A 224,176-nucleotide genomic window follows, 5' to 3' on the forward strand; every position below is an offset into this window, starting at 1 on the left:
GGCGCGCATCCCGCTATTGGCGCTCCACAGGGCCAGCAGAACGCCCCCGGCGAAGCTCAGCCCCAGGGTGCTGGTGCGGTTGCTCGTCAGCCGCTGGAGTTCCGCGCCGATGAGGTCGAGAACGGCTGCAGGAACATAGCCTCGCATATCGGCAAGATGCTCGCCGATCGCGATAGGATCGGCGATCAGTCCATAGAGCGAGACGAGAGCTGCGAGGGCCGGGAAAAGCGAGAGAAGGATGAAGAAGGCGGTAGCGCCTGCCACCGTGCCGACCTTGTCCTCCAGGATCTCGTCCCACAAGCGGAGGAAGATGTCCTTCCATCCCAGCCAGGGAATATGGAAGGGCTTCCAGGCCTCTCGGCCGCGGCCGTGCTCCCGGGCTCTGAGATGGTTCACCCGGTTGGAAACCGCGTCGTTCATGCCGTCCTCTGCTGCAAACTTGTCCGTATGGATGAACGCCGGCGCCGGGCAAAGTGTTGCGGGTCTCCCGTGCGCCGTTCCCGGACGCGCGGCCCCTGTGCGTGTCCGGCGCAGGCGCGCGGAACCTGCTGCGCTTCAAGGGGTTACCTTCTCGCGACCGGATAGAGGATACCATGAGCGTGGGACAGCAAGGCAGCGACACCAATCGCCAGAAGCAGGGTGAGAATGAAAACTGGGATGCGCTGAAGAGCGATGTCGGCGAGATGGCCGATGCGGCCGTCGAGCACGGCTGGCACTTCATCGATGCGGCCCGCGAGCAGGCGACCGATTATGCCGACCGTCGCAAGAGCGATGTGGCGCAGTCGGTGGCGGATTTCGCCAGTTCCCTGCGCGGCTCGACCCAATCCTTCCAGGATCGTCCCAACATCCAGGCGGTCGTAGACAGTGCGGCAGAAGGGCTCGACCATCTGGCCGAGACCATCCGCGAGCGTAGCTTCGCCGACATCTTCAACGACGTTGAGAATGTCGCCCGCAGGCGGCCCGCGACCGTGGCAGCCGTGTCGATGGCCATTGGCTTCCTGGCGGCGCGGTTCATCAAGAGCACGGCCGAGGACTTGCGCGAGGATGCCTATATCGCACCGCGGTCGCAGGGACGGCGCGGCGCCAACCGTCGCGGACAATCGGCGCAGACCCGCAACGGCCAGGCCCGCAGCGGCAATGCGTCCAGCTGACGGAGCCTGATCATGCCGGACCGTGAGTACCAGACCATACAAGGCCTCGTCGTCGAGGCGATACGCGACAGCAGCGATCTGGCCCAGAAGGAATTTGCGCTGTTCCGCACGGAGATCTCGACCAACCTTCGCACTCTGTTCATGGGGCTTGCGATGGTGGTCGTTGCGGCGGTCTTTGCCATTGCGGCCTTGATACTGTTCACCGATGCGCTCGTGAAATGGCTCGCCACGGTGGTGAATTCCGAGGCGCTCGCGGCGCTCATAGTGGGTGGCGTTCTGGCGATCATTGCCATCGGCCTTCTCCTCTATGCGCGTCACGCCATGTCCCTCTCGGCGCTCGCGCCGCAGCGGACCGTGCGCTCGATCAAGCGCGACGCCGAAGTTCTGTCCGAAAGGGTCGCCGGATGACGCAGGAAATCGATGAACTTGAACGCGACATCGAGCGCAGCAGAGCCAAGCTCGATCTGACGATCGATCAGCTTCAGAGCAAGCTATCCGTTTCGGGCGTCGTGGACGACATGCTCGGAACGGCGCGGAATGGGCGCTACGGCCCGGCCTTCGATCACATGCTGACGACGATTCGGCGCAATCCCGTGCCCGTCATGCTTATCGCGGCCGGCATGGGCCTTCTCTTCTATAGGCTCGGACGCAAGCCGCGCGTCCGTACCCATGTGCGCATCACGGCCGACGAGGACCTCGCGCTCTATCCGGAAGAGCCGCGCCTCTACGAAACCGGCGCATCCCCGCTGCAATCCCCACAGGACGTCATGGAACGCCGCCGCGGCGTCAACATGCGCATCTGAATTCAACAGGAGATCTTTATGGCTGACCCGAAGAACGAACCAGGCAAGTCGCAGAACCAGCAGAAGGGCGGCTCGGACAGCGGCTCCGGCGGGAAGATCTCCGCCGGTACGTCTGTCGGCCATGTGGGCGAGTCACCCATGCCTCATGCTCAGGGCGGCGGTAAACCCGCCCAAAGCTCGACTCTTGCGTCCCACACCTCTCAACCCCTGGGCGGGCAGAGCTCCGGCGGTGGCCGTTCTCAGGACCAGTCCTCGGGCGGTCTCGCCGATAAGGCGCAGCAGACGGCCCAGCAGGCTGGTGAGAAGGTCCGGGATGCGGCCGAACAGGCGCGCAGCAAGGCCAATGAGGCTTACGAGGCAGCCTCGGACTGGGCGCAGGATACCTATGAGCGGGCTTCCGACTGGGCATCCGACCGCTACCAGCACCAACAGGAGCGGCTCGGTGACGTGCGCGAGCGCTCGATGAGGCAGTTCGGCCGGGCCCGTAACGGCGTGCAGAACTATGTCGCCGAAAATCCAATGGTGGTCGGCCTTGTCGGCTTGGCGGCCGGCCTGCTCCTGGGAGCCCTGCTGCCGCGCACGCGTCGCGAGGACGCCATGTTCGGCGAATGGGCGGACGATGTCCGCAACCAGGGCATGCGCTACGCGCGGACGGCTGCGGAGCGCGGGCGGGAATACGTGGAGGAGACGTTCGCGGGCGACGAGGAACGCTTCAGCCGCCACGAGAGCGAATTCCGACCCGATCGGCCAGGTGCAAACACCCACTGATCAATCCGACAGAACGAAAAAGCGCCGGCATCGACCGGCGCTTTTTTCATGGGCGATTGCCGAAAACGTCCGACAGGCGGCCGAAAAAGCAACGGCCACGGCGAAATCATGCGCGTACATCCGGCGTCATGACCTCGGCATCGTGACCGTCTCCGGCATCTTCCGCCGGTTGGTCATAAGATAAGGATCGGGCGTGACGGTTTAAAGACGCCTTCCGGCGAACTCTGGGGGTGCTGCGCCCAACTGGCACTTACGCGTGTTTACCATAATCCTTCTAAGCCTTTTTCCGTCTATTCCGCTGCGGAACCCGACGGCTGTCCGGCCGTTCTCTCTGTGTTCACCTGATAAAGTTGCGCTGATGCGTTCATGGAGTCGATTGCGCAGGTCCGAGATCATTCATCTGAGGGAGTCGGTGTGTGCGTATTCTCATTGTGGAGGACGATCCATGCATTGCGATGGATATCCAGACGATCCTTGAGGAAGAGTCCCACGAGATCGTCGGAGTTTACGAATCCGTCCGTGAAGCCATGCGGCACTTAGGCGACGGATTTGACTATGCTTTGCTGGACATTGATCTGGTTGACGGCAAAAGCTTCGGCATAGCCTCGGAACTGATGCAGAGGGGGATCCCATTTGCATTCGTGTCCGCGTCGTCGCCCCAGGAGCTTCCAGCCGATCTGAAGAGAGCCTCCTTCATCCCCAAGCCCTTTGAAGAGAGAACGCTTCTGCGCTCCATCGGGCAGGGTGCCCCGGCGGCCGCCTTGCAGCAAAGACGGGCGGAGGCCTGAGTATCCGTTGACCTGTCCGGCTTCGAGCGATAAGGCGCAGGCCTCTCGTTTCGGAAGGGCCGGAACAACTTTGGGTGCTGCGCGTTAAAGATCGTCGAGTCACGAGTTTCAGTATGATGGTCGAGGAACAGTCCACAGTTCTTTTGGTCGAGGACGAGCCCCTCATCCGCCTATTCATCTCGGATCTGTTGGAAGACGCAGGGTTCAAAGTCGTCGAGGCGGCAAATTCTGCCGAGGCTCTGACGATTCTTGAGGCCGGGATGCAGGTCGACGTCCTTTTGACGGATGTGGACATGCCCTATGGCTGTAACGGCTTTGAGCTGGCCCATAAGGTTCATGCCAAGTGGCACCGGACCGAAATCCTCATCATGTCGGGGCGGCAATGGCCATCGAACGGGGATCTGCCCCCCGGCGCCGCATTCTTGGCGAAGCCCTGCCCGAACGAAGCCATCGTCTCGCACGTGCATTCCGCGGCCGAACGGACGCGACGGATCTGGGCGGATACAAGAAAGCCGAGCGTTTCCAGGGATTTGGTCGCCAATGTCGTTCCGTTCCCGAAAACCGCTTAATCCTCCCCAAAACGGTCTTGCTGACCGCGCGGAGCACACATAAGCTCTGCCACCATTGGCCATCTGACCGGCGAACCGCTTCAGGCCAGGCCGATGGACCTTCACAGACCCTTCGACGGCTGCGAGGGGTCTCTTCTCATCCATCCTCGGAGGAATCCATGCCGACCAAGACGACAGACGGAAAAGCCGGTGCGAAGAAGCCTGCGGCCACGAAAGCAGCCGGATCCAAGCCCAACGCTCTTCAGCAGCCCTTGCAGCCGTCCAAGGAATTGGCGGCGGTCGTCGGCTCGAACCCGCTGCCCCGCGGCGAGGTCGTGAGCAAGATGTGGGACTACATCAAGAAGAACAACCTTCAGAATCCCGAAAACCGGCGCGAAATTCTCGCGGACGACAAGCTGAAGCCCATCTTCGGCAAGCCCAAAGTGACCATGTTCGAGATGAACAAGCACATCGCCCAGCATCTTAAGTAAGGGGCGGGCTCTTCTTCAGGAATCCTGCCGCCATCGTGAGAGCGGCAGGATCTCCGGCTTTTCCCCGGGCGCCCTGGCCCAGGGATCGACCGCCCATTCGAGGCGGTTTCCTTTTTCGGTGATGACGGCTGTCGTGTGCGGATAGCGCCCGTCGATGAAAAGGCCCCGCGATGCGGGGCGTTCCACCTCATGATAGGCCAGAAGTCCGTGGTCCTGGAGCACCAGGAGCAGGCTCGTCGTATTCGCCGTCTCATCCACACAGTCCATTTGCCCGCCGACGCCCGACATGGACGGAGGCGAGCGCGGCATGTCCGGAGGGCTCCCGAGCTGACGTGCAAGGTAGGACGTGTAGAGCCTCACGACTTCCTCCAGAGCCTTGCGCTCCTGGGCGGGTGATCCCCGACCGGCCCGCAGAAGGGCACTTGCCCGGCCAATCAACGGCGTATCCAGGGCCAGGGCCGCCCGCCGCACGCAGCCATAGCCGTGACAGGCGACGATCCGGTCTCCCGCGGGAGGGGCGTAACCCTGCTCCAGGAACCATGCGCGGGGTTCCTCGGCCTTGCCGCTCGTCGGGGCCATGGCCAGGAGGAAGGGCAGGAATACCGAAATCAGGTGTGGCATCCGCTTCATAATCTGAGTACCTATCTCTCGGTCGCTCGGGGCTGTCGGTTGTCCAACGGGAATTAGGTGTTCCGGCCGGCTCTGCCAGGGGCGACCTGTCCCGCACTGTCGAGGTTCTCCCGAGGTTTTTCCGATGTCCCGCACCGTCTTCCTGAATGGCTCGTTTCTTCCGCCCGAAGAGGCCAAGGTCCCGATCATGGACCGGGGTTTCCTCTTCTCGGACGGCGTCTACGAAGGTGTGGGCGTCCTCGACGGTCGACTGGTCGACAACGAGGCGCATCTGGAGCGCCTTGAGCGCTCCCTGAAGGAAATCAGGATCGACAATCCCTATTCGCGGGCCGAATGGACCCGGCTCGAGGAAGAGCTGGTGCGCCGGAACGGTATGAAGGAGGGCTTCCTCTACCTCCAGGTCACCCGCGGCGTGGCGGAGCGGGACTTCTTTTTCCCGCAGGACGTCGCCCCGACCGTCATGATGTTCACTCAGACCAAGTCCATCGCCGATGCTCCGGCGGCCCGGAACGGGATCGCGGTCGTCACAGTCCCTGACCGGCGCTGGGAGCGGCGGGACATCAAGTCGATCTCCCTCCTGGCCCAGGTGCTCGCCAAGCAGGCCGCCAAAGAGGCGGGCGCTCAGGAGGCCTGGATGGTCGAGGACGGTTATGTGACGGAGGGCGGCTCATCGAGCGGCTTCATCGTCACGAAGGCCGGCAGCATCGTCGTGCGGCCCCTGTCCAATGCCATCCTGCCGGGCATTACCCGGAAGTCGCTCCTGCGCCTGTCGAAAGAGGACGGTATTCCGCTGGAGGAGCGCCGCTTCACGGTCGAGGAGGCCTATGACGCCGCCGAGGCCTTCCTGACCAGCGCATCGAACTTCGTGGTGCCCATCGTGTCCATCGACGGCCGCCAGATCGGTGACGGAAAGCCCGGCCCGATCACCCAGAGGCTGCGCGATCTCTACCTTCAGATGGCCCGGGAGCCTGCCTTGGCGGCCGAGTAACTGGGCAGGAACCTCTCCTCCGGCGGTCCGTTTCCTCTCAAAGGAGCGGATCCATGAAGAGATGGTTCATTCTCGCGGTCATGACCGTGGCCGGACCGGCAGGGGCATTCGCCCAGGCGCCGGTCCTGCCGCAGCAGGCGCCGAACATGCCTGCCCCGAACCAAGTGCCCGCCGAGAAGATCAAGCCCCATGACCCGTCCGAAACGGGCTCGACCGGAACCTTGAGCGACAAGCTCGAGAAGAGCGACGGCGTCATCAAGCCGCCTGCGACCGCGACCCCGGACATGACGGTTCCGGCCCCGGTCCCCAATCCGGGCACGACCCCCGTCATCCCGCCCCCGGGAAGCCCGGGCGGCAATCAGACGGTGGTTCCGAAATAGGAAACTCAGCCGGCGCGCTTGCGCCGGCCGGTTTTGGAAGCCGGGCCCTTGCGGCCCGGCTTTTTGTCGTTCGGCTTTGCGTCGCCGCCGACGATCAGGTCGGCGAGGTCCGTGATCTGCCGACGAAGCTCTTCGTCGGAGCTGCCCGTTGCGGGAAGAGCCGCCTGTCCGAGCTCGGCCTCTGCCGCTTCGGCTCCTACCTTTGCGTCCAAGGGGGCGACCGCGACCTTCTCGCTCAGGTCGGTCTCGAGCTCCCGAATGCGCTGTTCGAGAATGAGGCCTCGTTCCTGTTCGGCCGTCAGGCTCTTGGCGAGCTCCGTGAGGCGCTTGCGCTCGTCAGTGAGCTCGCTGTGCCGTTCGTTGAGCGCTCGCTCGAAATCGTCGCCGCGTGCGGTCTGCGTCATGAGCCGTGTTTCAAGGTTGGAAATCGTGATCCGCTTGACATCGAGCTCGCTCAGGGCGGCCCTTAACCGCTCCTCGGCATCCTTGTGAGCGCCATCGCGCTCGGTTGCCCGCTCTTCGGTTCTCTCAAGGGCGGCTTTCGTGCGGATCAGGTCCGACTGGGCATTATCCAGTTCCCTCCGCGTGTTCGAGAGCTCGTCCAGGGTGGCGCGGTGCGCATTTTCCAGGGCCGCAAGGGTTTCGCGGGCGCCCGACAGGGATGTGCGGGTCTGCGCCAGCTCCTCCTCGGTCGACGCCAGCTTGTCCTGGGTCGCCTTGAGCTCCGCATCCCGTGCCGCGATCACGGCGTCGCGTTCCGTAAGCGTATCCTCCAGCGCCTGGATGCGCAGAGCGCGGCGGCCCAGCTCCTCCATGCTCTCGTGCTTGACCGCCTGGGCCTCCTCGGCCTTACGCTCGATGCGCCGCTGCAGAACGGCGAATTCCGCGCGCAGATGGTCCTTCTCGGCGGTCAGCTCCGCGATGGACATGGGGAACAGGGCCTCGACCCGGCGGCGCGCCAGGCGCTCCGCACGTGTGTTGATGGCCGGAATGATAAGGAGCGCAATCAGGGTTGCCGCCAGGAACCCCAGCGCGAAGATCATGATGGTTTCGACCACGCGGACTCAAACTCCCAGGTGCACGATCGGAAACGCTCAAGCACCAATCTTGTGCCCGCGCCGCTCACCAGGGCCCGACTGAGCCCTGGACAGCCCTTTTTAGCGCAGATCAGAAGGGATTCCAGGTCGGCTCGGGGGTGAACTTCAGATATCCCATATTGACGCCGAGGCGCGCACCCACGCCGGTGCGGATCGGCACGACGACCATTTCGTCGGCGGCCGCAGCCGAGATCCCGAAGCCGCCGACCAGATAGGCGGACCCATCGACGCCGACGAAACGGCGGTAGAGGGCATTGATGGCCGGGAGGTTGTAGACCAGCATCATCGTGCGCGCGCCTTCGCCGCCCACGTCGAAGCCGAGGGACGGCCCCTGCCAGAAGACGCGCTGCTGGCCCGCATTGCGGGTGAACAGCTTGCCCTCGCCGTAGCGCAGGCCGCCGAAGAAGGCGCCGGAGGCTTCCTGGCCAAGAATGTAGCCGTTCGGCTCACCCCAGCGGCGGACCGCCTCCTCGACGGCTAGGGCCAAGCCCCGGGACGCGGAGCCGAAGAACTGGTGCCCGGACTGGACGAGGTCGTTCGAATTGTAGGAATTCGGCGCCGCGGGGGCGGCGTAGTTGGAGCGGGATACCTGCGCCGAGGCCCCTGTGGCGGAGGCCCCGAAGAGAGCAGCCGTGACGGCTGCCGCCAGAAGGATCGTTCGCGAGCTCATGAGCCATCTCCTCGCTTGAGACGCCGGCGCCGAGACGCCGGCAGGAAGTGCCAGATCGGGCCTTCCGCCCGGACGAAGCCGGCCTGGAGCACCGTCGACGGAGTGTTTTAATGCCGTCAACCCTAACAAACTCTGTACGAAGCGGCCGGAATGCTAGCAGGAGACAGGAAGAGCAAGGCGAGGCGCGAGGGCGATGTCGCCGAGAGCCGCGAAGGGCCCGTTGCGGTAGTCGCGATCCTTATGACCATAGGTCAATGGCGCGCCGCCAGGACCGATGACCCGACCGCCCGCGCGGGAGAGGATATGGTCCCCCGCCGCCGTGTCCCACTCCATGGTCGGCCCGCACCGCACGTAGATGTCGGCTTCCCCTGAGGCGATAAGGCAGAATTTCAGGGCCGAGGAGGCCATGCGCCGGGTGCCGATCGAGAGGGTGGACAGGCAGGCCTCGGTGGCGTGGTCCCCATGGCGGCGGCTCACGAGAGCCACCAGGCCATTGTCCGGCGCGGCCCTTGTCCCGATGGGCTGCCATGCGATGGCCTCGCCCGGGTCGCCCGGGATGGTGCCCATTTCAGCCCGGGTCCCGGCGATCCAGACGCTTCCAAGGGCCGGCGCCGCTACCACGGCCGAGATGGGCCGGTCGCCCTTCACCAGGGCGATGTTGACGCTGTATTCGCCCGTCCCGCGGATGAAGTCGCCGGTTCCGTCGAGGGGATCGACCAGGAAGAAATACGAATCCGTATCGGCGCGGCTTGCCGTCTCCTCGGCGACGACAGGGATGTCGGGCCAGGCGAGGTTGAGGCGTCGGATGATAATTTCTTCGGCCGCAAGATCTGCGGCCGTGCAGGGCGTCCCATCGTCCTTGAGGCGCTTGTCGATGGCGGCGTGCTCCATCCGCCGCAGAATTTGTCCGGCCTCGATGGCGATCTTTGCCAGTTGCCGCGCCAGGGCATCGGTGTCGCTGTCGTCGAGACTCGTCATGGTCGTGCCGCTCGGCCGGGCATAAGGGTTCCTTTGCCTGCTTTTCAAAGAACTCGGAGGCGGGTATCCCGGTTCACGTTCTCTTTCCTGTTCTCGCCTAAGCTTCGCAGATCGCAACCCGATTGTGCAAGCATTGGACCGAGCCGACGGTCATTCCGGAGCCCTTATGGCCACGATTTCTCTCGATTCTCTCGATCTCGCCGCTCTCCTGTGTTCCCGCGTGTGCCATGACGTGATCTCCCCGGTCGGGGCCATCGTGAACGGCCTCGAAGTGCTGGAGGACGACAACGACGCCTCCATGCGGGAATTCGCCCTTGAGCTGATTGAGAAAAGCGCCAAGCAGGCCTCGGCCCGCCTTCAGTTCGCGCGCCTCGCCTTCGGGGCCGCGGGATCGGCCGGGGCGGCTATCGACCTGGGGGATGCGGAGCAGGTCGCGCGTGGGCTGTTCCAGGACGACAAGATCTCCTTCGCCTGGTCGGCGCCGCGGCTGCTCTTCCCGAAGAACCGGGTCAAGCTGCTGCTCAACCTGATCATGATCGCGATCAACGCCATTCCGCGCGGCGGCTCCATCTCGGCGAGCGTATCGGGAGACGCGGAGACCTGCGAGTTCATCATCCGCTCGAAGGGAATGAATGCGCGCATCCCGGTCCATGCGGAGGCGCTGCTTGCGGGCGAATCCGAGAGCGGCACCGTCGATGCCCATGGGATCCAGATCTACTATGCCGGTATGGTGGCTCGCGCAGCCGGCATGACGACTGCCTTCAGCATCGAGGGCGACGAGGTCACGTTGCGGGCGACATCCGCATAGGCATCGGCAAGGGCAGGGGCGTCTTCCCGGCCTCCTGCGCCAGCCAGGTGCAGAAGGCCTGCGCCTTGCGGCTCCGCCGCGGTCGGCGCACGGCCACATAATCCATCCCGCTCCCGACGAAGCCGAACGGGGCCACGAGGCGGCCCGCCCTGATATCGTCGATCACCAGCTGCCAGGGTGCGATCCCGACCCCGAGGCCGCCCACCGCCGCTTCGAGCATGTAGTAGAAATGCTCGTATTCCGTTCCGGCGAGCGCGAAGGCACTGCTTGCGGCCCTGTCGATCCAGTCGGACCAGGCATAGGGGCGGGTAACCGTATGGAGGAGGGGCGCCTGCGCCAGATCGCGGGGTTCCGCCAGATGCAGGCGCGCCGCAAGGGCCGGGGAGAGGACCGGCCCCACCGATTCCGCGAAGAGGGTCGTTGACGGCGCCTCGGGCGGCAGAAGATGCTCGGTGAGCCGGATCGCCACCTCGTAGCGGTGGCGCGTGAAGTCCACCGGCGCATGGGAGGCCGAGAGCCTTACCTCAATCCCCGGATAAAGCTCCTGGAACCGATACAGACGCGGGATCAGCCAGCGCATGCTGAACGTGCCCGTGCAGGACACGTCGAGGGCTCCTTCCTCCTCGTCCGCCACGGCGCGGATCCCGGTCTCGATGTGATCGAACCCGGTGGTCAGGTGGGACAGAAGGGTGCGCCCGGCCTCTGTAAGCCTCAGCGCGTTCTTCGGCCCCTCGAAGAGCCGGATGCCCAGCACGGTCTCCAGGTGGCGCACTTGGCGGCTGATGGCGCCATGCGTCACGGAAAGCTCCTCCGCCGCCAGGGTCATGCGGCCGAGACGGGCCGCCGCCTCGAAGGCCACGAGAGCATTTAGGGAAGGAAGGCGACGCTGGGCCATGGAATGAAAGCCATGTGAGAAAAGCGCACATCGTTCGTCAGATCATATCGATTATCGAGCCCTCTGGCGCGTGAGACAAGGGCACATTCTCGGGAGGCCGCAGCCCCGCGGTCCTAGCCGGGAAGTCACCTTGAAGGGAAACGACGTGGAGCCGATGGTCTTCGGAGCCGTGCTGCTGGCGGCCTCCATGCATGCGGGATGGAACGTGGTCGTGAAGGTCGGGCTCGACCGCTTCTCGTCCATCGTGCTGCTGGCCTTGTTCTCGGCCCTGATCTGCCTTGTCCTGCTTCCGTTTTTCCCTCTTCCGGCCGCCGCATCCTGGCCCTGGCTCCTGGCCTCCGCCATGGTCCATGTGGTCTACAAGCTTACCCTGGTCCGCGCCTACGAGCATGGCGACCTGTCCCAGGTCTATCCCCTGGCCCGCGGCACGGCGCCCCTCGTCGTCGCCCTCGTGAGCGCCGGCTTCCTCGGGGAGGCGATGACCGGCGCGAAGCTGTTGTCGATCCTGCTGATCGGAGGCGGCGTCTGCCTCATGTCCCTGCGTGGAGGAGCCGTCGGGCGAATGCCCCCGAAGGCCTTCGTCTTCGCTCTCGCGACGGCAGGATGCACGGCGAGCTACACGCTGCTCGACGGAGTCGGCGCACGATTGTCCGGCTCCGCATCCGGCTTCATCATCCTGCTCAGCATTTTCGACGGTCTCTTCACCTGTGCCTACGCAGTTTCGCGGCGCGGCCTGCGGATGCTGGTGCAACTGGCACCGGCCTGGCGCATGGGCTTTGCGGCCGGAGCCATGTCCCTTGCGTCCTATTGGATCGCAATCTGGGCCTTCACGAAGGCACCCATCGCGCTCGTGGCGGCACTCCGGGAAACGAGCGTTCTCTTCGCGGTGCTGTTCGCAGTTTTCTTCCTGAAGGAACGGGTCGGAGCAGGACGGATCGCGGCTGCCGTCGCGATTGCGGCCGGTGTCATCCTGATGCGTCTTTAAGAGCGCATCATCCCCTGTAGGCGACGAGCACGGCTCCAGCAGCGATCAGCGCGACGCCGGCCCAGTTCCACTCGGACAGGCGCTCTCCAAGGAAGAGCACGCCGAACAGTGCGACGAGGACCACGCTCAGCTTGTCGATGGGTGCAACCCGCGCCGCATCGCCGATTTTGAGCGCGCGGAAATAGCAAAGCCAGGACGCGCCTGTGGCAAGGCCCGACAGGATGAGGAACGTGAACGTTCGCGTCGAGATTGCGCCCCAACCCTGCCATTGCTCACGTGCGGTCAGAATTGCGCCGATCACGAGCAGGATCGTGACCGTGCGGATGAAGGTGGCGAGATCCGAGTCGACATTCTCGACTCCGACCTTTGCGAAGATCGCCGTCAGTGCCGCGAAGACGGCGGAAAGCAGAGCCCAGAATTGCCACGATACAAGAAGCGATCGCATCGGAGGTGCTCCGTTCGGGGTGCAACCTTTGTATCCTAACAAAAAGCCCGGCTTGTGGCCGGGCTTTTTTGAGGGATGGAGAGAGGAGAGAAGATCAGACGGCGATCCGCTCTTCCGACTCGCTCGGCTCGCGTAGCACATAGCCGCGGCCCCATACGGTCTCGATGTAGTTCTTGCCCTGGGAGGCATTGGCGAGCTTCTTGCGCAGCTTGCAGATGAAGACGTCGATGATCTTCAGCTCCGGCTCGTCCATGCCGCCATAGAGATGGTTGAGGAACATCTCCTTCGTCAGGGTCGTGCCCTTCCGTAGGGAGAGGAGTTCCAGCATCTGGTATTCCTTGCCCGTGAGATGCACGCGGGCGCCGCCCACCTCGACGGTCTTGGTGTCGAGGTTGACCACCAGATCGCCCGTCGTGATGACCGACTGCGCGTGGCCCTTGGAGCGACGCACGATCGCATGGATGCGGGCGACAAGCTCGTCCTTGTGGAAGGGCTTCGTCAGATAGTCGTCGGCGCCGAAGCCGAGGCCCTTCACCTTGTCGTCGGTGCCGGCCATGCCGGAGAGAATCAGGATCGGCGTCTTGACCTTCGCGACGCGCAGGGTGCGCAGGACCTCGTAACCCGACATGTCGGGAAGGTTCAGATCGAGAAGGATGATGTCGTAGTCGTAGAGCTTGCCGAGGTCGACGCCTTCCTCGCCGAGATCCGTCGCATAGACGTTGAAATTCTCGGACTTCAGCATCAGCTCGATGCTCTGCGCAGTTGCGCTGTCGTCTTCGATGAGAAGTACGCGCATGTTTATTCCCCAGCCCTTGCCCTTGGGCCACCGAACAGCGGATGGCTGTCCATCTGCCACAGGGCCTGTGGCGGATGCCCTCTTGAACTGATTCGAAACGCTAGTTCAGAATGGTTAACAAACCCTGATTCAGACATGCAAGCGCTTAACGACTTCGGCGTGCCCGCCCGTCGTCCCAGACCTCCGTCCTGTGGATTATGCCCTGCCATTCTGACCCGCGTTGCAAATTGAAACTCTTTGCTTTCCGGGATTTTTCATCCCGGCCCAACGACATCCGCAAGGAATGCCGCCGTGACGGATCCAGTGTTAACGCGTTCGGTAAACGAAAGGTTGATGGTCCCCGCCTGTGGATAGGTCTCTGCAAAGGTGACGTATGGCACCGCAACCTTTCGCGGGGATTTCCTCGGCGGCGGTAAGGAAAGCTCAACTTCCGTGCTCGATGGTAAACGTGTCCGGCGGATAACTGAGCGATCCACCCGGGCACGTGAAACAGCGACGTGTGGAGTTGAATCAAGATGAAGTCGCGGGATACGCTCATCCGCCTCAAGCGCTTTCAGGTCGACGAGAAACGTCGGAAGGTTGCGCAGATCGAGATGATGATCGCAGAGTTCGACCGCATGGCGGCCGATCTCGATCGTGAGATCGCGGTGGAGGAGCAGAAGGCCGGGATCTCCGATCCGAACCACTTCGCCTATCCGACCTATGCCCGCGCAGCGGCGCAGCGGCGCGATAATCTCCGCCAGTCGGTTGAAAACCTGCATGCCCAGCTCGACGACGCCAAGGCGGAGCTCGGGGAGGCTTTCGAGAGCCTGAAGCGCGCCGAGAGCCTCGAGGATCGCGAGCGCGGCGATCCGTCCCGCGAGGCCGTCGTGGTCCAGGCCACGCAGTCGCGGGCCATGCGTGCCTCTGCGTAAGCCGGGGCCGCGTTAAACGTTTCGCAAAGGCGCGCTGAGAGGCGCGCCTTTCGCATTTCAATCAGCGTGAGCCCAGAAGCGGTACGTGCGGGCCCGCCTCGAGCGGAAGATGGCCTGCGAGCCGCGGGTCATCCACCACCTCGATCGCTCTCTTGTAGGGCTCGAACCCAGCCCGCCGGTAGAAGCCCAGGGCATCCGGGTGGTCGAGCGAGCAGGTATGGACGAAGAACCATCCGATGGGCTTCTCGAAGGCCCGGCGGATCGCCTCCTGGATGAGGAAGCGCCCCGCGCCCCGGCCGATGGTCCCGGGCACCAGGCCCAGAAAGGCAAGCTCGGCTTCTCCTTCCGGGCGGAAATCCAGTTCGAGCAGGCCGATATCGGTCGAGCCGTCCCGCAGGACATAAATCTCAACCCGCGGGTCGGTGAGGATCGCCTCCAGCTCCGTATCGGGCATGGCGGCGCGGCTGAACCAGAGCCAGGGCTCTCCGATGCGCCGGAAGAGGTCGCGGTAGCGCGCGGTTTCGCCCCTCGATCTCTCAAGGGACAGGCCGTCCGGGATCGCGGGGGCGAGGGCAGGAGAGGGCCGGCCCATGTGCAGATAAGTCACGATGGCCGCGATCTTCCCTTCAGGAAGATCGGTATATCCGTTGAGATTCAGCGCGGCCGAAGGGGTGCTGGCCATCGAGGACGGTCTCCTGGCACGGGGGCTATGGACGCCTGATGTCTCACGGGAATGGCCGGAGAGCAACGGGCGGGAGGGCGCCCGCAGGACGACGGGTTACCGGCTCATTACGTAGGGGAAGGCGGGTGCGGAAAACCTATCCCGATCGGCTTGCGAAAATTGCTCCGATCCCGCTTGCCCGCGACCGACTTCCCCCTTGCGGTGCAAGGGCTTGTAGGGCACACAGGGGCAAGTGCTGAGGAGCCGCCCGCGTCGATGAAAAATGTGCGTGAGTTCATCTGGCCCGTGATCGGGCTGCTGGCGGTCTGCGTTTCCGGATGGCTTCTCTATCGTGAACTCCGCGGCCTTTCCCTCGACGACGTGTGGGAAAGCCTCAAGGCGGTGCCGTCCCATCGCTACCTGCTGGCCGGCCTGTCCACTCTCGTGGCCTATGGCGCGCTGGCTTGGTACGACCGGATCGCGCTTCTGCATCTCGGTGTCCGGCACATTTCCTGGCTGTTCGTGTCCGTCACGTCGTTCACAACCTATGCCCTGTCCCACAATATCGGCGCCTCCGTCTTCTCCGGGGCGGTCGTTCGCTACCGGGCCTATTCGTCGAAGGGGCTGAGCGCCTCCCAGATCGCCGTTCTGGTGGCGTTGTGCTCCTTCACGTTCGGGCTGGGCACCATTCTGCTCGGCGGGGTGGTGCTGACCCTCGATCCCACCCTCCTGCATCGCCTTGAGAACGTGCTTCCTAGCGTCCTGACCAATCCGGCCACGGCGCGGATCGTCGGCTTTATCCTGCTTGGCCTGGTCGTCCTCTATGTCGCCGGGTCCATTCTTCACCTCCCGCCTATGGTCATCCGTAAGGCCAAGTTCGAATATCCTCGCCCGGCGATCCTGTGGCGTCAGCTGATGGCAGCGCCATTGGAGCTGCTCGGCGCGGCCGGCATCATCTATTTCGTGCTTCCGTCCCATCTCGAGCCCAGCTTCGTCATCGTCCTGGCGGTTTTCCTTGCGTCCTTCTCGGCGGCCCTCATCAGCCATGCTCCAGGGGGCCTCGGGGTCTTCGAGATCGTCTTCGTGACGGCCATGCCGGACATTCCCAAGCCCGACGTTCTGGCGGCGCTGATCGTGTTTCGGGTCTTTTACCTCCTGATCCCGTTTGCGCTCTCGCTGATCGTCGTCCTCATGTTCGAGCGCGCCCGCCTGGCCCAGGCTTGGCGTGGGCGCGGCAGGTCCGACGACCGGCCCCCGCTACCCCCTTCGCCCTTGGTCTGATGCCCAGGCCGGTCTCCTGGCGCCGCCTCGGCTTTGGCCTCTCGACCCTGCTCGGGGGCAGGGCGCGTGGTTTCTTCATTCCCTACCGCTATGCCGAGAGCGTCGAGGCCGCCGGGTATCCGGCCCTCCTTCCGCTCTTCGATGAGGCGAGGCCCCGGTTCTCGACGCTTCTCGATGCGATGGAGGCCTGCTCGGCGAATCTGCGCCTGATTGCCCGTGGCCAGGGCCCGGCCCGTTTCGATCAGGACTGGTTCCCTCGTCTCGATGCCGCGGCCGCTTATGCGATGGTGCGGACCCACGCTCCGAAACGGATCGTCGAGATCGGATCCGGGCACTCCACCCGGTTCATGGCGCAGGCCGTTCGGGACGGCGGCCTGCCGACGCGGATCACATGCATCGATCCCGCCCCGCGGGCTTCCCTGGCCCAGCTCGACGTTGCCCACAATGCGGTGCTGCTGCGCGATGCGGATCCACGCCTGTTCGAGTCCCTGGCGGCCGGCGATGTCCTGTTCGTCGATTCCAGCCATATCGCGATGCCCGGAACCGACGTGGACCGGCTTTTCCTGGACGTGCTGCCGCGCCTCGCCGGCGGAACCTTGATCCATGTCCACGACATCGTCCTGCCGGATGCCTACCCGCAGGTCTGGGAATGGCGAGGATATAACGAGCAGATGCTCGTGGGGGCCCTCGTGCAGGGAGGCGCTTATGAGCTTCTCTTCGCGAGCCACTTCGTCGCGCAGGCCATGCTGGGCGAGCGCCCCAAGGGTATTCTCGCGGAGCTCCCGCTGCCGCCGGGCGCCCACGAGACCAGCCTCTGGCTGCGCAAGCGCTGACGCGGCCGAACCTCAGCAGGCCATGCCGCCCCGTGCCTGACCCGGCTCGGGCACCGAGAAACCGGCCTCGGCATATTCGTTCAGCTTGTTGCGCAGGGTCCGGATGGAGATTCCCAGGATCTTCGCCGCATGGGTACGGTTGCCCCGGCAATAATCAAGCGTGTCGAGGATGAGGTGCCGCTCCACGTCCGCGACGGTCTGGCCGATCCGAATGACCCGCGTGGCCCCAGGATCCCCGTTGCGCAGGGCCGGATCCGTATAGGCGGCCGAGGAAGGGGCGGGCGGGTGCGGGAAGTCGTAGGCTTGCGACACGTAGCGGACCTGTCCATGCAAGGGGGCTGCAGGACAATTGTCCGAGGATGGTTAGCAATGTCTTAACGGCAAAGCTTCATGCTCCCAGCAGGCGCGGGAAGGGCGCGGTCCTGCGGGAGCCGCGCCCTTGAAAGGGAGATCTGCCGGGACTTACTGGCGGTAATGCTGGATACGCGTCGTGCGCAGGCCCGCGAGACCGTGCTGGTCGATGGAGAGTTGCCAGCTGAGGAACTCCTCGGTCGTCAGGGTATACCGCTGGCAGGCCTCCTCGAGGCTGAGGAGGCCGCCGCGAACGGCGGCGACGACTTCCGCCTTGCGGCGGATGACCCAGCGGCGGGTGCTGGAGGGCGGAAGGTCGGCAATCGTCAGGGGACTGCCGTCGGGCCCGATGACATACTTGACCCTCGGGCGGTGGGGTTCGGTCATGATACGCTCACACAAAAATATTCAACGACCTTGATGAGCGTGACGTTATGCGACGCCGATTAATGTTTTCCTAAGCGCGCACAGGGGCATGAGGGCGCCGGGATGCCCTCCTTCGAAGGTAGGGGCGTGACGTTTGGAGCCCGCAGGCGCTCTGGAAGATCGGCCCTGCAATCGCTATAGAGGAGCTTTGGCCCCTCCGTGCGCCGCCTTGAACGGCGCCTCGGGATGGAACGATGCTCAATTCTCTCGATCTTCCCCGCGAGCCGTCGAAGACGCGCGTCGTGGTCGCCATGTCCGGAGGCGTGGATTCCTCCGTCGTCGCTGCCCTCCTCAAGCGGGAGGGCTACGATGTGCTGGGCATCACGCTCCAGCTCTACGACCATGGGGCGGCCGCCCACCGTAAGGGAGCGTGCTGCGCGGGCCAGGACATCTATGATGCCCGCCGTGTGGCCGAGGCCATCGGCATTCCCCACTACGTGCTGGATTACGAGGCCCGCTTCCGCGAGGCGGTGATCGACCGTTTCACCCAGAGCTATCTGGCGGGCGAAACCCCGATCCCCTGTGTGGAATGCAACCGCTCGATCAAGTTCCGCGACCTCCTGGAGACCGCCCGGGAACTCGGGGCGGACATCCTGGCGACCGGGCATTACGTGGCGAGCCGGGCCCTTCCGGACGGGCGCCGCGCCCTTCACCGTGCGGCCGACCCGGAGCGTGACCAGAGTTATTTCCTCTATGCCACGACGCCAGAACAGCTGAGCATGCTGCGCTTTCCCTTAGGCGAACTGCCCAAGGATCAGACCCGGGCGCTGGCCCGAGAGTTCGGTCTTGCAGTCGCCGCGAAGGCGGACAGCCAGGACATCTGCTTCGTGACCCAGGGGCGCTACAGCGACGTGATCGAGCGGCTGAAGCCCGGCGCCGTGCAGGGCGGTGAGATCGTCCATGTGGACGGGCGCGTCCTCGGCCGGCACGACGGGATCATCCATTACACCGTGGGGCAGCGCAAAGGCCTCGGCATCTCGACCGGCGAGCCCCTCTATGTGGTGCGCCTCGAGGCCAAGGAAGCCCGGGTGGTGGTGGGCCCGCGGGAGGCCCTGGCGACCCGCCTGATCCGCATCGCGGATGTGAACTGGCTCGGGGACGGGCCCCTGGACGGCCTGGGCGAGAAGGGCATGGACGTGGCCGTGCGCGTGCGTTCCACCCGCGAGCCGCGCCCCGCCATCCTGCGGACCGACGGAACCGGGGCTATTGTCGAGCTGTTATCGGCGGAAGATGGGGTGTCTCCCGGTCAAGCTTGTGTCATCTATGAGAGCGATGCTCCCCGGGCACGTGTGCTGGGCGGGGGCACCATCGCTCGCACGACAGCCGAGGTCGCGTCCGCCGCGGCCTGAAGGCTTCCACTGAAGGACGCTCCATGACGGATGGACCCACCACGGCCCTGATGCGCAAGGCTTATGCGCGTTGGGCCCCGATCTACGACATTGTCTACGACAAGCTGACCGAGCCGGCCGCAAGGGCGGCCGTGAATGCGGCGGTGGCCTGCGGACCGCGAGTGCTCGAGGCCGGGGTCGGGACGGGGTTGTCCCTGGGCTATTATCCGGCCCGCGCGGAGGTCTATGGAGTCGATCTGTCCGAGGACATGCTGCGCCGGGCCCAGGACAAGGTGGAGAAGCGCGGGCTGACCCACGTGAAGAGCCTCCAGGTCATGGACGTGACGCGGCTCGGCTTTCCGGACGGGATGTTCGATGCCGTGACGGCGCAGTTCATCATCACCCTCGTGCCGGAGCCCGAGGTCGCGCTGTCCGAATTCGCCCGCGTGCTGAGGCCCGGCGGGGAGATCATCCTGGCCAATCACTTCGGCCAGCCCTCCGGACCCATCGCGGCTCTGGAGGAACTGGCCTCGCCCGTGGCCAAGGCCATCGGCTGGAGCTCGGCCTTCAAGGCCTCCCGCGTGGAGACCTGGGCCCGCAGGACCGGCTGCATGGAGGTGGTGGAGCTCAAGCCTCTTTTCCCGGCGGGCTTTTTCAAGCTGATGCGGATCCGCAAACAGGCCTGAAGAACAGGCCCGGACACCGCTCAAATCCAAGCAAAGGCAGCCACCTTGAGTATTTCCAGGGGCTCCACTTGCTATTTGGGCGGTTAATCTCTATATCTTTTCTATCGTTGTTTGGCCGGATCCCTGGGCCCCGTCGCGTTTCTCTTGAAATGCGCGTTCAGTCTTCATCCAAAAATCGAAAAAACCGGACGGGTTGCGCTCTCTGGCGCAGCCTACGTGTCCCTATGTCAGGAGAAAACTGAAATGCTCACAGGAACAGTCAAATTCTATAACGACCACAAAGGCTACGGCTTCATTCAGCCGGACAGCGGCGGAAAGGACGTCTTCGTCCACGCCACGGCGCTCGAGCGCGCCGGCATGCGCGGCCTCGTCGAGGGCCAGAAGGTCAGCTTCGAGATCGAGACCGACCGCCGCTCCGGCAAGCAATCCGCCGGAAACCTCCAGGCCGCGTAACATCCGCGGCGGGAGGAAAACTTCAACTATGCGCAGGAGAACTTCAAGGTCTCCCGCGCCTCAACGAATACAAGAAGAACACTATGCAATTTCACTTCATTCCCACACCCGTCGGCCGGGACCATTGGACGGCCGGCTTCACCCTGTCCCGGATCTGGGCCAAGGACGCAGGAGACAAGCGGGAGGTCAGCCACCTGCTCGACCGTCGCTATGCCTATCAGTCGTCGCGCGAGCTGCAGTGGCACCTTGCCTACCGTTTCGGGCTCCCTGCGCAGGCGATTGAGCTGACTTCCGAAGTCTGAGCCCTAGTTTACAGGGCACATCGACCGTTTCAGAAGAGAAAGCCTGATCCCATGCGTATCTTCATGTTCGCTTCCCAGAGCCGGGACGACCTTCACGCCTTCGCGGGCGACGAGAGCGGCAGCAAGCTGCCGGCCAAGTTCGGCCCCTGGGGGCTGACCGGTACCCTGCAGGCCCGCCAGTCTCCGCCGCACAATTTCTCGCGCCGTGCGATTGAGCAGGCGATCTCGGCAGAAGGCTTCCAGCTCTGGCGCGTCAAGTCGCGCGCGTAAGGGCATGCCGCCGGGGCTCCGGTCCCGGCAACCCCTTTGCCCAAGGCTTGGCCGGGGCATGCGCAGGCTGAAGAAAACGTAAGCCGGAAAGGCCTCGGCCTGCATTCTCTTTCTTGACAGGCGCGCCAAACCCTCCCTATATCGCGCCTGTCCGAGACGGGTTCTCCCGTCCCTGGGGCGGAGTAGCTCAGTTGGTCAGAGCAGAGGAATCATAATCCTTGTGTCGGGGGTTCAAATCCCTCCTCCGCTACCAATCAAATCAAAGGCTTAATCCTCTTGCGAGATTCTGGCCGAAGCGTTGAGTACCCACTGAGTACCCAGCGCAGTTGTTGCGCAGGCCTCGCCTCGTGATTGGGCGGCTCCCCCGTTTAGGGACGAACGTGTTCTCACTTGTTGAGCAATGTGAACCACTTGTTACTTTTCATGCAGCAGTTATCGTGACGATATAACGAAACAATGTATTTGGCTTCATTGTTCTTAAGGCACCAGAGGCGAGCTGACATGGGCAGGTCGTTCCAGCACGAGATCACAGGTTCGAGCCTTGCTCAGGATATCCGATTACATCGGGTTTAGCGCTCTTCTAGCTTTGTGGCGACCTGATATAGGTAGCGAAAAAGCAGCGCTATAAGGAGAGCGAGCAGATATGGCTCTGACAAAAATCAGAACGCTCGGAAGTGGCGGCTTTGGCGTCGTTGACTTAGTTGAGGACGATGCCGGAGCGCACTTTGCTCGTAAAACGTTTCACGTCCTTCAGAACCTTCCGCCTCAGATCATCGAAAATGTACGCCGTCGTTTTGCGCGTGAAGCCCGTACCCAGATGGGTATCCGGCATCGCAACATTGTTCCCGTGGTGGATGGAGATTTAGATCATGATCCACCTTATTATCTTATGCCGGTAGCCGTCAGCAGCCTTCAGGACGATCTTGCACGTGATGGCACCTTAGGCGGGGCGTGGATCGCGGCTATAGCTGATATTGTGGCAGCATTGGATGAGCTTCATTCAATGCACATCTATCACAGAGATCTTAAGACGCAGAACGTGCTGCGCTTTGAAGAGGGTTCAGAGCAATTCTACGCAGTGAGTGACTTCGGACTCATCGCGATGAATGAAACCCGCATTTCTGCTCTCACAATGACAGGCATGGCGAAGGGCAGCGACTATTACACCGCGCCAGAAATTACGTCTGATCTCAGACGTGCCTCACCTCAGTCCGACATCTATTCGCTAGGATGTATCATCCATGATATCGTCGGAACTCAGCCAAGGATTCCTTGCCATGAGATAAGAGAGGATGGGCCTTATGGTGCGATCCTGCGGAATTGCACACGAACTGATGCCTCGCGGCGCTTCAAATCGGCGAAGGCTGTCCTTGATGCTCTTATCAGTGTTAGCGTAACTCTCCCGCCTCTTACCAACGAGCGAACCTCTGGGTTTGTCGAACAACTCAATCAGCACGAACCCTTAAGCGAAGCCGCTTGGCGTGGCTTGGTGGAGCTTGTGGAGGATGAGTTCGGGTCTAACGACGCTAGAGCTATCCTTGTGAGTGTTGGGTTGGATCAAGCCTCTGACCTATGCACCAGACATCCTGAACTCGGAGATCGATTGGGGCAAATTTACGCTCGTTGGGTTCACGGCTCGTCGTTTGCTTTTGAGAGATGTGACGCTCTCGCTAACGTTCTGGAAGTCTTTGTTGACGCTGGATCGTTCGAGACGAAGGTAGATTGCCTAATGGCCATGCTTGAACTCGGCACTTCCCACAACAGGTGGTACGTAGAGAGGAAATTTTTCCAGCTATGTGGTCCTAGTATGGACGATAACCTTGCGCGCCGCCTTGGCGTTGAGTTTCGGGCTGCGGGCTCAGATTTGTGCCGCACCATTGGGCGTGCAGAGTTGTCGATTCAAGTCAGCCGTGGACAGCTTCATCCTGTTCTGGCTCAGATTCTGGAAGAAGTCTGCACATGAGATTCTCATATGCATCCTTCTCCGAACGAGGGCCAAGGGCAGAGAACGAGGACGCTATAGGCGTTTGGCATCTAAGCGACGATTGGATGGCTGTAGCGATTGCGGACGGCCTGGGTGGGCACATGGGTGGGCGTAGAGCATCGGCTCTAGCAATCGAACACTTTGGATCGCTCCTGCAAGAACCTACGATCCCTGATCTTCTCCTCATTGCCCAGCAGATCCACGCGGTCCTCAGAGCTGAACAGAATCAATCGCCTGAAGTTCGAGGAATGGCGACAACATTCTCCGCAGCTCTGATGGTTGAGGATCGTATGCGGTTCGTCCACGTAGGGGATACAAGAATATCGATTCAACGTGCCGCCGGAATAAAGCGTATCACCCAAGACCATACCGAAGCATACCAACTGCTGGTGGCTGGAAAGCTCACGCGTGAGGAGTATGAGAACTATTCAAGAAAAAATATCCTCGTGAGTGCGCTCGGAATTCATAGCCTTCCAAAGATCGATGTTGGCGAAATAGTTCTCCAAGAGGGAGACAAAGTATTTTTTACGTCTGATGGCGTGCATAATAATATTCCAATCCAAGAAATGAAATCTATATCAGATCGATCTGAGGGTCCCGAAGAGATGTGCTTTGAAGTTCGGAGAATTGTGGAACAAAGAAAGCCGGAAGATAACTATTCATTCGTTGCGATTTATATAGATTAGTGCATAAAACGGTTGTCGCTATTAGACTTCTAGGTTGAGAAGGGGCGATCTTAGTCCGAGATAATAGGTTGATGCCTCAACCCCCCCCTCATATCCCCCCGCTTTCCCAAAGGCACTGGTTGGGCAGCGCTCACTCCGCAGATAGTTAGATCGAGCATCAACACATCGGGGATCAACGAATGTTTGGTCAATCGATGCTGTCGGAAGCCTATGCTGCCTAAATGCGAAGATTTCTGGGACCAAGACTTAGACCAAACGTCAAGGATGACACAAACGGAGCACGGTCGTTCGCGAAGAAGCTCAAATCAAGCTGGTGATAGGTGTCTATGCTGTGTCAAATACGAAACGCTCTCCAAATTTCGCATACCACAGCATAGGTAGGGAAATTGACCCAATTGCTATCTAGTCACGCCAGGTCTTAGCATTAACATCTGCTTAGGATCCGCGCGCATTTGGAAATACGATGACAAATACAGAGAGCTTCGAGCAACGGCCCTTTGGTGATGCTGTCTTTGCCGAAAATCCAGAAAATAGATGCCCCGTTCTGTTGTTGCTGGACAATTCTGGCTCAATGGGTGGCGCTCCTATCAATGAGCTAAACAAAGGTCTTCAGGTATTTCGTGATGAACTGTTCGCCGACTCGCTTGCTGCAAAGCGAGTCGAAGTTGGAATAGTCACGTTTGGACCTGTGAAGGTCGAAATGGATTTCACTGGTATCCAGCACTTCTATCCGCCAACACTCTCGCCTGACGCTGACACTCCAATGGGCGCTGCGATCGAGAAGGGACTGGAGCTTCTTCGCCAGCGTAAGGATACGTACAAGGCGAATGGGATTTCGTATTATCGTCCATGGGTATTCCTCATTACCGATGGTGGCCCAACCGACAGTGTCAGTCGCGCTGCGGAGCTGATTCGTGAGGGCGAAAACTCAAAGAATTTCATGTTTTTCGCAGTTGGAGTGGAAGGCGCAAATTTCGAGGCTCTTAAAAAACTAAGTGTCCGTGAACCGCTCAAGCTGCAAGGTCTGCAATTCCGTAGCCTATTCCAGTGGCTGTCTGCCTCCCTGTCTACTGTATCTAAATCTCAGATTGACGAACTTCCTCCGCTTTCCAATCCGACTGCCCCAAACGGGTGGGCAGTTGCTGGATGAAAGACCGGAAGTGGAGTTGGGTTGGGGCGTGTTCAACGGGCACGTCCCACCTAAGGGCAGGCCTTGGCTGTGACGATGCAGGGGGCTGTATCGAGTTTCAGGCGACAGAGGGACCAACGCTGGTCGCAATCGCATCTGACGGAGCAGGCAGTGCGGAGTTTTCGCGCATTGGTGCTGGTATCGTAACCAGAACCTTTTCCCGTTGCGCTTTTGATTTCCTTTCGAGCGGCGGTCGAGTCTCCGAGGTAAACTCGGAACGTGCTAGCGAGTGGCTTGATGCTATTCGCGACCGCATAAACCAAGCGGCGTCTAGAGAAAACGCGCAACCTCGGGCATTCGCAGCGACATTGGTTGGCTGTATCGTCCAAAGAGAACATTCAGTTGTCATCCATGTTGGAGACGGAGCCTGTGTTTACCGTCTTCACGGAAGTGGAACTTGGGAAGTTCCTAGTTGGCCAACCCAAGGTGAGTACGCTTCAACAACATACTTCGTAACGGATGACCCGCAGCCTCGTGCAACCATCAAACATATAGATGGAGGCGTAGAGGAGATTGCAGTCTTCACTGACGGTCTTGAACGGTTAGCTCTTGATTTTGGTTCATCGACTGCTTTCCGGCCTTTCTTTGAATCAATGTTCGGAGCGTTACGGGGTTTACCGGCGGGGCGTCAACGTCGCCTCTCAATGGATCTGCGCACGTTTCTAGATAGCTCCGCTGTGACGGAACGCTCGGACGACGATAAGACATTGATCATGGCGAGAAGGTCAGGAGCTTAGTTCATGGTCGGGCCTTTTCAGTCCTCCATGGGCCGTACGATTAGGATTAGCTCAGTTCTCGGACGTGGCGGCGAAGGAATTGTTTACTCAGTAGACGGCGACCCTGACAAAGCGGCCAAAATCTATCTTCCTGGATTGGCCGACGAGCGGAAAGAAAAGATTTTAGCTATGGTTGCTGCTGGCTGGCACAAGTCCGCTGGCTTTGTAGCGTTTCCAACTGACGCACTCTTCTCTGCATCGGGATCGTTTGTCGGCTTCACGATGCGAAAGGTTGGGGGAAACAAGGCTGTCCACGAACTCTATTCCCCGACAGGACGAAAGACAGCTTTTCCAACTGCCGGGTTTCCCTTTCTTGTCAGAACAGCCGCAAACGTTGCACGAGCCGTCGCGGCTGTTCACGCAACGGGTTGCGTAATTGGGGATGTGAATCACTCAGGCGTTCTAATCGGTCAGAACGCCACTGTAACCCTTATCGACAGTGACTCGTTCCAGGTAATCAGTAACGGGCACATTTATCCCTGTAAGGTTGGTGTGCCTGAATTCACGCCACCTGAGCTCCAAGGCAAGCGCTTAGATCAAGTTCATAGATCTGTAAATCACGACGCGTTCGGACTCGCAACGCTCATCTTCAACTTACTATTTATGGGCAGGCATCCCTTCTCAGGGCGTTACTTAGGCGCTGGAGACATGCCCATGCCACGCGCGATTGAGGAATTTCGCTTTGCGTACTCGGCACGACGCTCAGCAACACAGATGGAGCCACCTCCGAACGTTCCTACTCTTGCAGATCTACCTCTCAGTTTAAGCGATGCATTCGAGCAGGCGTTCGGACCAGTTGGAGTAAGCAAAGCCCGGCGGAGCGCGGCCGAGTGGGTAAGTCTTCTCGACCAAGCGGAAAGGGAACTAGCCCAGTGCTCAAAAAACTCAGGGCACCATTATTTCCGTGTGGCAAAGTCATGCCCATGGTGCCGCATGGAGAAAGCATTTCCTGGCTTCATCGCATTTTCCCCAACGAGAATGCCACAACAAGGTGGAAAGCCTTTCGACATTGGTCAGCTTATCAGTGCCATTCGTAGTGTCCCTGATCCGGGTCCTATACCAGACCTACAATCTCTCGTTACATCCCCTTCAGCCTTGCAGCCTAGTGCTACTGCGATAGCTGCCCGAAAGGAGCAGGTTGTTCGTTGGGCTGTGAGCGCAGTTGGCGCAATCATTGGACTTGTAATCCTCGCGACTAACTGGATCCCCTCCATTCTCGGTCTCCTGGTGATGGGCGGTAGTGCAGCATGGGGACTTGCACAGCCTTCAGCACGGAAGAACCTGAACGCTGCTGCAGCAAATGCAAGATCCAACTGGCTCAACAACGTGGAGAAATATGAGAGTGTCGGAGGTAACGAACGTTTTCTTAAGCTGAGGCAGGATGCAGAGGCGCTTATAACCCAAGCTCAAGGCCTATCGGGAGAAGAGGCGCGGAGGATTGCTGGGCTGGACTCAAAGCGTAGATCCACGCAGATGCGACGACACTTGGAAAAGTATCCAATCGCGAAATCCGGAGCTAAAGGAATCGGTGCATCACGGCTGCTCACGCTAAGGTCATACGGAATCGAGACCGCCGCCGACGTTGATAGACGGCGGATCGAAAGCATTCCGACGTTTGGTCCATCCTTAGCAAACGGACTTATAGTTTGGCGTCAAAAAGTCGAGGCGAGGTTTGTCTTCGATCCGAGCCAACCGCTAGACCCGGCAGATGTTCTTGCAATCAAGTCTGACATTGCAAAGCGCGGCGCGGACTTGGAGAAACGTGTACACCAAGCTTATCTCGATCTTCAAAATGCACACACTGCTATTCTGTCAGCTAGGACGGGACATGCTAATCTAGCAAAGGCTGCATGGGAAAGTTGGAAGCAGGCTGAAGCAGATGTGCAAGAGGTTGAACAATCTGGTCACGCGTTCAAGAAAGTGATGGGGTTGGCGCTAATTGCTGTTGTCACTGGAATATTCGTGTGGGCAGTCATTGCAAGTCAGCGAACAAAAACTCAGCAAAATACAACTACTGCTGCATCTGTAGTACCGTCCGAGACGAAGGACCCTGCAAAGGCATTCGACGTTCCTCCAGATCCCACACCAGCTCCCGTGCCACCAATCAGCCCGCCAAGCGCTTCAGCTGTCGTGCCGGAGCCATCTGGGCCTGCAATCATCCATACTGTTCCGAGCGACGATGCGGCTCAGACTGGAAAGGAAGCTTCAAGTCTCTCGGAAGAGGCGAGTCTCGCCGTAGAAGAAGCGGCGCCAAGTGCTCCTGCCGATCGGCCTACGCCACCTGTAGCTGTGCCGCCACTCCCAGACCCGGTTGAGATTAGAGCAACTCCCACGATCGCGGCCTCTGAGAATGTAGAATTAGCAGCCGTTCCTTCCTTGATGAACCTATTGTCTCGCGAGGACGCGATGCAGATTCAAAGTCAATTGGCATGGCTTGGATACTTCGACGGCGTTGTGGATGGTATCTGGGGGCCGCGCTCACGTCATGCTCTACGGCAATTCCGCCAAAGAAATAAGCTCGGAGCCGACGATCAATGGAACGTGGAGACTCAAAGCACGCTTATGGGAAATGCTGCGTTGCGTGCTCCCTCCAACAGCATCAGCGGTGGAGGACCTTGGAACGGGCCAGAGGCGACGTTAGCGCCTCCAGTGGGTGCCACGCGTAATCCACTGAATCGGGCTGACGCAGTATGGGTTCAAGAACGCTTGAGGCAGCTTGGATTCTACAGAACCATCAACGGTGAAGGTGTATGGGGAATAGCCTCACGCGATGCTTTAAGAGATTTTAAGACGGTAAGTAATTTGCCTCCCGACGATACTTGGGACGCTGTAACTGAAAGCAGCCTCAAATCAGCATTCGCAATAAAGGCCGAGCAGACCTTTGTCGGAACATGGGCAATCAGTCCAAATAGCTGTGCAGCTGGACCGGGCGGAACTCCTCCTCTGAAAATCACATCTCAGCGGGCCGAAGCATTAGGTGGCGTGTGTACGTTTGAGAGATTGCAAAATGAAGGTGGAATCTGGCGCACGACCACGCAATGTACCGAGCAAGGCAAGAGTTGGTCACTTGAGCTGACACTGCGGGTCAATGGCAGGACATTGATTTGGTCCAATGGTCAAGGGGCGACAACATACTATAGATGTTAATTCAGAGACGTGCTTGTCCGCTATTAGAGCGGCTTAGGCTTGTGGTGTCAGAAAGTAGATTGGTGTGAGTGGAAGTCTCTTCCGTGCGAGATCATCAAGCTTTCCATAGAATTGTATCCAGAGATCAACCAAACGCTCAAAATCAATGAGTGTCACGCGTCGCCTTGCTTGGCTCCTGGCGAATTCTTCAGCATCCTTGGTAAAGCCACCTGTCGAAACGAAAATCCCCACCTCATCGTCGTTCACTACCGCACTGAAAGAGGCTAAGCCACTCCGGTCAGTTTTCTGAATTTGCCGTTTTACCTGAACTTTTATCCTTGGAGTGCTCGTGCCCAATGGATCAGTGTGCGCGATGATATCAACACCGCCGTCCTTTCCCGGCGGTGATACCCAAGAAACAAAGTATCCCATAGCCTTTAGGAGATCGGCTACCAAATCCTGGAACTCGTATGGGTTCATAGCGCCAAGGTAGTGCTCGATTTCGGCCCAAGCTTGCTCTTCAGCCTGCTCGAATGTGATGCTAGCAGACTTGTCATCGCCATCCACCTCATCGGAGGAGACCGACGTGGACGTGTCTGAGGTTCCTGGCTGAGAGCTCTTCCATTGAGCGTACAGGCGACAAGCTTCTTTGTAGAAAGCTTCCGGGTCTAACCAGCTCTGGTACGCTTGCTCACCGGCCCCGGTAACGGACCAAATTCCCTTATGCTTCAGCAGCCATCCAGCTTTCACACAATCAACGGTGGCGAAGCGCACTATTTTGTCGAAGCGGCGAGTTCCAGACGACTCGTAGATGCCTTGCTCGTAATTCGTCAGGGTAACGGAACTAGCAAGGGCTTTAAGCGCTTCCGAAGCTTGGAGCCCATCCGGGTTTTCAAGCAAGATTTCGAATAGCTTGCGAAGTAACTCACCAGTTCGGCGTCGCGTGATTTCCGCCATGTCGGCCCCCAGAGCAGGGTTATAAAAATGCTCAGGAGTCATTTATTCGGCCAGCGCCCAGCCTGCAAACGGAATCGCACTTCTGAGTCTATAGGTTTGTAGCCTTGGTTATCGTACGAAGCGTATATTGAGTGCCACGTTCCCGTGCTTTGGCACTCCCATAGTGCAGCGTATAGAAGATGTCGTCAGCGTTCATTCCATGAAGTGCCAGACTACGTGCCACCGCAAAATCAGTCCTACTCCGATCGAAGCTATCAAGGGTCCTAAACCGCGTGCATAAGTCCGATGCTGTCGCATGGTACAGATCTACGTATTCTTGCTGCTCGCTATATGTATGTGATCCGACCTTCAATATGTAGTCAGTGCAAAGAGGAACACAGGGGCCGAGGGGAGGGGGAGAGGGTGGGTATGCGGCGGCAAGCTGTCCAGCCTCTTCGCGGAGTTTATCGTTTGCTGATGAAGAAAGGATCCGGAAAATCTTTGCTCTTGGATACCCGCCGTTTCCGTCATGGTACTTTTCCTTGAGGTTCCGGAATTCTGGTAATCGTCCTACCTGATTGCTCTTCGCGGATCCCAGATCTCCACCATAACGCTTCGCAAGCAGACGAGCAGCAGCGTTGTGAATGTGTTCTGGGAAGTTCGCCGGGTGCTTTCGTGCAGCGAGATTTAGCCATACTTGAAAGTTAGCTGGGCTTGTCTCGACTGCTAGAGCGATATGGAGTCCATCGTCTCGCATTTGAGCTACAGCGTCTTCACACACATCGTCGACGAGAACACAGCGGTTATCATTCGGACGAAAATAGATATGGTAGCCCTGGCGGTTGCGCCCTCTCAGGAACGAGACGCTAGCTCTGTGGCAGAACTCCTGCATCGACCACTGCCGTGAAATAGGAGGTTGGTGTCCTGATGTGCCAACGGCATCTTTGTGGATCAGGACCACGCGGTAGAAGTCAGAAGCGAGCGCATAAGCTGCCTTTCTCACTTCCTGTTGTGTATAGAGGAGATAGTACACGGGTGATTTGTCAGCAGCCTTATTCATATCCCACCTCGATGGGTGCCAGTGACGGTAAGTTGCGACGTTGGAATTCGATGTAAACGTCGCGAAGGGTGAAATCCCCCTTCCAGACAAGTCGAGCGTCAAACTCAAGCCAGCCTTGGCCTCCAGTAACAATGAAGCCAATTTCACGTAGTAGCCGTAACGTGTGCTTAAGATGGCTTGAGCTCACACCAAGCTCCCTTGCGAGCTCGCGTTGAGTGCTGAAGCGGATCCGGCAGCCGGTTTCATCCAAGTAGTGCCAGCCTGCACCATTCGCCTCAACTGAACGGTCTTGGTTACGGCAGAGGCGCTTCTTAGGCCATTTGACCCGACGCATCAGCCTCCAAGTAAGGCCTTCATCAAGGTTCATGCCTTGCTCGTTCGCTGCATCCAGCAGCTGATTAATCAGGCCATTATCATAGTACGCCAACTCACTCGATCTATAGTTTAGGCGCGGCCTCAGAGTTGGTACTTCATCGTCTCTGATCGCTCCCAGCCTGATTCTCATCTCGGCAGTGGTCAGGGACACACCGGGTATAAAGACTCTGGGAAGTTCCTCCGGGCGGCGACGTCTGGGCATGTGTACAAAAAGTCCATTGGCTAGGACTCTTCGTACCTTAGCAGGTACAAGAAGTCCTTCCCGGCAGACTGCCGGCCTAGTTAAGTTGCTGATTTGATTGGTGTTTCAGGCCCTTATATATGAATCATATAGTAAGGGCTTACATGGTCATGGCTCCGCAGAGCCGACGCCTTGCTGCATCTGAGCGGTGTGGGCATAGGTTCGTGTTAGGAGCCACTTACGGACGTCCCCAGCTCTGTAGGCCACCTGACGACCGATTTTGAGAAAGCGCGGCCCTTGGCCCTCGTGACGCCAACGGGCAAGGGTTTGTACGGCAATGCCCACATATCCTGGCATATCAGCAGCACGGATTAGCGTATCGTCCTCAGATGGGAGCGGAAGAAGGGGGGATGGGACAGTCACAGGAATGCTCCTAGCTAATGATCAACTGCTAGGAATTTGGCGCGTAGTGGGTGAAGGTGAAAGCGGACTAATTGTTGTGCATCAGCGCAGATACTTCGCAAAGCGATCGGCAATTTTTCGCTTTGTTTGATCTGAGAGAGATACAAAAATCTTAGCGGCAAGTTTTGCATCTCCGGCGAGTATGGCTTCATTGAAGTCGTTGCTGTCAAATTTAGAAGAGAGATCAGCGCCACTAAGCATCTTGCTCCGCCACCGTCGAAACATGCGATGCAAGCTTTCGGGCACAGCCACGATTCTATCTTCGGGCTTCCTTGTAGATTGCGTGCTCTGATAGGCCTCAATCGCCTCATTCAATGCCTTCGCATAAGATCTAGTCTTTCCGTAGCGTGTGATCGCGTCTCGAAAGACGATGTCCTGCCAAGTTCTCCGGTTTCGGCCACGCACGAACGGCTCAGCGTTTAAAACGTCGTCGGATTGACTGGAAGCAGGGATCCGGAAATGCGTAAGTATGATCCTGCATTTGGCTGTCGCACTATGAAGGTCATCATCAACGCGCAGAGCTGGATGTACGCGGTCATTGCTGGCGTGTTCGGTCATCGAGCGGCCTTATGAGTGAGGTGAACGTGCTTGTAGCTTGTCGCAACTCATCAGGACGATGATGGGCATATTTTAGAGTAGTGATTGAGCTCTTATGGCCAAGTAGGTGTCTGACTGTGTCGAGTGGAACCCCGTTTGCGACTAATGCGGAAGCATAGTTGTGGCGCAGTCCGTGTGGGGGAAATCTGTTCATTCCGGCGCGCTTCAGTATTCTCATCCAGGCGCGTCGGTAAAACACGATCGGTTTGCCGGGCTTATCGCCCGCGATGATGTATGGATTGCTCTCAAGCTTTGGAATTCCATCCAAGATTGCCAAAGCGGATCCATCTAGGACAATGTGCTGACGCTCTCCTGGCTTGGTTTCATGTACAGTCAACAGCCCGCGCTCGCGATCCAAGTTTTCCCACTTAGCATTCTGTAGCTCCCCTATCCTGCGGCCTGTGAACATCGCCAAGAGAAAGAGCGAGCGTGCAAATATGTTTTCATCAGCGTTACAGGCGTCGATGAGCCTACGGCACTCTTCAGGCGACAGCCTGATGTCGCGTGGAGGGGGCTCTTTGAATAGCTTTAATGCCTCAGCAGGTGAAGTTTTTAGGTGTCCCCACTCAATTGCTACATTGAGCATCCGTTTGAGGAGAGCAGCGCACCGGTTAGCTGTTGAGGCAGAGGTTTTGGCTTTGATGCCGCTATGGAGTTGCTGAAGTTGTCGTAATGATATCTCAGATAACTTGCGCCCTGCTAGATCTGGGAGGATGTGGTCGCGCAGGCGCTGTCGATCACTTTTGATGCTTCGCTTGTGATCGGCTGCGTGGGAGAGGTAGTCCTTCGCTAAATCCCCAAAGGTCATTTCCTGACGTCGTGCTTTGCGCTCGGATGACGGATCGCGGCCTTGCCGGACCTCATACAGCCGGTCTTTCGCCATTGCACGAGCCTGTTTGACTGTCAGGGAGCCAAAGTCGCCCAGTGTGATACGCTTTTTCTCGCCCGAAGCGTTACGGTAGCTCAGAATGAAAGATAGACGTCCTGATGGATATACCCTAACGCCGAAACCTCGCAGTTCATCGTCAAAGCGAATGTCAGCCTTATTCCCTGCCTTCTCGTAACGAAGCTGCTTTAGGCTTGAGGTAGTGATTTGCACAGCCGCCTCTTGAGTACCCGGTGAGTACCCGACATACTGACATCAGAAGCTACATTCCGGCAAGCTGTGGAATGGATTTCGCTTTATAATCAATATCACGGCATTCAAAGGAAATACGCGAGCGTGCGGATACAGGGAATCATAATCCTTGTGTCGGGGGTTCAAATCCCTCCTCCGCTACCATCAGTTTCCCATCAAACGGCCTGTGAGACGTCTCTTCCTTCAAAGCGGCGGGATGTCTTGGCCTTGAATCTTGCCAGCTGCGCTCGTGCCATTGGGAACGCGGCCAATCTCTTTTGGCGGATTGAATTTTAAGTTGTGACTGGCTGGATCATTTAAACCACAAGCTACATTTGATAGCCTTCGCGTTACGACATTGCGAAAATCATTCATGAAATTGCAAATTCGCAAGGAGAGCGGAAAGCCTCTTCGACATGGTAAACGCTGCCCTCGCTGGACAGGATTGCGCCATTTTCTACGGAAACGAGCCTCTGCCTCAAGGTGACATCGGCTCAATACGCTCCTTCTACTCACCTCTGATTATTTTCCCTCTCTGAATGAAGAGCTTGGCGGCAGTCCCGATTGGTCTAAGAATGTTACGAAAGAGTATATCATTGCCCTAGCCAGCGATGGGGACGGGCCGTGACATCGCAGTCAGTCAAGGGGACGTCACATGAATAAGCCCGTTTTCGACAAGTCTCTCACCATCGAGTCTCTGTCCGTCGAGCCCGCCGATCTCGGCAATATGCTCGACGATACGATTGCGGGCGGTGTAGCGGGATACACGCTTCCATCGGATGCGGAGCGCGATTCCGCTGTGGCAGATGACCGGGGCCCCACGCAGGTTGCGGGTCCCGATCTGCTGCATGACGAGAAGGACGGGCGGCGGTCGATCGAAGGACGCGCTGAGGATGGGGCGCCTGCCGGCGCCTCTGCTGGAGATGGGCATGGCCACTCAGCCGAAGTGTCTGTCGAGGCTGTCATGTCTCACGCATTGGCGGCCGGCGAAACTCAAACGTCAGCTGGCGCTGTCGATGTGTCGCGCTCATCCGTAACCAATGGGCCTCTAGCGACATCTGTCGCGGCCGCCGACGTCGGCAATCACGCCATCGAAGGCGCCGATCTGGCTGCTGCCGACACGCCGATGGATTTCTCCGTTCCTCAGCAGGAGCGTGTTTCGGCTGCCGATCAGGTTTCGCCCATGGCTTTCGGCGATCCCGCTCCTTCCATAGCCTCAGTTCTCCTTATCCAGGGCAGTGATGATCCATCCAAGCCGGATAACTTCGATCTCGACAAGCCAGAATATGCCGGATTTTCCCTTCGGGTTAATCTTCTAAACGGTGACGATAAGGTCAAGGCCGGTGGTGGAGGGGCTGCTACCATTGATGGCGGCGCAGGAAACGACACCATCTATGGTCGATTTGCTAGCGGTGAGACGCCGTCTGATGAATATTATGGCGGATCAGGATTCGATACTGTCGATTTCTCAGGTAGAGCTAACGACAAATATTCGCATATGACTTTCGATGGTCAGATTGCAACTTACTATCGTCTTACCCTCTCTGGTTCACCGGCAAGGGTTGGATTCGATATCGAAAAGATCATTGGCATTGATACACAAGGACCTACTTCGCCTAAGGACGGCGATTCCTTTTATCTTCGCCCTGACCTCGCTCCACTCGGATTACCGGTCTACTGGGCAGGAATGGGAGGCAACGACGACCTTAGGGCCGGCTTAGGAAATGACACGCTCGACGGTGGAGCGGACGCCGACGTGTTGCAGGGGGGCGACGGGAACGACTCTCTCTACGGAAGCAAAGACTTCAACGATAATATTCGCGACATCCTGTGGGGCGGCAGCGGTAATGACAGGCTAACAGGCAATTCCAACGACATCATGATTGCCGATGTCGGCCGAGACACCATTGATGGCGGCTGGGCATGGTATGCGGACTGGACCTATATTGCGGACAAGAGCACAGAGGTGCAGGAGAATCTTAGCTTCACCTACACGGCGCAGGTTGTCGATAGAATCGTCAATCTCCTCACCGGAACGGTCACTGACGGTGCCGAAACCGATACATTGATCAATGTGTGGCAGGTTTCGACCGGTGCCGGCAACGACCAGTTGACTGCCTCCAATGCCGGCTCCTGGTTCGATGCCGGTAGCGGTTCCGACAAGCTTTATGGCGGTGATGGAAACGATACCCTCTTTGGAGGTCAAGGCCTCGACTTCTTCTATGGCTCGGCTGGATCTGATCAAATTGATGGGGGGATGGACTCAGGTGTGGTCGACTACATTTCGCTCACTGGGCCTGTCGTGATCGATGGTTTGAGCACGGTCTATAAGCCCAACGACAAGGTCGACATCGTTACAAACATCAACCACGCACAGGGGACGAATTACGACGATTCGATCGCCGGAAACATGTTTGCTAACAGTCTGTTAGGCGCCGGCGGGAAAGATACCATCTACGGCGGAGCCGGCAACGACACTCTCGACGGTGGAGATAAGGACGACAAACTTTATGGTGAGGGTGACAACGACACCCTCCTGGGCGGGAACGGAAATGACTCCCTGTACGGTGGGGACGGCATAGATTCTCTTGTCGGTGGCGCCGATGCGGACAGTCTGGACGGTGGCCTTCAAGGCGACTCGCTGTTCGGTGGCGCAGGCAATGACACGCTCTGGGGCGGCGCCGGCGCCGATTATATGGAAGGCAATACGGGTAACGACGAATATTGGGTTGATGATGCCAATGATGTGGTTGTCGAGGTCGCTGGCGAAGGCGAAGGCGATCAGGACATCATCTATAGTTTCATCAGTTATGACTTGGGCGCCAAGGCGGGCTACGTCGAGAATCTGACGGCTGTGGGCAATGCTCAAATTAGCCTCACAGGCAATGCTGGAAATAACATCCTGATCGGTAATGATGCGAGGAACTTTTTCGAGGGTGGCGCCGGCGCCGACACGATGAGGGGTGGCCTCGGGGACGACTATTACTACATTCGCGACCTCGACGATAAGCCGGAGGAATTCAACGGCACAATGGAGGGAACTGATACGGCCGAAATCTTCGTTGCGAATTTCGACGGCCGTAAGCTCGCGAATATCGAGCAAATCTTCATTCACTACGAGCTCGGGGCCAGCGTCGACTACGCTCCCGACAATCCCAAGGTTGTTCCGGGCTCGGTCGAGACGCTCTATGAGGGTAACGATCCTGGCGCGACCGTTCTTCAAATTCACGCGGACGACAGCGACTCGACCGGCGGTCCGCTGGCCTACGAAATCCTGACCCATTCGGACCTGTTCAGCGTCGACGCAAATGGCTACGTGAAGCTCAATGCCATAATCGACTTCGAGAATCCGCCCGCAGGCTTTGTTACCGAGGGGAATAGAAAGTTCATCCTGGTCGATGTTCGTGCGGTGGAAACGAGCGGCGGCAAGTATGCGTCCGATCCGACGACCCTGAAGATCTATATCGAAAACGTGGACGAGGCGCCGACCGCGCCAATCGTGAAATCGACCTCAACAACGCCTGAGAATGCCTATGTTTCGACGCCTCTGGCACAGGTGGAAGGATCCCTTGACCCGGAAGGGGTGGCAGTTTCCTACGCTTTCGCCGAGGATGCTGACGCGAACCCATACGATCTCTTCCAGATCAGCCAGGATGGTAAAATTACTCTAAAGCCCAGCAAGTTTCTGGATTACGAAGCCGCTGGCCTGCATGACGACGGAGACGGAAAGGGCCGGTACTACACCCTGAAGGTGATCGCGACGGACGGGAACCAGAAGTCTACGGTCACGCCGGTCAAGATCTACGTCTCCGATGTCCCCGAGGCGCCGAACGCGCCGACCTATGAAGGTAAGCCGACGGTGACCGAGAATACCCGTCCGGCGGAGACGATCGTTCAGCTGAACGCCACCGACCCGGATGGCACAATCCCGACTTACCAGTTTGCACAGACGAGCGATGCCAATCCCGGTGGCCGCTTCGTGGTGAGTTCGGATGGGAAGATCTCCTTGAAGTCCGATGCTATACTGGACTACGAGGCCGACGATCTGATCCCCGACACTGTGAATGGCGGCAAGTACTATGTCGTCAAGGTCGTGGCATACGACGGGACGTTTGCTTCGAACGTCACTCCGGTTCGGATCTATGTCGCCGACGACAATGACCTGCCGACCGGAGTTGTGTTCAAGGATGCGCCGGAGAAGATCGTGGTCGGCATGGGGCCGGGCACGCCCATCGTCCGGGCCGAGGCCATCGATCAGGACATGGCCAATCGCGGCAGCGAGTTCGTTCACAACAAGTACATGTTCTCGAACGGTACGTCGGAACTAGGCAAGTTCGTGATCAACGCCGATACGGGCCAGATCTCCCTGAAGGAGGCGCTCACCCCGGCGGATGTGCACGCATATTCCCTCGAAGTCGTCACTTACGACGAGGGGCACCAGACGGAATCCGTCACCGCGACCTACCAGTTCACGGTCGAGAACGCTCCCTTTATCTGGGAGGGCGAGGATCCGGTCGCAGAAGTGCCTGATACGGGCATTGCGTCCCCGTTCACGCACGTCATGGTCCTCGATGGCGGCCTGACCGGCCTCTATCTGGAGATCACCTTCGACCCGAACGAAGGCGAGCTTGATCTTAGCGACATGCCGCCATGGTACGAGGGATACGAATATGTTCCCGGGTCTGGCGTTCTGAAGCTCATGGGATCGATGCAGGACATCATCTCGGCCCTGCCCCATGTAAAATTCGACCCAACGGATCGCCCGGACGGCGAGGTTGGAAACTCCGTTCTGACCCACTTCCACCTTGCCTTGCTTGACAGGGCAGGCACTGAACTCGCCACGAACGATGCTGTGGTGGTCGACTCCCAGGTCGCAAACCGTGCGCCCACCGTCGTCGGCGACAGCGCCACCTTCACCATCAATGACAACGAGACCATCAATCTGGTGATGCCGTTCGCTGGTATCACAATCAACGACACCAATGCCAACGACTTTATCACCGTGACCATCACGGCCATCAGCCAGAGCGGCGGTGACTTTGTCGATGCGGACGGGAACACATTTTTCGGAACCTACACGATCTCCGGTCCGCTGGTGGACGTGCTCGCAGCCGTGAGGGCGCTGAAGTTCAACCCCCTCGACCTCGATGGGGCTGCGCGTGGCGCAACTGACGTCACCACGTTCCAGATCGACGTTCACGATAAGGCCGGCGCCAGCGTCTCGTACACGCCGGACATCAAGGTCACGTCCGTCGTGGCCAATCGCGCACCGGATTCGGTCAGCTTGTATGACGACACCATACGGGAGGATCTCGGCGTCAACCGGCCGGTCAGCCAGCTGGACGCTCATGACGACAACGGAGATCCCATTGTCGAATACCGACTGGACGATTCATGTCAGGGACGGTTCGTCATCAAGCAGGACGCTAATGGCTGGTCCGTTTATCTGGTCGGCGTCGTCGATTTCGAGAACGCCCAATACATGGAGAACGGCGTCAGCTGGTACGAGATCAAGGTCTCGGCCTTCGACGGAGTCGATTGGTCCACGTCACAGACCGTGAAGATCTTCATTGAGGACGTAAATCCAGACAATTCCGCGCCCGTCATCTCCGTCGATCCGAACGGTCATACGGACTGGGATGTCCCGGATACCGATACGGTTGCGCCCTTCCAGGATCTCACATTCTCCGATGCAGAGGACGGCGCAACGGTTCCGCCGACTCATATGAAGGTAACCATCACCTTCCTCGGAGCAAAGGGCGTCCTGATACTGCCTACTGGAATTGCAGGCGTTGAGATCCTCCAAAACGGCAGCGGCATCCTTGAGGTCAAAGGCGCGCCGGAGGATGTGACGAACTTCATCAAGCACGTTGCCTTCAATCCGACGAACGGAACCGCTCAAACCACCGACTTCACCGTTTGGCTGACCGACTCGCGGGGGGCCTATACGACGACCCATGTGACGGTCGATGCGACGGTGTCTGGAAATCCGAACGACAACGAAGCGCCCGCTATCACGGTCGATCCGCTTCACGCCTCTACGGAAACCAAGGACTGGGATGCTCCTGTCAATCCGTTCGCCTGGGTTGCCCTGCAGGACAACGACAGCGGCAATGACACGCTGACCCTGACGATCAGCTTCAAAAACTCCGACGGGAGCCTGAATGGGTCCGACTGGGGTGGAGAGCGGTCTGACGATACCTTGCATGATCGGGTCACCTGGACCTTCACGGGCACACTCGCAGCACTCCAGGAGCTCCTGAGCCAGCACCTCACCTTCAATGCGACCGAGCATGATGAGGCGAGCCCGGACCCGATCACAACCCAGTTCACCATCACGCTGGACGATCACCATCATGCCTTCCCGGCCAGCAATACGGACGTGACGGTGGTGACGACTGTGACGGGGCCGACAGGACCGAACCAAATTTACTACGTGACCAAGGTCGATCAGGTCTTTGGAGAGCTTGCCGACCCGGCGCTGGGGGAATCGACAAAGCCATCATCCAGATCAAGGAGCAGTACATTCTTGACGATGATGACGGCATCGACATCATGGAGGCGGACGAGGCGCTCCAGGATGGTATCAACGTCGTCGGCAATAATCTCGACAACACAATCATCGGCGGCAATTTCAATGATATCCTTGACGGCGGCAGCGCTGGACAGGATGTCCTCCAGGGCGGGCTAGGCGACGATACCTATGTTATCGCGCGTCGGCAGGGCATCACCATTGTAGAGGTTGCGGACACTAGTGGCGGAAAGGATACCGTCCGGCTGGTCGGCGATGCCTTCAAGGACGCAGGCTATACCTTGGGCGCATTCCTCGAGAACCTCGATGCCAGCGGTTCCTCCGGCGCCATGACGCTGACCGGTAATGATGTTGGTAACAGCATCACAGGCAATGCCGACAGCAACATCCTCATGGGCCTCGAAGGCGACGACACGCTCGATGGCGGTGCCGGGACGGCCGCTGACATTCTTATCGGCGGCAGCGGAAACGACATTTACAAGATCCGCCATGTCAGTGATGCGATCCAGGAAGGAGCTGGCGATCTCTTCGATGTGGCGGAGGTTTACCTCCAGGAGGAATACCGTCTCAAGTCCGACGCACAGGTCGAGACCCTCAAGGCCGGGGACGGCTTCAACAAGGGCGTTCACCTGGTCGGCAACGCCTATTCGGTGAACATTCTCGGCAGCGGCGCCATTAAAGTCTCCGATACGCTCGATGGTGGCACCGGTGTCGATATCGCTCATGCCCTGAACGGTGGAGACGGCAACGACACCTATTACATCGTCAATGTGAACGATGAGATCGAAGGCGAAAGGGATCTGGAGAACCCGAACGACGACGGCAAGCTCAACGGCGACAAGGACGTCGCATATCTCTACAGCGGCCTCTATGCGACCAAGGAGGAACTGCAGGCCAAGATCGATCACTACATGGCCATCGGTATCGAAGAGGTCCATGTGATCGATGGCGTTCCAGAGGCGCCCGACAACACGGCGCCCACGAATGTCCGCCTCTCGAACGACACGTTCTTGACGTCTGTGGACGAGAACTCGACGCAGGATACGAAGGTCGGCTTCGTCGTCGCCGACGACGACACAGTGGGCATGACCTTCGAGATCTACGGCAATGATGCTTTCGGCATTCGGCAGGATACGGGCGAGATCTATGTCCTCGATCCGGCGAAGCTCGACCGGGAGCAGGTGGCATCCTACACAGTCCATGTTCGCGCCAAGGACGCAGGTGGTCTCTACTCCGCCTGGAGGGATATCACCATTACCCTCAATGACGTGAACGAGGCGGCCGACAGCATCAGCTTCAACGGTGTGAAGAATATCCACGTCGGCGATACGAATAATGCTCCTGTGGTCACGGCGCTCGCCCACGATCCGGACGTCAATACGGATACCTTCCAGACCAATCTGTATCGGTTCCAGAATGGGCAGGGACCGGACGGGACGACCAGCGCCGATGGCTTGTTCAAGATCGACAAAGACACCGGGCAGGTCAGTCTCGCCGACGGTGTCACCTTGACGGAGGCCGATAAGAAGATGCACACCCTCTGGGTGATCGCCTACGACAAGGATCACGCGGACATCGTGAGCCAGGCCTTCTCGTTTGACGTCGTCGTGCTGGACGCGACAGGCAATACCCCGCCGAACGACGTGCAGCTGTCCACGGGCGGATTGTCGATCACCGTCGACGAAAACACGCCAGACAGTGCCTTCGACTACAGTATTGTCGCGCAGGACGATAAGGCCGGCCTGACATACTATGTGGAGGATAACGCATACGTTACGGTCGATGAGACGACGGGCCGGATCCATCTGAAGGACACCTTCAAGCTCGACTATGAGGCGATTACGGACGCGACCTTCACGTTCAACGTCTATGCCAAGGACAGCGAAGGAGCTGTCTCCGATACGCAGACCATCACGGTCACCTTGAATGACAAGAACGACGGTCCGGAATCAGTCAGCGTTGCCGATAAAGCGGCGATCAAGGTCGGTGACGTCAGCGGCATCGTTGCCGCTACGGCTTCTGTCGTGGACAAAGACACGAAGGAAGAAAACCGTCAGAATCACTATCAGTTCGTCGGTAATGACGGCTGGACCGGCACGACGACCCAGGACGGGTTGTTTACCATCGACCAGAATGGCCAGATCACGACGGCCCGAGATGTCCAGGCGACGGATTACTTCGCTCATAACCTGAAGGTTCAGGCTTATGACGAAGACGGGAACGTCGTTGAGACTACCTATACGGTAGATGTGGGAGCCGCAGGGAATACGGCGCCGACGTCGATCGAAATAACGAGCAACTGGGCTCGTGAATGGGCTCGCGACGGGTTCGTGATCGGCTCGTTCCTGCCAGTCGATCCGGATGGCCCATCAGGATCCTATACCTTCAAATTCTGGCTCGGCGACGATGATTCAGGCAATCCAATCTTGTCAGATTTTGATGCGGATCATCGGTTCACGGTCGACGGCGATCGGTTAATAATCGCGGATGGCACGAAGCTGGACTTCGAAGTTGCGCGCTCTCACAAGTTCTGGATTCATGTGTCGGACGGATCCAATACATATAAACAAGAGATCGCCATTACTGTCCGCGATTGGCTGAATGAGAACGGAACTGGCAGAGATGATCCCGAAACCTTCAAGGGTGGTGCCGGAGACGACATTTTCGACGGTAGTGGCGGTGACGATATCCTGATTGGCGGCTTTGGTTCCGATGATCTCACAGGCGGAGCTGGCCACGATGCCTTCGTCTTCGACAAAGACTTGATCAATGACGAGTTCGACACGATCAGAGACTTCAACGTGGGAGAAGACAAGATCCGCTTGAAGGGCGAGATCTTCCAGCTCGACGATCTGGTCGACGGAGAATTGAACGATGATGTTTTCGGGATCGGTCACGCCGCCACTACGGAAACACAGCGCGTTATCTACGACGTGGATAACGGAGCGCTCTACTATGATGAGGATGGCTCCGGAGACGCGGCTGCAATGCTGATTGCGATCTTTGATCCTGAGCATAAACCACTGCTCACGAAGTCGGACTTCCTAGTGATCTAACTAATCGAGCGGGACCTTAAAGGTCCCGCTCTTTACTCATAGCAAAAGCAATGTTATCTCGTACTAAGTCTTGGCGCGAAAGGGGCTTGTGATGGCTTTACCGTTCTACAATCTCAAAATTGAAGGAATTGCAGGTGTTTCGACTGCTCCTGATGACTCCTCGCTCAATATAAATGAGAATGTCGCGACGGATCTTGTAATCGGAAAGATCTATGGCTTTGCCGCGAACGAAGATCCTACACAATTTGACATTACGCCGAACACTCAAACTGGTGCGAATGGCGACGACCGCGGCCGCTATGGAATCAAATGGGATGCGGGCTTAAATAGTTGGGTTGTCTACATTAAAGCTGGGGGGAAGTAAATTTCAATTTTGAAGACAAGAATGGTCCAGACAATTTATGGAAGAACCTTGTCGACTTTAATGTGACGCTCAAAAATGGCAGTACGTACCAACCAAAAGCTGATTATAGCATAAATTTCACGTTTAATATCCAAAATGTAAATGAAGCGGTGAAGAGCGTCGCTTATGGGGCGCAGGCCACGATTACAGCTGGCTCGACACAGTCTGGAATTGACTTTGTAAAGGCAACTTGGAGCGATCCGGACACTATAACGGCGTTCAAGGGCAACAAATATGCCTTTCTCGCGGCTGATGGCGTAACCCTGGTTACAACGGACGGCGGATTTACAATCAACGCCGATACGGGGCAGATCACCACTAATGATAGCATCGGATCGGAGGTTGCCGGTCAGAGAACGCTCAAGGTCGTGGCTTACGACGTTGCTGCCGAAAGCACGGCGAATAAGCTGAGATATGTCGATAACCACACCTTCACAATTGAGCAGGGAGCGGTGAACAACCCGCCTCCGGCGCCGTCGGGAACCTTTGCGGTGGACGAGCGCTCGGCGTCCGACACGGTCGTGGCGACGCTGGCCGACAAGGACACGGACGGGCAGACGATCGCGTACACGTTCGAGGGCGGCGGCACGACGAGCGCGGATGGCCGCTTCAAGATTTCCGGCAACAAGATCGTGGTGGCGAACAGCGCGATCGAGGTGACGGCGAACGACAAGGTCACGTACAAGCTGGTGGCGTCCGACGGAACGGCCACGACCAGCGGCAGCGTCTCGATCACAGTCAACAACGTCAACCGTGCGCCTGTGACGCCGGCTGGAACGGCGAATGTGACCGAAGGGACCGCTGACGGTCAGACCGTTCTGACGCTGACGGACAAGGACATCGACGGCCAGACGATCGGCTATACCTTCGCGACCGGCGGTACGGTCAGCGCCGACGGCAAGTTCAAGATCGTCGGGCACACCATCGTGACGAACGGCGCGGTGGCTGATGTGGCGAACGACACGCCGCTGACCTATGCCATCGTGGCCAATGACGGCTCGGGCGCCGCCAACGCCACCGCGACCGGCAACGTCACCATCACGGTCAAGGACGTGCCGCCGGTGAACAACCCGCCTCCGGCGCCGTCGGGAACCTTTGCGGTGGACGAGCGCTCGGCGTCCGACACGGTCGTGGCGACGCTGGCCGACAAGGACACGGACGGGCAGACGATCGCGTACACGTTCGAGGGCGGCGGCACGACGAGCGCGGATGGCCGCTTCAAGATTTCCGGCAACAAGATCGTGGTGGCGAACAGCGCGATCGAGGTGACGGCGAACGACAAGGTCACGTACAAGCTGGTGGCGTCCGACGGAACGGCCACGACCAGCGGCAACGTCTCGATCACGGTCAACGACGTTAACCGCAAGCCGATTATCGATGGCCTTACCAACGCTCAGGTCAATGAAGATGCTGGCCCCTCTACTCAGATCGGCATCTTCTCCGCCCATGATCTCGAAGATAACCAGGCTGGTCTCGTCTTCGAGCTGAAGGATCAGAATGGTAATGCCGCAGACGCTGGCGGCCTCTTCTCCGTTGATGCGACTGGCCATTTGACTGTCGCTAAGGCACTGCCGGATGGTGTCGGAGATCAGACGTTCAAGGTCATGCTCAAGGTGTCCGACAAGGATGGTGGTGCGGGATCCCTCTCGACCTACCAGGAATTCACCATTACGGTGAAGGATGTCGTTGCGGGCAACCATGCGCCTCATAACCTAGAGCTGGATGGAGGCACGATTGTCACCATCGACGAGAACACGACTCTTGCAGGTAAACTCTCGGCTCAAGACGACGATAACGATCCTATTACCTGGTCCTTCGACAACACGGTTGCGGGCAATGCCAATGGCTTGTTCGAGATCGGTACCGATGCAGCGACGGGCAAAACGCAGCTCCAGCTGAAGGCTGGTATCGACTATGAGGCACTCGGCAATGACAAGTTTGTCATGGTCTATATGAAGGCCTCCGATGACAATGATCCGCCCGGCGTCAGCATCACGCAGGCCTTCAAGATCAACATCAAGAATATCAACGAAGGGCCGGACAAGATCCGTCTCAATGCTGAGACGGCAGTGACCATTGCAGAGAACAAGCTAACCGGAACGGAAGTGGGCACCCTCACGGCTCACGATCCCGAAGGCAAGGCGGTCACCTATGCTCTGGCCGACAGCGCGGACGGACGCTTCAAGCTCGATGCCACGAAGACCAAGATCCTCGTGGCCGATGGAGCCAGGCTCGACTACGAGGCGGCCCAGTTCCATGACATCAAGGTGGTCGCCACCGATGCCGACGGCCAGACCTCCGAGCAGACGATCCGCATCAACCTGTCCGACGTCGACGAGACGCCGCCTACGCCGACCAACCATGCGCCGGGCAGTCTAATGCTGACCGGGGCCGGTGCCGCGGCCGAATATGCCGTGATGGGCACCGAGGTTGGTACCCTCTCGGCGGCCGATGCCGACAGCGATGCCTTGACCTATACGTTGCTGAACAATGCGGACGGCCGGTTCATGCTCTCGGGCAACAAGATCCTGGTGGCGGACGGTTTCCGGCTCGACTTCGAGCAGGCTACCGCTCATGCGATCACGGTCCAGGTCAGCGACGGCAAGGGTGGGGTCTCGCAGCAGAGCTTCTCGATCGGCGTCACCGACGTCGCCCGTGAGATCACCTCGGGCAGCCCGGCTAATGACGTATTCAAGGCCGGCAAGTACAACGACAAACTCTTCGGCGGCTCCGGCAACGACAAGCTCTATGGCGGGGCCGGCAACGATTACCTGAAGGGCCACGGCGGCAACGATGTGCTGTGGGGCGGCGCCGGCAAGGATATCCTGTATGCCGGAGCGGGCAAGGACGTGTTCGTGTTCGATGCCAAGTTCAACAAGAAGACGAATGTCGACAAGATCCTGGACTTTGTCGTCAAGGATGACTCGATCTGGCTCGACAATGCCCTGTTCAAGGCGAACAAGAGCCTCTATGCGGCGACCAAGAAGGGGACGGAGACCAAGCCGTTGAAGATGGCGAGCAAGTTCTTCACGGTGGGCGACAAGGCCAAGGATAAGGACGACTTCTTCGTCTACGACAGCAAGAAGGGCGTGCTGTACTATGATGCGGACGGGTCCGGGTCGAAGGCTGCGGTCGAGATCGCCACGCTCAAGAAGGGCCTCAAGATGACCTACAAGGACTTCTTCTTCATCTGATCAGGCTCATTCTCTGCCAACAGCCCCGGGCATTGCCCGGGGCTTTTTTGTTTGATCGGGAGTGAGGCGCATAGGCCGTAGGAACTTCCAGGGTTGGTTCTCAACGCTCGGAAGGGCAGGGCGCTCCGCCGCTATTTCGCGGCAAGCAAATATGATGGCCTGCCGGATCGCGGAACAGCGATTGACGTTCCCTGATCTGGCTCGTCGCAGGTCTCTGCCTGCTCTGGCCGCACCGAACCCTGCATCTGCCTGTCGGCTGCTCTCGGAACACGATGCCAAGGTATGACAAAAAGGCGGGCCAGCACTGGCGATCCTGTCATCAACGCGACGCCGAAGGACTGCTGAGGTTCCGCTACGACTAGAGCCGGCAAGCATGATAGCGAACCAGGGCTCAGATAGGTTTGGAAAACCGCTCGCCTCGAAGGCCGTTGCCATCAGCGCCGCAACCCTTGCCTTTAGAGCGACCCCTTCCGCTCGGTGGGCTGCGTCTCGGTCTGGCTGTAGATCGCCTCGGCGATCAAGAGGAGCTTCTCCCGCTCCATACGCCCCGTCACCGCATAGGACAGGTCCCGGTCGATCCACAGGAAGGCCGAAACGTTGCCCTGTGCCTCGAAGCGGAACGTGGTCGGTTCGTCGCCGCTGCCGGGGCGAGCATAGAGGGTCAGGCGTCTCCCGGCTGTATCCTCGTACATGAAGAGGGCAGCGGGCGAGGACTCGGCCGGGAGCAGGCGCCCGCCGATGAGGCGGAAGCCCTGGCCCGTCAGGTCGGGGGCCTGGAGAGGCTTGCCGAGTCGGCGCGAAAGCCATTGCACGAGGTGCGCCTCCTGGCTGGCCCCGACTTCGACCGGATGAGCGGTCTCGACCACATAGGTCCGGTACGCCGCAAAGGCATCTTGTGCGACAGGCCCGATCCGTTCCTGCGCCGTGGGCGTGCTCTCCCGGGTCAACCAGGCATGGCCCACGGCTCCAATGACGGAGCCGGCCAGAAGCCCCGCCACGGCTGCTGCTGTGGCGAGGCTTGGCCAACGAGAGTGTCGGCGCTCGCTCACGAGATTGGCGACGCGGAGGCGTGAGGGGATCGGCTCGCCGGCTTTCCCGCTCAGTCGCTGACGGAGGGCTTCGCGCTGGCGCATATAGGCAGCGACCTGTGCTGCGGCCTCGTCGTGTGACGCAAGGTAGGCATCCACGGCCGCCCTGCGGTCGGGCTGCAAATATCCGTCCACATAGGCCTGAAGGTCGTCCTCGCCGATCGGGCGCTCGACCGTCATTTCACTCTCCTGAGCACTGTCGTGCCTCCTATGTCCATGAACCGCCTCATCTTCTCCCGACCCCGGCTCAGGCGCGACATAACGGTACCGACCGGTATGCCGAGAGCCCTGGCCGCATCCTCGTAAGAGAGGTCCTCCACGCTGACGAGGAGCATGACGGATCGCTGCTCTTCGGGAAGCGAATTGAGCGCCGTAAGGATGTCGCGGAGGCCGGCATGGTGTTCCGGTTCGGTGCCCGGCGCAGCCATGTCGGTAAGGACATCCGCGCTTACCTGGAGGCCACGGCGCTTCCGTTGGCGCATCCTGTCCAGGAACAGATTGTGCTGAATGGCGAACAGCCATGCCTTCAATCCACCGTCCCGGTGGCGGGAATGCCAGCGGCCGATGGCGCGTTCGAGAGTATCCTGGACGAGATCGTCCGCAGCTTCGTCATCCCTCAGGAGGGCCCAGGCGTAACGCCTCAATCCCGGGATCAGAGGCTCCAGAAGGGCGGCGATCTCGTCCAAGACAGGTGCCTTCGTCCTGTGTGGGCTTAGGGAGCCGCAACGTGCCAGATATTGTTGACGCCGTCGCCCGTAGTGTCGCCGGGCTTGGTATCCTTGACCCATGTATAAAGCGGATGACCCTTGTAGGCCCATTGCATCGAGCCGTCGTCACGCTTCACAGGGCTCCAGTCTCCACTGGCCTTTGCGCTCGCATCGGCCATCAAAGGAGGCCAATTCTGGGCGCAGGTGCCGTTACAGGCGGATTTGCCGGCGCTGTCCTTGTCGAAGGTATAGAGCGTCATGCCCTTTGCGTCGACGAGCACCTTGCCCTTCGAGGTCTCCGCCACCTTCGCCGGCGCCATGCCCTGGGCCATCGCGGTGCCTGCGCCGAACAAAATGCCGAGCAATGCGGCCGTATAGATCGTTTGCTTTATCACAGCTTATCTCCCTGGGTTCGGATCGAACCACCCAATGAGACGCTGCGACCGACCTCTTTATTCCACGGGATGGCTGGAAACCTGCAAAAAATCGCTTCCACGCCCTTTCGGAGGCAACGAGCCGGCCGGGACGTCGCATTAGCCCAACGTAGTGGTTGCTGGGGAAGAGCGGGGCCTTGTCGAAAGATGGGCCCCGATACAGAATGCCCTGCATCAAAGCCCCTTGAGGGCAAAGCCGGACAGATCGGCAAAGTGCGTAGGAAAAACTACGCCGCAGAGGAAACGAAGCCGCGGCATGCCCAGTGCAATGCCGCATCCGGAGAGGAGGCGTCGGTGACGACGGCCGCTGACTCGCGCGAGGACACGTTCCCGAAGCTGATCGTCAGCAATGCACGTCTACGCCCGCAGCGGACGGCGTTCCGGCACAAGGATCTGGGGATCTGGCAATCCTGGACCTGGGCCGAGGTCCACGACATCGTCCGAGCCTATGCGGCAGGTCTCCTCGACCTAGGCCTCACGCGCGGCGGCAAGATCGCAGTCATCGGGCATAACCGACCCTATCTGTACTGGACGATCATGGCCGCTCAATGGATCGGCGCTACGCCGGTTCCAGTTTATGCGGATTCCGTAGCCGACGAGATGGCCTACGTGCTGGCTCATGCGGAGGTGACCCATGCGGCGGTCCAGGACCAGGAGCAGGTCGACAAGCTGATCTCCATTGCGGCCAAGCTTCCGCAGCTCGAGCGGATCCTCTACGACGAGGATCGCGGCCTCCGGGACTACGACCACAGCCGCCTGCATCCGATCCGGGCGGTGGTCGAACAGGGGCGCGAGAAACTCAAGGAGCCGGAATGGACGGCCTTGCTCGAGAAGGAAATGGAACTCGGCAGGGGCGCCGATCTCGCCGTCATCCTGTACACCTCGGGCACAACCGGCCGGCCTAAGGGCGTGATGCTGACTTTCGAGAGCGTGATCGCCGCGGCGGAGATCGGCTGCAACTTCGACAGGCTCGATGAGAACGACGAGATCATCGCCTATCTGCCCATCGCCTGGGTGGGCGATCACATCTTCTCCTATGCTCAGGCCATCCTGTCAGGACTCTGCGTGAACTGTCCTGAAAGCCCTGAAACCATCGCGGATGACAGGCGCGAGATCGGTGCCACCTATATTTTCGCGCCACCCCGCGTGTTCGAGAGCCTGCTGACGCTCACCATGGTGCGCATGGAGGACGCAAGTGCTCTGAAGCGGCGCATGTTCAGGTTCTTCATCGACCATGCCGCAAGAGTGGGCGAGAGGATCCTCAACCGCGACAGGAGCGTCGGCCTCTGGGACCGCCTCGTCTGGCAAATGGGGAACGTCCTGGTCTATGCGCCGCTGCGCAACCGCTACGGCATGACCCGCGTCAAGGTCGGGTACACGGCCGGCGAGGCCATCGGGCCGGAGATCTTCCGCTTTTACCGCTCCATCGGCGTCAATCTCAAGCAGCTCTATGGACAGACGGAAGCCTCCGTTTACATCACGATGCAGCCCGACGGGGAGATCCATGCCGATACCGTCGGCCGGCCGGTGCCGCGGGTCGAAATCCGGATCGACGAGAGTGGCGAGGTTCTCTATCGCTCGCCGGGCGTCTTCCTCGGTTATTACAAGGATGACGAGAAGACGGCTGAGACCAAGACACCGGACGGCTTCGTTCATTCGGGCGATGCCGGTTTCTTCGATGCGTCGGGGCACCTCAAGATCATCGACCGGGCCAAGGATGTAGGGCGCCTGCGCGACGGGTCCCTGTTCCCGCCCAAATACATCGAGAACAAGCTCAAGTTCTATCCGAATATCAAGGAAGCCGTCTGCTTCGGTGACGGGCGCGATTATGTCGGCTGTTTCATCAACATCGATCTCGTCGCCGTCAGCAACTGGGCGGAACGGAACGGCGTGACTTATGCATCCTACCAGGAGCTTGCTGGGCATCCGCTCGTCTACGACATGATCGAGAAGCACGTGGACGAGGTCAATCGATCCCTGGCCGGCGAGCCGCGCATGGGAGGGGCCCAGATCAAGCGCTTTCTGATCCTGCATAAGGAGCTCGATGCCGATGACGGGGAGCTCACCCGCACCCAGAAGGTTCGCCGGGGCTTCATCGCGGAGCGGTATGCGCCCCTCATCCAGGCGCTTTACGACGGGTCGCAGGAGAAGGACGTTACCACCGAGGTTACCTTTGAGGACGGGCGGAAGGGAACGATTTCCGCCCGGGTCAAGCTGCGCGACATGGCGCCCCATCCCTATAATGACGGCGCCGCACTTCCGGAGGCAGCAGAATGAAGCCATTCGATCCGCAGGGAGCAGCCGCGGATGACGTCCTCCTGGCCGTCGATAACGTGACCCTGAGGTTCGGAGGCGTGAAGGCGCTCACCGATGTGTCCTTCGACATCCGGAAGGGGGAAATCCGGGCGATCATCGGGCCGAACGGGGCGGGCAAGACCTCGATGCTCAATTGCATCAACGGCTTCTACTATCCGTCCGAGGGGCGCATCACGTTCAAGGGCGAGACGCGGCGCAAGATGCGGCCCTATGTGGCGGCACGCGGCGGCATCGCGCGGACCTTCCAGAACGTCGCTCTCTTCAAGAGCATGTCGACGCTCGACAACATCATGGCCGGGCGTTCCCTCAAAATGCGCGCTGGATTCTTCTGGCAGCTCCTTCGTCACGGCCCGGCCCTGCGGGAAGACGTCGCCCATCGCAAGATTGTCGAGGACATCATCGATTTTCTCCAGATCCCGCATATCCGCCGCACGCCCGTGGGGCGTCTGCCTTATGGGCTGCAGAAACGGGTGGAACTCGGGCGCGCCCTCGCGATGGAGCCTGACCTTCTCCTGCTCGACGAACCCATGGCCGGCATGAACCTGGAGGAGAAGGAGGACATGTCCCGCTTCATCATCGAGGTGAATCAGCAGTTCGGGACGACGATCGCGCTCATCGAGCACGACATGGGAGTGGTCATGGACCTGTCCGACCGGGTCGTGGTGCTGGAATACGGCCGCAAGATCGCCGACGGGACGCCCGAGGAGGTGAAAAGCGATCCGCGCGTCGTCGATGCCTATCTCGGCGTCGCTCACTAGGGAGGTGGGATGGACATTCTCTACAAGGTCCTGGTCGAACCCTTCGTCTTCATGGGCGAGGCCCCGGACCTCCTGGTGCAGACCCTCTGGGAGGGTCTCGTATCCGGCGTGCTCTATGCCCTGATCGCCCTGGGCTTCGTCCTGATCTTCAAGGCCTCCGGCGTGTTCAACTTCGCGCAGGGCATCATGGTCGTCTTTGCGGCCCTGACCCTGATCGGCTTCTATGAGCTAGGCGTGCCCGCTTTGCTCGCCCTGCTCCTGACGGCAGGCGTCATGCTGCTTCTCGCGATGGCGGTCGAGCGGGTAGTGCTGCGCCCCCTCGTCAACCAGCCGGACATCATCCTCTTCATGGCAACCTTCGGCCTGACCTATCTTTTGATCGGTCTGGGTGAGCTGATCTTCGGCGGATCGCCGAAGGAGATGATCACGGATGCGCTCTATCTGCCTCAGGGCGTGACGGAACTGACCATCATGGGCGGCCCGGTCCGATTCCAACATCTCGATATCGCGGCAGCGATCATCGCCTCCCTCATCATCGCGGGCCTTGCGGTCTTCTTCTCGAAGACCCGGATCGGCCGCGCCCTGCGGGCCGTGGCGGACAGTCATAAGGCGGCACTCTCGGTCGGAATTTCGCTCAACCAGATCTGGGTCATCGTTTGGTTTGCGGCCGGCATCGTGGCTCTCGTGGCCGGCATCATGTGGGGCGCCCGCTCGGGCGTTTCGTTCTCACTCCAGATCATCGCCCTGAAGGCCCTGCCGGTGCTGATCCTCGGCGGCTTCACGTCGATCCCAGGGGCCATCATCGGAGGGCTCGTCGTCGGCATCGGCGAGAAGGTCGGGGAGTTCTACTGGGGCCCCCTCGTCGGCGGCGGGATCGATACCTGGCTCGCCTATGTCATCGCGCTCCTTTTCCTCCTCTACAGGCCCCAGGGCATGTTCGGGGAGCGCATCATCGAACGCATCTGAGAGGAACCCTGCGTGCTCTATCGTGAAGCCGGACAGTTCAAGACCACCTATTCGTCCGACATGGCGGTCTTCCGCCTGCGCGAGGACAGGATCGGCATCGCCGTCATCGTGGCGGTCGCCTATGCGCTCGCCTTCGTGGGAAGCGACTTCCTGTTGCAGGCCGTCCTGATCCCCTTCCTGGTCTTCTCGCTGGCCGCCATCGGCCTCAACATTCTCACGGGCTATGCCGGGCAGCTCTCCCTCGGGACGGGCGCTTTCATGGGGGTAGGGGCCTATGCCTGCTACAAGCTCATGACGGCTTTCCCGGACGTGAACGTCATCGTTTGGATTCTGGTGTCAGGCTTCTTCTCTGCCGCCGTGGGGGCGCTCTTCGGGCTGCCATCCTTACGCATCAAGGGCTTCTATCTCGCGGTTGCAACCCTGGCCGCCCAGTTCTTTCTGCAATGGTGCTTCATCCGGGTGCCATGGCTCGTCAACTACAACGTCTCCGGCGCCCTCGACGCTCCCTTGCGGACACTGTTCGGGGTCCCGGTCGTTGGAGCGACGGCGACGTCGCAGACGCGCTATCTCGTGGTCCTGACCCTCGTCATCGTCCTCACCTGGCTCGCCTCGAACCTCGTTCGCGGCCGGATCGGCCGCATGTGGATCGCCGTGCGCGACATGGACCTCGCCGCCGAACTCATGGGCATCCGCCTGCTCCAGACGAAGCTGCTCGCCTTTGCGGTCTCGTCCTATTATTGCGGCGTCGCCGGAGCCCTGATGGTGTTCCTCTGGTACGGCGGCGCGGAGTACGACGTTTTTAACATCAACCAGTCCTTCTTCATCCTCTTCATGGTGATCATCGGCGGCCTCGGAAGCCTGATCGGGTCTTTCTTCGGCGCAGCACTGATCTTCATCATGCCGATCGTCCTCGGCATCGTACTGCCGGCAATTCTGTCGCCCTTCGGCCTATCCGTCGGGGCCGAGACCATCGAGCATCTGCGCTTCATGATCGTGGGCGCACTCATCATCTTTTTCCTGATCGTCGAACCGCACGGACTCGCGCGGCTTTGGCAGATCGGCAAACAGAAGCTCCTGGTCTGGCCATTCCCCTATTGAGTGTGGGGAGGGGCTAAGACCGCCAGGGAGACGTCGCTCAGCAAGGACCGGCTTGGCCGGATAACATGGGAGGAACGCCGATGTCGTTTCGCAGAGTGAGTCTAGGACTAGCCGCCGCGTTGCTGATGGGGGGAGCGGCTGCGCCCGCCGCCGCACAGGATTCCATCTATGTCCCCCTGTTCACCTACCGGACCGGGCCCTTTGCCGGATCCGGAACATTTATTGCGGACGGGATGCACGATTATCTGGAGATGCTGAACCAGCGGGACGGCGGCATCGGCGGCGTGAAGTTAGTGATCGAGGAATGCGAGACCGGATACGACACCAAGAAGGGTGTCGAGTGCTATGAGGCCGTGAAGGGCAAGAACCCGGTCATCGTCAATCCCTGGTCGACCGGCATCACGCTGCCCCTGATCCCGCGCGCGGCGGTCGATAAGATCCCGATCCTATCCATGGCCTATGGACTCTCGGCTTCTGCCCGTGGCGACATCTTCCCCTGGGTCTTCAATCCGCCGACCACGTACTGGGACGGCATGTCAATGATCATCAAGTATATCGGCGAGAAGGAGGGCGGGCTCGACAAGCTGAAAGGCAAGAAGATCGGCTTCCTCCATCTCGATGCCAGCTTCGGCAAGGAGCCGATTCCGCTCCTCGAGGAACTCTCGAAGGAGCTCGGCTTCGAGGTCAAGCTCTATCCGGTGGCCGCCCAGGACATGCAGAACCAGTCGTCCCAGTGGCTGAGCGTGCGCCGTGACCGGCCCGATTACATGATCATGTGGGGCTGGGGTTCCATGAATGGCGGCGCGATCAAGGAGGCCGTGCGCTCCGGCTACCCGATGGACAAGTTCCTGTCCGTCTGGTGGCCGGGAGAGGATGACGCCAGAAGCGGCGGCGCGGGCGCGAAGGGCTTCAAGATGCTCAACTGGCATGGTGTCGGAACGAGCTACCCGGCCCTTCAGGACATTCTCAAGAACGTCGTAGATAAGGGATTGTCGAAAGCCTCGAAGGAGAAGGTTGGCGAGCTTCTCTACAACCGCGGCGTCTATAATTCCCTCCTGATCGCCGAGGCCATCGCCAATGCCCAGAGGCTGACGGGCAAGAAGGCTGTGACCGGAGAGGACGTGCGCCGGGGCATGGAGACCATCAAGCTCGATCCGGCCCGTCTCAAGGCGCTCGGCCTGGAGGGTTTCACGGACCAGATCACCCTGTCCTGTGATGATCATAACGGCCACCGCCCCGCCTTCATGCAGGAATGGGACGGAACCAAATGGGTGAAGATCTCCGATCCCATCGAGCCCATGAGCGATCGCGTGAAGGCGCAGCTCGAGGCTGCCGCGAAGGACTATGCCGAGAAGAATGCGGGCTGGCCCAAGCGGACGGAGGCTTGCGACAAGGCGAGCTGACGCTCCTCGGATGATTTCCTGCGGGCGGTCTCAACCTGCCCGCAGGCCAAATGGACGGAAAGGAGATCCCGGTGGAACGAACGACGCACACCCTGGAGGCGGATCGCAAGCCGCATGAGGATCTTGTCCTGTCCGTCAACAATATCGAGGTCATCTACGATCATGTGATCCTGGTTCTGAAGGGCGTCTCGCTCTCAGTCTCTCGCGGCGGCATCGTGGCACTCCTCGGGGCCAATGGGGCCGGCAAGACGACCACGCTGAAGGCCATTTCCAACCTTCTCCATGCGGAGCGTGGAGAGGTGACCAAGGGCAGCATCATGTTCGACGGAGAGCGCGTGGATCGTCTCTCCCCAAACGAACTCGTGCGGCGCGGTTGCATCCAGGTTCTGGAGGGGCGGCACTGCTTCGGCCACCTGACCATCGAGGAGAACCTCCTGACGGGCGCCTTCACCCGGAGGGACGGTCAGGCTGCCATCCGGCGCGACCTGGAAGCGATCTACGATTATTTCCCGCGCCTCAAGCAGCGCCGAGGTTCCATGGCGGGCTATACCTCGGGGGGCGAGCAGCAGATGTGTGCCATCGGCCGGGCCATGATGTCCCGGCCCAAGATGATCCTCCTGGACGAGCCTTCGATGGGGCTCGCGCCGCAGATCGTGGAAGAGATCTTCGAGATCGTCCGCAAGCTCAACGAGACGGAAGGCGTGTCTTTCCTCCTCGCGGAGCAGAACACCAATATGGCGCTGAAATACGCCACCTACGGCTATATCCTCGAGACAGGACGCGTCGTAATGGACGGCCCTGCCTCCATGCTCCGCGAGAATGAGGACGTGAAGGAATTCTATCTCGGCGTCTCCGAAGGGGACCGCAAATCGTTCCTCGAAGTGAAGAGCTACAAGCGCCGCAAGCGCTGGCTCGCCTGACGCGCCTTTCCCTGACCGTTGAAGAGAGCTCTATCTGTGACCGAGTTTTTCGATGCGCTCGAAACGCGCAGCCAAGCCGAACGCGACGCGGACCTGTTTGCCCGTCTGCCAAGCATTTTGAAAAAGGCCATTCAGGCTCCCGCCTACGCGGCGCGCATGCGTGGTGTCGACCCGGACGCAATTTCGAGCCGTGAGGCGCTTGCCCGCCTGCCGGTCCTGCGTAAGTCCGAGCTGCCGGCCTTGCAGCAGACCTCGATGCCATTCGGCGGCTTCGTTCCCGGATCGATGGAGGCGTTCGGACGGCTCTTCACCTCGCCGGGGCCGATTTTCGAGCCGGAAGGCGTCGAGTCCGATGTCTGGCGGGCGGGGCGCGGTCTTTATGCTGCGGGCTTCCGCAAGGGAGACGTGGTCCTCAACACCCTGAGCTATCACATGACGCCCGGTGGCTTCATCATGGATTCGGGCGCGCGTGCCCTGGGCTGTGCCGTGATTCCGGCAGGGCCGGGTAATGTGGAGCTGCAATATGAGGTGATCGGGGCGTACCGGCCTGTCGCCTATACGGGAACACCGGACTTCCTCAAGATCCTCCTGGACGGTGCGGCTGCGGCCGGAAAGGATCTCTCGTCCATCCGGCGCGCGCTGGTCTCCGGCGCGGCCTTTCCCCGCTCCCTCCAGGAGGAGTTCGCCGAGCGCGGGATTGCGGCCTACCAGGCCTATGCAACGGCCGATCTCGGCTTCATCGCGTACGAGACGTCCGCAAGGGAGGGTCTCGTGGTCAACGAGAACATTATCGTCGAGATCGTCCGGCCGGGAACCGGCGATCCGGTTCCCGAGGGAGAGGTTGGCGAAGTCGTCGTGACGACCCTCGATCCGCACCGCCCCTGGATCCGTCTCGCCCTGGGTGACCTGAGTGCTGTTATGTCGGGGCAGAGCCCCTGCGGCCGCACGAACATGCGCATCAAGGGCTGGATGGGGCGCGCCGACCAAGCCACGAAGGTGAAGGGCATGTTCGTGCGGCCCGAGCAAATTGCCGAGATCGGCCGCAAGCATCCGGAAGCTGGCCGCCTGCGTCTCGTGGTGACCCGAGAAGGAGAGGCGGACGTGATGACCCTGAAGGCGGAAGCCCGCGAGGCCGCTCTCGCCGTCGCCCTCGCGGCCACGCTCCAGGACCTGACCAAGATGAAGGGCCGTGTAGAGATCGTGCCGCCCGGAGCCCTGCCGAACGACGGCAAGGTCATCGCGGACGAGCGGACTTACACCTGAGCGCATCCGTCTCCGGAACGGCGGGCCCGGGGAGGGGCCCGCTCTTCACCGGAGATCGTTACCGTCCGACCGCGTAGGCCTGCATCAGGCGCGGAGTGGCCGCCCCATGGAGCAGCCCATCCTTGTCGCGACTGGCCGCCACGAGGCGCCCGATGGTCCAGATCGGCATGGTATCGACGTCGTGTCCGCGCGCCCGCAGCTCCTCCAGAACCTCGGGACCGAAACCCTCCTCTGCCGCCAGATGCCCGGGCTTCTGCTCCCGAGGGTAGAAGGAGGAGGGGAAATGTGCCGTGTGCGCCATGGGCAGATCGATGGCCTCCTGCAGGTTGAGGCCGTGATGGGCATGGCGCAGGAAGAGCAGCAGCTGCCACTGCTCCTGCTGGTCGCCGCCCGGAGAGCCGAACACCATGTAGGGTTCACCGTCCTTCTCGGCGAGCGTCGGGGTGAGGGTGGTGCGCGGCCGCTTGCCCGGCTCCAGGCTCGCCGGAAGCCCTGTCTCCAGCCAGAACATTTGGGCGCGGGAGTTGAGCATGAAGCCCAGCTCAGGGATCACCGGCGAGGATTGCAGCCATCCGCCGGACGGCATGGCGGCGATCATGTTCCCATGCCGGTCGACCACGTCGATATGCACCGTGTCGCCCCGGCGCGCGGAGCGCATGGACGCAAGAGTCGGCTCGCTGCCCATCACCTTGCGGTCCGTGGTGGAGAGTTCGCGCAGAGCCTTCATCATGCGCTCGACCTGCAGCTCATATCCGTCCACATGTCCGGGCCGCAGCTCCAGTGAGGCACGCTCGCCGATCAGCTTGCGCCGCTCGTCCGAATAGGCGTCGGAGAGGAGCGTCTCCATAGGAACCTTCACAAAGTTCGGGTCGCCGTAATAGGCTTCCCGATCCGCGAAGGCGAGCTTCATCGCTTCCACGACCGTGTGGATGAAGGAGGCGCTCGTCGGCCCCATGGACTCCAGGTCGAAGCCCTTGAGAAGAGCCAGCGTCTGGAGGAAGACCGGTCCCTGCCCCCATGGGCGGATCTTGTTGACGCGGTAATTGTGATACTCGTAGGTCTGAGGCGCATCGTAGCTTGCGGACCAGGAGGCCATGTCGTCCGCCGTAATGACGCCCCGGTGCCGGGAGCCCGACTGATCCATGACCTCATGGCTGCGGGCGAAACGGTCGATCGCCTCGGCTACGAAGCCTTTGTAGAAGGCTTCCCGAGCCGCCTCGATTTCCCCTTCGCGGTCGCGGCCTTTCGCTTCGGCTTCCCGAAGGATGCGCTTCCAGGTTTCGGCCAGTTGTGGGTTGCGGAAGAGCTTGCGTGCCTCGGGCACGTTTCCGCCCGGCAGGAAGACGGCAGACGAAGTCGGCCATTCGGTCTCGAAGAAATCCTTGAGGCCTTTGATCGTATCCGACACGCGCGGCAGAAGCGGGTGCCCCTTTTCGGCGTAGTAGATTGCAGGCTCCAGCACTTCGCGCAGGCGCAGGCTGCCATGATCGCGCAGGAGAATCATCCACGCGTCAAAGGCGCCGGGTATAACCGTGGCAAGGAGCCCGTTCCCCGGAATGAGCGACAGTCCCTCGCGCTTGTAATGCTCGATCGTCGCGCCCCTCGGCGCCGTTCCCTGACCGCACAGCACCTCGACCTTCTTGGTCTTCGCGGAATAGAAGACGGCCGGAACCTCGCCGGCGGGGCCGACGAGATGCGGCTCGACGACCTGGAGAACGAAGCCGGACGCGACGCAGGCGTCGAAGGCGTTACCGTTCTTCTCGAGCATCGCCATGCCGGCCGCGGAGGCGAGCCAGTGCGTCGACGTGACGATGCCAAATGTGCCGAGGATTTCAGGCCTTGTCGTGAACATGTGACTAATCCGGTTGAGATGTTAGTTTTCGCGAGGGTCCAGGGCATCGCGCAGGCCGTCTCCAAGGAGATTGAAGCCGAGCACGATGAGGAAGATGGCGGAGCCGGGGAAGAAGGACATCCATGGCGCCTGTTCCATGAAGTTCTTGGCCGTGTTGAGCATGGATCCCCAGGAGGGGTTCGGCGGCTGCTGCCCGAGGCCGAGGAACGAGAGGCTCGCTTCCGCGATGATGGCGCTGGCGATCGTGAGCGTCGCTTGGACCAGGATCGGCGGAATGACGTTCGGCAGGACGTAGCGGACAAGGATCCAGAAGTCGGGAAGGCCGATGGCGCGGGCCCCCTCGACGTAATCCTCCGCCTTGACCGACAGGACCTGGCCGCGCGTGAGCCGGATGAAGATCGGCATAGCCGAGAGGCCGATGGCGATCATGGCGTTGGTCAGGCTGGGGCCCAGGAACGCCGCAAGAGCGATGGCGAAGATCAGGAACGGAATGGCCAGCATCGCGTCGGTCGAGCGCGAGATTACGGCATCGATCCATCCGCCGAAATAGCCCGAGACGAGGCCGAAGGGCACGCCCAGGAGAACGGCGATGGCCACCGAGACGACGCCCGCCGAAAGGGAGGCTCTGGCTCCCCACACCATGCGCGAAAACACGTCGCGGCCCAGCTCGTCCGTGCCGAACCAGAAGATGGCGGAGGGTGGCTTGCGGATCGTCATGAAGCTCGGCTTCACGGGATCGAACGGCGCCACAAGCGGCGCCACGAGGGCGACCGCCACGAAGAAAAGCACGATGATGGCACCGAACAAGGCGCTGCGGTTCTTCAGGAACTTGGCCAGAACGCGGTTGCGCTTCTTGGGAAGCGCAAGGTCTTCCGTGATGGCGAGCGTCATCGGGCGTGCCTCAGGCGGGGATTGGCGAGAACGTAGAGGACGTCGGCAAGCAGGTTCATGAGGATGAAGCCGACGGCCGTACACAGGACGACCCCCTGCACCACCGCGTAGTCACGGTTGAAGACCGCATCCACGATGAGCTTGCCGAAGCCTGGGATCGTAAAGATCTGCTCGGTCAGCACCGCACCGGCGAGGAGCTCGCCGAACAGGAGCGTTGAAAGGGTAATGATGGGCACGAGTGCATTGCGCAGGGCGTGCTTCATGATCACCACCCGCCCGAGCAGGCCTTTCGCGCGCGCCGTGCGGATGTAGTCGGAGCGCAGCACGCCCAGCATAGCGCTGCGCGTATGCCGCATCAGGCTCGCGGCGAGCCCCGTGCCGAGCACAAAGGCCGGCATGATCATGGTCTTGATGTTGAGCCACAGGTCTTCGCTCGGCGGGACAAAGCCCGAGGCGGGCAGAAGCTTCCAGCGCACCGAGACCAGCATGATGAGGAGAATGCCGAGCCAGAAATTGGGGATCGACAGCCCGGACAGCGCCACCACGTTGGCGGCATAGTCGACGGACGTCCCTTTTCTGACGGCAGAGAGGATCCCGGCCGGAATCCCGATGGCGAAGGCCACGATCATGGCGAAGATCGCAAGCTCGATCGTGACCGGCAGCTTGCCCAAGATCAGCGTCAGGACGGGAATGTCCGTGCGCAGGGAGATGCCGAGATTCCCCTGAAGAACCTGGCCGATCCAGGCGAAATACTGGACCGGGATCGGGTCATCGAGACGATATTTCTCGCGCAGGAAGGCCAGGACCTGCGGATCCCGCTCCTCGCCCGCCAGGGTCAGCACGGGGTCTCCCGGCAGGAGCTGCTGCAGGGTGAAGACCAGGACCGACACGATCAATATGGTCGGGATGGCGATCAGGATGCGCTTGGCGATGTAGCGGAGCATAGGGCTCTGGCTTCTTCTCTGCGATATCGGAGGAGCCTGCCCGGTCCGCGACCGGGCAGGCCTGGAGCCGTGGTCTTTAGGACGAGAACTTCACGCCCTTGAGCCGGATCATGCCGTCCGGATAGGGGCGGAAGCCCTGCACCTTCTTGGCCAGAACGAAGGGCCAGGGCTGGTAGTAGTTGTAGATGATAGGCAGTTCGTCCTGGAGGATCGTCTGCGCCGCATCGTACAGCTCCTTGCGCTTCGCCTCGTCCGTGACGGCGCGCGCCTCGTTGAGGAGCCTGTCGACTTCCGGATTGCAATAGCGGCCGTCGTTGAGACCACCCTTGCAGGTCACGAAGGGGTGGATGTTGCCGTCGGGATCGACACGGCCGGACCAACCGATCACGTTGACGTCGAAGTTCCCGGCCTGGGCCTCTTTCTGCATGGCCGCGAACTCGGTGGGACGCAGAGAGATATCGAATCCGGCCTCGGCCGCCATGGCCTGGATGATCTCGGCGATCTGCTGCGTCGTCGTGCTCGTGCCGAAGGTCAGGTCGAACTTCACCTTGTCGACGCCTGCCTCCTTCAGGAGCTTCTTGGCCTTCTCGACATCGCGCTTCTTGGCCGCGAACTTCTTGTCGTTATAAGGGCTGGCTTCCGGGAAGGGTTGTCCCGCCGGCGGGAAGATGCCCTGGCCCACGACCTCGTTGATGACGTCGCGGTCGATGGCGTATTCGAGAGCCTGGCGGACCCGCTTGTCCTGTCCGAGCGGGGACTTGGAGCGCTCGCCGTTATTGGTGTTGATTGTCAGGCCCTGGTAGCCGATGCCGCTGACCGGCGCGAAGGTGAGGGAGGAATCCTGCTTCACGGCCGCGACGTCGCTCGGCGCAAGGCGCTCCAGCATGTCGAGATTGCCGGCCTTGAGATTGGCGAGGCGAACGGTCGTATCCGGAATCGGCTGGAAGACGACCTTCTCGAAGTTATAGTCCTTGGCGTCCCAGTAATCCTTGAAGCGCTCCAGGACGATGCGGTCGTTCTGCACGCGCTCGACGAACCGGAAGGGACCTGAGCAGACGGGCTTCTGGCCGAAATCGGCAGATGCGAGGGCCTTGGGCGACATCATCATGCCGGCGCGGTCGGAGAGCTGCGACAGGAGCGTCGCATCGGGCCGGGACAGTTTGAGCGCCACAGTCATGTCGTCGACGGCCTCGACGCTTTCCACCGAGCCGAGCTCACTCTTGCGCAGGCTGTCGGGCAGAGTCCGGGCACGGTCGATGTTCGCCTTCACGGCGGCGGCGTTCAAGGGCTCTCCATCATGGAACTTGACCCCCGGACGCAGCTTGAACGTGAGGGTCTTGGGATCCGTCCAAGTCCATTCTGTTGCCAGCTGAGGGACAAACTTCAGCTCGGGCGTGATGTCGATGAGCTTGTCGCACAACGACGTGAAGACGATCCGCCCCACGAATGTCCGGGCGCGATGCGGATCAAGCACGTCCGGATCCTCGTTGAGGCCGATCCGGAGGGTCTGGGCGGATGCTGCGGTGCCCATCGCGAGCGCGACGGTCATTGCGAGCGGGAAAAGTGACTTCTTCAATTCTCTCTCCTCTGGTTCTTGTCTGGTTCTTAGCGGCCTGGATTTGCGGCCTCGTCTTGCCGTTCTCGCCAAGCCTTGTAGAGCGCCATGCGCTTGGCGAGCGCAGGGCTTGGGGGTGGGGCCGAAATGCTGCCCGCACCCGCGTTCTGGATCTCGCGCCAGAAGTGACAGGCAACGTGTCGGCCGTCGCCGGCATCTTCGAACAGGGGGCGCTGCTCCCGGCAGATCGGGCGCGCATGAGGGCAGCGCGTATGAAAGCGGCATCCAGACGGCGGAGATGTCGGACTCGGCACATCGCCTTGGAGAAGGGGCTTGGGCTTGCGGCCCGCAGGGCTCGGGATCGGGATGGCCGTCAGGAGCGCCTGTGTATAGGGATGGAGCGGACGGTCGAACAGGTCGTCCGTCGCGCTGAGCTCGACGATCTCTCCGAGATACATGACCGCGACCCGGTCGCTCATATGGCGGATGACCGCGAGGTCGTGCGCCACGATCACGAGTGTGAGCCCGAAACGGTCCTTCAGGTCTTCGAGGAGGTTGACGATTTGGGCCTGGATCGAAACGTCGAGGGCCGAGACGGGCTCGTCCCCGACGATCAGCTTCGGCTCACCGGCGAGCGCCCGGGCGATGCCGATGCGCTGGCGCTGGCCGCCCGAGAACTCGTGCGGATAGCGGTTCGCATGGGCGGGCAGCAGGCCGACCGTGCGCAGAAGCTCCGCAACCTGTTCCCGCCTCTGCGCTCCCTTCCCGAGCCCGTGCAGCCAGATCGGCTCGCCGACGATGTCGCCCACGGTCATGCGTGGATTAAGGGAAGCGAAGGGGTCCTGGAAAATGATCTGCAATTCGCGCCGGAGGCGTCGCATCTCACCCTGGTCGAGGGATAGGATTGACCGGCTCTCGTAGAGAACGTCACCCGCTGTGGGCTCGATCAGCCTTAGGAGAAGGCGGCCAAGAGTCGACTTTCCGCAGCCCGATTCACCGACGACCGCAAGGGTTTCGCCCCGGCGGACCGACAGGGACACTCCGTCCACCGCATGAACGACGGTCTGCGAAGAGAAGAGGCCACCGCCGCCGAAGTGCTTGACCAGGCCGACCCCCTGTAGAATGACGTCGTCGCTATTCATGCCGCACCTCCCCGGTGGATTTCGAGCGGGGCGTACCAGCAGCGTGCCGAATGCCCGGGTGAGAGCTCTGCGAGAGGTGGGGGCTCCGTATCGCAGCGTGTGTCGGCAAAGGGGCAACGAGGCGCGAAACGGCATCCCTTAGGCATGAGTTCGGCTGGCGGAACCGTGCCGCGGATCGTGGCGAGGCGCCCCTGGCGGCGGCCGAGCGACGGGACGGAGCCCATCAGCCCGATCGTATAGGGATGCTGCGGATCGTCGAAGATCGCCTCGACGGGGCCAGCTTCGACGATCCTTCCGGCGTACATGACGGCGACGTCATCGGCGACCTCCGCGACGACACCGAGGTCATGGGTGATCAGGATCATCGCCATGCCGCTTTCGTCCTGAAGGCGGCGGATGAGGGAGATGATCTGCGCCTGGATCGTCACGTCGAGGGCGGTCGTCGGCTCGTCGGCGATCAGCAGTTCCGGCTCGTTGGCAAGAGCCATGGCAATCATGATGCGCTGGCGCATGCCGCCCGACATCTCATGAGGATAGGCCTGCATGCGCTTTTCCGGTGCGGGAATCCGGACCCGCCGGAGCATGTCGAGAGCCCGCTCCCTTGCGTCGGCCTTCGACACCTTCCTGTGGCGGAGAATGCCTTCCGTGATCTGGTCCCCCACCGTGAAGGCGGGATTGAGCGAGGTCATGGGCTCCTGGAAGATCATCGCGGTCCGGTTGCCGCGCATGTCGGCTCGCTCTCGCTCGGAAAGGCCAAAAAGATCTTTCCCGCGGAATTGGGCAGTCCCGTTCACGAGCCTCGCCGGAGGTGTCGGAAGAAGCCCCATAAGAGAGAGCGCTGTGACGCTCTTCCCGCAGCCGGATTCTCCGACCAGGCAAAGGGTCTTGCCCTTGGCGACCGAGAAGGAAACATCGTCCACCACATTGACGCCCGGAGGGGCGCCATCGAAGCGGATCGAGAGATTTTCCACGCGAAGTAGGGTCTCAGGATCCGAATGACTTCGGGGGTCGAGTTCCGTGCTCATCGTCCGAAGCACCGTATCGTCGATCATGCTGCGGGCCGTCCCTGATCATCCGGTGAAGACACATCCGAAGGCGCATTGTCCTGGGCCGTCGTCGTGGAGCGGGTCATGATCCTGAGCAGGCTGGCACGGACGGTTTCCAGGTGCTCGCGCATGGCCTGTTCCGCTGCTCCACCGTCTCGGGCCGCAATGGCGTCAACGATTCGGCTGTGCTGGTTCACGTAATTGCGCTGCCCAGGCTTTGACCGCGCCTGCTCGCGAAGCCGCCGCCAGGTAGGGTCCTGCCGGATCCGGTTCATGACGTCGAAGAACATGAAGAGCAGGCTGTTGCCGGCCGCTTCGGCAATGGCCCGGTGAAAGGCGCCGTCCCACAATTCCCGGCTGTCCATATCCCCGTCGGCGCTTGAGGCCGTCTTGCCCGCAAGATGGGTCAGCCGCTCGATGTCGCCGTTCGATGCCCGCAGGGCGGCGAGGCGGGTGAGGGCGGGCTCGATCTCGAGCCGGGCCTCCATGATTTCCAGGGGATTGGTGCCGCTCGACAGGGCTTCGAGGTCTACTTTCGTCCGCAGAGGGCGGGATCCCACGAAGGTTCCTTTTCCCTGCTGGCGCCAGATCCGCCCTTCCGCCTCGAGAACCTCAAGAGCTCGCCTCAGGGCACGCCGTCCCACGCCGATCTGCTGCGACAGGGATCGCTCAGGCGGCAACTGGGCATCGGCCCCGCCGTCGAGCGAGTCGAGCAGGATCCGCAATTGCCGAAGGGCAAAGTCCGAGCTGTCCGGCAAGGGCTCAAAGATCATCCAGCCTCCCTCAAGACTGATTGTTACTTTGATGCACCGATGCGCGGTTCTTTATTGCTTGGCCTTCGATCGATGCGAAACAAACTTAACCCAAGGGCGAACCATTACGCAATTGGTTTCGTAAGGGTTCGGAATTGGTTCCGGACATCTTGAGATGAGCCCGTTCGGAAGAAAACGGACCAAAAGCGAAGAAAGCCGGCAATCGGGCAATGCCTGAGCCCTTGCGAGCCGCAAAAGAGCACCGAGATAACGGCAGAGAAGAAATGCGGATGGAATGATGACTGAAATCCTGGCCCTGTTTACAGACCCGACGGTCTGGGCTGCTCTTGCCACCCTCGTCGTGATGGAGGTGGTCCTCGGCATCGACAACCTCATCTTCATTTCCATCCTGACCAACAAGCTGCCGGCCGACCAGCAGACGCGGGCCCGCCGGATCGGCATCGGGCTTGCCCTGATCCTGCGTCTCGGCCTCCTGGGGACCGTGGCCCTCATCGTGCAACTGACGGAGCCGATCTTCGAGATCTTCGGTCATGGCTTCTCGTGGCGGGACCTGATCCTCATTGCGGGCGGTCTCTTCCTTGTATGGAAGGCCACCAAGGAGATTCACCACAACGTGGATCCTGATCACGGACCCGACATGTTCGAGGGCAGCAAGGCGAGCCTCGGCTTCGCCTCCGCGATCGGCCAGATCCTGGTCCTCGACCTGGTGTTCTCCATCGACAGCATCGTCACGGCCGTCGGCATGACCGACCATATCCCGGTCATGGTCATCGCCGTCGTTGCAGCCGTCACCGTGATGCTGCTGGCAGCTGATCCACTGGCACGCTTCATTCAGGCCAATCCGACCGTAGTCATGCTGGCGCTGGGCTTCCTGCTGATGATCGGGATGACGCTGATCGCCGAGGGCTTCGGGGCGCATGTGCCGAAAGGCTACATCTACACCGCAATGGCCTTCTCGGCCCTCATCGAGGGGCTGAACATGCTCTCGCGGCGGGCCAAGCGGAAACGCTGACGGGGAGTGAGCCTTTCCAGGCCTGGCTCATCCCCTGCGCGTCAGGCGGATGGGGCGGCCGCCTTCTGCGTGCCCTGCGCCGGAGAGCGCACGGACGCTTGAAGGCGAGGTAGGAAATCCCAAAGTTCTCGGTTGAGGATCTTCAGGTCCTCGACCGTCTTGACCAGTTCCCCGATGCGAGCTTCGTTGACGGCTCTGACTTCTCCCAACACCAGACGTCCAGCGCTTTCCCGGATCTTCATGGCATGGGTGTGGGTGATCTCACCGCGGTCACTCACAACGTACATGCAATGGTTGAACTCATTGCGGATGCGTGTGCAGGTATTGAAGCGCGCAATGAGCCCGTCGAGGACCTGCGCCGTACCCTTGTCGGCGATCTTGGCCTTGGCAAGACGCTGGACGAGGTCCAGGCGGGCTCTTGTGGTGTTCAGGGTCGCAAATACGATGGCGGCCGAGACCTCGTCGGTCTCTAGGAGCAGCATGAGCACATAAATGAACATGCTTTCATTGTTGGACCAGCTGAAGACCAGGTTCCCGATCAGCGCCAGGACCATGGTCCGATGGTCGGCGGAGTCGATGGCTGCAGCCTCGATGGCCTGAAAGTCGGGCTTGTCGGGAAGTTTCGTTGGCATGCCTGTGCCTTCTCTTCCGGAGCGGTGTCATCCTCGGCACGGGCCGTCGGATCGCGCCACTATAGTCCGGTTTATGCCGAAGGGCGATTGCGCCATGCCGATTGTGGGCCAATTGTCCTGAGGCTGAGGAGGGGTGCGGCTGCAGATGTTCCAGCTATGGAAGGCGCGCAGAGGGCGAAAGTCCATCCTGGCCACGCTGGCGCCCTTCATCGAGGGAAGCGAGGCGCGCCTGGGGAGGATACCGGCAACCGCATGGCATAACGCATATGTCTTGGGTTTCCTGTCGCTGCTGGCCAGCCTCGAAGCCCGGATAACACTGGAAGGGTCACTGAGTTCGCTGGCTCTCGGTCTCATCCAGGCTGAAACCATCGCGGCGCTGAGCGGAGAGTCCGCCAGTGTCCACGGGGAAGAGATCCTCACCCTGAGCATGGAGGACGACCCGCAGTTTCTCAGCGGCTGCAATCAGGCCGTCAGCTTCCATGCGGCCCTGCAACGAAGCTATCGTGCGTTTGTCGAGCCTGGCCGCTCTGCCGAGTGGAAATCCGATATGCCTTATCTGCAGGATGATCTTGATGCTCTTTGGCGTGAGATGTTCGAAGAAAAGGTCATGTCCCTCTCGTGAAACGACAGCTCCTCATCTCTCTCAAATGCAAGGATACAGGGCTACTCCCATTGCGCAACTGGACGCATGGCGTGAATTAAAGTCTACTTTCCCTGCCTGAAGCGTCCCTGCACGGAGGCGCTACGGGACATTATCGAGTCGACCGCGAACATGAGTGTGAAGCGTACGGGTGCCTGCCTCCAGGCATGAGACTCGAAAGTGAGAGCCTATGGATCGCTTCAGCTTGAAGCGGACAAAAGGGCTTCTCCAAGACTGAAAAATGACATCGGGGCGGGCCGCACTCACGTGCGGCGGAATGTTCGCCGGACCGGAACCTATGCATGGATTCCGAAGCCGTCGACATGTGCTCCGACAAATGTCGAGAGGTGAACGTTTCTCGTAGGGAGGAGGCGCCGAACCTTATTGTCGCTCACTTTATGAACCGGCCATCGGGCTCATTTCTGGAATCTTGCGCTTGGCGGATTCTGCACTGGGCCGATGGAGAACCCTGAAAATCGGATTTGGCATCGCGACGCTTCGGCCGGACACGTAATGGATGGGAAGGCTGGACTCGGAGCGCTGCCGTCAGTTGAAATAGGACATCGATCATGGCTACCGATCAAAACGGCAACGTCGCTGCCGCCATTGCGGGCTTTGCTTTTGCATCCCAGGAAAACGGTAATTACGACGACGATAGCAACACCAACAGCCGGAACGACAGCAGCACGAACGACAGCTATAACGATAGTTCGGACAATAGCGACAATTCCGACCACTCTGACAACTCAGATAATTCCGACAACAGCATCACTGATGCCTTCAATGACAACAGTGACAACTCGGACAATTCGGATAACAGCGATAATTCGGACAACAGCGACAACAGCACGAACGACAGCTACAACGACAACAGCACGAATCTCGATGTCGCGCTGAATGATGCTCTCAACGACAAGAGCGCGACCGATAGCTATAATGACAATTCCGACAATTCTGACAACAGCGACAACTCGGACAATAGCGACAACAGCACGAACGACAGCTATAACGACAATAGTGATACCACGACGACAACGGTCGATGTCGCGCTGAACGATGCGCTCAACGACAAGAGCGTCAATGATAGCTACAATGATAATTCAGACAACAGCGACAATAGCGATCATAGCATCAACGACAGCTATAACCCAACGGACAGCTATAACGACAACAGCGACCATAGCGTCAATGATAGCTACAACCCAACGGACAGCTACAACACCGCCAATTTCGATCTGAGCGTCAACATTCAGGATGCGTTCAACTATTCAGAGACGAATTGGATCAATCTCGATAATACTGACTTCAACGGTGTTCTCTCGGCTATCGGTGACGGTGCCGGGCAAGCCTTCAGCATGACGCAGATCAGTGAGTTGGCCGACAACGACACCCTCACGGCAAACCTGACCAGCAATGCAGAATGGGGCCAGGACGGCACGTGGACCGGTGGGGATGCGAGCGGGATCAACGGCGCTGCCGGAGACTTCGCAACGGGTGCAGGAGAAGATGGGTCCGTTGCCGCGAATGTGACTGCGGCCGCCACCTCCCATCTCGAGGCCTTCAATCAGAACATCTCGATGGGTGCCAATATCCAGTACCATTCGATGAGCGTTGTCGGTGGTGATCTGACCGACGATCATCACAGCTAACCGCCTGCGATATGGCCCGCACGGGATACTCGTGCGGGCCATATCATTGTTCCAAGTTCGTCTTGACGGCAGGAGGCATGGATGGCCGCCGGTGGCGCACTCGAAATGATCTGGCATTTTGCCGGATACTGGCATCTCAGCCAGGATTACGCCGCCGCCCGTCTTAAATACGACGAAGCTTTCTACAAGGCCCAAAATACGGAGTATCGGCTCGAGCCGGACGATGCGGTGCGCGTGGCTGCAGATAATCCGGATATGGGCAGCCAAGCTGTCCGTACTATCATGGCGTCGAGCCCATCCGGATCGAGCGGTGACTTTGCGGCGCTCAAGTTTTCACATCTCAAACTTCCCGAGATCGACAGTCGGCTCTACCTCCCAGAGGAACGGTCAGAACCCCCGTCTGATGGTGAGGCTGGGTCCTCCGGAGGGGCGGCGGCCCACCTCGGCTATGGCCACCACATTCAGTACATCTATGTGATCCATTACATCACTCGCCCGCAGGGCGAGCATGTGACACAGCCACGTGCTGAGCATCCGATCGGGCACCGGGAGCCGACCTACAGCCTGTCCTATGACGATCCGCCATCCGGAGTGGTTGCTAAGCTGACACAGGCCAACACGCTCTCCGATGTCGACCGCTTTTCCGATGCCGGGCACGAATACGATAGCCTGAATCCCGTTCATGCTGACGAGGCCATGTCGTCCCTCGTCGATGCTGGGCGAGACCTCATTCCGCCTGCAGGCGCCCCTCTGGGCCAGTTGGGCGATGTCATGACCGAGGATGTGCTCGCGCATGACCAAGCCCTGTCCGATGGGACCCGTGAGACCGGCGAGATTGAGCCTGGACGATACGTTAACGGCGAATTGCAGGAGCAGGATGCGTCGAAGCCGGAAGACACTTCAACCGTGACACCGCCGGCGCCACCCGAGAGGGAGGAGGGTAGCAATGATCCTGGGCAGGTTGCGGAGACCGGGGCCAACAAGGCCGAGAACGCGGCTTTGATCCTCGACTTGAACGATGCTCCCGCGACCCTGATCGTGAAAGGCGACTACTTTTCGACCAATGCGATCCTGCAAGCTAACATCCTGCAGAACCAGGACCATGTCCTGGATGCGGGAGCCCAGCCCGCCGTCGTGGATGATGGAGGGAATACCACCGAGAACATCGCCAGCTTTGAGGCGACGGTGCTCATGGAGGCTGCCGGCGCGAAGGCCTACAAGGGGGACCTGAAGGTCAATGTCGATTACGTGAACGGCGATTTGTTCGATATCAAGGCGCTGACGCAGAGGAGCTTTGTTCAGGACGGCGACGTCACGGTCCAGACGACCACACAAAACTATACCGAAGTTCATACGGGTGGCAGCGAGCAGTACAATGTCGCCAGGTTCCTGGACTGGGGCAAGAACTACGACGTCATCGTCGTTCTGGGCAACTACCACTCGGCCAATATCATTTCCCAGCTGAACATCGTGCTCGATGACGATGTGATTGCCGTGAATGCGGGAGAGGAGGCCGAGGACGCGTCCAGAGTCTTCTCGGGCCAGAACACCCTTCATAACGAAGCTGCGATACACACCTACGGATCTACCGCTTTCTCGTCCATGACGGATGACCTGACGAAGCTGATCGAGAGCCTCGGGAACAGGGAGAATGTCGGTCGGGAGGCCTGGTCCGGCTTCCACGGTACCGCGACCGGGACATTGGATGTCCTATTCGTGACTGGCGACTATTACGACCTGAACATCATCAATCAGGTCAACATCATCTCGGACCCCGATGTGGCGGTGCAATGGGCCAAGGACGGCTCGACGATGCAGTGGCTGTCGTCCGGTGGCAATAGCGCCGGTAACTTCGCCGAGATCATCGATGCAAGCGCAACCGCCGGGCATGTGATCGGTGGAAATGCCTATGAGGATTCCATTCTCCTGCAGGCCAATCTGGTTTCGGACGATACGCATGTCGTCCGGACCGATCCAACGGCCCTCGTCACTGAGCTCATCGCATTCGTGGATCACGCTCAGAGCACGACGGACGACACCAATGTCTGGACCAAAGACATCTTCGGAAATCAACACGATACGTTCGGTCACGTTCTGACCTGACAGATCCGGGAAGAACGATCCTGTGGAGCTGGGGGAGCTGATGCTTCTGAAAGACGCCTTGAAAAGTCTCTCGACGGAGCCGCAGTCCGGTTTGAGCCGGAGCACCAACGGAGGGCCAGCACCCCGCCCAGCAGCATCCCCGGGAAACATGCGAAGGCCTGAGCCCCCGTTTGCTCCCCCGAAAGCACCCATGCCGAAGCCGTCCGTGGCTCCCGGAGGGAAGCCGCTCGAGCGGGAGGAGGCGCGCGTGCCGTCTGCGCCTGCCCGCTCAAGACCGGCTGTCCCTTTCCAAAGTGACGGGAGGGATGTCAAGGCTCCGCCCGGCGGGGATGGTCCGAGCCGCGGTGGGAACGGGCCACGAAAGCCACCCCAGCTTCAGCAGCGCTCCGCGGATCGCGATTTTCGCGAAGTTCTGAGCAAAGGTCTCGCAGCCTGTCGCCGAAACCTGATCACGGTGGCGGTCTTCTCGTTCTTCGTAAATGTTCTCGTCTTGGCAATCCCGGTCTATCTCTTCAACATCTCGGACCGCGTCTTGACCAGCCGCAGCGTCGATACTCTTGCGATGTTGTCCCTGGTCGTCATCGGGGCGGTCCTCGCTCATGTGCTCATGGACATGATGCGCCGGTTCATCCTGATGCGGATTGCCGTGGAGGCGGAAAGCAAGCTGGGCGCTCCCGTTCTCAGTGCTGCCGCAAAAGCCTCGCAGAATGGCTCCGTCAAGGAATTCCAGATTCTATCCGATTTGCAGCATGTCCGCAGCTTCCTGACGGGGCCGGTCCTGCTGATGATGCTCGATGCGCCTGTCGCACCGGTCTATCTCCTGGCCGTTTTTCTCATCCACCCACAGCTCGGCTACATCGTCTCCGTGACGGGGCTCCTTCTTCTGGCCGTGGCGCTCGTTAATCAGAAGCTGACCGCAGTGCCTTTCGCGAAGGCCAATGCCTATGCGTCCAGGGCCAATCTCCAGGCGGATGCCATGGCCCGGAACGCTCAGGTCATCAACGCCATGGGGATGATCCCCGAAGGGGTTCTGATGTGGGGGCGAGAGACGGGCGAGTCCCTCAAGGCCCAGGTCATTGCGCAAGACCGCAACATCATGATGACGGGCCTGTCGAAATTCATTCGCCTCACCACCCAGGTGTCGCTCCTCGGATGGGGGGCGACACTCTCGATGGCGGGCGAACTTACCGGCGGGATGGTGATTGCATCCTCCATTGTGGCCAGCCGCGCTCTGGCGCCTGTGGAAGGAACCATCGAGGGCTGGAGAAACTTCGTTCAGGCCCGCTCCGCTTATGGACGGATCAAGTCGCTGCTCCACAACTCGCCGCTCAACATGGAGCGCCTGCGTCTGCCGCAGCCGCAGGGACGTTTGAGCGTCGAACGCGTGCTCTACGTGCCGCCACCGAACAAGAAGGTGATCCTGAACGGCATCTCGTTTCAGCTGGAGCCGGGTGAGTCGCTCGCGGTGGTTGGCGCTTCGGGCACGGGAAAGTCGACCCTGGGGCGCATGCTGGTCGGATCCATCATTCCTACGGCCGGCAGCGTCAGACTCGACATGATGGACCTGCGCAACTGGGATCCGCGACAGTTCGGCGAGAGCGTCGGCTATCTTCCGCAGGATGTTCAGCTCTTTCCGGCCTCGATCAAGGCTAACATCGCCCGCATGCGGGATGATGCTAGTGACGACGATATTTTCGATGCAGCCGCGCTGGCGGACGTCCACGAAATGATCTCGCAATTCGCGCAAGGTTACGAAACCATTGTCGGAATGGACGGCAGCCCTCTCTCGGGTGGGCAGCGCCAGCGCATCGGCTTGGCTCGTGCCTTCTTCGGCAATCCTCGCCTTGTCGTTTTGGATGAGCCGAACTCCAATCTCGATTTTCCAGGCGAGCAGGCGCTTGCCCGCGCGCTTACGCGAGCCAAGGAACGAAGCATCACCATTGTGGCCATCACTCAGCGTCCGGCACTGCTCAAGAGTGTGGACAAGATCATGATGCTCAAGGACGGATCCGTGCAGGCCTTCGGCCGACGGGAGGAGATTATTCCGCTTCTGAGCGGCCGCAGGCCACAGGACGGTCCGCCCGTCATTGAAGGATAGGATCGGAACTCTCCATGTCGCACACGGCTACGATCACTCTCCAGAAGCAGCAGGAATGGTACGCCGACGTGCCGCGAAGCACGCGCCTGCCGACGCTTTTGGGCATTGCGATTCTCACTTTGACCCTCATGGGATTCGGATATTGGGGAGGGATCGCCCCCATCGCGGGCGCTGTCGTAACATCGGGCGCATTCGTGGCCACAGGTCAGAACAAGATCATCCAACACCTGGAAGGAGGCGTCATCCAGGACATCCTCGTGCGCGAGGGGGACGTGGTCGAACCGGGCGAAACCCTGATCCAGCTGGATGAAACCGGACCGCGAGCGGAACTGCGCCGACTTGCCCTGCGCGAGGCGCGGTTGATCGCCATCGAGGCTCGCCTGCGGGCCGAAATGGCCGAGAAGCGCGAGGTTGCATTCCCGGATGAACTCCTGAGACAGGTCGATAGCGATCCCGACATTGCCACGATCGTCAAAGCGCAACGGGCGACCATCGAAGCGCGTCAGAAGAGCCTTCAAAGCGAGATCGCGTCAATCCGGACAAGCATCGAGGCGCTCCATGAGCGGATCAAGGGCAGCACGACTCAGCTTGCGTCCGTCCGCGAACAGATTGCCTTCTTCGACGAGGAGCTTCTCGCGAAGGAACAGCTCCTGAAGAGCGGTCTTATCCGCAAGTCCGAGGTTTTGGCGCTCCAGCGCGCGCGAGCGAATCTCCAGGGAGAGGTAGGGCGGCTGACAGGAGAGATCGGCGACTCGAAGGAAAGGATTGCTCGCTCGGAGGAGCAGATCGTCGGTACTCGGAATGCGGCCATCAAGACCTCGGTGGAACAGTTGCACGAGACCCTCGGAGAGTTGGCGGACGTGCGAGAGCGCGTCCTCGCGGCGACACGTGTCCTCGACAGGGTGAAGATCGCAAGTCCCGTGAAGGGCGTCGTGGTGAAATTGCGCTATCATACGCCCGGCGGCGTCATCGAAGCGGGCAAGACGGTCATGGAGATCGTCCCCCTTCAGGACAGCCTGCTCATCGAGGTGAGGGTGAGACCTCAGGATATCCCGAATGTGAAACTAGGGCAAAAGGCCATTATCCGTCTCACGGCACTCAAACAACGCATCACGCCTATGATCGAAGGGGAGGTGGTCTATGTGTCTGCCGATGCGCTGCCGGACGAGAAGAGCACCCTGACGCGCAACGACGTTTATGTGGCGAGGGTCTCCCTGGACCCGAACGAGGCCTCCAAGATCCACGGATTTGCGCCAACTCCAGGAATGCCTGCGGAGGTCTATATCAAGACGACCGACCGCACCTTTATCGAGTATCTGCTGCAGCCGATCCGGGACAGCATGGCGCGTGCCTTCCGCGAAATGTAGGGGCTATTCCGGATGGAAATTTTCATGCTCGCGGACCGTCTTTTGAGGGCCGTCCGCGAGCGCGCTGAAAAAGCCATGCTCACGGTGCAGGAAGTGACTTAGGCAAGTTTTCAGGTTATGTTTTGGCAGATGATTATGGATAAGTTTATTATATAGCAAGATAAGTATAAATGTTCATAAGTCCGAAGCATATGGCGATTTGTGTGTGTAGTTATGCTTATGAATTTCGTAAGAGCTCATTGTCTAATTAAATGAATAGGCAAAATTTATAAAATTGGACGTTTTTCGGAAATATTTACATGGGATAGGGTGTGTATTAGTGAGATTCAATTTCTCGGCGTTGATAGGAATTCAAGGATGGATCTCCAAGGCAATTAGGATTTTTTCACTGGGGCATCAGATGGCATGAAATTTACCTCCTAAGCGGTAAAATTACCTCCTTTGCCTTAATGCTTAACAAATGGTGAATTGTATAATTTTCTCGTAACTGCAAAAAGGGAATGTCGCGGTATGCCTCACGATTCACTACCCATTACAACATTCCTCGCCTGCAGGAATGCCATGGTCCGCGAAGGAATTCGTCACATTCTGTCTGCTACGCGCTATCACGTGCGGCCCGAGCAGGCCATTGACCGGAATGACCTTCTTTCGGCCCTCCCGTCAGAAACCGAACTGCTCTTCATTCTCGACGAGAACCTGTACCAGGAGCAGAGTCCGGAGATTGTTCGAGGCCTCAAGGCGAGGGCTCCGTCTGCTCGGGTCGTCGTTCTTGCAGACAGTTTCGACATGGGCGGCATGGCGGCGATCTTGAACGCGGGGGCGGACGGTTACTGTCTCGCCACGATCGGCTGCGAGACCCTGGTAAAATACCTTGACCTCGTCATGCTCGGCGAAAAGGTGTTTCCGGCCGCAATGGTCATAGCCGCCTTGTCGGAGCGTGCCGTCGACGCTCCTGCGCCACGCTTCTACTCGACCGCAGAGGCTCAACGGATGCAAGTCGTCGCAACGAGCGTACCGAGCCGGATGCTGTCGGCCCGGGAGGCGGAGATCCTGCATTGCCTCATGGAGGGCGCGCCGAACAAGACCATCGCGCGGAAGCTCGATGTCGCCGAGGCGACCGTGAAGGTCCATGTGAAGGCCATTCTTCGGAAGATCCGTGTCACGAACCGCACGCAGGCTGCCATGTGGGCCGTCACGCATTTTTCGAACGAAGTCCATGACGAGGCCCCTCCGCTCTCGTCCTAGACTGCGGCAGCTCTCCCGAGCGTCTGCCCATGAGAACCGGCCCGGCAGGACTCCTTTTGTCGGACCGGAAAGGAGCCTCGATATAGTGGCTGCTCTGCCTGAAATGGGAAGGTGCGACGCGCACCAAGTGCCTTTCACGGACCGAAAATGAGCAGGGCGCCCGCCCTGCATGTCGAGCGAGCCTTGGGTACCCATTCACGGTGCGGCGTCGGTATGCATCTCCTGAAACATCGTTGAGCAGCAGCGTCAGACACACTGATTTCGAGAGGCTGGTCACATGGTCTCCAGCGAAGGTCGGATCAATCCTGAAGATGAGACGGTCAAGAGAGATGCCGTAAAGGACCATGTCCAGACCATGCTGCGGCGGCTCATCGACGCGAAGGCAGGCAAGCGGGCGGCTGCCGAGAAGATCTTAATGAAGAATACCGTTGAGCGGGATCGAAAGTAAGACCCGTCCGTCCTCATTGGTGACTTCCAGCGTCCAACTGCGCCAGTCTTCGGCTATGCCATCGTCCTCTTCGAGAAGCTCTTCGATGGCCTTGACGGCCTGGAGACGGGCCTGCTCCAAAGTCGAAACCTCGATCCCGTCCACGTCCAGGATGCGCTCATAACCATCGATGAGATTGAAGTAGCACCTCATGATGACCGGTATCGGCTCCATATCGTTCTTCTGTGATGTTGTTTGGATTCGCAGGTTCCTGAACCGCCGACAGCAAAATTCGTAAAGGTGAGAGAACCCGATGTCTAGGTTCTAATTTGCGCGGATGCTTCAAACTACCCGCAAGGGTGAGACAAGGCGCGAATCACCGCCTCTACAAGGCCCTCGGCACCCTGTCGCGCTTCGATCTCGTACCCCCTTCGCATCCGTTTTGTTTGCACCGATGCAGTTCAGGGGCTGTAGCAGGAAATAATTGCTCAGGAGATTCTTTGCAAAAATAGAGCCGTGAGCCCTAAATTTTCACCAAATGCTAACTTACCTATTTTGCCGCTACGGAAGTTAGGCTAGCTTCCTTTCGAGTGTAATACAAAGAAACGAGATGCTGAACTGTCCGGGGGCTTAGGTCAGAGAAGCAGGCAATGAGGAAGAACTATAGTTGCGATGGCTTGTCCAATCTGGATGAGCTTGTCCCCGGTGAGGCTTTCTCACCGATTTCGGGCACCCAATTCTCTGGAGGGTGGGATGCAACAGTTGAGGCTGATACGGAGCCGGTGCCTACATTGCTCGTTGAGCCTAATACTCTGCTGCGAGAAGGCTTAAAGCGTATCCTGACGGACACCCGTTTCCAGGTCGTTGCTTCCTGTTCGGGTTTCTCGGAGGTTCGGGCTTACGAAGCGTCCGAACGGTCCTTCATGTTGATCGTCAGCGCCGGCGCGGATCGGGAGGATGCCTTCCGCCAGATCAAGCAGTTGAAGACGGAGTGCGGGGCCGCAAAGGTCGTGGCTCTGGTGGATCGGTATGACCTTCAGGAGGTTCTGTCGGCCTTTCGGGCCGGCGCCGATGCCTACCTGATGAAGTCGGTCTCCTGCGAGGTGCTGACCAAGTCGCTCGATCTCGTGATGCTGGGAGAGGCCATCTATCCGGCAGCGCTCCTCGATCTCATAAGGGGTCAGGTTCCTATCGCCGAAGAGCCGGCCGACAATCCGGACGAAGTCCTGATGGAGGCGGGCAGCAAGCTCGGCAAGCGCGGCCTGTCGGTCCGGGAGACGGTCATCCTGCGGTGTCTCATGCAGGGCGATTCCAACAAGATCATCGCCCGGAAGTTCGACATCACGGAAGCCACCGTGAAGGTGCATGTGAAGGCCATCCTCCGGAAGATCCGTGCCAAGAACAGGACGCAGGCAGCGATCTGGGCGGCCAACCATCTTCGCCCTGGCGAACAGGCGGCCGGAATCGGCAGTCACTGATTAGAACCCGTCGCCGGCCGTGCAGGAGGCAAGCCTTCCTGCTCGACCGGCTCCGCATGAGACGAAGGTCTCGTCCGATCCCCCTCCATTGCATCAGGCCCGCTCCCGTTCCCGGGCGCTACGATGACGATCCTTCCCGGCATTTCCACCAAAATCGGGTGGCAACGACCGGGGTGAACCGAGGACGTCATGCGTCGTATCACTCCCGTCCTGCTCGCCGGCGGATCAGGCAGTCGGCTCTGGCCCCTGTCGCGGCAGAACCTTCCAAAGCCGCTTCTGCCCCTCATCGGAAACGGGACACCTCTGCAGAAGACGGCGGAACGCCTGCGGGGTATCGACTTCTACGGCGAGCCCCTGGTGATGGCGCAGGCCGAGCATCGCTTCGCAGTTGCCGAACAGCTCCAGTCGGTAGGAACGCAGGCTCGCATCGTTCTCGAGCCCGTTTCCCGTAATACGGCTCCGGCGGCTGCTGTTGCGGCGCTGATCGCTGGTCGGGACGATCCAGAGGCTATCCTGCTCGTCATGCCGACGGATCATGATGTTCCGGATGCCGGGGCTTTCCACGGTGCTGTGGAAAAAGGGCTTGCTGCGGCCCAGGAGGGCGCCTTCGTCCTGTTCGGGGTTGCACCCTCCGGCCCGGAGACCGGCTTCGGCTATATCCGCCTGGGCCGCACCATCGGAGGACATCCCGAAGTCCATACGGTAGAGGCCTTCAAGGAGAAGCCCGACAGAGCGGCTGCGGAGCACTTTTGCCGCAGTGGTTCGTATGTTTGGAACAGCGGCATCTTCCTCCTGCCGGTCCGGCCCTTCCTCGACGAACTGGCTCGCCTGGACGGCGAACTGCTTCAAGCCTGCCGGGATGCCGTGGCCCAGGCGGCGTCTGACCCTGACTTCATCCGCCTCGATGCCGAGACCCTCGCACGGGCGCCGAGTATCTCGCTCGACTATGCCGTCCTGGAGAGGACGGATAGGGCGGTGGCAGTCGCCCCCTCGTTTCCCTGGTGCGATATGGGAACGTGGGCGGCGCTGTGGAAGCGGGAGACCAAGGACGAGCGCGCCAATGCCCTCCTCGGTAATGTCCTCGCCCGGGACACCCAGGGCAGCTACATCCGCTCCGACGGCCCGTTTGTGGCGACGTTAGGGATCGAAAACCTGATCGTAGTCGCCACGCCCGATGCTGTTCTCGTGGCCGACAGGGAATCAGGACAGGAGGTAAGGCGGCTCGTCGAGGAGATCGAGGGCTTGGCCTGCATGGGCGAGGGGTAGCCCTCCTGAGTGCGGCCGCGGTGGTTCTGTCTCACGCGGCCGCCGAGGTTCCCGCGGCCTCATCCTCCAGGATCATCATGGCACCCTTTTCGGCGATCATGATCGTGGGGGAGTTCGTGTTCCCGCTGGTGATCGTAGGCATGACGGAGGCGTCGACGACCCGCAGCCCCTCGATGCCGCGCACCCGGAGCCGCTCGTCCGTGACGGCCATCGGGTCGCTTTTGATGCCCATCTTGGCGGTGCCGACGGGGTGGAAAATGGTTGTCCCGATCTCGCGGGCGCCATGGAGCAGCTCAGCGTCCGTCGTCAGCTCCGATCCAGGCCTATATTCCTCGGGACGATATTTCCGGAGCGCCGGCATTGCAACGATCTGCCGGACGAGGCGCAGCGCATCGACCGCCACCTGCTGATCCTCGTCCGTAGCCAGGGAGTTGAGCCTGATCGAGGGCGGCGCCAGCGGGTCCGGCTCGCGCAGGCGGATGCTGCCACGGCTCGTCGGCCGCAGGTTGCAGACGCTTGCCGTGAAGGCCGGGAACGGATGCGGTTCCTCGCCGAACTTGTCGAGGGAGAGCGGCTGGATGTGGAACTGGAGGTTCGGCGTCGCATAACGGGGCGAGGAGCGCGTGAAGGCACCAAGCTGCGAGGGCGCCATGGTCAGGGGGCCGCGGCGGAAAAGGGCGTATTGAAGGGCCATATGCCCCTTCCTCATGAGGGAGCGGTAATCCTCGTTGAGGGTCCTGGTGCCGTGAACCCGATAGATCGGGCGCAGCTGGAGGTGGTCCTGAAGGTTCTCGCCGACCCCCGGCGCGTGGTGGATAACCTCAATGCCGTGCTGCCGCAGGAGGTCGCCGTTGCCGATGCCGGAGAGCTGGAGAAGCTGGGGCGTGACGACGGCACCGGTCGAGACGATCACCTCCCGCCTCGCACGGATCTGCCGTTTGATGCCGTTCTGAACGATCTCCACGCCGATTGCGCGCCGGCCTTCGAAGAGGATGCGCGTCGCCCGGGCCTGGGTCTTGACCATGAGGTTCGGGCGGGACAGGGCGGGCTTCAGGAAGCCCCGTGCCGCCGACCAGCGGCGCCCGTTCTTCTGGTTCACCTGGAAATAGCCGATGCCCTCGTTGCTGCCTGTGTTGAAGTCGCTCGTTCGCGGGATGCCGGCCTCGACCGCAGCCTCGATGAAGGAATCGAGAATGTCCCAGCGCACGCGGGGCGGCTCGATGCGCCACTCGCCTCCGGCCCCGTGATGTTCTCCCTCGCCGAGATAATGATCCTCATGGCGTCGGAAGATGGGCTTCACGTCGTCCCATCCCCAACCGCGAAGGCCCATCTGGCGCCAGTTGTCGTAATCCTCCCGCTGGCCGCGCATGTAGATCATGGCGTTGATCGCCGAGCAGCCGCCGAGAACCTTTCCACGCGGATAGTTCAGGACGCGGCCGTTCAGGCCAGGCTCCGGCTCGGTCTTGAACATCCAGTCGGAGCGGGGATTCCCGATGGCGAAGAGATAGCCCACCGGGACATGGAACCAGATCCAGTTGTCGCGGCCGCCGGCCTCAAGCAGGCACACGGAATGGCGCCGGTCCGCCGAAAGGCGGTTGGCGAGGACGCAGCCGGCCGATCCTCCGCCGACGATCACGTAGTCGAATGTGTCGCTGTCTGCCATCGGACTGCCTCGACGCATGTGTCCTGCCCGAGCTCGATGGCCGGTCAGGACGGGAGGGACCTGTTCTTCTTCTGCCTAAGGAACTCCAGCACCTCACCGGCGATCCCGCGACGGAAGACCAGGACGCAGACCACGAAGATGATGCCGATCAGGACCGTAACCGGGAAATCGGACGAGGCGAGGTAGTTCTGGAGCGCGATGACGAAGGCCGCGCCTACGACAGGGCCGATCAGGGTGCCGATGCCGCCGAGCAGGGTCATCAGGATCACCTCGCCCGACATCTGCCACTGGACGTCCGTCAGGGTGGCAAACTGGAACACGATGGCCTTGGTGCCCCCTGCAAGGCCTGCCAGGGCCGCCGACATGACGAAGGCGCCGAGCTTGTAGCGGTCGACCCGGTATCCCAAGGAGATCGCCCGGCGCTCGTTCTCGCGGATGGCCTTCAGGATATTGCCGAAGGGGGAGTTCACGATGCGCCAGACCGCGAAGTAGCCGAAGAGGAAGATGGCCAGCGTGACGTAGTACATGGCAAGGGGCTCGTTCAGGTCGACGAGCCCGAGGAGCCTTCCGCGCGGCACGCCCTGAATGCCGTCCTCACCATGGGTGAAAGGAACCTGGAGACAGATGAAGGCGAACATCTGCCCGAGCGCCAGGGTGATCATGGCGAAATAGATGCCTTGGCGCCGGATGGCCAGGAAGCCGACCACGAGGCCGAGAGCAGCGGCCCCTAATGCGCCAAGAAGGATGCCCGCCAGAGGATCCCAGCCCCAGACCTTGACGGCATGGGCGGTGAAATAGGCCGCTCCTCCGAAGAAGGTGGCGTGGCCGAAGGAAAGCAGGCCCACATAGCCGATGAGCAGGTTGAACGCACAGGCGAAGAGCGCGAAGCAGAGCACGCTCATGAGCAGCACGGGATAGACCGCGAAGGGGGCGGCGAGGAGCCCGACGAGCGCAAGCGCCGCCAGGGCTTTGATGGGGATCTGGATCCCTTCCTGCTTCTGCAGAGGCTGTGATTGGACTGTCACGCTCCTCAAGCCTCCCGTCCGAAGAGCCCCGCCGGCCGCACGAGCAGGACAAGGGCCATGACGACGAATATCACGATGCTGGATGCCTCAGGATAGAAGACCTTCGTCAGGCCCTCCAGGATGCCGAGTACGTAGCCCGTGACGATGGCGCCCAGGATCGAGCCCATGCCGCCCACCACCACGACGGCGAAGACGATGATGATGAGGTTGGTGCCCATCAAAGGGCTGACCTGGTAGATCGGCGCCGCCAGAACGCCGGCCAGGGCCGCCAGGGCTGCGCCGAGGCCGTAGGTCAGGGTCAGCAGGCGCGGCACGTTCACGCCGAAGGCCTGGACCAGGGTGGCGTTCTCGGTCGCCGCCCGCAGATAGGCCCCGAGCCGCGTCTTTTCGATCAGGAGCCACGTGCCCAGGCAGATCACCAGGGAGGCCACGACAACCCAGCCGCGATAGATCGGGAGAAACATGAAGCCGAGGTTGAACGCGCCGGTCAGTTGCGGCGGTGGCGCATAAGGCTTGCCAGACGTGCCGAACCAATAGCGGAACACGCCCTCGAAGATCAGCGCCAGGCCGAAGGTGAGAAGGAGCCCATAGAGCGGATCGAGCCCGTAGAGGCGGCTCAGCATGGTGCGTTCGATGACGATCGCGACTACGCCGACGATGAGGGGCGCGAGAACGAGGGAAGGCCAGTAGCCGATGCCCGCATAGTTGAGGAGGCCATAGGCCGCGAAGGCTCCCAGCATGTATTGCGCGCCATGCGCAAAGTTGATGACCCTGAGCAGGCCGAAGATGACCGCAAGTCCCAGGCTGAGCAGGGCATAGAATGAGCCGTTGATGAGGCCGATGAGGATCTGACCGTAGAGGGCAGGGGCTGGAATGCCGAAAATCGTGCTCATCTGATCCTCATACCCCGAGCACGCTGGTGAGCTCTTCCATATGGGCGTCGAGCTCCTGCGCGGGGAACGAATTCACCATGCGTCCGTCCTCCATGAGGTAAAAACGATCCGCCACCTTGCGGGCGAAACGGAAGTTCTGCTCCACGAGCAGAATGGTCAGCCCGCGCTTCTTGAGCGCCACGAGAACGTCGCCGATCCGCTGCACGATGACGGGCGCAAGCCCTTCGGTCGGCTCGTCGAGCAGGATCACGCGCGCGCCGGTCCGCAGAACGCGCGCGATGGCGAGCATCTGCTGCTCTCCGCCGGAGAGCTTGGTACCCTGGCTGTGGCGGCGCTCATGCAGGTTCGGGAAGAGGCGATAGATCTCCTCGATGCTCATCCCACCCTCAGCCACCTTCGGCGGCAGCGTAAGGTTCTCCTCCACGCTCAGGCTCGCGAAGATGCCCCGCTCCTCGGGAACATAGCCGAGCCCCGCTTGCGCGACCTTGTGGAGCGGCATGGCGAGCAGATCCTGCCCCCGCAGGCGGATGGTACCTTCGCGCCGGCGCAGGATGCCCATGATGGCACGCAGGGTCGTGGTCTTCCCGGCGCCGTTGCGGCCGAGCAGGGTCACGGTCTCGCCTTCGCGGATATGGAGATCGACGCCGTGCAGCACATGGCTCTCGCCATACCAGGCATTCAGGGCCTTGATGTCGAGGAGCGCGTCACTCATGCTCGGTCCCCATATAGGCCTCGCGCACCCGCGGGTCGGCGCTCACCTCGTCGTAGCTGCCGTCCGCCAGGATCTCGCCTCGTGCCAGGACCGTCACCCGGTCGCAGAGATCCTCGACCACGTGGAGGTTGTGCTCGACCATCAGGACCGTGCGATTCTCGGCGATTTGGCGGATGAGGTCGGAAATGCGGCCGATATCCTCGTGCCCCATGCCGGCCATCGGCTCGTCGAGGAGCAGCATGGCCGGGTCGAGCGCCAGCGTCGTGGCAATCTCGAGGGCTCGCTTGCGTCCGTAAGGGAGCTCCACGGCCGGGAGATGCGCATAGGCGGACAGGTTCACCGCCTCGATGAGCTCGAGCGCCCGCTCGTCAAGGCGGGACAGGATTTTGGAGGAGCGCCAGAACTGCGTCGCGAGGCCCGAGGGGCGCTGCAGGGCGACACGGACATTGTCGAGGACCGTCAGGTGCGGGAAGACGGCCGAGATCTGGAACGACCGGACCAGGCCGAGACGCGCCACCTCGGCCGGCTTCATAGCCGTGATGTCGCGGCCGCGAAACTCGATCCTGCCGCGGGTCGGCGTCAGGAACTTGGTGAGCATGTTGAAGACGGTAGTTTTTCCCGCGCCGTTCGGGCCGATCAGCGCATGGACGGTCCCCTCGCGGATGGAGAGCGTCACGTCCTTCACGGCGACGAAGCCGCGAAACTCCATGGTGATCCCGGTGGCGCTCAGAATGGGCGTGGCGCTGGCCATCATGCGGTCGATCGCTCCACGACAGTGAACTGATACAATCGGCGGCCTCCGCAAGGCACGGAGGTCCGCCTCGAAACAATGGAGGGAACGGTGGCACCGTCCCCTCGCACGACAGGGCAGGGGCTCACTGAGTCAGCGAGCAACCGCTCTCGGAGGCCTTGAGGAAAGCCTCGTCGCCCGGGACCTTGGCGAGCTGCTTGTACATGTCCCACTCGCTCTTGCTCTCGTCCGGGCTCTTCACCTGGAAGAGATACATGTCGTAGACCATGCGGCCGTTGGGCAGGACCTTGCCCTTTTTGGCGAAGACGTCCTCGACCGGCATCTCATGCAGGGCCTTGGCGACCGGCTCGGTGGCGTCCGTGCCGGTCTTCTGGATGGCCTTCAGATACTGCAGCACGGACGAGTAGGTCCCCATATGGATCATGTTCGGCATCCGGCCGGTGCGATCCATGAAGCGCTTGGCGAAGGCGCGGTTCTCGTCGCTCTGGTCCCAGTACCAGCCTTCCGTGAGCGTCAGGCCCTGGGCGGCCTTCAGGCCGAGTCCATGCACTTCGGCCAGGGTGAAGAGCAGCGCCGCGAGACGCTGGCCCCCTTGCGTGATGCCGAATTCGGAGGCCTGCTTGATGGCGTTGGAGGTGTCGAGCCCCGCATTCGCAAGGCCGATCACGTTGGCGCCGGAGCTCTGGGCTTGAAGCAGGAAGGACGAGAAATCGTTGGTGCTGAGCGGGTGGCGGACCGAGCCGACCACCTGACCGCCCTTGGCCTTCACGAATTTCGAAGTTTCCTCCTCAAGAGAATAGCCGAAGGCGTAATCCGCCGTGAGGAAGAACCATTTATTGCCGCCGTTCTGCACCAGCGCGCCGCCCGTGCCGACCGCGAGGGCGTGGGTGTCATAGGCCCAGTGGAAGCCGTAAGGAGAGCATTGCTTGCCGGTGAGGTCCGTCGTGGCGGCGCCCGTGACGATGTCGATCTTCTTCTTTTCCTTGGACAGGCCCTGGACCGCAAGGGCAACCGAGGAGGTCGTCAGCTCCATGATCGCATCGACCTTCTCGGTATCGTACCATTGGCGCGCGATGCTGGAGGCGACGTCCGGCTTGTTCTGGTGATCTGCACTGACGATCTCGATGGGTGCGCCGAGCACCTTGCCGCCGAAATCCTCCACGGCCATGCGGGCCGCCTCGACCGAGGACTTGCCGCCGAAATCGGCATAGACCCCCGACTGATCGTTCAGAATGCCGATCTTGACCACATTGTCCGACACCTGCTGCGCGTGGGCGGATGGCGCCAGCACGGTGCAGCTCAAAGCGAATAGGACCTTCTTGAGAACGCTCATCGGCTTCCTTCCCTCTCTGTGACGCTGCCCGGCTGGGCCGGGTCTGTTATGCCCTCATGGTGGAACCACCCGGAGCAGCGGTCAAGAAAGGTTAGGGGGACTTTTCGGCCCTGCAATGCGGTCGGGGTTCATCCTTAAGTCGCAGAGCTTAGGAGGCTTTATGCCTTTCGCGAGGAGCGAGGCTTCAGGAGCCGGAGGTCTCCTTCGCCCGGAGCAGCAGGGCTGCGAGCTCTGCGAAACCCTCGCCTGAATGGCCGGACGTCACATAGGCCGGCCTGCTCTTCAGGCGGTGCACGAAGGCGCCGATATTGGCGACCCCGACGCTCATGGGAAAGGCCGCGAACATGGGTTCGTCATTGGGGGAATCGCCCGCATAGACCACGCTTGCCCGCGCCGCATCCCAGTCGAGCCCATAGACGTCGGCCAGGAGGGTCTTCGCCATGCTCAGCTTGTCGTAGGCCCCGAACCAGCCGTTGACGTGGATCGAGCTGACCTTGGCCTGGGCGCCCGCCCGCTCGAAAATCGAGACGATCCGGTCCACCTCGCTTTCCGGCAGGGGCGGAACGTCCTCGCAGAAATCGACCGCGAGGTCCGCGACCCGGTAGGCCTGGTCACTGGCGAGGGCGGCTCCCGGCACGGTCGAGAGGACCTCCTTTTCGATCGCTTCGAGCCGGGTGCGGTTCTGGTGGCGCTCCTGTGCGCTCGCCCAGAAGTGCTGGTGCATCTTCTTCGCGGCCCGGTCATACCGGAAATAGAAGGCGCCGTTCTCGCCCACCACCGCGTCCACCGGCCACATGCGGGCGATGTGGTCGCACCAGCCCGCGGGGCGGCCCGTCACCGGGATGACCACGAAACCGGCCCGGTGCAGTGCCTCGAGGGCTCCATAGGCGGAGGCAGTCAACATGCCCTCGGACGTGATCGTGTCGTCGATATCCGACAGGACGATGCGGACCGAGCGGGCCTGGTCGAGGGAGAATTCCGACAAGGGCTTCATGCGCGACCTCCCGTAAGGATATGGCAGGCGAAAGACAGGCGGGACATCGGCATGGGACGGCTTTTCATGGGAGGGGATGTCGGTAAGGTTGGCCGGGACGCTAAAGGCCGCGGATTGGCGGATCAAGCGGATGGATGTGGTATGTCCCACAAATCCTGTCCAGCTTGCAACATTTCCAATCGGCCAAGCCCAAAGAGGCAGGCATGAGCATCGAACGAAGAGCCTTCGGGAGCATCGACGGACAGGCCGTCGAGTCCTATGCCCTCGAGGCCGGGCCCCTCAGGGCGCGGATCATCACCTATGGGGCGATCCTCAGCGAGCTGCACGTTCCTGACCGGTCCGGACGAAGCGCCGACATCGTCCTCGGCTATGACGACCTCGACTCCTACCTGCGCTTTCGCGGTTCGGCGGGGGCGATCTGCGGGCGCTATGCCAATCGCATTGCGGATGCCCGTCTGACCATTGACGGCGAGGACTTCGAGCTCTCGCCGAACGAGCCCCCGAACCATCTGCATGGCGGTTACAAGGGCTTCGGCAAGCGGATCTGGAACGCCGAGCCGGACAGCGCCGGCCGGGCCCTGCAGCTGACCCTCCACCGGCCCGATGGAGACGAGGGTTATCCCGGGGCCGTGACGGCCACCGTCACCTATCGCCTCCTCGACGATCCGGCCCTGGAGATCGTCATGGAGGCGACGACCGACCGGCCGACCGTGATGAACCTCGCCTATCACGGCTACTGGAACCTCGCGGGGCACGGATCGGGCCATGTGCGCGACCAGCTTCTTGCCATCGAGGCCGACCGCTACACGCCGGTCGGCCAGGGCAAGATCCCGACTGGTATCCTCGCGCCGGTGGCCGGTACGGCTTTCGACTTCAGCCAGGAGCGGCCCATCGGGGCCTTCATGGATGACCGCGCCCAATTGCTCGAGGGAGGCTACGACCACAATTTCTGCCTGAACGGCGCCGCCGGGACCCTGCGCCGAGCGGCACGGGCTGTCGATCCGGTATCCGGCCGCGCCCTCGAAATCTGGACCGACCAGCCGGGCGTGCAGCTCTATACGGCGAACCATTTCAAGGCGCTGCCGGCCGTCGGCAAGGGCGGCGTTCCTTATGGCAAGCATGCCGGTTTTGCTCTGGAAACCCAGAACTATCCCAATTCCCCGAACGTGCCGCATTTCCCGTCAGCCCTTCTCAGGCCTGGGGAAGTCTATCGCCACGTCATGCGCGTCCCGTTTCGTCTCACCTGACGCCCCGCCGCAAGGTCTTCCATGCACAACGATGCCGACATCCTTCATGCCCTGTTCGATGCGGCCCTACAGGCTGCGCTGCCTGACGGGAAGTTCGACGGACAACTGCCGGACCGGCCGAAGGGACGAACCATCGTCCTGGGGGCCGGAAAGGCCTCGGCCCGCATGGCGGCGGCCTTCGAGGAGGCCTGGACGCAAGTGGGCGGCACCTGCGAGGGGCTCGTGGTTACCCGCTACGGGCATGGCGTGCCGACGCGCTTCGTGGAGATCGTCGAGGCGGCACATCCGGTACCCGATGAGGCCGGGCTGGAGGCTGCCCGACGGATCCTGGCGCTCGCCCAGGAGGCAGGCCCTGAGGATCTCGTGGTCTGCCTGATCTCCGGCGGAGCATCGGCGCTCCTGTCCCTGCCGGCGGAAGGCCTTACTCTGGCGGACAAGCAGGAGATCAACCGCGCGCTCCTGCGCTCCGGCGCGCCGATCGGAGAGATGAACCGGGTACGCAAGGCCCTCTCGGCCATCAAGGGCGGGCGCCTCGCGGCGGCCGCAAGCCCGGCGCGGGTGGTCACATACCTGATCTCGGACGTGCCTGGCGACGATCCGGGCAGCATCGGCTCGGGCCCAACGATCCCCGAGCCCGTCGACGCGGAGGAGGTGCTCGCGATCCTGCGGCGCTACGCCATCGACGTTCCCAACCAGGTGATCGACGTGATCCGGCGCAACAGGCTGGAGGGCGGGATTTCGGGCGGAGAGGTCCATATGCTGGCGACCCCGAAAATGGCCCTCGATGCTGCGGCCCAGCGCGCCCGCGATTTCGGGCTCTCACCGCTGATCCTCGGCGATGCCATCGAGGGCGAGGCGAGGGAGGTCGGCCGCGTGATGGCTGGCATCGCGCGCTCGGCCCTGCGGCATGGCGATCCCGTGAGGCCGCCTTGCGTGATCCTCTCAGGCGGCGAGACCACGGTTACGGTCCGAGGGAAGGGGCGCGGCGGGCGCAATGCAGAGTTCCTGTTGTCCCTGGCCCTCTCTCTCGAGGGGGAGCCCGCCTTAGCGGGCCTCGCTTGCGACACGGATGGGATCGACGGCTCCGAGGACAATGCGGGCGCCTGGTTCGACGGGGGCCTTCTGGAGGCGGCGCGCGGACAGGGGATCGACCTGAATGCCGCTCTGGCGGACAACGATGCTTACACGGCGTTCTCGGCCTTGGGTCGCCTTGTCATCACGGGGCCGACCCTCACGAACGTCAACGATTTCCGCTGCATCCTGGTGCGCGGCTGATCGAGGCGTTGTCCTTCGTCAGATCCCGCTCCCCCTGTCGTCTCCTTCGGCTCGGGGCAAGACCAGCGTGATGGTCGTGCCGTGGCCTTCCGTGCTGTCGATCCGTGTCGTGCCCCCGTGCAGCTGAAGGATGTGCCAGACGAGGCTTAAGCCTAGGCCCGTCCCTGGCACGTGCTTGGCATTGCGCGCCCTGAAGAAGGGCTGCATGAGGAACGGCAGATCCCGCTCGGGTACGCCGATCCCCTCGTCCTCTATGCCGATGCGGATTTCATGCTCGTCCGCGTGGCCCGTAACGGTGATGGGCCTGTCGAGGGGCGAGTACTTCATGGCGTTCGACAGCACGATCACGAGGGCCTGCTCGATGAGCACCGGGTCCCCCAGGAACCTGTCCGGCAAATCCTCCGTCGAAAGCCGGAAGGTGCGGCTCTGTTGCTGCTGCCTCTGTTCCCGGCAGACGCGCTGTACCAGGCTCTTCAGGTTGAAGACGCTCGGGTTCAGCGTGATCGCGCCCGCATTCGCCCGTGTGTAGGACATGATCGTCTCGATCAGTTCCTGGAGGCGGCGGCTGGCGCGCCAGATCTTCTCGCCGCGGTCCCTGATCTCCTCGGCGCCGAGATTCTCCGAGCGACGCATCAAGCCCTGCGCCAGGGCCGAAATGGTGGAGAGCGGCGTCACCAGTTGGTGCGCCAGAAGGGCCATACGGTCCAGGTTCCGGACAGGATCCTGCGAGGGATCGGTGCCGTTCTGCCGAGAAGAGGCGGAGGAATGGTTGGAAGGTGTCCGATGATCCGACACAGAGGAACTCTTTGGGAATTTAAAGATATAACGTTATGATTTCGAGTTGGTTCAATCCGGCCGAGGTAATTGTTCTCGGCCCCGGCTAGCGAGGGCCAAATTGCTGCTAATCGCTAAGCTTGGCTGTGTCGCCCCTCATATAGGGAGGAGTGCCTTAAGAACGCTTCGGGAGGTCCCAGCCCACCTCCGGAGGGCCTTACCGCGGCGGTGCGTCATCCTGATGAAGAAACCCTTGGCCGTTTCGTGCGTTCGCCCCGGGAGCCTTTCAACAACAGGAGAATGAAGATGGACAAGGATCGCGTCGAAGGCAGCATGAAGAACATCAAAGGCAGCATCAAGGAAGGCGTCGGCAAGGCGGTTGGCGACACCAAGCTCGAATCCGAGGGCAAGATGGACAAGGCTGCCGGCAAGATTCAGAATTCCGTCGGCGGACTGAAGGACTCGCTCCGTAACAACGACTAAGCGGAAGTTTCGCCGAAAAAGGCCCGGCCCCTGCCGGGCCTTTTTTTGGCGTCAGATCTTGCGGATCGTGAAGACGATCCGGCGTTCATCTGTGTGCTGGCTCTCCAGCACGTCTCCGGTCTCGCGCACGAGGTTCGGCAGGTCGATGCCTGCCAGGGGGTCGGTGCACGTGACCTTCAGCCGTTCGCCGGCCGTAAGGCCGAGGAGCGCCTTGCGTGTTCGCAGGACGGGCAGGGGGCATTTCAGGCCGGACAGGTCGAGCTCAATCATGCGTCGGTTCCAACAGGAGGGCCTCGGCGGCCGCGAGATCCTCCGGGGTGTTGATGTTGAAGAAGGGGTCTGTCGGCGTCGCCGGCCACACGGCGCGGGCGTAGCCGTGTCGCTCCGCCCAGCCGCGAACGCTGCGGACGTTCTCTTCCGTTAGGGCATGATGCAAATCGTCCCTGAGGGCGACAGGCCATAATCCTACGGCCGGATGGAGCCTATCGCCGGACTCGGCGCAGGCCAGCGGCAGGCCTGCATCTTGGCGAGCTGCGTGAAGGCGCATCACGAGATCCTCCGGAAGGAAGGGCGTATCGCCCGGCACCGTCACCACCCACTCGGCCTCCGGCCGATGGGCCAGGGCCCAGTCGAGGGCTGAAAGCAGCCCTGCGAGCGGGCCGGCATGACCTGGTAGGATGTCGGGGACGAGGGGCAGGGAGATGCCCGTGAACCGCGACGGGTCTCCATTGGCGTTCAGGATCAGGCCACCGCATTGGGGCTCAAGGCGCCGGACGATGTGCCGGAGCAGGGTTTCGCCTCCCAGGCGCATCAGAACCTTGTCGCGCCCGCCCATTCGGGTCCCGAGGCCGCCCGCAAGGATCGCCCCGACGGTCCGGGGGCCGGGGATGGGCTCCGGCATCGCCCCTTACTCGATGACGATGCGCGGGGGAGGGCGTACGCCGCTCGCGCCCGTGAGGGCCTCGGCTACCTTCCGGGCCATATCCTTGTAGATCCGGGCATGGGGACCCTCCGGATCGACCGCAACCACGGGGCGGCCTGCGTCCGAAAGCTCGCGGATCGACATGTTGAGAGGCACCTCGCCGAGGAACGGCACGCCGAGACGCTCCGCCTCCATCCGGGCGCCGCCATGGCCGAAGATATGGGAGGACTGGCCGCAATGGGGGCACACGAAGGTCGCCATGTTCTCGACGATGCCGAGGATTGGGATCTCCACGCGCTTGAACATGGACACGCCCCGCCGGGCATCGATCAGGGCAAGGTCTTGCGGGGTTGAAACGATGACGGCTCCGGCCAGGGGCGTGGATTGCGCCATGGTCAACTGGGCGTCGCCCGTGCCGGGCGGCATGTCGACCACGAGCACGTCCAGGTCTCCCCAGGCGACCTCGCGCAGCATCTGCGTGATGGCCGACATGACCATGGGCCCACGCCAGATCATCGCGGCTTCTTCGTCCACCAGGAAGCCGATGGACATCACCTTGAGCCCGTAGGCCTCCATGGGCTCGAGAACCCGGTTCTCGAGCACCTTCGGCTTGCCGTGGATGCCGAGCAGCTTGGGCATCGAGGGACCGTAGATATCCGCATCGAGCAGCCCCACCCTGAGCCCTAAGGATTGCAGCGCCAGGGCCAGGTTGCAGGCAGTAGTCGATTTCCCGACGCCACCCTTGCCGGACGCGACGGCGATCACATGGGTGACGCCGGGGATCTTCTGGTTCCGCGCCTGTGCCGCATGGGGGCGGCGTGGCTCTGCGGATCTCGGCGGCGGCGTGGAGCCTGCAGGGCGCTCGGCCGTCAGGGTGGCGAAGACGCCCTTCACGCCCGGCAAGCCCTGAACGGCGTTCTGCGCCGCTTGGCGCACCTGCTCCATGGCGGGTGCCTCCGCGGGCTCCACGTAGATGGAGAACATCACGCGCGCGTTTTCGTCGATCAGGATCTCGGACAGGCGTCCCGAGGCCACGAGCCCGGTGCCGCCTGCGTCGACCGGCAATGTCGCAAGGGCCTTCAATACGTCTTCACGGGTGATCGCCACGCTCGTCTCCTTCCCGGACTCAAGGTCCGATGATCCCGCCCGTCATGTAACGGGTGAACGGCCGCCCGTTAAGGTGTCCTCCTGTCGCGAGACGCGAACAAAAGCCCACCTTGTCCGTTGACCACCGAGCCGCAGGGACGGGGCCTTCGCGTCCTCTCGGCGCGCGATGGAGCGTATCCGCGCTTACCGGCTTCCGTTCCGACCATATGGAATAGACCTGAGGAGACGATAATGCACCAGCATGGCCACGACGACCCCCATGCCCAGAAGCTTTACGAGATGATCAAGGACATGAGGATCGCCATGATGACGACCCTCGACACGGACGGCACACTCCACAGCCGTCCCATGTATAGCATAGAGGCGGATGAGCACGGCGATCTGTGGTTCTTCACTAAGGTGCAATCTCCGAAGATGACGGAGATTTCCCGGGATAACGAGGTCAATCTCGCATATTCGAATCCCGAGAAGCAGAATTACGTTTCGGTTTCCGGCAAGGCCGAGATCGTCCGGGACAAGGCGACCATCGACGACAAGTGGTCGGAGCCCCTCAGGGCTTGGTTCCCGGATGGGAAGGACGATCCCTCCATCGCGCTCGTGCGAGTCCATCCAGCGAGGGGCGAGTACTGGGACAGCCCGTCCTCGACCCTGGTCCATCTCTACGGCTACGCGAAGGCGGCCGTCACCGGGAAGCCGCCGACCGATATCGGCGAGCAGGAGAAGGTCAACCTGCGCTGATCCTGGCAAAGCTTGGCCTTGCCCTGCACGCATGACCGGATGCCGCCGCCCGCTCTTTCATCGCGGGCGGCGCTTCGCTATGGTCCTGCCTTCCTGATGGCCGCAAGGAGCAGGCGATGGTGGACATTGCGACCAGGGTCTATAACCACACCTGGAAAATCGACCCGATCGTTCGGTCCGTTCTCGACACGGATTTCTACAAGCTCCTGATGGCGCAGACGATCTTTCGTCGCCACCGGGACGTCCAGGTCACCTTCGGTATCCAGAACCGCACGACCCGCATCCGCCTCGCGGAGATCATCGACATGGGCGAATTGCGCGAGCAGCTCGACCATGTGCGCTCCCTGTCCTTGACCCGGGGCGAGTCCACATGGCTGCGGGGCAACACGTTCTACGGCAAGCGGCAGATGTTCTCGCCGGAATTCATGGACTGGCTGGAGACCTTCCGCTTTCCCGAATACCTCCTGGAGAAGGAGGACGGGCAATATGTGCTCACCTTCCACGGCCCCTGGATCGAGACCACCATGTGGGAGATCCCGGCGCTCGCCATCCTGAACGAGCTGCGCTCCCGCGGCGTGCTGAAGGGCATGGGCAAGTTCGAGCTCCAGGTCCTCTATGCACGGGCCATGACCCGGGTCTGGGAGAAGATCCAGCAGCTCAAATCCCTGCCTGACCTCTCCATCACGGATTTCGGCACGCGCCGCCGCCATGGCTTCCTCTGGCAGGATTGGTGCGTGCAGGCCATGATCGAGGGGTTGGGGCCGGCCTTCCTCGGCACGTCCAACTGCCTCATCGCCATGCGGCGCGAGGTGGAGGCGGTGGGCACCAACGCTCATGAGCTGCCGATGGTCTATACGGCGCTCGCCGACAACGACCAGGAGATGGCCATGGCGCCCTACCGGGTGCTGGCCGATTGGCAGAGCGATTACGAAGGCAATCTGCGCATCATCCTGCCGGACACGTACGGCACTTCCAATTTCCTGCGCAACGCTCCGGACTGGGTCGCAGCCTGGACGGGTATCCGCATCGATTCCAAGGACCCCATCGAGGGTGGCGAGGAGGCGATCGCCTGGTGGCTGGAGCGCGGCCAGAACCCCAAGGAGAAGCTCGCAATCTTCTCCGATGGGCTCGATGTCGACGTGATCCAGCGCATCCATCGGCACTTCTGGGGGCGCATGCGCATCGGCTATGGTTGGGGAACCCTCCTGACCAACGATTTCCGCGGCTTCGTCCCGAATGGCGGGCTCGACCCCATCTCCATCGTCTGCAAGGTCATCTCGGCCGACGGCAGGCCGACGGTGAAACTCTCCGACAATCCCACCAAGGCCATGGGCCCGAAGGCGGAGATCGAGCATTACAAGCGCGTCTTCCACGTCGGCGCGCAGAACGCGAAACCGGTCCTGGTATGAACAAGACGATCGATCTCAACTGCGACATGGGCGAGGGCTTCGGGCCCTGGCCTATGGGAGACGACGCGGCAATGCTCGACATCGTCTCGTCCGCCAACATCGCGTGCGGCTTCCATGCGGGCGATCCGAACATCATGTTCCGGACCGCCGAGACGGCGCGCCGAAACGGCGTCGCCATCGGGGCGCATCCGGGCTTCAACGACCTGCCGGGATTCGGCCGCCGGACGATCCGCGGAGACAGCCCTGCAGAGATCGAGCGCATGGTCGCCTACCAGATCGGTGCGCTTCAGGCGGTGGCGACACTCGCCGGCCATCGGGTGACCTACGTAAAGGCGCATGGGGCCCTCAACAACATGGCGAACGAGGACGAGGATCTCGCCATGGCCATCGCGCGGGCCGTGAAGGGCGTCGATCCGGGCCTCGTGAACGTGTGCATGCCCGGCCTTCTCATGGAGAAGGCGTCCGAGAGGCTTGGGGTGCCGGTCGCGCGGGAGTTCTTTGCGGACCGGACATACGAGGACAACGGCACCCTCACGAGCCGCAAGAAGCCGGGTTCGGTCCTTCACGATGCCGAGGCGGCCGCCGAGCGGGTGCTGCGCACGCTCCAGGATGGCGCCGTGACGAGCGTGTCGGGCCGTCGCATCCCGGTCGCCATCGATACGATCTGCGTCCATGGGGACGAGCCGAGCGCCGTGGCCATGGCCCGCACGATCCGCGCCAAGCTCGAGGCGAACGGCATCACGGTCGCGCCATTCACCCGGATCTGAGACGCGCCATGTCGTTCAAGGACCATTTCTCGTCGCGCTCGGCCGATTACGCGGCCCACCGACCGACCTATCCGGTTGCGCTCGTCGATTATCTCGCGGGGCTGTGCAAGACGCCCGCGACGGCTCTCGACGTGGGCTGCGGCACGGGCCAGCTGTCGGTCCTGCTCGCCGAGAGATTTGCGTCCGTTGTCGCGACCGATGCGAGCGCCAGGCAGATCGAGAATGCCGTGCCTCACGAGCGGGTCACATATCGCGTGGCTCCGGCCGAGAAGAGCGGGCTTCCGGAGCATTCCGTCGATCTCGTCACGGTCGCTCAGGCGGCGCATTGGTTCGATCTTCCGGCTTTCTATGCGGAGGTTCGTCGCGTCGCGAAGCCCGGCGGGATCCTGGCCCTCATCACCTATGGGGTGGTCCGGGCGGACCCGGAGATCGACCCGGTGGTGCGGCACTTCTACCGGGACGTGATTGGGCCCTACTGGCCGCCCGAGCGCCGGCATGTGGAAGAGGGATATCGCGGCTTCGATTTTCCGTTCACGGAGCTGACGGCGCCGGACATGGCCATCACGGCCGAATGGCGCGCCGCCGATCTCATTGGCTATGCGGATACCTGGTCGGCGGTGCGGGAGGCCGAGAAAGTCCTGGGCCGTGCCCCCATCGATGCCTTCGCGCAGGACCTGACCGCCGCCTGGGGCGACCCTGAACGGCGGCGCACGATACGCTTTCCCCTCTCGTTCCGGATCGGCCGGGTCTGACAAGAAGGCCTGTGTCTCGTCAGGAGACCAGCGCCATGCGGTCAACATCCACGAGCCCGAAATCGGTGATCTTCAGGTGCGGGATAACCGGCAGGGGAGGAAGGCCACCTGCAGGAAAGGCTCGGGCAGTGTGACGCCGAGATCTCTGGCAGCCTGTCGCAAGGGGTAGAGCGCATCGCGCACCTCCTCGTAGGAGCGGTCGCTCATGAGCCCCGCGATGGGCAGCGCCAGCTCGGCCCGAACCTCGCCGCCTGAGACCACCACGAAGCCGCCTTCGATGTCCCGCAGGCGATTGACGGCCGCGGCCATGTCGGCATCGCTTGCGCCGACCACGCAGATATTGTGGCTGTCATGGCCCACCGAAGACGCGATGGCTCCCTTTTTAAGGCCGAAGCCTTTCACGAAGCCGAGGCCGATATTGCGGTTAATCCCGTGGCGCGCCACGACCGCGACCTTCACGACATCCTGTGCGGGATCGGGCTGAAGCGCGCCGTCTTGGTGGGGTAGCGTGGCCGAGGCCCGTTCCGTGATGATTCTGCCGGGAACGACGCCGATCACCGGCGTCGGACCGGAGGTGGCGGGAACGCGGAATTTCTCCGCCGAAACAGGATCGACCTTGATGCTGTTGCGGCCGATGGGCGCGACGGGCTGGCGGCTTGCAAACAGCGCCTCGTTCACGGGCCGTCCGGCGCTGATCACGTCGGACACGGCGCAGGTTTCGAGATCGTCCAGCAGCACGATGTCGGCGCGCTTGCCGGGCGCGATCATGCCGCGGTCGGTCAGCCCGAAGGCCTGCGCGGCCGTCAGCGATGCGGCCCGATAGGCCGCGAGCGGTTCGCACCCGAGTGAGATCAAGGTGCGGATCATGGAATCGAGATGCCCTTCCTCTGCGATGTCGAGAGGATTGCGATCATCCGTGCACAGGGCGAGGAAGGGCGAGGTCTGAAGCGACAGAAGGGGCGCCAGGGCGTGCAGGTCCTTCGAGACCGAGCCTTCGCGGATAAGGACGGTCATGCCCTTGCGGATCTTCTCCAGTGCTTCCTCGGCGCTGGTGGTCTCGTGGTCGGTGCGGATTCCCGCCGCCAGATAGCCGTTGAGGTCGAGGCCGCGCACAAGCGGCGCATGGCCGTCGATATGGCGGTCTGCGAATGCCTCGAGCTTGGCGAGGCAGGCGGGGTCCGCCGCGAGCACGCCGGGAAAGTTCATGAATTCCGCAAGGCCGATCACCTTGGGGTGGTGGCGATAGCGCAGGAGATCGGCAGCCTCGATACGCGCACCCGCCGTTTCGAGATGCGTTGCCGGAACGCAGCTCGACAATTGCACGCGCAGATCCATGATCGTCCCCTCTGCGCAGGCCAGGAAATAGTCGAAGGCAGCGGTGCCGAGCACATTCGCCATTTCGTGCGGATCGCAGATCGCCGTCGTGACGCCGTGCGGCAGCACGCAACGGTCGAACTCGAACGGCGTGACGAGGGAGGATTCCACATGCAAATGCGTGTCGATGAATCCCGGAACGGCGATGCGCCCGCGACCGTCGAAGGTGCGGGCGCTCCGGTAACGTCCATAGGTGCCGACGACGGTATCCTGGCAGATCGCGATGTCGGTCCGCGTGAGCGTACCGGTCACCAGATCGAGCAGGCGGACATCCGTGATGACGAGATCGGCCGCGGCCTTGCCGCGGCCCTGGGCGATGCGGGCCGCGATGGCCTGTGCGTCGGACTTTGTCGTCATGCGTCTCCTACCAGCTTCGGCGCGATCCATTGTCGATATGGATGATGCCGTTCCGGTAGATCTTAAGACCCCCAACCTCGGGACGCGAGCGCAAATATGCCATGGCGCCGCGCTGGCGGTTGTGGAGGCGCAGGTCCATGGCGCGGCATGCGAGATGCAGGGAATGCCCGGCGCCGCCGGCACGCCTGTTGCGCCCGACCGTCCGGTGTGTGGATTCGATGCTGACCGTCCCGAACCGGGCCGAGAGATCCGCCACGACTTCGCGCAAGGCAGTCGGCAGGCAACCGGTTGGCGCACCGCTCCTCAGCATGATGCGGCCGTTGGCGACAGAGCCGGAGAAGAGGGGCGCAGCGGGCACCGTTCCGGTCCGTGGCAGGCTTCCGGTTACGCCCGTGTCCTTCAGGCGCTCCGGCCCCGGCAGGCTGGCATATTGCGGCACGAGGGCGGCCGTTCCTTCGCCTTCGGCTCTGGCCACCGGCGTGGTCGCCAGAAGCGCTCCGGCGACGCATGCGGCACAGATGGTCTCTCGCGGGAAACGATGGTTTCGACAATCGGAACCGGTGCTCATCGGGTCCTCCCCTTGCGAGCCCCCGTTGCACAGCCATGAGCGACCGACCGCCGCACATGGCTGCGTTTCGTTATCGTTCTTGAGCATGTAACGGCTAAGTTGCCGCTGCTGGCGAAGCAAGTTAAGGTTGAAAATGGGCAGCGCAACCCATCCTGGGAGACTTAAGTCCTCGACACCTCGAAATGGCAGGCTTGAATTCCTGTTCTAACGCTCCCGAGATGTGAACTTATCCTTTGGAGCTTGGCAATAAAGTTGCTCCAGATCGGTCTTGCGGGCGTGGCTTTTCATGCACACATCTTCTGCATTGTCCTGCCCTCTCATGCGGCAGACTGGAGAAAGTGGGAATGAACGCTGCGCACGGCGCATTTTTCGAAGCCATCAAGACTGCAGCCCCGACCCGCGGGGACGCGCTCGCGCGCGTGACGCTGGTGGCGCGGCTGATGGACAACGCCTTCCTGATCCCGGGCCTGAACCGCCGCGTCGGCCTCGATGCGGTGATCGGTCTCGTTCCGGGTGTGGGCGATGCCGTCTCGGCCGTCCTGGCGAGCTATATCGTCTGGGAGGCGCACCAGCTCGGCCTGCCGCGCTGGAAGATCGCCCGCATGATCGGTAACATCGCTCTCGATACAGCCCTTGGGGCGATTCCGGTCGCCGGAGACGTGTTCGACGTGTTCTTCAAAGCCAATCAGCGCAATCTGCGCATCATCGAGAGCCATCTGGGCATCGCCCGCCGCGGGCCGCGCCACATCGACGGCACCGCGACCCGTATGGACGAGCGCTGACCATGAAACGCCTTGCCTGGTCCGTCGCCGCGATCCTGGTCGGCCTCTGGTCCCTTCTCGCCTGGGGCGCCTACGGCCTCATCGACCTGTTCGGCAGCACCATGGCCCGCAATGCCGACGTGGTGACGAGCCATCCCGGAACGGTGGAGTGGCTCTCGTGGAGCCTCGCGGCCCTGCGCAATCTCGGGCTGGCGGCCGTGGTCTTCGTCTGGGGTCTCGTGGCCCTGCTCATCCTCGCCGTGCCGACGGCCATCAGCCTCGTGATGGGGCGGACTCTCCGCCCTGTCGAGCCGATGGACTGGGGCAGCGCCTATCCGCGTCCTGGCTATCGGGACGTGACGCCGAGCCACGACGCGGAGCCTGCTCCGACCCGGGAGCCGCCCCGCATCGAGCAGCGGTAAAGGACCGGCCCGCGCCTCAGCGGTGGCTGGAGATGAACTGCTTGAAGCGCTCCGATTTCGGGGCGCCGAACACCTCGGCCGGCGCGCCTTCCTCTTCCACCACGCCCTTGTGCAGGAACATGACCCGGTTCGACACGTCGCGGGCAAAGCCCATTTCGTGCGTGACGACCAGCATAGTGCGTCCTTCCTCGGCGAGCGAGCGCATGACGCGCAGCACTTCGCCGACGAGTTCCGGATCGAGCGCCGAGGTCGGCTCGTCGAAGAGCATGACCTGCGGGCGCATGGCGAGCGCGCGGGCGATGGCGGCGCGCTGCTGCTGACCGCCTGACAGGTGCGACGGATACTGGTTGCGCTTGTCGACGATCCCGACCTTTTCGAGCAGGGCCTCGGCCTCCGCCACGCATTCAGCCTTCGGGCGCTTCTGCACGTGGACGGGCGCCTCGATGACGTTCTCAAGGATGGTCATGTGGGACCAGAGATTGAAGCTCTGGAACACCATGGCGACCCGGGAGCGGATGCGGTCGACCTGCGACTGGTCCGCCGGCTCCATGCCGCGCCGCGTCTGCTTCAGGCGGATGGCCTCGCCGCCGATCTTCACCTCGCCGGAATCGGGCACTTCCAGCATGTTGATGCAGCGGAGCATGGTCGACTTGCCCGATCCGGAGGCTCCGAGGATCGAGATCACGTCGCCCTCGCGGGCCTCCAGGGAAACACCCTTGAGCACCTCGAGCGGGCCGAAGCTCTTGCGCAGATTGTGAACCGAGACGGCAGGCGTGGTGGCGGTCGACACGGGGTGGGCTCCGGTACGAGACAGGGCGGCGTTGGGCGCTACTTGCGACATGGCGGCACTCGGGATCGCGGCCTCAGACATGAGCGGCCTCCAGCTTCGGCTCCACGGAGGGCGGGCGGCGCAGGTGAGGAGACAGCCACCATTCGATGGCCATGATGATGCGGGTAATGATGAAGTTGAGGATCAGGTAGATCGCACCGGCGACGACGAAGATCTCGATGGCCCGGAAGGTCTGCGAGATGAGCTTCGCGGCCAGGCCCGTCACCTCCATCATGGTGATGATCGAGGCGAGCGAGGTTGCCTTCACCATGAGGATGATTTCGCTGCCATAGGCGGGCAGAGCCTGACGGACCGCGATGGGAAACACGATGCGGCGGAACAGCAGGAAGCCGGACATGCCGCAGGCGCGGGCCGCCTCAACCTGCTGGTGCGGGACAGCCTGCAGTCCGCCGCGGATGATCTCGCTCGCATAGGCCGCGGTGTTGAGCGTCAGGGCGAGCACCGCGCACCAGTAGGGCTCGCGGAAGAAGCCCCACAGGCCCCATTCCTGGAGTGTCGGGCGGAACTGGCCGAGGCCGTAATAGATCAGGAAGATCTGCACCAGGAGCGGAGTACCGCGGAACACGAACACGTATCCCCGCGCGATGAGGTCGAGCACGCGGACGCCCGACATGCGCATCAGCGCCAGGATCATGGCGAAGACCGCGCCGAATGCTACGGACGTGAAGGAGAGGTTGAGGGTCAGCGGCACGCCGGACAGGAGCTGCAGGAACGTGCTCCACATGAAGGCGAGATCCATCAGGATGCCCTCCTCATGCCGCGCATCGAATGAGTCTCTGCGCGCTGGAACAGGTAGGTGGAGACCCAGGTGATCGCGAGGTAGAGCACGCCCGCCGTGAGATAGAAGTCGAAGGGCCGGCGGGTGGAGCCGGCCGCGATATGCGACTGGCGCAGCAGCTCCACGAGACCCGTGACGGAGATGAGTGCGGATTCCTTCAGAACCAGCTGCCAGGTATTGCCGAGGCCCGGAATGGCATAGCGCAGCACCTGGGGCGCGATGATGCGGCGGAACATCAGCCAGCGGTGCATGCCGACGGAGCGGGCCGCCTCAATCTCGCCGCGGGAGACCACCTGATAGGCGCCCCGGAACACCTCGGCCTGATAGGCGCCGGACACGATGCCGATGGCCAGCGCGCCGGTCACGAAGGCGGGCACGCCGATGAAGCCCTCCGCCCCGAACAGGCTGCCGATGGCGCTGAGCGCCGCGCTGCCGCCGAAATAAAAGAGATAAATGACGAGAAGATCCGGGATGCCGCGCAGGACGGTGGTGTATCCGTCCGCGAGCCACCGGGCCGCGATATTGCGCGAGAGCTTGGCCCAGGCCACCAGGGTGCCGACCACGGAACCCACGAGAAATCCGCAGAGCGCCACGGCCAGCGTCATTGCCGTCGCCGTCAGGAGCGCCCATCCCCACCCGTTCGGGCCGAAGCCGACGAGCTCGAAATAGCTCAATTGCTGCACGCTGAACTGTTCCTGTTTTGCGTCACCCCGCCTGCGGGGTGACGCCGTTCGAGACGATGATCGTGCGACGCGCTCAGGATTGCGGCGTCATGTCGACCTTGAACCACTTCTCGGTCAGCTTCTTGACCGTGCCGTCCGCGATGGCGGCCTGGATCGCGTCGTCGAAGTTCTTCTTCAGCTCCGCGTCGCCCTTGCGCAGACCGACGGCCACGCCGCGTCCCAGGACGCCGCCGGACACGCCCGCGCCGACCATGGTCATGTCCTTGAACTCGGGCTGGTCGATGGTCGCCTTCATGGAGGACTGCGCTGCGAAGATCGCGTCCACGCGGCCGGCCGACAGGTCGAGGTCATGCTGCTCGGTGGTCTTGTACTCGCGGATCTCGATCACGTCCTTGAGGTACTTCTCGAGGAACTGGGAATTCACGGTCGAGCCCTGCACGCCGACCGTCTTGCCTTTCAGCACGGGCTTCCAGGCATCGATCACCTTCTGGGCGCCCTGCGGGTCCTTGTCGAGATTCAGCCGTCCGCCCGTGCCTTCCAGCTTGGCGAGGGGCGAATCCTTCATGGTGGCGAAGCCGTGGAGGCCCGACGCATAGGGGCGGGTGAAGTCGATCACCTCGAGCCGCTTGTCGGTGATGTTCATGCCGGCCATGATGGCGTCGTATTTCTTGGCGTTCAGCGCCGGGATGATGCCATCCCAATCCTGGGCCACGATCTCGCACTTCACCTTCATGCGCGCGCACAGGTCGTTGGCGAGGTCGATTTCGAACCCTTCGAGCTTGCCGCCGGCGCCGGTGAAGTTCCACGGGGCGTAGGCGCCCTCGGTGGCGATCTTCACGGTCTTCTCCTGAGCAGTCGCGCCGCCCACCGCAAGCATGGCGGCCAGGAGGCCGAGGCCTAGTCCCTTGAACATTTTCATCGTCGTTCCCTTATCGTTAGTGCCGGTAGAACTCCGGCCGTTACGGCCGAAACCCGGGTCCCGGCCTTCGCCGTTGCGTAAAAGCTAACATTCAAAAGCGAAGCCAGCGCAAGTCCCAATCCTGCTGAATTGGCTCCCCCGAATGGTGATTTCGGTCGCAGTTGGGGCCGGAATATACAAAAAAGGCGCGGCCGGAGCCGCGCCTTTGATCGAATGAGCCAGGATCAGCCCTTCGGCGAGATGTCGATCTTGAACCACTTCTCGGAGAGCTTCTTCACGGTGCCGTCCTTTACGGCGCTCTGGATCGCATCGTTGAAGGACTTCTTCAGCTCGTCGTCGCCCTTGCGCAGGCCGACGCCGACGCCCGCGCCGAGAATGCCGCCGGAGATGGACGGGCCGACGAGAACGTAATCCTTGAATTCGGGCTTCTCGAGAGTACCCAGGATCGCCGTCGCATCGGCCAGAACCGCATCGATACGGCCAGCCGCGAGGTCGAGATCGTGGGCCTCGGTGGTCTTGTATTCGCGGATTTCAGCCGTGCCCTTGAGGTACTTGTCGGCGAAGTTCGCATGAATGGTCGAGCCCTGGACGCCGATGGTCTTGCCCTTGATGACCGGCTTCACGGCGTCGATCGCCTTCTCGGCCGCTTCCTTCTGCGTGGCGAGATTATAAGCCTGGCCGGTGCCGGGCATCTTGGCCAGCGGAGAGGACTTCTCCACCAGGAAGCCGTTCGGGCCCGCCGCGTAGGGGCCGGCGAAATCGATCACCTTCTGGCGCTCGTCGGTGATGCTCATGCCCGCCATGATGGCGTCGTACTTCTTGGCGTTCAGCGCCGGAATGATGCCATCCCAATCCTGGGCCACGATTTCGCACTTCACCTTCATGCGCGCGCACAGGTCGTTGGCGAGATCGACCTCGAACCCTTCGAGCTTGCCGCCGGCGCCGGTGAAGTTCCACGGGGCGTAGGCGCCCTCGGTGGCGATCTTCACGGTCTTCTCCTGCGCGGCTGTGCCGCTCACCGCAAGGGCGGTGCCGAGGATGGCCAGGCTGACTGTCTTCAAGACCTTCATTTGTGTTCCCTTGATTCTATGGCTCGGATTGAAACGAGCCTTGCTTCTTGCGATCCGGGACCGCAACCGTCACGGAGTAACGGCCAAACGCATCAAAAAGGCAAGACACCTTCTCGTAGCATCGCGGCAGGGCGCTCGGCCGGTCAGACCACCTTGAGCCGGATCTCGCCCAGGCCCTCGATGGCACCGGTCAGGGTCTGACCTTTCGTCACCGCTCCGACCCCGTCCGGGGTGCCGGAGAAGATGACGTCGCCGGGCGCGAGCTCGAAATAGGCTGAGAGATAGGCGATCTGCTCGGCGACCGACCAGATCATGTCGGAGAGGTCCGCCTTCTGCTTCACCGTTCCGTCGACCGCGAGGGAGATCGTGCCTTTTGCCGGATGGCCGGCCCGGGAGGCCGGGACGAGGGGGCCGACGGGCCCGGACAGGTCGGCTGCCTTGCCGAGCTCCCAGGGGCGGCGGAGCTGCTTGGCCTCGTCCTGGAGGTCCCGGCGGGTCATGTCGAGGCCGACCGCATAGCCGTAGACATGGTCGAGGGCCTTCTCCACCGGGATGTCGCGGCCGCCTTTAGCGAGGGCCACCACCATCTCGATCTCGAAATGATAGTTCGCGGTCTTGGGCGGATAGGGATGGTCCACGACAGTGCCGCCCGGGACAGGCTGGAGCGCATCGGCGGGCTTCATGAAGAAGAAGGGCGGCTCGCGGGTCGGGTCGCCGCCCATCTCGCGGGCATGGGCCGCATAGTTGCGACCGACGCAATAGACCCGGCGCACGGGGAAGAGGTCGCTCGAATCCGCAATCGGAAGGGCAGGGACGGTCGGGGCAGGAATCACATAGGCCATGGGAGGTCCGGCAAAGGGTGGGACGGGATCGGCTGCGGCCTTCCTGTGGGAGAGGCCGGTTGTTTCCTTACCTCCACCTTGCCCTCGACGCCACAAGACGCAATGACTATGCGCCACCCATGGAGCAGGAATGGCCATCGCAGCATCCGCGCACAGGACTCTCATCGATACCTTGACGGAACGGCTCGGCGCCGCCGCGGTCCTGACCGAGGCGGCCGATCTCGAACCGGCTTTGGTCGAGACGCGAGGGCTCTATCGCGGACAGGCCCTGGCCCTGGTCCGCCCGAAGGACCAGGACGAGGTCGCGTTCACGATGCAGGAATGCGCCCGGGCCGGCGTTCCGGTGGTACCCCAGGGCGGCAATACGGGCCTTGTCGGCGGCGGGGTCCCACAGGGAGGGATCGTCCTGTCCCTGGCCCGCCTCGACCGGATCCGCCATCTCGACCCGGTCAACGCCACCATCACGGTGGAGGCCGGATGCATCCTGAAGGCCGTGCAGGATGCGGCCGATGCGGCCGGCCACCTCTTCCCCCTGTCGCTCGCCTCGGAAGGCTCCTGCCGGATCGGCGGCAATCTCGCGACCAATGCGGGCGGCACCGCGGTGCTACGCTACGGCAATACCCGGGAGCTGACCCTCGGCCTGGAGGTGGTGCTGGCGGACGGGCGCATCTGGAACGGGCTGAAAGGGCTGCGCAAGGACAATACAGGCTACGACCTGAAGGACCTGTTCATCGGCTCAGAAGGAACGCTCGGCATCATCACGGCCGCCGTCCTGAAGCTCTTCCCGAAGCCGCAGGTCCGGGTCACGGCCTTCGTGGGCTGCGCCTCGCCCGGGCAGGCGCTCGAACTCTTCAATCGGCTGCGGGAAGCGGCGGGCGACCAGCTCACGGCGTTCGAATACATCCCCGATTTCGGGCTCGAGATCGTGCTTCGCCATCGTCCCGGCGCCGTGCGGCCCTTGAGCGGACGGCACGCCTCCTATGCGCTGATCGAGCTGTCCTCGCCGCAAAGAGATGCGGACCTGCAGGGACGGCTCGAGGCGATCCTCGGCCAGGCCTTGGAAGACGGCCTCGTGGAGGATGCGACGCTCGGCGCGAGCGAGGCCCAAAGCCTTGCCCTGTGGCATCTGCGGGAGAGCCTCTCCGAGGTGCAGAGGCTCGAAGGCGGCTCCATCAAGCACGACATCGCCGTGCCGGTGTCCCGGGTGGCCGAGTTCATCGAGACGGCGTCCAGGGCCTGCGAGGCCGCCATGCCGGGGATCCGCGTCTGCGCCTTCGGCCATTTCGGCGACGGGAACATCCACTTCAACCTGTCCCAGCCGGTCGGCATGGACAAGGGCGCTTTCCTGGCCGAGTGGGAGCGGTTCAACCGGATCGTTCACGACATCGTCCATGCCATGGACGGGTCTATCGCGGCGGAACATGGGGTCGGGCTCGTGAAGCGCGATGAGCTTCCGCTCTACAAGGATCCCGTGGGCCTCGACCTCATGCGCGCGCTCAAGCGCACCCTGGATCCTCACAACCTGCTCAATCCCGGCAAGGTCCTCGATCTCGGAGACCCGGCCGCTCCTGCCATCGCGAGACCGACGGAAAGCCCATGAAGACCATCGACATCCTGGCCATCGGCGAGCCGCTGATGGAATTCGCCGAAGTGCGACGCGGAGAGGAGCGCCTCTACCTGCCGGGTTTCGGCGGGGACGTGTCCAACGCGGCGGTGGCGGCCGCGCGCCAGGGCGCAAAGGCCGCCATCTTCACGGCTCTGGGCGACGACGCGTTCGGACGGGATTTTCTCGCCCTGTGGGACCTGGAGGGCATCGACCGCTCCTCCGTCTTGGTGCGCCAGGATGGCAGGACGGGGGTCTACTTCATCAGCTATGGCGAGGAGGGGCACGTTTTCTCCTATGCGCGCGCCGGATCGGCCGCAAGCCTCGTCCATGAAGGGGAATTGCCGCTGGAGCAGATCGCGGCCGCCCGCGTCCTCCATGCGTCAGGCATCAGCCAGGCGATTTCATCCGACTGCGCCGATGCGGTCTTCGCGGCCATCCGGCATGCGAAGGCGAATGGGACCGTCGTCAGCTACGACACCAACCTGCGCCTGCGCCTCTGGCCTCTCGACCGGGCGAGGGCCGTGATTCATGGGGCCGTGGCGCTCTCGGATATTGCGCTGCCGGGTCTCGACGATGCACGCCAGCTGACGGGGCTCGACCGGCCGGAGGAGGTCTGCGACTTCTATCTCGCGCTCGGTTGCCGGATCGTCGCCCTGACCATGGGGAAAGTCGGGACCATGGTGGCGACGCCGGAGTGCCGCGAGGTCATTCCGGCCCGTCCCGTCGCGGCCGTGGATGCGACAGGAGCCGGAGACACATTCGACGGAGCCTTTCTGGCCGAGTGGCTCGTGCATGGCGATGCCTTCAAGGCCGCTTCCTATGCCAACGCGGCGGCTGCCCTCTCGACCCTGGGCCAGGGGGCGGTCGGTCCCATGCCAACGCGGCAGGCCGTCGAGGCCTTTCTGCGCGCCGCATGAAAACGGCGGGCCGCCAGGGGCCCGCCGCTCAACTCAGAACCGGATTTCCGCTCAGCGTGCGCCCGGCAGGCGACGCGCGTTGGTCAGGTGATGCTCCAGGTGGGGGATGACCGAGCGCGCATAGGTCACGAGCGCCGGATCCGTGCCGGTCTGGGCATATTGCTCGTAGAGCGCGAGGGTCTCCTGGTGAGCGGCGCGCTGATAGCGGCCATAGAGACGGTCGAATTGCGGACCCGTGGTGGACGCGAGCTGGTTCAGCATCTGGGTCTTTTCGGCATCGAGCTGGACCGGCAGGCGGATCGGAGCCGCCGCGACCGAGCCGGTCGCCTGGATATCCGCCGCACGGCCTGCTGCCCCACCGGTCGTCGCGCCGACACCTGCGCCCACGGCGGCGCCCACCGGGCCGCCGACCAGCGCGCCGACACCGGCACCTGCCAGGCCGCCACTGACCGCACCGGCTCCCGTCCCGCCGCTCGGGGCGGACGCAACCGCGCCGGTCGTGGCGCCGACACCGGCACCGACCGCGGCGCCCACCGGTCCGCCGACCAGGGCGCCGATGCCAGCACCCGCCAGGGTGCCGCCAACCGTCCCGCCCAGCCATTCGCCGCTGGCCGAATAGACCGCCTGGCCGCCGTTGAGGGCCTGGCTCGTCTGGCCATGGTCGGTGATCATGTTCTGGGCGAAGGTGCGGACCCGCGGATTGCGGGAGCGCTCAAGAGCCAGCCGGCTCGCGGCGATCTCGAAGGCATCGGCCTGGGTCGCCATGGCGCGGAAGGTACGGCCGTCCATCGACTGCGCGAAGGCAGGCGCGGAGGCAGTCGTCAGCAAAGCTGCAAGAACAACGTATTTCTTCATAAGCTGAGCTCCTGATTGGGAACGCAGAACACCCTTGCAAGACCTGTCGGCCTGCAGAAAATTACTGGTGGCTGCTGCAGTCGGACAACGATGTAGTGTCCATGGGGTTCCGGCCCCGTTTCTCAATCCTGGCCATTTCTTCCCAATACTGTGAAGCTTGCGGCCATCGTGCCGGAATTTGCTTCGGGCCGGACAACGGGGGTGCGGCGGCCGCCTCGATAGGATATGAGCGCACGTCCGGTTCCGAGATCATCGTGTCGAAGCTCGTCCACATCCAGGTCCTGAGGGCCCTCGCGGCCCTGTCGGTCGCCTTCCTCCACGCGCAGCACGATGCGGTGGGGCTGGCCGCGCGCACGGGATGGAGCTTCCCGAATCTCGATGGGTTTCCGTGGATGGCCGGGGTCGACGTCTTCTTCGTGATCTCCGGCTTCATCATGGTCTATGCGTCGCGCCCGCTTTTCGGCCGGGACGGGGTCCGGGGCACGTTCCTGGTCCGGCGCCTGCTGCGCATCGTCCCGCTCTACTGGGCCGTTACGACCCTTTATCTCGCCGTCGCGCTCGTCGCGCCGGCTTTGCTCAACAGCGAGAACATCGCCGCCTGGCAGGTGCTGGCCTCCTACCTGTTCATTCCGTTCGAGCGCCCGGACGAGACTGTCCAGCCACTCTATTCCCTGGGCTGGACACTCAATTACGAGATGTTCTTCTACCTGCTCTTCGCCGGCGTGCTCGCTTGGCCGCGTGGACGGGCCGTGGGCCTGCTCGCCGCAGGGCTGGCGCTGCTCGTCCTTGTCGGGCGCCTTTTCGATCTACCTCAGCCCCTGGGGTTCTGGACGGACCCGATCCTGCTCGAATTCGCCTTCGGCCTTGGCCTCGGCCTGCTGCACGCAAAGGGCGTCAGGCTCGGCAGGGGGCTGCGCTGGGCTCTTGTGGCGGCGGCCCTCGGGCTTCTGGCCATGAACTTCATCGGCCTTCGCAGCAACCTCAACGAGATGCGGCCCCTGGCCTGGGGCGTCCCGGCGGCGTTCCTGGTGGCGGCCGCATCCCTGACCGCGACGGACCGGAAGCCGAGCCTTCTCACCCGGTTCGGCGAGATGACCGGCGATGCCTCCTACGCCATCTATCTCGTCCATCCCTTCGTGATCCGCGGGATGGGTGTCCTCCTGGCCCGGACCCGGATCGATGCGGCGCTCGGCCCCTGGAGCTTCATCATCCTGGCGCTTGCCGCGACATTGGCGGTGAGCCTGCTGGTGCACCGTTTCTTCGAACGGCCGGTTACGAATTTCGTGCGGGCGCGGACCGGTTCGCCGAGAGCCGCACAGCCCGTTTGAGCGCTGTCCGCCTTTCCTTCAGCGCACGCGACCCGGCTGCCGGATCTGGCCGAGGGACAGCATGCCCATGCCGCCGATGCTGCCGTCCGGCTTCAGGCCACGCAATTCCGCCGTGAGAAGGAAGCCGGTCTCGTCCCGATCGATCGTGAAGAGGTGGTAGCCGGCTTTGTGAGTCAGCGTGCCGCTGCGGGCCGAAGCGGAGGGCGCACCGATGACCGGGACCGGGCCCCGAGGGCTAGGGAGATGCGCCAGCGATCCCACATGGTTGTGCCCGTGCAGCACGAGTTCCGCGCCCACGCGCCCGATCATGGCCTCGAAGGCGGCCGCATCGGTCAGGTTTCGGCCGGGCGATGCGCCGCCGCGGTGGGGTGGATGGTGGATCAGGACGATGCGGAAGCAGGACGGATCCTCTCCCAGCTTTCCAAGCACCTGTTCTGCGGCCTTCATCTGCTTCGAGCCGACGCGCCCGCTCGCCACGAAGGGCAGGGTCGGAATGGCTGAGGACAGGCCGACCAGCGCCACTGGTCCGTAGCGGCGCAGGAACGGGAACACGCCCTCCCGTCCGTCGTCGCCGCGGGTCCAGGGAGCCACTTCCCGGAGAAGCCCTTCGAGGGCGCCCATCACATAGGCGTCGTGGTTGCCCGGCACGAAGCTCACGAACTGGGGCGAGCCGAGGCTTTCCAGGAAGATGCGCGACGTCGCCCATTCGCTCGGCAGGCCGATATTGCAGGTATCACCCGTGCAGGCGATGTGGTTCGGGGCCTGGGCGCGGATGTCGGCCACCAGGGCGCCCAGGAGCTCCATGTCGTGGGCGCCTGCGCGGCTGCGATGCCAGTTGTACCAGCCGGTGAGCCTCTTGCTCAGCAGCTGCCGGAGCTGGGGACGGGGGAGCGGCCCCACATGGGGGTCGGTCAGATGGGCGAGACGGAACATGGCAGGACCTTACGGTTTCGAACGCCGCTCGCCAATCGGCCTCAAAGGTCTCTCCCGAGGCCTCAGGCGCTGCCGATGAAGATGCCGGCGAGCAGCACCAGGACGCCGCCGACGATGACCTGGAAGGCTGCGCGCAGGAACGGCGTGTCCATGTAGCGTGTGCGGATCCACGAAATGACGATGAGCTCCACGGCGACCACGAGGGCCGCGACCGTCGTCGCGAACATGAAGGCGTTGGGCCAGGAATCCGGCACCAGATAGGGCAGGGTGTGGCCGAGCCCGCCTACGGCGGTCATCAATCCGCAGATGAGGCCGCGCAGCCAGGGCGAGCCGCGGCCCGTAATCTGGCCGTCGTCCGAGAGCGCCTCGGTCAGGCCCATGCTGATGCCGGCGCCCACGGAGGCCGCGAGGCCCACCAGGAAGGTCTCCCAGTTGTTGCCGGTCGCGAAGGCGGCCGCGAAGAGGGGCGCGAGGGTCGAGACGGAACCGTCGATGAGGCCCGCGAGGCCCGGCTGAACGTATTGCAGGACCACGAGGCGCCGCTGCGCCTCCCGCTCGGCGGCCTCCGCGTTTTCCGTGAGATGGGCGGCATGAAGCTCGCTGGCCTTGCGCTCGTGCCCGCGTTCCACCTCGGCGAGCTTGGTGAACAGGGCGCGGACATTCACGTCGAGGGTCTGCTGGGCGGCCTTCTCGTAGAAATTCGCCGCCTGGAGCTCCATCACCTCCGCCTCGCGGCGCATCTTGTCCAGGTCGAGGCCCGGATTCCACCAGACGGCGCGGCGCTTCAGGAAGCCGCGCACGTCCTCCCGGCGGATCGGCGGCAGGTGCTCGCCGAAGCGGGTGCGATAGAAATCGTAGAGGGAATTGCGGTGCTGGCGCTCTTCGTCGGCCATGTCGTCGAAGATCTCGGCCGAGGAAGGAAAATCGGTGCGCAGCCGGTCGGCGAACGCCTGATAGATGCGGGAATCTTCTTCCTCGCTGGCGATCGCGAGGGCAATCACCTCGCGCTCGCTGAGTTCCGACAGCGCCTTCATCCGGAGATCTCCTGTTTGGAATTATTCTAAACAGGATTCCTAGGACTCGCCAAGCCTCCGCAAAGGTCCTGGCAAAGTCCGCCTCGGGCGTTTATCGGATGTCGGGCAGAGCCCGCCAAGCTCAGTACTGGGCGCCGGGGATCAGGGCTGAGCGGATCGCGTGGTCCTGGAGGTCGAGATCCGGGGACCAGGAGAAGCGGGAAGAGCCGGAGAGGAGAGAGAGGATCAGGGAGACGAACATGGGAGCACCTTCTTGTTGGCGCTGTCATAGTCCTGCTCAGGGCGCATGTCACATGCTGAAACAATGGCACAGATATGCAGCTAAAGTATAACTCGTTCACGAAATAGTAAGCTAAGCCGTGCTCTCCTCATGAGACTGCCCCGTATTCTGCAAACGAAGCTCGCCGGGCGCCTGCTGCGCCGGACCTTCCATACCTATTGGCGTTTCTCGCGGGGCATGACCCTCGGTGTACGGGCCGCGGTCATCGACCGGGACGACAGGGTCTTCCTCATCCGCCACACCTATGTTCCGGGCTGGCACCTGCCGGGCGGCGGCGTCGAGACCGGGGAGCCAGTTCTCGAGGCGCTTGAGCGCGAGCTGCGCGAGGAGGGCTGCATCGTCATGACAGGGGCGCCGCACCTGCACGGGGTGTTCTTCAACCGCCAGACCTCGCCACGGGACCACATCCTCGTCTACACCATCCGGGACTTCTCGGTCGCAGGCCCAAAGATCCCGGACCGGGAGATCGCCGAGACCGGCTTCTTTCCGGTCGACCGGCTCCCCGAGGGCGTCACCGCCGCAACCCGGCGGCGCCTTGCGGAAATCCTCCGGGGCGAGCCCGTCGCGGCCCTCTGGTAAGATGACCATACGGAACCGTTTGCGTGCCGGCCCGGGCGCTGCTATGGGCCAGGGGCACAAGGACGCATGCCTCATGAGCCCGATCCGGATCCTGCGACGACGACACGGCTGACGTTCCCATCCCGCCGTATCGTCCTGCCGTTTCCGCGAGTCCGTTCATGACTGAGCTCTCCCTGATCATCCGCAACGAACAGCCCGTCGATTCCGAGGCCATCGAGCGCCTGCACGAGCGCGCCTTCGGCCCGGGCCGTTTCGCACGCACCGCCTCCCGCCTGCGGGAGGGAGCGCCCCACCTGCTCGATCTGTCCTTCACGGCCATGGTCGGCACCCTGCTGGTCGGCTCCGTCCGCCTGACGCCGGTCCAGGCGGGGAGCGAGGGAGCCCTGATGCTCGGGCCGCTTACAGTGGAGCCCGCCTTCGAGGGGCGGGGGATCGGTGCTGCCCTCATGCGCCGCTCCCTCGATGCCGCACGCGACAAGGGCCACACCCTGGTGCTCCTGGTGGGCGACGAGCCCTATTATCGGCGCTTCGGCTTCAAGCGCGTGCCCCACGGGCACCTCTGGCTTCCGGGGCCGGTCAATCCCGACCGTTTCCTCGCGGTGGAACTCGCCGAGGCCGCGCTGGCCCGCGCGAAGGGCAACGTGAGCGCGCTGCCCGCCTGAGGCCGCTTGCGTCAGGCCCGGCGCCGGCCCTCGGCGATCCAGGCCACAAGGGTCGCACCCACCAGCAATGCGAGGCCGAGGAGGCCCAGCGCCAGGGGGAAGACCGACACGCCCCGCACAATCGCGCTCTCGCTCGGCCGGATGCCGATCCAGTCGCCGCCGGAGAAGCGTGTGCCGGAACGGACCGAGAGAATGCGCGGCACCGTGATGTCCTGGCTGCCTTCCGCCGCGACCCGGCGTACGGAGCCGCCCGTGGCCTCCGCGATGGGGCTCAGGGCCTCCGTATTGCTGAACACGTCCGCCAACTCGCGCGGGTTCGCCGGGCCGATGCTCACAAAGGCGATGAGATCGCCCGAGCGGACCGTGTGAAGCCCGAGCTCCCGGCTCGTCACCTGGGCGGTGAACAGGCCCGGCCGGGTCTCCGTGAGCGGGACACTGCTTTCCGCGCCGCTTGGAGCCTTCAGGGTCACCGGGTCGGCCGTGTCCTTCATGGTCTGGCGCTCGATGCGGATGTCGCGCCCGGCCGCACTGGCGCGCAGGGCCTCTTCCTCCAGGGCCGGCTCCTTCATGAGCCAGTGGGCGAGGCGGCGCAGCAGGTCGAGATGGGGGCCGCCGCCCTCGAAGCCGCGGGCCCAGAGCCAGGCATGGTCGGAGAGAAGCAGGGCGACGCGCCCCTTCTCCTCCCGGTTGAGGACGAGGAGCGGCAGGTCCTCCGCGCCCGACATGACGGTGCTGCCCATATTGACCTGGGAACCGATGGTGCGCAGCCACTCGCCCCAGGCAGGCGGATTCGCCTCCGAGCCGGGCAGGTCCCGGGTAACCGGGTGGCGCGCCCCCGTTCCGGTGATGCGCGCCCGGAAGGGCTCTTCGAGAATGCGCCCGTCGGGCACGCCCGGAATGACCGGCGCGAGGCGGGTCTGGGCCAGGCTGCCGAAGCCCGCGAATTCCGGCCCGGCCGCCACCAGCACGGCACCGCCCTCGCGCACGTAGCGCACGATGTTCTCGAAATAGCTCGAGGGCAGGACGCTCTGGTTGGCGTAGCGGTCGAAGATGATGAGGTCGAATTCCTTGATCTTCTGCTGGAACAGCTCCCGAGTCGGGAAGGCGATCAGGGACAATTCGTTGATCGGCGTCCCGTCCTGCTTCTCAGGCGGACGCAGGATCGTGAAATGCACGAGGTCCACGTTCGCGTCGGACTTGAGCAGGTTGCGCCAGGTCCGCTCGCCCGGATTGGGCTCGCCCGAGACCAGGAGTACCCGCAGCTTCTCGCGGATTCCCTCGATCGGAATGACTGCGCGGTTGTTGGCCTGGGTCAGCTCGTCGGGCAGGCCCTCGACTTCGAGCTCGACCACGTTCGCGCCCCCGTGCTCGATGCGCACGTTGAGCGAGAAGGGAACATCCGTGCGCACCTGCTGGCGGGCGAATTCCTGCCCGTCCCGGCGGACCGTGACGAGGGCCGAGCCGGTGCCGCCCCGCTCCATCACGACGGCCCGGATGGTCTGGTCCTTGCCGACGATCCCAAAGCGCGGCGCCTCCAGAAGCTTGATCTGCCGGTCGCGCTCGTCGGGACGCCCGGTCACGAGCACATGCAGAGGCGCCTTGAAGCCGAGGCTCTCCACATTGGGCGGGATGTCGTGCACCACCCCGTCGGTCACCAGGATGGCGCCGGCCAGCCGGTCCGGCGGAACATCCGCGAGCCCGTTGGAGAGGGCCGCGAACAGGCGCGTGCCGTCATCCCCCGTGCCGTCTGTCGCTTCGATGTAGCGGGGCTCCACGTCCTGGAGGGAGCCGAAGCGGCGCTCGAGCTCCTGGCGGACTCGGTCGGTCATGGCCTGGCGGTCACCGAGGGTCTGCGACGTGGTGCGGTCGACGACCACCGCGACGATGTCCTTGACCTTCTCCCGCTCCTCCTGGACGAGAGCCGGATTGGCGAGGGCCAGGAGGACAAGCGCGAGGGCGAGCGCCCGCAGCAGGGCGACCGGCCCCCGGGACACGACCGCGAGAACCGCCAGCACGGCCGCGACCGCGCCGACGGCCCAGAGGATCGGCACGGGGACGAGCGGGGTGAAACTCAAGGAGAGCAAAGCGTTGTCCTACTCCTATTGCCCCAGGCGTTCGAGCAGGGCCGGTACATGGACCTGGTCGGCCTTGTAGTTGCCCGTAAGCGCGTACATGACGAGGTTGATGCCGCTGCGGAACGACAGCTCCCTCTGGCGCTGCTGGTCGCTGCCAACGACCGGAAAGAGAGCCTCCCCGCGCGGCCCGACCGCCCAGGCGGCCGCGAGATCGTTGGACGTGATGATGATCGGCGACACCCCGTCGCCGGACCGTGCCGGACGGTTGGCCGTGTCCTCGGTCGGTGGCGGCAGGGCCTCCACCCAGGTCTGGCCCGTGGCGTAGCGCCCGGGGAAGTCGTCGAGGATATAGAAGGTCTTCGTCAGAACATGGTCCGACGGCACCGGCTCCAGCTCGGGAACGTCGAGGCCCGCCAGCATCCGGCGCAGATATTGCCCCTCGGCGCTCATGGCGCCGTCCGGGCGGGCGCCGAAAGCATCGCGGGTGTCGAAGATCACCGTGCCGCCGCTCTTCATGAAGGCGTCGAGGCGCCGGATCGCCGCTTCGCTCGGGATTGGCCGCGTCGCCACGATCGGCCAGTAGAGGAGCGGGTAGAAGGCCAGCTCGTCCCGCGCCGGATCGACGCCGATCGGATCCCCCGGCTGGAAGGCGGTGCGCATGGTCAGCACCTGCGAGAGACCGAGGAGGCCTGCCTTGCTGGTCTCGTCGATCTGCTCGTCCCCGGTGATCACGTAGGCAAGGCGGGTCACGAGAGCGGAGGCCCGGCTCTCCTGACTCAGGGCTCCCTGGCTCTGGGGCGGACGGCTTTCCGGCGGGGCGCCCTGGGCGCGCGCATCCGACGGGAGAGCGGCGGCAAACAGGGTTGCCAGCAGGATCGCGGCGCCGGCACCCGCGCCGGCCCGGCGCATCCGTCCGAACAGGTTGGCCAGATGGCCGCCGAGCCAGAGCGACGCCAGGGTGTCGATGAGGAGAAGGGCGAGCGCGAGGCTGAACAGGGGTGCCCGCAGGTCGATGGTCCTGGCGCCCTCAAGCGGTGCGATACGGGCCCGCAGGGGCGCATAGTCGAGGGGTGCGAGGCGGTCATCCGGGAGAAGGGTGTTGACCGCGAGGCTCGAATCCACGGGGCCGTAGAAGCCGGGCGGGTGTTCGGCGCTGGCCCGTTCCGCGTGGCCGCGCATGACCGCCCGGGCGGTCGGAGGCGGCGACGAGAAGACGCCGAAGCCGTCGAGGGTCAGGCGCGGCGCGACGGTCTGGTTCTCGGCATTGCGGGATTCGGGACTGGCGTCGCGCGGGGAACCCGCCAGGGCCGTGATCCGGCGCAGCATGTCCACGAAGAGACCGGACAGGGGCAGGTTCGACCAGGTGGTGTCGGCCGTCACGTGAAAGAGCACGATGAGGCCGTCGCCCCGCTTGTCCGCCGTCACGATGGGGGTCCCGTCCTCGAGGGCCGCCCAGGTCTTGGCCGGCAGGTCGCCCTCGGGCTCCGCCAGGATCTGCCGACGGATGCCGATCTCCTCCGGCACCGTCAGGCCGAAGAAGGGGCTCTCGCGGGTGAAGGGCGCGAAGGTCTTGGGCGTGTCCCAGGACAGGGTGCCGCCGAGGGTGCGCCCGCCGCGCCGCAGATGGACCGGGACGAGGTCGTCGTTGCCCGCCGCGAGGCGCGACCCGGCGAAGCGCAGGAGAAGGCCGCCGCTTTCCACGAAGGCGCTCACCCGCGCCTCAGCCTCCCGGTCGAGCCCGCCGACATCGGCCAGGACGAGGATCGAGACCTGCTCGTCGAGCAGCTGGTCGATGGCGTCCGTCACGCCGCCGCGGCCCTGCCGGATCTCCGCATAGGGCGAGAGAGCCCTCTCAACGTAATAGATGGGCGACAGGAGCGGCTGCGCCTGGTCCACCGTGCCGCCGAAGACGAGCCCCACCCGCCGGCGCTTGCCGCGCTCGTCCAGGAGCGTGACGGCCCCGGCCGCGTTCTCGCCCAGGATCTCGATTCTGGCGATGTCGTTGCGGATTTCGGTGGGCACTTCGAAGGTTGCGGTAGTTTCGGTAGCGTCGGCCGGGAACGCGAAGCGGCCATCCGCCAGGGGGAGGTTCTTCAAATCGAGGGCGCGGACGATGCCGGCATCGCGGCCATTGGGCTCCGCCCTGATCACCGTGGTGGCGAGCTGGCCGCCCGTATTGGCGATTCCCGCCAGCGCGAGGGCAGGGGAGCGCTCCGCCTTGAGGACGATGATCCGTCGGTTCTCGGTCAGGGGGGCAAGCCCCTGGATGAGGTCCTGCCCCTCGACGCCCGCGACGCCGTCGCTGATCCAGACGATCTCCGCATCGGGCGTCGATTCCAGGTAACGGCGAATGGAATCGAGATGGGCCCGGCGGTCGGGCATGTGCGGCAGGGGCTTGAAGGTGCGCAGGCGCTCCAGGGCGGCCGCAGGGCTCATGGACTGGAGGTCCTGGGGTTCGCCGGCCGTGGCCGCGACGGCAACGACCCGGCCCTCGCGCTCTGCCGCCTCGATCCGTCCAGCCGCCAGGTTCATCCGGTCGCGCCAGTCATGCGCGGCCGCGAAGCCGTTGTCGACGAGAAGGAGCAGGGGCGCGCGGCTGCTGCCCTCGGCCAGCGAGTTCCAGATCGGGCCCGCGGCCGCCAGGATGAGGATGGCCGCCAGCAGAAGCCGCAGGAGCAGGAGCCACCAGGGCGTGCGGGCGGGCGTTTCCTGCTCCGGGCGCAGGTCCGCCATGATCCTGAGCGGCGGGAAGTCCACCCGCTTCGGCTGCGGCGGCGTGATGCGCAGGAGGAGCCAGATCGCCGGGAGGGCCGCGAGTGCGATCAGGACCAGGGGGGCGGCGAATGTGAGGGGGAAGCCCAGCATGGTCTAGCGCCGCCCGCCGCCGGCGCCGCGCGAAGCGGCCACGAGAGTGATGAGACGCAAGGCCGCCTCGCTCGCCGGGCGGTCGGTCCGGTGGACCGTGAATGTCCAGCCCCGGCGCCGCGCCAGATCCTCCAGGTTGCCTCGGTGCAGCTTCATGCGCTCCCGGTAGGCTTCGCCCCAGGAGGCGGCGTCGCCGATGCGTAAGGAAATCCCATCCTCGAGGTCGTGCAGGACAGCCTGCCCCTCGAACGGAAAGGTCTCCTCGACCGGGTCGGCGATCATCACCAGATGGCCGCGGCAGCCCCGGCTCGAAATGGCCTCGACGGCGGTCGCGATTTCGGCCGGAGGACTCAGGAAATCGCCGATCAGGATGGCTTCGTCCATGGTAGGGATCGGCGCCCGCGGCGGCAGGTCGTCATCCAGGGAGGAACGGTCCATCACCAGGGCCTCGGCCATGGCCTCGGCGATCCGAGCGGTCGCCCGGGGTGGCATGAGGCCGAGCAGGCCGGCCCGCTCGCCGCCTTCCACGAAGGCGTCGGCAAGCGCGAGGCCGAGCACGATCGCCCGCTCGGCCTTGGCGGCCCGCGCCAGGTCCGAGACAAAGGCCATGGAGGCGGAGCGGTCGATCCAGAACCAGATGTTCTGCGCGGCCTCCCATTCGCGCTCGCGCACGTAGAGCCGGTCGTCCCGGCCCGAGCGACGCCAGTCGATGCGCTGGGCCGCCTCGCCGGTCACGAAGGGGCGGAACTGCCAGAAGGTCTCGCCGATGCCGGCACGGCGGCGCCCGTGCATCCCGTGGGAGAGATTCGCCGCGACACGGCGGGCCTCCAGCACCAGGCGGGGCATCCGGTGCGCGAGATCGAGGGCCGCCTCGGTCTCGTGGCGGCCGGGAACGCGGGCGGTCTCGGGGAGAACCCGGACACGGGCCATGACGGGAATCCTAACCGGCCAGCCGCGCCGTCAGGCGGCCGATGACCCCCGTGACCGTCTCGCCGTCAGCGCGGGCCGCGAAGGTCAGGGCCATGCGGTGCTTCAGCACCGGCTCGGCCAGGGCCACTACGTCGGCGATCGACGGGGCGACGCGGCCCTCGATGAGGGCGCGGGCGCGCACGGCCAGCATCAGGGATTGGGAGGCGCGGGGGCCGGGCCCCCAGAGCAGCTTGTCGGTGATGCCCTCGATGGAATCGCTCCCGGGCCGCGCGGCGCGCACGAGGTCGAGGATCGCGTCGACGACGCTGTTGCCGACCGGCAGGCGGCGCACGAGGCGCTGCGCGTTCATCAGCGCTTCCGCGTCCATCACGGCGGCGGGCTTGCGCTCCTCAGCGCCGGTGGTCTCGATCAGGATGCGCCGTTCCGCATCCCGGTCCGGATAGCCCACGTCGATCTCCAGGAGGAAGCGGTCGAGCTGGGCCTCGGGGAGCGGATAGGTGCCCTCCTGCTCGATCGGGTTCTGGGTCGCGAGAACATGGAAGGGCTGGGGCAGGTCGTGACGCTCGCCGCCGACCGAGACGTGGTGCTCCTGCATGGCCTGGAGCAGGGCCGATTGGGTGCGGGGGCTGGCGCGGTTGATTTCGTCCGCCATGAGAAGCTGCGTGAAGACCGGTCCTTTCACGAAGCGGAACGAACGGCGCCGGTCGGCGCCCTCGTCGAGAATCTCGGAGCCCAGGATGTCGGACGGCATCAGGTCGGGGGTGAACTGCACACGCCGCGCATCGAGGCCCAGCACCGTTCCGAGGGTCTCGACGAGCTTGGTCTTCGCCAGGCCGGGGACGCCGACCAGGAGCCCGTGACCGCCCGCCAGGAGCGTGATCAAGGTCTGATCGACCACATCCTCCTGGCCGAAGATGACTGAATGGATCGCGTCCCGGGCCCGCGCCACGGTTTCGAGCGTCGCCTCAGCGCTACGGACGATGGCGTCATCGAGAATTGTGGGCGGTTGAGCGATGCTGACCGTCATGTGTCATCCTTCCACGCACTGGCGTCCGCCCCCGGCGACACTCTGCCTGTCTTGGGCATCGATAGGCAAGCGGGTCTTACGGGTCTATGCGCCGCAGTTGCATCTCCGGAACCGGAGACCTGGACGGCGCAGGCTGTAGCTCTATGCTGTAGGAATTAGCCATGGATCGCCGTTCGTCGATCCTCCAGAGTGCAAATTCTTGTTCACGCTTGTGTCATGACCGATTCTGCCCCGACATCCGGCAGCGCCCTGTCGCGGCTCGCGGCCGCGCTCGGCCCGGAAAAGAGCCGAAGAGGACCTCCGCCCGTGGAGCGCTGGAATCCCGCCTATTGCGGCGAGATCGACATGCGCATCGCGGCGGACGGAACCTGGCATTACATGGGAACGCCGATCAATCGACCGGCGCTCGTGCGCCTGTTCTCGACGGTGCTTCGCAAGGACCCGGAGCGCTACGTGCTCGTCACGCCCGTCGAGCGGGTGGGAATCACCGTCGAGGATGCGCCCTTTGTGGCGGTCGAGATGGCGGTGGAAGGGGAGGGTGAGGCGCGCCAGGTCGCGTTTCGCACGAATGTGGACGATCTCGTGCAGGTGGGGCCCGACCATCCGCTGCGCTTCGAAACGGATGCGCATGGCGGCGTGAAGCCCTCCGTGAAGGTGCGCGGCGATCTCTGGGCCCGGGTGACACGGGCTCTGACCTTCGACCTGATCGCCCTCGGCGAGGAACGCATGGTCGAGGGCGTGCGGCAATTCGGCGTTCCTGCGGGAGGCGTCTTCTTTCCCATCGCGCCCGCCGACGAGGCACAATAGTCCGATGCGGACAGCCCCCCTCGACACGCCGGATTTCCTGACCCTGGCGGCCCAGCGCCTGCGGCCGGAGCCACCTGCGCTCGGCGATGCCCTCGCCAATCCGCGGGGCGACCATTCCCTCGACGATGTTCCCCTGGTGCATCCCCTGACGCCGAAGGAAGCGGCCGTCCTCGTACCCGTCGTCATGCGGGAGGAGCCGACCCTTCTCTTCACCGAACGGGCCACGAGCCTGCGCCAGCATTCCGGCCAGATCGCCTTTCCGGGCGGGCGCGTCGACCCGACGGACGAATCCGTCCTGGCGGCGGCCTACCGGGAGGCGCAGGAGGAGATCGGCCTCGACAACCGGTTCATCAGCCCCCTCGGCTATCTCGACCCCTATCTGTCCACCACCAATTACCTGGTGATTCCCGTGGTCGCGCGGGTGGCTCCCTCCTACACGCTGGTCCTCAATCCTGATGAGGTGGCCGACACCTTCGAGGTCCCCTTAAGCTTCCTCATGGAGCCGGCCAATCACCAGCTCCATGCACGCGAGTGGCAGGGCATCCGGCGCAGGTACTATGCAATGCCCTATGAGGGACGCTACATCTGGGGCGTAACGGCGGGCATCCTCCGCAATCTTTACGAGAGGCTCTACATGCCATGACGCGGGCGATCATTCAGGAAGTGTTGCTGTTTCTCCTGCCCTTCGCCGCCTTCGCCATCTATCTCCTCATCGCCCGCCGCAATCCCCTGGCCTGGTCGTCCTGGAGCAAGCACGTGTCCTGGGTGGCCATCGCGGGCCTCGCCCTCGTGATCGTCTCGCTCATCCTCGGCGGCCTCCTGGCGGAGCGCCATAAGGAGGGCTACGTGCCCACGCATATGGAGAACGGGCGGGTCGTCCCGGGACAGTTCCGATGACATCGCCCCTGCGCCGGGAAACCCTCGAGGCGCTCCTGGAGCGGCCGCGCCTGCGTGCCCTCCTCGAGGCCATGAATCGGGACGGGGAGGAGACCCGCATCGTCGGCGGGGCCGTGCGCAACGCACTCTTCGGGCTTCCCGTGACGGAGGTCGACTGCGCCACCACGGCGCTCCCCGAGACCATCACGCGCCTCGCGCAGCAGGCCGGGTTCAAGCCCGTGCCTACGGGCATCGACCACGGCACGATCACGGTGGTCGTCAAGGGCGAGCCCTTCGAGGTCACGAGCCTGCGCGAGGACGTGGAGACGGACGGGCGCCGAGCGGTCGTGAGCTTCGGCCACGATTTCGAGGCCGATGCGAAACGGCGCGATTTCACCATCAACGCCCTGTCCTTCGGCCTTAACGGGCGCCTCTACGATTATGCGGGCGGCCTGGACGACCTCGCGGCGCGGCGGGTCCGGTTCATCGGGGATGCGCGGACCCGGATCCGCGAGGATTACCTGCGGATCCTGCGCTTCTTCCGGTTTACGGCGGAATACGCCGAGAACGGCCCGGACCCGGAGGGGCTCGCGGCCGCGGGCGCCGAGCGGGCCGGGCTCGCAATTCTGTCGCGGGAGCGGGTCCGGCACGAATTCCTGCGGCTCCTCATGGCCCGGCGCGCCATCGGCACGGTCGAAATCCTCGCGGAGCACGGCTTTCTGACCTGGATCCTGGACGGGGCCGCCGAGCTCGGCCGGTTCGACCGCGCGGTCGCGGCGGGCCGGGAGCCGATCGAGCGCCTCGCGGCCCTCGCGGTCTTCGTCGAGGAGGATGCGGAGCGCCTGCGCGAGAGGCTAAGGCTCTCCAACGAGGAGCACCGCCGGCTTGCGGCCTATGCGCGGCTCCTGTGCGAACTCAAGGGTGGGCCGCCTGTCCTCGATCCGGTGGCGATCCGCCGCCTCGCGGCCGCCCATGGGGTCGAGACGCTCTCGCTTGCCCTCGCGGCCCTGGCCGGAGAGCCCCGGCCGCGGGTCGATGCGCAGGCGTTGGCGGCCCTGGAGAGTTTCCGGAGCGGCGCCGAGCCGGTGCCGGTCTTTCCCCTGCGCGGCGCCGACCTCATGGCGCGCGGGATCCCCAAAGGCCCGCGCATCGGCGAGATGCTCGGCCGGGCGCGGGACCTGTGGTTCGCCGAAGGGTGCCCGGACGATCGGGCTTCCGCGGACGCCCTCCTCGAGAGGGTGCTGGAGGAGGGCTAAGGCATCGGACGCAAAAGTGGGAATAGGTTTTGCGTGAAAAGATGCTCGAAAATAGAAAAAGCCTTTACGGCCAGCGGACCGTCGGCGGCATCGACGAGAGGATAGACGCGATGTTGCCGCCGGTCTTGAGGCCGAAGATCGTCCCCCGGTCGTAGAGCAGGTTGAACTCCACATAGCGGCCCCGCCGCACCTGCTGCTCGATGCGGTCATCCTCCGTCCAGGGTGTGCCGACGTTGCGCCGCACGATCTCGGGATAGATGCGCAGGAAGGCCTCGCCCACGTCGCGCGTGAAGGCGAGGTCTCCGTCCGGGTCGCCGGTCCAGTGATAGTCGTAGAAGATCCCGCCGATGCCGCGGGGCTCCTTGCGGTGCTTGAGGAAGAAATACTCGTCGCACCAGGCCTTGTATTTCTCATAAGAGGCCGAGGGGTGCCGGTCGCAGGCGTCCTTCATGGCCGCGTGGAACGCGACCGTGTCCGGGTCCTCCTGGGTGCGGCGGCGGTCGAGCACGGGAGTCAGGTCCGCGCCGCCTCCGAACCAGGGCTTGGTGGTGACCACGAAGCGGGTGTTCATGTGCACGGTCGGCACGTGGGGGTTCCACGGATGGGCGATGAGCGAGATGCCCGACGCCCAGAACCGTGGATCCTGCTCCGAGCCCGGGATCTGGCCCCGGAATTCGGGCGCGAACTCGCCGTGCACAGTCGAGACATGGACGCCAACCTTCTCGAAGACCCGGCCCCGCATCATCGCCATGGTGCCGCCGCCACCGGGCTGGCCGCTATGATCCTTGCGTTCCCACGGCTTGCGCTCGAAGCGCCCAGGCGCGGAAGCCTCGGGGGGCAGGGGAGAGGTCACCTCGTCCTCGATGGCCTCGAAGGCGGCGCAGATGCGGTCGCGCAGGGCCGCGAACCAGACGGGGGCTTCCTCCTGCAGGCGGCGGACGTCGGCATTGTCGGTCATGATGGATCGGGCTCCGAAGAGGGTAGATGGGGAAAGGTCCCGGTCTGCCGCAGGGCCTCGCCGAGAATCATGGCGGCCGCCACGGCGACGTTGAGGGAGCGCAGGCCAGCCCGCATAGGGATGAGGACCCGCGCATCCGCAGCGTGATGGACCTCGTCCGGCACCCCGGCCGATTCCCGGCCGACCAGGACGATGTCGTCCGGCGCGTAGACGATGTCCGTATAGGGCACGGCCGCCTTCGTGGTGGCGAGGATCAGGCGCGGGCGGCCCGTTGGGGTCTTGCTTTCCTGCCTCCAGGTCTCGAAACTGTCCCAGGAGACGTGGCGCGTGATCGCGGCCCGCTCGAGATAGTCCATCCCGGAACGGCGCAGGTTCCGGTCGGACACGTCGAAACCCGCCGGCTCGATGATCTCGACAGGCACGCCCAGACAGGCGGCGAGGCGCAGCATGGTCCCGGTGTTCTGCGGAATGTCCGGCTGGTAGATGGCAAGGCGGGGCATGGACGGCACATCGGCCGAAGCGGGCGCCGCCGTCAAGTGAACGCTTTCAAGTGAACGCTTCTCCGCCTGCCGGGTTATCGCGGGCCGGGAAGCCGGAGCATCGGACGCAAAACCGGTTCCCGCTTTTGCGTGAAAAGATGCTGACAAACAGAAACCTGAAGCCTCGGGGATCGGAATGTTTCGGTGGTTTGAGAAGCGAATCGACCCGTTCGCGCCCTTCGACGAGAGCGAGACGCCTCCCGGCACGGTGGGCGCCTTCTCGTGGTACTACATCCGGCCGGTCCGGAACTGGCTGGTCGTCCTCTTCTTCGCGTCCCTGGTGGTGGGCCTGTTCGAGGCCTCTCTTTACGTCATTATGGGCTGGATCGTGGATATCCTCGCCCATTCGAGCCCCGACCGGCTCTGGGCGGACCACGGCACGTCCCTGATGCTGATAGGGGCCGCGATCCTGTTCGTGCGGCCCGTCCTGCATTTCCTGCACGAGGCCATCACGAATCAGCTGCTGGTGCCGCAGAGCACCAACATGATCCGCTGGCGCACCCACCTTTATACCTTGGGCCACGCCCTCGGTTACTTCCAGGCGGATTTCGCCGGCAGGCTCGCCAACCGCATCACCCAGGCCGGCTCGGCGATCCGCGAGATAGCCGTGACGGTGCTTGATACACTTCTTTATGTGGCGATCTTCGCGTTCACGGCCCTGGGACTCTTCACCAAGGTCAGCCCCTGGCTCGCCCTGCCGATGGGTCTGTGGATCGTCGGCTACCTGGTGTTGCTGCGCTATTTCGTGCCGCGCGCGAAGGCGCGCTCCCTGAAGGTGGCGGATACGCGCTCGGCCCTCGTGGGCCGGATCGTCGACAGCTACACCAATATCCTCACCGTCAAGCTCTTCGCCCGCGGCGCGGAGGAGCGCTCGGCCGTCCACCGCGCCCTTGCGGCCCATACGGAGGCGTTCCTCAACTCGTTCCGGCTCATCACGGGCGTGACAGGATGTCTCGCCATCATGAACAGCGCCCTGCTCGTGGCTACGGGGTGGCTCTCCATCGCCCTCTGGATGCGCGGGCTCATGTCGAGCGGCGAGGCCGCTACGGGTCTTGCCCTCGTCATGCGCATCCTGGCCATGTCCGGCTGGGTCATGCAGACCGTGCGAGGCGTCTTCGAGAATATCGGCGTCGTGCAGGAGAGCATGGACACAATCGCCCGGCCCCACGGCATCGTGGACGCCCCGCGGGCGAAGCGACTTGAGGTCACAGCCGGCGAGATCCGCTTCGATCACGTCTCGTTCCATTACGGCCGCGAGGACGGGGTGATCGAGGACCTGAACCTCACGATCCGCGCCGGCGAGAAGGTCGGCCTCGTGGGAACGAGCGGGGCCGGAAAGACCACCATCACGTCCCTGCTGCTGCGTCTCCACGACGTGGAGGAGGGGCGGATCCTCGTCGACGGGCAGGACATCGCCCATGTGTCCCAGGACAGCCTGAGGGCCGCGATCGCCATGGTGACCCAGGATACCTCCCTCCTGCACCGTTCGATCCGGGAGAACATCGCCTATGGGCGGCCGGGCGCGAAGGACAGCGAGATCGAGCAGGCGGCCCGCCTGGCCCACGCCCACGATTTCGTCCTCGACCTGGAGGACCACCGGGGCCGAAAGGGCTACGACGCCCATGTGGGCGAGCGGGGCGTGAAGCTCTCAGGCGGCCAGCGTCAGCGGGTCGCCATCGCGCGGGTGATCCTCAAGGATGCCCCCATCCTGGTGCTCGACGAGGCCACCTCGGCCCTGGATTCGGAGGTCGAGGCAGCGATCCAGGAGGCGCTGTCCACCCTCATGGAGGGCAAGACCGTGGTGGCCATCGCCCACCGGCTCTCCACCATCGCGGCCCTCGACCGGCTGATCGTTCTCGACCGGGGCCGTATCGTCGAGGAGGGGAGCCATGCGGAGCTCCTGCGGCGGAACGGGCTCTATGCCAGGCTCTGGCGGCGCCAGTCGGGCGGCTTCCTGGGAGCCGAGGAAACGGCCGCCATCTGAGCCCTGCGGATTGGAACAAGTCCAATCCGCCTATGGACAGGCGGGCTTGGCCGTGCCAAAGAGCCCTTCGCGCGGCGACGCCCAGTCGCATTGCGCGCGCGTTGGCGCGTATGCTTGTTCAAGCGGGCAGCGTGCCGGATGCTTGGATGGCCCAAGGCCCGCCAAGCCATCGCAGATGCGCGGTTCTCGTTTTTTGACGTATGCTGGAGAGCCAAGTGGCTGAGACCACCTCTACCGTCGTTGAGCCGACACGGCGCGATTTCCTCTTCATCGCCACTGGGGCGGCCGCAGCTGTCGGCGCCGCGACCGTAGTGTGGCCTTTCATTCAATCCATGACGCCCGACGCCGCGACGGTTGCCGCCGGTGCCCCGGTCGAGGTCGATCTGTCGCCCATCGCCGAGGGGCAGATCGTCAAGGTCTTCTGGCGCGGGAAGCTCATCTTCATCCGCAACCGCACCCCGGCCGAGATCAAGGCCGCCGAGGACGTCAACGTTGCGAGCCTCCGGGACCCGCAGCCCGACTCGGCCCGCGTCAAGCCGGGTCATGCCCAGTGGCTGATCGTCTACGGCAACTGCACCCATCTCGGCTGCGTGCCCCTGGGGCACCAGGGAGCCTACGAGGGCTGGTTCTGCCCCTGCCACGGCTCCGTTTTCGACACGTCCGGCCGCGTTCGCGGCGGTCCGGCCCCGATCAACCTGCCGATCCCGCCCTACACCTTCACGTCCGATACGAAGATCACGATCGGCCAGGAAGCCACGGCGTAACCCTTTTCGCGACGGCCATTTGATCAGGCGACACCATGAGCCAGCACCCAACGACCTACGTCCCCAAGAGCGCCTTCGGAAAGTGGTTTGAAAGCCGCTTGCCCATCGCGGGCCTCGTCCATTCCTCGTTCATCGCGTTCCCGGTTCCGCGGAACCTGAACTATTTCTGGACCTTCGGCGCCATCCTCGCCTTCATGCTCGTGTCGCAGATCGTGACCGGCGTGTTCCTGGCCATGTACTACACGCCGAACGCGGCGCTCGCCTTCCAGTCCGTCGAGCACATCATGCGCGACGTGAATTTCGGCTGGCTGATCCGCTACCTGCACGCCAACGGCGCCTCGATGTTCTTCGTGGCGGTGTACGTCCACATCTTCCGCGGCCTCTATTACGGATCCTACAAGGCTCCCCGCGAGATCCTTTGGATCCTCGGCGTGATCATCTACGGCCTGATGATGGCCACGGCCTTCATGGGCTACGTGCTTCCCTGGGGTCAGATGAGCTTCTGGGGCGCGACCGTCATCACCAACATCCTGGCCGCCATCCCGGTGGTCGGCGACACCATCCAGAGCCTGCTCTGGGGCGGCTACTCGGTCGGCAACCCGACCCTGAACCGCTTCTTCTCGATCCACTACCTGCTGCCGTTCATGATCGTCGGCGTGGTGATCCTCCACATCTGGGCACTGCACGTGCCGGGCCAGAACAACCCGACCGGCGTGCCGATCAAGTCCGGCAAGGACGCGGTGCCGTTCACGCCCTACGCGACGATCAAGGACATCTTCGCCACCGTCGTGTTCATGATCCTGTTCGCCTGGTTCGTGTTCTACATCCCGAACTACCTGGGCCATGCGGACAACTACGTCCCGGCGAACCCCTCGGTGACGCCCGCCCACATCGTGCCCGAATGGTACTTCCTGCCGTTCTACGCGATCCTGCGCGCGATTCCGGACAAGCTCGGCGGCGTCATCGCCATGTTCGCGGCCATCGCGGTCCTGGCCTTCCTGCCCTGGCTCGACACGTCCAAGGTCCGTTCGACGAACTACCGTCCCCTCTACAAGCAGTTCTTCTGGATCCTCGTGGCCGATACGCTGCTGCTCGGCTGGCTCGGTGCCAAGCCGCCGGAGGGCTGGTACGTCATCGTCTCGCAGATCGCGACGGCCTATTACTTCATCCACTTCCTCATCATCCTGCCGCTGCTCGGCTTCATCGAGCGTCCGCTCCCGCTGCCGAACTCGATCATCGACTCGGTGATGGGCGTGAAGGGTGGTGCGGGTCTTCCGACCGGCGCCAACGCCGAACCGCACTCCAAGGGCTGACGCGAGGGCTGGGGAAAATATTATGATGAAGCGTACTCTTGTCATCGCCGCAGCCCTTCTCGGCCTGTCGGCACCCGCTTTCGCTGCGGGCGAGACCCCGGTCCCGCCGCAGCTGAAGTGGAGCTTCAGCGGTCCGTTCGGAACCTTCGACCGGGCCCAGCTCCAGCGCGGCTTCAAAGTCTACCGGGAGGTCTGCTCCTCCTGCCACAGCCTCAGCTACATTGCGTTCCGCAACCTCGCGGAGCCCGGCGGGCCGCAATTCTCGGAAGCCCAGGTCAAGGCTCTGGCGGCCGAGTACAAGATCCAGGACGGCCCGAACGAGGCCGGCGACATGTTTGAGCGTCCCGGCCGCCCGGCCGACCGTTTCCCGTCGCCGTTCCCGAACGAGAACGCCGCCGCGTCGGCCAATGGCGGCAAGGCTCCGCCGGACCTGTCCCTGATGGCCAAGGCCCGCACCTATGAGCGCGGCTTCCCCTGGTTCGTCTTCGACATGTTCACCCAGTTCGCCGAGACGGGCCCGGACTACGTCCATGCGGTTCTGACCGGCTACGAGGAGCCCCCGGCCGGGTTCCAGGTGCCGGAAGGTGGTCACTACAACCACTATTTCCCGGGCCATGTCATCGCCATGCCCAACCCGCTGAGCGACGGGCAGGTGGAATACCCGAAGGATGCCAACGGCCAGCCCCAGGCGCCCGAGACAGTCGAGCAATATTCGCGCGACATCACGGCCTTCCTGATGTGGACCGCGGAGCCGACCCTGGAGGCGCGCAAGCGCATCGGCTTCCAGGCGATCCTCTTCCTCATCGTGCTGTCCGGCCTGCTCTACTTCACCAAGAAGAAGATCTGGGCCCGGGTCGGCCACAGCGATGTGACGACGAACCAGGCATAAGACACCGAAAAGGCCCCGCTCCGGGGCCTTTTTCTTTTGGATGACGCCCTGCCGGTGATGGCCTCGGCGGCTCGCCCGGTCCACCATCCGACCCTTCGGAGGAGGCGGACATCATGGTGAAGGCCGTGCTCGGCATCATCGGAGGGTCGGGGGTCTACGACCTGCCCGGACTCGAGGACCTGCGCGAGGAGGCGGTCGTGTCTCCCTGGGGCGAGCCTTCGGACGTCCTGCGGCGCGGCCGGATCGGCGCGACCGACGTGGTGTTCCTGCCCCGCCACGGGCGCGGCCACCGCCACTCGCCCTCGGACATCAATTACCGGGCCAATATCGATGCCCTGAAGCGCGCAGGCGTCACCGACCTCATCTCGGTCTCGGCCTGCGGGTCGTTCAAGGAGGAGCTTTTCCCAGGCTCCTTCGTGCTGGTCGATCAGTTCGTGGACCGGACCTTCCGGCGCGAAAGCTCTTTCTTCGGGCGCGGCTGCGTCGCCCATGTACCGATGGCGCATCCGGTCGGACCGCTGCTCCAGCGCCGGATCGCCGAGGCGGCCGCGCAGGAGGGCATCCTGGCAAGGCTCGGCGGCACCTATGTGTGCATCGAGGGGCCGCAATTCTCGACTTACGCGGAATCGCTCACCTACAAGGGCCTCGGATACGACGTCATCGGAATGACCGCCATGCCCGAGGCCAAGCTCGCCCGGGAGGCCGAGATTACCTATGCGACGATCGCCATGGTGACGGATTTCGACTGCTGGCATCCGGAGCACGACGATGTGGACGTGGCGGCCGTCGTGGCGGTCGCCCGGCAGAACGCCACGACCGTCGCCGGGCTGATCGCCCGGATCGCGCGGGACTTCCCGGCCGAGCACGAGCCATGCCCCATGCGCTCCGACCGGGCCCTCGACGGCGCCATCATGACGGCGCCGTCTGCCCGGGACCCGGCGCTCCTGAGGAAGCTCGACGCAGTCGCCGGCAGAGTGCTGGGGTAGGAATGGCGGCTCCAGCCTCGGACGTGACATCGAACTCACGTCATAGGCTAAGCTTTCATTTTGAGCATCTTTTCACGCAAAACCGGTTCCCACTTTTGCGTCCGATGCTCTAGGTCATCATTCCCCCCATCATGCCGATCCCGAAGACGAGCCTGAACAGCCAGCCGATCAGCGCGAGGATAAAGGCCACGATGAAGGTGGCGGGAATCGCCGCCAAGGCGGCCTTCACGAAGAACAGGACGAGACTTGCGAACGGAATGTCGATATCGCTCAGGATCGTTCGCTGAAACGGCTCGGGCATGGTAGGTCTCCTGTCATTCCGACCTCATCCACATGTGTCAGGCTCTCTCATGGACCAGCGCCTTTTGACGGATCTGAAAGCCGCCATCCGGTCGATCCCGGATTATCCGAAGCCGGGAATCGTCTTTCGCGACATCACGACCCTGCTCGGCGACGCGCGTGCCTTCCGCCGGGCCGTGGACGAACTCGTCCACCCGTTCGCGGGCGGGCGGGTCGACAAGGTGGCGGGAATCGAGGCGCGCGGCTTCATCCTGGGCGGCGCGGTCGCTCACCAGCTCTCGGCGGGCTTCGTGCCGATCCGCAAGAAGGGCAAGCTCCCGCACGAGACCGTGCGCATCGCCTATTCGCTGGAATACGGCGTGGACGAGATGGAGATCCACACGGACGCCATCGGCCAGAACGACCGGGTCATCATCGTGGACGACCTCATCGCCACCGGCGGCACGGCGGTGGCCGCCACCCAGCTCCTGCGCCAGATGGGTGCCAACATCGTGGCGGCCTGCTTCGTGATCGACCTGCCGGATCTCGGCGGCGCCCAAAAGCTCCGCGCCCTGGACGTCGAGGTCCGCAGCCTCGTGAGCTTCGAGGGACATTGAGCAGGCAGTTTATATGGCCGAAGACACTAAAGAGCCCAGCTTCTCTATCTTCGATCCGGATGGTTCGACCATCTATTAGGTTGCAAGTAACTTTATTGCATCCCTAATGATTGAGCACTCACAGACAGTGCCAACAAAGTTGGGGGATCTTATGAGAATTGTCTTCGCCATAGTTATTCTCGGCGCTCTGATCTCGAGCGCTCAAGCTCAATCGAAAGCAAGTTGCAAGATTATGGCGAGTGCAACGGCCAAAATGCTCAATGGAATCAGCCCAATGGTTCCCGCCATTGATGATTTGGAAGAGCATATACCTACAATGAGGAGTGCGGCTTCCGGAGAGGGAAAGAATGCGGTGGATCGGTTCGAGGATAGCCGACGTAAACTCAGCATTGCTTTGAAGGAATTCGTGAGTTCATCACGCGACCTCCATAATTCTTTTGAATCCTGCAGCTAGGCTGGCATTCAGCGCTCCGGCCGCCGCTCCCAGAACACCGCTCCGTCGAAGGAGAACACCTCCTCGCCGTGCTGGTTGATGCCCGAATTCCGGTGGAATGCGAGGCCCCAGCCGGGGCGCGATGCGGAGACGCGCTTGCCCGTCAGGGTCGAGCGGTAGGTGATCGTGTCGCCCGCATAGACCGGCTTGAGCCATTTCAGGTCGCTGAAGCCGGGGGAGGGGCCGAGGCGGGCCGGGCGCTCGCCGCGGTTGAGGGCGTCGGTCCGGATGCGATCGCGATGGGCCGCCATCAGCTTCATCCAGATCGCGGCCGTCTGCCAGCCGGAGGCGCACAGGTCCCCGAATAGGCTCGCCTTCGCGGCGACCGGGTCCACGTGGAATCGCTGCGGATCGTAGGCCTTGGCGAAGCGCACGATATCGTCGGCCGTATACGTGTAGGCGCCGAGCACGTCCGTCTGTCCGACCACGAGATCTTCGAGATAGGGATTGGCCGACATCGCCGGCCGCGTGTCGACCGGTTCGGGTGCCGTGCTGTCTGCCGGAACGCTGCGGCTGCCGTTCACTGCAAGCCCGGTTTCCCGAAGCCCGAACATGATCCAGTTCTTCTGGACCATCACGGCCTCGTCCGCCTGGTTGAGCACGTCGAACTGGAAGCGCACGAGCCCGATGGACGGCCTGCTCTTGGAGGCGCGGCTTTCGAGCACCGTCATGCGGGAGCGCAGGGTATCGCCCGGGCGGACGGGCTTGGCCCATTTCAATTCCTCGATCCCCGGGGAACCCATGGAGGTCGAATCGAGGATCACCTCGTCGGCCAGGAGCCGCATGTTGAGCGAGCAGGTGTGCCAGCCTGACGCGATGAGGGTCCCGACGAAACTGTCCCGGGCGGCGATCTCGTCCACATGGAAGGGCTGAGGATCGTATTCCCGCGCGAAGGCGACGATCTCGTCCTTGGAGATCGTGACGGGGCCCAGGGTCCGGACGGAGCCGGGCGTGAAGTCTTCGAAGGCGTAACGGGGCATCGGCTTTCGGGGCAGGAGAGGGCCCTGGCGGACCCTTCCCACGGCTTGTGATCACGGATTGAATTGTCCGGCCGCGTTGTGCGCCAGGCGGATCGGCTCCGGCAAGCGATATTTTGGCGAGCAGGCAAGGACGAGGGCCGCGGCGGTCTCGAGATCGGCCAGGTGGCCGGGCGAGATGAACATCGGGTTCTTGGCCGTGCGGGTCCGCAGCGCCACGCCGATGGTCTCGCCCCGGTCGATGAGCGGCGCAGCCGCGCCCTTTTCCTCGGCCAGGTCCTTGTAGCGCCCGCACAGGAGAGTCTTGCCGCAGCCGATGGTGGGACGCTCCAGCCACAGGCCCATATGGCTCGCAATGCCGATGCGGCGGGGATGGGCGATGCCCATGCCGTCGAAGAGGAATACGTCCGGCTCGCTCTTCAGCTTCTCGAAAGCCTCTTCGAGCACAGGCCCCTCCCGGAAACTCAGGAGGCCTGGGATATACGGGAAAGGCGTCGGGCGCTGGACCAGAACGGTCTCGACGGGCAGGAAGCCCGGATAGGTCATGACCACCACGGCCGCCTGGGACTGCTCGTTCTTGACGCTCACGTCGACCCCGGCGATGAGCCGGACCGAGTCGAGCGGGATCGGGCGGTTGGAGACCACCTCGGTCCTCAGCTCCTTCTGGAGGGCGACGGCCTGTGCGGGGGTGAGATTCCAGGGATGGCGGTGACGAAGGTGCATGCTCTCAGCATCGGATGATCTGAGGCTCAACGCGTCAAGGCCCGAAACGGTCCCGCTCGGGCGCTCATTCAGCCGGTGGTGCCGAGTCAGTGTCTGGGCCAGCGGACATCCTGACTGTGCCGGCCGGGAACCAGCGATACCAGGGCGCTGACGATGAAGCCGAAGGCCACGAGAAGGGCGACGATCAGCTCCGCCGAGCCTGGGCCCGGCGACACCACGGCGCCTCCGAGCGTATAGGCGATCTCTTCAAGGGAACCCTGCATGGCACTCCTCCACGCAGGGATAAACGCAGAGCGGGGCTGAACGGCCGAGGAAGCGGCCGTTCACGAATCCGTCAGTTTGCGAACCGGAAGTGCAGGACGTCTCCGTCCTGGACCGTGTATTCCTTGCCTTCCAGGCGCAGCTTGCCGGCATCGCGGGCACCGGATTCACCTTTGAGGGTCACGTAGTCAGGAAACGCAATGGTCTCGGCCCGGATGAAGCCCTTCTCGAAATCCGTGTGGATGACGCCGGCGGCCTGCGGGGCGCGGGTGCCTTTCGTGATTGTCCAGGCACGGGCCTCCTTCGGGCCGACCGTGAAATAGGTGATGAGGCCGAGAAGCTCGTAGCCTGCGCGGATCACCCGGTTCAGGCCGGGCTCGGCGAGGCCGATGGCGTCGAGATAATCCTTTTGCTCGTCCGCGGCGAGAACCGCGATTTCGCTCTCGATCTTGGCCGAGACGACGACCGCCTTGGCGCCTTCCTCCTTCGCACGCTCGAAGACCTTGGCCGAGAAGGCATTGCCCTGGTCGGCCGAGGCCTCTTCGACGTTGCAGACGTAGAGGACCGGCTTGGACGAGAGGAGGCCCAGCATCTCGAAGAGGCGCTCCTCCTCGACCTTCCGCTCCACCATGCGGGCAGGCTTGCCTTCCCGCAGCAGGACGAGGGCACGGTTGACGAGGTCCAGGGTCTCCTTGGCCTCCTTGTCGTTGCCCTTGGCCTTCTTCTCGAGAGCCGTGACGCGCTTCTCGAGGCTCTCGAGGTCGGCGAGCATCAGCTCGGTCTCGATGGTCTCGATATCGGCGATCGGGTCGATCTTGCCTTCCACGTGGGTGATGTCCGTATCCTCGAAGCAGCGCACCACATGGGCGATGGCGTCCACCTCACGGATATTGGCCAGGAACTGGTTGCCCAGGCCCTCGCCCTTGGAGGCGCCGCGCACCAGGCCGGCAATGTCCACGAAGGTGAGGCGGGTCGGGATGATCTGGGCCGAGCCGGCGATCCCCGCGAGCTTGTCGAGGCGGTCGTCGGGCACGGCCACGTCGCCCACGTTCGGCTCGATGGTACAGAACGGGTAGTTGGCCGCCTGCGCGGCCGCCGTCTGGGTCAGCGCGTTGAATAGGGTGGATTTGCCGACGTTCGGCAGGCCGACGATGCCCATCTTGAAGCCCATGGCCTCACTCCTTGCCTATGGCCGGCTTCAGCCGGCGTTGTTCTTGTCCTGGCCCGCCTTCTCGCCGGGCCGTTTCACGTCGATCCAGCCCTTCGCCTCCATGGCGAGGTGGATCCGGTTCTGAAAGCTCGCATCCTCGCCCTTGGCGAGGAGCGCCGCATTGTCCGCAATCGCCCGGGTCAGGTCCTCGACCCAGGACTCTTCGGCCTTGGAAAAATCCCCGAGCACCCACGGCTGCACCGCCGGCTTGTGGCCCGGATGCCCGATGCCGATCCGCACCCGGCGGTAATCGTTGCCGCAATGGGCCGTGATCGAGCGCAGGCCGTTATGCCCGGCATTGCCGCCGCCGACCTTCACTCTCAGCTTCGCCGGAGGCAGGTCGAGTTCGTCGTAGAAGACCGTGACGTCGGAGAGCGGGATCTTGAAGAAGCGCTGGGCCTCCGCCACAGCCCGGCCCGACTCGTTCATGTAGGTCTGCGGCTTGAGGATGAGGACACGCTCGCCGCCGATGACCGCCTCGGCGGTCTCGCCCTGGAACCGCTTGCGCCAGGGGCCTGACCCATGCGCGCGGGCAATCTCGTCCACGGCCATGAAGCCCACATTGTGGCGGTTGCGGGCGTAGCGGGATCCGGGATTGCCGAGGCCGACGAAGAGGTGCATCGCTGAAAAACACCCTCATAAGAAACGCCCCGGCCTTGCGGTCGGAGCGTCGAAGCCGTTCGATGGGCGTTCGCCGCCCGGCGAAGGAGGATTAGGCCTTGGGAGCCTCGCCCTCGGCCGCAGGAGCCGCTTCCTCTTCCTTCATGCCCGACGGGGCCACGACGGTCACGAGGGTGACGTTCTCGGTCGCGGTCGGCTTGGCGCCGTTCGGCAGCTTGATGTCCGACAGGTGGACCGAGGAGCCGATGTCCAGATCGGCGACCGAGGCCTCGATGAAGTCCGGGATCGCGTCGGACGGAACGAGGAGCTCCACCGAGTGCTCGACGATCTGGAGCGTGCCGCCGCGCTTCACGCCCGGGCACTTCTCCTGGCCGACCACGTGGACCGGAACCACGACCTTGAGGGCCTGGCCCTTCGAAAGGCGCAGGAAGTCCACATGGAGCGGGAAATCCTTGACCGGGTCGAGCTGGTAGTCGCGCGGAATGGCGCGGGTCTTCTTGCCGTCCACGTCGATCTCGAAGATCGTGGTGAGGAAGTGGCCGGCGAAGATCAGCTGCTTGGTCTGGTTGGCGTCGAGGGCGATCGCCTCGGCCGACTGGCCGGATCCGTAAATGACGGCGGGTACCTGGCCTTGGCGACGAACGGCCCGGGCGGCCCCCTTGCCGGCCCGGTCGCGCGCCACGGCCTTGATCTGCTTGATATCGCTCATGGTCGTGGTCCTTAAAAAGTGGGTTTAAAAACCGAAAGCCGCCAAGGGTGGTGTACCTTCTGGCGGCCGTCAGGTCGGCGCCCGTGCCTCCAAGGGTGTCGAGCGGGCGCGAGGCGGCTTATAGGGGATAGCGCCCTCGAATGCAAGAAAGAGGCGGGTTGCCTCGCCGTGCATTCAATCGGACGGAGCCGTGTCTGCCATCGTGAGGGCGAGCTTCCGCAGAAGCCGGGCAAGCTCGCTCTGCTCCTCCTCGGTGAGGCCAGAGAGCATGGCCGCCTCGATGGCCATATCCTCCTGAAAGGCGGCCTTTGCACGGCGGATCCCTTCCTCCGTCAGTTCCACCGGCAGGCTTCGCCCATCGCCCTCGGCCGCCGGCCGCCGGATCAGGCCGGCCTTCGCAAGACGGTTTAGGCGGTCCGTCAGGCCGCCGGACGAGATCATCAGGGAGCGGAACAGCTCCGTGGGGCGCAGCCGATAGGGTGGGCCCGAGCGCAGCAGGGTGAAGAGAACATCCGCTTCCCCGCTATCCAGCCCATGTGCCTTGAAGATCGCCTCGATGGGCGGCCGGGCCGCCAGCGTGATCCGGCGTGCCCGGCCCAGGATCGCCATGCCGCGCGTATCCACATCCGGCAATTCCGCCTTCCATTGATCGCGGCGCTCATCGATTCCGTCCCCGTCAGGCGGCGCTGCGTCCGGATCGAGATATCTTGACATCGAGATAATTCTCCTGATTATCTTGATCTCAAGATAAATGACGCGGGAGCCGATGCAAGGCTCTCAGCCCTTCTGGAACGCATTGCGGCTCCGCTAGAAGCTGCTCGCCTGAGGCCCTCACATGGATTCGACCCTTACGTCACGCACGTCCATTGCCCTGGCCTCGCCCATCCTTCTCCTGGGCCTGTGCGGATTTCTCTTCGCCAGCCGGATTATGATGTCGAAGACGGCGCTTTCTGCGGGCCTTCAGCCATTCCAGCTCGGCGTCTTCGCCAATTGGGGCGCAGGTCTGTGCCTGCTGCCCGTGCTCGCCTCGACCCGGCAGAGGATCCCGATGGCGCCGGAGCATCTGGTTCTTTATGCCGTGCTCGGGATCGTCAGCTTCGCGGTTCCGACGACCCTGTCATACTTCGTCGTCGAGCGGGTAGGGCCCGCCTATACGTCGATCGTCTATTGCCTGTCGCCCCTGCTGACCATGACCTTCGCGGCCGTCATCGGCATGGAGCGCATGTTCCTGCGCCGTTTCATCGGGATCACGTTCGGCTTCCTGGGAATGGTCGCGCTCATCCAGCAGCAGATCCTGCAGATCGACATCGATCAACCCATCTGGGTGGCGGTCGGCCTGGTGATCCCGGTCTGCGCGGCGAGCGGCAACATCATTCGCTCGGCCTGGTGGCCGAAGGGGACTTCGGCGCTTGCCTTCTCGTGTGGTGCGTCGCTCAGCTCGGGCCTGATGGTGGCGCTGATGGCGCCGGTCTTCGAGACGCCTTCGGACTGGCACTTCGCCGAGCCCGGCATTCTTTCGGGGATCCTGGTCCTGAGCGCGGTCTCCGCCCTGTCCCAGGTGATGAACTACCGGCTCCAGCAGATCGCCGGACCGGTGGTGTTCAGCCAGATCGGCTATTGGGGAACGGGTTTCGGGGTGGTGCTCGCCGCCATCCTGTTCGGAGACGTGCTGACGACCCTGTCCTTCGCAGGGCTGGCCTGCATCATCGGCGGCGGCATGCTGGCCAACCGCAAGAGGACCTGACGCGCGTCGCGTCGGGGGCAAGCGGTCACGACCCATCGGGCATGACCGCCTCTTCGTATCAGTCGAACAGGCTCGACACCGAGCTCTCGGTCGCGGTGCGGCCGATGGCTTCGCCCATGAGCGGCGCGATCGGCACGACGCGGATGTTGTGCGCCACCTTCACGGCCTCGGTCGGCATGATCGAGTCGGTGATGACCAGTTCCTTGAGCTTGGAATTGGTGATGCGCGAGACCGCGCCGCCGGAGAGCACCCCGTGGGTGATGTAGGCGTAGACGTCCTTGGCGCCGTTCGCCAGGAGGGCGTCGGCCGCATTCACGAGGGTGCCGCCGGAATCGACGATGTCGTCGAGCAGGATGCAGGACCGGCCGCTCACGTCGCCGATGATGTTCATGACCTCCGACTCGCCCGGCCGTTCGCGGCGCTTGTCCACGATGGCGAGGGGGGCGTCGATGCGCTTGGCGAGCGCCCGGGCGCGCACCACGCCGCCGACGTCCGGCGAGACCACCATGCGGTCGCCGCCGTTCATCCGCTCCTTGATGTCGCGCGCCATGATGGGCGCCGCAAAGAGGTTATCGGTCGGAATGTCGAAGAAGCCCTGGATCTGCCCCGCATGGAGGTCGAGGGTCAGGACGCGGTCGGCGCCCGCATGGGTGATGAGGTTCGAGACGAGCTTGGCCGAGATCGGCGTGCGCGGACCGGGCTTCCGGTCCTGGCGGGCATAGCCGAAATAGGGGATCACGGCCGTGATGCGGCGCGCCGAGGAGCGGCGCAGGGCATCGATGATGATGAGCAGCTCCATCAGGTGGTCGTTCGCCGGGAACGACGTCGACTGGATCACGAACACGTCTTCGCCGCGCACGTTTTCCTGGATTTCGACGAACACTTCCATGTCGGCGAAACGCTTCACCTGGCATTTGGCGAGCGGAACGTTGAGATAGGCGGAGATGGCCTCTGCCAGCGGATGGTTGGAATTTCCCGCGACGAGCTTCATGAACGCTTCTTTGGCTCTAAGTGTGACCCGAGGAGCCTTCCGCGTGACGTTGTTGCCCTTGTGCGGCAAGGCGCTTGGGTCTTAGCAGCGATAGGAAACCGTCACAATACGCAAAGCCGCCGATCGGCGTTTTTCTGCCCGGACCGGGCCGGTCACTGTGCCGCAACCTCCCCGTCGAGCTCCGCCTCGGCGGTCCGGATCGGGGTGGAATCGCGCGCGGCGCTCAAGAAGCCGGCGATCTCGTCCATGCTGGCATTGGCGAGCTTGGCGAGGGTTTCCTTGTCGAGGGCCGAGATCGACGCGGTGGTCCGGGCCGGGCTGGTCCCGGTCAGACGCTTGGCGCGCCGCTTCTCCGAATCGAACACGTCCCACACATAAGCGACCTTGGTCTCGCCGTTGACGGTCTCGGTGGAGAGATAGCCGCGGACCCGGTAGCGCGCCTGGGCCGAGGATCCGACCAGCTCGACCTTGCGGTCGGCGGCCGCGCTCGTCAGCTCGTCGATGAGGGCCGTGCGGACCGGCTGCGGTGCACCGTCGATGCTCTCGAGCGCGATGGGAACGCCCTCCGGCGATCCGCTCGAGAAAGAATCGGTCTGGCAGGCGCCGAGCAGGACGGCAATCGCCAGGACGGCCATGGATCCGGCCCCCTTCATCCCCAGCATGAACACTCCCGTTCTCCGTTTCGGTAACGAAGTTTTAAGCTTAACGGGACGCCGCGTCCAGATCAGCGGCTTTTGCGCAGGCGAAGGGCAGTTTCGTCGAGCGCAAGCGCAATGAGCCCTGCCGCCAGGCCCCAGAAGGCCGAGCCGATCCCGTAGAGGGACAGGCCCGAGGCGGTGACCGCCAGGGTCAGCACGGCCGGAAAGCGCTTGAACTCGTCCGAGAGGGCCGAGCTCAGGGCGCCCGTGAAGGCGCCGATCAGCGCGAGGCCCGCCACGGTCTTGATCAGCTCCGGCGGCAGGGCCGCGATGAGCGCGATGAGGCCCCCGCTGAAGATCGCGAAGAGCAGGTACGAGAGGGCATAGAAGGGGCCCACGAGCCAGCGCTTGTCTGGGTCGGGATGGGTGTCCGGGCCCGTGCAGATCGCCGCCGAGATGGCCGCGAGATTGCTCGTATGGGCGCCGAACAGGGCCGTGACCACGGACGCGAGCCCCGTCACAGCCAGGATCGGGCGGGAGGGCGGCGCGGCGTAGCCGGAGGCCTTCAGGACCGCGAAGCCGGGCAGGTTCTGGGACGCCATGGTCACGAGGAAGAGCGGCAGACCGAGGCCGATCAGGATTGTGGGCTCGAAGGCCGGAGTGATGAAGGTCAGGGCGGACAGGTCGAGCCCGGAGGCGGGGAGGTGGGCCGAGCCGTTTCCGAAGGCGAGGCCGAGACCGACGAACAGCACCGCGAGGACTGCCAGGGCGGGGTTGAAGAGCCGGACCAGGAGAAAGACGGCCACGAGGGGCAGGACGAGCCCCGGCGCGCCCTGCGCGCTCTCGAACACCGCCATGACGAAGCGGATCAGCACGCCCGCCAGCATCGCGGCCGCAATGGCGGTCGGGATCCGCTCGATCAGGCGGCCGAAGGGCCGGAAGGCTGCAGCCAGGACGATGAGTGCCCCGGCCATCAGAAAGGCGCCCACGGCGGCATGAACCGAGACCCCGCTCGAGGCCGCGATCAGGGCCGCCCCCGGCGTCGACCAAGCGGTGATGATCGGCATCCGGTAGCGGACGCTTAAGTATCCGGTGGTCGCCGCCATGCTGAGGCACAGGGCCGCGACCCACGAGGTGGTCTGCGCCGCATCGGCCCCGACCGCGGCGGCGGCCGCGATGATGATCGCGATGGTGCTGCCGAACCCGACGAGGGCGGCGATCACGGCGGAGGACAGAATGGACAGGCGCATCTGGGACGCCCCCCCTGTTCGGAGCGTAGCCATTTAACCCGGTAGCGGGGGGCGGTCTATGTCAAGTATCCGCGAAAGATACCAAGCGAAGCGATAAGTGGACTTCTATCAATTCGATATATAAGGAAATAACATATCTAAAAGGAGTTTAAACAACATGGCTTTGACCCCTACTGGGACCGCATGGCAGATAAACACGACCGGATTTGCCCCCTTTGAAGTCCTCTCCAACGGAAATGTCGTTGTCCTCGAAGTCAGGCCCGGCGCGTCGGGTTCCCAGGACTATATGGGCCAAATCTACTCTCCTGCCGGTGCGGCAATCGGTCAGAGCTTTCTCGTCAAGTCCTTTGGCGTGGGAGATATTAATGCCCGTGGGATAGATGCTCTGCCCGATGGTCGCTTCGCAGTTGGTTGGGTATACGAACCTGACGGATACTCCGGCCCTTCCTACTTGGAAGTGGGGATATTCAATGCCGACGGATCAGTTTTCAAAGCTCCCATTCAGGTTGGCTCGACCAATGCAAATTACCCAGAGGCTGCGACCCTAGCCGATGGCAGCTATGTGGTGAGCTATCAAGATGGGGGCACCAAAACCGTTACCTTCGACCACAACGGTAATCCGGGCCCAATCGTTAGCGTTTCAGCCTGGAACGACAATTGGCTTACCGGGTTGCGGGGCGGAGGCTATGTCACGGTGGTCGAGGAGGGTTCCGCATCCGGACCAGGGTCTGCCATCAAGGCCTATCTGCGCCAGCCCAATGACACGGTGACCGAGACTCTCATTACGACACTGCCAGACAATCCAGCTCCTGGACTGGTAGGTCATGTGCCTTCCGGAGCATTGGTTGTTTGTCTCGCGAACGGCAATCTCGTTGTTGCATGGGATGTGACATATGCAAGCGGGGCGAAGGCCACCAAGGGACAACTTGTCAGCCCGAGTGGAGCGCTCATAGGGGGGGAGATGACCCTCCTTCAGGATCCAGATGGTTCTACCTATAGAGGCAACATCGAGGCATTGCCTGATGGTGGCTTCTTGCTTACCACAGAGGATATTGACGGAGGTATTTTCACAGGTCCTGAAAATACGGATGCCTATATCAGCACCTATTCGGCGACAGGCTCTCTCGTCACGGCTCCAATCCTCGCACATCAGCGCACAGAGGGCCAGCAGTACGGTCTAAGTGTGGAGGTCCTGAAAGACGGCAGCTTATTGGCAAGTTGGTTGAGTCGTGTAGGCGGCAAGTACACGACTCACTTCCAAGTCTTCAGCACCGGCTCTGTGGCGCCTCCGGACACCGATCCAGCGCCTCCATCCGCCGATCCAGGTAACCCATCTGTCGATCCAGTAGAGCCATCCGGCGTCACGCGGACCGGCACCAAGGGCAAGAATGTGCTCGTCGGCGGCGCGGGCAATGACAAGTTCTATGGCGGCTACGGCAACGACAAGCTCACCGGCCTGGGCGGCGCGGACGTGTTCGTGTTCAATACCAAGCTTGGCACGGCCAAGACCGACCGTAAGGTGAATTTCGACACCATCACCGACTTCAAGCCGCGTGAGGACAAGATCTGGCTCGACAACAAGATCTTCACCAAGCTCGGCAAGAAGGGCACGGAAGCCTCGCCGGCGAAATTGAACAAGAAGTTCTTCAAGTTCGGCACCAAGGCCGGGGACAAGGACGACTATGTGATCTACGACAAGAAGACCGGTATCCTCTCCTATGATGCGGACGGCTCAGGTGCGAAGGCGGCGATCGAGATCGCCAAGCTCGCCAAGAACCTCAAGCTCACCTACCACGATTTCGCGATCGTCTGACGTCCCGATGCTTCTATCCTAAGACCTGGTCTCTTCGGTCATGGCCGGCCTTGTGCCGGCCATCTCGATTGGAAAAGCGCAGCGTCCATTCTGTCGGGATCACCGGCACAGGGCCGGTGACGACGGATGGAGGTGGACGACACTTGGCTGGACGGCCGCGTGATGATTGTCCTGAGTGAAAACAGGCCCGCTTTTCACCGGTGTGACCCTCCGGGTTGCTGAAGCGGCCCCCTCAGATCCGCTAGAGGACCCTCGATCGAGAACGCTTGTCTCACCTCTATCTTGTACGGACGCAAGGAGGGGCCCTTGGCAGCAGGGCTTTCCCGACCGGTCGGGAATCCCTAAATCTCCCGTATGAGTCGCAATCCCAACAACGACGTTCCCCCCGACATTCTGGACAACGACGAGGACGAGGACATCGTCGCAGTCGAAAGCGGGTCCGACGTCGAGTTCGACCTGGAGGCGCATCCGGGCTCCGTCCAGCGCGGGACCGAGGTCATTCGCCATTTCTGGGCGACGCTGCCCCAGGCGCCGGGCGTCTATCGGATGCTCGATGCCAAGGGTGACGTTCTCTATGTGGGCAAGGCCAAGAGCCTGAAGGCCCGGGTGGGCTCCTATGCGCGCGGGCAGGCCCATTCCAACCGCATCGCCCGGATGATCGGCGAGACGGCCTCCATGGAGTTCGTCACCACGGCGACCGAGACCGAGGCGCTGCTGCTCGAAGCCAATCTCATCAAGCAGCTCAGGCCCCGCTACAACGTGCTACTGCGGGACGACAAGTCGCTCCCCTATATCCTGCTCACAGGCGACCACGAGGCGCCCCAGCTCGTGAAGCACCGGGGCGCGCGCAAGCGCAAGGGCGACTATTACGGCCCCTTCGCCAGCGTCTGGGCCGTGAACCGCACCATCAACGCGCTCCAGCGCGCCTTCCTCCTGCGCTCCTGCAACGACAGCTATTACGAGAACCGCACGCGGCCCTGCCTGCTGTTCCAAATCAAGCGCTGCTCGGGCCCCTGCACGGGAGAGGTCTCCCACGAAGAATACGCCCGCCTCGCCGACGAGGCGCGAGCCTTCCTGTCGGGCAAGTCCAATGCCGTGAAGGCCCGCATCACCGACGAAATGCAGGAGGCCGCGGAGGCGCTCGAATTCGAGCGTGCGGCCCGCTGCCGCGACCGGCTGGCGGCGCTTTCGGCCATCCAGGGCGTACAGGGCATCAACACCCAGTCGGTCGAGGAGGCGGACGTCTTCGCCCTCGACGAGCAGGCCGGGCAGTTCTGCGTGGAGGTGTTCTTCTTCCGCAACTGGCAGAACTGGGGCAACCGCGCCTATTTTCCGAAGGCCGATAAATCCATGAGCCCGGAGGAGGTGCTCTCCTCCTTCGTCGCGCAGTTCTACGACGACAAGCCGGCGCCGCGGCTCATCCTGCTCTCCCATGAGATCGAGGACGCCGAGCTCATGGCGGCGGCGCTCTCCACCCGCGCGGAAGTAAGGGTGGAAATCCATTCGCCGCGCAGAGGCGAGCGGCGCCAGCTCATCGATTACGTGCAGCGCAACGCCAAGGAGGCGCTCGGCCGTCGCCTGGCCGATACCGCCTCGCAGCAGAAGCTCCTGGTCTCCCTGGGTCAGGCCTTCGGGCTGTCCAAGGCCCCGCGCCGGGTGGAGGTCTACGACAACTCCCACATCATGGGCACCAACGCGGTCGGCGCTATGGTCGTGGCGGGGGCGGGCGGCTTCATGAAGCAGCACTACCGCACCTTCAACATGAAGTCGGAGGACCTCAAGCCCGGCGACGATTACGGCATGATGCGCGAGATGCTCCAGCGCCGCTTCGCGCGCCTGGTCAAGGAGGAGCCGCGGGAATCATCCGCCCCGGATGACTCCCTCCCCCTTGTGGGGAGGGCCGGGGTGGGGGTGTCGGCGCCAGCATCGGGCGATGGGGGCGCCGACACCCCCACCTCCATCTCCTCCCCACAGGGGGGAGGAGAGCCTGTCGCGAATGCGAGCCGGGTCCGCGCCAATGAACCCGTGGAAACCGTCGACGACGACAGCTTCCCGTCCTGGCCGGACCTCATCCTGATCGACGGCGGCAAGGGGCAGCTCGAGGCGGCGCGTCAGGCCTTGGCAGAGATCGGTGTCGACGAGGGCGACGTGGCGATGATCGGCATCGCCAAGGGGCGGGACCGGGATGCCGGGCGGGAAACCTTCTTCAAGCCCGGGCAGCCGCCCTTCAAGCTGCCGCCGCGGGATCCGGCTCTCTACTTCGTCCAGCGCCTGCGCGACGAGGCCCACCGCTTCGCCATCGGGGCCCACCGGGCGAAGCGCAAGCGCGAAATGGTGAAGAACCCCCTCGACGAAATCGCCGGCATCGGGCCCACCCGCAAGCGGGCGCTCCTGCACCATTTCGGGACCGTCAAGGCGATCCAGCGGGCGGCGCTTGAGGATCTCATGAAGGCGCCGGGCGTGAACGCCGCGACCGCGCGGGCGGTCTACGACTTCTTCCATGACCGGGGCTGAGGATCGGCTCCTTCACGATCTCTCGACATGGGGAGAGGGAAGTCCTGGAAACGCCTGAAAGTAAGATCCCTGACCCGTCGCTGCGGGAACCGGTCCGGTTGACGGGCCGCTCCCGGCATGCTTCCTGCCTTCTTATGAACACCGCCTCCTCCATGCGCCGGTCGAAGGCTTTCAATCTGGCCAACATGCTGACCTACGGCCGGCTCGTGGCCGTCCCCGCGGTCGTGGCCCTTCTCTTCTGGCCGGAGGATCACTGGTCCCGCTGGATCGCCCTCGCGGTCTTCGCCCTGGCAGGCATCACGGACTATCTCGACGGCTATGTGGCGCGCACTTATGCGCAGCAATCCGCCCTCGGCCGGATGCTGGATCCCATCGCCGACAAGCTGCTTGTTGCAGCCTGCCTCCTGATGCTGGTGGCCGACAAGACGATCCAGAGCTGGTCCATCTGGGCCGCCATCGTCATCCTGTGCCGGGAGATCCTGGTCTCGGGCCTGCGGGAGTTCCTGGCCGAGCTGAAGGTGGGCGTCCCGGTGAGCCGGGTGGCCAAATGGAAGACGACGGCGCAGATCGTCTCCGTCGGCTTCCTCATCGCGGGTCCTGCGGGCGAGACCGTCCTGCCCGGCACGGTCCTGATCGGCACGATCCTCCTGTGGGTCTCGGCGATTCTCACGATCTATACCGGCTGGGACTACCTCAAGACCGGCATCCACCACATGATGGACGAAGGGTAGGCCATGCGACTCGTCTATTTCGCCTGGGTGCGGGAGCGCATCGGACGGACCGACGAGGAGGTGGAGGTGCCGGAGGGCGTCGTGACGGTGGCGGACCTCGTCCGCTGGCTCAGGACCCGGGGCGAGGAATACGAATACGCCTTCGAGAACGAGGACATCGTCCGCGCCGCGATCGACCGGGTCCATGCACGGCCCGAGAAGGCCATCGCGGGTGCCCGCGAGATCGCCTTCTTTCCGCCCATGACCGGGGGCTGAGCCCGCAAGGTGAGGCCGTGAACGCCACTGTCCGGATCCAACGGGAAAGCTTCGACGTGGCCGCGGAGACGTCGGCGCTCACGGATGGCCGTGCCGATATCGGCGCCGTCGTATCCTTCACGGGCCTGTGCCGCGACGAGGGCGGGCGCCTCTCGGCCCTGGAGCTCGAACATTATCCCGGCATGGCCGAGGAAGAGATCGGACGCATCGCCCGGATGGCCGGGGAACGCTGGCCGCTTCTCGGTCTCGCGGTCGTTCACCGCTACGGGCTGGTGCAGCCGGGCGAGGAGATCGTCCTAGTCCTGACGGCCTCGGCCCATCGGGAGGCCGCCTTCGAGGCCGCGTCCTTTCTCATGGATTACCTGAAGACCCGGGCGCCGTTCTGGAAGCGCGAACACCTGAAGGACGGGACGGTCGGCGAGTGGGTCGCGGCGAAGAGCGCAGACGATGCGGCTGCCGGGCGGTGGAGCTGAGCCCGGCGGTCCCTTGCCCTTGACGGTCGGGCGCCGGAGGCGGACCATCGCGATCTGAAAGGACCGACGGAGGCGCCTATGCGGTACGTCGTTGTCGCCTTGAGCCTGCTGCTGACTGGAGGGGCCGTGGCCCAGATTCCGAGTCATGACCCGGCCGATTGCTATTGCCGGGCCGCGGGCCGGATGTTTGCGGTCGGCCAGAATGTCTGCCTCAGGACGCCGGACGGGCCGCGCCTCGCCCGTTGCGACATGGTGCTCAATGTGACGTCTTGGATCTTCAGCGAGACACCCTGCCTCGATTCATGAAAAAACGCTGCCGGATCTCTCCGGCAGCGCATGTCATGAAAGCGTTGGGTCGAATAGTCTCGTCGGGCCGGAGCCGACTTGAATTTCGTTCAGAACACCCCGACCACGATAGCGCAGATGAAGGCGAGCGAAACGCACACCGCTGCGATGTTGAGCTTGGAAGCCTTGTCCAACTTCGACGTCAGGTTCATGAGAGTCCCTGTCTAAATGAAGGGGTAAATTAACAAAGCTTTAACAAGGTGAAAAGCCTCCCTTCATCAATCGAAACGGCGCAAGCGGTTCGGTCGTACGGTAGAGCAGAGTTAAACACCTGGAACGTCAGCAAAATCAGGCGTAGGCCCGGAGTGGAAAAAAAGATATTGTGCGGCGCGCTTTGGAAAATCTTCACATATATTGGTGAATCGAACAGGTTTTTTCCTGAAATGCTATAGGTTTCAAAGGTTTTCGTCTCCTGCGCTTGCATTTCCTTTTAGGAAGATCTCGGTGGGTCGAAGGTTTCGCCGTTGACGGTCTGTTTACGCCCGTCGGCCTAGTCTGATCCCATGCGTCGCGGGTTTGTTGCGTTCATTGCCCTATCGCTGGTCGGGCTCGGGTTGACGGGGTGCGGACTGTTCCGATTCGAACAGCGCGAGCCCTGGCGTTCCCAGGCCGAGGAAGCCTGCCTGTCCCAGCAGCTCGTCCAGCCCTCCGCCTATATGGCCCTCTCGTCGAAGATCGACGGGCCCGGCGTGTGCGGCATGGATCATCCGTTCAAGGTCTCGGCCTTCAACAACGGCGCCGTCGGCCTGAAATCCAAGGTGACCCTGGCCTGTCCGATCATTCCCCGGATCGATACCTGGATCGACGAGATCGTAAAGCCCGCCGCTACCCTGTATTTCGGGGTGCCGGTCATTGACCTGAAGGCGGGGTCCTATTCCTGCCGCCCGCGCAACAACCAGAGGGGCGCCAAGGTGTCGGAGCATGCCTTCGGCAATGCCCTCGACGTCATGGCCTTCGTCCTGGCCGACGGGCGGGAGATCGCAGTGGCCAAAGGCTGGAAGGGCGATCCGGCCGAGCAGGAATTCCTGCGCGAGGTCTTCGTGGGCGCCTGCCGCTATTTCAGCACGGTCCTGGCTCCCGGCTCCGATGCATATCATTACGACCACCTGCATATCGACCTGGCGCGCCACGACCCGCGCGGCACGCGGCGCATCTGCAAGCCGGTCCTGAAATTCGCCGCCCGGATCGATCCCGAGCGCAGCCGACTTGCCGCTGCGGAAGCTGCGCAGACGGCTGATCTCGCGCCGGTCGACATGGAGCAGGACATCCCGGAGGGTGGCTTCACGGGTATTCCCGGGCCCGCTTCCACGCCTGCTCCGGGCGGGCGCTATGCGGCCGACCTGTCGGTGCCCGGCACCTCCTCGTCGCAGCTTCCGCCCCTGCGCCCGCTCAACCAGAGCGCCATTCCGCCCGCCTACCGTCCGCCGGTGCCGGGGGAGCCCCTGGCGCTGCATGGGGCGGGAATCTACTGAACCGGCCCAAGCGGAGCCTTGACGTTCCTGTTTCGCGCTTACATGGTCCTGAAACGATCTGACGATCCGGTGGAGCGATAGCGATGAAGTGGCTGGCGGCTTTGGTGTCCTGCGTGCTGGTGAGTGCACCCGTGCTCGCCCGCGAGATAACCCCGGCCGAACGGCGGGACCATTCCTACAGCGCGTCGCTGCCCGGCTGCGAGGATCCCTCGGTCCTGGGCCAGATCTCGTCCGACTTTTCGACCCGCGAGAGCCGCTTTTGGGCCTCGTCTCTCACCATCGTGGGTTTCGAGCGTGTGGCCGAGACCGCCTGGCGCCCCTGGGGCCTCGACTACATCCCGCGCCGCTACTGCACCGGCACCGTGATCGTGTCGGACGGCTACAAGCGCCGGATCAATTACTCGGTCCGTGAGAAGCTCGGCTTCATCGGCATCGGCTGGAGCGCCGATTGGTGCGTGGTCGGGCTCGACCGGAACTACGCCTACGCGCCCCTGTGCAAGCAGGCCCAGCCGTGATTCTTGCCAGGTGCCTTGCCCTGGCAGGCACCTGGCTCCTCCTCGCCCTCCTCCCGGCCACCGCGCAGCCCATGCAGGAGCGGCGCGGAGCCCCGACGGGTGCGTTCGACTTCTACGTCCTGGCCCTTTCCTGGTCCCCAGGCTTCTGCGAGACGAATGCCCGCGGGAACGAACGGGAGCAATGCCGGGAGGGCAGCGGCCTCGGCTTCGTGGTCCACGGCCTGTGGCCGCAATGGGAAACCGGCTACCCGACCTTCTGCGAGCCCGCCGGGCGCTTCGTGCCGCGCGCCGTGATCGACGAGAACGAGGGCCTGTTTCCCGACGCCAACCTCGCGCGCTACCAGTGGCGTAAGCACGGCACCTGCGCGGGCGTGAGCCCCAGTGCTTATTTCGAACTCGTCCGGAAAGCGCAGGAGGTGGTGCGAATCCCGGAGGGTTTCGCCACAACCCGGACGGAGGCCAAGGTCATGCCCATCGAGATCGAGCGGGCCTTCGCGAATGCCAATCCGGGCCTGCGGCCGGACATGATGGCGGTGTCCTGCGGCCGGCGGGTGTTTCAGGAAATCCGCATCTGCCTCGAAAAGGACCTGCGGGGCTTCCGCCGCTGCCCGGAGGTCGACCGGGACGGCTGCCGCGTGGGCGCGATCGCCGTGCCCATGCCCCGCTGAAGGCACCGGTGCGCGGCCGAGGCCGTTCCTTTCGTCCTTCGAACGTGGTTTAGATCCCCCATGAATTATCGTCACGCCTTCCATGCCGGCAATTTCGCCGACGTCATGAAGCATGCCCTTCTGGTGCGGATCCTGGCCTATCTCCAGCGCAAGGAGACGCCCCTGCGGGTCATCGACACCCATGCGGGCATCGGCCTCTACGACCTGTCCGGCGACGAGGCCGGGCGGACGGGCGAGTGGGTCGATGGAATCGGCCGCCTCGACGAACCCTTCGGGCCCGACGCGGAGGCCCTGCTCGAACCCTATCGCCGCGTCGTCGCGGAGGTCCGCGCCCGTCATGGACAGAACGTCTATCCGGGCTCGCCCGGAATCCTGCGTGAAATGCTCCGCAGGCAGGACCGGGGCGTGTTCGTAGAGCTACATCCGGCCGATTACGCGGTCCTGAACGCGGCCTTCAACGCGGTTGCCAATCTCAAGGTGCTGCATCTCGACGGCTGGACGGCTCTTCACGCACTCGTTCCGCCGAAGGAGAAGCGCGGGCTCGTGCTCATCGACCCGCCCTACGAGCAGCCGAACGAGCTCGAACGGCTCGGCACGGAAATCCTCGGGGCCCTGCGCAAGTGGGAGACCGGCGTCTATGCGGGCTGGTATCCCATCAAGGCCCTGGAGCCCGTCAATGCGCTCGTGGAGCGCCTGCATGCCGAGAGCCCGCGCCCGGGACTGCGCCTGGAAATTCTCGTGGACGATCCGCGCGATCCGACGCGCCTCAACGGCAGCGGCCTAATCGTCTTCAATCCGCCCTGGGCTCTCAAGGCGGAGGCCGAGATCCTGCTCCCGGCCCTGGCGGAGCGTCTCTCCCGAGGGACGTATGCGGGCTATCGCTGTGAGCCGTTCGGCCCGCCTGCCTGAAATCCGTTGCGGGGGGCCCGCGCGGGCGGCATGAAGGGGCGTTCTGTCCCTATCAGGTCATCCCATGCTCACTCTTCGCACGTCTCCCGCTTCGCCCTTCGGCCGGAAGGTCAAGATCTCCGCAGCCCTCCTGGGCCTGTCCGATCGCATCGAGGCCGTTCCTGCCGATACCAACGATCCCGAGGATTCCCTGCGCCGGCAGAATCCGCTCGGCAAGATTCCAGCCCTGATCCTGGAAGACGGCGAGGTTCTCTACGACTCGCGGGTGATCGTCGAATATCTCGATCATCTGGCCGGCGGCGGAAAAATCCTCCCGGCCGGGAAGGATCGCTTCACGGTCCTGCGCCAGCAGGCTGTGGCCGACGGCATCATGGATGCGGCGCTGCTCCAGGTTTACGAGGGGCGCTATCGAAGCGCGGACCGGCACGAGCCGAAATGGGTCGCTCTTCAGGCCGGCAAGGTCGAGAGGGGGCTCGCCTATGCGGAGGCGCATCTCTCGACGCCTGCGCCGGACCTTCATATCGGGCATGTCGCGCTCGCCTGCGCGCTTGGCTACCTCGATCTGCGCATGGGCGGCACATGGCGCGAGACGCATCCCCGGCTGGTTGCCTGGCTCGCCGATTTCGAGGCTCGGGTCCCGGCTTTCGCCAAAACGCGCGTCACGGCCTGAGACGAAAAAGGCCCGGTGTTTCCACCGGGCCTTTCTTATGGGCGAATGCGCCGAACTTAGTAGGACGAGAACTTGTAGTTCAGGCCTGCGCGGATCACGCCGAACTCGTCCTTGTTCTTGTTGCTGCCGTAGTAACCCGCTCCGTAGAAGGGATCGTAGTTGTTGCCGTTGTCGATATTGACATACAGGCCTTCGATCCGGGCGGTCAGGTTGTTCGTGAAGGCGTATTCGAGACCGCCGCCGAGCGTCCAGCCGCCGTTGTCGCCGTTATAGGCGAAACCACCGGTGGCGTAGATGAGGGCGCGGTCGAACGCGAAGCCGGCGCGGGCGCGGACGGTGCCGAACCAGTCGTCGGAGCTCTTGCCGCCGTAGTAGTAGCCATAGACCGGGCTATACGAGAGGCGGTCGCGGCTGCCGCGGTCGGCGTACTGAATGTCCGCCTCGGCGCCGATCACGAACTGACCCATCTGATAGTTGTAGCCGACCTGGCCACCACCGACGAAGCCACCGTCGTTGCCGCCGTTGCCACCATAGTAGCCGAGCAGCGGATCATAGAAGAACGGGTCGTTGTTGTTCGTATTCCAGCCATAGCCGGCGTTCACGCCGACGTAGAAACCGGTCCAGGTGAAGACCGGGACGGCCGCAATCACCGGAGCCGGAGGAGCGGCACGCGCCGGCAGGTCGGCCGCGGAGGCGGCTCCGGCGAAACCGAAAAGAGCAACGCTGGCGAGAAGGATTTTCTTCATGGTTACTTTCCTATTCGATATTCCCGATCCCGATACACAAACACACGAAAGTCCCGGACCGAGTCAGACTACGGAACCTATATAGATCGAGAGCCTCGTGAGATCTGTGACATGTCCACAACAGCACCTGGAGGGCACTGTGACAGGATTGTGGCAGACTTTTTGTGTATTCCCCTTGGCATCCCTTGCCATACAGAACGCCTTACGGCCCAGTTGGTTCGAGGGTCTGACGGCGCAAGGATGATTTTTGCCACGTTTCGGCCAGGGTGCAGGGGAATTCATGAGTGAAACCATGGCAATTGCGGGGGTGGCCCTGGTCACGGGAGGCGCCCGCCGGATCGGCCGCAGCCTCGTCGAGAGGCTCGCCCGGGAAGGGTATTCGGTCGCGATCCATTGCCACCGCTCCGTCACTGATGCGGAGGAGGTAGCCCATGATATCCGTCGCGCCGGCGGGCGGGCCGCCATCGTCAGCGCCGACCTGTCGGATTCTGCAGCCGTCGGCGGGATGGTGGAGGAAGCGCGCGCGGCCCTCGGGCCCCTGACGCTCCTCGTCAACAATGCATCGGAGTTCGAGCCTGACGAGGTCCTGAGCCTGTCGCCGGAGCGCTGGGACCGGCATTTCGCCGTGAACCTGCGGGCACCGGCCCTTCTGGCGCGGGACTTCGCCCATCAGCTGCCAGAGGATGCCGAAGGAAACATCGTCAACATCGTCGATCAGCGCGTCTGGAAGGTCACGCCGCAATTCTTCTCCTACACGCTGACCAAGGCTGCCCTTTACACGGCGACGCAGACCATGGCGCAGGCGCTGGCACCGCGCATCCGGGTGAATGCCATCGGGCCGGGCCCGACCCTCGCCAATGCACGCCAGGAGGCCGAGGATTTCGCCCGGCAGACCGACGCGCTGCTGCTGCGGCGGGGAAGCGGCCTGGACGAGATCGGCGATGCCCTGATGTATCTCGTTCGCGCCCGCAGCGTCACCGGTCAGATGATCGCCGTGGACGGAGGCCAGCACCTCGCCTGGGAGACGCCGGACGTTACAGGTATGAGGGAATGAGCGTGATGGCCGAGATCAGGCGGCCGTAATCGGGCTCGCCGCGATGGGTCGTGCGCCGGTAGCTGAAGAACTGGTCCTCGTGGGAATAGGTGCAGAGGCCCAGATTGGCGAATTCGCCGATCCCGGCCCACTCCAGCCGACGGCCGATATAGGCGGGCAGGTCGAACATGGCATGGCCTTCCCGCGCGCTCGGCCGGAAGAAATCCTCGTTGCCGGAATCGAGCGCGATGAAATTCGCTCTGAATTCGCCGCCGACCTCATAGGCGTCGGGGCCGATGGTGGGCCCCAGCACCGCCACGATCTTGTCGCGCCGCGCCCCGAGCTGCTCCATGGCCTCGAGGGTTGCTTCCAGAATTCCCGAGGAGGCACCGCGCCAGCCCGCATGAGCGGCACCGATGATGCCCACATGAGGATCGGCGAAAAGGACGGGTCCGCAATCCGCCGTCGTGATCCCGAGCGCGATGCCCGGCACGGCCGTCGCCATGCCGTCGGCCTTGGGGCGCTGCCCCTCCCATGGCTTCTCGACGATCACCGCATCGGCCGAATGGACCTGGTGCACGCTGACGAGGGCCTCGGGCGCGACCTCCAGCTCCGCGGCCATGCGGCGGCGGTTCTCGCGCACTTTCTCGGGGTCGTCCGAGGAGCCGAGGCCGCCGTTCAGGGATGCGTAGATTCCCTCCGATACGCCGCCCTCGCGGGTGAAGAAGGCGTGCCGGATGTTGGGATAGGTCGCGAGTTCGGGGGCTTCGACATACATGGGCGTCAGGTCCTCGCCGGAATGGAGGGCAGGGGGGCCAATCCGGGGACGGCCTCGAGGCTCGGATGGCTTAAGGCCAAAACCTTAAAGAGCTCCCCCATCGCCTGTGGGCCGCGGCCGGTCAGGCGCTGGAGGGCATGGTCGATGGTCTCGGCCTGGGCGGGCGAGGCCTGTCGCTTCAGGGTCGCGGCCCGGGCTGCAATGCCGAGGCTTTCGAGGAAATCGCCCTGGGTGGCCATGCCGTGGATCCGCAGGCTTTCGCCCGCGGCCGCCTGGGCAATGCGGTGGAAATCCACATGGGTCGTCAGGTCGGCCTCTCCGGGATCAGCCAGAGGATCCGCATAGGCGTGGCCCTTCACGGCCTGGAGCGTGTCCGCGAAGGCCGGGCCCCAATAGCCGTAATCGATGAACAGAGCCGCCCCCCTCTGCCGGGCGAGCCTGCGGGCGATGCCGGTCGCCACGGCGAGGCCCGCGACAGGCCATTCGAGCATTGCCCCGAGCCGGGGAGGGGAGCCGAGGGAGGCCTCTGGCTCAGGCTTCAGGCCGAAGGCCAGCGCCTCGCCTTCGAGCCCGACCAGGCGCTCGCACCAGCCCCGTTCCGTGCCGATGAACTGGCGCACCGGCAGGGCATCGAAGAACTCGTTGGCGACGATCAGGGTCGGCCCCTCGGGAACATCCTCCAGGCGGTCGTGCCAGGAGACCGGCACGCCGGAGGTGGAGAGGGCCGCCTTCTGGCGCTCCCGCAGGGCCGGGCTCGTCTCCACGAGATGCACGGAGGCAGCGGCCAGGAAATCCGGCATCAGCCGCCCGGCGCGCAGCAGGTCTGCCATCAGCGTACCGCGCCCTGGGCCGAGTTCGACCAGCCGCAGGGACCCGGGTCGTCCCATTGCGTGCCAGGTCTCGAGCATCCACAGGCCGATCAGCTCGCCGAACATCTGGCTGATTTCAGGCGCCGTCGTGAAGTCTCCCGCCGACCCGAGCGGGTCGCGTGTGGCATAGTAATGGGCCAGGCACAGGCTCATGTAGCGCTCGACCGTGATCGGCCCTTCGAGGGCGATGAGGCCGTGCAAGGTCCTGGCGAAGGCGTTCACGCGGCCGTCGCGGCGGTCGAGGACCGCGTCCAGCCCCGGGCCGCGATCCAGATGGCCGCGATCCCGGCGAGCGCCATCGGGACTGACAAGAGCATGCCCATGGTGATGCCGCCTTCCAGGAAACGGACCGAGGAGCCGAACAGGAAGCCGAGCTGCTCGTCCGGCTCGCGGAAGAACTCGCAGGCGATCCGCGCCAGGGCGTAGCCGAGGAGGAAGATCCCACCGACAAGGCCCGGGCGGCGAAAACCGAAGGCCCGGACCGCGACCGTCATGACGATGAACAGGACGAGCCCCTCCGCGAAGGCCTCGTAGAGCTGGCTCGGATGACGCGGGACAGGCCCCCCATGGGGGAAGACGACCGCGTAGGGAAAGTCCGGCGCCGGGCGGCCCCACAATTCGCCGTTGATGAAGTTGGCGATGCGCCCGAAAAACAGGCCGATGGGCGCGACCGTGGAGGCGAGGTCGAGGATCGTCAGCGCATTGAGGCCCCGCGAGCGGGCGAAGAGCACGATTGCGAGCGCGGCTCCGAGGAAGCCCCCGTGGAACGACATGCCGCCCCGCCAGACCGCGAAGATCTCCAGGGGATGCTCCAGATAGGCCTTGAGGTTGTAGAACAAGACGTATCCGGTCCGCCCGCCGAGGACGACCCCGAGCGCCACCCAGACGATGAGATCGTCGATATCCGCGGGCTTCGGCTGCGGCGAGGGTGCCCAGAGATCCGCCCGGGCGGCCAGGCGCTTCGCGTAGAACCAGCCGCCCAGAAGGCCGACCACATAGGCGAGCGCATACCAGCGGATCGCGAAGGGGCCGATCGAGAAGGCGACCGGATCGATGATGGGGAAGGCGAGGCCGGAAGGAGGCATTCGGGGAACCCTGATCGCTTTTCCTGCCATTGGACTGCCGGGGCCCGGATCGTCAACCCTGTTGCGGCCGATGCCAAAAACGCCCACATGTGAGCCCATGCGGGCCCGGCGCCCGCCCCCTCATCACGGACAGACCCATGACCCAGACCTCCAACCGGCTCTTCGATGAACTCTCCCGCCTCGCCACCGATGCCGCCGGCGCCGCGCAGGGCCTCCGCCGGGAAGTCGAGACTGTGGTCAAAAGTCAGATCGAACGCCTGATCCAGGACATGGACGTGGCGACCCGCGAGGAGGTCGAGGTGCTTCGCGAGATGGTCAGGGCCGCCAGGGAGGAGAACGAGCGCCTCGCCGCCAGGATCGCGGCGCTCGAGGCGAAGCACGGGGAAAACCTGCCCGCGAATCCGGCCTCCTGACGCCTTCCACAGCCTTGTGGCTGCCGTGAGGGCAGCTTTTGTGGACAGGTCAGACCGACGCATTGTGACGGGGGTCAAAATCTAAGACTGTCGTTTCATGAGCTGATTCGCGGCGGAATTGGGAATAGCTTCCGGATACCGAAGGTATTTGAAAGCAAAATTTCTGGAATTCGCGTGAATTTACGTTACGGCGTTGCTTGGATGTGCTTGGCATCTTTCAGGCAAGAATTTCATGGAACGAGATGCCTCAGCTTCACATCGAACTTGACCGGCTGGAACATCCGCTCGACGTGGTCGAGCGGCTCGCGTCCTTACGGGACTGGATCTTCGATCGGGCCGAGGCTGACGAGATGTCCGTCTCTGTCTCCGGACGCTGGGCGGACTATCACATCGCCTTCACGTGGATCGAGGACGTGGAGGCGCTTCACGTCGCCTGCGCGTTCGACCTCAAGGTCCCGGATCGCCGCCGGCAGGACCTGCTTCAGCTCATCTCGCGCATCAACGAGCAGCTCTGGGTCGGGCATTTCGATCTCTGGAGCCGGGAGAACGTGGTGATGTTCCGCCATGCCCTCCTGCTGGCCGGCGGGGCGGATCCCACCCAGGGCCAGTGCGAGACCATGCTGCGCGTCGCCGTGGAGGCTTGCGAGCGCTACTTCCAGGCCTTCCAGTTCGTGATGTGGGCCGGCAAGTCTCCGAAGGAGGCCCTCGACGCGGTGCTCTTCGAGACTGAGGGCGAGGCCTGAGCGGCCCTCGACAGGGTCGAGGCGGGCTGGATAGAGTGCGCGCTCCGTCACCGTCTCCTCAAGGTTTTCCATGTCCGAGCCAGCGCGTCACCTGCCGTCCTCCCTCGTTCTCCTCGGAGCCGGCAAGATGGGCGGCGCCATGCTGGAGGGCTGGCTCGCCCAGGGTATGAATCCGCAGGGCGTCACCGTGCTCGACCCGCACCCATCGGACGAGATGGCGCGGCTCTGCGAGAAACGCGGCATCGCCCTCAATCCCTCCCGGCCGGATCAGCCCGAAGTGCTGGTCCTCGCCATCAAGCCGCAGATGCTGGACGAGGCCGCGAAGGACCTGGACGCCCTGATCGGGCCCGGAACCCTCATCGTGTCAATCCTTGCGGGCAAGACCATCGGGGATCTGCGCAAGCGCCTCCCGGAGGCCCGCGCCGTCGTCCGCGCCATGCCGAACCTGCCCGCCAGCATCGGGCGCGGCGCGACCGGCGCCGCCGCCAGCCCGGAGGTCACGGAGGCGCAGCGCCTTGTGGCGGACGCGCTCCTCAAGAGCGTCGGGGCGGTCGAATGGCTTCCGTCGGAGGATCTGATCGACGCCGTAACGGCGGTCTCGGGCTCCGGCCCGGCCTATGTGTTCCACCTCGTTGAGTGCCTTGCGGAGGCAGGCATCGCCGCGGGCCTGCCTGCAGACCTCGCGCAGCGGCTCGCCCGCGCCACGGTCACGGGAGCGGGTGAACTCCTGTTCCAGAGTGACCTGTCGCCCGCGACGCTGCGCCAGAACGTGACCTCGCCCGGCGGCACGACGGCCGCCGGGCTTCAGGTGCTCATGGCCGATCCGGGCGGCCTGAAGGCGCTGATGCGCGAGACGGTTGCTGCGGCAAAGAGGCGGGCCGAGGAACTGGCGGGCTGACGGGCGCCGTCCGCGACCTACTTAGCAGGGCAGGTTTTTCAACACGATTCGGGAGATTGCCATGGCCATGGACGTATCATCCAAGCGCAAAGCGGTGGTGGAGGCCCTCATGGAGCTGGCCTCCCGGCGGCGGTGGGATGAGATCGAGATCGGCGATCTCGCTGAGGCGACGAACCTCTCCCTCGCCGAGTTCCGGGATCTCTTCCCGTCCAAGGGGGCGGTGCTCGGCGCTTTCTCGCGCCAGATCGACCGCCAGGTCCTCGAAGGCACGACGGAGGATCTCGCCCAGGAGCCGGCGCGGGAACGGATCTTCGACGTGATCATGCGCCGCTTCGATGCCTTGGCTCCCTACAAGGACGCCCTCCGCAACATCGTGCGCGACCTGCGATTCGACCCGCTGGCACTGGCGGCGCTCAACCGCGAGGCGCTGAACTCCCAGCGCTTCATGCTCGCGGCAGCGGGCATTCCCACGGAGGGGCCCTTGGGAACTCTGAAGATCCAGGGGGCGGCTCTCGTTTATGCCAACACGCTGCGGACCTGGCTCGACGATGACGACCCAGCCCTCGCCAAGACCATGGCGCGGCTCGACCGGGAATTGCGGCGCGGCGAGCGGTTCATGGAGCGGGCCGAGGACGTACGCCGTCTCACGGCTCCGTTACGGGCCGCGGGTCGTGCCTTGATGGAAAGCCGCGGCTCGTCGAGAAGCTACACGAAGCGCAAAGGTGACGGCGAGACCAACAACCCGGCCGCCGCGATCTGACCGAAACGGGAAGGGGGCACTCATGGACCATGCGAGCGCGGGATCTGCGCCGATCGCTTTCGAGGATTTTCTGAAGGTCGATATCCGGGTCGGCCGGATCGTCACGGCGGAGCCCTTTCCGCAGGCGCGCAAGCCCGCCTTCAAGCTGACGATCGATTTCGGGCCCGAAATCGGCCTCAAGCGCTCCTCGGCGCAGATCACCGTCAACCACACGCCCGAGGAGCTCGTCGGCAGCCAGGTCCTGGCGGTCGTGAACTTTCCTCCCCGCCAGATCGGACCCTTCATGTCCGAGGTCCTGACCCTCGGCGTTCCGGACGCCAACGGCGATGTGATGCTCATCCGCCCCGACCGGGAGGTCCCGATCGGCGGAAGGCTCTATTGACGGACGAGGTGGTCCAGGGCCTCGTCTTCGACGACGGCGGGCGAGTGCTGCTCGGGCTCAGGGCCGCTCACAAGCGGACCTATCCCCATTGCTGGGATATCTTCGGCGGGCATGTGGAGGCCGGTGAGAGCCTGGAGCAGGCGCTCGTGCGGGAATTTCGCGAGGAGCTCGATATCGCGGTCACGCGCTTTTGCTCCTTGGGCGACGCCATGGAAGAACCGAACCCTGCCGTGAACGGTCACAAGAGGTACCATTCGTATCTCATCGAGGCCTGGACCGGAGAGCTGACGAATGCGGGCGACGAGCACACCGAGATCGCCTGGTTCCCGGTCGCGGATGCGCTGATCCTCGATTCCCTCACGCCGACGGCCCGGCACGCCATCGAGGCGTGGCAGGCAGACGCGTCAGGCCGGTAGGCGGACCGTCGCCCGCAGGCCGCCGAGGGGGCTCTCGCCGAGGGAGATGTCGCCGCCGTGGGAGCGGGCGATGTCGCGGGCGATGGCGAGGCCGAGGCCGGAGCCACCCTCGTCCTGGTTGCGGGCCTCGTCCAGCCGCACGAAGGGCTTGAAGACCTCCTCGCGCAATTCTGGCGGGATGCCGGGTCCGTCGTCGTCCACGTGGATCACCAGCCAGCGGGTCTCGTGGTTGGCGTTGATCTCGATCGTCTCCCCGTGCCGGGCCGCATTGGCCACGAGGTTGAACATGAGGCGCCTGAAGGCGTCCGGCCGCACGATGACGATGGGGTCGCCCACGAGGTCGAGATTCGTCAAATGGCCCTGCCGCTCCGCATCGACCTGGAGGTCTTCGAGCAGGGGGCGCAGATCCGTCGCGACGGCCTGCTCGCCCGCGTCCCCCCGGGCAAAGGCCAGGTAGCCTTCGAGCATTCGGCTCATCTCGTCCACGTCCCTCTTCAGGTCCTCCACCTCGGGCGTCTGCCGCAGCAGGGCGAGGGAGAGCTTGAAGCGGGTCAGGATGGTGCGCAGGTCGTGGCTCACGCCGTTGAGCATGGTCGTGCGCTGCTCGATGTTGCGCTCGATTCGCCGCTTCATTTCGAGGAACGAGTGGCCGGCCTGCCGCACCTCGCGGGCACCCCGGGGGCGGAACTCGATCTCGCGGCCCTTGCCCAGGGCCTCGGCGGCCTCCGCAAGGCGCAGGATCGGGCGGATCTGGTTGCGCAGGAACAGGATCGCGATGCCCATCAGCACCAGGGACGACCCGCCCATCCACACCAGGAAGATGTGCGAGTTCGACGCATAGGCCTGGCTGCGCCGGGTCAGCACCCGCATCACGGTGTTGGAATCGAGCTTGACGCGGATCTCGACGAAGTTCGAGCGCCCGACCGTGTCCATCCAATAGGGACGGTCGATCTGCCGGCGCAGCTCGTCCGACAGGGTCTCGTCGAGGATCGAGAAGAACGGCTTCGGCCCCGGGGCGGCAGGTCCGTGTCGTGGAGGATGTCCACGTCGAGCTGAAGGCGCTCCGAGGCGATCCGCGCGAGGGTGGTCGCATCCCTGTCCTGTGGATAGCTCTCGTAGATGTCGATCAAGGCCGCGATGTCGGAGGTTACGGCCGAGGACAGGCGGCGTGTCACGAGCTGCCAGTGCCGCTCCATGAACACGTAGGCCACCACCGATTGCAGCAGCACGATGGGCGCAATGATGATGATGAGGGAGCGCGCATAGAGACCCTTGGGCAGGATCCGGCCGAGCCAGCGCATGGCGACGTCGAACGGGGAATGCTTCAGGGCCGTGCTGAGCTTCATCGGTCGATCACGAGGCGATAGCCCACGCCGCGCACCGTCTGGAGGAAGATCGGGTTGGCCGGGTCGATCTCGATCTTGCGGCGCAGGCGGTTGATCTGCACGTCGACCGTGCGCTCGTTGGCCGCGATGCCGTTGCCGGCGAGCTCCTCCCGCTGGACGTTGTCGCCGGCCCGGGAGCCGAGGATCGTCAGGATCTCGCGCTCGCGCTCGGTGATGCGCACGAGCTCGTCGCCCCGGCGCAGCTCGCCCCGGTCGAACCGGTACGTGAAGGGGCCGAAGCGCACCATCTCGGGAGTCTCCGAGGAGGCGATCTCGGACGGAACGGCGCGCTTGAGGATGTTGCCGAGGCGCAGGAGCAGCTCGCGCGGCTCGAAGGGCTTCGGTAGATAATCGTCGGCGCCGATCTCGAGCCCCGTGACCCGGTCCGCCGCATCCGCGCGGGCGGTCAGCATCAGGATGGGGATCTGCGATTCCTTGCGCAGGCTACGCGCATAATCGAAGCCGGATTCGCCCGGCATCATCACGTCCAGCACGAGGGCGTCGAACACGAAGCTCTCGGCCTTGGACCGCGCCTCTGCGGCGCTCGCGGCCGTGGTGATGCGGTAGCCGTTCTCGGTCAGGAAGCGGGCCAGGAGATCGCGCAGGCGCCGGTCGTCGTCCACCACGAGGACGTGGGGAGCATGGTCGGGGATATCGATGCGTGCAACTTCCATCGGCTCGGCTTTTATCAGACTTTCTCGGTGCCGAACACGAGGCGCTCCACATGCGCCCGGTCGTCCGGGTCGATCAGGCGCAGGAGATAGCGGGTAACCACGTCCTTGGCATCGGGCTCCAGGTCGGCGAGCGCACGGGCGATGCGCCGCGTCTGCAGACTGGCGAGCTTCTGGGCCAAATCATGGCCCTGGAGCGTGGCATAGAGCAGGCGCTGGCGACGGTCGGACGTGCCGGTCCGGCTCTCGATGAAGCGCTTCTCGATCAGCTCCTTGAGGACCCGGTTCAGGCTCTGCTTGGTGATCCGCAGGATGTCGAGCAGTTCCGCGATGGTCAGGCCCGGCTGGCGGTCGACGAAGTGGAGCACCCGGTGATGGGCGCGCCCGAAGCCGTATTCGCCGAGGATCCGGTCGGGATCGCTCACGAAATCCCGATAGGCGAAGAAGAGCAGCTCGATGAGATCATAGGCGGGCTGCTCGGCGCGGCTGTCGGCGTCTGGCCTGAAGGGTCTGAGAACCGGGATTGCGTCTGGCACCGTCCGTGTCCATTATTTAAGTCAGCGTTGTTGACATATCTCAGGCCGATTGTTACTCGTCAAGGCGCTTCCGCGAAATGAATGAAATTGAAACCACGCGGAACGGCATCGGAAATTGCGCGGCCCCGATGAACCACAGGTCGCCATTCAGGAGAAGACACATGTCCGCTACCCCCTTCGATCAACGTGATGGATGGATCTGGTATGACGGGCAGCTGGTACCGTGGAAGGACGCCAAGGTTCATGTGCTGACCCACGCTCTGCATTATGGCTCCAGCGTCTTCGAGGGCGAGCGCGCCTATGGCGGCGAGATCTTCAAGTCGATTCAACATGCCGAGCGCTTGAAGAAATCGGCCCAGATCCTCGATTTCGAGATTCCCTTCAGCGTGGCCGAGATCGACGCGGCCAAGCGCCTCGTGCTGGAGAAGAACGGTCAGAAGGACGCCTATCTGCGGCCCGTGGCTTGGCGCGGATCCGAGATGATGGGTGTCTCGGCCCAGCACAACAAGATCCACCTGGCCATCGCCAGCTGGGAATGGCCGAGCTATTTCGACCCGGCCCAGAAGATGAAGGGCATCCGCATCGACATGGCGGAATACCGCCGGCCCGATCCGGCGACTGCTCCGTCCACCGCCAAGGCGGCCGGCCTCTACATGATCTGCACGATCTCGAAGCACCGGGCCGAGCGCCGGGGCTACGCGGACGCGCTCATGCTCGACTGGCAGGGCCGCGTGGCGGAGTGCACAGGCGCAAACGTGTTCTTCGTGAAGGACGGCGCGCTCCACACCCCGATTGCCGATTGCTTCCTGGACGGCATCACCCGGCAGACCGTCATCGAGCTCGCCAAGCGGCGCGGCATCGAGGTGGTCGAGCGCCGCATCATGCCCGAGGAGATGGCCGGCTTCAGCGAGTGCTTCATCACCGGCAGCGCCGCCGAGGTGACGCCCGTGGCCGAGATCGCCACCTACACCTTCACGCCCGGTGCTCTCACCAAGACCCTCCTGGAGGATTACGAGGCCGAGGTTCAACCCAAGGCGAAGGCTGCCTGACGTTAAGGCAGCTTGAGGCTCGGCGGCTCTCAGCCGCCCGTGTGCCGGAACGGTCGCGGTCTTGCCGCGGCCGTTCTGTTTATGGGGCCGCCTTTCAAAAATCCTCCGCGTCGGGAATGCGGTTGAAGGCGATCTTGGCGCCCGCATAGCCACCGGGAAGCTCGGCCCAGGGCCCCCAATGCAGCAACCGTCCCTGGTAATGGGCGTTCAGCCGGTCGGCGAGGACGGACAGGTATTCCTGCCGCCGCTTGATCTGGGCCTCTGCGGTGAAATCGAAGAGGTCCTCCGCCCGCTCCCCGGCGCCGACCAGGTCCTGCAGGGTCACATGGACGCTGCGCAGGCGCGTACCCGCAGAGTTCTCACGTTCCGCATGGCCGAAAAGCCGGGAGAGGCTCGCCAGGAGCGAGGGGTCGTCGGCCGTCGGCAAAAACCGCTCCTCGCCGTACCAGCCGGCGCTGTCCCGGTCCGTCAGCCACAGGGCGAGGGTCTTGGCCGAGAAGCCGCCCCGGCGCATCCGGCTCGCCGCCTTGGCGAGGAGCACCCGCGCGCACGCATAGGCTCCGGCCAGGTGCCGCCAGCCCGTCGGGAGCACCCGCCCGTGGCCGAACATCCGCCGCTGGGTCTCCGGCCGCTCCACCTCATAGCCGTGCAGGCCCATCCACAGGCGTTCGCCCTCGACGCTGCCCCAGAGCCGGCGCAGCTCCTTCGGCTGCATCCGCCACAGGGCCGACATGTCGCGGATCCCGGCGCGGGCGAGGCGGTCCGCATTGCCCTTGGCGATGCCCGGAATGTCGGTCAGGGCCAAGGACAGGAGGGGACCGGGCAGGTCCTTCGGGTGAAGGGTCACGAGACCGTCCGGCTTCTCCAACTCGGCGGCAATCTTTGCCAGGAGTTCGTTGGGGCCGAGGCCCACCGAGCAGCTGAGGGTGGTTCCGACCTCGCGGGCGATCGCCCCCTTGACCCTTCGTGCGAGGCCAAGCGCATCGGCCTGCTCGGACGGCATGAGGGCGCAGAGCATCTCGTCGATGGAGCAGATGGCCTTGACGGGAAGCACGGTCTCGATGGCGCGGATGATCTCCCGATGCAGAGCGACGTAGCGCTCGTGCCGGGCCGTCACGAGGACGATGCCGGGGCACAGGCGTCGCGCGTCCCGCACGACGGTGCCGCGCTTGATCCCCACGGCCTTTGCCTCCCGGCTGACCGCGATAAGGCCCGTATGTTCCGAGGCCACCGGCACGACGCCGACGGGCCTACCGCGCAGGTGGGGCTGGAGATGCTGTTCCGCACTGGCGAAGAACGAATCGAAATCGACATAGAGCCGCTCGATGTCCGCGGGTTTGCGCATCCCATCCGTCCTTTCCGGCGTTCGAACAAATCAGGAACACAGGCATTTTCGGGAGTCGAGTCGCAAACCTGTGGATAACGGGGATGGTTTTACCTTTCGAAGACTGATCTTTCTTTGCGTCACATAGGAAAGGGAAATCTTGTTCTCTTCTTGAACGTAGAGGGAACAAAGCGGGTCTTCGGCAGGTCGGGGCGAGTTGTCTCGATCCGGCGAAAGAATGGATTCCGGGGCAAAGAAAGAACGCAAAGTAATCCGCGCGGCCTTTGTCTCGGCCCGAGCGTGGATTCCCGCCGTTCGACTGAGCCTGTCCGTTGCGGCGTGCAAGCTGAGCCGCTCCCGAAGCCGCGAACCTTACCTTAGGTTATGGACGGGGGGCGCAAGACCTTCCTCCTGCCTTCGGGCAGAAGAGAATTCGATGGCGCCGATGTGTCCCGAAGAAGCGTCTTGGAGAACGGCCGTACGGTCTCCACATTCGGGTTGAAGATTGCGTTCCATTGCTTCGCAGGTGCCCCCTCATGCCGCTCCCGTCCGGATCCTTGTCCCGCGCATTGCGGAAGGTCCTCGACCTGATCCTCCTGACGGTCGCGGTCTGCGTGGTGCTCGTGGACGATGCATTCCGGGCCTTCGTCATTCCGGCCGTGCGGGCGCTCGCACGGCTGCCCGTGGTCCGGTGGTGCGAGCAGGCGGTCGCGCGGCTGCCGCCCTACGGCATCCTCATGCTGTTTCTCATCCCGCTTGCGATCATCGAGCCGTTCAAGATCTATGCGCTCTATCTCTTCAGCCTGGGCCATTTCGCATCCGGGCTGCTCACCTTCTTCGTCGCCAAGGTGGTGGGGCTCGGGCTCGCCGAGCGGCTCTTCGCCATCGGGCGGGACAAGCTCCTGACCATCGGATGGTTCGCCTGGTGCTTCGTGAGGGTCGTCGCCATCCGGGATTTCGTGCATGGCTGGCTCGAGGGGACCTGGGCCTGGCGTCAGGCGCGCCGTATCGCGGCCATGACCAGGGCGATGCTGACGCGGGCGGGCAGCGCTTTGGCCCACCTTTTGCGGCCGGACCGTCGGCGTGGGCGGCTTGCGGCGGCCTTTCGGCGAGTGCGGCAACGCCCGATCCTGTGATCGTCCCCCTTTCAAGGCTCGGCAAATACCCCCATATGCCATGTACGGAGCATTTCGCTCCAGAAGGATATCAGACGACGATGATGAAGATCGCTTCTCGCCGCAGCCGTATCATGGTGGCGCTCGCGGCGGCCCTCGTCTTCGCCGGAAGCGCGGCGGAAGCTCGCCCCGGCGGGGGACGGGGCAGCTTCGGTTCACGCGGCGCCCGCACGTGGAGCGCACCCCCGAGCACCAATACGGCGCCGGGCGCGGCCGCTCCGATCCAGCGCTCGCAGATCCCCAACCAGGGTCCGACGGTCAACCGTCCGGGCATGCCTAACCCTGCGGCCGCACAGCCGCGCCGCTTCGGCTTCGGCTCGGGCCTCATGGCGGGCCTTCTCGGCGCCGGCCTGTTCGGCATGCTGATGGGCCACGGCTTCTTCGGCGGCCTCTCGGGCCTCGGCTCGTTCCTGGGGCTTCTGCTCCAGATCGGCCTTGTGGTCTTCCTCGTGTCGCTGGCCATGAAGTGGTTCCGGCGCCGTCAGGAGCCCGCTTATGCGGGTCCGCAGGGCCATGCCCGTTCCATGGCGGGGGGCTCCTCCGTTCCGCCGACAGGCCCTGGCGGTCTGGCGAGCGGGCTCGGTGGCCTCGGCGGCCTGGGTGCTGGCCTTGGACGGGCAGCTGGCGCCAGCTCGGCACGTCCCGGAGCTCGGGATGAGGTCGGGATCGGCGAGCAGGATTTCGCCGCCTTTGAGCGTGCTCTGACCGAGGTGCAGGATGCCTATTCGCGCCACGACGCGGAGAAGCTCTGGTCGCTCGCGACCCCCGAGATGGCCGGCTACATGCAGGAAGAGCTGAACGACAACGCCGCCCGCGGCGTAGTCAACACGGTCTCGGGCGTGCGCCTGCTCCAGGGCGATCTGGCCGAAGCCTGGCGCGAGGGGAGCGCAGATTACGCGACCGTCGCCATGCGCTACTCCCTGGTCGACGTCACGACCGACAAGGCGACCGGACGGGTGGTGGAAGGCGATCCTTCCCGGCCTGTCGAGGCCACCGAGATCTGGACCTTCCGCCGCGACCAGGGCGGACCCTGGAAGCTCTCGGCGATCCAGCAGGGCTAATCCCCAACCATTGCAAAACAGAACGGCCGGCTTTTCGCCGGCCGTTTTTTCATGTCTGGGCGAAGATCCTTACTCTGCGGCCTGACGGCGGCCCGAATGGCGGCCCTCCCGGATCTCCTCGACGATCTTGGCGCAGAATGCATCCAGGTCTCCGGGATTGCGGCTGGTGATCAGGCCCTGGTCGGTGACCACCGCCTCGTCCCGCCACCGGCCGCCCGCGTTCATCACGTCCGTCTTGATGGAGTGGTAGGAGGTGCATTGCCGGTCTCTGATCACGCCGGCCTCGACGAGAAGCCAGGGTGCGTGGCAGATCGCGGCGACCACTTTGGCGCTCCCGTAGAAGGTGCGGACAATCTCGACGGCCTTCGGCTCCACTCGGAGAAGGTCCGGGTTGATCTGCCCGCCGGGCAGCACAAGGGCGTCGAACTCGTCCGGCTTCACGTCGTCCAGGTTCCGGTCGACCTTCACGCTTTCGCCCCAATCCTTCTTGTTCCAGCCGCGGATGCTCTCCTGCTGCATGCGCGACGTCGGCGAGGCGACGACGACCGTTGCGCCGGCTTCGGACAGCTTCTTTAGGGGGACCATCAGTTCCGACTGCTCGAAGCCGTCGGTGGCCATGATGAGGATCTTCGCCTGCTTGATGTCGGGCATGGGACTCTCCGTCGTTGAAGGGGGGACGGGCGGGCAACGGGCAATCGGACTGGGAGTTCCGCCGAGGGCCCGAGGGCGTCCCATGGCCGCACGCTTCTGCGGAACCCCTTCGGAGCGCTGCGGTTGACCAACCGAAACCTGCAACCCGTGAAGGATGAGAAATGGTCAATCCAGGCACCCCGACCCGCGAGCCGACACCGGGCGGCCACATTCCGAGCAAGGTGCCCCCCGCATCCCCGGATGAGCGTCCCGATACGGGGCCGACCGGGCCGCGGACGCCTTACCCTGTGAACGATCCCGGTATCTCGGACCCCAAGGGTCCCGGCTCAGAGCCTGATTATCTGCCCGGCAATCCCACCGATCCGGGAACGCGTTTTTGAGGCAGCTGAGGGAGGCCGTAATGGAGGTTTCGATCAGGAGACAGCAGGTCAATCACCGGCCGGCAATGGCGGTTTATGTGTCTGGCCGGTGCGTCGAAACGGGTCTGAGTGAACAGCAGGCCTTCGCGAAGATGGCGGAACTCCTCAATGCACAATTCGCCGAGGCGAAGAGCCATCAGGATCAGCAAATGTAGAGAAGCTCAGCGCGATCCGGGTTCAGATTTCCAGGATCGCGTAAGGCTTGCCGGTCGGCTTCTCGATGTGTTTTGCGACGTTGTAGACCGGCTGCCCGCCCGGCGTGCGGCCTTCGAAGCGGCCGCGATGGGCGTGGCCATGCACGATGGCCGAGACCTTGAAGCGGTCGATGGTCTCGGCAAGACGTGACGAGCCGAGGAAGGGATAGATCTCGAGAGGCTCGCTCTCGATGGTCTCGACGATAGGGGCATAATGCAGGATCACGAGGGAGCGCTTGGCGCGCACCTGGCGCATGGCGTTCTCGAGCTTGATGGTTTCGTTCATGGCCTCGCCCACGAACTGCTTGATGGCCGGCTCGCCGAACGAGCCGAGCATGCGCCGCCCGAATCCGCCCGCGAACCCTTTCACACCCACGAAACCGACGCCGTCGATCTCGCAGGACTGGCCGTCCAGGACGCGCATGCCCGCTTCGCGCAGGATCTGCGTGACCTCTTCGGGTGCGCCGCATTCATAATCGTGATTGCCCAGGACACCGACGATAGGGATCGAGCAGGCTTTGATGTCCTGCGCCAGGATCTCGGCCTCCCGCGGCTTGCCGAGGTCCGTCAGGTCCCCGGTCAGGACGAGCACGTCGGCATCCTTTGAGACTTCGGCGAACAGGTCGCGATAGGAGGAGTTGCTGTCTTCGCGCACGTGGAGGTCGCCCATTGCAGCGACCCTCAGAAGAGGCTGTTCGTCAGTCATTCCGCCAATCGCCTTCGCCGCCCACATCGGCGAAGCCCCATTCCTTTACGTCAATCTCGTAATCCACGCGGGAGAACATGCGCCCTCGGCACACCTTCATCTGAGGCGGCGGCAGGTCGAGCTGCTTGGAGAGACGGTCGAGCAGCTCGTCCATGACCCAGCGGGGGACGTTGTCCCGCTCGGTCGGATAGATCCAGCGGAAGTTGAGGAGATGCATGAGCAGCACCTCCCAGTGCACTTCCATGTAGCCGAGCAGGCGGTGCCAATCGATCAGGTCGTGGGCCTTGAGAATGGTATGGGCCACATCGGCCCCGTCGTAGCGGTGACGGAGCTGAATAAAGCACTTGGACCAGACGAGCTCGGTCGGGCCGACGATGCGGACCGGAGTTCCGAAGACCTCGATCTGCCGGGCATTTTCGAACCACTGATCGCCGATCGGCATGGTGCCGTTCGAGGAGGCGAAGATCACGTCGAAGAAATAGCGGCCTTTGAAGACCTTGCCGAGCCAGCGGTCGTCCTCGATCTCGACCGCGTAGCCGAGATTCTTGAAATGGGATAGGACCCGCGTGTAGTCGCCGGCCTTGCAGAAGATATCGAGATCCTTGGTCGGGCGGGTAATGCCCGTATAGGCCGAGAGCGCATAGGTCCCGGCCAGCAGGAAGGGCAGGCCGAGAGCGTTCAGTTCCCGCAGGGCCTCCGCATAGAAGGCCTCCGCCTCGGGATATTTCAGGGTCGGCTCGGCCTTGGCGTCGATGATCGGAACGCCGGGATGAGCGATGGGGGTAAAGTCCGGGTTGTGTACCGTCATCTGCCTCTTCCGCAGGGCGCACTTCGCCCGCGTTCGACAACCGGATGGCGGTAATGAAGTTCCTTGGCCTGACGAAAGCGTGACCGGAGGAGGTCACGCCTGCCGGCGCAGATCCTGGACCTTGCCGGGAGACGGCGGCCCTGCGTCGATGCCCAGAGCCGCAAGGACGGGCGCGAGCTTTTCGTCGAACTGGACGATCTTCCCCCGGAGTTCCGCCACGTGCTCCTCGCGGGTCGTAAGCGGCTTTCCTTCCCGGGCGAGCCTGTGCCCTGTCTCCATCATGCAGCGCCAGACGAAATCGGGAATGTCGGCCTCCCGGCGCCTGCGCCCGAGCCAGATCATCTGGTCGATCTGGTCGACCCTGACCCCGCTCCCGGTCACGGGTGATGCGAATGTGAGCGCGATGGGCTCATGCACGTTCCGTGTCGCGACGGCTTCGTTGAAGGCCTCCGTCCGCGCCTTGCGCTCCGCAAGCGCCTGCGCGTCGAGGCCGGGATGGCAGTTGCCCTGACCAACCAAGCAAACGAGAGATTGGATGACCTTGTCGAGGCCGATGTCTTCGAGGCCGGGCGAGGTCATGATCTCGCGCAGAGAACGCGGCGTGCCGTCGAGCGCGGACGTGAGAGCCCGATGGAAATCGGGCTGGAGCTTCATGCTGTAGCCCCGGCCCTGCACCTCGGACGGGACATGACCCGGAAGGCACGTCAGGGCGAAGCGGGTATCGAGCCAGCGCTCCCTTGCCAGGGATCGGCTCATCCGCACAGGCCCCTTGATGAAGACGTCCTTTCGGAAACCCTGGTCGACGATATGGTCGCGCAGGGTCTCGCGCAGGGCGATATCATCGATCTCGGCCAGCATCTTGCGCTGATCCGCCGAGAGATTGATCTCGTCGATGGTCTCAAGAGGGGAGGCAGAGCCGATCCACCGCAGTTTCGCCTCTGCGAATTCCTCGGCCACGTCCATGAAGTAAAAGGGGTTGTGGTCCGCGTTGAAATATTCGTGGGCGATATAGTGGGGATCCTTGGTCTTCAGGAGCTTCAGCCGCTCGGCGAGTTTCGGGTTGCCGGCAAAGAAGCGGGTGCCGAGCGTACTCAGGCGCTCGGCGAAATCGACCGCGGCGCGGATCCGTGCCGCCCGGGAGCCGGTGGCCTGCCTGTCGGCATATTCCACGAGAAGGCGCCTCAGGGGCATGACCGAGGCCCATCCGGGCATGACGTTATAGGAGGCGTAGACGAGCCCGCCAGGCTTGAGCTTCCGACGGATGAATTCAACGATGGTCCGGCGGTTCTCGGGCGAGATCCAGCTATAGATCCCGTGGAGGGCCACGATGTCGAAATCCGGAAGGTCGTCCCGCTCAAGGAACTCGGCAAAGCTGTCGTCGAAGAAATGCACGTTGGGCAGCCGAGCCGCCCCCGCCAGGGCTTCCGCACCGGCGACATGGCTCGGATTGAAGTCGGTGGCGTAGAATTCCACGTGTGGATTGGCTGCCGCGAGGACGTTGGTCGACACCCCTTGGCCGCAGCCGAGCTCGCAATAGGCGAGGGGCTCGACCCGGAGACCCGGCGCGGACACGCCCTGCATCAGGGCCGCGAAACTCAGGAGGCTCGGAGCAAGCTCACGGTAGAAGCCATGCGTGTATTCGATGTCGACGATATAGCCCGCGTTCCAGCCCGCCATGCCGCTTCACCTCCTGATCCTGCCAAGAAAACGGGATGTTATACTGTTTTATTAAATTCGTGCAGCGGTTTGTTTGGAGAGGGGCCCTCGGCCGAGCTAATGGCCGCCGAGGGAAACCCGGACGTCCCGCGGGCTGTTGAGGATTTCGAGGAGGCTGTTGGCGATGTGCCGGGCCTCGTCGTCCTTGAGACGGAGCAGGAAGGGCGCCAGCATACCGGCCTGGAGAGCAAGGACCGCTTGGCCGTTCTCGTCCATGCCGATGTCGATGGATGAAGAGGTCACGTCGAGGATCTCCTCGCCGTCCTCATCCCCGGATTCGGCGCCTTCGCCGATGGCGGCGAGCAACTGCCCGAGCGCCTTGACCAGGGAACGGGCCGCATGGGGGTCCATGACGACAGCCGTCGATTGCTCGCCCTTCTGGAATGCGAGTTGGATATTGGTGCCGTCGAGGGTGACGGAAATTCCTGCCATGTTGTCCGAGCCTCCCCGTCACATATGGGGTCGCAGGCCCGGGCATGAAAGGCAAGGGGGAAGTGTGCCATGAGCGGCCCGAGGCTGCGGTCTCCTGGATGGCGTTCCAAGGGAAGAAAAGCGCCCGCAGGGCGGGCGCTCCATGGCCGAGGACGCCGTCAGGTGCCGGACGAAGTCGTCGTCCGTCGGCGGGCTGCCTCCATCCCCTGGGTCGTGCCGGCCCCAGTGCCGGTTCCTGTGGACAGATTACCTGTATCGGCGCTCTGCTGAACCCGGAGGTTGTTCTGGACGTGGGTCACGCCAGAGACCGATTCGGCGATATCCTCGGCATGGCGCTTCGCGAAGCGGTTCTGTACCGTGCCGTCGAGGGTGACCTCACGGCCCGAGACCGTCACGTTGATCTCCGAGGCGTCGATGTGTGGGTCGTCCGTCAGGCGATCGTTCACGTCCTCGCGGATGCGCTCGTCGGAGCGCTGGTAGCCCTTGGGGCCGCGCCCGCGGTGATATTGCTCCGCGCGGCGCATGTCCTCGTCCCGGCGCCGGTTGGCCTCCTCGTCGCCGAACCAGGACCTGACCTCATCGCCGGCACGCTCCAGGAAGCCCCGGTCCTCGCCGTAATCCCGCGATCCGCGCCCGAAGAAGCCGGAGCCATACCGATCCTCGTCATAGGACGAGCCATAGCCACGGTAATCCCGGTCGCGGCTGTAATCGACCCCGTAGCCCGTCATGCCGCTGCGGCGGTCGTCGCCGACCACGTCGCGCCAGTCGCGGGCGGAGCCGCCGGAGCCGTAGCCCGCGGAATCGCCGTAATCCCGGCCCCGCCAAGTGTCATTCTGCCAAGTGTCATCCCGCCAGGGATCGTTCCGCCGGGATTCGTTCCTCCATGCGTCCGACCTCCACGTGTCGGAGCGCTCGTCCCGGTCGTAGCCTGACGAGCGGTTGCCGAAGCCGCGCCGGGCGATGTAGCCGTCATCCTCGCGCCAGCGGTCGCCAGAGGTGGAGCCTTCGCCGGAGCCGAAGCGGCGGCGGGAGCCGTAGGACTCGTCCCTACCGCGCCAGCCCTCGGTGCGGTACCGGTCCGGATCGTAGCGATAGCGGTCGTTGGCCATGGGCGTGCTCCTATTGTCTCAAGAAGATCCGGCCGCTCCGGGATGGTCCTCCGGGCGGTCCTGGAAGCCCAACGGCAGGCACGAAAGAGGGTTCCTCCTTCGGGTGCGGATACAGGGCGTAGGACGATCTCCTGACGATCTCTTGGAGCTGAGCGGTTCAAAAGGGGTGGATGCCTTGCAATTGCCCCATCCTTCCCCTACTTATTTTCGCATCGACATTTGGCCGGACGACTGGGCTACTTCGCTTTGGCACTGCCGAGCGCACGTTCCTTCTCTCTACCAATATCGACTAGCGGGTGATTCTGTTTCGGCAAATCGCCCACGTGCAAACGACAGTGAAAGGGAATTCCCATGGAAACGGGAACCGTGAAGTGGTACAATGAAACCAAGGGTTATGGTTTCATCCAGCCCGACAACGGCGGCAAGGACGTGTTCGTTCATGCGACGGCGCTTGAGCGCGCCGGCATGCGCGGTCTTCGCGAAGGTCAGAAGATCTCCTACGAGCTTCAGACCGACCAGCGGACCGGCCGCTCTTCTGCAGTGAACCTGCAGAACGCGTAAGGGTTCGATGCCGGAGGGCGTGCATGGCGCGCCCTCTTGCACATCAGCCGTTCCGCTCAGGGGCGGCTTTTTGTTTTTGAGACGAAGGGCTTTGCATGGCAAAGGAAGAACTGATCACATTCGAGGGTCTGGTGACCGAAATCCTGCCCGATGCGCGTTATCGCGTGCAGCTCGACAACGGGCACGAAGTGATTGCCTATACGGCCGGCAAGATGAAGAAGAACCGCATCAAGACCCTCGCGGGCGACCGCGTGACGGTCGAGATGTCGCCTTACGATCTTGAGAAGGGTCGCCTCATCTTCCGCCACAAGGATTCCGGTTCGTCCGGCCCCCGTCCGCCGCAGCGCGGCGGCCAGCAGTTCCGTCGCCGGTAAGCGCCGCGGCCGCCGTTTAGGCGACCGCAGCCATGATCGAGAGCGTTACCCGGTCGGGCCCGATATCCTCGTCCATATCGGTGAAGTGCATCAGCTCCGCGAGCCGGTTACGGGCGCGGTTCACCCGGCTTTTGATGGTGCCGACCGCGCAGCCGCAGATCTCCGCAGCCTGCTCGTAGGAAAAGCCCGAGGCGCCGACGAGCAGCAGCGCTTCCCGCTGGTCGTGGGGGAGGCGGGCGAGGGCCTTCTGCAGGTCCTCGAAATCGAGATGCGGGATCTGGTCCGGCTGGACCGACAGGGTCGAGGCGTATTTGCCGTCCGCATCCTCCACCTCGCGGCGGCGCTTGCGGTATTCCGAATGAAAGAGATTGCGCAGGATGGTGAAGAGCCACGCCTGCATGTTCGTGCCCGGCTGGAACCGCTCGATGTTCGCGATGGCGCGCATCAGGGTTTCCTGCACCAGGTCGTCGGCGCGATCCACGTTATTGGTCAGCGAAATAGCGAACGCGCGCAGGTTCGGCGTTGCCTTGAGCATGGAATCGCGAAGGGTGACGTCTATGCTCATGATTGCTGCTTCTCCGGCACCCCTTGATCGAGGCGGTTGATGATCTCGATGAACCGGTCAGGGACCGGTGTCTCGCCGAGCGCCAGGGATTCGTAGAACTGGCGCAGGCGCTGACCGAGCTGGGCCTGGACGGACCGGCTCAGGGCGGGCGATGAGTGTCTCATGCCCGGGACAGGCTCGAATTCATCGTCGGACTCGTCCATGCGTATACTTGCTTTCAATGGGTTATCCTGATCCATGCGGGTTAGCGTCCCCAACGGGCCGCACTCATGGCGGCACCCAATCGCCAATATCTCAACGCCCAGGTTGCCCTCTTCGTTCCCGCCCGGAACCAATTCCTGTTGCGCCCGAACGAGGCCCGGGGGAACTTAATCCTTACCGCCAAGTTTTCGTCACGGACGCCCCGCCGCCCCCGCGGCCGGGGACATTCAGCGCCCTCTTCAGCCCGGAGGGCGCAAGGCACCTGACGGAGGACATTGCCCCATGGCTACCAGCACCATCATTCTCATTATCGTCATTCTGCTCCTCATCGGCGCGGTTCCGGCCTGGCCCTACAGCCGCAGCTGGGGTTACGGCCCGAGCGGCATCCTCGGCGTCATCCTCATCATCTTCATCATCCTGCTGCTGATGGGACGAATCTGACGCTAGGCGCTGTCTTCCGGGACAGCGCCTCAGGACCGCGATAGTTCCGAAGCCGTCGACGGTCGGGTCAGGCCCGGCCGTCACGGTGCGTGGAAAAGTGCGGGCAGTGCCGTGCTTTCACCTCTCCCGGGTGGGAGAGGTCGGTGCGGAGCACCGGGTGAGGGTTATGCTTCATCTGGAGGGGGCGCGCACGACCGCGACGAAGCTCGACCGAATTCCCTCCCCCTTGTGGGGAGGGCTAGGGTGGGGGTGTCGGCGCAAGACTTTCAGAACGTGGCGCTCACACCCCCACCTCCACCTCCTCCCCACAAGGGGGAGGAGAGCAGCATAGTGCTTCCCGCGGTGGCCCATGTTCTGACGGAGGAGAGCAGCGCGAGGCCTCGCGGCAAAGCCTGGGCTTCCCGCAGGGTGGCGGTGACATGCCGCCCGGTCTGCGTCCGATCACCGATTACAGCGGAAGGGCGGGAAGGTGCTGGCCGTGCCGGCATTCATGGCCGCGACCACCATCATGTTGGCGAGGTCCAGTTCCTCGGCGGAGCGGGGACACACCTCCGGACGCTCCGTGCAGCCCGAGGCCAGGAAGGCCTCGTGGTTCGCCAGGAAGTCCCGGCCGAGTCCCTTCGATCCCTGCCGCGCAATGGCCTCGCCCCAGGCCTTCCCGTAGCGGATGCATTTCACCTCGGCCCAGCTCGGCGAGGCCGTATCCTCGGCCCGGGCCGGCACGATTGCCAGCAGGGCGAAAAGGCCCGCAAGGAAGAGGCGTGGGGCCGTCGAGACAGTCGAGAAATTCATCGGACACCCGTCGGGAAGGAGACCGCGCCAGGGATCACGCCGGCCCGCCCGGGTCAAGACGCTGCGGATCGATCCGCGGCTTTCGCCGGGGCGAGGTGCCGGTGGGCACAGAGCGAGAACCGCACGGCAGGCCCGTTCCCGTCCCGCTCCGCCCCGGATTTGTCCGGTCTGGCGCTCTGTGATAGTTACCGCCTCTCCTTCCGTTTGAGACCCTTGGAGCCGTAGCATGGGAGACGCTAAGTCGTCGGACACGTAAGCCGCAACAACGCTTTCTCTTGTTGTTGCGGCGTCTGTCGAACTGATCCCAGCTCCCGCTGACAGGCAGATCGCCGCCCGAATGTTTCCCATTTGAGCGGATGTCTCATCATGTCTTCAAAGCCCCCAGTGTGGGCCTATTCCGTGCCGTCGGCGCTCCTTCTGATGGCCCCTTTCGATATCCTCGCCTCCCTGGCGATGGATATCTATCTGCCGGTCGTTCCAGCCATGCCGGTTGTCCTCGGCACCAGCTCGGCCGTCGTGCAGCTTACCTTGAGTCTCTACATGGTCATGCTTGGCTTCGGGCAGATTGTGTTCGGGCCAATCTCCGACCGTATAGGGCGACGGCCTGTCCTGATCGGCGGCGCGGTGCTGTTCGCGTCGGCGTCGTTCTGCCTGGCGTTGTCGACGGCGGCGGCCCCCTTCGTCATTCTGCGGTTCCTGCAGGCTGTCGGGGCATCGGCCGCCCTAGTGGCGACCTTCGCAACGGTCCGCGATGTCTATGCCGAACGCCCGGAGGGCGTCGTCATCTACAGCATGTTCGGCTCCATCCTGGCTTTCGTGCCGGCACTCGGTCCCATCGCGGGGGCGCTCCTGGCGGAATGGTTCGGATGGCGCGCAATCTTCGTCGCGCTGGGGGCTCTTGCGGTTCCGGCAATTCTGCACGCCCTGTTCTGCTGGCCTGAAACCCGACCTGTGGCGGCTGTCACGACACGCGGCACGTTCGGTCCCGTTCTACGCAGCCTCACGTTCTGGACCTACACGCTCGGGTTCAGTGCCGCCATGGGGACGTTTTTCGTGTTCTTCTCGACCGCGCCGCGCGTGCTCATGGACAGGGCTGGATATTCAGAGCTGGCATTCAGCCTAGCCTTCGCGACAGCGGCGGTCGTGATGATCATCACGACGCGCTTCGCCAAACGGTTCGTGGCCCGGTGGGGCAATGCCGGGAGCCTCCGGCGTGGCACGGCGATGCTGCTCGTCGGGGCGGCTCTTCTGAGCCTCGGTCAGATTTTCGGCCGTCCGTCTCTGTGGAGCTTCATTGCGCCCATGTGGGTAATGGCAGTCGGTATCGTCTTCACGGCCTCGGTGGCGGCGAACGGTGCTCTTGCGGAGTTCGGTGACAGGGCAGGCTCCGCGGTAGCCCTGCATTTCTGCGTTCAGAGCCTGATCGTCAGCATTGTCGGGACCCTGGCCGTGATCCGTTTGCACGGCGACACCGCTTGGCCGCTTGCGGCCTTTGCGGCGGCCATGGCGGTAATCGTCCTGATTTCCCTGGAGTACCTTCACCGCCGTGAAGGTGCACGGGTGTAAGCACCGGGACGGGGGCGGCCCTACCGCCCCCGCCTCCTCTTATATTTCGGCTTCTGCCCCCCATGCCCCTGGGTTGAACGGGGGAGGGGGCGTTCCTTGAAGTTCAGGGGCACTTCGCGGTCGGTGCCGGGGCCCATTTCGTCGAGGCCGGGCTTGCGGATGCGGGTGCCTTCGTCGGAGCGGCCCTTGCCGGTCGGGCCGTAGGCGTCCGCGTCCTCGTCGCCGGGGCTGGCCCCCTCGGGGGAGGCGGGCAGGCCCTTCGGGGGCAGGTTGGCGCTGTGGCCGTATTTGCGCGAGCCCGAATAGCGGCCGGCCTCGCGCTCCACCTGCGCCTGGCGGGCGAGCGGATCGTCGCTGATGGCGAGCTCGGTGGCCTGCAGGCGCTTGAGCTCGTCGCGCAGGCGCGCGGCCTCCTCGAATTCCAGGTTCGCGGCGGCCTCGCGCATGCGCTTTTCCATGTCGGCGATGACGGCCTTGAGGTTGTGGCCCACAGTGTCGCCGGCCTTGGCGAGGCCCGTATCCACCGACACGTGGTCGCGCTCGTAGACGCTCTCCAGAATGTCGGCGATGTTCTTCTTCACGCTCTGCGGCGTGATGCCGTGCTCGGCGTTGTAGGCGAGCTGCTTCTCGCGGCGGCGGGTGGTCTCCGCGATGGCCCGCTCCATGGAGCCGGTCATCTGGTCCGCATAGAGGATCGCCTTGCCTTCCACGTTACGGGCGGCGCGGCCGATGGTCTGGACGAGCGAGGTCTCGGAGCGCAGGAAGCCCTCCTTGTCGGCGTCCAGAATGGCGACCAGCGCGCATTCGGGAATGTCGAGGCCCTCGCGCAGGAGGTTGATGCCGATCAGCACGTCGAAGGCGCCAAGCCGCAGGTCGCGGATGATCTCGATGCGCTCCAGGGTGTCGATGTCCGAGTGCATGTAGCGCACGCGCACGCCGTTCTCGTGGAGATATTCCGTGAGGTCCTCGGCCATGCGCTTGGTGAGCGTAGTGACGAGGGTGCGGAAACCCTTCGCGGCGAGCTCCTTCACCTCGTGCAGCAGGTCGTCCACCTGGCTGCGGGCGGGGCGGATCTCCACCACCGGGTCTACGAGGCCCGTGGGGCGGATGACCTGCTCGACGAAGACGCCGCCGGTCTGCTCCATCTCCCACTTGGCGGGTGTCGCCGAGACATGGACCGATTGCGGCCGCATGGCGTCCCATTCCTCGAAGCGCAGGGGCCGGTTGTCCATGCAGGATGGCAGGCGGAAGCCGTATTCGGCGAGCGTCGCCTTGCGGCGGAAGTCGCCGCGATACATGCCGCCGATCTGCGGCACGGTCACGTGGCTCTCGTCGGTGAACACGAGGGCGTTGTCGGGCAGGTATTCGAAGAGCGTCGGCGGCGGCTCGCCGGGCTTGCGGCCCGTGAGGTAGCGCGAATAGTTCTCGATGCCATTGCACACGCCCGTCGCCTCGATCATCTCCAGGTCGAACTGGGTGCGCTGTTCGAGACGCTGCGCCTCCAGCAGGCGGCCCATGCGGGCGAGCTCCTGGAGCCGCTGCTGCAACTCGTCCTGGATGCCTTTCACGGCCTGCTGCAGGGTCGGGCGCGGCGTCACGTAGTGCGAATTGGCGTAGACCTTCACGAACGAAAGGTCGTTGGTCTTTTTGCCCGTGAGCGGGTCGAACTCGACGATGCTCTCGATCTCGTCGCCGAAGAGGCCAATGCGCCAGGCGCGGTCCTCCAAGTGGGCCGGAAAAAGCTCGATCACGTCGCCGCGCACCCGGAAGGTGCCGCGGGCGAAATCGTTCTGGATGCGCTTGTATTGCAGGGCCACGAGGTCGGCGATGAGCTGGCGCTGCTCGATGCGCTCGCCCACCTTCACCGAGAAGGTCATGGCCGTATAGGTCTCGACCGAGCCGATACCGTAGATGCACGACACGGACGCCACGATGATCACGTCGTCGCGCTCGAGCAGGGCGCGGGTCGCCGAGTGACGCATCCGGTCGATCTGCTCGTTGATGGAGGATTCCTTCTCGATATACGTGTCCGAGCGCGGCACATAGGCCTCGGGCTGGTAGTAGTCGTAATATGAGACGAAGTATTCCACCGCGTTATCGGGGAAGAAGGACTTGAACTCCCCGTAGAGCTGCGCCGCAAGCGTCTTGTTGGGCGCGAGGATGAGCGCGGGGCGCTGCGTCTCCTCGATCACCTTCGCCATCGTGAAGGTCTTGCCCGAGCCCGTGACGCCGAGGAGCACCTGGTCGCGCTCGGCCCGGCGTATCCCGTCCACCAGTTCGGCGATGGCGGTCGGCTGGTCGCCCGCGGGCTTGAAGTCCGACACGATCTTGAACGGAATGCCGCCTTCCGACTTCTCGGGCCGGGGCGGGCGGTGCGGCACCCAGAGCTTGCCGTTCTTGAAGCGGGGATCACCTTCCGTCAGCAGCCTGGTGAGCGCGTTCACGGTGGCCGAGACGCCGTTCACGTCCGGCGCGGTATCGCCGAGATCGGCCGCCACGTCCGGCCCGTCATCGGGTCCTTTCAGGCCAAGCTTCTTGGCGAGCGCCGGGTCAACATCCTCCACGTCGCCATGGATGAAGGTTTCCTGTGCCCGCTCGGCGAAGCCCTCCGCGGCCTCGCGCTCCCGGTTGACCGCGGGATTGAGCAGATCGGCCAGATAGGTATCCAGCGGCTTGAGCTCAGGTTTGGACGCCTTCCCGGTGGAAAGCTTGGGCTTCTTGGGTGCTTTGGCCATGGAACGAATATGGTACAAAACACCCGCCTTGGGAAGGTGGGGCGGGGTTTCTTCGGTGTTCCAATCCTCGCCCTGTCGTTCCGGGGCGAGGGCGGCGAATGTGTGGAAAATATGATCCCTGGTCTTCCCGGGCGGGAAGGGCAACCCTAAGGTGCGGCCCTTGCGTGGAATGGTCGCTGCCGATGAATCCCTCTGAAAGTCTTCCGAAATTCGATGCTCTGATGATGCCGACCATTGAGGCGCTCAAGATTCTGGGCGGCTCCGCTTCCAACGAGGAACTGGCGGACTCCATCGCCGAGCGGCTTGGTCTGACCGAGGTGCAGCGGGCCGTTCTCTCGAAGAACAAGAGCACGCCGGAATTCGAGTATCGCCTGGCCTGGGCGCGCACTTATCTCAAGCATTATGGCGCCGTCAGGAATTCGCAGAGAGGCGTGTGGAGCCTCACGGAAACCGGTGAGCGCCTCAGCGAGGCGGATGTCGAGGAAATCAAAAGAAACGCACGGGCCAACATCAACTCCCGGCAGGATCGCAGCGTGGCAGCCCGGACGGATCGAGAGGCCGACCCGGAGGCGGATGTCAGGGGCCGTCTGCTCGACATCCTGAAAACCTTGAAACCTCACGATTTCGAGAAGCTGTGCCAGCAGCTGCTGCGCGAGTCAGGTTTCATCAATGTCAAGGTGACGGGGCGCAGCAACGATGGCGGAATTGACGGCGAGGGGGTCTATCGCGTCAATCTGCTCTCATTCCGTGTGCTCTTCCAATGCAAGCGCTGGAAGGGATCGGTCGGGCCGAACGTGGTGCGGGATTTCCGAGGCGCCATGTCGGGCCGAGTCGACAAGGGGCTCATCATCACCACCGGCACTTTTACGGCCGAAGCGCGACGAGAGGCCTCGCGCGACGGGCCGCAGACCATCGAGCTCATCAATGGCGACGACCTGTGCCGCCTGCTCATCGAGAACAATCTCGGCGTCATCGTCAGGCAGGTCAGGGTTATCGAAATCGACGATGCGTTCTTCCGATCCATCTAGAGCATTGGACGCAAAAGTGGGAACCGGTTTTGCGGGAAAAGATGCTCACAACCTGAATGCTTGAGTTCGTCTCGGCTTGGATCGGCCTCACGCCGCCTTCCGCGCCACGTAGCGGCCGTCGCCGAGAGGCGTGATGCGGCCATACAGGGCGAGGCCGGAGAGGCATTGCGCGACACGCTGCTCGATGCGCTTGCCTCCACGCTTGAAGCCGCGCGCCAGTTCGGCGGCGTCCATCGGGCGTCCGGCGGCGAGCAGGAGCGACTCGACGGCGAGCGGCTGCTCGTAGCGATCCTTGGGAAAGTCCGGCAGCCCCTTGTCGATGGCGACCACATTCGCGCCGAGGTCGAGTTCGCCGGTCTTCGCCGCCGGGCCCTTCGCGAAGCGGGGGATCTGGTAGTCCGGCCGCAGCCAGCGCACATGGCCCGCAGCCTCCTCCTTCGCCCGCTCGGCATTGAGCGCGACGAGGCGTTCGAGAATCTCTTCGTCGGACAAGTCCGCGGGCCAGCCATAGGCCTCGAAGACGAGCCGGTCGAGCCGCTCGTGCAACTCCCTCAGGATGAGGATCAGGCCCTCGTCCTTGATGCGCTCCTCCTCAGGTGTGAGCGCGCCGCCCGCCTTCAGCTTCTCCAGCACATTGTACATCTGCGTCAGTGTAAGACGAGGATGCTCCGCCTGACGGCTTTTCCGAAACGCGTCGATCTCTTCCGCGACGGCACGGATTTTTTCTTTCAGGGCTTCCGAAGGATCGGGGAAGGGGAAAGTTTCAAAGCATTCTGTGTGGTTGTAGGTGTGATCATTGCCAGCTCCAAGCCAGCCACCAGTTCTCAATGAGTACGTGATATGAATGCTTGAAGAGAGGATACCAAGTACCATTGGATCATCGCTGGCAATCATAACTATCTTACTTTCAGCTATTACATCGCTGGTAAGAAAAGAGAAGATACGGTGCTTGGCTGTGCGCGTGGTTCCAACATATCTGTCAATGTTGCTAACCGCATCACGCTGAGATTCATGTGTGCGGCCAAACCACCACCACATTTTTTTTCGAAACGGCTCTCGGTTTTGGTCACGCTCGGGTTTTACGTGAACGAGAAGATGTTGATAAATCTCGGGATATTCTTTTCTTACGGTATCATTTTCCAATGGGTAAAGATCTATAGCAAATCTACGCTGATTGGCTTGGACGAGATCTCTCCCATTCATATACGGGCGAACTATTTTACGACAATTACTTCCATATTTTGCGATTAGCCTGTTTTTGAAATCCGCATCAATAACGAAGCCTTGTCCATGAAGTTTATATCCCATGTAGGCTAAGCCTCTATCGGCTAAGAGAGATTTAGCGCTGGTGACATCCACACCCAGCGTCTGGTCTGGATTGATCCGCCCCTCACGCGCAGTCAGCTCCACCACCGGCTCGTCCGTATCCAAACCGCTCTCGCGAACAACCTCGTACAGCACGCCGTCCCGCTCTCCCTTAACGGCCACCGTCATCGCAATGCGCACCGCCGCCGAATCCGCAGCAGCCTTCGTCCAGGGGTGATCCGGGATTGCCATGACGAGCGAGACGGGCGGCTTGCCGTCCATGCGTTTCTTCATGACGCGGCGTGAGAATTCCTGCGTGATCGAGTTGGTGGTGACGAAGCCGAAGCGGCGGAGTGTCGAACCTTTGGCGGTCAGGAACTCCGCCGCGCGGTCCCACCAGTACATGACGAAATCGGCGCTGTCGTTCATGTGCTTGTGCGCGGCCCAGAGCGTTTCCGTATAGGCATCTCCCAGGCGCGCCCGCAGGTCCTTGCCGCCAATAAACGGCGGATTGCCCACGATGAACTCCGCCTCGGGCCAGACGGGCCGGCGCGCATTCGGATAGGTCTCGATGCGCCGATCGTCCTGCTCCACCACTTTCGGCACGGGATAACCGTCCCAGGTCAGCACCGCGTCGTAGCCTTCGCGCCTGCCGAAATTGATGTTCTCGAAAGCGCGCAGGATCGGCTCCGAGGGGTGGCCGGTGCGGTTGCGGTAATGCTGCTGGAGATAGCCGATCCACACCACGAGCTCCGCGATGGCGGCGGCGCGAGGGTTGAGTTCGAGGCCGAGGAACTGGTGCGGGTCTACGGTCTCGCGGTCGAGCCCCATGCTTTCCGGCTCGCCGAGCCTGGCGAGGGTCTCCAGAACCTCGCCCTCCAGCTTCTTCATCAGTTCCAGAGACACATAGAGGAAGTTGCCTGTGCCGCAGGCTGGGTCGAGCACACGGGTACCGCAGAGCTGGTGATGGAAGGTGCGGACGAGGGCGACGGCCTTCTTCTCGTCCCCATCGAGCTGAGCCTGCTCGGCCTTGGTGAGAGCCGCCTGCCAGTCCGCCCGCAGGGGCTCCATGACGGTCGCTTCAACAAGGCGCTGGACATAGGCGCGGGGCGTGTAATGGGCGCCGAGCTTCTTTCGCTCGGTCTTGTCGAGGGCCTGTTCCAGGAGCGTGCCGAAAATCGCGGGATCGACCTCCGTCCATGAATAGCTCGCCGCGGCCAGAAGCTCGCCGATCTCCTCTCGGCCGAGCGCGAACACGGTCGTATCCTTGAACAGGCCGCCATTGAAGTGGCGCACGCGCCCCTCGATCACATGGCTGAACTCCTCGCCCTTCTCCATCTGCTGCCACAGGGCGTTGAGCCGGTGCGGAAAATGGGACGGGTCCTTGACGCTCTTCTCCAGAAGGCTCCGAAAGCTGTCGCGCGGGAGAAGCTCCACATCCTCAGCGAACATGGTGAAGAGGCAGCGCATAAGGAAATGCGCCGCGTCCTCCGGGTTGCAGCCGCGCTCCTCCAGAGACTTGCTGACTTGTGCCAGCCTTTTGGCGATGTCGCGGGTGACGCGGGCGGAGGTTTTGGACGGGTCGAGGGATTGCGGCTCCTGCCAGATCGTCGCGAGGAGCGCGCGCGTTTCGGCCTTGCGCAGATCCTCCATGTAGACGCGGAAGCCGTTGCGGTCCGGAAACTGGCTGTAGGCCCGGCCGGTGCCGGTAAAATCCGCATAGATCTCGAAGCAATGGCCGACGTCGCAGACGATGATGAAGGGCGGCGCCGCATGGTTCACGTCCAGGAGGAAGACATAATTCTCCGCCTGCTTGCGGGCATTCTGCATCATCACGTCCCAGCCGCGCGCGATGCTCCGCTTGCCGAGCTGTTCCGGCTCCTGGCCGAGAAGGCTCAGCTGGCCCGAGATCGCATTCTTTTTACCCGGCAGGCGGGATTGCTTCGCTTCCAGAATGAAGGCGTTGCGCTTGTAGAGATCGATCCGCTTCGGCGCAGTCACTGCATCGCTGCCGCGCGGGCGGACGGCACGCTCAAAGACGTAGTCATTCTGGTCGCGCTCGCTCCCCGACGGCTCAGGGCGGGCGACGCCCAGAAGGTCGCAGAGCTCCGTGAGGAACATCTGGTAATTGGCACGCTCCGCCCCGCCTTCGCGGGATGTCCAGCGTTCGATGAAGATTTCGACAGAATCGGGAGACGGGTAGGCGGCAGGAGGCAATGTCATGGAGATACGTTATTCCATGACATTGCCGATTGTGAAGGCAGGGAGCCCGGCGTTTACCGAGGGGGACAGGAGCCCTCCTTAAGTCGGAGGGAGGGCTCCGGATATCCTTTTTGTCCTCACGCCGTGAAGGCGGTGGGTCCCTGGAGGTAGCGGGCGGTGCGCTCCATGCGGGCACGTTCCTGTTCGGCCGCATCCGGGCGTTCGCCCGCCGGGCGTTCCGAGGCGACCAGAGGTTCGGGATGCGTCGCGGCGGCGGCAGGCGTCGTGGACACCTCCGCGCCGGCTGAAGAAGGCGAGGGCGTTTGGGGGGGCATGACACACTCCGTGAATCGCCCGGAGTCTCGGGTCAATCCGTGTCGCAATTGCGGCGCCGCCGCGGTGGCCAAGCCATCATCCGGCGGATGGGCCGGGCGTTTGCCGGCTCACGCCTCGTCGCAGCTGCGGCCCAGGAGGTTCAGCCCCTCGTCCAGCAGATCGCCCAGGTTGGGAATGCCGATCAGCCAGTCCGCCGTGGACAGGGAGCTCGCGGCCTCCCGCTCACGGGCAAGGCGCACCGCATCGGCCCATTCCTGGGGCTCCATGTCGCCCCGGCCGATATAGACCAGGGCGATGAGGTCGGCGCGCTCGTCATCGTTGAGGCCGGCCACGACCTCGCGGATTTCCTCCTCGGTCATGTCGTCCGGGTTGGTCGTCAGCGAGTCGACGTTGCCGTCGTCGATGGGGTTCGAGCCGGAATCCGGATCGGTCACGCCTTCCTTAACGTCAATGGCCTTCACGCGGGCGATGAGGCCGCAGACCTTGTCGATCCCGATGTCGAGGGAAACGGATTGGGAAAAGTCTCTTTTCTGCGTCATGACAAGAAAACCCCGAAGACGGCATTCGGTTCGGCCTTCCTTTCAGGAACCTTGGCGCGGAAGGATGAGCCGGGCCGGAGGGGCAAGAAATCCGTCACCGTTTCAGGGGGAGCATGGTAAGGGAGCCTCGTTTCCCATGCGATTCGTCAGACCATGCCCGGCCTAGACATTCTCGGCTTCGTCGCCGCCCTCCTGACCACCCTGTGCTGGCTGCCCCAGGCGTTCAGGACCATCCGCACGAAGGATACCAAGTCCCTGTCCCTGGTGACGCAGAGCGTCTTCACGGTGGGGGTGGGGCTGTGGCTGATCTACGGCATCATCGCCGGCAATGCGCCGATCATCTTCGCCAACGGCGTCACCTTCGTGCTGGTGGCGTTGATCCTCGCTATGAAGTTGCGATACGGCTAGGCACGAACTCGACTCCGGGAGAGTCTCATGCGCCGTTTCCTCGCCTTCGCGCTCATCGGCATGGCCCTCAGCCTCGGGCTTCCCACGGGCGCCTTGAGCCAGCGCGCCCCACAGGCCGAGCGGTTCCGGCTCGAGCCGCACCGGCCCGGGCAGGCGGATGTCTATATCCTGTCCTTCGGCCTCTGGGGGCCGCAGAGCGTCTTCGAAAGCGAGGCGAAGGGCGCCGCGCGCATCCTCGAGCAGCAGCTGGGCTCCAGGGGACGCACGATCGTCCTGTCCAACACCAAGCGCCGCTCGGACGCGACGCCGGACGCGCTCTTCTCGGCGGCCGGGGCGGTCGGCCGGACCCTGGATCCGGAGGAGGACATCCTCCTTCTGGTCCTCACTTCCCACGGCAGCCCGGACGGGATCGGCCTCGTCTCAAGGCGGGACGAGGGCGTGATGACGCCCGATATGGTTCGGGAGCTCCTTGCGGAGACGAAGGCCCGCAACCGCGTGCTCATCGTCTCGGCCTGCTATTCGGGCATCTTCGCCAAGGAGCTGGCGGACGAGCGCACCCTGGTCATCACGGCAGCCGCGGCCGACAGGCCGTCCTTCGGCTGCCAGGATGGGGCGACCTGGACCTATTTCGGCGATGCCTTCTTCAACAAGGCTTTGCGGAATGCCCCCCGCCTCGACGATGCCTTCGACCGGGCGAAACGGTTCGTGACCGCCCGGGAGAAGCGGGAAGGGTTCGATCCCTCGGAGCCGCAGATCGCCGGCGGCGGCCAGGTTTTGGAGCGCCTCGCATCCCGCTGCGCCATGCTCCGGCCGCAGCGCACCTGCTGACCCTCCGGTTCGAGGATCTCTCTCCCATGCGACCCTTCGCGTGTCTTGACACGGCCCGCGAGAGGAATAGGGCAGGGGCCCCCTGTCATCCCTCCCATGAGCGCCCATGAACCCCTACGTCGCTCCGATCGTGATGCTGTGCGCCTCGAACGTCTTCATGACTTTCGCCTGGTACGGCCATCTTAAGTACAAGACATCTGCCCTCTGGATGGCGGTCCTGGTCAGCTGGGCCATTGCGTTCTTCGAATACTGGTTCGCGGTCCCGGCCAACCGGATCGGCTCGGCCGTCTATTCGGCCGCCGAGCTGAAGACCATGCAGGAGGTGATCACCCTCGCGGTGTTCGCCGGCTTCTCGGTGCTCTACCTGAAGGAGCCGCTGGGCTGGAACCATCTGGTCGGCTTCGCGCTGATCGCCTCGGGCGCCACCTTCATCTTCCGGGGCGGGTAGCGGCCGCTCCCGCTACTGGTCGGCCGGCCGGACCCGCAGGATGCGGCCCTGGCTCGAATCCGTCAGCAGGTACACGTAGCCGTCGGGCCCCTGGCGCACGTCGCGGATGCGCTCGCCGAGCTGGCGGAGCATGCGCTCCTCCCCGGTGATCCTGTCGCCGTCCGTCTCCAGGCGCGACACCAGCTTGCCGGCCAGGGCGCCGACCAGCACGCTGCCGCGCCAGGCCGGGAACTTGTCGCCCGTGTAGAAGGCCATGCCCGAGGGCGCGATGGAGGGGTCCCAGTAATAGATGGGCTGCTCCATCCCGGCCTTCTTGGTGCCCTCGCCGATCTTGGCGCCCGAATAATCGACCCCGTAGGTGATGACCGGCCAGCCGTAATTCTTCCCTTTCCGGGGAATGTTGATCTCGTCGCCCCCGCGGGCGCCGTGCTCGGCGGTCCAGAGCTCTCCGGTTGCCGGGTTGAGAGCCGCGCCCTGCACATTGCGATGGCCGATGGACCAGATCTCCGGGCGCGTGCCATCGCGGTTGAGGAAGGGATTGTCGGGGGCGGGCCCGCCTTCGGGACGGATATGAATGATCTTGCCCAGGTGGTTCGCCGGATTCTGCGCCTGGTCGCGCAGGTCGAACCGGTCGCCGACGGTCACGAAGAGATTGCCGTTCCGGTCGAAGACCAGGCGCGAGCCGAAATGGTTGCCGCCCGTATGGGACGGCTCCTGCCGGAAGATGACTTTCGTGTCGGTCAGGGCGCTCCCGGCCTCGTCGAGGCGCCCGCGCATGACGCTGGTGCCGGCCCTTCCTTCCCCCCGGTCCTCCGCGAAGCTCAGGTAGACGAGCCGGTTCTGCGGGAAGTTCGGGTCGAGCGCCACGTCGAGGAGGCCGCCCTGGCCGCGGGCCGCAATGCGCGGCATCCCCTTGATGGGTTCGGACAGGGCCCCATCCGCCGCCACGATCCGCAGGCGGCCGGGCCGCTCCGTCACGAGCATCCGGCCGTCGGGGAGAAACGTGAGGCCCCAGGGATGGTCGAGATTGCGGGCGACCGTCTCGACGATGACCTCCACCTTGTCGGTCCGCACGCGCTGGGTGTCCTGCGCGAAGGCCGGGCCGATGACGAGCGCGAAGGCGAGTGCAAGGAAGGGGCGAAGGCGGGGCATGGAATCTCTCCGTCGTCCGAACAGCCGGAGAGCTAGCCGTTTATGGCGGGCCGTCAACCGAGGGGCCGCTCACGCCCGCGTTATCGGGCGAGGAATGTGGTGGATGTGGTGGTCGCGTGGTCCGAGAGAGCCTGCGTCGTGGTCGCCATCACGGAGATCGTCGCAAGACCCATCAGCATGACCAGGACCAAAGAGAAGCGGCTTTCCTGCCGCGGGTCGAGCCTCTGGGTGCGGGAGGAGACGTGGTAGGTATGGGTCCGGCGGGTGGTATGCATGGCATTTCCCCAGATACTTCACACTTTGCGCAGGAAAAACCTGTGCGAATCGAGAAAGTTCCGGGCGTTAACCAAAATGTTGCTTACGGAATTCCTGGTAAGTGACCGCGTTAACTATTCATTAACCTTTTGGGCGGCGCTCAATTGCTTGAGTTATCGGTCCGCGCCGCGCCGTGGAAGACGGCCTCGATATTGTTGCCGTCCGGATCGAGCGCGAAGGCCGCGTAATAGCCCGGGTGATAGGGGCGCTCTCCCGGCCCTCCGTTGTCCCGGCCGCCATTCGCCAGGGCTGCGACATGGAAGGCCTTCACGGTTTCCACGTCGTGCGCCTGAAAGGCGAGGTGGAGGCGGGAAACTGCACCGTCGGCCTGATCCACCCAGAGTTCGTCGCAGGCAAAATGCCGGGGGCTTTCGGAGGTGAATTGCCGCCCGACCGCCTGCAGGACCGCCCTGTAGAACCGTCGGCTGGCCTCGATGTCGGCGACGCGAAGATGAACGTGATCGATCAGTCGTCCCAGGGAAGTCTGCATGGTCGGTTCCTGTTGGCCTGAGACGAGATAGAGCCGCAAAGCTTCACCGGGAGAGGCCGGCAAACAAAATGGCCGGGACATGCCCGGCCATAAGGTTCACCGATGGGGCGACGGATTCGGAGGGGATCAGTTCCCCTCGACCGTCTTGATGTTCGCGGCTTTGATCACGTCGGCCCAGGTCTGGATCTCCTTGGCCAGATACGGCTTGAAAGCCTCCGGGTCGCGCACGTTCAGCGTGAAGCCGATCTTGGTGATGCGCTCCTTCACGTCGGGCTTGTTGAGGATGTCGATGATGGTCTTCGACAGCTTGTCGAGGATGGGCTGGGGCGTCTTCACGGGCGCGAAGAAGGCGGCCCAGGATTCCGCGTCCGCGTCGGTCACGCCTTGCTCGCGAAGGGTCGGCACGTCGGGAGCCTGCGGATTGCGCTGCCGGCTCGCGAGGCCGATGGCGCGCATCTGGCCGGCCTGGAACTGCGCGAGCACGCTCGGCAGGGTCGAGTTCGACACGTCGATGCGGCCCGCCATCAGCTCCGTCACCAGGGGGGCGGCGCCGCGGAAGGGCACGTGGGTCATCTTGATCCCCGTGCGGGTCATGAAGAGTTCGGTGGCGAGGTGTGAGCCCGAGCCGACGCCCGTGGAGCCGTAATTCAGCTTGCCCGGGTCCTTCTTGGCGAGGGCGATCAGCTCCGGAATGGTCTTCACCGGAAGGCTGTTGCTGACCACGAAGACATGCTCGAAGGCGCCGGCGCCGGCCAGCGGCGCGAAGTCCTTGATCGCGTCGTAGCCCGGCTCCTTCAGGAGGAACATGTTGTTCCCGTGGGTCTGGTTGTTGCCGAACACGATGGTGTAGCCGTCAGGCTCCGCCCGGGCCACGGTCCGGGTGCCGACCGCGCCGGACGCGCCCGCCAGATTCTCGACGATGACGTTCTGGCCGAGGCTCTTGCCCATTTCCTCTGCGACGATGCGAGCGATCACGTCCGTCGGTCCGCCCGCCGGATAGGGCACGACCATCTTGACGACGCGGGTGGGGAAATCCTGGGCTATGGCCGAGGAGGCCAGGAGCGTCGCGCCGGCAAAGAGACCGAGTGCAAGCCGGCGAGTGAGGGAAGGGGTCATCGTTCGGGAGTCTCCTCAAAAAGCCACGGTATGTGGGCTGTTTCGCTTGATTGGACAGCTTATGCGGACTAGGGTCCGCCGCCGTCAACGGTCCCTTCTAACGCCCCGATTGGAGGATTCCCATGGGCTTTTTGTCTGACGCCCTTTCCCGCATCAAGCCGTCTGCGACCATCGTCATCACGCAGAAGGCGCGGGATCTCAAAGCCCAGGGACGGGACGTGATCAGCCTCTCGGTCGGAGAGCCGGATTTCGACACGCCGGACCATATCAAGGAAGCCGCCATTGCGGCCATCCGCCGTGGCGAGACCAAGTACCCGCCGGTCTCCGGCATCGTGCCCCTGCGCGAGGCCATTGCCCGCAAGTTCAAGCGCGAGAACGGCCTCGACTACAAGCCCTCGCAGACCATCGTGTCCACGGGCGGCAAGCAGGTCATCTACAACGCGCTCCTCGCCACCCTGAATCCGGGCGACGAAGTCATCATCCCGACCCCGTACTGGGTTTCATATCCGGAGATGGTCGGCCTGTGCGGCGGCACGCCGGTCTTCGTCGACACCACCATGGAGCACAGCTTCAAGCTCCAGCCGGAACCCCTGGAGCGGGCCATCACGCCCCGGACCAAGTGGATCATCCTCAACTCGCCCTCGAACCCGACCGGCGCCGCCTATTCGCGCGCCGAGATGAAGGCGATCACCGACGTGCTCATGCGCCATCCGCACGTCTGGGTGCTCACCGACGACATGTACGAGCACCTCACCTACGGCGATTTCGAGTTCGTGACTCCGGCCCAGGTCGAGCCCGGCCTCTACGAGCGCACGCTGACCATGAACGGCGTGTCCAAGTCTTATGCCATGACGGGCTGGCGCATCGGCTACGCGGCCGGGCCTGAGCACCTCATCAAGGCCATGGACTTCGTGCAGGGCCAGCAGACCTCCGGCGCCAGCACCATTTCTCAATGGGCCGCCGTCGAGGCTCTCGACGGGCCGCAGGACCATCTGCCGCGCTTCAAGAAGGCCTTCGAGGAGCGCCGCGACCTGGTCGTGTCCATGCTCAACCAGTCGAAGTACCTGAAGTGCCCGGTGCCGGAAGGCGCCTTCTACGTCTATCCGTCCTGCGCCGAGGCCATGGGCAAGACTGCTCCCTCGGGCAAAGTACTCAAGACGGACGAGGATTTCGTCTCCGAGCTCCTCGAGGCGGAAGGAGTCGCGGCGGTGCACGGCTCGGCCTTCGGCCTGGGCCCGAACTTCCGCATCTCCTACGCCACGTCGAACGCGGCCCTGGAGGATGCCTGCAACCGCATCCAGCGCTTCTGCGGGTCCCTGCGGTGAGTGGCTGGCCTCGGACCTTCCACCCGGATCCCGAGGCCCCTCTCTATCGCGTCGACCAGGGCTCGCCCTATCGGGTGAAGGCGGATTTCCGCGTCGACTTCACCAATGGCGGCCATGTGGAGGCGAAGGATTTCCTCCTCGACATCGAAGGGGAGGACGTTACGCCCGAACGGCTGGCCGAGATGATCGTCTCGGCCATGAACCTGCTCAGAGCCGGGCCCGTGACGATCTTTTCCATGCAGATCGTGCGTCGGGGCGAGCACGCGGATGCCGTTCCGGCCCGGGCGCCTGCGCCCTGAGCCGAACGTTTCCGGATTTTTCCTGAACGAAAAGGACCGCCCGCAAGCCCCGGGCGATCTTCTTAGGAGGCGACCTCGGCCGCATCCTCGATCGGCACCAGGGGCTCGTCCTTGATGAGATCGAGCGTGAGGGCCGTGCGCACGTTGCGGACGTTGGGCAGGCTCGTGAGTTCGGAGACGAGACCCTGGAAGGACGCCAGGCTGGGGGCCACGCACTTCATGATGAAGTCGATGTCGCCGGACAGGGTCCAGCATTCCCGGACCATGGTCCAGTCCTTGATCCGCTGCTCGAACTCCATGAGCTCCTTCTTGCCCTGAACGTCGAGCTGGACCATGGCGAAGCACACGATCTCGAAGCCGAGCGCCTTCGGATCGAGCATCGCCCGATAGGCCTTGATGACACCGGCGGCCTCGAGGGCGCGCACACGGCGCAGGCAAGGGGGTGCCGACAGGCCGACTCGCCGGGCCAGCTCCACATTCGTGATGCTGCCGTCGGCTTGCAGTTCCTTGAGAATGGCCCAGTCTATGGAATCGAGGCGTCCGCGCACGTGACCTCCGGGAAAGGCTCGTCTCGGCTGAGTAGACGTTGTAGAGGGTCTGCACAAGCTGGTCCGGCGATTAAGTCGCAACGAACCCCATAAACTCCACAGGCAGAAGGATCGAATGTTGCGTGAATTGGGGCTCACCTCCTGGGTTCTGACCGACGGCAAGGCCGGGGACGAGATGCAGGCCCTGAGCGTCGCAGATGCCTTGAGCCTGTCTCCCGAGATCCGCCGGGTCCGGCCGAGGGCGCCTTTCAGCTGGCTGATGCCCTGGGGGCCGATCGACCCGCGGGAGCGGCCGGGCGCTCATAACAGCCCCCTCGTCCCACCCTTTCCCGATCTCCTGATCGGCTCCGGGCGCCGGGCCGTGCCGTATCTGCGCTTCGTGAAGAAAGCCTCCGGCGGACGGACCTACACGGTGTTCCTGAAGGATCCGCGCACCGGCCCCGGGGCGGCGGACTTCATCTGGGCGCCGAGCTACGACCGGATCCGCGGCCCCAACGTGCTCACCACCCTGACCCCGCCCCATCGGGTCTCGCCCGAGCGCCTTGCGGCCGCAAGGGCGCATCCGGATTCCCGCTTGGCCGGCCTGAAACATCCTCGTGTGGCCGTTCTGGTGGGCGGGAGCAGCCGCCATCACCGGTTCGAGGCCCAGGATGCTGCCCGCTTCACGGCCTACCTGACAACCCTGGCGGAGAGCGGCGCCGCCCTGATGATCACCGCCTCCCGGCGCACGCCCGAGCCCCTGCGGGACGCCCTGGCGGACCTTGCCCGCCGCCATGGCGGCTTCTTCTGGGACGGGACGGGGGAAAACCCCTTCGTGTCCCTCCTTGCCCTGTCGGACGCCGTGGTCGTGACGGCGGATTCCTTCAACATGGTGGGCGAGGCCGCCGCCACGGGCGTGCCGCTCCTGGTCTTCGAGCCGTCCGGCGGGCATCCCAAGCTCCGGGTGTTCCTGGATGCGCTCAAGGAGAAGGGAGTTGTGCATCCCTTCGAGGGGCGACTTGAAGGCGCCCCTTACGAGCCGCTAAATTCAACCCCCCTGATCGCGCGCGCCATTGCCGAGGGCCTGGCCCGCCACCGTCGCGCTCTCGGCCTGCCGGACGCGACATTTCCACTGGAGAACCCCTGATGGCCCAATCCCACGCCAAGCTCATCATCGTCGGCTCTGGGCCTGCAGGCTATACGGCCGCGATCTATGCCGCCCGTGCGCTCCTGGAGCCCGTGCTGATCTCGGGCTTCCAGCCGGGCGGCCAGCTCATGATTACGACCGACGTGGAGAACTATCCGGGCTTCGCCGATGTGATCCAGGGCCCCTGGCTCATGGAGCAGATGCGCCTGCAGGCGGAGCATGTGGGCACGAAGATGGTGTCCGACCACATCGTCAAGGTGGACCTGAGCACCCGTCCGTTCCGCCTGGAGGGGGATTCCGGCGACGTCTATACCTGCGACGCCCTCATCGTCGCCACCGGCGCCCAGGCCAAGTGGCTCGGCCTGCCCTCGGAGGCTCAGTTCCAGGGCTTCGGCGTCTCGGCCTGCGCCACCTGCGACGGCTTCTTCTTCCGCGGCAAGGAGGTGGTGGTCGTCGGCGGCGGCAACACGGCCGTCGAGGAGGCGCTCTATCTGTCCCACTTGGCCAAGAAGGTCACGGTCGTGCACCGGCGCGATTCCTTCCGGGCCGAGCGGATCCTCCAGGATCGCCTGTTCAAGCAGCCCAATGTCGAGGTGATCTGGAATTCGGCCATCGACGAGATCTGCGGCTCGCAGAACCCGACCTCCGTCACCCATGTGCGGCTCAAGAACCTGGTGTCCGGCCAGGTGACGGAGCACAAGACCGACGGTGTCTTCATCGCCATCGGCCATAAGCCCTCGACAGAGCTTTTCGCCGGGCAACTCGACATGAAGCCTGGCGGTTATCTGCTCACCAAGCCCGACTCGACGGCCACGAACGTTCCGGGGGTCTTCGCGGCCGGCGACGTGGCGGACGACGTGTACCGCCAGGCGGTCACGGCGGCCGGAATGGGCTGCATGGCGGCGCTCGAATCCGAGCGCTACCTTGCGGCGCTGGAGACGACCCAGCAGGCCGCTGAATGATTTCATAACAGGAATTTGCTGGACCGCCGGTCGGAATTCCTATTGCGTCCGTCGGGCACCGGTAAGAGATAGAAAACCCGGCTTCAGAGGCCGGGACGTGAGGGGAACGCCGTGGATTGGGACAAAATCCGGATTTTCTATACGGTCGCTGAAGCCGGGAGCTTCACGCGGGCCGGCGACGATCTGGGTCTGAGCCAATCCGCGGTCAGCCGCCAGATCAGCGCCCTGGAGCGGGAGCTGAAGGCGCCCCTGTTCCACCGCCACGCCCGCGGCCTTATCCTGACCGAGCAGGGGGACCTGCTGTTCCGCGCCGCCCGCGACATGCGCATGCGGCTGGAGACCACAAAGGCCCGCCTCGTCGAGACGAGCGAGCGGCCCTCAGGTGTCCTCAAGGTAACCACCACGGTCGGGCTCGGGTCGATCTGGCTGGCACAGCGCATCGCGGAATTCCTCGACCTTTACCCTGAAGTGCGGGTCGAGCTGATCCTCAACAACGAGGAGCTCGATCTCGCCATGCGCGAGGCCGACGTGGCGATCCGCCTGCGGCGGCCCGCCCAGCCGGACCTGATCCAGCGCCGCCTGTTCACGATCCACTTCCACGTCTATGCGTCGAACGACTACCTGAAGCGCTTCGGCGAGCCCAAGACCCTAGAAGAGCTGGACAAGCACCGGATCGTGTCGTTCGGCGGCCAGGAGCCGTCCTATCTCATGTCCGTGCACTGGCTCTCCACGGCCGGTCGCGAAGGCCAGGAGCCCCGGCCGTACCATTACGTGGTCAACAACATCACGGCGCTCCGCTACGCGGTGGAGACGGGTGCGGGCATTGCGGTGCTGCCGGATTACGTTGTGGTCGGAAACCCGCATCTCACCCAGATCCTGCGGGATACCGAGATGCCTTCCCTCGACAGCTATCTCGTGTATGCGGAGGAGATGCGCTCGGTCGCCCGGGTCCAGGCCTTCCGGGACTTCCTCATCAGCAAGGCCCAGCGCTGGACCTATTAGGCGCTGCCTCACGGCTAGTCCCGAGGACGGGCTAAGCGCGCCTCAGCAGGGTCTCGCGCGGAGTCTCGTTGAAAGCGCGCCTGTAGGCCACGCTGAATTCCCCCATATGGCTGAAGCCGCACGCCAGAGCGATCTCGGTCACGGTCGAGGCTGTCGGATCTGCGGCCGCAAGAGACAGGCGAGCTTTCTGCAGCCGGATGGAGCGCAGGAAGGCCATAGGGGTCATGTTCCGGTAATTCTGAAAGCCCGCCTGCAGGCTTCGGGCGCTGACGCCCGCATGAGCCGAAATGTCTGCGAGCGACAGCGGCTCGAAGAAATGCGCCTCCATATAGGCCTCCGCCCGTTTCACATAAAAGGGCGCGACGGCCGATTGAGGCTGAAGCAGGGCTTCGGAATAGTTGTGGCGATGCCCGAACAGGAGGCTGGTAAAGACCAGGTGCTCGAGTTGCTGCCGGATGGCAGGGATATGCCTGACGAGGGAATCCGGATTGCTGAGTTCCGCCTCAATGTACTGCATCGTCCGGAGCCAGCCGGGACCGATGCCCGTATCGAGAGGAAATCCGATTTCGAGGTCGAGGCGCTCGTCGAGATCCCGCCCGAGCAGCTTTGCACAATATTCCGTGAGTCTCTTGCGATCCACAACGAGGGCGCGCGCATCGCAATCCTCCGAGAATTCGAGCGCGCGCTTGGGGCCGGATGAGAAGAAGATGCCATGCGCCCCTGTAATCGCGAAGGTCTCCCGGCCGTAGACCAATTGGGCGCTGCCTGAATGCGCCATGACGAAGGCGATGTTGTTGAGCCGCTCGTCTACTTCTTGCGGAGGCAGGACGATGGAGAGCTTTTGTCCGAACCGGACGTCGAAAATGCCGAGCTCTTGGGTTCCGTGAAACTGAAAGATGCCGTGAAACGGTCCCGCCCGGGTTGCCGGAATAAGCGTCTGCGGAGAAATGAAATTGCTCAGGGAATGTTCGAGCTCGTCGACCTCCGAGGTTTCACAATGATAATCGGCAAAGATCTTCTGGGCTTGAGCCGAAACGGGCTGAGAGGGGTCCGGAATATTGGCTGAAGCGATTGATCTGCCCATGGGCTCGGCTCGGAGAGGGATTCCGAATCTGCATATATGCTCTCCCCTTGTCCACGGGCTTGGGCGCAGAGGAGAGCAGATGCACGGGCTCTAAAGAACTAGTCTCGGCGTTCGGTTCGCCAATACATAAACCCTTGGGCGAATTGCGTGCGGATACTTAACTACCGGTTGGTGTGGGGCCGGGCGACCTTATTTTTCCAATCGCGAGATCAGGCTCGACGTATCCCAGCGGTTGCCGCCCTTCGCCTGCACGTCGGCGTAGAACTGGTCCACCAGGGCCGTCACGGGCAGGCTGGCGCCGTTCTTCCGCGCCTCGGAGAGGACGATGGAGAGGTCCTTGCGCATCCAGTCCACCGCGAAGCCGAAATCGAACTTGCCCTGATTCATGGTCTTGCCGCGGTTCTCCATCTGCCATGAGCCGGCGGCGCCCTTGGAGATCACGTCGAGCACGGCCTCGATGTCGAGGCCGGCGCGCTTGCCGAAATGGATGCCCTCGGACAGGGCCTGGACGAGGCCCGCGATGCAGATCTGGTTGATCATCTTGGTGAGCTGGCCGGAGCCGGCCGGGCCCATGAGCCGGCAGGCCCGAGCGAAGCTCATGATGACGGGCTCGGCCTTCCCGTAGGGCTCCGCATCGCCGCCGCACATGACGGTCAGCACGCCGTTTTCGGCGCCCGCTTGGCCACCGGAAACCGGTGCGTCCACGAAGGCGGCATCCTTTGCCCGGGCGGCTTGGTAGAGCTCGCGAGCGACCTCCGCGGAGGCGGTGGTGTGGTCGACGAAGATGGAACCGGGGCGCAGCGCCTGGAAGGCGCCGTCCGGGCCAAGGGTGACTTGGCGCAGGTCGTCGTCGTTGCCGACGCAGGCGAACACGATGTCCTGTCCCTCGGCGGCCTCGCGGGGTGTCGGCACGGCGCGGCCGCCATTCTCCGAGACCCACTTGTCGGCCTTTTCGGCCGTGCGGTTGTAGACCGTCACCTCATGGCCTTTGGCCTTCAGGTGGCGCGCCATGGGATAGCCCATGACTCCCAGACCGATGAAACTGACCTTCATGCCGCCTTGCGCCATCTTCCGCTCCCTGAACCGTCGATAAAGGTTCTATGGAGAGACCCGGCGGGGAGCAACCGTTCTCACTTGATATCGAACGGAAAATACTTGGCGCGGATCCGATCATAGGTGCCGTCGGCCATGACTTTGTCGATGGCCTCGTCGAACCGCGCCTTGAGGGCCGTGTCCTCCTTGCGCATTCCCACACCGTAGAACTGGCGCCGATAGGGAGGATCTGCGGGGGCGGGGCCGAGAATCCGGCAGCATTCGCCCTCGCGGGACTTGAGGAATTCGGCCAGGGCACGCTTGTCGCCGAACACCGCGTCGATGCGGCCCACGAGAAGATCGAGATTGGCCTCGACGGGGGTCGAGTAGGGGATGATCTCGGCGCCCTTGTAGTTCTGCCGGAGATAATCGAGATGATCGGAGCGGTCCGTGGCGCCGATCTTCCGGCCCGCGAGTGCGCTCGGCGTGACGCCGTTGAGAGAGCTTTCCTTGGGCGCAATGAAGATGGCCGGGATCCGGTAATAGGGCTTCGAGAAGGCGAGGCGCTTCTGGCGCTTCTCGGTGATTTCGAGGGACGACATGACCGCATCGTATTCGCGGTTGAGAAGGCCGCGCTGGATGCCTTCCCATTCGTGCTGCACGAAGACGCAATCCGCCTTCATGACGTCGCACAGGGCCTTGCCGAGATCGACCTCGAACCCCTGCAGCTCGTTGTTTTCCATGTAGTTGAAGGGAGGGTAGGCGCCCTCGATGGCGATGCGGATGGTCGGGCTGTCCGGAGCCTTCGGCTGGGACGTATCCTGGGCCGTTGCCGGGGTGGCGGCGAGCCAGAAGAAGAGGCCCGCCATGGCGGTCAGTCGGCGCCCGAAACTCAACACGATCACGATGCTGTTGCCCTGAATGTCGTCGGCGATATTCCTTGAACCTGTTGAATAGTCAAGATTCTCCAGCGGCCAATACTGTCGCGGGATAGTATTCTTAAGGACTAGCCGCCAGTCGTGCTCATGTGACGCCGCAGGGCGGGGCGGGCATGGCGGCGGTCGATGACGAAGTCGTGGCCCTTGGGCTTGCGGGCGATGGCACCGAGGATGGTCTGGCGCAGCAGGTCGTCGCTCTGCGAGGCCCGCACCGGATGCCGCAGATCGGCGGCGTCCTCCTGGCCGAGGCACATGAAGAGCTGGCCTGTGCAGGTCAGCCGCACCCGGTTGCAGCTCTCACAGAAGTTATGGGTCATGGGCGTGATGAAGCCGAGCCGGCCACCCGTTTCGGCCACGCGCACATAGCGGGCAGGGCCGCCCGTGCGATCTTCGACCGCATCCAGGGTGAAACGCCGGCTAAGGCGGGCGCGCACCAGGGAGAGGGGCAGGAACTGGTCGATGCGCTCACCATCGATCTCCCCGAGGGGCATGACCTCGATGAGGGTCAGATCCATGCCGCGCCCGTGGGCCCAGGTCAGGAGCGTCTCGATCTCGTCCTCGTTCACGTCCTTCAGGGCGACCGCGTTGATCTTGACCTTCAGGCCCGCCGCTTGAGCGGCATCGAGGCCCGCCATCACCTTCGATAGGTCGCCCCAGCGGGTGATGCGTCGGAACTTGTCGGCGTCCAGGGTATCGAGGGACACGTTGACGCGCCTCACGCCGCAGGCCGCGAGTTCCGAAGCGTAGCGGGCAAGCTGCGAGCCGTTCGTCGTCAGGGTCAGTTCGTCCAGGGCGCCGCTTTCCAGATGGCGCGAGAGGGAGCCGAAGAGGCTCATGATGTCCCGCCGCACCAGGGGCTCGCCCCCAGTGATGCGCAGCTTGCGCACGCCGCTGTCGACGAAGACGGAGCAGATCCGGTCGAGCTCCTCCAGGGTCAGCAGGTCCCGCTTCGGCAGGAACGCCATGTCTTCCGACATGCAATAGACGCAGCGGAAATCGCACCGGTCCGTCACCGAGACCCGCAGATAGGTGATGTCCCGGCCGAAGGGATCGACCAGGGGCTGGGCCGCGGAGGAGGGCAGGGGCATGTCTGCCGGCATGGGAGGGGCGATCCTTTGCGGGTTGTCCCGGAAGGGCACCCAGCGTAGTGATCGGGCCGCGGGCGTCAATTCACAAACCGGGCAGGAGGCGAGGGAACATGGCCGAGGGGAACATGGCAACGGAACGCTGGCCCACCGAGCTGCGGCTCTCCCCGGATAAGCGCAGCCTGCGCATCGCCTTCGACGACGGCACGGCTTTCAACCTCCCGGCCGAATACCTGCGGGTGACGAGCCCCTCGGCGGAGGTCCAGGGCCACAGCCCCTCCGAGCGCAGGACCGTGCCGGGCAAGCGCAATGTCCAGATCCTCGCGGTCGAGCCCGTCGGCAACTATGCCGTCAAGCTCGTCTTCGACGACATGCACGATACCGGCATCTACGGCTGGGACTATCTCCACCGGCTCGGCGCCGAGCAGGAGGAACGCTTCGCGGCCTATCTGGCGGAACTCTCCGCCAAGGGATTGTCGCGGGACCGCTGATGGGAGGTGGATTGGGCAGCAGAGACCGCTAACGGTCCTGTAAGCAGCTGAATTTATGGCCGAATTGCCATGCTCTATGGAGAGCTCACGGCCCGTGATCCCTCTCGTGTAAACGCGGCCTTTGCGTGGCCTTTGCCGGGAACTCGGATCACTTCGGCGCGAACCGATTGCCCTAGAATCGATAGTGTAGCCGGACACAGCCTTTGTCGATCACTTGGGCGCTGATGAGCGTCGGGCTCGCGCGAAAGCCGGTGAGCGGAAAGAGCGGTCGGCCGCCACCCAGCATCTCCGGGATAATGTAGATTTCGATCTCGTCCAGCGCCCCGCGCTCGAGGAAGGCCATCTGCAACTGCCCGCCACCCAGCATCCAAACGTCGCCGTCGTCCAGCCTGCGAAGCTCGCGGATCAGCGCATCGACATCACTCCGGACCTCCAGCGGTCCTTTCGGATTCTCGATCGGCCGCGACGTAACGACGATCACGCGCTTATCGCCGTAAGCCCAGGGAGAGGGATCCCGTGCGATGAAATCGTACGTGCCGCGCCCCATCACGACGGTGTGGATGCGCTTGAGGAAGGTGCGATAGTCGTGCTCCCCGAGGTCCATGTCGTCGTACTGGAGCAGCCAGTCCAGATCCTCGTCCTCGGTAGCGATCAGCCCATCGAGGCTGGCGGCGATGTACCCCAGGATTCTGGCCATGCGGTTCCTCCATTGATTAATAAACGAATAAACGTTTATATATTCTCATGGCAAGACCCAAGACCATTTCAGACGAGCAGGTGCTCGACGCTCTGTTCGGAACGCTGCTGGAAAACGGTCCCGACCGACTGACCTTCGCCCACGCGGCCAAAGCCTGTGGCCTCTCACCGGCGACGCTGGTTCAGCGCTACGGCAGCCGCGAGGCTTTGGTCCAGGCCATTCTCCTGCGCGCATGGGACCGTCTGGACGCGGAGACCGAAGCAGCTGATGCGGAGGAGGCGCCGACGCCTCAAGGCGCAATCGACCTGCTGCTTCGTCTCATGCCGACCGAAAATGCGGAACGCGATGCCACCAACGGTCTGTTGCTGCTGAGAGAGGACATTCGCAATCCCGTCCTGCGCAGGCGAGGCGCTGCTTGGGGCCGTCGTCTCGCCGAAATCCTCAGCCGCCGCCTCTCGGTGGACCGGAAGCAGGGCGAGCGCCTGGGTTGGCAAATGGTGAGCCTCTGGCAGGGCGCACATACATGGTGGGCCTTCACACGGGAGGAGCCAGCCGAGCAGGCGATCAGACGGGTCCTGGAGGAATGGGTTGCAGACTTAAAATGACCGATGCGCCCGGGATTGCCCGCAGAGCGCACGGCCGCATTTGCCGGCTGTTCTGTCAGATGCCGGAAGGAAAGCGTCATCCCGAGCCTGCAACAGGTGAGTCCCGGGATGACGGAAATTGAACGACGTATGCCTTACCGCTGCACCACGACGCGGGCGCCGACCTTCGCGCGGTTGTAGAGGTCAATCACGTCCTCGTTGGTCATGCGGATGCAGCCGGACGACACCGCCTCGCCGATGGTCTCGGGCTCGTTGGAGCCGTGGATGCGGTAGATTGTGCTGCCGATATAGAGGGCGCGGGCGCCGAGCGGGTTGTCCGGGCCGCCGGCCATGTGGCGCGGCAGGTCGGGACGGCGCTTGAGCATCTCGGCCGGCGGACGCCAATCGGGCCATTCCCGCTTCATGGTGACCGAATGGGCCCCGGCCCAGGTGAAGCCGGGCCGTCCCACGCCGACGCCGTACTGGATCGCCTTGCCGTCCCCCAGAACGAAGTAGAGCCGGCGCTCGTTCGTGGAGACCACGATGGTCCCGGGCGCATAGCGCCCTTCGAAGGAGACGATCTGGCGTGGGATCGGGGAGGCCTGAACGTTCAGCGACTCCTCGGGCCCGTAGAGGGGCTGCCGGGTGAGAGGATCGATTGCCGTGAAAGCTGCGGCCGGCGTCGCAAGGGCGGCGAAGGCACAGACAAGCCCTGTCAGGGCAGCGCGGGTGCGTCCCATATTTGCCTCGAATTCAACAAGTTTGGTGCGGGTTGGTGATCTCTCAACGCAATGGCCGCGTTTCGGATCCGTTGAATAACAAAGGTCCGTTATGAAATCACCCGATCGAGGTGCCTCATTTTCGCCACATCGTAACCGGGAGGTTAAGGTCAGGCTGCCGCAATCGGTCGTTGGAGAAATGTCGGGGCTGGGCTGTCGGAACCGCTTGACGCCGGGGGATCATCGACTTTAGAAGGCCCTGGTCAGGGCGCGTAGCTCAGCGGGAGAGCATTCGCTTCACACGCGAAGGGTCACAGGTTCAATCCCTGTCGCGCCCACCATTTCCTTCCTGACAATCAAATTCACGATTTCGTGCGGGCCATCGCGGCCCGATCTCTCCGGTGGCTTACTCCCTCAGGCAGCCGCCAGCCGCACGAGAGTGCCGACGGCGTCGAACAGCTCGTCGAAATGGCCGATCACCAGATCCGGGTTGAGCCGGCGCACGGGCACGTCCGTATAGCCGAACGGCACTGCAACGGACGGAATGCGGGCCGCCTGGGCCGTCACGATGTCGGTGCGCGAATCGCCGACCATCACGGCCCGATGCGGGCTGCCGCCGGCCCGCTCGATCGTGAGGGTGAGGTGGCGCGGATCGGGCTTGAAGACCGGGAAGGTGTCGCGCCCGCAATTGGCCGCGAAAAGATCGGCGATCCCCAACGCCTCGATCAGGCGAACGGAATGGTCCTCGAACTTGTTGGTGCACACCGCCAGCAGGAAACCGGCCTGACGCAGGCGCCCCAGGGCCGCCTCGACGCCCGGATAGAGCTTCGTCCTGACGCAGATATTGTCCCGGTAATGGACCATGAAGGCCTGGAACAGGTCGTCCAGGCGGGCGGGTGCCAGCTCCTTGCCGGCCTCCTCGAAGCCGCGCTGGAGGAGGGCCCGGGCACCGACGCCGACCAGGTCGCGCGCCTTGCGCAGGGGCAGGGACGGCAGCCCCTCGCCCTCGAGAATGACGTTCAGGGTCCCGATCAGGTCTCCGGCCGTGTCGGCCAGCGTGCCGTCGAGGTCGAAGACAACAATGGGCGGAGCCACGCGGGGCGCGACGGATGGGCTTTGAATGGCCATGGAGGTCGGCTACCTGCAGAGGACGAGGGAATCAAGCATGAGGGGATGATATGGTCTTATGGTTGATTCGTTCTTACCGGGCTCACCAAGAAGGAGTGTTGCATGCGGCTTGCCGGTTCCTTGGCGTATTTATCCTCGGCTTTCGTTTTGGCTAGCCTGACGGCTCCGGCTTTCGCCGCTCCTTACGATTTCGTGCCTGCCCCGCAGACCGATCTGAACCGGATCTACCGGATCGACCGCATTACGGGCGAAGTCAGCTCCTGCCAGTACGGCCTTCAGGAGGGCACCATCGGCGTGACCCTGTGCTTCGGCGCAGGCGAAGGCGCGGGACCGCAGGTGCCTGGCGAATACGGTCTCGTGGCCTCCCGCCACGAGCGCGAGGGCGGTGTGTTCAGGGTCAATTACCGGACCGGCGACATGAGCATCTGCTACGTGTTCGACGAGAAGGTGGTGTGCACGCCCCAGACCAATCCGTCGGCCCAGGGGCTGCCCCAGGCCGCTCCGGCCGCGACTCCGAGCGTGCGGCCCGGCACGGGCGCATCGCCGCAGCGGCCCTGACCGGCCTTGCCGGACCGCATCGATCCGTTGAAAAGAGCCTGAAACAATCTTTCTTCTCCGGGTGCCGACATGCTAGAGCCCAGCCGGGCCGGCCGCGCCAGGAGGACGACCAGCATTAGGAACCATCAGTGAGCGACAATCTGAAGCGCGATGTGGGCGAACGGGCTGCGGCCCTCGTGACCGACGGAATGAGGCTTGGACTCGGGACCGGGTCCACGGCCGCCTATTTCGTCGCTGCCCTCGGCGCGCGCGTGCGGGAGGGCCTGTCGGTCGTCGGGGTGCCTACCTCTGAGGCGACCCGGGAGCAGGCCCAGCGCGAGGGCATTCCGCTGACGACCCTCGACGAGACCCCCGAGCTCGATCTCACGGTCGATGGGGCCGACGAGATCGACGACGATCTGCGCCTCATCAAGGGCGGCGGCGGCGCCCTGCTGCGGGAAAAGATCGTCGCCTCGTCAAGCCGCCGCATGATCGTGATCGCCGATGGCTCCAAGCGGGTCTCCCGCCTCGGCCGCTTCCCGCTGCCGATCGAGGTGGTGCCCTTCGGCCTGCGCGCGACCCAGGTGGCTATCGAGAAGCTCCTGGAGACCCTGGAAATGAGCGGGGAGATTCACCTGCGCCGGACCGCCGACGGAACGCCCTACATCACGGATGGCGGGCATTTCATCCTCGATGCGCATCTCGGGCGCATCGAAAAGCCCAACGTGCTCGCCTCGACGCTCAACAACATCCCGGGCGTCGTGGAGCACGGTCTCTTCATCGGCCTTGCCACGGGGGCGATCCTCGCCACCGATCAGGGTCTCGTCGAACTTGGTCAGGTCTGACCGTCCTATCGTCATGACTGGAGCTTACACCCCATGATCCGTACCCCCCGTCTGGCCGCGTTCGCCGCCGCCATCGTGATGCTCGCGGGCCCCGCTTTCGCGCAGACTGCGCAGCCCACGGAGAGCCAGCTGGCCCTCGCCCGTGAGGTCGCCATCAATTCCGGCATGACCCGGTCCATCGACGCCATGACCGAGCCCTTCTTCATCCAGCTGCAGCAGATGAACGTCACCCGTCCGGAGATCAAGAAGGACCTGGAAGAGGTGGTCACGATCATCCGTCCCGAGGTCGAGCAGCAGAAGGACAAGATGATCGACAGCGCGGCCCGCGCCTTCGCGACCCGCCTGTCGGAAGCCGAGCTCAAGGAAATCGCGGCCTTCTACCGCACGCCGGCCGGCAAGAAATACGTGGAAGTGCAGCCCGGCCTCCTCGACGACATCGTCAAGGATCTCGCCACCTGGGCGCAGAACGTGTCGGAATACGTCATCATCCGCGCCCGCGCCGAGATGAACAAGCGCGGCCATCAGCTGCAGTAAGCAAGACGTATCGTCAGAATGCAAAAAGGCCCGGTTTCCCGGGCCTTTTTCTTGTGTGGGGTGAGGAGTGCAGGGTGGCGTTTCCTGTGTCATTCCGGGGCGCCGAAGGCGAGCCCGGAACCCATAAACACCAGGGTTTCAGAATGAGCCGCTGCGATAGCCGCAGCGCTTTGTCCTACATCGTCAGCGTTTATGGGTTCCGGGCTCTCGCTATGCTCGCCCCGGAATGACGGTGAGGCACGGCCTTCTTTTGTCTTGAAGCGGGGAGAAGGCCGTGCCGGCAGGCTTAATCCTCGTTCATCTTGAAGCGGTTCAAACCCTTGAGAATGAAGGGCAGGACCAGGGCGATGAGCGCGATGGCCAGGAGCGTGGCCGAGATCGGGCTCTGCACCAGGATCATCGGGTCACCGAGGCTGATCGAGAGGGCGCGGCGCAGCTGCGCCTCCGCGATGGGCCCGAGGATCAGTCCGACCACCACGGGCGCGATCGGATAGTCGAAGCGCCGCATCAGGAAGCCGAGGACGCCGAAGGCGCCGAGCATGGTCAGCTCGACCACGGAGGGCTTGGCCGCGATGGTGCCCATGGTGGCGAAGACCAGGATGCCCGCATAGAGCCAGGGCTGCGGAATAGCGAGGAGCTTCACCCACAGGCCCACCAGCGGCAGGTTCAGCACCAGCAGCATGGCGTTGGCGATGAACAGGCTGGCGATCAGGCCCCAGACCAGCTCCGGCCGCTCGGCGAAGAGCAGGGGGCCGGGATTGAGGCCGTATTGCTGGAAGCCGGCCAGCATCATGGCGGCGGTCGCCGAGGTCGGCAGGCCGAGCGCCAGGAGCGGCACCAGGGTTCCGGCCGCCGACGCGTTGTTGGCGGCTTCCGGCCCGGCCACGCCCTCGATGGCGCCCTTGCCGAACTCCTCCGGATATTTCGTCAGCCGCTTCTCGGTCGAATAGGACAGGAAGGTCGGGATCTCGGCGCCGCCTGCCGGCAGGGCACCGATCGGGAAGCCGAAGAGGGTGCCGCGGATCCAGGGCCACCAGGAGCGTTTCCAGTCCTCCTTGGTCATCCACAGGGAGCCACGCACCGGCTCGACCACCTCCTCCTGGATGTGGCGGCGGGACGCGACATAGAGCGCTTCGCCGACCGCGAAGAGGCCGACCGCCAGGGTCGTCACCTCGACACCGTCGAGAAGTTCTGGCACGCCGAAGGTCAGGCGCGCCTGGCCCGTGAGCTTGTCGATGCCGACGAGGCCCAGCGCCAGGCCGACGAACAGGCTGGTCAGGCCGCGGATCGGCGAGTCGCCGAAGGTGGCCGAGACGGTCACGAAGGCCACGCACATGAGGGCGAAATAGTCCTCGGGGCCGAACCGGACGGCCAGTTCCACGAGGGTCGGGGCCAGGAAGGCGAGGCCGAGCGTCGCAATGGTGCCGGCCACGAAGGAGCCGATGGCCGAGGTGGCGAGCGCCGGGCCGCCGCGGCCGGCCTTGGCCATCTTGTTGCCTTCGAGCGCCGTCGCCATGGAGGCGCTTTCGCCGGGCGTGTTGATGAGGATGGCCGTGGTCGAGCCGCCATACATGCCGCCGTAATAGATGCCCGCGAACATGATGATGGAGCCGCCCGGATCGAGCTTAAAGGTGATCGGCAGCAGCAGCGCGACCGTGAGCGCCGGGCCGATGCCTGGGAGAACGCCGACGGCGGTGCCGAGAAGCACGCCGATGAGCGCGAAGAGAAGGTTCATCGGCTGGATCGCGACGGTCAGGCCATGCGCGAGGGCGAAAAGGGAATCCATGGTGCTCAGGCTCCGATCAGACGCTCGATGGGACCCATCGGCAGGCTCAGGGTCAGGAGCTTGGCGAACAGGAGATAGATCACGACGCCCGCCGTGAACCCGATGGCGAGGTCGGTCAGGAAGGCACGCCGCCCGAAGGCCGCCGACGTGCAGGCGAACAGGACCGCCGTGGCCGGAATGAAGCCGACGCCGAACTCGATGAAGGCGATGAGCGCCGCAAGCCCGCCGATGATCAGCACGATGGGCATCCACAGCAGGCTTTCGCGCTCAGGCAGTCCGCCGCGCAGGGCCGAGACGGCATTGCCGACGCCCAGGACCGCGAGCCCGCTGGCAACGACGATGGGCATCGCCTTGGGGCCGAGCCCGTAAACCGAGGAGAGCTCAAGGGTGCTCAAGTCCCACCAGATGGTCCCGGCCAGGAGGAGGAGCAGGAGGGCGATCAGGAGGCCCGCCTTGTCGACCCGCCGCGGAGTTCGTGTCGTCATTGTTGTTGTCCTTAAAAAAGAAGCGCCGCACGGGGCGGCGCTTCCAACGTCGTTCCGGCGTAAGCCTTTATGACTTCACGAGTCCGACCGAGGTCAAGACCTCTTTCGTACGGGCCTGGTCGTCCTTGAGGAACTTGGCGAAGGCATCGCCCGACTCATAGGCGTCGTCCCAGCCCTTCTGCTTCAGGATGTCCTGCCATTCCTTCGACTTGACCATCTTGTCGATGGTGTCGACGAGGGTTTTCTTCTGGGCGTCCGTGATGCCGGGAGGCGCCACGACGGCGCGCCAGTTGGCGATCTCGAGGTCGACGCCCTGGTCCTTCAGGGACGGCATCTCGGGCGTGCCCTTGCCGGCCGGGGTGGTCAGGCCGATGAGGCGCAGCTTGCCGGCCTTGATCTGGCTCTCGAACTCGCCGTAGCCGGAGATTCCGGCCGTCACCTTGCCGCCCAGGATGGCCGCGAGGGACTCACCGCCGCCCGAGAACGGGATGTAGTTGATCTTCGTCGGATCGGCGCCGACCGCCTTGGCGAAGAGCGCGACCGCGATGTGGTCGACGCCGCCCGCCGAACCGCCGGCCCAGGTCACCTTCGCGGGGTCGGCCTTCACGGCCGCCGCGAGGTCCTTGGCGTTCTTGATCGGGGAATCGGCCGGAACCACGATGGCCTCGTACTCGCCGGTCAGGCGGGCGATGGGGGTGGTCTGATCGAGGGTGACGGGCGACTTGTTGGTCAGAAGCGCGCCCACCATCACGTAGCCCATGACCATGAGCTGGTTGCCGTCGCCCTTTCCGCTGTTCACGAGCTGCGCGATGCCGATGGAGCCGCCAGCACCCGGAACGTTGGTGACCTGGACGCTCTTGGCAAGGCCCGCCTGGGTCAGAACCTGCTGCATGGAGCGGGCGGTCTGGTCCCAGCCGCCGCCCGGCGCCGCCGGGGCCATGATCTTGAGTTCGGCCATCTGGGCCGACGCCGTGGTGACGAGGCCGGCGACGGCCGCGGCGGCGAGCATGCCCCGCCAGAGGCCCTTGCGATACTGGCTCATTCTATTTCCTCCGATTATTCGAGAGACTTCGCGCTTGTCGCAGGATGGATTTCATGGCGATCCCGCGCGCTGCGACAAACGGTAAAGGTGGAAACGCAACGCGGCAAGCGCTTGCGTCTTTATCGGTGTTGAACCTTCGCGTAAGACCCACCCCATGACAATTCTTGCTTCCGACACGGGCGGCCGGGGGGCCGGCGCACGGGCCCTGTGGGCCGACGGGCTGTGGCGCGCCGCCATGGCGGCCCTGGCGCTCATGCCGCTCGGCATGGCGATCGCCCATCGATCGAGCCCGGTTTTCGCCGGGCTGGCGGCTCTCCTCGCGCTGGCAGCCACGGCTGTCGACGGACGGCTCAGTGACCTGGCGCGGCAAGCCCGCACAGCGCTCGCATCGCCCCTCGGCCTGGCAGTCCTGGCTTTCCTCGCCTGGTGCGTCGTGTCCGTCGGCTGGAGCGAGTTCAAAGCCCTGTCCGTCTCGGCGCTCGGAGAGTTCTGGGTATCGGTCCTGGCCGCTTTCGTGCTGGCCCTGACCTTGCCGGCACGGATGTCCCGGACGGCCTTCTGGCTCCTGGTCGCAGCCTCCGTCATCGCCTGCGTCACGATGATCTTCGAGCTGCGCACGGGACTCGCTCTGCGTAAGTCGCTCGGGATGCGCTGGCACAGCTTCATCTTCAACCGCCCGGTGCTTACGGTCCTGTGCCTCCTGCCGGCCATATCTGTTTGGATGCTGCGTGGAGTGCGTCACGGCTGGGTTCTCGCCTTGGCCTTGTCGGCTCTGGCCTTCGCGGCCATGGCACATTCCGAGAGTGGCGCTTCGATCCTCGGCTTCGCGGCCGGGCTCGCGACCTTCCTGGCCGCCCTCGCGGCCCCGCGACTGGTGACCCGGCTTGCGGCGGTCGCGTTCGTGGTGCTGACGGTCGCTGCTCCGTTCCTCGGGCAGATCGCTGACCGCGCCATCCCCGCAGGCGTCCACCAGAGGCTCGCGGACGATCATTCCCGCGATCGGGTCGATATCTGGCTCAGCTTCGGAGAGGCCATCCGCCGCCAGCCGCTGCTCGGGGGCGGTTTCGGTGTCAGCCCGCGCATGCGCGACACGGCCGTGGCCGAGCGGGTGCCGAGCGAGGACGAGACCCTTCTCGCCGTCGGTCATCCCCACAATACGCTGCTCCAGGTCTGGGCCGAGCTCGGCGGCGTGGGGGCATTTCTGGCCCTGGCGACGATCCTTCTGCTCCTGCGCACCATTGCGCGGCAGGAGCGCCTTGTCGCAGCCGCATCCCTGGCGCTCCTCGGCAGCGCGACGGCGGTGGCGCTCGTCGGCCATGGGGCCTGGCAGGGATGGTGGGCGGCATCCCTGGGAGCCGCTATCGTATGGATTCTGGCCGCGCGCCGGACGGAACGGGAGACTTGACCATGAGCGATTTCGACGTCGATCTGTTCGTCATCGGTGCAGGATCCGGCGGCGTGCGCGCTGCGCGGATCGCGGCGAGCTACGGTGCGCGGGTCATGATCGCCGAGGAGTACCGGGTCGGCGGGACCTGCGTGATCCGCGGCTGCGTGCCCAAGAAGCTCATGGTCTATGCGGGCCGTTTCGTGGACGAGTTCGAGGAGGCGGCTGGCTTCGGCTGGACGCTTCCGGAGCCGCGCTTCGACTGGAACACCCTCATGACCAACCTGCACAGGGAGGTTGACCGCCTGGAGGGCATCTACCGGGCCAACCTGGAGAAGGCCGGGGTCGAGATCGTGGACAGCCGTGCCGTGATCGTGGACCCGCACACGGTGCGCATCCTCAAGACCGGGCAGGAAATCCGCGCCCGCTATATCCTTTTGGCAGTCGGCGCCCACCCGGTCATGGAGCCGGCGATCCCCGGTGGCGAACTCGGCATCACGTCCAACGAGGTGTTTCATCTGAAGGAGCTGCCGCGGCGCATCATCGTGGTCGGCGCGGGCTATATCGCGGTGGAATTCGCCGGGATCTTCGCCGGTCTGGGCAGCGAGGTCACGCTCGTCCACCGGGGCGACAAGCTCCTGCGCGGGTTCGACGAGGACGTGCGCGACGCTCTCGCGGAAGCCTATCGCGGCCGCGGCATCACGCTCGCCCTGGAGCGGACGATCCATCGCCTCGACAAGCGGCCCGACGGCATTGCCGCGACCCTAAGCGACGGGACCGTGCTGATGGCCGACCAGGTCCTTGTCGCCACCGGGCGCCGCCCGAACACCTCCAATCTCGGCCTGGAGCAGGTCGGCGTGAGCATCGACGAGGTCGGCGCGGTCATCGTCGACGGCTATTCGCAGACGGTCATTCCGTCCATCTACGCGGTGGGCGACGTGACGAACCGTGCGAATCTTACGCCGGTCGCGATCCGCGAGGGGCACGCTTTCGCCGACACGGTCTTCGGCGACAAGCCGACCATGGTGGACCACGAGCTGATCCCGACGGCAGTCTTCTCGACCCCCGAGATCGGCGTCATCGGCTGCAGCGAAGCGGCCGCGCGGGCGCGCTGCGGCGAGGTCGATATCTACAAGACCTCATTCCGCCCCATGAAGGCGACGGTCTCGGGCAGCGCCGAGCGGGTGCTGATGAAGCTCGTGGTCGAGAAGGCGACCGACAAGGTGGTGGGTGTGCACATCATGGCGCATGACGCAGGCGAGATGATCCAGCTCGCCGGCATCGCCGTCACCATGGGCGCCACCAAGGCCGATTTCGACCGCACCATCGCGGTCCACCCCACGGCTGCGGAGGAACTCGTGACCATGCGCACGCCCTTCGTGGTGAAGAAGCCGGTGGCGGTGGGGTAGGGCGGCAACGGAATTGTGATCCGGGATAGGCGCGTCCTGTCCCGCTTCATGCCCTAGATGGCTTCGGCATTGCGACGATGGGGAAAGTTCCATGCGCCTTGCCGTCACGAGCCTTCTTGCCCTGGGTCTGCTGACCGGTGCCTTACGGGCCGAACCTGTCGATCTCGAACTTGTCTTCGCGGCCGACGGCTCCGGCTCGATCGACAACGATGAGCTGCGCCTCCAGCGGCAGGGCTGGGCGGATGCGCTGACGAGCAAGGACGTGCTCGACGGCATCCGGAACGGCCCCATCGGGGCGATCGCGGTAGCCTTCATGGAATGGGGAGGGCCGAGTTCGCAGGTTCTCGTCGTCGACTGGCACGTGATCCGCGATGCCGCGAGTGCGAAGGTCTTCGCCGAGAAGCTCGTGAGCGCGCCGCGAGGCGCTACCGGCTACAACTCGATCTCCAACGCGATCGATTTTTCCGTGCGCCTTGTCGAGGACAATGCCCATGAGGGTACCCGCAAGGTCATCGACGTATCTGGCGACGGCCCCAACATGAACGGACGGCCCCTAGCGGCGGCTCGGGCGGAGGCGCTGGCCAAGGGCTTCACCATCAATGCCCTGTCGATCCGCCGTCCGGGCGGGCGGCCGGGTGGCCCTGGCGGCATGGCGCTGGAGGATTACTATGCCCAGAACGTCATCGGCGGCCCGGGTGCCTTCGTGGAGATCGCCGACGAGATGCGGCCCTTCGCGGTGGCGGCCCGGCGCAAGCTGCTGACGGAGGTCGCAGGTCACGAGCCACGGGTCCGCTTCACGGAGCGCTGATCCCTCAGCGCCGCGCCAGGCGCACGCCGAAAACCTTCATGCCGCCAAGCAGTACGACGCCGTAGAGTATGGCCCCAGAGGCCCCGAGGACGGCCAGCAGCGTCTCGCTGCGCCAGGCCGGAAGGGTGTTGGTCCAGCTCGAAAGGGGCGCGGGGGCGAGCCATGCGAAGGCCCCCAGGGCCAGGCTCGCGAACACCACGGCGATGCAGGTGCGCAGCAGGCCTTTGCTTGGGTCGTTCCAGCCGCGCCGATGGGCGAGGATGAAGAGCAGGATCAGGTTGATCCAGACGCCGAGCGCAGTGCCAAGCGCCAGGCCGACCACCCCGAAGGGTCCCATCAGGACGATCTTCAGGAGCACGTTGGCTGCCACAGCCGTGAGCGAGGCATAGAGCGGAGTCAGCGTGTCCGAGCGGGCATAGAAGCTCGCGAGCGCCGAGCGGATCAGCACGGCGGCGGGCAGGCCGACCGAGTAGGCCGCGAGCGCCGCGCCTGCGCGGGCGGCAGCCTCCGCGTCGAAGGCGCCGCGCTGGAACAGGGCCGTCATGATCAGGTCCGGCATGGCCACGAAGGCCACGAGGAAGGGCGCCGCGAGGGCAAGGGTCAGCCCGACCGCCCGGTTCTGTGCCGCATGGGCGCCTGCCACGTCGCCGCCTGCGATGCGGCGGCTCATTTCCGGCAGAAGCACCGTGCCGGCCGCGATCCCGATGACCCCGAGGGGAAGCTGGTAGATGCGGTCCGCATAATAGAGCGACGACACCGCACCGGTTGGCAGGAAGGACGCGATGATCGTGTCGGCGAAAATGGCGATCTGCACGCCGGCCGAGCCGATCACCGCGGGGCCGAGCGTCTTGAAGAAGGACCGCATGGCCGGATCGGAGCGGGGTGTCGCGAGCGTGGGCGCAATGCGCTTGCGCTGGGCATCCCACCAGACGAGGCCGAGCTGGAGCACGCCCGAGACGGTGACGCCCCAGGCGGCCGCATGGCCCGCATTCGGAAATAGGAAGGCAAGCGCCAGCGCGACGATCAGCGAGAGGTTGAGCAGGACCGGGGAGGCGGCCGCCACGGCGAAACGCTCATGGGCGTTGAGGATCGCCGAGAGGATCGTCACGAGCGTGATGAAGAGAAGATACGGGAAGGTGATGCGCGTCAGCGTCACCGCAAGGTCGAACTTTGCCGGCTCGTCCGTGAAGCCCGGGGCGAGCAGGTTCACCACCACCGGCATGGCCAGGAAAGCCAACCCGAGCAGTGCGACCTGCACGATCAGCATCAGCGTGGTGATGCGGCTCGCAAACGAGCGGGCCTTGTCCTCGCCCTCCTTCTCCAGCACCTGCGCGTAGGTGGGCAGGAAGGCATTGTTGAAAGCGCCCTCGCTGAAGATCTGGCGGAAGTTGTTGGGGATCTTGAAGGCCACCACGAAGGCGTCCGCGACAGGCCCTGTGCCCATCACGGCGGCGATGACCACGTCCCGGATGAAGCCGGTGAGGCGGGAGACGAGAGTCCAGCCCCCAACAGAGAGGATCTTCCTGAACATGGGTCAGGCCCGGCGCAGCCGGGGATCGTCCCGGACGAGGCTCGTGCTGACCTCCGCGGCACCGCCCACCCGCTCCTGGACCACATAGAGCGGCCGCCTCTTCACCTCCGCGAAGATGCGACCCACATATTCTCCGATGATGCCGAGCGACATGAGCTGGATGCCGGAAAAGAACATGACGGAGACGATCAGGCTCGGGAAGCCCGGCAGGTCGGTGCCGAACAGGAGGGTGCGGATCAGGAAGTAAATGGCCGTTGCAATGGACAGGAACGAGATCAGGAAGCCCAGATAGGTCCAGACCCTGAGCGGCACGGTCGAAAAGGCCGCGATGCCGTCGAAGGCGAAGCGGAAGAGCTTGCGGAAGCTCCACTTGGTGAGGCCATGCAGGCGCTCCTCCACGACGAAGGGCACGCCGGTGCTCTTGAAGCCGATCCAGGCATAGAGGCCCTTCGAGAAGCGGGCCTTCTCGCCAAGGGTCTGCAGCACCTCGACGCCCTTGCGGTCGATGAGCCGGAAATCGCCCGCGCCTTCCGGCAGGCCGATTTCGCCGAAGCGGGCGAAGAGGCGATAGAACAGATGAGCGAAGCCGCGCTTCACTCGGGTCTCGTCGGAGCGGTCGGTCCGCTGGCCGTAGACCATGAGGTAGCCTTCCTTCCAGCGCTCGACGAAGGTCTCGATCATCTCCGGCGGGTGCTGAAGATCGGCATCCATGATGATCGTGGCGTCGCCCCGGGCATGGTCGAGACCGGCCGCGATGGCGATCTCCTTGCCGAAATTGCGGCTGAACGAGATGGCTCCGATGCGCGGTTCGGTCAGGCTGAGGGCCTTGATGCGCGGGAGGGTATCATCCCGGCTGCCGTCGTCGACGAAGATGATTTCCCAAAGGGAAGTGATCCGGTTCAGGACGGGCAGGAGCCGTGCGCACAAAGGCGCGATGTTGGCGCTCTCGTTATGGACCGGGATGATGACGCTGAGTTCAGGCGACGCCACAAATTCTTCCTTCGACCGGAGGTCCCTTCGACCCGGGCCGCATTGAGACCCGAGTTTTCTGTTCAGCTCAAGAGGGATAGGGTGCGGCATAGCCGATTTTGAGGTGAGAATGAGCCCGCAGCGCCAGGTAGTGCTTTGTGCCGACGATTTCGGCCTGACCGACGGGGTGAGCCGGGGCATTCTCGACCTGGCGGAGCGCGGCCGTCTTTCGGCCACGAGCGCCATGACCAACATGCCCGGCTGGCGCCGGGCCGCGCCGGAGCTCGGCCCTTTCGTGGGGCGGATCGGGATCGGCCTGCATCTCAACCTCACGGTCGGGGTGCCGATCCAGCCGATGCCTCATCTGGCCCCGAGCGGGACCTTTCTGCCCCTCGGGGCCCTCCTCTCCAATGCCCTGCGCAGGCGGCTGTCCGTGGACGAGATTCGGGAGGAGATCTCCCGCCAGATCGTAGCCTTCGAGGCGGTGCATGGAGTGGCGCCCGATTTCGTCGACGGGCACCAGCATGTCCATGTGTTGCCGCTGGTGCGCCAGGCCCTGTTCTCGGCCCTGACCGAGAGGGGCTATGCGGGCCGGGTCTGGCTTCGTGATCCGTCCGACCGGATGACCTCGATCCTGCGGCGGCCGGTGAGCCGCGGCAAGGCGCTGATCGTCAAGGCGCTGGCCAGGGGCTTCCGGGAGCAGGCCCGCGCGGCGGGATTCCGCACGAATGAAGGATTTTCGGGCTTCTCGCCCCTCGACATGTCGGTGCCGGCCCAAAGAGTCTTCGCCACGGCCTTCACCAATCTGGGGCCGAGACCCGTGGTGATGTGTCACCCAGGCTATGTGGACGATGAGCTGCGCAGCCTCGATCCGGCCGTCGAGAGCCGGCCCGCAGAGCTGGCCTACCTGCAATCGGACGCCTTCGCGGAGCTCCTTGCGGAGCGGGACGTCACCTTAAGCGCCGCGCCCGCTCCCATGGTCCAGGCCCGGCCGGCTTAAGAGTGACGCGGCTTAGCCGATGGGGCGGGTCGCCTGCTCCAGCCAAGCCCGCGTCTCGCCTTCCAGGTGCGGACCGATCTTCTCCCGAACCTCGGCATGGTAGCCGTCGAGCCAGGCAATTTCGTCCGACGTGAGGAGGGCCGGTTCCACGAGGCGCAGGTCGATGGGCGAGAAGGTCAGGGTCTCGAAGCCCAGCATCTCCCGGTCGCCTCCGGGGATGGTCCGGGGCTCCACGAGGATCAGGTTCTCGATCCGGATGCCGTATTCGCCTGGCTTATAGAAGCCCGGCTCGTTGGACAGCATCATCCCGGCCTCAAGAGGCGTCGTGCCCGTCTTGGCGATGCGCTGCGGCCCTTCATGTACCGAGAGATAGCTGCCGATGCCGTGGCCGGTGCCATGGTCGAAATCGAGGCCGGCCTCCCAGAGCGGCTGGCGCGCGAAGGCATCGATCTGGGCGCCGCTCGTGCCCTTCGGGAAGACGCAGCGCGCAATGGCGATATGGCCCTTGAGCACCCGGGTGAAGCGGTCCTTCATCTCGGAGCTGGGTTCGCCCACGACGATCGTGCGCGTGATGTCCGTCGTGCCGTCCTCATATTGCGCGCCGGAATCGATGAGGAAGATCCCGTTCCGCTCGATGGGCCGGTTGCTCGTCCGGGTGACCCGGTAATGGGGCAGGGCCGCATTGGGGCCGGCGCCGGAGATCGACGGGAACGACACGTTCTTCAAAGCGCCCGTTTCCATCCGGAAGGCTTCCAGGGCCTCGACGGCGTCGATCTCCGTGAGGCTGCCCTTCGGGGCCTCCCGGTCGAGCCAGGCGAGGAAATGCGCGACCGCCACGCCGTCACGCAGATGGGCCGCGCGGGAGCCGGCGATCTCCGCCTGGTTCTTCACGGCCTTCATGAGAGCGATGGGGTCGGCGCCCACATCCACGGTTCCGCCGGCCGCCTCGATCCGCCGGATCAGCGCGACGGAGCCGGTCGCGGCGTCGATGCGGACCTTATCGCTGCTCTGCCCGAGGGCATCGAGGCCCACGAGAAAGCTGGTGATGTCCACGAAATCCGCGAGATCGCCTACGGCGTCGCCGGCCTCGTTCGTCATTTTCGCCCGGTCGAAGTACAGCTGCGCCCGCCCTTCCTTCGGGACGACCGCATAGCCGAGCGGAAGCGGCGTATGGCCTACGTCGCCGCCGCGCAGGTTGAAGGCCCAGGCGAGGTTGTGCGGATCGGAGATGACGAGGGCGTCGAGCTTGGCCTCGGCCATCTTCGCGCGCAGCCGCGCGAGCTTGGAGGCCGCGGTCTCGCCCGCATAATCGAGAGGGTGGGGCAACACAGGAGCCTGCGGCGGGGCGGGACGGTCGATCCAGATCACGTCGATCAGGTTCATGTCCACCGGCGCGAGCTTCGCCCCCGCACGGGCGGTCGCCTTCTCCAGGCGCTTGAGGCCGTCGCTGGTATGCAGCCACGGATCGTAGGCCAGGATCGCGCCCGCCGGGAGGCTGGCGGCGATCCAGTCCTCGACCGAGGTCTCGGCCAGGGGCACGGGGGTGATGACCGAGGTATCCACCTGCTCGGCCGCCTGCACGGTATAGCGCCCGTCCACCACGAGGGCGGCCTTGTCCTGAAGGATCACGGCGGTTCCGGCCGAGCCCGTGAAGCCCGTCAGCCAGGCCAGCCGCTCCGCGCTTTTCGGCACGTATTCGCCCTGGTGCTCGTCGGCGCGCGGGACGATGAAGCCGTCATAGCCCCGGCGCGCCAACTCGGTGCGCAGCCTTGCGATCCGCTCCGGACCTTGAGCGGGAGAGGTGGAATCGTCGAAACTCTGGAAGCGGGCCATGAGAGGGATAAACCGGTCTGGGAACTGAAGGGCGCCAAGCTAGAGCGCTTTGCGCCGCAACGGAACAGGTCGCGCACCGGAGAGAGCAGGATTTTTCACCGGAGGCGTATGCCGTCGGTTCGGGCGGAATGCCTGCTTTCCATGCGCCGGGTGCCTGTCAGGTGAACTTTTCCGTTTGTGAACTGCAAAGGGATCATGGCTCTCATGCCGTCCAGCCCACTCCTCAAAAAGGTCAGTTCTTCTTACCTATATGGCAACGACATAATGAGGAACGTCGAAGGGTCATCGCACCACTTTGGGAGATGAGCCAATGTCAGCAGTCACTTTCGCGCCGATCGTATCGGGCGCTTCCCCGAATTCAGGTTTCGGGCTCCACGCGCGGCGCGTGATCGGGTCCCTGACAGCCGGCCGAGCCAGCGCCGCGGCCCGTCAGCTGCGCCCCTATGAGGCGGCTTTGCGTGAAATATCCGCCCGCTACGGCGAGCCAGCCAATCGTCCGTCCGCAGAACGTTGAGGAGAGAGAACCATGATGATCGTCGCCATTCTGAAGGCCTTCAGAGCCGCCCGTGACGTCTGTGTCGAGGCCATGGTCCTGCGTCAGGCCCTGGCCCGGCGCTATCCGGACGTCGTGAGCGAGTAATCCTCGAACCGGCGGGGGCGCGGATGCGCCCCGCCCTGCCGCATGACGAGGGCGACCCAGCCCTCCAGGTCGTAGCGGCGGTCCAGGTACCAGCCCTGGGCCGCATAGGCCGACAGTACCCCCGGCACGTCTCGCCCCAGGAGGCCTGAGAGGATCAGGACTCCGTCAGGAGTCGCCACGCGGGTGAGGGAAGGGGCGAGCTGGCGCAAGGGTTTCGCCAGGATATTGGCGAAGACCAGGTCGAAATGGCCGGGCCTGTCCGCCATCGCGTGCCGGACGCCCGGTCCCACATAAAGCTTCATCCAGGCCCCGATGCCGTTGAGCCGCGCATTCTCCCGGGCGACCCGCACGGCTTCGGGATCGATGTCCCCCGCCACCACCGGCTGCTTGAGGACCTTGGCGGCCGCGAAGGCCAGGATGCCCGTCCCCGTGCCGACGTCGAGGACACGACGGGGCTTACGCCGCTTCAGTTCATCCACGAAAGCCAGGAGGCAGCTCTTCGTCGTGCCATGATGGCCCGTGCCGAAGGCGAGTGCCGCCTCGATCTCGATGGAGAGGTCGTTCGTCCGGCGCTCGTCCCGGTCATGGGATCCATGGATCAGCAGACGGCCCGCCCGGACCGGCTTGAGCCCTTCGAGGGACGTCTTGACCCAGTCCTGTTGCTCCAGGGGCAGGAACACGCCCTTGTCGGCCTCGGCTCCGACGATGGGCCGGAGAAGGTCGCGGATGGCGGCCTCGTCCGGCTGACGGGCGAAATAGGCCTCGAGCAGCCAGGGGCCGTCCTCCTCCGCCTCGAAGGCGGCGACAGCCGTCTCGGCCGGGTCGAAAATCTCCCCGATCAGCTCCGTCATGGCACGGGCCGAGCGTCCATCGGTCGTGATGCGGAAGACATGGGTCGGGCGGTTGGGGTGAAGTCCTTCGAGCATGGGGATCGCTTAGCGCATTTCGGGGAGGAGCGGGAGGAGGCATTCCGCGTGAAAATGCGGCAGGTCCGCCCGACCTGGGCGGACGGGGCGCCCGCGGGACCCGGAACCGGCCGAAAGCCGATCCGTTGTGCTCTGGTCCGGACCAGCTCGTTCGTCCGGATTCCCTCCCGGCCAAGACAGGAGCCCATCATGCCAGGACGTCTCTACGACAAGGTCGCGATCGTCACCGGGGCCGGCACCGGAATCGGCGAGGCCATCGCGTTGAAATTCGCTCGGGAAGGCGCCCGGCTCCTGCTGGTCGGCTTGCCGGACGATCCCGTGGACGACGTGGCGCGGCTCATCAACGGCGCGGGCGGCTTCGCGGAAGTTTATCTCGGCGACATTGCCGAGGAGCGTCATGCGGAGGCCGCCGTCGAGGCCTGCATCAGCGCCTATGGCCGGCTCGATGTGCTCATTAACAACGCGGGTGTGTTCCTGGCCGTCGCCGAGACACAGGATTACCCGATCGACAAGTTCGACGAGACCCTGCGCGCCAATGTGCGCTCCGTCTTCCTGATGACCAAGTTCGCCCTGCCGTATCTCCAGAAGTCCCACGGCAACATCGTCGCGACCGGCTCCGAGGCGGGCACGATCGGTCATCCGAAGAACGCCATGTATGGCGGCACGAAGGCCTTCATCCACTCCTTCATCCGCGGCATCGCGGGCGAGCAGGCGGCCTACGGCGTGCGGGCCAACTGCGTCTGCCCCGGACCCATCGACACTGCCTGGACGCACAAATCCACCGGCCCCATGGACGCGGAGCTCGCCTCCATGGTCACCCAGGCGACCCCCATGGGGAGGCGCGGCACGCCCGAAGAGGTCGCGAACGTGTTCTGCTTCCTGGCCTCGGACGAGGCGAGCTACGTGACCGGCGCACTCTATGCGGTCGACGGTGGCATCACGATCTCGAAGGGCCCCATGGGCGCCAAGGCCTCGTCCTTCTTCAAGAAGCAGCCTGAGAGCAAGCTGCCGACCCGCCATTCCCATGACGGCCTGAAGAACAAGGATTACGAGACGATCACTTAGCCGGGACGGATTCGCTCCGGATCTCCGCCGGCTGCAGGATCTTCAGCCGCTCGGCCTCCTGCAGCCGATAGTGGCGCTGCAGGTCGGTGATGTAGTCGCGCACGATGGGCGCGGCGTCGCGCCGCCGGGCGAGCTGCATGTGGAACACGAGCTGGCTGCCCGTGAGGAACATGGACTCGGCGCTGATGAGATAGAACTCGAACATCCGGCAGAAGCGCTCGTCGTACATATCCCTGATCCTGTCCCGGTTGGCCTCGAAGCGCCGGTGCCAGTGGTTCAGGGTCTTGGCGTAGTGGAGACGCAGGAACTCGAGATCCGTCACCCACAGGCTGTTCTGCTCGACGACCGGAAACACCTCCGAGAGCGCGGGCGAATAGGCGCCCGGGAAGATGTATTTCCTGAGCCATGGGCTGGCCGTGCCGGGCGGGCTCATCTTGCCGATGGAGTGCAGGACCATCAGCCCGTCGTCGTTAAGGAGCGCGTTGATCTTGGAGAAGAACTCGCCGTAATGATGAACGCCCACATGCTCGAACATGCCGACCGAGACGATGCGGTCGAACCGGCCTTCGAGCTTGCGGTAATCGAGCATTTCGAAACGGACGCGGTGGGAGAGGCCCGCCTGCCGCGCCTTTTCGTTGGAGAGCGCGTGCTGCTCCTTCGAGAGCGTCACGCCCGTCACGTCCACGTCCTCCATGGCCGCAAGATAGAGCGCGAGGTCGCCCCAACCGCTGCCGATATCGAGGACCTTCAGACCTGGCTTGAGCTGGAGCTTGGAGGCGAGAAGGCGAAGCTTGTTGCGCTGCGCCTCCTCCAGGGTGTCGTCCTCATGGACGAAATAGGCGCAGGAATACTGCATCCCCTCGTCGAGGAAGAGCCTGTAGAAATCGTTGCCGAGATCGTAGTGATGGGCGACGTGCTGCTCAGCCTTGCCCACCGGGTTCGCCTGCTGGAACCGCTTCACGCCGCGTGAGATGCGCTTGAGGACGCTCTGCAGCGGATAGTTCGCAAGTGTCGAGCGGTTGAGGGAGAACAGCATCAGGAAGTCCCTGAGCGTGGACCCTTCCTCGAAGCTCATCCGCCCGTCCATGTAGGCCTCGCCCGCATGCAGCTCCGGATTGAGGAAGAGCTTGTGGTAGAGCGACCGGTCCGTGAGGCGCATGGTCACTCTCGGTTCCGGCGTCCCGATGAAGAGATGGGCCTTGCCGTCCGCATCGATCACCTTGAGCGTGCCGGTGCGGACGAATGCCTTCAGCATGTGGGAGAGAGGAAACATGAGGGCCCCTTGCTCACAGTCTCAGCCGGGCCGGATGGTTCCACAGTTGCGACAGCGTGGCTAGAGGGCTGATCCCTTCCTTTCGGTCCCTAGTCATGAGCCGGAGAGTTCGGTTCTTGCAGCGCCGAGGTTCCGACGATGTGGGGGGCATGACAGGAAGTAACGTCGCGCGCCTGTGACATGGCGCGGCGGATTCCCCTCCCCCTTGTGGGGATGGCCAGGGTGGGGGTGTGGGCGCAGGACTCTCAGAATGTCGCGCTGCACCCCCACCTCCAACTCCTCCCCACAAGGGGGAGGAGAGCGGGGCGGCGCCTCCCGCGAACACCCGAGATCCGTTGAGCGGAAGACGGGTAGGCTAGCTTAAAGTTACCCCAGCGACTCTACGAAACTGTCGAGCACCATCTTCCGGCCGGCCTTGTCGAACTCCACCGTGAGCTTGTTGCCATCCACGGCCTCGACGGTGCCCGGCCCGAACTTGGTGTGGAGCACCCTTCCGCCCACCGAGAAGCTGGAGCCGCCGGTGGATTTCGCCACGAGCTCACCCTCGATCATCATCGGCCCGCGCCGGTCGCCTGAGCGGCGGGCCGAATAGCCGCCGTCGTCAGCCGTGGAACGGTGGGCCTGTGCCCGCTGCCAGCCGGGGGTCTGGTAGCTGGAGCCCGAAAAAGGCGTCATCCGGTCGAAGCGGGAGCCGCCCCCGAAGCCGCCGCCATAGGAGAAGTTGGCGGGCGCCTCCATGATCTCCACGTCGGCCTCCGGCAGGTCGTCGATGAAGCGGCTCGGGACGGTCGAGTTCCAGAGGCCGTGGATCCGCCGGTTGGACGCGAAATAGATCTTGGCCCGGCGCCGGGCCCGGGTCAGTCCCACATGGGCGAGGCGGCGCTCTTCCTCCAGGCCAGCGCGGCCGCTCTCGTCGAGCGCCCGCTGGTTGGGGAACAGGCCTTCCTCCCAGCCGGGCAGGAACACGGTGTCGAATTCCAGGCCCTTCGCGGCATGGAGGGTCATCAGGCTCACGCGCTCGGTGGTGTCGGACTCGTTCGCCTCCATCACCAGCGAGACGTGTTCCAGGAAGCTCTGCAGGTCCGGGAATTCCTCCATGGAGCGCACGAGCTCCTTGAGGTTCTCGAGCCGCCCCGCCGCATCCGCTGACTTGTCCTTCTGCCACATCTCCGTGTAGCCGGATTCCTCTAGCACGGTCTGGGCTACCTCGGACTGGGTCATGGTCTCGGAGAGCTTCGCCCAGCGCCCGAAGGAAATCAGCAGATCGCGCAGGGTCGCCCGCGGCTTCGGCTTCAGCTCGTCGGTCTCGACGATGAAGCGCGCCGCTTCGAGCAGCGGCACCCGCGCCGCGCGGGCATGGTTGTGCAGCACTTGGATCGTCGCATCTCCCAAGCCGCGCTTGGGCACGTTGACGATGCGCTCGAACGCGAGATCGTCCGCCGGCTGGTTGACGACCCGCAGATACGCCAGGGCGTCCCGGATTTCCGCCCGCTCGTAGAAGCGCGGACCGCCGATGACCCGGTAGGGCACGCCGAGGGTCACGAGCCGGTCTTCCAGCTCGCGCATCTGGGCCGATATGCGTACCAGAATGGCGATCTCCGACAGGGGATGGCGCTTGGCATGCAGCGCCTCGATCTCCTCGCCGATGAGGCGCGCCTCGTCCTCCGAGTCCCAGGCGCCCGTGATCGAGACCTTCTCGCCCGGCTCGTCCTCGGTCCGCAGCGTCTTGCCGAGGCGGCCCTGGTTCTTGGCGATCAGGCCCGAGGCGGCAGAGAGGATGTGCGCGGTCGAGCGGTAGTTCCGCTCCAGCCGGATCACGGTGGCGCCGGGAAAATCGTGGTCGAAGCGCAGGATGTTGTCCACCTCGGCACCGCGCCAGCCATAGATCGACTGGTCGTCGTCGCCCACGCAGCACAGGTTCTTGCGGGCCTGCGCCAGGAGGCGAAGCCAGAGATACTGGGCGACGTTGGTGTCCTGGTACTCGTCCACCAGCATGTAGCGGAAGCGGTTCTGGTATTGCTGGAGGATATCCGGATGCTCGCGCCAAAGGCGCAGGCATTCCAGCAGCAGGTCGCCGAAATCGACAGCGTTGAGGGTCTTCAGGCGTTCCTGATAGGCCCGGTAGAGCTTTCCGCCCCGGCCGCTGGCAAAGGCGCCCGCCTCGCCGGCCGGCACCTGGTCGGGCCCGAGGCCCCGGTTCTTCCAGCCGTCGATGATGGAGGCGAGCTGCCGGGCAGGCCAGCGCTTCTCGTCGATGCCTTCCGCCTCGATCACCTGCTTCATCAGGCGCAGCTGGTCATCCGTGCCGAGAATCGTGAAGTCGGAGCGCAGATCCACGAGTTCCGCATGGCGGCGCAGGATCTTGGTGCCGATGGAGTGGAAGGTGCCGAGCCACTGCATCCCCTCAGCCACCGGGCCGATGAGGGAGGCCACGCGCTCGCGCATCTCGCGGGCCGCCTTGTTGGTGAAGGTCACGGCGAGGATGTCGAAAGGCCGGGCCTTCCCGGTGGCGATGAGGTGGGCGATGCGGGTCGTGAGCACCCGGGTCTTGCCCGTGCCGGCGCCCGCCAGCACGAGAACGGGACCCTCGGTCGCCTCCACGGCGGCGCGCTGCTCCGGATTGAGGCCCGAGAGATAGGGCGATTGCGGGGTGACCGCCGCACGGGCGCGGGCGCTCAGGGAACCGGAAGCCGGCTCGAACGCGGCATCGCCCTGCGGTTCGGGTCTGGTGTCAGGCTGATTCATCGGGGCGACCATGGATCAAAAGGCGAACGGCGTCGAGCCCGGATTGGGCGCGATCCTGCCGCAGGCGGAACTTCGTTGTCGAGAAGGGCGTCAATCGCCATATGGGTATTGTCGGCCCCGAAAGGAATGGAACCATGCGCAACGCGTCGAAGGCTTTCCTCTGCCTGGGTCTGGCTCTCTCCCTGGCTTCGCCTGCGGTCGCGCAGAACCGTCTGCCGCGCAAGAGCCCGGCGGAGCGGCGGGTGCAGGAGCTCAATCGGGATATGCAGCAGCAGCAGCGGCTTCAGCGCTTCGAGCAGC

Annotated in this window: 223 protein-coding genes, 2 tRNA genes and 3 pseudogenes (2 of these 228 running past the window's edge); 119 read left to right on the plus strand and 109 right to left on the minus strand. The window is 63.7% G+C overall.

Translation table 11 applies throughout. From position 1 onward, the window contains the following. Positions 1-420 carry the beginning of a YihY/virulence factor BrkB family protein gene (locus tag C4E04_RS04475; RefSeq protein WP_109595351.1) on the minus strand. The gene continues 573 nt to the left of window position 1, outside the view, so 420 of the gene's 993 nt are visible here — the first part of the coding sequence; its start codon is at positions 418-420; its stop codon lies beyond the left edge, outside the window. Between the two features lie 173 nt (positions 421-593). Here C4E04_RS04475 and C4E04_RS04480 point away from each other — a divergent pair, with 173 nt between their 5' ends. The 7 genes from C4E04_RS04480 to C4E04_RS04510 all read left to right on the plus strand — a co-directional run bounded on the left by C4E04_RS04480 (position 594) and on the right by C4E04_RS04510 (position 4,549). Beyond that, a complete protein-coding gene (locus tag C4E04_RS04480; RefSeq protein WP_210204600.1) occupies positions 594-1,151 on the plus strand; it encodes a hypothetical protein in 558 nt (185 codons plus the stop codon). Between the two features lie 12 nt (positions 1,152-1,163). After that, positions 1,164-1,559: a phage holin family protein gene (locus tag C4E04_RS04485; RefSeq protein WP_109595353.1), complete on the plus strand. Its 396-nt coding sequence runs from the start codon at positions 1,164-1,166 to the stop codon at positions 1,557-1,559. Continuing rightward, positions 1,556-1,954 (plus strand): DUF3618 domain-containing protein, encoded by a 399-nt coding sequence (locus C4E04_RS04490; protein ID WP_109595355.1) that lies wholly within the window; start codon positions 1,556-1,558, stop codon positions 1,952-1,954. The genes C4E04_RS04485 and C4E04_RS04490 overlap by 4 nt, the downstream gene beginning before the upstream one ends. 18 nt (positions 1,955-1,972) lie before the next feature. Beyond that, positions 1,973-2,722 carry a hypothetical protein gene (locus C4E04_RS04495; protein ID WP_109595357.1) on the plus strand — a complete coding sequence of 250 codons (750 nt, stop codon included), beginning with the start codon at positions 1,973-1,975 and terminating at the stop codon, positions 2,720-2,722. Between the two features lie 416 nt (positions 2,723-3,138). Beyond that, positions 3,139-3,510: a response regulator gene (locus C4E04_RS04500; protein WP_162559275.1), complete on the plus strand. Its 372-nt coding sequence runs from the start codon at positions 3,139-3,141 to the stop codon at positions 3,508-3,510. Positions 3,511-3,584: 74 nt separating this feature from the next. Continuing rightward, positions 3,585-4,079, plus strand: a complete 495-nt coding sequence (locus tag C4E04_RS04505; protein ID WP_245416232.1) for a response regulator — start codon at positions 3,585-3,587, stop codon at positions 4,077-4,079. A 158-nt stretch (positions 4,080-4,237) separates the two neighbouring features. Then, on the plus strand, positions 4,238-4,549 hold the full coding sequence (locus C4E04_RS04510) for an SWIB/MDM2 domain-containing protein (protein ID WP_109595361.1): 312 nt from the start codon (positions 4,238-4,240) through the stop codon (positions 4,547-4,549). Between the two features lie 15 nt (positions 4,550-4,564). On the opposite strand, the gene C4E04_RS04515 is transcribed toward C4E04_RS04510, so the two are convergent. Continuing rightward, positions 4,565-5,179 (minus strand): hypothetical protein, encoded by a 615-nt coding sequence (locus C4E04_RS04515; protein WP_109595363.1) that lies wholly within the window; start codon positions 5,177-5,179, stop codon positions 4,565-4,567. A gap of 124 nt (positions 5,180-5,303) precedes the next feature. On the opposite strand from C4E04_RS04515, the gene C4E04_RS04520 reads away from it, so the two are divergent. Both C4E04_RS04520 and C4E04_RS04525 read left to right on the plus strand, forming a co-directional pair. Beyond that, positions 5,304-6,167 (plus strand): D-amino-acid transaminase, encoded by an 864-nt coding sequence (locus C4E04_RS04520; RefSeq protein ID WP_109595365.1) that lies wholly within the window; start codon positions 5,304-5,306, stop codon positions 6,165-6,167. Between the two features lie 53 nt (positions 6,168-6,220). Then, positions 6,221-6,547, plus strand: coding sequence for a hypothetical protein (locus tag C4E04_RS04525; protein ID WP_109595367.1), 327 nt, complete (start codon positions 6,221-6,223; stop codon positions 6,545-6,547). A 5-nt stretch (positions 6,548-6,552) separates the two neighbouring features. Here the strand turns inward: C4E04_RS04525 and C4E04_RS04530 are convergent, their stop codons facing one another. The 3 genes from C4E04_RS04530 to C4E04_RS04540 all read right to left on the minus strand — a co-directional run bounded on the left by C4E04_RS04530 (position 6,553) and on the right by C4E04_RS04540 (position 9,292). Further along, positions 6,553-7,605, minus strand: a complete 1,053-nt coding sequence (locus tag C4E04_RS04530) for a hypothetical protein (protein WP_162559276.1) — start codon at positions 7,603-7,605, stop codon at positions 6,553-6,555. 109 nt (positions 7,606-7,714) lie between these two features. Next, the gene (locus C4E04_RS04535; RefSeq protein WP_109595371.1) at positions 7,715-8,314 is read right to left on the minus strand and encodes a DUF1134 domain-containing protein; all 600 of its coding nucleotides are present in this window, start codon (positions 8,312-8,314) and stop codon (positions 7,715-7,717) included. 153 nt (positions 8,315-8,467) lie between these two features. Then, positions 8,468-9,292 carry a 3'(2'),5'-bisphosphate nucleotidase CysQ gene (locus tag C4E04_RS04540; RefSeq protein WP_109595373.1) on the minus strand — a complete coding sequence of 275 codons (825 nt, stop codon included), beginning with the start codon at positions 9,290-9,292 and terminating at the stop codon, positions 8,468-8,470. A gap of 166 nt (positions 9,293-9,458) precedes the next feature. Here C4E04_RS04540 and chpT point away from each other — a divergent pair, with 166 nt between their 5' ends. Beyond that, positions 9,459-10,100 (plus strand): histidine phosphotransferase ChpT, encoded by a 642-nt coding sequence (gene chpT, locus C4E04_RS04545; protein WP_109595375.1) that lies wholly within the window; start codon positions 9,459-9,461, stop codon positions 10,098-10,100. Here chpT and C4E04_RS04550 read toward each other — a convergent pair. Continuing rightward, complete coding sequence (locus tag C4E04_RS04550; protein WP_109595376.1) at positions 10,075-10,995, minus strand: LysR substrate-binding domain-containing protein; 921 nt, start codon at positions 10,993-10,995, stop codon at positions 10,075-10,077. The two genes, chpT and C4E04_RS04550, sit on opposite strands and share 26 nt — an antisense overlap. A 130-nt stretch (positions 10,996-11,125) precedes the next feature. Here C4E04_RS04550 and C4E04_RS04555 point away from each other — a divergent pair, with 130 nt between their 5' ends. Next, complete coding sequence (locus tag C4E04_RS04555; protein ID WP_245416233.1) at positions 11,126-11,980, plus strand: EamA family transporter; 855 nt, start codon at positions 11,126-11,128, stop codon at positions 11,978-11,980. Positions 11,981-11,987: 7 nt separating this feature from the next. Here the strand turns inward: C4E04_RS04555 and C4E04_RS04560 are convergent, their stop codons facing one another. Then, positions 11,988-12,425 (minus strand): EamA family transporter, encoded by a 438-nt coding sequence (locus tag C4E04_RS04560; protein ID WP_109595377.1) that lies wholly within the window; start codon positions 12,423-12,425, stop codon positions 11,988-11,990. A gap of 94 nt (positions 12,426-12,519) precedes the next feature. Continuing rightward, on the minus strand, positions 12,520-13,221 hold the full coding sequence (gene ctrA / locus C4E04_RS04565; RefSeq protein ID WP_109595378.1) for a response regulator transcription factor CtrA: 702 nt from the start codon (positions 13,219-13,221) through the stop codon (positions 12,520-12,522). 515 nt (positions 13,222-13,736) lie between these two features. On the opposite strand from ctrA, the gene fliJ reads away from it, so the two are divergent. Beyond that, positions 13,737-14,135 carry a flagellar export protein FliJ gene (gene fliJ / locus C4E04_RS04570; RefSeq protein ID WP_109595379.1) on the plus strand — a complete coding sequence of 133 codons (399 nt, stop codon included), beginning with the start codon at positions 13,737-13,739 and terminating at the stop codon, positions 14,133-14,135. Positions 14,136-14,196: 61 nt separating this feature from the next. On the opposite strand, the gene C4E04_RS04575 is transcribed toward fliJ, so the two are convergent. Beyond that, positions 14,197-14,817, minus strand: a complete 621-nt coding sequence (locus C4E04_RS04575; protein WP_174219250.1) for a GNAT family N-acetyltransferase — start codon at positions 14,815-14,817, stop codon at positions 14,197-14,199. A gap of 255 nt (positions 14,818-15,072) precedes the next feature. Here C4E04_RS04575 and C4E04_RS04580 point away from each other — a divergent pair, with 255 nt between their 5' ends. Then, the gene (locus tag C4E04_RS04580) at positions 15,073-16,077 is read left to right on the plus strand and encodes a lysylphosphatidylglycerol synthase domain-containing protein (protein ID WP_109595381.1); all 1,005 of its coding nucleotides are present in this window, start codon (positions 15,073-15,075) and stop codon (positions 16,075-16,077) included. After that, positions 16,077-16,910, plus strand: coding sequence for a class I SAM-dependent methyltransferase (locus C4E04_RS04585; protein ID WP_109595383.1), 834 nt, complete (start codon positions 16,077-16,079; stop codon positions 16,908-16,910). Before C4E04_RS04580 ends, C4E04_RS04585 begins: the two co-directional genes overlap by 1 nt. Before the next feature lie 12 nt (positions 16,911-16,922). Here C4E04_RS04585 and C4E04_RS04590 read toward each other — a convergent pair. Together C4E04_RS04590 and C4E04_RS04595 are read right to left on the minus strand one after the other, a co-directional pair. After that, positions 16,923-17,117 (minus strand): annotated as a pseudogene (locus tag C4E04_RS04590) (helix-turn-helix domain-containing protein); the annotation flags it as partial. Between the two features lie 255 nt (positions 17,118-17,372). Then, positions 17,373-17,648 carry a DUF1153 domain-containing protein gene (locus tag C4E04_RS04595; protein ID WP_109595385.1) on the minus strand — a complete coding sequence of 92 codons (276 nt, stop codon included), beginning with the start codon at positions 17,646-17,648 and terminating at the stop codon, positions 17,373-17,375. Positions 17,649-17,881: 233 nt separating this feature from the next. Between C4E04_RS04595 and mnmA the strand changes: the two genes are divergently transcribed. The 11 genes from mnmA to C4E04_RS04650 all read left to right on the plus strand — a co-directional run bounded on the left by mnmA (position 17,882) and on the right by C4E04_RS04650 (position 28,508). Beyond that, positions 17,882-19,036 carry a tRNA 2-thiouridine(34) synthase MnmA gene (mnmA, locus tag C4E04_RS04600; protein ID WP_109595387.1) on the plus strand — a complete coding sequence of 385 codons (1,155 nt, stop codon included), beginning with the start codon at positions 17,882-17,884 and terminating at the stop codon, positions 19,034-19,036. 23 nt (positions 19,037-19,059) lie between these two features. Further along, the gene (locus C4E04_RS04605; protein ID WP_109595388.1) at positions 19,060-19,701 is read left to right on the plus strand and encodes a class I SAM-dependent methyltransferase; all 642 of its coding nucleotides are present in this window, start codon (positions 19,060-19,062) and stop codon (positions 19,699-19,701) included. Between the two features lie 243 nt (positions 19,702-19,944). Next, positions 19,945-20,154: a cold-shock protein gene (locus C4E04_RS04610; protein WP_109595390.1), complete on the plus strand. Its 210-nt coding sequence runs from the start codon at positions 19,945-19,947 to the stop codon at positions 20,152-20,154. 83 nt (positions 20,155-20,237) lie between these two features. Further along, on the plus strand, positions 20,238-20,456 hold the full coding sequence (locus tag C4E04_RS04615; protein WP_109595392.1) for a hypothetical protein: 219 nt from the start codon (positions 20,238-20,240) through the stop codon (positions 20,454-20,456). Between the two features lie 51 nt (positions 20,457-20,507). After that, positions 20,508-20,726, plus strand: a complete 219-nt coding sequence (locus C4E04_RS04620) for a hypothetical protein (protein WP_109595394.1) — start codon at positions 20,508-20,510, stop codon at positions 20,724-20,726. 176 nt (positions 20,727-20,902) lie between these two features. Further along, positions 20,903-20,979 (plus strand) — tRNA-Met (locus C4E04_RS04625). A gap of 390 nt (positions 20,980-21,369) precedes the next feature. After that, positions 21,370-22,689 carry a protein kinase gene (locus tag C4E04_RS04630; protein ID WP_109595396.1) on the plus strand — a complete coding sequence of 440 codons (1,320 nt, stop codon included), beginning with the start codon at positions 21,370-21,372 and terminating at the stop codon, positions 22,687-22,689. An 86-nt stretch (positions 22,690-22,775) separates the two neighbouring features. Then, entirely contained in the window at positions 22,776-23,396 is a 621-nt protein-coding gene (locus C4E04_RS04635) for a PP2C family serine/threonine-protein phosphatase (RefSeq protein ID WP_162559277.1), read from the plus strand. A gap of 463 nt (positions 23,397-23,859) precedes the next feature. Next, positions 23,860-24,546, plus strand: coding sequence for a VWA domain-containing protein (locus C4E04_RS04640; RefSeq protein WP_109595400.1), 687 nt, complete (start codon positions 23,860-23,862; stop codon positions 24,544-24,546). Then, positions 24,543-25,322, plus strand: a complete 780-nt coding sequence (locus C4E04_RS04645; RefSeq protein ID WP_109595402.1) for a PP2C family serine/threonine-protein phosphatase — start codon at positions 24,543-24,545, stop codon at positions 25,320-25,322. Before C4E04_RS04640 ends, C4E04_RS04645 begins: the two co-directional genes overlap by 4 nt. Positions 25,323-25,325: 3 nt before the next feature. After that, on the plus strand, positions 25,326-28,508 hold the full coding sequence (locus C4E04_RS04650; protein WP_109595404.1) for a peptidoglycan-binding protein: 3,183 nt from the start codon (positions 25,326-25,328) through the stop codon (positions 28,506-28,508). 33 nt (positions 28,509-28,541) lie between these two features. On the opposite strand, the gene C4E04_RS04655 is transcribed toward C4E04_RS04650, so the two are convergent. The 5 genes from C4E04_RS04655 to C4E04_RS04675 form a co-directional block, all read right to left on the minus strand. Next, positions 28,542-29,444: a restriction endonuclease gene (locus tag C4E04_RS04655; protein ID WP_109600772.1), complete on the minus strand. Its 903-nt coding sequence runs from the start codon at positions 29,442-29,444 to the stop codon at positions 28,542-28,544. A gap of 88 nt (positions 29,445-29,532) precedes the next feature. Next, positions 29,533-30,483, minus strand: a complete 951-nt coding sequence (locus C4E04_RS04660) for a DNA-primase RepB domain-containing protein (RefSeq protein WP_109595406.1) — start codon at positions 30,481-30,483, stop codon at positions 29,533-29,535. After that, entirely contained in the window at positions 30,476-30,910 is a 435-nt protein-coding gene (locus C4E04_RS04665) for a replication/maintenance protein RepL (protein WP_162559278.1), read from the minus strand. Before C4E04_RS04665 ends, C4E04_RS04660 begins: the two co-directional genes overlap by 8 nt. Positions 30,911-31,543: 633 nt before the next feature. Beyond that, entirely contained in the window at positions 31,544-32,059 is a 516-nt protein-coding gene (locus C4E04_RS20790) for a hypothetical protein (protein ID WP_162559279.1), read from the minus strand. Continuing rightward, positions 32,037-33,197, minus strand: a complete 1,161-nt coding sequence (locus C4E04_RS04675; protein WP_109595412.1) for a site-specific integrase — start codon at positions 33,195-33,197, stop codon at positions 32,037-32,039. Before C4E04_RS04675 ends, C4E04_RS20790 begins: the two co-directional genes overlap by 23 nt. Before the next feature lie 673 nt (positions 33,198-33,870). Here C4E04_RS04675 and C4E04_RS21605 point away from each other — a divergent pair. From C4E04_RS21605 to C4E04_RS04695, 4 genes are all read left to right on the plus strand, one after another. After that, positions 33,871-39,906, plus strand: coding sequence for a hypothetical protein (locus tag C4E04_RS21605; protein WP_109595414.1), 6,036 nt, complete (start codon positions 33,871-33,873; stop codon positions 39,904-39,906). A gap of 170 nt (positions 39,907-40,076) precedes the next feature. Continuing rightward, on the plus strand, positions 40,077-42,803 hold the full coding sequence (locus tag C4E04_RS21150) for a cadherin domain-containing protein (protein ID WP_305777683.1): 2,727 nt from the start codon (positions 40,077-40,079) through the stop codon (positions 42,801-42,803). Between the two features lie 91 nt (positions 42,804-42,894). Beyond that, positions 42,895-43,167 carry a hypothetical protein gene (locus tag C4E04_RS20795; RefSeq protein WP_162559281.1) on the plus strand — a complete coding sequence of 91 codons (273 nt, stop codon included), beginning with the start codon at positions 42,895-42,897 and terminating at the stop codon, positions 43,165-43,167. Positions 43,168-43,316: 149 nt separating this feature from the next. Continuing rightward, positions 43,317-46,400: a cadherin domain-containing protein gene (locus C4E04_RS04695; protein ID WP_162559282.1), complete on the plus strand. Its 3,084-nt coding sequence runs from the start codon at positions 43,317-43,319 to the stop codon at positions 46,398-46,400. Positions 46,401-46,855: 455 nt separating this feature from the next. On the opposite strand, the gene C4E04_RS04700 is transcribed toward C4E04_RS04695, so the two are convergent. Genes C4E04_RS04700 through C4E04_RS04710 form a run of 3 tightly spaced genes read right to left on the minus strand, consistent with a single transcriptional unit; the run spans position 46,856 to position 48,527 of the window. Continuing rightward, positions 46,856-47,668, minus strand: a complete 813-nt coding sequence (locus tag C4E04_RS04700) for an anti-sigma factor (RefSeq protein ID WP_109595422.1) — start codon at positions 47,666-47,668, stop codon at positions 46,856-46,858. After that, positions 47,665-48,174, minus strand: a complete 510-nt coding sequence (locus C4E04_RS04705) for a sigma-70 family RNA polymerase sigma factor (protein ID WP_109595424.1) — start codon at positions 48,172-48,174, stop codon at positions 47,665-47,667. Before C4E04_RS04705 ends, C4E04_RS04700 begins: the two co-directional genes overlap by 4 nt. 26 nt (positions 48,175-48,200) lie before the next feature. Next, entirely contained in the window at positions 48,201-48,527 is a 327-nt protein-coding gene (locus tag C4E04_RS04710) for a hypothetical protein (protein WP_109600774.1), read from the minus strand. Positions 48,528-48,923: 396 nt separating this feature from the next. Here C4E04_RS04710 and C4E04_RS04715 point away from each other — a divergent pair, with 396 nt between their 5' ends. From C4E04_RS04715 to C4E04_RS04745, 7 genes are all read left to right on the plus strand, one after another. Beyond that, complete coding sequence (locus C4E04_RS04715) at positions 48,924-50,906, plus strand: long-chain fatty acid--CoA ligase (protein WP_245416234.1); 1,983 nt, start codon at positions 48,924-48,926, stop codon at positions 50,904-50,906. Then, positions 50,903-51,703: an ABC transporter ATP-binding protein gene (locus C4E04_RS04720; RefSeq protein WP_109595428.1), complete on the plus strand. Its 801-nt coding sequence runs from the start codon at positions 50,903-50,905 to the stop codon at positions 51,701-51,703. The genes C4E04_RS04715 and C4E04_RS04720 overlap by 4 nt, the downstream gene beginning before the upstream one ends. A gap of 9 nt (positions 51,704-51,712) precedes the next feature. Further along, the gene (locus tag C4E04_RS04725; protein ID WP_174219251.1) at positions 51,713-52,669 is read left to right on the plus strand and encodes a branched-chain amino acid ABC transporter permease; all 957 of its coding nucleotides are present in this window, start codon (positions 51,713-51,715) and stop codon (positions 52,667-52,669) included. 12 nt (positions 52,670-52,681) lie between these two features. Further along, positions 52,682-53,767 (plus strand): branched-chain amino acid ABC transporter permease, encoded by a 1,086-nt coding sequence (locus C4E04_RS04730; RefSeq protein ID WP_109595430.1) that lies wholly within the window; start codon positions 52,682-52,684, stop codon positions 53,765-53,767. Positions 53,768-53,847: 80 nt separating this feature from the next. Next, positions 53,848-55,170 (plus strand): ABC transporter substrate-binding protein, encoded by a 1,323-nt coding sequence (locus tag C4E04_RS04735; RefSeq protein ID WP_109595432.1) that lies wholly within the window; start codon positions 53,848-53,850, stop codon positions 55,168-55,170. A gap of 71 nt (positions 55,171-55,241) precedes the next feature. Beyond that, positions 55,242-56,090, plus strand: coding sequence for an ABC transporter ATP-binding protein (locus C4E04_RS04740; RefSeq protein ID WP_245416235.1), 849 nt, complete (start codon positions 55,242-55,244; stop codon positions 56,088-56,090). Positions 56,091-56,126: 36 nt separating this feature from the next. Continuing rightward, a complete protein-coding gene (locus C4E04_RS04745; RefSeq protein ID WP_109595434.1) occupies positions 56,127-57,353 on the plus strand; it encodes a phenylacetate--CoA ligase family protein in 1,227 nt (408 codons plus the stop codon). Positions 57,354-57,411: 58 nt separating this feature from the next. Here C4E04_RS04745 and C4E04_RS04750 read toward each other — a convergent pair whose 3' ends face one another. From C4E04_RS04750 to C4E04_RS04780, 7 genes are all read right to left on the minus strand, one after another. Beyond that, a complete protein-coding gene (locus tag C4E04_RS04750) occupies positions 57,412-59,205 on the minus strand; it encodes a gamma-glutamyltransferase family protein (RefSeq protein ID WP_109595436.1) in 1,794 nt (597 codons plus the stop codon). Positions 59,206-59,226: 21 nt separating this feature from the next. Then, positions 59,227-60,096 carry an ABC transporter permease gene (locus tag C4E04_RS04755; RefSeq protein ID WP_109595437.1) on the minus strand — a complete coding sequence of 290 codons (870 nt, stop codon included), beginning with the start codon at positions 60,094-60,096 and terminating at the stop codon, positions 59,227-59,229. Continuing rightward, a complete protein-coding gene (locus tag C4E04_RS04760) occupies positions 60,093-61,040 on the minus strand; it encodes an ABC transporter permease (protein WP_109595439.1) in 948 nt (315 codons plus the stop codon). Before C4E04_RS04760 ends, C4E04_RS04755 begins: the two co-directional genes overlap by 4 nt. A 76-nt stretch (positions 61,041-61,116) precedes the next feature. Continuing rightward, the gene (locus C4E04_RS04765) at positions 61,117-62,589 is read right to left on the minus strand and encodes an ABC transporter substrate-binding protein (protein ID WP_109595441.1); all 1,473 of its coding nucleotides are present in this window, start codon (positions 62,587-62,589) and stop codon (positions 61,117-61,119) included. Positions 62,590-62,645: 56 nt separating this feature from the next. Continuing rightward, positions 62,646-63,737, minus strand: a complete 1,092-nt coding sequence (locus C4E04_RS04770; protein ID WP_109595443.1) for an ABC transporter ATP-binding protein — start codon at positions 63,735-63,737, stop codon at positions 62,646-62,648. Then, on the minus strand, positions 63,734-64,762 hold the full coding sequence (locus C4E04_RS04775) for an ABC transporter ATP-binding protein (protein WP_109600780.1): 1,029 nt from the start codon (positions 64,760-64,762) through the stop codon (positions 63,734-63,736). The genes C4E04_RS04770 and C4E04_RS04775 overlap by 4 nt, the downstream gene beginning before the upstream one ends. A gap of 23 nt (positions 64,763-64,785) precedes the next feature. Next, positions 64,786-65,556: a FadR/GntR family transcriptional regulator gene (locus tag C4E04_RS04780; RefSeq protein ID WP_109595445.1), complete on the minus strand. Its 771-nt coding sequence runs from the start codon at positions 65,554-65,556 to the stop codon at positions 64,786-64,788. Between the two features lie 277 nt (positions 65,557-65,833). Between C4E04_RS04780 and C4E04_RS04785 the strand changes: the two genes are divergently transcribed. Beyond that, on the plus strand, positions 65,834-66,568 hold the full coding sequence (locus tag C4E04_RS04785; protein WP_109600782.1) for a TerC family protein: 735 nt from the start codon (positions 65,834-65,836) through the stop codon (positions 66,566-66,568). Positions 66,569-66,609: 41 nt separating this feature from the next. On the opposite strand, the gene C4E04_RS04790 is transcribed toward C4E04_RS04785, so the two are convergent. Then, entirely contained in the window at positions 66,610-67,200 is a 591-nt protein-coding gene (locus tag C4E04_RS04790) for a hypothetical protein (RefSeq protein WP_109595447.1), read from the minus strand. A 133-nt stretch (positions 67,201-67,333) separates the two neighbouring features. Between C4E04_RS04790 and C4E04_RS04795 the strand changes: the two genes are divergently transcribed. From C4E04_RS04795 to C4E04_RS04820, 6 genes are all read left to right on the plus strand, one after another. Continuing rightward, complete coding sequence (locus C4E04_RS04795) at positions 67,334-67,822, plus strand: hypothetical protein (RefSeq protein ID WP_162559283.1); 489 nt, start codon at positions 67,334-67,336, stop codon at positions 67,820-67,822. Positions 67,823-68,409: 587 nt separating this feature from the next. Beyond that, positions 68,410-69,489 carry a hypothetical protein gene (locus tag C4E04_RS04800; protein ID WP_109595451.1) on the plus strand — a complete coding sequence of 360 codons (1,080 nt, stop codon included), beginning with the start codon at positions 68,410-68,412 and terminating at the stop codon, positions 69,487-69,489. 81 nt (positions 69,490-69,570) lie between these two features. After that, positions 69,571-71,592, plus strand: coding sequence for a hypothetical protein (locus tag C4E04_RS04805; RefSeq protein ID WP_109595453.1), 2,022 nt, complete (start codon positions 69,571-69,573; stop codon positions 71,590-71,592). 148 nt (positions 71,593-71,740) lie between these two features. Next, a complete protein-coding gene (locus C4E04_RS04810; protein ID WP_371682036.1) occupies positions 71,741-73,690 on the plus strand; it encodes a type I secretion system permease/ATPase in 1,950 nt (649 codons plus the stop codon). Between the two features lie 14 nt (positions 73,691-73,704). Continuing rightward, the gene (locus C4E04_RS04815) at positions 73,705-75,057 is read left to right on the plus strand and encodes an HlyD family type I secretion periplasmic adaptor subunit (RefSeq protein ID WP_109595455.1); all 1,353 of its coding nucleotides are present in this window, start codon (positions 73,705-73,707) and stop codon (positions 75,055-75,057) included. Positions 75,058-75,618: 561 nt separating this feature from the next. Further along, complete coding sequence (locus C4E04_RS04820; RefSeq protein ID WP_162559284.1) at positions 75,619-76,302, plus strand: response regulator transcription factor; 684 nt, start codon at positions 75,619-75,621, stop codon at positions 76,300-76,302. A 412-nt stretch (positions 76,303-76,714) separates the two neighbouring features. Here C4E04_RS04820 and C4E04_RS04825 read toward each other — a convergent pair whose 3' ends face one another. Next, on the minus strand, positions 76,715-76,942 hold the full coding sequence (locus C4E04_RS04825) for a hypothetical protein (RefSeq protein ID WP_109600786.1): 228 nt from the start codon (positions 76,940-76,942) through the stop codon (positions 76,715-76,717). Positions 76,943-77,652: 710 nt separating this feature from the next. Between C4E04_RS04825 and C4E04_RS04830 the strand changes: the two genes are divergently transcribed. Continuing rightward, positions 77,653-78,207 carry a response regulator transcription factor gene (locus C4E04_RS04830; RefSeq protein ID WP_162559285.1) on the plus strand — a complete coding sequence of 185 codons (555 nt, stop codon included), beginning with the start codon at positions 77,653-77,655 and terminating at the stop codon, positions 78,205-78,207. A gap of 189 nt (positions 78,208-78,396) precedes the next feature. After that, positions 78,397-79,473: a mannose-1-phosphate guanylyltransferase/mannose-6-phosphate isomerase gene (locus tag C4E04_RS04835; RefSeq protein ID WP_109595461.1), complete on the plus strand. Its 1,077-nt coding sequence runs from the start codon at positions 78,397-78,399 to the stop codon at positions 79,471-79,473. A 31-nt stretch (positions 79,474-79,504) separates the two neighbouring features. Here the strand turns inward: C4E04_RS04835 and C4E04_RS04840 are convergent, their stop codons facing one another. The 7 genes from C4E04_RS04840 to C4E04_RS04870 form a co-directional block, all read right to left on the minus strand. Next, positions 79,505-81,136 carry a GMC family oxidoreductase gene (locus C4E04_RS04840; protein WP_109595463.1) on the minus strand — a complete coding sequence of 544 codons (1,632 nt, stop codon included), beginning with the start codon at positions 81,134-81,136 and terminating at the stop codon, positions 79,505-79,507. A 44-nt stretch (positions 81,137-81,180) separates the two neighbouring features. After that, a complete protein-coding gene (locus C4E04_RS04845) occupies positions 81,181-82,122 on the minus strand; it encodes a branched-chain amino acid ABC transporter permease (RefSeq protein ID WP_371682051.1) in 942 nt (313 codons plus the stop codon). A 44-nt stretch (positions 82,123-82,166) separates the two neighbouring features. Then, positions 82,167-83,054 carry a branched-chain amino acid ABC transporter permease gene (locus C4E04_RS04850; protein WP_109595464.1) on the minus strand — a complete coding sequence of 296 codons (888 nt, stop codon included), beginning with the start codon at positions 83,052-83,054 and terminating at the stop codon, positions 82,167-82,169. A 7-nt stretch (positions 83,055-83,061) separates the two neighbouring features. Beyond that, positions 83,062-83,766 (minus strand): ABC transporter ATP-binding protein, encoded by a 705-nt coding sequence (locus C4E04_RS04855; RefSeq protein ID WP_109595466.1) that lies wholly within the window; start codon positions 83,764-83,766, stop codon positions 83,062-83,064. Beyond that, the gene (locus C4E04_RS04860; RefSeq protein WP_109600790.1) at positions 83,759-84,517 is read right to left on the minus strand and encodes an ABC transporter ATP-binding protein; all 759 of its coding nucleotides are present in this window, start codon (positions 84,515-84,517) and stop codon (positions 83,759-83,761) included. The genes C4E04_RS04855 and C4E04_RS04860 overlap by 8 nt, the downstream gene beginning before the upstream one ends. 124 nt (positions 84,518-84,641) lie before the next feature. Further along, entirely contained in the window at positions 84,642-85,850 is a 1,209-nt protein-coding gene (locus C4E04_RS04865; RefSeq protein WP_109595469.1) for an ABC transporter substrate-binding protein, read from the minus strand. A gap of 184 nt (positions 85,851-86,034) precedes the next feature. Next, positions 86,035-86,844: an HAD family hydrolase gene (locus tag C4E04_RS04870; protein ID WP_109595471.1), complete on the minus strand. Its 810-nt coding sequence runs from the start codon at positions 86,842-86,844 to the stop codon at positions 86,035-86,037. A 203-nt stretch (positions 86,845-87,047) separates the two neighbouring features. Here C4E04_RS04870 and C4E04_RS04875 point away from each other — a divergent pair, with 203 nt between their 5' ends. After that, positions 87,048-88,091: an aldose epimerase family protein gene (locus tag C4E04_RS04875; RefSeq protein ID WP_109595473.1), complete on the plus strand. Its 1,044-nt coding sequence runs from the start codon at positions 87,048-87,050 to the stop codon at positions 88,089-88,091. Positions 88,092-88,112: 21 nt separating this feature from the next. Beyond that, positions 88,113-89,366 (plus strand): glycerate kinase, encoded by a 1,254-nt coding sequence (locus tag C4E04_RS04880; RefSeq protein ID WP_109595475.1) that lies wholly within the window; start codon positions 88,113-88,115, stop codon positions 89,364-89,366. A gap of 18 nt (positions 89,367-89,384) precedes the next feature. Here the strand turns inward: C4E04_RS04880 and C4E04_RS04885 are convergent, their stop codons facing one another. Next, a complete protein-coding gene (locus C4E04_RS04885) occupies positions 89,385-90,065 on the minus strand; it encodes a sensor histidine kinase KdpD (protein ID WP_109595477.1) in 681 nt (226 codons plus the stop codon). A gap of 381 nt (positions 90,066-90,446) precedes the next feature. Between C4E04_RS04885 and C4E04_RS04890 the strand changes: the two genes are divergently transcribed. Beyond that, positions 90,447-90,623, plus strand: a complete 177-nt coding sequence (locus C4E04_RS04890; protein ID WP_109595479.1) for a CsbD family protein — start codon at positions 90,447-90,449, stop codon at positions 90,621-90,623. Positions 90,624-90,674: 51 nt separating this feature from the next. Here C4E04_RS04890 and C4E04_RS04895 read toward each other — a convergent pair whose 3' ends face one another. From C4E04_RS04895 to C4E04_RS04905, 3 genes are read right to left on the minus strand one after another with little or no spacing between them, the layout of a single operon-like run. Continuing rightward, the gene (locus C4E04_RS04895; RefSeq protein ID WP_109595481.1) at positions 90,675-90,893 is read right to left on the minus strand and encodes a sulfurtransferase TusA family protein; all 219 of its coding nucleotides are present in this window, start codon (positions 90,891-90,893) and stop codon (positions 90,675-90,677) included. Next, positions 90,886-91,524 (minus strand): molybdenum cofactor guanylyltransferase MobA, encoded by a 639-nt coding sequence (gene mobA, locus C4E04_RS04900; protein ID WP_109595483.1) that lies wholly within the window; start codon positions 91,522-91,524, stop codon positions 90,886-90,888. The genes C4E04_RS04895 and mobA overlap by 8 nt, the downstream gene beginning before the upstream one ends. A gap of 6 nt (positions 91,525-91,530) precedes the next feature. Further along, on the minus strand, positions 91,531-92,652 hold the full coding sequence (locus C4E04_RS04905; RefSeq protein WP_109595485.1) for an Mrp/NBP35 family ATP-binding protein: 1,122 nt from the start codon (positions 92,650-92,652) through the stop codon (positions 91,531-91,533). Between the two features lie 231 nt (positions 92,653-92,883). Here C4E04_RS04905 and C4E04_RS04910 point away from each other — a divergent pair, with 231 nt between their 5' ends. From C4E04_RS04910 to C4E04_RS04925, 4 genes are all read left to right on the plus strand, one after another. Then, entirely contained in the window at positions 92,884-93,390 is a 507-nt protein-coding gene (locus tag C4E04_RS04910; protein WP_109595487.1) for a pyridoxamine 5'-phosphate oxidase family protein, read from the plus strand. 116 nt (positions 93,391-93,506) lie between these two features. Next, entirely contained in the window at positions 93,507-94,799 is a 1,293-nt protein-coding gene (pncB, locus tag C4E04_RS04915; protein WP_109595489.1) for a nicotinate phosphoribosyltransferase, read from the plus strand. Then, positions 94,796-95,566, plus strand: coding sequence for a LamB/YcsF family protein (locus C4E04_RS04920; protein WP_109595491.1), 771 nt, complete (start codon positions 94,796-94,798; stop codon positions 95,564-95,566). Before pncB ends, C4E04_RS04920 begins: the two co-directional genes overlap by 4 nt. Positions 95,567-95,574: 8 nt before the next feature. Next, positions 95,575-96,318 (plus strand): class I SAM-dependent methyltransferase, encoded by a 744-nt coding sequence (locus C4E04_RS04925; RefSeq protein ID WP_109595493.1) that lies wholly within the window; start codon positions 95,575-95,577, stop codon positions 96,316-96,318. A gap of 19 nt (positions 96,319-96,337) precedes the next feature. Here C4E04_RS04925 and ade read toward each other — a convergent pair. Further along, a pseudogene (gene ade, locus C4E04_RS04930) lies at positions 96,338-98,049 on the minus strand (adenine deaminase). 7 nt (positions 98,050-98,056) lie between these two features. Beyond that, entirely contained in the window at positions 98,057-98,617 is a 561-nt protein-coding gene (locus tag C4E04_RS04935; protein WP_162559286.1) for a D-Ala-D-Ala carboxypeptidase family metallohydrolase, read from the minus strand. A 344-nt stretch (positions 98,618-98,961) separates the two neighbouring features. Here C4E04_RS04935 and C4E04_RS04940 point away from each other — a divergent pair, with 344 nt between their 5' ends. Next, complete coding sequence (locus C4E04_RS04940) at positions 98,962-99,399, plus strand: DUF4112 domain-containing protein (RefSeq protein WP_109595497.1); 438 nt, start codon at positions 98,962-98,964, stop codon at positions 99,397-99,399. Between the two features lie 2 nt (positions 99,400-99,401). After that, positions 99,402-99,800: a hypothetical protein gene (locus tag C4E04_RS04945; RefSeq protein WP_109595500.1), complete on the plus strand. Its 399-nt coding sequence runs from the start codon at positions 99,402-99,404 to the stop codon at positions 99,798-99,800. A gap of 16 nt (positions 99,801-99,816) precedes the next feature. Here C4E04_RS04945 and C4E04_RS04950 read toward each other — a convergent pair whose 3' ends face one another. From C4E04_RS04950 to C4E04_RS04975, 6 genes are all read right to left on the minus strand, one after another. Beyond that, positions 99,817-100,641 (minus strand): ABC transporter ATP-binding protein, encoded by an 825-nt coding sequence (locus tag C4E04_RS04950; protein WP_371682052.1) that lies wholly within the window; start codon positions 100,639-100,641, stop codon positions 99,817-99,819. Positions 100,642-100,663: 22 nt separating this feature from the next. Next, positions 100,664-101,389: an ABC transporter permease gene (locus C4E04_RS04955; protein WP_109595504.1), complete on the minus strand. Its 726-nt coding sequence runs from the start codon at positions 101,387-101,389 to the stop codon at positions 100,664-100,666. Beyond that, entirely contained in the window at positions 101,389-102,111 is a 723-nt protein-coding gene (locus tag C4E04_RS04960; RefSeq protein ID WP_109595506.1) for an ABC transporter permease, read from the minus strand. The genes C4E04_RS04955 and C4E04_RS04960 overlap by 1 nt, the downstream gene beginning before the upstream one ends. A 73-nt stretch (positions 102,112-102,184) precedes the next feature. Further along, on the minus strand, positions 102,185-103,030 hold the full coding sequence (locus tag C4E04_RS04965) for a lysine/arginine/ornithine ABC transporter substrate-binding protein (protein WP_109595508.1): 846 nt from the start codon (positions 103,028-103,030) through the stop codon (positions 102,185-102,187). A 224-nt stretch (positions 103,031-103,254) separates the two neighbouring features. Then, positions 103,255-104,100 carry a transporter substrate-binding domain-containing protein gene (locus C4E04_RS04970; RefSeq protein ID WP_109595510.1) on the minus strand — a complete coding sequence of 282 codons (846 nt, stop codon included), beginning with the start codon at positions 104,098-104,100 and terminating at the stop codon, positions 103,255-103,257. Between the two features lie 143 nt (positions 104,101-104,243). Next, entirely contained in the window at positions 104,244-104,942 is a 699-nt protein-coding gene (locus tag C4E04_RS04975) for a fumarylacetoacetate hydrolase family protein (RefSeq protein WP_109595512.1), read from the minus strand. 130 nt (positions 104,943-105,072) lie between these two features. Between C4E04_RS04975 and C4E04_RS04980 the strand changes: the two genes are divergently transcribed. Both C4E04_RS04980 and C4E04_RS04985 read left to right on the plus strand, forming a co-directional pair. After that, positions 105,073-106,542 carry an FAD-binding oxidoreductase gene (locus C4E04_RS04980; protein WP_109595514.1) on the plus strand — a complete coding sequence of 490 codons (1,470 nt, stop codon included), beginning with the start codon at positions 105,073-105,075 and terminating at the stop codon, positions 106,540-106,542. Further along, positions 106,539-107,465: a sugar kinase gene (locus C4E04_RS04985; protein ID WP_109595516.1), complete on the plus strand. Its 927-nt coding sequence runs from the start codon at positions 106,539-106,541 to the stop codon at positions 107,463-107,465. The genes C4E04_RS04980 and C4E04_RS04985 overlap by 4 nt, the downstream gene beginning before the upstream one ends. A gap of 51 nt (positions 107,466-107,516) precedes the next feature. Here the strand turns inward: C4E04_RS04985 and C4E04_RS04990 are convergent, their stop codons facing one another. Then, complete coding sequence (locus C4E04_RS04990) at positions 107,517-108,320, minus strand: DUF4142 domain-containing protein (protein ID WP_109595518.1); 804 nt, start codon at positions 108,318-108,320, stop codon at positions 107,517-107,519. A gap of 254 nt (positions 108,321-108,574) precedes the next feature. Between C4E04_RS04990 and C4E04_RS04995 the strand changes: the two genes are divergently transcribed. Beyond that, positions 108,575-109,648: an acyltransferase gene (locus C4E04_RS04995; protein ID WP_245416239.1), complete on the plus strand. Its 1,074-nt coding sequence runs from the start codon at positions 108,575-108,577 to the stop codon at positions 109,646-109,648. Positions 109,649-109,666: 18 nt separating this feature from the next. Here C4E04_RS04995 and C4E04_RS05000 read toward each other — a convergent pair whose 3' ends face one another. Continuing rightward, a complete protein-coding gene (locus C4E04_RS05000; RefSeq protein ID WP_109595519.1) occupies positions 109,667-110,581 on the minus strand; it encodes a metallophosphoesterase in 915 nt (304 codons plus the stop codon). A 62-nt stretch (positions 110,582-110,643) separates the two neighbouring features. Further along, positions 110,644-111,615, minus strand: coding sequence for an iron exporter MbfA (mbfA, locus tag C4E04_RS05005; protein ID WP_109595521.1), 972 nt, complete (start codon positions 111,613-111,615; stop codon positions 110,644-110,646). A gap of 370 nt (positions 111,616-111,985) precedes the next feature. Between mbfA and C4E04_RS05010 the strand changes: the two genes are divergently transcribed. Both C4E04_RS05010 and C4E04_RS05015 read left to right on the plus strand, forming a co-directional pair. Further along, positions 111,986-112,474, plus strand: coding sequence for an NUDIX domain-containing protein (locus tag C4E04_RS05010; protein ID WP_109595523.1), 489 nt, complete (start codon positions 111,986-111,988; stop codon positions 112,472-112,474). 158 nt (positions 112,475-112,632) lie between these two features. Continuing rightward, positions 112,633-113,136, plus strand: coding sequence for a GNAT family N-acetyltransferase (locus C4E04_RS05015; protein ID WP_109595525.1), 504 nt, complete (start codon positions 112,633-112,635; stop codon positions 113,134-113,136). Between the two features lie 11 nt (positions 113,137-113,147). On the opposite strand, the gene C4E04_RS05020 is transcribed toward C4E04_RS05015, so the two are convergent. From C4E04_RS05020 to C4E04_RS05035, 4 genes are read right to left on the minus strand one after another with little or no spacing between them, the layout of a single operon-like run. Continuing rightward, on the minus strand, positions 113,148-115,220 hold the full coding sequence (locus C4E04_RS05020; RefSeq protein ID WP_109595527.1) for a hypothetical protein: 2,073 nt from the start codon (positions 115,218-115,220) through the stop codon (positions 113,148-113,150). Positions 115,221-115,235: 15 nt separating this feature from the next. Next, positions 115,236-118,076, minus strand: coding sequence for a DUF4159 domain-containing protein (locus C4E04_RS05025; protein WP_109595529.1), 2,841 nt, complete (start codon positions 118,074-118,076; stop codon positions 115,236-115,238). Between the two features lie 3 nt (positions 118,077-118,079). Then, positions 118,080-119,006 (minus strand): DUF58 domain-containing protein, encoded by a 927-nt coding sequence (locus C4E04_RS05030; protein WP_109595531.1) that lies wholly within the window; start codon positions 119,004-119,006, stop codon positions 118,080-118,082. A 10-nt stretch (positions 119,007-119,016) separates the two neighbouring features. After that, complete coding sequence (locus C4E04_RS05035) at positions 119,017-120,033, minus strand: MoxR family ATPase (protein ID WP_109595533.1); 1,017 nt, start codon at positions 120,031-120,033, stop codon at positions 119,017-119,019. Between the two features lie 216 nt (positions 120,034-120,249). Here C4E04_RS05035 and C4E04_RS05040 point away from each other — a divergent pair, with 216 nt between their 5' ends. From C4E04_RS05040 to C4E04_RS05055, 4 genes are read left to right on the plus strand one after another with little or no spacing between them, the layout of a single operon-like run. Further along, positions 120,250-120,840, plus strand: coding sequence for a DUF1285 domain-containing protein (locus C4E04_RS05040; RefSeq protein WP_109595535.1), 591 nt, complete (start codon positions 120,250-120,252; stop codon positions 120,838-120,840). 4 nt (positions 120,841-120,844) lie between these two features. Continuing rightward, the gene (locus C4E04_RS05045; protein ID WP_109595537.1) at positions 120,845-121,483 is read left to right on the plus strand and encodes a CoA pyrophosphatase; all 639 of its coding nucleotides are present in this window, start codon (positions 120,845-120,847) and stop codon (positions 121,481-121,483) included. Next, positions 121,480-121,737 carry a DUF6111 family protein gene (locus C4E04_RS05050; RefSeq protein ID WP_109595539.1) on the plus strand — a complete coding sequence of 86 codons (258 nt, stop codon included), beginning with the start codon at positions 121,480-121,482 and terminating at the stop codon, positions 121,735-121,737. Before C4E04_RS05045 ends, C4E04_RS05050 begins: the two co-directional genes overlap by 4 nt. Beyond that, positions 121,734-122,972 carry a CCA tRNA nucleotidyltransferase gene (locus tag C4E04_RS05055; protein WP_109595541.1) on the plus strand — a complete coding sequence of 413 codons (1,239 nt, stop codon included), beginning with the start codon at positions 121,734-121,736 and terminating at the stop codon, positions 122,970-122,972. Before C4E04_RS05050 ends, C4E04_RS05055 begins: the two co-directional genes overlap by 4 nt. 64 nt (positions 122,973-123,036) lie before the next feature. Here the strand turns inward: C4E04_RS05055 and hemF are convergent, their stop codons facing one another. Together hemF and C4E04_RS05065 are read right to left on the minus strand one after the other, a co-directional pair. Further along, on the minus strand, positions 123,037-123,930 hold the full coding sequence (hemF, locus tag C4E04_RS05060) for an oxygen-dependent coproporphyrinogen oxidase (RefSeq protein ID WP_109595543.1): 894 nt from the start codon (positions 123,928-123,930) through the stop codon (positions 123,037-123,039). Further along, complete coding sequence (locus C4E04_RS05065; protein ID WP_109600794.1) at positions 123,927-124,430, minus strand: tRNA (cytidine(34)-2'-O)-methyltransferase; 504 nt, start codon at positions 124,428-124,430, stop codon at positions 123,927-123,929. The genes hemF and C4E04_RS05065 overlap by 4 nt, the downstream gene beginning before the upstream one ends. A 175-nt stretch (positions 124,431-124,605) precedes the next feature. Between C4E04_RS05065 and C4E04_RS05070 the strand changes: the two genes are divergently transcribed. The 5 genes from C4E04_RS05070 (at position 124,606) to C4E04_RS05090 (ending at position 130,405) form a co-directional block, all read left to right on the plus strand. Further along, positions 124,606-126,453: an ABC transporter ATP-binding protein gene (locus C4E04_RS05070; RefSeq protein ID WP_109595545.1), complete on the plus strand. Its 1,848-nt coding sequence runs from the start codon at positions 124,606-124,608 to the stop codon at positions 126,451-126,453. A 200-nt stretch (positions 126,454-126,653) separates the two neighbouring features. After that, positions 126,654-127,217, plus strand: a complete 564-nt coding sequence (gene petA / locus C4E04_RS05075) for a ubiquinol-cytochrome c reductase iron-sulfur subunit (RefSeq protein WP_109595547.1) — start codon at positions 126,654-126,656, stop codon at positions 127,215-127,217. Positions 127,218-127,252: 35 nt separating this feature from the next. Next, positions 127,253-128,530 (plus strand): cytochrome b N-terminal domain-containing protein, encoded by a 1,278-nt coding sequence (locus C4E04_RS05080; RefSeq protein WP_109595549.1) that lies wholly within the window; start codon positions 127,253-127,255, stop codon positions 128,528-128,530. Between the two features lie 22 nt (positions 128,531-128,552). Beyond that, positions 128,553-129,419: a cytochrome c1 gene (locus tag C4E04_RS05085; protein ID WP_109595551.1), complete on the plus strand. Its 867-nt coding sequence runs from the start codon at positions 128,553-128,555 to the stop codon at positions 129,417-129,419. Positions 129,420-129,532: 113 nt separating this feature from the next. Continuing rightward, the gene (locus C4E04_RS05090) at positions 129,533-130,405 is read left to right on the plus strand and encodes an S-methyl-5'-thioadenosine phosphorylase (RefSeq protein WP_109595553.1); all 873 of its coding nucleotides are present in this window, start codon (positions 129,533-129,535) and stop codon (positions 130,403-130,405) included. Between the two features lie 109 nt (positions 130,406-130,514). Here the strand turns inward: C4E04_RS05090 and C4E04_RS05095 are convergent, their stop codons facing one another. Beyond that, a complete protein-coding gene (locus C4E04_RS05095) occupies positions 130,515-130,706 on the minus strand; it encodes a hypothetical protein (RefSeq protein WP_109595555.1) in 192 nt (63 codons plus the stop codon). Between the two features lie 49 nt (positions 130,707-130,755). Between C4E04_RS05095 and C4E04_RS05100 the strand changes: the two genes are divergently transcribed. Continuing rightward, positions 130,756-131,301: an adenine phosphoribosyltransferase gene (locus C4E04_RS05100; protein ID WP_109595557.1), complete on the plus strand. Its 546-nt coding sequence runs from the start codon at positions 130,756-130,758 to the stop codon at positions 131,299-131,301. 462 nt (positions 131,302-131,763) lie between these two features. Here the strand turns inward: C4E04_RS05100 and C4E04_RS05105 are convergent, their stop codons facing one another. The 7 genes from C4E04_RS05105 to C4E04_RS05130 form a co-directional block, all read right to left on the minus strand. Beyond that, positions 131,764-132,774, minus strand: a complete 1,011-nt coding sequence (locus C4E04_RS05105) for a MaoC family dehydratase (protein WP_109595559.1) — start codon at positions 132,772-132,774, stop codon at positions 131,764-131,766. Between the two features lie 51 nt (positions 132,775-132,825). Next, on the minus strand, positions 132,826-133,494 hold the full coding sequence (gene nfi, locus C4E04_RS05110; protein WP_109595561.1) for a deoxyribonuclease V: 669 nt from the start codon (positions 133,492-133,494) through the stop codon (positions 132,826-132,828). 86 nt (positions 133,495-133,580) lie between these two features. Beyond that, positions 133,581-133,757: a hypothetical protein gene (locus C4E04_RS20800; RefSeq protein ID WP_162559287.1), complete on the minus strand. Its 177-nt coding sequence runs from the start codon at positions 133,755-133,757 to the stop codon at positions 133,581-133,583. Between the two features lie 71 nt (positions 133,758-133,828). Further along, the gene (gene ychF / locus C4E04_RS05115; protein ID WP_109595563.1) at positions 133,829-134,926 is read right to left on the minus strand and encodes a redox-regulated ATPase YchF; all 1,098 of its coding nucleotides are present in this window, start codon (positions 134,924-134,926) and stop codon (positions 133,829-133,831) included. A 27-nt stretch (positions 134,927-134,953) separates the two neighbouring features. Beyond that, positions 134,954-135,586 carry an aminoacyl-tRNA hydrolase gene (gene pth / locus C4E04_RS05120; protein WP_109595565.1) on the minus strand — a complete coding sequence of 211 codons (633 nt, stop codon included), beginning with the start codon at positions 135,584-135,586 and terminating at the stop codon, positions 134,954-134,956. A gap of 91 nt (positions 135,587-135,677) precedes the next feature. After that, complete coding sequence (locus tag C4E04_RS05125) at positions 135,678-136,295, minus strand: 50S ribosomal protein L25/general stress protein Ctc (protein ID WP_109595568.1); 618 nt, start codon at positions 136,293-136,295, stop codon at positions 135,678-135,680. 174 nt (positions 136,296-136,469) lie between these two features. Beyond that, complete coding sequence (locus C4E04_RS05130) at positions 136,470-137,009, minus strand: MarR family winged helix-turn-helix transcriptional regulator (protein ID WP_109595570.1); 540 nt, start codon at positions 137,007-137,009, stop codon at positions 136,470-136,472. Between the two features lie 121 nt (positions 137,010-137,130). On the opposite strand from C4E04_RS05130, the gene C4E04_RS05135 reads away from it, so the two are divergent. Next, positions 137,131-138,039: a DMT family transporter gene (locus C4E04_RS05135; RefSeq protein ID WP_109595572.1), complete on the plus strand. Its 909-nt coding sequence runs from the start codon at positions 137,131-137,133 to the stop codon at positions 138,037-138,039. 58 nt (positions 138,040-138,097) lie between these two features. Here C4E04_RS05135 and C4E04_RS05140 read toward each other — a convergent pair whose 3' ends face one another. The 3 genes from C4E04_RS05140 to C4E04_RS05150 all read right to left on the minus strand — a co-directional run bounded on the left by C4E04_RS05140 (position 138,098) and on the right by C4E04_RS05150 (position 140,918). Beyond that, positions 138,098-139,030: a ribose-phosphate pyrophosphokinase gene (locus C4E04_RS05140; protein ID WP_109595574.1), complete on the minus strand. Its 933-nt coding sequence runs from the start codon at positions 139,028-139,030 to the stop codon at positions 138,098-138,100. Positions 139,031-139,182: 152 nt separating this feature from the next. Then, complete coding sequence (locus tag C4E04_RS05145) at positions 139,183-139,692, minus strand: hypothetical protein (RefSeq protein WP_162559288.1); 510 nt, start codon at positions 139,690-139,692, stop codon at positions 139,183-139,185. Positions 139,693-139,754: 62 nt separating this feature from the next. After that, positions 139,755-140,918, minus strand: a complete 1,164-nt coding sequence (locus C4E04_RS05150; protein WP_109595578.1) for a benzoate/H(+) symporter BenE family transporter — start codon at positions 140,916-140,918, stop codon at positions 139,755-139,757. Positions 140,919-141,075: 157 nt separating this feature from the next. On the opposite strand from C4E04_RS05150, the gene C4E04_RS21610 reads away from it, so the two are divergent. The 11 genes from C4E04_RS21610 (at position 141,076) to C4E04_RS05210 (ending at position 151,283) form a co-directional block, all read left to right on the plus strand. Then, positions 141,076-142,731 carry a calcium-binding protein gene (locus C4E04_RS21610; protein WP_305777682.1) on the plus strand — a complete coding sequence of 552 codons (1,656 nt, stop codon included), beginning with the start codon at positions 141,076-141,078 and terminating at the stop codon, positions 142,729-142,731. A gap of 354 nt (positions 142,732-143,085) precedes the next feature. After that, entirely contained in the window at positions 143,086-145,245 is a 2,160-nt protein-coding gene (gene uvrC / locus C4E04_RS05160) for an excinuclease ABC subunit UvrC (RefSeq protein WP_109595582.1), read from the plus strand. Positions 145,246-145,397: 152 nt separating this feature from the next. Beyond that, complete coding sequence (pgsA, locus tag C4E04_RS05165; protein WP_245416240.1) at positions 145,398-145,976, plus strand: CDP-diacylglycerol--glycerol-3-phosphate 3-phosphatidyltransferase; 579 nt, start codon at positions 145,398-145,400, stop codon at positions 145,974-145,976. A 3-nt stretch (positions 145,977-145,979) separates the two neighbouring features. After that, positions 145,980-146,231, plus strand: a complete 252-nt coding sequence (gene moaD, locus C4E04_RS05170; RefSeq protein ID WP_109595586.1) for a molybdopterin converting factor subunit 1 — start codon at positions 145,980-145,982, stop codon at positions 146,229-146,231. A gap of 17 nt (positions 146,232-146,248) precedes the next feature. Then, positions 146,249-146,704 (plus strand): molybdenum cofactor biosynthesis protein MoaE, encoded by a 456-nt coding sequence (locus tag C4E04_RS05175; protein WP_109595588.1) that lies wholly within the window; start codon positions 146,249-146,251, stop codon positions 146,702-146,704. Positions 146,705-146,782: 78 nt separating this feature from the next. Then, positions 146,783-147,010 carry a hypothetical protein gene (locus C4E04_RS05180; protein WP_109595590.1) on the plus strand — a complete coding sequence of 76 codons (228 nt, stop codon included), beginning with the start codon at positions 146,783-146,785 and terminating at the stop codon, positions 147,008-147,010. 542 nt (positions 147,011-147,552) lie between these two features. After that, positions 147,553-148,521 (plus strand): extensin family protein, encoded by a 969-nt coding sequence (locus C4E04_RS05190; protein WP_109595594.1) that lies wholly within the window; start codon positions 147,553-147,555, stop codon positions 148,519-148,521. Between the two features lie 83 nt (positions 148,522-148,604). Continuing rightward, on the plus strand, positions 148,605-149,036 hold the full coding sequence (locus C4E04_RS05195) for a hypothetical protein (protein WP_109595596.1): 432 nt from the start codon (positions 148,605-148,607) through the stop codon (positions 149,034-149,036). Then, on the plus strand, positions 149,033-149,704 hold the full coding sequence (locus C4E04_RS05200) for a ribonuclease T2 (protein ID WP_109595598.1): 672 nt from the start codon (positions 149,033-149,035) through the stop codon (positions 149,702-149,704). Before C4E04_RS05195 ends, C4E04_RS05200 begins: the two co-directional genes overlap by 4 nt. Before the next feature lie 60 nt (positions 149,705-149,764). Further along, positions 149,765-150,613: a 23S rRNA (adenine(2030)-N(6))-methyltransferase RlmJ gene (locus C4E04_RS05205; protein WP_109595600.1), complete on the plus strand. Its 849-nt coding sequence runs from the start codon at positions 149,765-149,767 to the stop codon at positions 150,611-150,613. Positions 150,614-150,677: 64 nt separating this feature from the next. Next, positions 150,678-151,283 carry a glutathione S-transferase family protein gene (locus tag C4E04_RS05210; protein ID WP_109595602.1) on the plus strand — a complete coding sequence of 202 codons (606 nt, stop codon included), beginning with the start codon at positions 150,678-150,680 and terminating at the stop codon, positions 151,281-151,283. Positions 151,284-151,339: 56 nt separating this feature from the next. Here C4E04_RS05210 and C4E04_RS05215 read toward each other — a convergent pair whose 3' ends face one another. Beyond that, the gene (locus C4E04_RS05215) at positions 151,340-152,029 is read right to left on the minus strand and encodes an outer membrane protein (RefSeq protein ID WP_109595605.1); all 690 of its coding nucleotides are present in this window, start codon (positions 152,027-152,029) and stop codon (positions 151,340-151,342) included. Positions 152,030-152,309: 280 nt separating this feature from the next. Here C4E04_RS05215 and C4E04_RS05220 point away from each other — a divergent pair, with 280 nt between their 5' ends. After that, positions 152,310-153,083, plus strand: a complete 774-nt coding sequence (locus C4E04_RS05220; RefSeq protein ID WP_162559289.1) for an SDR family oxidoreductase — start codon at positions 152,310-152,312, stop codon at positions 153,081-153,083. Here the strand turns inward: C4E04_RS05220 and pgeF are convergent. From pgeF to lgt, 3 genes are read right to left on the minus strand one after another with little or no spacing between them, the layout of a single operon-like run. Then, positions 153,064-153,840, minus strand: a complete 777-nt coding sequence (gene pgeF / locus C4E04_RS05225) for a peptidoglycan editing factor PgeF (RefSeq protein WP_109595610.1) — start codon at positions 153,838-153,840, stop codon at positions 153,064-153,066. The genes C4E04_RS05220 and pgeF overlap by 20 nt on opposite strands. Positions 153,841-153,845: 5 nt before the next feature. Continuing rightward, positions 153,846-154,931, minus strand: a complete 1,086-nt coding sequence (locus tag C4E04_RS05230; RefSeq protein ID WP_371682037.1) for a class I SAM-dependent methyltransferase — start codon at positions 154,929-154,931, stop codon at positions 153,846-153,848. Beyond that, positions 154,928-155,794 carry a prolipoprotein diacylglyceryl transferase gene (gene lgt, locus C4E04_RS05235; protein WP_109595612.1) on the minus strand — a complete coding sequence of 289 codons (867 nt, stop codon included), beginning with the start codon at positions 155,792-155,794 and terminating at the stop codon, positions 154,928-154,930. The genes C4E04_RS05230 and lgt overlap by 4 nt, the downstream gene beginning before the upstream one ends. Before the next feature lie 137 nt (positions 155,795-155,931). On the opposite strand from lgt, the gene C4E04_RS05240 reads away from it, so the two are divergent. The 6 genes from C4E04_RS05240 to C4E04_RS05265 all read left to right on the plus strand — a co-directional run bounded on the left by C4E04_RS05240 (position 155,932) and on the right by C4E04_RS05265 (position 159,406). Continuing rightward, positions 155,932-156,207: an accessory factor UbiK family protein gene (locus C4E04_RS05240; protein ID WP_109595614.1), complete on the plus strand. Its 276-nt coding sequence runs from the start codon at positions 155,932-155,934 to the stop codon at positions 156,205-156,207. Positions 156,208-156,449: 242 nt separating this feature from the next. Next, complete coding sequence (locus C4E04_RS05245; RefSeq protein ID WP_109595616.1) at positions 156,450-156,950, plus strand: YbjN domain-containing protein; 501 nt, start codon at positions 156,450-156,452, stop codon at positions 156,948-156,950. 70 nt (positions 156,951-157,020) lie between these two features. Continuing rightward, the gene (gene proC / locus C4E04_RS05250) at positions 157,021-157,848 is read left to right on the plus strand and encodes a pyrroline-5-carboxylate reductase (RefSeq protein WP_109595618.1); all 828 of its coding nucleotides are present in this window, start codon (positions 157,021-157,023) and stop codon (positions 157,846-157,848) included. A 61-nt stretch (positions 157,849-157,909) separates the two neighbouring features. Beyond that, the gene (locus C4E04_RS05255) at positions 157,910-158,608 is read left to right on the plus strand and encodes a TetR family transcriptional regulator (RefSeq protein ID WP_109595620.1); all 699 of its coding nucleotides are present in this window, start codon (positions 157,910-157,912) and stop codon (positions 158,606-158,608) included. Between the two features lie 22 nt (positions 158,609-158,630). After that, positions 158,631-158,990, plus strand: a complete 360-nt coding sequence (locus C4E04_RS05260) for a tRNA-binding protein (protein ID WP_109595622.1) — start codon at positions 158,631-158,633, stop codon at positions 158,988-158,990. Then, a complete protein-coding gene (locus C4E04_RS05265) occupies positions 158,987-159,406 on the plus strand; it encodes an NUDIX hydrolase (protein ID WP_109595624.1) in 420 nt (139 codons plus the stop codon). Before C4E04_RS05260 ends, C4E04_RS05265 begins: the two co-directional genes overlap by 4 nt. On the opposite strand, the pseudogene C4E04_RS05270 reads toward C4E04_RS05265, so the two are convergent. From C4E04_RS05270 to C4E04_RS05280, 3 genes and pseudogenes are all read right to left on the minus strand, one after another. Next, a pseudogene (locus C4E04_RS05270) lies at positions 159,395-160,707 on the minus strand (ATP-binding protein). The gene C4E04_RS05265 and the pseudogene C4E04_RS05270 overlap by 12 nt on opposite strands. Positions 160,708-160,748: 41 nt before the next feature. Beyond that, a complete protein-coding gene (locus tag C4E04_RS05275) occupies positions 160,749-161,465 on the minus strand; it encodes a response regulator (protein WP_109595628.1) in 717 nt (238 codons plus the stop codon). Between the two features lie 14 nt (positions 161,466-161,479). Continuing rightward, the gene (locus tag C4E04_RS05280) at positions 161,480-161,998 is read right to left on the minus strand and encodes a MarR family winged helix-turn-helix transcriptional regulator (RefSeq protein WP_109595631.1); all 519 of its coding nucleotides are present in this window, start codon (positions 161,996-161,998) and stop codon (positions 161,480-161,482) included. A 161-nt stretch (positions 161,999-162,159) separates the two neighbouring features. Between C4E04_RS05280 and C4E04_RS05285 the strand changes: the two genes are divergently transcribed. Then, positions 162,160-163,047 carry a branched-chain amino acid aminotransferase gene (locus tag C4E04_RS05285; RefSeq protein ID WP_109595634.1) on the plus strand — a complete coding sequence of 296 codons (888 nt, stop codon included), beginning with the start codon at positions 162,160-162,162 and terminating at the stop codon, positions 163,045-163,047. Positions 163,048-163,141: 94 nt separating this feature from the next. Here C4E04_RS05285 and C4E04_RS05290 read toward each other — a convergent pair whose 3' ends face one another. Next, positions 163,142-164,392 carry a type VI secretion protein ImpB gene (locus C4E04_RS05290; protein ID WP_109595636.1) on the minus strand — a complete coding sequence of 417 codons (1,251 nt, stop codon included), beginning with the start codon at positions 164,390-164,392 and terminating at the stop codon, positions 163,142-163,144. A gap of 515 nt (positions 164,393-164,907) precedes the next feature. Between C4E04_RS05290 and C4E04_RS05295 the strand changes: the two genes are divergently transcribed. Both C4E04_RS05295 and C4E04_RS05300 read left to right on the plus strand, forming a co-directional pair. Beyond that, the gene (locus C4E04_RS05295) at positions 164,908-165,507 is read left to right on the plus strand and encodes a hypothetical protein (protein ID WP_109595639.1); all 600 of its coding nucleotides are present in this window, start codon (positions 164,908-164,910) and stop codon (positions 165,505-165,507) included. A gap of 80 nt (positions 165,508-165,587) precedes the next feature. Continuing rightward, on the plus strand, positions 165,588-166,607 hold the full coding sequence (locus C4E04_RS05300) for a Tim44 domain-containing protein (RefSeq protein WP_109595641.1): 1,020 nt from the start codon (positions 165,588-165,590) through the stop codon (positions 166,605-166,607). 69 nt (positions 166,608-166,676) lie between these two features. On the opposite strand, the gene C4E04_RS05305 is transcribed toward C4E04_RS05300, so the two are convergent. Next, positions 166,677-167,258: a type 1 glutamine amidotransferase domain-containing protein gene (locus C4E04_RS05305; protein ID WP_109595643.1), complete on the minus strand. Its 582-nt coding sequence runs from the start codon at positions 167,256-167,258 to the stop codon at positions 166,677-166,679. A gap of 161 nt (positions 167,259-167,419) precedes the next feature. On the opposite strand from C4E04_RS05305, the gene C4E04_RS21715 reads away from it, so the two are divergent. Together C4E04_RS21715 and C4E04_RS05315 are read left to right on the plus strand one after the other, a co-directional pair. Then, entirely contained in the window at positions 167,420-167,638 is a 219-nt protein-coding gene (locus C4E04_RS21715) for a hypothetical protein (protein ID WP_109595645.1), read from the plus strand. A gap of 20 nt (positions 167,639-167,658) precedes the next feature. Continuing rightward, a complete protein-coding gene (locus C4E04_RS05315; protein ID WP_162559290.1) occupies positions 167,659-167,832 on the plus strand; it encodes a hypothetical protein in 174 nt (57 codons plus the stop codon). Between the two features lie 22 nt (positions 167,833-167,854). On the opposite strand, the gene C4E04_RS05320 is transcribed toward C4E04_RS05315, so the two are convergent. The 5 genes from C4E04_RS05320 to C4E04_RS21320 all read right to left on the minus strand — a co-directional run bounded on the left by C4E04_RS05320 (position 167,855) and on the right by C4E04_RS21320 (position 172,642). Then, complete coding sequence (locus tag C4E04_RS05320; RefSeq protein ID WP_162559291.1) at positions 167,855-168,577, minus strand: metallophosphoesterase; 723 nt, start codon at positions 168,575-168,577, stop codon at positions 167,855-167,857. Beyond that, positions 168,570-169,385 (minus strand): nucleotidyltransferase family protein, encoded by an 816-nt coding sequence (locus C4E04_RS05325; RefSeq protein ID WP_109595649.1) that lies wholly within the window; start codon positions 169,383-169,385, stop codon positions 168,570-168,572. The genes C4E04_RS05320 and C4E04_RS05325 overlap by 8 nt, the downstream gene beginning before the upstream one ends. Before the next feature lie 93 nt (positions 169,386-169,478). Then, positions 169,479-171,062 (minus strand): class I SAM-dependent methyltransferase, encoded by a 1,584-nt coding sequence (locus C4E04_RS05330; RefSeq protein WP_109595651.1) that lies wholly within the window; start codon positions 171,060-171,062, stop codon positions 169,479-169,481. 96 nt (positions 171,063-171,158) lie between these two features. Next, positions 171,159-171,533, minus strand: a complete 375-nt coding sequence (locus C4E04_RS05335) for a hypothetical protein (RefSeq protein WP_109595653.1) — start codon at positions 171,531-171,533, stop codon at positions 171,159-171,161. A gap of 158 nt (positions 171,534-171,691) precedes the next feature. Beyond that, positions 171,692-172,642 (minus strand): BON domain-containing protein, encoded by a 951-nt coding sequence (locus tag C4E04_RS21320; protein ID WP_162559292.1) that lies wholly within the window; start codon positions 172,640-172,642, stop codon positions 171,692-171,694. A 351-nt stretch (positions 172,643-172,993) separates the two neighbouring features. Here C4E04_RS21320 and C4E04_RS05345 point away from each other — a divergent pair, with 351 nt between their 5' ends. Both C4E04_RS05345 and infA read left to right on the plus strand, forming a co-directional pair. Further along, positions 172,994-173,203, plus strand: coding sequence for a cold-shock protein (locus C4E04_RS05345; RefSeq protein ID WP_109595655.1), 210 nt, complete (start codon positions 172,994-172,996; stop codon positions 173,201-173,203). Positions 173,204-173,298: 95 nt separating this feature from the next. After that, positions 173,299-173,577, plus strand: coding sequence for a translation initiation factor IF-1 (infA, locus tag C4E04_RS05350; RefSeq protein WP_109595657.1), 279 nt, complete (start codon positions 173,299-173,301; stop codon positions 173,575-173,577). A 16-nt stretch (positions 173,578-173,593) separates the two neighbouring features. Here infA and C4E04_RS05355 read toward each other — a convergent pair whose 3' ends face one another. Together C4E04_RS05355 and C4E04_RS05360 are read right to left on the minus strand one after the other, a co-directional pair. Next, entirely contained in the window at positions 173,594-174,142 is a 549-nt protein-coding gene (locus C4E04_RS05355; RefSeq protein ID WP_109595659.1) for a sigma-70 family RNA polymerase sigma factor, read from the minus strand. After that, positions 174,139-174,345, minus strand: a complete 207-nt coding sequence (locus tag C4E04_RS05360; protein ID WP_109595661.1) for a NepR family anti-sigma factor — start codon at positions 174,343-174,345, stop codon at positions 174,139-174,141. The genes C4E04_RS05355 and C4E04_RS05360 overlap by 4 nt, the downstream gene beginning before the upstream one ends. A 280-nt stretch (positions 174,346-174,625) precedes the next feature. Here C4E04_RS05360 and C4E04_RS05365 point away from each other — a divergent pair, with 280 nt between their 5' ends. Beyond that, a complete protein-coding gene (locus C4E04_RS05365; RefSeq protein WP_109595663.1) occupies positions 174,626-174,784 on the plus strand; it encodes a DUF3309 family protein in 159 nt (52 codons plus the stop codon). Positions 174,785-175,225: 441 nt separating this feature from the next. Here the strand turns inward: C4E04_RS05365 and C4E04_RS05370 are convergent, their stop codons facing one another. Further along, positions 175,226-175,576, minus strand: coding sequence for a hypothetical protein (locus tag C4E04_RS05370; protein ID WP_109595665.1), 351 nt, complete (start codon positions 175,574-175,576; stop codon positions 175,226-175,228). Positions 175,577-175,942: 366 nt separating this feature from the next. Here C4E04_RS05370 and cml point away from each other — a divergent pair, with 366 nt between their 5' ends. Then, complete coding sequence (cml, locus tag C4E04_RS05375) at positions 175,943-177,142, plus strand: CmlA/FloR family chloramphenicol efflux MFS transporter (RefSeq protein ID WP_109595667.1); 1,200 nt, start codon at positions 175,943-175,945, stop codon at positions 177,140-177,142. A 20-nt stretch (positions 177,143-177,162) separates the two neighbouring features. Here the strand turns inward: cml and uvrB are convergent, their stop codons facing one another. Continuing rightward, positions 177,163-179,877: an excinuclease ABC subunit UvrB gene (uvrB, locus tag C4E04_RS05380; RefSeq protein WP_109595669.1), complete on the minus strand. Its 2,715-nt coding sequence runs from the start codon at positions 179,875-179,877 to the stop codon at positions 177,163-177,165. A gap of 221 nt (positions 179,878-180,098) precedes the next feature. Here uvrB and C4E04_RS05385 point away from each other — a divergent pair, with 221 nt between their 5' ends. Then, the gene (locus C4E04_RS05385) at positions 180,099-180,905 is read left to right on the plus strand and encodes a restriction endonuclease (protein WP_245416241.1); all 807 of its coding nucleotides are present in this window, start codon (positions 180,099-180,101) and stop codon (positions 180,903-180,905) included. A gap of 87 nt (positions 180,906-180,992) precedes the next feature. Here C4E04_RS05385 and C4E04_RS05390 read toward each other — a convergent pair whose 3' ends face one another. The 3 genes from C4E04_RS05390 to C4E04_RS05400 all read right to left on the minus strand — a co-directional run bounded on the left by C4E04_RS05390 (position 180,993) and on the right by C4E04_RS05400 (position 185,287). Further along, positions 180,993-184,433: a DNA methyltransferase gene (locus C4E04_RS05390; protein ID WP_109595674.1), complete on the minus strand. Its 3,441-nt coding sequence runs from the start codon at positions 184,431-184,433 to the stop codon at positions 180,993-180,995. A gap of 116 nt (positions 184,434-184,549) precedes the next feature. Beyond that, positions 184,550-184,747, minus strand: coding sequence for a hypothetical protein (locus C4E04_RS05395; RefSeq protein ID WP_109595676.1), 198 nt, complete (start codon positions 184,745-184,747; stop codon positions 184,550-184,552). 108 nt (positions 184,748-184,855) lie between these two features. Then, positions 184,856-185,287: a DUF3775 domain-containing protein gene (locus C4E04_RS05400; protein WP_109595678.1), complete on the minus strand. Its 432-nt coding sequence runs from the start codon at positions 185,285-185,287 to the stop codon at positions 184,856-184,858. Between the two features lie 153 nt (positions 185,288-185,440). Between C4E04_RS05400 and C4E04_RS05405 the strand changes: the two genes are divergently transcribed. The 3 genes from C4E04_RS05405 to C4E04_RS05415 all read left to right on the plus strand — a co-directional run bounded on the left by C4E04_RS05405 (position 185,441) and on the right by C4E04_RS05415 (position 186,971). Further along, positions 185,441-185,695, plus strand: a complete 255-nt coding sequence (locus C4E04_RS05405) for a SemiSWEET transporter (protein ID WP_109595680.1) — start codon at positions 185,441-185,443, stop codon at positions 185,693-185,695. A gap of 27 nt (positions 185,696-185,722) precedes the next feature. Beyond that, positions 185,723-186,523 (plus strand): C13 family peptidase, encoded by an 801-nt coding sequence (locus tag C4E04_RS05410; protein WP_109595682.1) that lies wholly within the window; start codon positions 185,723-185,725, stop codon positions 186,521-186,523. Between the two features lie 106 nt (positions 186,524-186,629). Continuing rightward, positions 186,630-186,971 carry a DMT family protein gene (locus tag C4E04_RS05415; protein WP_109595684.1) on the plus strand — a complete coding sequence of 114 codons (342 nt, stop codon included), beginning with the start codon at positions 186,630-186,632 and terminating at the stop codon, positions 186,969-186,971. 12 nt (positions 186,972-186,983) lie between these two features. Here C4E04_RS05415 and C4E04_RS05420 read toward each other — a convergent pair whose 3' ends face one another. The 4 genes from C4E04_RS05420 to C4E04_RS05435 form a co-directional block, all read right to left on the minus strand. Continuing rightward, positions 186,984-188,123, minus strand: coding sequence for a PQQ-dependent sugar dehydrogenase (locus C4E04_RS05420; protein ID WP_109595686.1), 1,140 nt, complete (start codon positions 188,121-188,123; stop codon positions 186,984-186,986). 80 nt (positions 188,124-188,203) lie between these two features. Further along, on the minus strand, positions 188,204-188,398 hold the full coding sequence (locus tag C4E04_RS05425; protein ID WP_109595688.1) for a hypothetical protein: 195 nt from the start codon (positions 188,396-188,398) through the stop codon (positions 188,204-188,206). A 140-nt stretch (positions 188,399-188,538) separates the two neighbouring features. After that, positions 188,539-188,928, minus strand: coding sequence for a VOC family protein (locus tag C4E04_RS05430; RefSeq protein WP_109595690.1), 390 nt, complete (start codon positions 188,926-188,928; stop codon positions 188,539-188,541). A gap of 126 nt (positions 188,929-189,054) precedes the next feature. Further along, positions 189,055-190,044 carry a tripartite tricarboxylate transporter substrate binding protein gene (locus C4E04_RS05435; RefSeq protein ID WP_109595693.1) on the minus strand — a complete coding sequence of 330 codons (990 nt, stop codon included), beginning with the start codon at positions 190,042-190,044 and terminating at the stop codon, positions 189,055-189,057. A 122-nt stretch (positions 190,045-190,166) separates the two neighbouring features. On the opposite strand from C4E04_RS05435, the gene C4E04_RS05440 reads away from it, so the two are divergent. Further along, positions 190,167-191,369 carry a pyridoxal phosphate-dependent aminotransferase gene (locus C4E04_RS05440; RefSeq protein WP_109595695.1) on the plus strand — a complete coding sequence of 401 codons (1,203 nt, stop codon included), beginning with the start codon at positions 190,167-190,169 and terminating at the stop codon, positions 191,367-191,369. After that, a complete protein-coding gene (locus C4E04_RS05445; protein ID WP_109595698.1) occupies positions 191,366-191,668 on the plus strand; it encodes a hypothetical protein in 303 nt (100 codons plus the stop codon). Before C4E04_RS05440 ends, C4E04_RS05445 begins: the two co-directional genes overlap by 4 nt. A gap of 62 nt (positions 191,669-191,730) precedes the next feature. On the opposite strand, the gene C4E04_RS05450 is transcribed toward C4E04_RS05445, so the two are convergent. Then, entirely contained in the window at positions 191,731-192,216 is a 486-nt protein-coding gene (locus tag C4E04_RS05450; protein ID WP_109595700.1) for an Lrp/AsnC family transcriptional regulator, read from the minus strand. 115 nt (positions 192,217-192,331) lie between these two features. Here C4E04_RS05450 and C4E04_RS05455 point away from each other — a divergent pair, with 115 nt between their 5' ends. The 3 genes from C4E04_RS05455 to C4E04_RS05465 all read left to right on the plus strand — a co-directional run bounded on the left by C4E04_RS05455 (position 192,332) and on the right by C4E04_RS05465 (position 195,306). Beyond that, the gene (locus C4E04_RS05455; RefSeq protein ID WP_109595702.1) at positions 192,332-193,342 is read left to right on the plus strand and encodes a mitochondrial fission ELM1 family protein; all 1,011 of its coding nucleotides are present in this window, start codon (positions 192,332-192,334) and stop codon (positions 193,340-193,342) included. Further along, the gene (gene trxB, locus C4E04_RS05460) at positions 193,342-194,304 is read left to right on the plus strand and encodes a thioredoxin-disulfide reductase (protein WP_109595704.1); all 963 of its coding nucleotides are present in this window, start codon (positions 193,342-193,344) and stop codon (positions 194,302-194,304) included. Before C4E04_RS05455 ends, trxB begins: the two co-directional genes overlap by 1 nt. 111 nt (positions 194,305-194,415) lie before the next feature. Next, positions 194,416-195,306 (plus strand): LysR family transcriptional regulator, encoded by an 891-nt coding sequence (locus tag C4E04_RS05465; protein ID WP_109595707.1) that lies wholly within the window; start codon positions 194,416-194,418, stop codon positions 195,304-195,306. Positions 195,307-195,337: 31 nt separating this feature from the next. On the opposite strand, the gene C4E04_RS05470 is transcribed toward C4E04_RS05465, so the two are convergent. The 4 genes from C4E04_RS05470 to moaA all read right to left on the minus strand — a co-directional run bounded on the left by C4E04_RS05470 (position 195,338) and on the right by moaA (position 199,460). Beyond that, positions 195,338-196,390, minus strand: a complete 1,053-nt coding sequence (locus tag C4E04_RS05470; protein WP_109595709.1) for an AraC family transcriptional regulator — start codon at positions 196,388-196,390, stop codon at positions 195,338-195,340. Between the two features lie 189 nt (positions 196,391-196,579). Further along, on the minus strand, positions 196,580-197,458 hold the full coding sequence (locus tag C4E04_RS05475; protein WP_245416242.1) for an NAD(P)-dependent oxidoreductase: 879 nt from the start codon (positions 197,456-197,458) through the stop codon (positions 196,580-196,582). A 62-nt stretch (positions 197,459-197,520) separates the two neighbouring features. Then, complete coding sequence (locus C4E04_RS05480) at positions 197,521-198,327, minus strand: transporter substrate-binding domain-containing protein (protein ID WP_109595711.1); 807 nt, start codon at positions 198,325-198,327, stop codon at positions 197,521-197,523. Between the two features lie 101 nt (positions 198,328-198,428). Next, positions 198,429-199,460, minus strand: a complete 1,032-nt coding sequence (gene moaA / locus C4E04_RS05485) for a GTP 3',8-cyclase MoaA (RefSeq protein ID WP_109595713.1) — start codon at positions 199,458-199,460, stop codon at positions 198,429-198,431. A gap of 113 nt (positions 199,461-199,573) precedes the next feature. Here moaA and C4E04_RS05490 point away from each other — a divergent pair, with 113 nt between their 5' ends. Further along, positions 199,574-199,936: a gamma-butyrobetaine hydroxylase-like domain-containing protein gene (locus C4E04_RS05490; protein ID WP_109600804.1), complete on the plus strand. Its 363-nt coding sequence runs from the start codon at positions 199,574-199,576 to the stop codon at positions 199,934-199,936. Positions 199,937-200,108: 172 nt separating this feature from the next. Here the strand turns inward: C4E04_RS05490 and C4E04_RS05495 are convergent, their stop codons facing one another. Then, positions 200,109-200,633, minus strand: a complete 525-nt coding sequence (locus tag C4E04_RS05495) for a dihydrofolate reductase family protein (protein WP_109595715.1) — start codon at positions 200,631-200,633, stop codon at positions 200,109-200,111. Positions 200,634-200,680: 47 nt separating this feature from the next. On the opposite strand from C4E04_RS05495, the gene C4E04_RS05500 reads away from it, so the two are divergent. Next, on the plus strand, positions 200,681-201,238 hold the full coding sequence (locus C4E04_RS05500; protein ID WP_109595717.1) for a TetR/AcrR family transcriptional regulator: 558 nt from the start codon (positions 200,681-200,683) through the stop codon (positions 201,236-201,238). Positions 201,239-201,372: 134 nt separating this feature from the next. On the opposite strand, the gene C4E04_RS05505 is transcribed toward C4E04_RS05500, so the two are convergent. Beyond that, on the minus strand, positions 201,373-201,957 hold the full coding sequence (locus tag C4E04_RS05505) for a L,D-transpeptidase (protein WP_109595719.1): 585 nt from the start codon (positions 201,955-201,957) through the stop codon (positions 201,373-201,375). Between the two features lie 245 nt (positions 201,958-202,202). Here C4E04_RS05505 and C4E04_RS05510 point away from each other — a divergent pair. Beyond that, positions 202,203-202,277: transfer RNA gene (locus C4E04_RS05510), tRNA-Val, on the plus strand. Between the two features lie 73 nt (positions 202,278-202,350). Here the strand turns inward: C4E04_RS05510 and C4E04_RS05515 are convergent. Then, positions 202,351-203,064 carry an HAD family hydrolase gene (locus C4E04_RS05515; protein WP_109595721.1) on the minus strand — a complete coding sequence of 238 codons (714 nt, stop codon included), beginning with the start codon at positions 203,062-203,064 and terminating at the stop codon, positions 202,351-202,353. Positions 203,065-203,166: 102 nt separating this feature from the next. On the opposite strand from C4E04_RS05515, the gene C4E04_RS05520 reads away from it, so the two are divergent. The 3 genes from C4E04_RS05520 (at position 203,167) to C4E04_RS05530 (ending at position 204,980) form a co-directional block, all read left to right on the plus strand. Next, entirely contained in the window at positions 203,167-203,622 is a 456-nt protein-coding gene (locus tag C4E04_RS05520) for a hypothetical protein (RefSeq protein WP_109595723.1), read from the plus strand. Between the two features lie 188 nt (positions 203,623-203,810). After that, complete coding sequence (rpiA, locus tag C4E04_RS05525) at positions 203,811-204,446, plus strand: ribose-5-phosphate isomerase RpiA (protein WP_245416294.1); 636 nt, start codon at positions 203,811-203,813, stop codon at positions 204,444-204,446. 33 nt (positions 204,447-204,479) lie between these two features. Next, positions 204,480-204,980: a DUF2059 domain-containing protein gene (locus tag C4E04_RS05530; protein ID WP_109595728.1), complete on the plus strand. Its 501-nt coding sequence runs from the start codon at positions 204,480-204,482 to the stop codon at positions 204,978-204,980. Between the two features lie 286 nt (positions 204,981-205,266). Here C4E04_RS05530 and C4E04_RS05535 read toward each other — a convergent pair whose 3' ends face one another. The 3 genes from C4E04_RS05535 to C4E04_RS05545 form a co-directional block, all read right to left on the minus strand. Continuing rightward, complete coding sequence (locus C4E04_RS05535) at positions 205,267-206,766, minus strand: tripartite tricarboxylate transporter permease (protein ID WP_109595730.1); 1,500 nt, start codon at positions 206,764-206,766, stop codon at positions 205,267-205,269. A 5-nt stretch (positions 206,767-206,771) separates the two neighbouring features. Continuing rightward, the gene (locus C4E04_RS05540; RefSeq protein ID WP_109595732.1) at positions 206,772-207,251 is read right to left on the minus strand and encodes a tripartite tricarboxylate transporter TctB family protein; all 480 of its coding nucleotides are present in this window, start codon (positions 207,249-207,251) and stop codon (positions 206,772-206,774) included. Positions 207,252-207,318: 67 nt separating this feature from the next. Continuing rightward, complete coding sequence (locus C4E04_RS05545; RefSeq protein WP_245416295.1) at positions 207,319-208,260, minus strand: tripartite tricarboxylate transporter substrate binding protein; 942 nt, start codon at positions 208,258-208,260, stop codon at positions 207,319-207,321. Positions 208,261-208,447: 187 nt separating this feature from the next. On the opposite strand from C4E04_RS05545, the gene C4E04_RS05550 reads away from it, so the two are divergent. The 3 genes from C4E04_RS05550 (at position 208,448) to C4E04_RS05560 (ending at position 211,894) form a co-directional block, all read left to right on the plus strand. After that, a complete protein-coding gene (locus C4E04_RS05550; protein ID WP_109595736.1) occupies positions 208,448-209,698 on the plus strand; it encodes an O-antigen ligase family protein in 1,251 nt (416 codons plus the stop codon). 2 nt (positions 209,699-209,700) lie between these two features. Further along, positions 209,701-211,086 (plus strand): glutathione-disulfide reductase, encoded by a 1,386-nt coding sequence (gene gor, locus C4E04_RS05555; RefSeq protein ID WP_109595737.1) that lies wholly within the window; start codon positions 209,701-209,703, stop codon positions 211,084-211,086. A gap of 91 nt (positions 211,087-211,177) precedes the next feature. After that, on the plus strand, positions 211,178-211,894 hold the full coding sequence (locus C4E04_RS05560; RefSeq protein ID WP_109595739.1) for a DUF1194 domain-containing protein: 717 nt from the start codon (positions 211,178-211,180) through the stop codon (positions 211,892-211,894). Between the two features lie 4 nt (positions 211,895-211,898). On the opposite strand, the gene murJ is transcribed toward C4E04_RS05560, so the two are convergent. Both murJ and C4E04_RS05570 read right to left on the minus strand, forming a co-directional pair. Further along, on the minus strand, positions 211,899-213,425 hold the full coding sequence (gene murJ / locus C4E04_RS05565; protein WP_109595741.1) for a murein biosynthesis integral membrane protein MurJ: 1,527 nt from the start codon (positions 213,423-213,425) through the stop codon (positions 211,899-211,901). A 3-nt stretch (positions 213,426-213,428) separates the two neighbouring features. Beyond that, on the minus strand, positions 213,429-214,415 hold the full coding sequence (locus C4E04_RS05570; protein ID WP_245416243.1) for a glycosyltransferase family 2 protein: 987 nt from the start codon (positions 214,413-214,415) through the stop codon (positions 213,429-213,431). Positions 214,416-214,524: 109 nt separating this feature from the next. Between C4E04_RS05570 and C4E04_RS05575 the strand changes: the two genes are divergently transcribed. Beyond that, entirely contained in the window at positions 214,525-215,394 is an 870-nt protein-coding gene (locus C4E04_RS05575; protein WP_109595746.1) for a ChbG/HpnK family deacetylase, read from the plus strand. A 12-nt stretch (positions 215,395-215,406) separates the two neighbouring features. On the opposite strand, the gene C4E04_RS05580 is transcribed toward C4E04_RS05575, so the two are convergent. Further along, on the minus strand, positions 215,407-217,227 hold the full coding sequence (locus C4E04_RS05580; RefSeq protein WP_109595748.1) for an aminopeptidase P family protein: 1,821 nt from the start codon (positions 217,225-217,227) through the stop codon (positions 215,407-215,409). Between the two features lie 310 nt (positions 217,228-217,537). Here C4E04_RS05580 and C4E04_RS20815 point away from each other — a divergent pair, with 310 nt between their 5' ends. Beyond that, positions 217,538-217,741, plus strand: coding sequence for a hypothetical protein (locus C4E04_RS20815; protein ID WP_162559293.1), 204 nt, complete (start codon positions 217,538-217,540; stop codon positions 217,739-217,741). 101 nt (positions 217,742-217,842) lie between these two features. Here C4E04_RS20815 and C4E04_RS05585 read toward each other — a convergent pair whose 3' ends face one another. Next, positions 217,843-218,793 (minus strand): 50S ribosomal protein L11 methyltransferase, encoded by a 951-nt coding sequence (locus C4E04_RS05585; RefSeq protein WP_109595750.1) that lies wholly within the window; start codon positions 218,791-218,793, stop codon positions 217,843-217,845. A gap of 189 nt (positions 218,794-218,982) precedes the next feature. Between C4E04_RS05585 and C4E04_RS05590 the strand changes: the two genes are divergently transcribed. After that, the gene (locus C4E04_RS05590) at positions 218,983-219,858 is read left to right on the plus strand and encodes an SDR family NAD(P)-dependent oxidoreductase (RefSeq protein ID WP_109600806.1); all 876 of its coding nucleotides are present in this window, start codon (positions 218,983-218,985) and stop codon (positions 219,856-219,858) included. On the opposite strand, the gene C4E04_RS05595 is transcribed toward C4E04_RS05590, so the two are convergent. Further along, entirely contained in the window at positions 219,851-221,131 is a 1,281-nt protein-coding gene (locus tag C4E04_RS05595; protein WP_109595752.1) for a cyclopropane-fatty-acyl-phospholipid synthase family protein, read from the minus strand. The genes C4E04_RS05590 and C4E04_RS05595 overlap by 8 nt on opposite strands. Positions 221,132-221,497: 366 nt before the next feature. After that, positions 221,498-223,876 (minus strand): ATP-dependent helicase, encoded by a 2,379-nt coding sequence (locus C4E04_RS05600; protein WP_109600808.1) that lies wholly within the window; start codon positions 223,874-223,876, stop codon positions 221,498-221,500. Positions 223,877-224,010: 134 nt separating this feature from the next. Here C4E04_RS05600 and C4E04_RS05605 point away from each other — a divergent pair, with 134 nt between their 5' ends. Then, positions 224,011-224,176 carry the 5' portion of a hypothetical protein gene (locus C4E04_RS05605; protein WP_109595754.1) on the plus strand. The gene runs 116 nt beyond the window's last position, so the window shows 166 of its 282 coding nt (coding positions 1-166); it begins with the start codon at positions 224,011-224,013; its stop codon lies off the right edge, out of view.

Source organism: Microvirga sp. 17 mud 1-3 (genome assembly GCF_003151255.1).
Taxonomy (GTDB): Bacteria; Pseudomonadota; Alphaproteobacteria; order Rhizobiales; family Beijerinckiaceae; genus Microvirga.

Coding starts and splice junctions, on each gene's coding strand:
- C4E04_RS04480 (WP_210204600.1), top strand. CDS start 594: ATGAGCGTGGGACAGCAAGGCAGCGACACCAATCGCCAGAAGCAGGGT.
- C4E04_RS04485 (WP_109595353.1), top strand. CDS start 1,164: ATGCCGGACCGTGAGTACCAGACCATACAAGGCCTCGTCGTCGAGGCG.
- C4E04_RS04490 (WP_109595355.1), top strand. CDS start 1,556: ATGACGCAGGAAATCGATGAACTTGAACGCGACATCGAGCGCAGCAGA.
- C4E04_RS04495 (WP_109595357.1), top strand. CDS start 1,973: ATGGCTGACCCGAAGAACGAACCAGGCAAGTCGCAGAACCAGCAGAAG.
- C4E04_RS04510 (WP_109595361.1), top strand. CDS start 4,238: ATGCCGACCAAGACGACAGACGGAAAAGCCGGTGCGAAGAAGCCTGCG.
- C4E04_RS04515 (WP_109595363.1), bottom strand. CDS start 5,179: ATGAAGCGGATGCCACACCTGATTTCGGTATTCCTGCCCTTCCTCCTG.
- C4E04_RS04520 (WP_109595365.1), top strand. CDS start 5,304: ATGTCCCGCACCGTCTTCCTGAATGGCTCGTTTCTTCCGCCCGAAGAG.
- C4E04_RS04525 (WP_109595367.1), top strand. CDS start 6,221: ATGAAGAGATGGTTCATTCTCGCGGTCATGACCGTGGCCGGACCGGCA.
- C4E04_RS04535 (WP_109595371.1), bottom strand. CDS start 8,314: ATGAGCTCGCGAACGATCCTTCTGGCGGCAGCCGTCACGGCTGCTCTC.
- C4E04_RS04540 (WP_109595373.1), bottom strand. CDS start 9,292: ATGACGAGTCTCGACGACAGCGACACCGATGCCCTGGCGCGGCAACTG.
- chpT (WP_109595375.1), top strand. CDS start 9,459: ATGGCCACGATTTCTCTCGATTCTCTCGATCTCGCCGCTCTCCTGTGT.
- C4E04_RS04550 (WP_109595376.1), bottom strand. CDS start 10,995: ATGGCCCAGCGTCGCCTTCCTTCCCTAAATGCTCTCGTGGCCTTCGAG.
- C4E04_RS04560 (WP_109595377.1), bottom strand. CDS start 12,425: ATGCGATCGCTTCTTGTATCGTGGCAATTCTGGGCTCTGCTTTCCGCC.
- ctrA (WP_109595378.1), bottom strand. CDS start 13,221: ATGCGCGTACTTCTCATCGAAGACGACAGCGCAACTGCGCAGAGCATC.
- fliJ (WP_109595379.1), top strand. CDS start 13,737: ATGAAGTCGCGGGATACGCTCATCCGCCTCAAGCGCTTTCAGGTCGAC.
- C4E04_RS04575 (WP_174219250.1), bottom strand. CDS start 14,817: ATGGCCAGCACCCCTTCGGCCGCGCTGAATCTCAACGGATATACCGAT.
- C4E04_RS04580 (WP_109595381.1), top strand. CDS start 15,073: ATGAAAAATGTGCGTGAGTTCATCTGGCCCGTGATCGGGCTGCTGGCG.
- C4E04_RS04585 (WP_109595383.1), top strand. CDS start 16,077: ATGCCCAGGCCGGTCTCCTGGCGCCGCCTCGGCTTTGGCCTCTCGACC.
- C4E04_RS04595 (WP_109595385.1), bottom strand. CDS start 17,648: ATGACCGAACCCCACCGCCCGAGGGTCAAGTATGTCATCGGGCCCGAC.
- mnmA (WP_109595387.1), top strand. CDS start 17,882: ATGCTCAATTCTCTCGATCTTCCCCGCGAGCCGTCGAAGACGCGCGTC.
- C4E04_RS04605 (WP_109595388.1), top strand. CDS start 19,060: ATGACGGATGGACCCACCACGGCCCTGATGCGCAAGGCTTATGCGCGT.
- C4E04_RS04610 (WP_109595390.1), top strand. CDS start 19,945: ATGCTCACAGGAACAGTCAAATTCTATAACGACCACAAAGGCTACGGC.
- C4E04_RS04615 (WP_109595392.1), top strand. CDS start 20,238: ATGCAATTTCACTTCATTCCCACACCCGTCGGCCGGGACCATTGGACG.
- C4E04_RS04620 (WP_109595394.1), top strand. CDS start 20,508: ATGCGTATCTTCATGTTCGCTTCCCAGAGCCGGGACGACCTTCACGCC.
- C4E04_RS04630 (WP_109595396.1), top strand. CDS start 21,370: ATGGCTCTGACAAAAATCAGAACGCTCGGAAGTGGCGGCTTTGGCGTC.
- C4E04_RS04635 (WP_162559277.1), top strand. CDS start 22,776: ATGGCTGTAGCGATTGCGGACGGCCTGGGTGGGCACATGGGTGGGCGT.
- C4E04_RS04640 (WP_109595400.1), top strand. CDS start 23,860: ATGACAAATACAGAGAGCTTCGAGCAACGGCCCTTTGGTGATGCTGTC.
- C4E04_RS04645 (WP_109595402.1), top strand. CDS start 24,543: ATGAAAGACCGGAAGTGGAGTTGGGTTGGGGCGTGTTCAACGGGCACG.
- C4E04_RS04650 (WP_109595404.1), top strand. CDS start 25,326: ATGGTCGGGCCTTTTCAGTCCTCCATGGGCCGTACGATTAGGATTAGC.
- C4E04_RS04655 (WP_109600772.1), bottom strand. CDS start 29,444: ATGGCGGAAATCACGCGACGCCGAACTGGTGAGTTACTTCGCAAGCTA.
- C4E04_RS04660 (WP_109595406.1), bottom strand. CDS start 30,483: ATGAATAAGGCTGCTGACAAATCACCCGTGTACTATCTCCTCTATACA.
- C4E04_RS20790 (WP_162559279.1), bottom strand. CDS start 32,059: ATGACCGAACACGCCAGCAATGACCGCGTACATCCAGCTCTGCGCGTT.
- C4E04_RS21605 (WP_109595414.1), top strand. CDS start 33,871: ATGAATAAGCCCGTTTTCGACAAGTCTCTCACCATCGAGTCTCTGTCC.
- C4E04_RS21150 (WP_305777683.1), top strand. CDS start 40,077: ATGACGCTGACCGGTAATGATGTTGGTAACAGCATCACAGGCAATGCC.
- C4E04_RS20795 (WP_162559281.1), top strand. CDS start 42,895: ATGGCTTTACCGTTCTACAATCTCAAAATTGAAGGAATTGCAGGTGTT.
- C4E04_RS04700 (WP_109595422.1), bottom strand. CDS start 47,668: ATGACGGTCGAGCGCCCGATCGGCGAGGACGACCTTCAGGCCTATGTG.
- C4E04_RS04710 (WP_109600774.1), bottom strand. CDS start 48,527: ATGGCCCAGGGCATGGCGCCGGCGAAGGTGGCGGAGACCTCGAAGGGC.
- C4E04_RS04720 (WP_109595428.1), top strand. CDS start 50,903: ATGAAGCCATTCGATCCGCAGGGAGCAGCCGCGGATGACGTCCTCCTG.
- C4E04_RS04725 (WP_174219251.1), top strand. CDS start 51,713: ATGGACATTCTCTACAAGGTCCTGGTCGAACCCTTCGTCTTCATGGGC.
- C4E04_RS04735 (WP_109595432.1), top strand. CDS start 53,848: ATGTCGTTTCGCAGAGTGAGTCTAGGACTAGCCGCCGCGTTGCTGATG.
- C4E04_RS04750 (WP_109595436.1), bottom strand. CDS start 59,205: ATGTTCACGACAAGGCCTGAAATCCTCGGCACATTTGGCATCGTCACG.
- C4E04_RS04755 (WP_109595437.1), bottom strand. CDS start 60,096: ATGACGCTCGCCATCACGGAAGACCTTGCGCTTCCCAAGAAGCGCAAC.
- C4E04_RS04760 (WP_109595439.1), bottom strand. CDS start 61,040: ATGCTCCGCTACATCGCCAAGCGCATCCTGATCGCCATCCCGACCATA.
- C4E04_RS04765 (WP_109595441.1), bottom strand. CDS start 62,589: ATGACCGTCGCGCTCGCGATGGGCACCGCAGCATCCGCCCAGACCCTC.
- C4E04_RS04770 (WP_109595443.1), bottom strand. CDS start 63,737: ATGAATAGCGACGACGTCATTCTACAGGGGGTCGGCCTGGTCAAGCAC.
- C4E04_RS04775 (WP_109600780.1), bottom strand. CDS start 64,762: ATGAGCACGGAACTCGACCCCCGAAGTCATTCGGATCCTGAGACCCTA.
- C4E04_RS04780 (WP_109595445.1), bottom strand. CDS start 65,556: ATGATCTTTGAGCCCTTGCCGGACAGCTCGGACTTTGCCCTTCGGCAA.
- C4E04_RS04785 (WP_109600782.1), top strand. CDS start 65,834: ATGACTGAAATCCTGGCCCTGTTTACAGACCCGACGGTCTGGGCTGCT.
- C4E04_RS04790 (WP_109595447.1), bottom strand. CDS start 67,200: ATGCCAACGAAACTTCCCGACAAGCCCGACTTTCAGGCCATCGAGGCT.
- C4E04_RS04800 (WP_109595451.1), top strand. CDS start 68,410: ATGGCTACCGATCAAAACGGCAACGTCGCTGCCGCCATTGCGGGCTTT.
- C4E04_RS04805 (WP_109595453.1), top strand. CDS start 69,571: ATGGCCGCCGGTGGCGCACTCGAAATGATCTGGCATTTTGCCGGATAC.
- C4E04_RS04810 (WP_371682036.1), top strand. CDS start 71,741: ATGCGAAGGCCTGAGCCCCCGTTTGCTCCCCCGAAAGCACCCATGCCG.
- C4E04_RS04815 (WP_109595455.1), top strand. CDS start 73,705: ATGTCGCACACGGCTACGATCACTCTCCAGAAGCAGCAGGAATGGTAC.
- C4E04_RS04820 (WP_162559284.1), top strand. CDS start 75,619: ATGGTCCGCGAAGGAATTCGTCACATTCTGTCTGCTACGCGCTATCAC.
- C4E04_RS04825 (WP_109600786.1), bottom strand. CDS start 76,942: ATGAGGTGCTACTTCAATCTCATCGATGGTTATGAGCGCATCCTGGAC.
- C4E04_RS04830 (WP_162559285.1), top strand. CDS start 77,653: ATGTTGATCGTCAGCGCCGGCGCGGATCGGGAGGATGCCTTCCGCCAG.
- C4E04_RS04835 (WP_109595461.1), top strand. CDS start 78,397: ATGCGTCGTATCACTCCCGTCCTGCTCGCCGGCGGATCAGGCAGTCGG.
- C4E04_RS04840 (WP_109595463.1), bottom strand. CDS start 81,136: ATGGCAGACAGCGACACATTCGACTACGTGATCGTCGGCGGAGGATCG.
- C4E04_RS04850 (WP_109595464.1), bottom strand. CDS start 83,054: ATGAGCACGATTTTCGGCATTCCAGCCCCTGCCCTCTACGGTCAGATC.
- C4E04_RS04855 (WP_109595466.1), bottom strand. CDS start 83,766: ATGAGTGACGCGCTCCTCGACATCAAGGCCCTGAATGCCTGGTATGGC.
- C4E04_RS04860 (WP_109600790.1), bottom strand. CDS start 84,517: ATGGCCAGCGCCACGCCCATTCTGAGCGCCACCGGGATCACCATGGAG.
- C4E04_RS04865 (WP_109595469.1), bottom strand. CDS start 85,850: ATGAGCGTTCTCAAGAAGGTCCTATTCGCTTTGAGCTGCACCGTGCTG.
- C4E04_RS04870 (WP_109595471.1), bottom strand. CDS start 86,844: ATGAAGCCCTTGTCGGAATTCTCCCTCGACCAGGCCCGCTCGGTCCGC.
- C4E04_RS04875 (WP_109595473.1), top strand. CDS start 87,048: ATGAGCATCGAACGAAGAGCCTTCGGGAGCATCGACGGACAGGCCGTC.
- C4E04_RS04880 (WP_109595475.1), top strand. CDS start 88,113: ATGCACAACGATGCCGACATCCTTCATGCCCTGTTCGATGCGGCCCTA.
- C4E04_RS04885 (WP_109595477.1), bottom strand. CDS start 90,065: ATGGCCCTTCTGGCGCACCAACTGGTGACGCCGCTCTCCACCATTTCG.
- C4E04_RS04890 (WP_109595479.1), top strand. CDS start 90,447: ATGGACAAGGATCGCGTCGAAGGCAGCATGAAGAACATCAAAGGCAGC.
- C4E04_RS04895 (WP_109595481.1), bottom strand. CDS start 90,893: ATGATTGAGCTCGACCTGTCCGGCCTGAAATGCCCCCTGCCCGTCCTG.
- mobA (WP_109595483.1), bottom strand. CDS start 91,524: ATGCCGGAGCCCATCCCCGGCCCCCGGACCGTCGGGGCGATCCTTGCG.
- C4E04_RS04910 (WP_109595487.1), top strand. CDS start 92,884: ATGCACCAGCATGGCCACGACGACCCCCATGCCCAGAAGCTTTACGAG.
- pncB (WP_109595489.1), top strand. CDS start 93,507: ATGGTGGACATTGCGACCAGGGTCTATAACCACACCTGGAAAATCGAC.
- C4E04_RS04920 (WP_109595491.1), top strand. CDS start 94,796: ATGAACAAGACGATCGATCTCAACTGCGACATGGGCGAGGGCTTCGGG.
- C4E04_RS04925 (WP_109595493.1), top strand. CDS start 95,575: ATGTCGTTCAAGGACCATTTCTCGTCGCGCTCGGCCGATTACGCGGCC.
- C4E04_RS04935 (WP_162559286.1), bottom strand. CDS start 98,617: ATGAGCACCGGTTCCGATTGTCGAAACCATCGTTTCCCGCGAGAGACC.
- C4E04_RS04940 (WP_109595497.1), top strand. CDS start 98,962: ATGAACGCTGCGCACGGCGCATTTTTCGAAGCCATCAAGACTGCAGCC.
- C4E04_RS04945 (WP_109595500.1), top strand. CDS start 99,402: ATGAAACGCCTTGCCTGGTCCGTCGCCGCGATCCTGGTCGGCCTCTGG.
- C4E04_RS04950 (WP_371682052.1), bottom strand. CDS start 100,641: ATGTCGCAAGTAGCGCCCAACGCCGCCCTGTCTCGTACCGGAGCCCAC.
- C4E04_RS04955 (WP_109595504.1), bottom strand. CDS start 101,389: ATGGATCTCGCCTTCATGTGGAGCACGTTCCTGCAGCTCCTGTCCGGC.
- C4E04_RS04965 (WP_109595508.1), bottom strand. CDS start 103,030: ATGAAAATGTTCAAGGGACTAGGCCTCGGCCTCCTGGCCGCCATGCTT.
- C4E04_RS04970 (WP_109595510.1), bottom strand. CDS start 104,100: ATGAAGGTCTTGAAGACAGTCAGCCTGGCCATCCTCGGCACCGCCCTT.
- C4E04_RS04975 (WP_109595512.1), bottom strand. CDS start 104,942: ATGGCCTATGTGATTCCTGCCCCGACCGTCCCTGCCCTTCCGATTGCG.
- C4E04_RS04980 (WP_109595514.1), top strand. CDS start 105,073: ATGGCCATCGCAGCATCCGCGCACAGGACTCTCATCGATACCTTGACG.
- C4E04_RS04985 (WP_109595516.1), top strand. CDS start 106,539: ATGAAGACCATCGACATCCTGGCCATCGGCGAGCCGCTGATGGAATTC.
- C4E04_RS04990 (WP_109595518.1), bottom strand. CDS start 108,320: ATGAAGAAATACGTTGTTCTTGCAGCTTTGCTGACGACTGCCTCCGCG.
- C4E04_RS05000 (WP_109595519.1), bottom strand. CDS start 110,581: ATGTTCCGTCTCGCCCATCTGACCGACCCCCATGTGGGGCCGCTCCCC.
- mbfA (WP_109595521.1), bottom strand. CDS start 111,615: ATGAAGGCGCTGTCGGAACTCAGCGAGCGCGAGGTGATTGCCCTCGCG.
- C4E04_RS05010 (WP_109595523.1), top strand. CDS start 111,986: ATGAGACTGCCCCGTATTCTGCAAACGAAGCTCGCCGGGCGCCTGCTG.
- C4E04_RS05015 (WP_109595525.1), top strand. CDS start 112,633: ATGACTGAGCTCTCCCTGATCATCCGCAACGAACAGCCCGTCGATTCC.
- C4E04_RS05025 (WP_109595529.1), bottom strand. CDS start 118,076: ATGCTGGGCTTCCCCCTCACATTCGCCGCCCCCCTGGTCCTGATCGCA.
- C4E04_RS05030 (WP_109595531.1), bottom strand. CDS start 119,006: ATGGCCCGTGTCCGGGTTCTCCCCGAGACCGCCCGCGTTCCCGGCCGC.
- C4E04_RS05035 (WP_109595533.1), bottom strand. CDS start 120,033: ATGACGGTCAGCATCGCTCAACCGCCCACAATTCTCGATGACGCCATC.
- C4E04_RS05040 (WP_109595535.1), top strand. CDS start 120,250: ATGACCGATTCTGCCCCGACATCCGGCAGCGCCCTGTCGCGGCTCGCG.
- C4E04_RS05045 (WP_109595537.1), top strand. CDS start 120,845: ATGCGGACAGCCCCCCTCGACACGCCGGATTTCCTGACCCTGGCGGCC.
- C4E04_RS05050 (WP_109595539.1), top strand. CDS start 121,480: ATGACGCGGGCGATCATTCAGGAAGTGTTGCTGTTTCTCCTGCCCTTC.
- C4E04_RS05055 (WP_109595541.1), top strand. CDS start 121,734: ATGACATCGCCCCTGCGCCGGGAAACCCTCGAGGCGCTCCTGGAGCGG.
- hemF (WP_109595543.1), bottom strand. CDS start 123,930: ATGACCGACAATGCCGACGTCCGCCGCCTGCAGGAGGAAGCCCCCGTC.
- C4E04_RS05065 (WP_109600794.1), bottom strand. CDS start 124,430: ATGCCCCGCCTTGCCATCTACCAGCCGGACATTCCGCAGAACACCGGG.
- C4E04_RS05070 (WP_109595545.1), top strand. CDS start 124,606: ATGTTTCGGTGGTTTGAGAAGCGAATCGACCCGTTCGCGCCCTTCGAC.
- petA (WP_109595547.1), top strand. CDS start 126,654: ATGCTGGAGAGCCAAGTGGCTGAGACCACCTCTACCGTCGTTGAGCCG.
- C4E04_RS05080 (WP_109595549.1), top strand. CDS start 127,253: ATGAGCCAGCACCCAACGACCTACGTCCCCAAGAGCGCCTTCGGAAAG.
- C4E04_RS05085 (WP_109595551.1), top strand. CDS start 128,553: ATGATGAAGCGTACTCTTGTCATCGCCGCAGCCCTTCTCGGCCTGTCG.
- C4E04_RS05090 (WP_109595553.1), top strand. CDS start 129,533: ATGGTGAAGGCCGTGCTCGGCATCATCGGAGGGTCGGGGGTCTACGAC.
- C4E04_RS05095 (WP_109595555.1), bottom strand. CDS start 130,706: ATGCCCGAGCCGTTTCAGCGAACGATCCTGAGCGATATCGACATTCCG.
- C4E04_RS05100 (WP_109595557.1), top strand. CDS start 130,756: ATGGACCAGCGCCTTTTGACGGATCTGAAAGCCGCCATCCGGTCGATC.
- C4E04_RS05105 (WP_109595559.1), bottom strand. CDS start 132,774: ATGCCCCGTTACGCCTTCGAAGACTTCACGCCCGGCTCCGTCCGGACC.
- nfi (WP_109595561.1), bottom strand. CDS start 133,494: ATGCACCTTCGTCACCGCCATCCCTGGAATCTCACCCCCGCACAGGCC.
- C4E04_RS20800 (WP_162559287.1), bottom strand. CDS start 133,757: ATGCAGGGTTCCCTTGAAGAGATCGCCTATACGCTCGGAGGCGCCGTG.
- ychF (WP_109595563.1), bottom strand. CDS start 134,926: ATGGGCTTCAAGATGGGCATCGTCGGCCTGCCGAACGTCGGCAAATCC.
- pth (WP_109595565.1), bottom strand. CDS start 135,586: ATGCACCTCTTCGTCGGCCTCGGCAATCCCGGATCCCGCTACGCCCGC.
- C4E04_RS05125 (WP_109595568.1), bottom strand. CDS start 136,295: ATGAGCGATATCAAGCAGATCAAGGCCGTGGCGCGCGACCGGGCCGGC.
- C4E04_RS05130 (WP_109595570.1), bottom strand. CDS start 137,009: ATGTCAAGATATCTCGATCCGGACGCAGCGCCGCCTGACGGGGACGGA.
- C4E04_RS05135 (WP_109595572.1), top strand. CDS start 137,131: ATGGATTCGACCCTTACGTCACGCACGTCCATTGCCCTGGCCTCGCCC.
- C4E04_RS05140 (WP_109595574.1), bottom strand. CDS start 139,030: ATGAAGCTCGTCGCGGGAAATTCCAACCATCCGCTGGCAGAGGCCATC.
- C4E04_RS05145 (WP_162559288.1), bottom strand. CDS start 139,692: ATGCTGGGGATGAAGGGGGCCGGATCCATGGCCGTCCTGGCGATTGCC.
- C4E04_RS05150 (WP_109595578.1), bottom strand. CDS start 140,918: ATGCGCCTGTCCATTCTGTCCTCCGCCGTGATCGCCGCCCTCGTCGGG.
- C4E04_RS21610 (WP_305777682.1), top strand. CDS start 141,076: ATGGCTTTGACCCCTACTGGGACCGCATGGCAGATAAACACGACCGGA.
- uvrC (WP_109595582.1), top strand. CDS start 143,086: ATGAGTCGCAATCCCAACAACGACGTTCCCCCCGACATTCTGGACAAC.
- pgsA (WP_245416240.1), top strand. CDS start 145,398: ATGCGCCGGTCGAAGGCTTTCAATCTGGCCAACATGCTGACCTACGGC.
- moaD (WP_109595586.1), top strand. CDS start 145,980: ATGCGACTCGTCTATTTCGCCTGGGTGCGGGAGCGCATCGGACGGACC.
- C4E04_RS05180 (WP_109595590.1), top strand. CDS start 146,783: ATGCGGTACGTCGTTGTCGCCTTGAGCCTGCTGCTGACTGGAGGGGCC.
- C4E04_RS05190 (WP_109595594.1), top strand. CDS start 147,553: ATGCGTCGCGGGTTTGTTGCGTTCATTGCCCTATCGCTGGTCGGGCTC.
- C4E04_RS05195 (WP_109595596.1), top strand. CDS start 148,605: ATGAAGTGGCTGGCGGCTTTGGTGTCCTGCGTGCTGGTGAGTGCACCC.
- C4E04_RS05205 (WP_109595600.1), top strand. CDS start 149,765: ATGAATTATCGTCACGCCTTCCATGCCGGCAATTTCGCCGACGTCATG.
- C4E04_RS05210 (WP_109595602.1), top strand. CDS start 150,678: ATGCTCACTCTTCGCACGTCTCCCGCTTCGCCCTTCGGCCGGAAGGTC.
- C4E04_RS05215 (WP_109595605.1), bottom strand. CDS start 152,029: ATGAAGAAAATCCTTCTCGCCAGCGTTGCTCTTTTCGGTTTCGCCGGA.
- C4E04_RS05220 (WP_162559289.1), top strand. CDS start 152,310: ATGAGTGAAACCATGGCAATTGCGGGGGTGGCCCTGGTCACGGGAGGC.
- pgeF (WP_109595610.1), bottom strand. CDS start 153,840: ATGTATGTCGAAGCCCCCGAACTCGCGACCTATCCCAACATCCGGCAC.
- lgt (WP_109595612.1), bottom strand. CDS start 155,794: ATGCCTCCTTCCGGCCTCGCCTTCCCCATCATCGATCCGGTCGCCTTC.
- C4E04_RS05240 (WP_109595614.1), top strand. CDS start 155,932: ATGACCCAGACCTCCAACCGGCTCTTCGATGAACTCTCCCGCCTCGCC.
- C4E04_RS05245 (WP_109595616.1), top strand. CDS start 156,450: ATGCCTCAGCTTCACATCGAACTTGACCGGCTGGAACATCCGCTCGAC.
- proC (WP_109595618.1), top strand. CDS start 157,021: ATGTCCGAGCCAGCGCGTCACCTGCCGTCCTCCCTCGTTCTCCTCGGA.
- C4E04_RS05255 (WP_109595620.1), top strand. CDS start 157,910: ATGGCCATGGACGTATCATCCAAGCGCAAAGCGGTGGTGGAGGCCCTC.
- C4E04_RS05260 (WP_109595622.1), top strand. CDS start 158,631: ATGGACCATGCGAGCGCGGGATCTGCGCCGATCGCTTTCGAGGATTTT.
- C4E04_RS05275 (WP_109595628.1), bottom strand. CDS start 161,465: ATGGAAGTTGCACGCATCGATATCCCCGACCATGCTCCCCACGTCCTC.
- C4E04_RS05285 (WP_109595634.1), top strand. CDS start 162,160: ATGTCCGCTACCCCCTTCGATCAACGTGATGGATGGATCTGGTATGAC.
- C4E04_RS05290 (WP_109595636.1), bottom strand. CDS start 164,392: ATGCGCAAACCCGCGGACATCGAGCGGCTCTATGTCGATTTCGATTCG.
- C4E04_RS05295 (WP_109595639.1), top strand. CDS start 164,908: ATGCCGCTCCCGTCCGGATCCTTGTCCCGCGCATTGCGGAAGGTCCTC.
- C4E04_RS05300 (WP_109595641.1), top strand. CDS start 165,588: ATGATGAAGATCGCTTCTCGCCGCAGCCGTATCATGGTGGCGCTCGCG.
- C4E04_RS05305 (WP_109595643.1), bottom strand. CDS start 167,258: ATGCCCGACATCAAGCAGGCGAAGATCCTCATCATGGCCACCGACGGC.
- C4E04_RS21715 (WP_109595645.1), top strand. CDS start 167,420: ATGGTCAATCCAGGCACCCCGACCCGCGAGCCGACACCGGGCGGCCAC.
- C4E04_RS05315 (WP_162559290.1), top strand. CDS start 167,659: ATGGAGGTTTCGATCAGGAGACAGCAGGTCAATCACCGGCCGGCAATG.
- C4E04_RS05320 (WP_162559291.1), bottom strand. CDS start 168,577: ATGACTGACGAACAGCCTCTTCTGAGGGTCGCTGCAATGGGCGACCTC.
- C4E04_RS05325 (WP_109595649.1), bottom strand. CDS start 169,385: ATGACGGTACACAACCCGGACTTTACCCCCATCGCTCATCCCGGCGTT.
- C4E04_RS05330 (WP_109595651.1), bottom strand. CDS start 171,062: ATGGCGGGCTGGAACGCGGGCTATATCGTCGACATCGAATACACGCAT.
- C4E04_RS05335 (WP_109595653.1), bottom strand. CDS start 171,533: ATGGCAGGAATTTCCGTCACCCTCGACGGCACCAATATCCAACTCGCA.
- C4E04_RS21320 (WP_162559292.1), bottom strand. CDS start 172,642: ATGGCCAACGACCGCTATCGCTACGATCCGGACCGGTACCGCACCGAG.
- C4E04_RS05345 (WP_109595655.1), top strand. CDS start 172,994: ATGGAAACGGGAACCGTGAAGTGGTACAATGAAACCAAGGGTTATGGT.
- infA (WP_109595657.1), top strand. CDS start 173,299: ATGGCAAAGGAAGAACTGATCACATTCGAGGGTCTGGTGACCGAAATC.
- C4E04_RS05355 (WP_109595659.1), bottom strand. CDS start 174,142: ATGAGCATAGACGTCACCCTTCGCGATTCCATGCTCAAGGCAACGCCG.
- C4E04_RS05360 (WP_109595661.1), bottom strand. CDS start 174,345: ATGGACGAGTCCGACGATGAATTCGAGCCTGTCCCGGGCATGAGACAC.
- C4E04_RS05365 (WP_109595663.1), top strand. CDS start 174,626: ATGGCTACCAGCACCATCATTCTCATTATCGTCATTCTGCTCCTCATC.
- C4E04_RS05370 (WP_109595665.1), bottom strand. CDS start 175,576: ATGAATTTCTCGACTGTCTCGACGGCCCCACGCCTCTTCCTTGCGGGC.
- cml (WP_109595667.1), top strand. CDS start 175,943: ATGTCTTCAAAGCCCCCAGTGTGGGCCTATTCCGTGCCGTCGGCGCTC.
- uvrB (WP_109595669.1), bottom strand. CDS start 179,877: ATGGCCAAAGCACCCAAGAAGCCCAAGCTTTCCACCGGGAAGGCGTCC.
- C4E04_RS05385 (WP_245416241.1), top strand. CDS start 180,099: ATGATGCCGACCATTGAGGCGCTCAAGATTCTGGGCGGCTCCGCTTCC.
- C4E04_RS05390 (WP_109595674.1), bottom strand. CDS start 184,433: ATGACATTGCCTCCTGCCGCCTACCCGTCTCCCGATTCTGTCGAAATC.
- C4E04_RS05395 (WP_109595676.1), bottom strand. CDS start 184,747: ATGCCCCCCCAAACGCCCTCGCCTTCTTCAGCCGGCGCGGAGGTGTCC.
- C4E04_RS05400 (WP_109595678.1), bottom strand. CDS start 185,287: ATGACGCAGAAAAGAGACTTTTCCCAATCCGTTTCCCTCGACATCGGG.
- C4E04_RS05405 (WP_109595680.1), top strand. CDS start 185,441: ATGCCCGGCCTAGACATTCTCGGCTTCGTCGCCGCCCTCCTGACCACC.
- C4E04_RS05410 (WP_109595682.1), top strand. CDS start 185,723: ATGCGCCGTTTCCTCGCCTTCGCGCTCATCGGCATGGCCCTCAGCCTC.
- C4E04_RS05415 (WP_109595684.1), top strand. CDS start 186,630: ATGAACCCCTACGTCGCTCCGATCGTGATGCTGTGCGCCTCGAACGTC.
- C4E04_RS05420 (WP_109595686.1), bottom strand. CDS start 188,123: ATGCCCCGCCTTCGCCCCTTCCTTGCACTCGCCTTCGCGCTCGTCATC.
- C4E04_RS05425 (WP_109595688.1), bottom strand. CDS start 188,398: ATGCATACCACCCGCCGGACCCATACCTACCACGTCTCCTCCCGCACC.
- C4E04_RS05430 (WP_109595690.1), bottom strand. CDS start 188,928: ATGCAGACTTCCCTGGGACGACTGATCGATCACGTTCATCTTCGCGTC.
- C4E04_RS05435 (WP_109595693.1), bottom strand. CDS start 190,044: ATGACCCCTTCCCTCACTCGCCGGCTTGCACTCGGTCTCTTTGCCGGC.
- C4E04_RS05440 (WP_109595695.1), top strand. CDS start 190,167: ATGGGCTTTTTGTCTGACGCCCTTTCCCGCATCAAGCCGTCTGCGACC.
- C4E04_RS05455 (WP_109595702.1), top strand. CDS start 192,332: ATGTTGCGTGAATTGGGGCTCACCTCCTGGGTTCTGACCGACGGCAAG.
- trxB (WP_109595704.1), top strand. CDS start 193,342: ATGGCCCAATCCCACGCCAAGCTCATCATCGTCGGCTCTGGGCCTGCA.
- C4E04_RS05470 (WP_109595709.1), bottom strand. CDS start 196,390: ATGGGCAGATCAATCGCTTCAGCCAATATTCCGGACCCCTCTCAGCCC.
- C4E04_RS05475 (WP_245416242.1), bottom strand. CDS start 197,458: ATGGCGCAAGGCGGCATGAAGGTCAGTTTCATCGGTCTGGGAGTCATG.
- moaA (WP_109595713.1), bottom strand. CDS start 199,460: ATGCCGGCAGACATGCCCCTGCCCTCCTCCGCGGCCCAGCCCCTGGTC.
- C4E04_RS05490 (WP_109600804.1), top strand. CDS start 199,574: ATGGCAACGGAACGCTGGCCCACCGAGCTGCGGCTCTCCCCGGATAAG.
- C4E04_RS05495 (WP_109595715.1), bottom strand. CDS start 200,633: ATGGCCAGAATCCTGGGGTACATCGCCGCCAGCCTCGATGGGCTGATC.
- C4E04_RS05500 (WP_109595717.1), top strand. CDS start 200,681: ATGGCAAGACCCAAGACCATTTCAGACGAGCAGGTGCTCGACGCTCTG.
- C4E04_RS05505 (WP_109595719.1), bottom strand. CDS start 201,957: ATGGGACGCACCCGCGCTGCCCTGACAGGGCTTGTCTGTGCCTTCGCC.
- C4E04_RS05515 (WP_109595721.1), bottom strand. CDS start 203,064: ATGGCCATTCAAAGCCCATCCGTCGCGCCCCGCGTGGCTCCGCCCATT.
- C4E04_RS05520 (WP_109595723.1), top strand. CDS start 203,167: ATGCGGCTTGCCGGTTCCTTGGCGTATTTATCCTCGGCTTTCGTTTTG.
- rpiA (WP_245416294.1), top strand. CDS start 203,811: ATGAGGCTTGGACTCGGGACCGGGTCCACGGCCGCCTATTTCGTCGCT.
- C4E04_RS05530 (WP_109595728.1), top strand. CDS start 204,480: ATGATCCGTACCCCCCGTCTGGCCGCGTTCGCCGCCGCCATCGTGATG.
- C4E04_RS05535 (WP_109595730.1), bottom strand. CDS start 206,766: ATGGATTCCCTTTTCGCCCTCGCGCATGGCCTGACCGTCGCGATCCAG.
- C4E04_RS05540 (WP_109595732.1), bottom strand. CDS start 207,251: ATGACGACACGAACTCCGCGGCGGGTCGACAAGGCGGGCCTCCTGATC.
- C4E04_RS05545 (WP_245416295.1), bottom strand. CDS start 208,260: ATGCTCGCCGCCGCGGCCGTCGCCGGCCTCGTCACCACGGCGTCGGCC.
- C4E04_RS05550 (WP_109595736.1), top strand. CDS start 208,448: ATGACAATTCTTGCTTCCGACACGGGCGGCCGGGGGGCCGGCGCACGG.
- gor (WP_109595737.1), top strand. CDS start 209,701: ATGAGCGATTTCGACGTCGATCTGTTCGTCATCGGTGCAGGATCCGGC.
- C4E04_RS05560 (WP_109595739.1), top strand. CDS start 211,178: ATGCGCCTTGCCGTCACGAGCCTTCTTGCCCTGGGTCTGCTGACCGGT.
- murJ (WP_109595741.1), bottom strand. CDS start 213,425: ATGTTCAGGAAGATCCTCTCTGTTGGGGGCTGGACTCTCGTCTCCCGC.
- C4E04_RS05575 (WP_109595746.1), top strand. CDS start 214,525: ATGAGCCCGCAGCGCCAGGTAGTGCTTTGTGCCGACGATTTCGGCCTG.
- C4E04_RS05580 (WP_109595748.1), bottom strand. CDS start 217,227: ATGGCCCGCTTCCAGAGTTTCGACGATTCCACCTCTCCCGCTCAAGGT.
- C4E04_RS20815 (WP_162559293.1), top strand. CDS start 217,538: ATGTCAGCAGTCACTTTCGCGCCGATCGTATCGGGCGCTTCCCCGAAT.
- C4E04_RS05585 (WP_109595750.1), bottom strand. CDS start 218,793: ATGCTCGAAGGACTTCACCCCAACCGCCCGACCCATGTCTTCCGCATC.
- C4E04_RS05590 (WP_109600806.1), top strand. CDS start 218,983: ATGCCAGGACGTCTCTACGACAAGGTCGCGATCGTCACCGGGGCCGGC.
- C4E04_RS05595 (WP_109595752.1), bottom strand. CDS start 221,131: ATGTTTCCTCTCTCCCACATGCTGAAGGCATTCGTCCGCACCGGCACG.
- C4E04_RS05600 (WP_109600808.1), bottom strand. CDS start 223,876: ATGAATCAGCCTGACACCAGACCCGAACCGCAGGGCGATGCCGCGTTC.